Here is a 230,686-nt window from a genome sequence, read left to right as displayed (position 1 = left end):
CGCCAGTGAGATCCGTGACGGTGTAGCCAGCTTCTCTGGCAATCACAATGCCGGCGGCGATATCCCAAAAGTCGAGCTTAGCGCCTTGAGACCAAAAAGCATCAAACCGGCCCAGGCTGGTGTAGGCGATCTCCAGCGCCGCCGATCCTGGGCTGCGGATACCGGCCACCTGGGGCATTAGAGCAGCGAGTTGATTTAGGGCCGTCGTACAGTCACCTTTAGCGTGGTAGGGCAGGCAGGTGCTTATAAGCATCTCGTTCAGTGGGCGAGGTTCAGGCGTAGTGAGCGGCGTGTCGTTGAGGAAGACGCCGGTGCCAAGGCTGGCCCAAAGCATTTCATCAAGCAGCGGTTGATAGACAACGCCGATGATCAGCTCATCGCCCTTAGTAACCGCGATGGAGACTGAGAAGTGAGGTACCCCATGCAAAAAGTTGCTGGTGCCATCGAGAGGGTCAATGATGACGGTATAGTCACTATCGGTGGGTGTAAGCCCGCTCTCTTCACCTAGGAAAGCGATATCGGGAAAGGCGCTATTGATACAGTCGATAATGATGTTCTCGGCGGCCGTATCGTAGTAGCTGACAAAGTCTGACGCCCCCTTTTGCTCAAAGGCGATTCTGCCCTTTAGCGAATATCCCTCGCGTAACAGCGCACCCGCCTCGTACGCCGCCTGCTTCACCGTTTCGAGTAGGTCGTTACTGCTATCGAGCATTGTATTTCCCCTGGGCATTCATCGTGCCTTAGTGAATGGCAAAAACTGTATGCATTCAATGTAACTAGCCATTCATGACGCGGAGATGACAGTGGCGGATAGATTGGTAGCTAAGCCAAGGTCTCCACCTCAAACGCCACAATTTGGCGCTCAACGCTGGAAAACTCCACGCCGATCAGGTGGATGGGCTTGCCCGAAGCGCGGTGCTTATCGGCATAGCCTTTATGTTTGATCTGCTCCAGCGCTTTACCTTCCGGCAGTTGTTCCACCACTTTGAACTCAAACAGGTAGATATGCCCACCAAAGTCCACGCTCATATCCACCTTGCCATGGTGGCTGGCGTCCTCCACGGTTACATCCAGCCCCAAGGCCGCAAAGTGGCTGTAAAAGACGCTGGCATAATGCCCTTCGTATTTGGCGATGGGATTGTTGCGGTACCAGTCATGGGGGAGTCCGGCGTAGAGCGCCTTTAAGTGAGCTTCCAACGCAGCAAGGTCATGGCGCTGAAAAGTGTCGAATAACGCCAGTTGGTAGGTTTGCGCATCGCTTGTGTTAATACCCAATACTGGCAGCAATAAATCGTTAAGGCTGCTTTCTACCTCCCTGTTCGGAAAGCCCAGCGTATAGAGGCGATAACCCAGCATGGGTTCCTGCACGTCTTTAATGGTGATGTAGCCGGTTTGGAACAGCAGCCCTTCGGTGGTGATATCGTCGACATCAAAGCGGCCGAGCAACTGTGCTTTTGCTTGCAAGGTCTCCAATCGAGGGGTAAACACCCCGCGTTGTTTGAGAATATCGACCAAAAACGTTGGCGTCGCGGACTCAAACCAGTACGGGCCGAATTCTTGCTCTTGGAACAGCAATAGTACATCGAAGGGATTGTAGACAGAGGTAACCTCACGACCACCCCAGCGATAGCCGTTATACCACTGTTTGATTTCCTGACGGTCTAACCCAGAAAGTTCAGGTTCAAATACGGTATCGATATCGTCATCGGTATAACCACACAAGGTTGCATAGTCGGGCGAAAGGGTAATATCGCGGAGATTGTTCAAGCCCGAAAACAGGCTGACCTTGCTGAATTTGGAAACGCCGGTAAGCAGCACGAAGTGTAGGTGCGGGTCGGCGTCTTTCAGCACGCTGTAAAGGTTCTTCAAACCCTCGCGCAGTTCCCGGGCACGCTCCGGCGCCAGGATGTTATCCAGAATCGGTTTGTCGTACTCGTCAATCAGGATGACCACCCGCTGACCACTCTGCTGGTGGGCGGCACGAATGAGGGCGGAAAATTCACCCGGTATATCGGTTTTATGGTGGTGGGTAATGCCGAGTCGCTCTCGTTGAACGCGTAGCTGCTCACGAATACGCTCATCCAGCCCTTCACGGCCCTGCATCACGCCATCGGCAAAGCTAATACGAATCACCGGGTAGCGCTGCTGCCAGTCCCACCTGTCGTGGAGATACAGCCCTTCGAACAGCGCCTGGCGACCTTCAAACAGGCAGCGCAGGGTGTCCAGCAAGAGACTTTTGCCGAAGCGGCGTGGCCGCGAGAGGAAGTAGTATTTGTTCTGGTTAACCAAACGCTCAATGTGCGGTGTCTTATCGACGTAGTAATAGTTCCCTTCGCGGATATCCGAGAACGTCTGAATCCCGATGGGTAGCTTACGGCGGTGGGCATCCGGCATAGTGGGTCTCCAGAGCAAAGCAGCGATACGAGCAGCAGTTTAGCATGCTCACAGATGGGTGTTACGACCTACTCAAGAGTCTCCACCTCAAACGCCACAATCTGGCGCTCAACGCTGGAAAACTCCACGCCGATCAGGTGGATGGGCTTGCCCGAAGCGCGGTGCTTATCGGCATAGCCTTTATGTTTGATCTGCTCCAGCGCTTTACCTTCCGGCAGTTGTTCCACCACTTTGAACTCAAACAGGTAGATATGCCCACCAAAGTCCACGCTCATATCCACCTTGCCATGGTGGCTGGCGTCCTCCACGGTTACATCCAGCCCCAAGGCCGCAAAGTGGCTGTAAAAGACGCTGGCATAATGCCCTTCGTATTTGGCGATGGGATTGTTGCGGTACCAGTCGTGGGGCAGACCTGCGTAGAGCGCTTTGAGGTGCGTTTCCAATCCGGCCAGGTCGTGCTGGCTTAAATGACGAAACAGTGTTCTGCGCTCGCGTGGGGCGTTCTCGACCCCCAGTGACGGCAGCAGCGCATGGTTGAGGCTGGTTTCGACTTCGCGGTTAGGGAAGCCAAGGGTGTACTGGCGGTAGCCCCGCAGAGGCTCTTCTACTTGTTGAATGGTGAGGTAGCCGGTTTGAAACAGCAGACCTTCAGTGCTGATCTGGTCAACATCAAACTGGCTGAGCAATTCATACTCGGTTTCCCAATGATCCAATGACGGGGTAAATACTCCGCGCTGCTTGAGGATATCCACCAAAAACGTCGGTGTGGCAGACTCAAACCAGTACGGGCCGAACTCGCGTTTCTGAAACAGTAACAGCACGTCGAAGGGATTGTAGACGGACGTTACCTCACGGCCACCCCAGCGGTAGCCGTTATACCACTGGCGGATCGCCTCGCGATCAAGGCCGGGCAACTCAGCGGTGAACACCGTGTCAATGTCCTCGTCGGTATAGCCGCAAATCGTGCTGAAGGGGGCATCCAGAGTGATATCGTTGAGGTTATTCAATCCTGAGAAAAGGCTGACCTTACTGAATTTGGACACGCCGGTAAGCAGCACGAAGTGCAGGTGCGGATCGGCGTCTTTAATAACGCTGTAAAGGTTCTTCAAGCCCTCGCGCAGTTCCCGGGCACGCTCCGGCGCCAGGATGTTATCCAGAATCGGTTTGTCGTACTCGTCAATCAGGATGACCACCCGCTGACCACTCTGCTGGTGGGCGGCACGAATGAGGGCGGAAAATTCACCCGGTATATCGGTTTTATGGTGGTGGGTAATGCCGAGTCGCTCTCGTTGAACGCGTAGCTGCTCACGAATACGCTCATCCAGCCCTTCACGGCCCTGCATCACGCCATCGGCAAAGCTAATACGAATCACCGGGTAGCGCTGCTGCCAGTCCCACCTGTCGTGGAGATACAGCCCTTCGAACAGCGCCTGGCGACCTTCAAACAGGCAGCGCAGGGTGTCCAGCAAGAGACTTTTGCCGAAGCGGCGTGGCCGCGAGAGGAAGTAGTATTTGTTCTGGTTAACCAAACGCTCAATGTGCGGTGTCTTATCGACGTAGTAATAGTTCCCTTCGCGGATATCCGAGAACGTCTGAATCCCGATGGGTAACTTACGGCGGTGGGCATCCGTCACGGTGGGTCTCCAGAGCAAGAAACAGCGATACGAGCAGCAGTAGTTTAGCATGCTCAGGGGCTGAAATGCCTAGCCACGAGTTGTCAGCGCGCCGAGTGTTGTTCGCAGCTAAGGTAAAGGCGTTGGTGGCAACGAAGTAACAAGGGCTGGAGAGGAGACGAGAAACATCTCATGAAGTAGTGCTGCCAACAAGCATATCGTTATAAAAAGTGAGTTAGCTCTCACCAGTTGACTTGTCAGGCTCTAACGCAAATAATAATTATTGCCATTTATTCCGTGGTGTTAATCAAGGCAGGAGGCCGAGCTGTGGATACCCAGACCTGGAGCGCTGAGTTAGAAGATATCTTCGTTAATCAGCGGCCCCGGCTCTGCTGTGTCGCCGCAAGAGTATTGGGCAATGCTGATCAAGCCGATGATGTCGTGCAGGACGCCTATCTAAAAATTTCGGAAGCAACCACGCTTTTTGAGGTGAAGCAGCCCATATCTTACGTGTCACGTGTGGTGCGCAACCTCGCCATTGACCGTTGCCGCCGTTCGGCGTTTGAGTCAACTTTGTTTGCAAAAGAAGAGGAGGGGGATACCACCTCTTACGCGTCACACTCTCCAGAGGTGATCGCGATTGACCGCCAGGCCTTGGCACAGGTGGTGGACGCGTTGGACGAGCTGCCCGAGCGTACGCGGCGCGCTTTTGAGCTCTATCGTTCGGGAAGTCATACGCAGCGGGAAGTGGCCCACTTGTTAGGTATTTCCACCACGTTAGTTAATTTTATGATTCGCGATGCACTGACACATTGCCGCCAGTCGCTACAAGGTCAGATGTTGCCAGATCGGTAAGCCCACGTTCCGTCCCTTCTTTGTTGTCGCTTTGTTACACTGTCAGCAAATAGCGTTGATAATATTACACGCTTCCCGAGACAGGTGTTCAGCAGGCAGCAGTAGCGAGGTTTGACAGTAACGATGGATAACGACAGCGGCGATGATGCCGTTTGGCAAACGGCGCTAGACTGGCTGATGCGCGAGCATGAAGAGACGTTGAGCGACGCTGATCGCGAGGCGCTTCATGCGTGGTTAGCGGCTTCTTCTCAGCACCGCCGTGTATTTCGTGAAGCCGAACAGCTATGGCTGCTAACGGGGATGATTCCAAGTGGTGATGAGCGCAGTTGATCAGTCCCTGTTTTTTATTCCCCTCCTTCGATTGTTCTAAATGATCGCGAGCTAAAGCTGCCTCCTACTGGTGCAATTCTTAGCCTGGCATAAGTAATTCTATACCGACGCCCTAGCGGCCCCGCCCCTCCCCTTATTTTTCCTCTTTTCCTCCCCCAGCATTAAATTTTCTGACGCTTCACTCGTCATTGAGTAATGAGAAGTAATTGCGTTTTATTTCTCATTCCTTTGGCAACGATGAGGTTAGTCCCATGACAAGCTGTTTTGATCGTGAAGATGGTGTCTTCCGCGTATTAGTCAACCACGAAGAGCAGTACTCCCTCTGGCCAGAATGGAAAGCGATTCCCGCTGGCTGGACCGATACCGGCGTACTCGGCGATAAGCCAACCTGCCTCGACTACGTCGAAAAGACCTGGACTGATATGCGGCCACTGTCGCTGCGCCAGTGGATGGATGAGCAGGCTAACGCTGAGGCGGAGCAGGTGGATGCAGGTTAAGCGTTTAAGGCTGCTCTGCCTGCCCTGTGCCGGGGCTAGCGCCACCATGTATCTGCGCTGGAAGCGTCAGTTGCCCGCCTGGATCGAGGTATATCCCGTCGAGCTGCCTGGGCGTGGTGAGCGCCTGGGTGAGTCGCTCATCGATGACTTCGAGACCCAGGTCGTGCGGCTGTGCGAAGAGCAGGCAACGCGGATGCGCGGCGACTTTGCCCTGTTCGGTCACAGCATGGGGGCGTTGTTGGCCTACGGCATGGCAGCTCGCTTGCGCGATGTAGGGCGACCTCAGCCGCGGATGCTGTTCGCCTCAGGCAGCGCGGGGCCCTCAATGCGCGATTCAGACCGCTTGGCGGGCCTTGATAACGACAAAGCCCTGATTGCGGATCTACGCCAGCAGGGCGGCACCCCAGAGGAGGTATTCGCAAGCCCGGAACTGCTGCGCCTCACTCTCGATGTGTTGGAGGCGGACTATAGCCTCTGCCGCAGTTTCCGCTATCGCGGCGGGTCGCCGCTTGGTTATCCCTTACAGGTGTTCGCTGGGCGCGATGACGATATCGAAAGAGAGCGTCTAGAGGCGTGGCAGCGAGAAGCGGGCGGGGCGTTCTCGTTGAACTGGTTCGAAGGAGGGCACTTCTTTATTCGCCAGCAGCAAGCACAAGTGCTGGAGACTATCGAACGGGCGCTGACTCGACGGCTTGAGGAGGTGCCCCATGCAGCGCCTGCAGTTAGCTGAAGGGGCTCCTGAGGGGCTTGAAGTCTGGCGCTTATCGCTCGGTCTGAACGCCCCGGTGGCTGACGAAGATGATCGGTTGCTGAGTCGAGCCGAGTGGCAGCGCGCCCAGCGGCTTCGCCGTCACGCCGATGTCGTACGCGCCGTGGCGACTCGAGCGGCCCTGCGGCGACTGCTATCAGCGCACACCGGTATAGCGCCAGAAAAGTTGGTGTTCACTCAGAACGCTTACGGCAAACCAGCGTTGGAAAACGCTGATGGGCCTGCTTTCAATGTCTCCCACTCTGGCCATGTCGCCCTGATCGCGATTGCTCCCGGCGGAGCGGTGGGGGTCGATATTGAGCGTTGCCGACCCGAGGCCGAACTGGCGCCGCTGCAAGGGCTGGTGCTATCGCCGAGTGAGCAGCTCGACCACGCACGCGACGGCATCGCACTGCCCTTCATGGAGCGCTGGGTGGTTAAAGAGGCGGTGCTCAAAGCCCTGGGCCTGGGCATCGCTGATCATTTGCAGGCGCTCTCGATCACTTCCTCTTTAGGGTCGCCAGGCACCTATCACCTTGAGCACTCGCTTCCCGTGTCATCACCTTTGCAAGCATGGCCGCTGCCAGCGCCGAGTGGCTATGCCGCTGCCCTGGGTTATATCGATTCAGGCTATGTCGATTCAGGCTATTCCCACACAAACGCCCAGGGCAAACGCTACTCAACGAATTTTCAGGAGATCAATAATGGACAGCCAAAGCGCAACACCAACGCAACAAACCAACACCATATCCAAACGTCAGGGGCCTGCTGATTCGGAGCTGCCCATTATGATTTCTCCCTCCTACCCAGGGCAGCCACTGCTGGAAGCCTTTGGCGAGTTGCGCGCGGATATTGAGACGCTGGTGGCCAGAGTCGGCGGGGTGTTGCTAAGAGGCTTCGATGTTCCCTCCGTGGACGATTTTCAGCAGTTTGCTGCCGCCTTTGGTCATCCTCTGCTGAGCTATGAGTTCGCTTCTACGCCACGCTCAGCGGTTTCGTCAGGCATTTATACCTCCACCGAATACCCCGCCCATCAACATATTCCCCTCCACAATGAGCAGGCCTACACCCGCGAGTGGCCGATGAAAATCTGGTTCCACTGTGTCACCGCTTCTCCCGAGGGCGGTGAAACCCCCATTGCCGATAGCCGCGCTATTTACCGCCGTATGCCCGCAGAGATCCGCGAGCGCTTTGCCCCCGGCATTCTCTACGTACGCAACTACGGCGATTTCGATATGCCTTGGCAAAAGGTGTTTAACACCGAAGACCGCGCCGAAGTGGAGGCATTCTGCCAGCGCGCGGGTATTCGCTGTGAGTGGAAGCCTGATGGCGACCTGCGTACCACCCAGTTATGCCAAAGCATAGAGACTCACCCTGTCACCGGTGAGCAGGTGTGGTTCAACCAAGGCCATCTTTTCCATGTCTCCAACCTGCAGCCAGAGGTACGAGAGTCGCTGGAAGAGCTGCTAGACCCCGAAGACATGCCGCGCAACGTCTTCTTTGCCGATGGTAGCCCCATCGACGATGCCATCTTCGATGAGATCCGCGGCGTACTGGCCGACGAAACGGTGATGTTCCCCTGGCAGGCAGGCGATGTGCTAATGCTCGACAACATGCTGGTCGCCCATGCACGCACGCCGTTCAAAGGGCCGCGCAAAGTCGTCGTCGCCATGGCGGAAGGTCACGGCAACCTCTCCAAAGACTGAATACAACGGCTCAATCCCACGCCACGGCCAGGAGTTCCAGCAGGTACGCATATGAATATAAGGCACGCCCAGACGATGAACAGCCACCCGTCCCATAACGTTGTTAACCACAGCTTCGTTGAGCATTTAAGTCGCCTGGCCCGGGAAAGGCCCAGCGACAGGGCGCTGATTGTAGTGAACGCACAAGGTGAGACCACCCTTGACTACGCCACCCTGGAGCGGCGTTCCCGCGCCCTGGCCAGCGAGCTCCAGCAGCGGTTCCCGGCTGGTGAGCGTGCCTTGATCCTGCTGGATAACGATGAACACTATGTGGTGGCGTTCTTCGCCTGCCTATATGCCGGGGTGATTGCCGTGCCGGTCTTCCCTCCAGAGTCGGCCAAGCAGCAACATCTGGCACGTCTGCTCGCCATTGCCGCCGACTCCCAGGCCGCCTGTGTGCTCACCTCTACAACGATTATCGATGTGGTCGCATCTGCAAGCGAAGGCTTCGGCAGCGCCGAACTGATCCCCGTGGATGCCGTAGATGAGAGCCGCGCTGAACACTGGATTGAGCATCGCCCAAAGCGTGGTGATCTCGCCTTTTTACAGTACACCTCAGGTTCCACGGCCACTCCCAAAGGGGTGATGGTTAGCCATGGGAACCTGATGGCGAACGAGCGTGCTATTGAGACGGGCTTCTCGATTGGTGCCGACGATGTTTTCGTCAGTTGGCTGCCGCTTTACCACGACATGGGGCTGATCGGTGGCCTGCTGCAGCCCATCTATCGCGGTATCCCTGCGGTATTGATGAGCCCCACTTTCTTTTTACAGCGGCCGGTACGCTGGCTGGAAGCGATCTCCCGCCACCGGGGCACCATTAGTGGTGGCCCCGATTTCGCCTATCGACTGTGTCTTGAGCGTATCCGTGACGAGCAGCTTGAGGCGCTCGACTTATCTAGCTGGCGGGTCGCGTTCTCAGGCGCCGAGCCGGTACGCCACGATACCCTCACGGGCTTTATCGAACGCTTCCGCCCAGCGGGCTTTGCCGCTGACACCGCAGCACCCTGTTATGGCTTGGCCGAAGCGACGCTATTGGTTAGCTGTAATTCGCGCGGTACGGGCGTGGTGGGCACGGCTTTTTCTCAACAGTCGCTGGCCGAGGGAAAGGCTGTCTCAGCGGTTGAAGGCAACACCCTGGTGGGCTGCGGTACACCGGAACCCGGTCACGCTATCGATATTGTCGATCCCGAGGGGCTTCACTCGCTGCCCGAAGGTGACGTTGGCGAGATCTGGATCAATGGGCCCAGCGTGGCACATGGGTATTGGCACAACCCAGAAGCAACAGCTCAAGCCTTTGTTACCCGCGATGGGGTTAGTTGGCAGCGCACCGATGATACTGATGCACAGAACCACGACGCCCGCGATGATCGCTGGCTGCGCACCGGCGATCTAGGCTTTCTGCACCAAGGGCAGTTGTATATTGCTGGGCGTATCAAAGACCTGATCATTCTGCGCGGCCATAACGTCTACCCCCAGGATATCGAGTGTGCTATCGAAGCCGAGGTGGAAGCAGTGCGCAAAGGGCGCGTGGCGGCCTTTGCAGTGACCACCCCCGAAGGCGCCGAGGGGATTGGCGTTGCGGCAGAGGTCTCCCGCGGCATGCAGAAACTAGTGCCCGCCGAGAAGTTGGTCGAAGCGCTAAGCGAGACAGTGGGGAGCACTTGCCATGAGCCGCTTTCGGTAGTGCTACTGCTTAACCCTAGGGGGCTTCCCAAGACCTCCAGCGGCAAGCTACAGCGCAGCACCTGCCGCCAAGGCTGGGAGGCAGGCAGCTTAGATGCCTACGCCATTTACGCCTTTGGGCATTTTGTCAGTGGTGGTGACGCTGAGGGCGGAGGAAAGTCATCGCAATCTACGGCGGAAGCTGGAAGCGAAACGGAGCAGACGTTGGCGAAGCTCTGGCACCAGGTGCTGGGGGACGGCAAGGAAAAGCCGTTGGGAAAAGATGCCCACTTCTTTGCTAGCGGGGGTAATTCTCTGGCGGCGGTGCAGTTAGCTTCACGCATTAGCGATCATTGGGCGATTGATTTTTCAGCTAAGTCAGTGTTCGAACACTCCTCACTGGGCGCTATGGCAAATGAAGTCGAGCGTATCAGCAGTGATCATGTCAATTCTGGGCGCTCGCCGATCCCAATATTGTCACCTACACACCGTGCCGAGCCACTACCTCTCTCTCATGACCAGCAACGCCTATGGTTTTTATGGCAACTGGAACCTGAGAGTACGGCTTACCACATCGGTGGCGTTCTGCATTTATCAGGCCAACTGGACACTGCAGCAATGCGTGATGCCTTTGACGGTTTGGTAGCGCGGCATGAGTCGTTGCGTACTCTGTTTTACGTTGACAAGGGAGGGAGTCCCAAACAGTTAATTAGACCTGACACTTCCTTTGACTTGGAGGTCGTCGATTTTCGTGGCATGCCTGCTGAGGAGGCTCAGCAGCGTGAGAATGACACGATACGACGGATTAATGATGAGCCGTTCGATCTCTCAACAGGCCCTTTGTTGCGGGCCGCGTTGCTGCGTGTGAGCGACGATGCATATGCCTTGGTCGTTGTCATGCATCACATTATCTCCGATGGCGTATCGATGCAGATCATGCTTGATGAGTTGGTGGCCTTCTATCGTGCCCATATGCGTCGTGAGCCTGCTCAGTTACCTGAGTTGCGTGTCCAATACGCTGACTACGCAAGTTGGCAGCGTGACTGGCTGGCAGCTGGTGAGGGAGAGCGACAGCTTGCTTACTGGCAACAACAGCTTGGCAGTGAGCACCCTGTGTTGGACTTGCCAACCGACCATCCCCGCCAGACGTCGACGGCCAAGCGTGCCGGTCAGTATGAGTTTTCTCTTTCCAACGAGCTCCAAGTGGGCCTGCGCCGACTCGCCGAGAGCCAGAATACAAGCCTTTTCACTGTGCTCTTGGCCGGCTTTCAAGGACTGTTGCAACGGTATAGCGGGCAGCAAGAGATTCGCGTGGGAGTGCCGGTAGCTAATCGGCAGCGTCAGGAAATAGAGGGGGTAATAGGTTTTTTTGTTAATACCTTGGTATTGCGCAATGACATCAATAGTCGCCACTCATTTGAAACGATACTGACACAGTGTCAAGACGCTGTTGTCGGTGCCTTGGCGCACTCAAACTTACCTTTTGAGCAGCTAGTTGAAGCGCTACAGCCCACACGTAATTCGACTCATAACCCTCTTTTCCAGGTCATGTTCAACTATCGGCAAGAGGATCTCACGGCGTTTCAGACATTGCCCGACCTGACACTGACTGAGTCAGGGTTTCTACAGCAGGATGCTCAGTTCGATTTAACGCTAGAGGTGCGGGATTTCCCTGATGGACAGCTGAAATTTAGCATGGTTTATGCGTCAGAGCTTTTCGAGCCTGAGACCATTCAACGCCTTGCAGGATACTTTGAGACACTACTGCAAAGGTTGCTTACGTCACCAGGGCAGGCACTGGGCGATATCGAGTTGCTTGAAAATTCTGAGCAGCAGCAACTTATTCAATGGGGAGTAAACTCTCAAGGATACTCCGATGCTGCGCCAGTTCATCATTTGATTGAGCAACAAACTGCGGCAACCCCTGAAACCACGGCGCTTGTATTTGCTGATCAGTCACTCAGCTACGCTGAGCTTAATACCCACGCCAATCATCTAGCGCACTATCTAATCGGCCTGGGAGTGCGCCCCGAAACCCGAGTGGGCATCGCCATGGAGCGCTCCATCGAGATGGTGGTGGGGTTGCTGGCGATTCTCAAGGCGGGCGGTGCCTATGTGCCGCTGGATCCAGAGTATCCCTCGGAGCGGCTGGCGTTCATCGCCGAAGATAGTGGCATCGAGCTGCTGCTGACTCAGCACCACTTGCGTGGCTCATTGCCGGTAGCGGATGGACTCAGCGTTGTTGAGTTAGATCGACTGGATATAGCACATCACGTCTCTTCCAATCCTGCAGTGGTGCTGCACGGCGAGCACCTCGCCTACGTGATTTACACTTCAGGCTCCACCGGTCGGCCCAAGGGCACCGCCATCCGACATGATGCCTTGACCAATTGCATGATCTGGATGCAGGAGACCTACCAGCTCACCGATACCGATGCCGTACTTCACAAGGCACCGTTCGGGTTCGACGTCTCTGTATGGGAGATTTTCTGGCCGCTAAGTGTCGGGGCACGTTTGGTGATCGCACAGCCGGGTGATCATCGCGATCCTGAGCGTATCATTGAGTTGATACAGAAGCATGGAATTACCACACTGAATTTTGTGCCTTCGATGCTGAAGGCCTTCCTGGCCTTTCCCGATGTTAAAACCAAGACGCGTCTCAAACATATTATGTGCGGTGGCGAGGCTGTTCCAGCGACGTTACAGCAAGATGTGGCTGAGCGACTTGATGGTGCCAATCTGCATGACCTGTATGGCCCAACCGAAACCACGATACATGTCACTCATTGGTGGTGTCGTGATCAAACTCACCGCCAAATTCCCATTGGGCGGCCCATCAGCGGCACCCGCACCTATGTATTAGATGGTGAACTCAACCTAGCACCTCAGGGCATCTCTGGAGAGCTGTATTTGGGTGGGGTAAGTCTGGCCCGGGGGTATCTAAACCGTAGTGATTTAACGGCGGAACGTTTTGTTGCTGATCCGTTTGCGCAGGGCGAACGCCTCTATCGCACGGGGGATCTGGTGCGCTGGCGGGAGGATGGACAGCTCGAGTACCTGGGGCGCCTTGATCACCAGGTGAAGATCCACGGCCTACGCATCGAACTGGGCGAGATAGAAGCTGAACTGCTGGCTCAGCCAGAGGTTAGCGAGGCAGTGGTGATCGCCCAAGAAGATCCTAATGGCTCGAAGCTGGTGGCGTACGTGGTTCCCCAAGTAGGCATCGAACTCGACACTAGCCCACTACGCGAGCGACTGAGCCAACAGTTGCCGGATTATATGGTGCCGAGAGCGATGGTAGCACTAGATGCGCTGCCGCTGAATGCCAACGGCAAGGTGGATCGCAAAGCGCTGCCCGAGCCGGACTTAATCAGCGGCACGCAGTACGAGCCACCTCAAGGTGAGGTGGAAGATGTACTAGCGGCGATCTGGAGCGAGGTGTTGGGGACAGAACGGATAGGCCGCCATGACAACTTCTTCGAGGTAGGAGGTCACTCGCTTGCAGCGATTCAGATATCAGCACGTTTCACGCAGCGCTTTGGAGAGGTGTTGCCAGTAAGACTTATTTTTGAACACCCGACGCTGGCGAAAATGGCAACACGAGTCGCGTTACAACAGGTTAATGCCGATGGTGGTCGCGCGAAGCGGCTCTCCACTATGGATCAACTGCTCAACGAATTGGAGGAGTAAGGCATGGAATTGGACGAAAGAAAGATTGCTCAACGTTTTGCAGAATTACAGGTTGATGCGCAGCGAAGTTTTCTGAATAAGCTGAGAAGTAGTGGCATTGATTTTCGTGAGCTTCCTATCGTGCCCGTTAACCGAGCTGAGCAACTTCCGTTGTCATATTCGCAGCGTAGCTTATGGTTGACATGGCAGCTTGATCCGGCAAGCCCGGCTTACAACATGCCAGGTGTGTTTTATTTGCAAGGCCCACTGGATGTTGCTGCATTCGAGTCGAGTGTGAATGACCTTGTGACGCGCCATGAAGTACTCCGCACGATATACCCTCAGAGCAGTGAGGGAGAACCTCTCCAGGAGGTTCTCAATGACTGGCGTGTTCCCGTATTACACGATGATTTACAGCAATATACCGAGTTAGAGCAGGAAAAAGAGCTACAGCGCCTCATTGGCGAGTTCTCTCAGCGCCCGTTTGCGATTGATGTTGAGCCGTCATTCCGCATGGCAATCTACCAGTTAGATACTAACCATCATGCAGTTGCCATTGTATTGCACCATATCGCTTGTGACGGTTGGTCGATTCAGTTGCTCATCAATGAGTTGTTCGAGTTTTACGAAGCCCGAATCCAACAGCGCAATGCTGCATTACCTTCGTTACCCATTCAGTTTGGTGATTATGCTGTTTGGCAACGAAATTGGTTCGAGGCTGGCGAAATGGAGCGGCAGCTAAACCATTGGCGCCAGCGCCTGGGGGGCTCGCACACGCCTATCGAGCTTCCTTTGGATCGTCCAAGAGGCTCACAGGCGACATCGAAAGTCGGTCAGTGTCATGTTCAATTATCTCAAGAGGTGAGCCATGGTATTCATCAGCTAGCCCGTGAGCATGGCGCTTCACTGTATATGGTGATGCTGTCACTTTTAAAGCTGACGCTACATCGTTTCAGTGGACAAAGCGACATACGTATAGGCTCTCCCAGTGCTAATCGGAACAAAGCTGAAACACATGGTTTGATTGGTTACCTGCTCAATATTCAAGTGCTGAGAACCTTATTAGAGCCTACCAAGGGGTTTACCAGCTTATTAGGCGCCGTTAAAGAAACCGTGCTTGATGCACAGGACTACCAGGATATTCCTTTCGATACTCTGGTAGAAGCGTTACAGCCTGAGCGCCAACCTGGAGTACATCCGCTATTTCAGGTCAAGTGCACCCAACAGAAAGAGCTGGAGAGGGAAAAGGCAGTAGGTGACTTAAAGGTATATCTTGAAGGACTAAGCGGCGGTGATGCGCACTTCGATCTGAGCTTTGACTTTACCGATACCACTGATGGTATTCGCTGTGTATTCGCCTATGCGGCGGCACTGTTCGACGAAACAACAGTCAAGAGATTCGCCGAAGCACTACAAAGCCTGGCTGAGCAAGTGCTGAAAACGCCGAGTACGCCATTGGCATTGCTCGAAATCCCCGCCCCCACTTCGGTGCTTGAAGGAAATACAACTACATTCACTTCTGGGAGCGTTATAGAGCTTTGGGATCGAGCCGTCGAAGAGCACTCCCAACAACTTGCGATGCAAGATGAACCGGATAATGCAGCCACCTATGCCAGCTTGGATGCTCAGGCCCAACGGTTAGCGGCAGAGTTAATGGCACAGGGAGTCGGCCCTGAAGTACGCGTTGCCATTCACGCTGAGCGTTCGTGCGAGTACGTGCTCGGCATTCTCGCCGTACTCAAAGCGGGCGGGGCGTTTGTACCGCTGGATCCGCAACTACCTACGGAACGTTTGGCCTATCAACTGACTGACAGTGGCGCTCGCTTAATGCTGAGCAGCATGGCTTGCGACTGGAGCGGTGACGTTCCAGTAATGGAACTGGCGTTTGCCGATGATATTCCGTCTGCAGTAGAACACAAACTGCCCGACATCCATCCCCAGCAGACCGCCTATGTGATCTATACCTCTGGCTCCACGGGCAAGCCCAAGGGGGTGGCGGTGAGTCACGGTGCTCTGGCCAATTATGTGCAGGGCGTTCTGGAGGCGCTGGCGCTACCAGAGGATGCCCGCAACCTGGCGATGGTCTCGACGGTGGCGGCGGATCTGGGGCATACGGTGTTGTTTGGTGCCTTGTGCACCGGCCGTACCTTGCACCTCATTTCCCCCGAGTGCGCTTTCGACCCGGATGCCTTTGCGGCTTATATGCGGGAACAGCAGGTGGATGTGCTCAAGATTGTGCCCAGCCACCTGCGGGCACTGCTGAGTGCTGCAACTCCGGCTGACGTGCTTCCTCACGAGCACCTGATTCTGGGCGGCGAAGCGACCGACTGGGCGCTGCTGGAACGTATCGCCAAACTCAAGCCAGCCTGCCGGGTGCTTAATCACTACGGCCCCACTGAAACCACGGTAGGGGTTCTCACCCAACAAGCCGAAATGGCCGATCGAGGTGCCAGCACACTGCCGATCGGCACACCGCTGGCCAATGCTCAGGCCTGGGTACTTGACCCCTGGCTTAATCCGGTGCCGAAGGGAGTAGCTGGGGAGCTCTACTTGGGCGGGCCGGGACTGGCTCAAGGCTATCTACAGCGCCTGGGGCAAACGGCGGAGCGTTTCGTCGCCAGCCCTTTCCATACAGGGGAACGGCTCTATCGCAGCGGTGACCGTGCGCGCCAACTGGCCGACGGTAGCCTGGAGTTTCTTGGCCGTGTGGATGATCAGGTCAAAATTCGCGGCTATCGGGTGGAGCCGAGCGAGATCGCTGCCCTGTTGCGCGACCAGCCAGGGGTCTCAGAGGCCGAAGTGGTAGCGCGGGAAAATGAGGAAGGACGCGCGCAACTGTACGCCTATGTGGTTATGGCAGCCGGGAGCGACGTTGATGATGCTGTGTTACTCGCGCAGCTTGGCGAGCGCATGCCGGACTATATGCTGCCCAGCGCCATGGTACGGCTGGATGCCTTACCGCTAACCGCCAATGGCAAGTTGGATCGCAAGGCGCTGCCCGAGCCGGTGCAAGCCGGTAGTGATAAAGCCTTCGAGGCGCCCCAGGGAGAAGTAGAAGAGACGTTGGCAGAGGTCTGGGCTGACGTAATCGGCTGCGAGCAGGTGGGGCGTAACGACAACTTCTTTGAGTTGGGTGGTGACTCCATCCTCAGCTTGCAGATCGTCGCGCGCTCGCGTAAGCGTGGCTACAAGGTAACGCCCAAGCAGTTGATGGAAGGGCAGACCATTGCCGCAGTGGCGGCGATGGCCACGCCCTTGGCTGCTACCGCTCCTAAACAAGCGGCTGCGCCCAATAAGGCTGCTTCCTTTGCTCTGCTGCCGGTACAGCGCTGGTTCTTCGAGCAGAACTTTGCCGAGCCACACCACTGGAATCAGTCGTTGATGCTGGAAGCGGACAGTGGTGTAGATACCGCGCTGCTACGGCGTGCCATTGAGGCAGTGGTAGATCACCATAGCGCCTTACGGCTGCGCTTTGAGCGCGTTGGCGATAGCTGGCAACAAGCCTATGGCAAGCTAGCCGACGATCTCCTCGAGCACGTGGACGTAAGCGATCATGCGGATCCGGCGCAGGCCATTCCCCAGGCTGCCGATGCTGCGCAACGCAGTCTGAGTTTGGCGCGGCCGTTCCGTGCTATCTGGATGGCACTGGGAGGCGAGCGCGGCGGACGATTGCTGCTAGTGGCTCACCACCTGGTGGTGGACGGCGTCTCGTGGCGCGTGATCCTCGACGACCTGCAAACGGCCTACGCGCAGTTAAATGCAGGAAAGACAGTCGACCTACCACCGGCAACCACCTCGCTAGATGAGTGGGCGCGTGCCCTGGCCGACTATGTCAAATCGGAGGCTTTGGCTGAGCAATGCTCCTATTGGGAAAGTCTCGTCACAGCGCCAGAGCCCAGCCTACCGGCACGGAATCCCCATGGCAGCAACACCGTCGCCGATACCGCATCGCTCGTTGGCAGCTTGCCTACCGAGGCCACCACGCAACTGCTGGGGCCGGTGCATAAAGCCTATCGTACCCAGGTAGATGACCTGCTCCTCACTGCACTATCGAGCGCCCTGTGCCAATGGGTAGAGAGAGATAGCGTACTGATTGAACTGGAAGGCCATGGTCGCGAAGACCTGTTCGAGGGTGTCGATCTCAGTCGCAGCGTAGGTTGGTTCACCTCGCTCTACCCGGTTCGCCTGACCCCAGGTAATGCGGAGCCCGGTACAAGCCTAAAAGCCATCAAGGAACAACTTCGCCAAGTGCCTGAAAAGGGGCTCGGCTACGGCGTGCTGCGCTATTTGAAAGAAGAGCCCGCGCTGGTTAGTGGTGCCTACCCCCAGGTCACCTTCAATTATCTAGGCCAGTTGGATCGCTCCCTACAGGGCGATGGGGCCTGGCGGCTCGCTAAAGAGAATGCAGGGCAGGCTCGCGCGCCCCAAAGCAAGCGCCGTACCTGGATTGAGGTGGTGGCCTGGGTTCAAGATGGCCAACTGCGCTTCGACTGGAATTACAGTCGTGAGATTCACAGCGAGGCAGCGATACATGCCTTGCAAGTAAGCTTCCAAGCGCAACTAGAGGTATTGATTGAGCACTGTGCTAGTGGCGTTCGTGGCGCAACACCTTCGGACTTCCCGCTGGCGGGGCTGAGTCAAGGGCAACTGGACGGCTTGCGATTGGATGTCGCCAATGTTGAGGATATCTACCCGTTGGCGCCGATGCAGCAAGGGCTGCTATTGCATACCCTGCTCAATCCAGGCGCTGGTATGTACATGATGCAGGATCGCTACCGGTTTGCTTCGCCTATCGACGTCAATGCTTTCGAGAAAGCCTGGCAGCGAGTCGGCGAACGGTATGAGGTTCTACGTACAGGGTTCGTATGGCAAACCGAAGAGATACAGTTGCAGGTGGTGTATCGGCAAATTCCTTCACCCGTGGAATATATCGATTGGCGCGGTATTGACGAGGATGAGGCCGATCGGCGCTTGGCGGTGTTATTGCGTCAGGAGCTTGATGATGGCTTCGACCTGGAACGGCCACCATTGCTAAAGGTACGTATTATTCAACTGGCGGAGAACCTGTTCTACGTCGTACAGAGTTTCCACCATATTCTGATGGATGCCTGGTGCCGCTCCCTGTTGCTCAGCGATTTTTTCCACTATTACGATGCCTATCGTCTCGGGACGAGTCACGAGTTGACGCAACCAAGGCCGTATCGTGATTTTATCGCTTGGTTGCAGCGGCAGGATGCCAATGTGCTACGCAACTATTGGCAACATGAGCTTGAAGGTTTCGATGAGATAACGCCGATTCCTTATCTTAAGCCGCATGGTTCGCACGACAGTGTTGCCACGGTGGCTGATGTATTCTCCTCGCTCTCCCACGATGAGAGTGCAGAGCTACAGAACGTTGCCCGACAGCATCAATTGACTGTCAATACGATCGTACAAGGGGCATGGGCACTGCTGTTAGGGCGGCTTTCCCAGGTGGATGACATCCTATTCGGCGTGACAGTGGCTGGGCGCCCGCTAGAACTGGAGGGCATACAGGAGACGATGGGGCTGTTTATCAACACAATCCCTCTGCGTGTGTCAGCCCCTTCGCCGCAAACATCTGTCCTTGATTGGCTGCATGGGCTATTGGCGAAAAACCTGGAGATGCGTCAATACGAGCATCTACCGTTAGTCGAAATTCAATCGTTGGGAAAGCAGTCACAAGGACGCAGTCTATTCGATAGCCTCTTTGTATTCGAAAATGCGCCGATAGATGCCAGCATAACGGAGAAAATCCATGATCTTCATGTATCTATCAAGGGCAACCGCACCCACACCAATTACCCCTTGACCGTAGTGGTGGTGCCTGGCGAGCAATTGATGCTGCAGCTCTCCTACGACGCCCGTAAGTTTGACGATTCCGAGGTCGAGAGGCTGCTCTCGGGCTTCCGTCAAATTCTCTTGCACATTATTGACAGGCCTGATGCTCCCTATCATGAATTGGACGTATTGCCTGTTAATGAGATGGAGACACAGCGGGCGCAATGTAGAGGGCAGTCGGTTGCTTATCCCTTTGAGCGAGGTTATATCGACCTGTTCCGTGAGCAGGTACGACAGCATCCACGCCAAGTTGCCGTTCGCCATCAGGGAGAGACACTCACTTATGATCAGCTAGAGGACACCTCCAATCGCATTGCCCAAGCACTGCGGCAAGCAGGGGTGAAGAAGGATAATGTCGTAGCCCTGCATGCCGAGCGCGGCCTAGCGTTGCCAAGCATGATTCTGGGTACGTTTAAGGCTGGCGGTGCGTATCTAGCGCTGGATACCCGACTTCCTGATCAGCGTATCGCCGATATGCTGGCGTCCAGCCATGCATCGGTTCTAGTCGCCACTGCTGAGCAAACACCGCGTCTCGAAACTGTGCTTGAATCCATGCCCAACCCACCGCGGATGATAGTGTTCGAGGATCTCGTCACGGCGGAAAGACTAGAGGGGGATGCCGCTGTAACGGCTCACCCTGATCAGGCCGCCTATATCATCTATACCTCCGGTTCGACCGGTGAACCCAAGGGTGTCGTCGTTAGCCATCGTGGCATGCTCAACAACCAATTGAGCAAGGTTCCCTACCTGGATCTGTCGGCCAGCGATGTCATTGCCCAGACCGCAGCGCTGAGTTTCGATATCTCCGTCTGGCAAACGTTGGCGGGGCTGTTGTGTGGCGCCAGCATCGAGATCGTGCCTGATGAGATTGCACGCGACCCCAGTGCGTTGCTTCCTTATGCGCACGACAACGGCGTCACGATACTGCAAAGCGTACCCGCACTGATCCAGGGAATGTTGAACACTGCCCCAGTCGACCTGCTAGCACTGCGCTGGCTGCTGCCCACGGGCGAAGCCTCCACGTCTGAGCTAGTCCGCCAATGGTTCGCACGCTACCCGGCGATCCCATTGGTCAATGCGTACGGCCCTGCAGAATGCGCCGATGACGTATCCCTGCACTTGCTGCGAAGCGGCGATGACGAGCACTTAGCCGTGGTGCCGATCGGCAAACCGGCTGATAACACCCAGCTACTCGTTCTCGACAGTCAATTAAACCTATTACCTATGGGGGTGAGCGGCGAACTATATGTCGCCGGTGTCGGTGTTGGGCGGGGGTACCTGAATCAGCCGAAGCTGACGGCGGATCGCTTCGTGCCCAACCCGTATGCTGAAGTGCCCGGAGAACGGCTCTATCGGACGGGTGATCTGGCCCGCTATCGCACTGATGGTGTGCTGGAGTACATCGGCCGCACCGATCAGCAGGTCAAGATACGGGGCCAGCGCATTGAGCTGGGAGAGATAGAGTCCCGGCTGGTGGAATTCGATGTTATACGAGAAGCGGTAGTGGTGGCCCAGGAAGGGCCAGGAGGCGCCAGGTTAGTGGCTTATGCCGTCGCCCAGCCACATGAGTCGATCGATACGGCAGAGCTACGCGAGCGTCTAGGGCAGGTATTGCCCGACTATATGGTGCCAAGTTTAGTGGTAATGCTCGATTCCTTGCCACTAACGCCCAACGGCAAGGTGGATCGCAAGGCATTGCCCGAGCCGGACTTCGCCAGTAGCGCGCAATATGAGCCACCCCAAGGTGAGACGGAAGAGACGCTAGCGGCGATTTGGAGCGAGGTGCTGAGTGTCGAGCGGGTAGGGCGTCACGACAATTTCTTCGAGTTAGGGGGGCATTCGCTGTTGGCACTGAGTGTGCTCGAGCGTATGCGGGTTCGAGGCCTTGAGTCTCAAGTACGAACGCTGTTCCAGTCGCCCGAATTGGCGACCTTCGCCAAGGCACTGTCCCTAGAGCCTAATAGGAAACAACTGGTTGTACCGCCCAATAGGATTCCAGAGCATTGTCAGTCGATCCAGCCGGATATGCTGACACTGATCAATTTGGATACTGATGAAATCAGTCGCATAGAAGATGCAGTGCCAGGCGGAGCGACCAATATCCAGGATATCTACCCTCTGGCGCCATTGCAGGAGGGCATCCTGTTCCATCATCGGTTGCAGGAGGAGGGTGACACTTATGTACTCCCTTGCTTACTTGGTTTTGATAGTCAGGAACGGCTTGAGCAGTTTGTTGCTGGTTTCAATCAACTGATTACCCGTCACGATATTTTGCGCACAGCAGTGCTCTGGGAAGGGCTTCATGAACCAGTACAAGTGGTGCACCGGCACGCCTCACTAGAGGTGGAGTGGCTGGAACTGGAAGAAACCGGTGTTTCGTGCAGCGTTTCCGAACGACTAAACGCCTATGTGGATCCTGAACACTATCGCATTGATGTACGCCAGGCGCCGATGGCGCGAGCTATTGCGGCACAAGATGCTGAGCAAGGGCGATGGCTGCTGCAACTGCCCAGCCACCACCTGGTACTGGATCACACCACACTTGATCTGCTAGTGGACGAGATTGCCCTAATCCAGCAAGGACGAGAAGGCGAGTTACCCAAACCGCTGCCATTCCGAAACTTCGTAGCACAGGCAAGGTTGGGGGTGAGTCCGGTAGAGCATGAGGCTTTCTTTAGAGAGAAGCTGGGTGATGTGGACGAGCCTACTGCTCCATTCGGATTACTGGATGTACGCGGCGATGGCAGTGGTATTGAGGAGATTCGCCTACCACTGACAGAAGAACTGGCCCAACAAGTTCGACAGCAGGCACAGCGACATGGTGTCAGTACCGCTACCCTATTTCACCTAGCCTGGTCGCACGTGCTGAGTAAAACGACGGGGCGGGACGATGTGGTGTTCGGCACTCTACTATTTGGCCGTATGCAAGGTATTGAGGGCGCCGAAAGAGCACTTGGGATGTTCATTAACACTTTACCTATTCGTATTAGACTAGGTACTAACAGTGTGGCCGACTGTTTACGCCAGACCCATAGTGAGTTGGCCGAATTGTTGAACCACGAGCATGCTAGTCTCGGACTAGCACAGCGATGCAGCGGAGTAGGTGGAGGATCACCACTGTTCTCAACCTTGCTGAACTATCGTTACAGTGCTCCAGAGAAGGAAGATGCAACTAGCCGGGCGTGGGACGGTATGGAGGCATTAGGCAATAGGGGTCGTACCAACTACCCAATTGTGATGTCAGTCGATGATCTTGGCGAAGGCTTCCAACTGGTTGGGCAGACCAGCCGCTTGATCAGTGCTCAGCGGCTGTGCGACTACTTGTGCACATCCATTGCAGGTATCATAGAGAGCCTAAAAACGGCACCGCAACAAGCTGTGAGCAACATCACGTTGCTAGGGGAGGACGAGAAGTATCTGTTAAACGAATGGGGAGAAAGCTCAGACCAGATACCCGATACTCCACCTATTCACCACTTGATTGAGCGCCAAGCTGCGGTAATCCCAGAGGCCACGGCGCTAGTATTCGAAAACACATCTCTTAGCTTCGCCGAACTCAATACCCGTGCCAACCGTTTATCCAATTACTTGATCGGTATGGGCGTGCGTTCCGAAACCCGCGTGGGCATCGCTATGGAACGCTCCATCGAAATGGTGGTGGGGCTGTTGGGTATTCTCAAAGCGGGTGGTGCTTATGTGCCGCTGGATCCTGATTATCCCTCCGAACGTTTGGCCTACATAGCCGAAGATAGCGGTATAGAATTGCTGATCACCCAGCAACACTTGCGCGAGTTGTTGCCGGTGACCGATGGGCTGAATGTTATTGAACTGGACCGGCTGGATGTGGCGCATCATGCGTCAACTAACCCGGAGGTGGAGCTGCACGGCGAGCATCTAGCCTATGTGATTTACACCTCGGGCTCTACTGGGAAGCCTAAAGGTGCGGCCATCCGCCATGATTCCTTAACTAATTGCATGGTCTGGATGCAGCAAACCTATCAGCTCAACGATACGGATGCCGTACTACACAAGGCACCTTTCGGTTTTGACGTTTCAGTATGGGAGATTTTCTGGCCATTGAGTGTCGGGGTTCGCCTAGTGGTAGCTCAGCCAGGTGATCATCGAGATCCAGAGCGCATCATTGAGCTGATCCAGCGGCACGGCGTTACCACGCTCAATTTTGTGCCCTCAATGTTAAAGGCCTTCCTGACCTATCCCGATGTTAAGACCAGGACGCGGCTCAAGCATATTATGTGCGGTGGCGAGGCCGTTCCAGCCACGTTACAGCAGGACGTAGCTGAGTGTCTTGAGGGTGCCAACCTGCACGATCTTTATGGCCCCACAGAAACCACCATTCATGTCACTCACTGGTGGTGTCGTGGTGACACTCAACGTCAAATACCCATTGGACGTCCCATCAGTGGCACGCGCACCTATGTATTAGATGATGAGCTCACCCTCGTCCCACAGGGTGTAGCGGGTGAGTTATACCTGGGCGGGGTAAGTCTGGCCCGTGGATATCTCAATCGAAGTGATTTAACGGCGGAGCGTTTTGTTGCCGACCCATTTGCTGCAGGCGAACGCCTTTACCGTACCGGCGATCTAGTTCGCTGGCGGGAGGATGGCCAGCTCGAGTACCTGGGCCGCCTTGATCATCAAGTGAAGATCCGCGGCTTGCGTATTGAGCTAGGAGAAATTGAAGCCGAACTATTATCTCAGCCAGAGGTTCGTGAGACGGTTGTGGTCGCCCAAGAGGGCCTAAATGGTTCGAGGCTAGTGGCATACGTAGTTCCCCAAGTCGGCATTGAACTCGACACCACCATACTACGCGAGCGTTTGGGTCAACGATTGCCTGACTATATGGTGCCAGGAGTCGTGGTCATGCTCGATTCACTGCCGCTAAATGCCAACGGCAAAGTGGAGCGCAAGGCACTACCTGAACCTAATGTTGAGGAAGGCCGCAAGTATGTCGCTCCCTCGACCCGGGCAGCCCGAAAGCTCGCCGAGATATGGCAAGAAGTGCTTGGCATTAAACGGATCGGCGAGACCGACAACTTCTTCGAGCTGGGTGGAGACTCTCTGTTGAGCCTACAAGTGATGAGCCGAGTACAAGTTTTAGAGGAACCACAGCTTAACTTTAAGCTGTTTGACCTAATGCAGAAACCGACCATTGCTGATCTGCTGGGAGTGAGGAAAAACACTGAGGTGCTGCCCAAAGGGGCTATCATGCTAAATGGCGAGTGTGCTAATCAGCCACCGCTGTTCTGCATCCATGCCGTAATGGGAACAGTTTTTGATTATCAGCCGTTAGCCCGGCGCTTGCACGGAGTATGCACTGTTTACGGTCTGCCAAGCCGAATGTTGACCGATCCACAGCATCGAGATTCCTCACTTGAAGCAATGGCTGATGATTATGTGGAGACAATACGTCGCATACAGCCTGTGGGCCCCTATCGGCTATTAGGATGGTCTCTTGGCGGGGCATTGGCTGCGATGATTGCGGCTCGACTTGAAGGGCTCGGGCAAGGTGTGAGTCAACTGGCTTTGATAGATCCCTATATACCGGGCGGTGGTCCACATAGTGAGGATAGCTGGCAGCGAGATCTTGTTAGTTTCTCATCGGTCATACTGCCAGGTGCTTCGCTTGAAGCATTCGAAAGTAATGAAGAGGACACGAAAGAGCCGAGCGAGGAAGAAATTGCCATTAAGTTGGAGAGATCAATAGCATCATCCGATATACATGGTCGCGAGGGTTATGCTGCACTGGGTAGTGAAGCACTTGCTCGGATATTTTGTGTGGCGCGTTATCTGAAATTGCTTTCACAGCAGCTTGATACCTTGCCAGCGTTAAACTGTGAAGTGGACTGTTGGTGGGAAGCGGGAAGAGCTTGGGAAGAACAGCAGGCGCTGGCGAATCAGTTGAATAGCGTCCCGAAAACCTCAATTGAGACTCTCAATGATCATTTCTCAATCATTACTGATAGTGCCTTGCTCTCTCAACTGGAGAAGCGGTTAAGAGTTAGTGCTGGGCAACACTCGTACGAAGTGGAGAAAAACCTATTTTGAATAATATAATTTTTTGAGTTTATAACTCTTAAGGTGGTTTCAGTAGCGCGCTAGGTACGCTTAGCGCGCTTTGATTAAGTTTGGGTATCTGCTTGTAGTGCTTCTTTGAGAGATTCAGCAAAGCGGAGCATGGAAGGGAAGCCTCCCCATGGCCAATAGTTTCTTTCCATACTTACCGACGTATCATCTAGCCAATGCTGCCATAGCCCTGACTTTGGTAATGTTGAACCAGATATGTCTTGAGAATAAGCTGGCTGGAGAACAACGATTTGGCCTGTTAGTGCAAATGCTTCACGAACTGAAAGAGTACTGAACCCCCAGTTATTAGTAGGCCCCTGCCAAGCATTTTCAAATCCAAGCCGTGTCAAAGCTGCATCTTCCAGGCTCCCTGGCCCATAGACACGCACATGCTGGTTGTCTCGGATTTCGATAATCAGTAGAGTTTCTGCAGGCCTCCCAATCTGTGCCGCAATCGCTGACATTCTGGCTTCTACAGAGTCAATGAATGCTTCGGCCTGCTGTTGCCCGCCATTCAGCTCCCCCACATCCCTGGTCAATTGTTCAAGGCTTAGCCAAACATCCAGACCTTGCATAAATGGCCGGATTTTTACTACATGAGCAATACGGGAAAGTTTGTCTTCTAAGTTCAGATGGGCTGGTGGTGCTATCACTATGTCATCAGGTTTCAGTGATGCAAGATACTCAAGATTGGGTTGAAACCTAAGTCCGAGTTCAAAGGTATCAGGAAGTAGATATTCTTTGTATAATTGTCTGTATTGTGCTAGGCCAGCTAAAGCAATGGGTGGTTGGTGTAAGGCACTAAGCGTATCTGCCACCGCATAATCAAAAGTAACATCACGCTGCTGATCATCAGCGTTAGCCGCAGATAATAAAATTAATATAAGCAATATTGGTAACATAAGATTTTTATAGGCTGATGATGTCATGTCGTCTTTGTATACCTTGACTAATAGATAAAAAATTAAACTTTGGTTTTTGATCTGTCATTATAATAGGGGAGTTTAAATAAAAAAACGAGATGCCTATGAGTATAAAGGCACCTCGATTTTTCATTGTAGCCTGAATGTTTTTTCTTAATTCCTCAATAGGACAAGCACCTACCAACGATAGCTGACGGTTGCTGTCACATTGCGCTCTTCGCCAAAATGACAAATCCTGAAGCTAGAGCAAGAGGACGTATACTCTTTATCAAGTAGGTTGTTGGCATTGATCTGCAAGTCCATGCCTTCAAGGTCGCTTGATAACGCGCCCAGATCATATTCCAACATGGCATCGACCAGAGTATAGCCACTTACTTGGAATGTATTGGCCTCATCACCCCATGTAGAGTCGTTGTAGCGGACTCCCGCGCCAATCCCCAGGCCGTTTAACGCTCCCTTCGTGAATTCATATTTGCTCCACGCAGAGGCCATATGACGGGGCACGGCATAAGGAGTATTTCCTTGGGTTTCATCGTTGGTCTCGACGTACTCCATGTCCGTGTATGTGTAGTTGGCGAGTAACGAAAGCTGCTCAGTGGGACGTAAGATGGCAGAGAGTTCTAAGCCGCGCGAACGTACTTTCCCGATAGACTCATAGAATGATGTGTTAGGAATGGCTTCGGAAACATTCTTCTGCTCTAAATGATATAAAGCGGCCGTGTATTGGTCATTGCTGCCAGGGGGTTGATACTTGATACCTGTCTCGTACTGAGAGGCCTCGCTGGGATCTAATGTGTTTCCTGAGGCATCAGTTCTTGTGGCGGATGCTGCCTGAAATGATTCCGAGTAACTGACGTAAGGGGAAATACCGTTATCAAAGGCATACAATAAGCTGGCACGACTAGTGAACTTCTCATTGTCACTTTCAGAAGACATGCCTAAGTTGGTATAGGCGGTACTGGTGTCTGCCCAATCCTGACGCCCTGACAGGTTGAAACGCCAGCGATTGAAACTGATCTGATCCTGCAAGTAAAATCCAGTCTGCTCTACCTTATTTATGAAATTGGTGGGTGTTCCATATGTAATTTGAGTGTTTCCATACTGCGGGTTGAAAGCATCCAGGGGAGACGCCGATCCGAACTGCCAGTCTCCAGAGTTGCGTTGGTACTGGTAGTCCACACCGGCTAGCAGTGTATGTTCAAGAGATCCGGTCGTAAAATCCCCCTGTAGCTGATTATCCACATGGTAGGCGTGCATGGATTCATCGGCTCTCGCTGCGCGTCGATTTAGCAGATTACTATCCCCTACGTAACTACTGGAATAAATTGAATCATAATCGATAGTCGAAGAGGTAAAGCGGAAGTTCTGCCGGGCTTGCCACTGATCGTTGAACTGATGTTCTAGTTGGTAACCTATTAGCCGTTGATAACGCTCGAACCCATTGACGCCTGGCTCGCCATCAAAAAAGTTATTATCGATCCGTCTACCATTATAATCTCGCACCGTACCGTCGGCTGGTGTCCAACCATAGTAACCACGATTTGGCTCGTGCTGCAGGTAGGCCATGACGGTTAATGATGTCGCATCGGTTGGCAAGAACGTCAAAGAGGGGGCAATGGTATAGCGCTCGTTCTCTACATGGTCGAACTGACTGTCCGAACCGCTGGCTAGCCCTACTAGGCGATAGGCGACCTGCTGGTTTTCCCCTATGGGGCCACTGACGTCAAATCGTGCTGTACGTTTATTATGGCTGCCCGTTTCTAGTTGGATCTCATGGCTAGATGAAAATAGAGGGCGTTTACTGGTCAGCCCAACCAAGCCACCAGGGTAGCTTTGCCCGTACAAAACGGATGTCGGCCCCTTGAAAACATCGATCCGCTCAAGAAAATAGGGATCAATTTGTAATGAATTATAGCCCGAAACATCGCTAGCCATTTTAAGGCCGTCAAAATAGATGTTGTCGATACTGCCGACGCCCCCAAAGCCGCGCATATTGATAAAATCAACACGACCTCCAATGCCATTGCGGGTGCCTGTGAAGACACCAGGGCTATAGCGTAGGGCTTGCTGTATCGTTTGCGCGCTTTGATCTTCGATCTGCTCGCGTGTGACCACGGATACCGACTGGGCTGTCTCCATCAGAGGAGTGTCAGTCTTGGTGGCACTGAGACTAGTATCGGCGGTATATCCCTCAGTCGGCAGTAGGGCACCTGAAACTCTGTCCCCTGTTACTCGCACTGTAGGCAATGTGTTCGGCGCATTACTATCTAATTGCGTGTTCTGCTCAGCATTTTGAGCAAGCACAGCTGCCGACGTGCTGCAGGCAGCCAAAGCAACTGCGGCCGTTAGCCACCGCTTGCGGAAAAAGGGTTGGTTCACGAATGTTCTCCTTGCATGAGGTTCATTTTGATTTTATGTAAATGCTAATTGTTATTGTTTGTATTATGAGTATCTGTATCTTGATGTCAACTTCATGTGAGCACCCAGGGGGACAAAACCTGAATTCAAATCAAAAAACGGGGATTGGCTTAAGATTATGGTGCGAAGGCTTCGTGCTCACAGGTAGGGGAACACGAAGTGTTGTTGCTTGGGTTAGCGCTGCGGCTATTCAATTAATTCAGCATGTTGAGAAGCTGTGATGTTGTTTTTTAGAGCTTCCAGCCCCTCGTGAAGCGTGGGAAAGAGGCTTTTATTGAAGTTTCTCCACCGTAATTCAATGATGGAGTCATCGGGTTCGATATGAGTTTCTAATAGATCGTAGATGACTTCGCCAGAATCAATTCCGCTGTCGACAAAGTGGAGTGAGGCGCCGGTCTTGTTGATAGCAGGAGTGCTTTCGGTCTCCATTGTCTGCCAGTTGATAACTTTTTTTCCTTGAGCCCCGTACAGTGCATCAAGTGTTGCCGAGGCACCTCGTCTTTGATAGGGAGAGTCTTGGCGCGTAATACCGGGATGGATATTGACGATCTTGCGATAAAAAGGACTCTGGGGGCGGATGAGCTCGTCTAGAATAACTAATAGTCCGTCAAGGACGACGACGTCTGCTTCGATTGCCACTAACTTCTCTAGCAAGCTTTTTTCAAACGTCGACTTCGCAGGGAGTCTATCGGGTGAGTCGCTTGGTAAGCGTCGGTAAGTGGATGGTATAGAGCAAAAGAGGTCGTCAATGTGGCGCCCCGACACTAAGAGCTCTTGTGGCAATATCCATGGCCTTCCAGGATGACGACAGAAACCATAGTCTTTGAGCTTCTCTTGGTCTTTTATTGAGCCTTCATCGTCATCATAAATCACTGTTTCCAGAGAGTAGGCATCGCCTAGCGGAGTCTCGTTGAGAGATGTCACCAGATATTCAAGGGGTGACATCATGTACTGTTTCTCCCCCTTATACTCAATGTGTTGCCCAGCTTTATCGGCTGCAGCATTTCTCAGTGACATAATATAAGCTAGTTTGAGTTTAGACATGTTTTATCCATGTTTTTTAATAGTAGATAGTAGTGGTCTTAAGGTGCATCAGCCATGCTGATTCAACGCCTGAGCTCTAACCGAAACGGTATTCAAGAACAGCATCTAGTTGTGACGCCCAGTGGTCAAGATGTGGCCTGACCACTGGTATGATTTATGAAAGTGAGTTGGTGAAAACTAGGATATAGTAACCTCCTGCTTACAGGGAGAAGGGGCATATAAGGCAGTTGTCTGATCTAGTGCATCACAAATCTCACTTGTCCGTGCTGCCAAAATCGATAGCAGGGTGTCGCTTAAGCCATGGGTGGGTTCACAACTGCCTTGCAGGAAAATAGCCGGTTTAAACTCAGGCTTGGTATAGAGCTGATAGTAGCGGTTGACGGCAAAATCAGGCAGGTAGTCTGCAACAGGGGCCAGTAGCTGTTTATGGGTGTCGCGTACATAGCCGGTGGCTAACACCACTGCGTCGTAGCGGGTGGACTCCGTATGGCCGCTCTCCAAATCGCGCACAAGTAGCTCAACGCCTTCAGGGCCTGCTTCACTGCCGATAACCTCATGGCGGCGGCGGAAGCGGTGGCGTGCTTGGCCGGTTACTTTTTGCTGGTAGAACACATCGTAAATCTCCTGAATCAGCGCCAAGTCAGGGGCTGAGTAGTTGGTGCTTTTGTACTCCTGCAGCAGTGCTTCCCGCTGGCCGGTGGGGTTGTTGAACACGTAGTCGGTGTATTCGGGATTGAAAATCTCGTTGACGAAGGGGCTATCGTCGGAGGGTTTAAAGGCCCACGCCCTGCTGATAAGATCCACCTGAACGCCTTCGCGGCCGTGCAGGTCCAGGAATATTTCAGCGGCGCTCTGGCCGGCGCCGATCACCGCGATGCGTTTAGGAGCGTCTTGCTTTGCCAACTCTCTGAGGTAGTGGCTGGAGTGGAAGACCCTCGGGTCGCCTTTTAGCCCAGCGAAGCATTCAGGCACATTAGGCGCACCCCCCACGCTGATTACCAATGAACGGGTGAGCCTTTCCTGCACCGCGCCACTCTCATCCCGTGAACGCACGCGGAGATAGGCGACCTCGTCGTTATCAGTTTCGGGCAGCACTTCAAACACATCCTCTCCATAGGTGCACTGGTGTTCAAAGTGGCTGGCAGTCCAGCTTAGGTAGTCATTGAACTCGTGGCGGCTGGGAAAGAAAGTTTGTAGATTGATAAAGTCCTGCAGACGGCCTTTGCTGTGGAGGTAATTGAGAAAGCTGAAACGGCTTCCTGGGTTGCGCGGCGTGACGAGGTCTTTGAGAAAAGAGATCTGCATATGGGCATTTTCCAGCAGCATATGCGGGTGCCAGGCAAAGCAGGGCTGGCGTTCAATAAAGAGGGCATCCTTCGCTTGCCCTGCCTGACGCTGTTCGTCGAGCGCAATGGCCAGGGCAATATTGGAGGGGCCGAAGCCGATGCCGATCAAATCGTGAATATGCATAAGAGTCCTCGTGGCTGATGTGTCTATGGGGTGAAGCGTGGATCGGGTCGTGGGGCTGACCCAGGGTGCGAGGGCTGCGGAACCCAGCAGCGCTCGTTGAAAAAGTGTTCGCGTAGCTGCATGCCGAGCATGGCCCGCTTATGGGGGAAATCGAACGCCTTTACATGGGCATAACCGCACTGGGCAAGGTTGCGCAGCATCTTGGTGTTATCCACGCGGGGTTCAATCACCAGGCGCTGGGTGCGACAGTCGTCCAGAAACAGGTAGTGAGAGATAGAGGGCAGCCAAGCGGCGACATAAGGCCGCCCGCAAAAAGCGGCTTCGCCTATGAGTACGTGCCAGCCACGGTCAAAGTCACTGGTATCGTAATAAGCGCCGATGCGATCCTCCTTGGCCCAGTAGGTCTCGAAATAACCGAAGGGTTCACCGTCGATACAGCCGATCAATGGCACAACGCTGGGGTTCTGGAGCGTGCTTTCTAGCCGCTCGCGATGCTGTTCCAAATCACCCCGCTCTTCCCAGAAATGGGCGACGACCGGGTCGTTCATCCAGCGGTTGAAGCGCTCCAGATCAAGTTCCAGGTCAAGCACTCGAAAGCTTAAGGTGGCATCCAGCCAGGCAATATGACGCTGATAGACCGTGCCACTGGGGCGCGGCGGGCGGCGTGGGTGTCGTTTTCCATTCTCCAATATGGGCTGCTGCGGGTAAGGGCACGTGGGTGGCGAGTTAAGCCAAAGTGTGGGTAACTGCCAAATTAACTCGGCATAGACCCAGAGCTCCCCATGGCTTTCTTGAACCGCGATGCCGGCGGCACACAGGTTGGCGTGCAAAACACTAGGTAGCTGAAGGCGTAGCGCAACACTGGCCGGGTAAAAGGCAAAAGCCCCTTCGATAGCGGCAAGCAATGCCGGGAAAGGTGGTGCTGAACGCTGTGACCACTGCAGCATCAAGGTGCTGTTATCGTCTACTAGCAACCACTCAAGACGCTCTTGATGTCCTTCCACATAAAGTGTCTGCGTGGTTACCTCATAGGAAACTTGATAGGTGCACCCCTCTGGGCGTGAGAGCAGCGGGGCCACCGCGTAGCTTTCAGAGGGTACGTGTACCTGTGGTTGTGCCTGGACAGAACTGGACACCGCTAAGCTCCTATCGAAAAAACGAATCAAAAAACAGCAATAAAAAATCACCCCCATCGAAGGGCGGCGTACTGACTTCTCTATCTAAAGACGAATGAGAATGAGGCATGTTTACAAGAAAGGTGTTTAACTTTTTGCAGCGGTGATTCGTCTGTATGGGTAGGTACTGCTTTCCAATCGCTTTTTCTAATAGCTTTCCAATGAGGTGAATGTGCTTCTCTATCTGTTTCGTCGAACCCGCGGGTTGATGACCGCTGCTGCGCTGGCCAGCATTCTCTCGGGGCTTTTCAGCGTGCTGCTGATTGCCCAAATTAATGCGGCGTTAACCAGCGACTCCGCCAGCCGCGCCAATGCTGCCTGGGCCTTCGCGGGTATCGCCGTGGCCCTAATGGTCTGTCGGATGGTGTCGACGGCGCTGTTTGAGCGGTTGGGGCAGCGTGCTCTGGCCGAGTTACGCAGTTTTGTCGCCCAGTGCGTGGCCGAGACCCCCTTTGCTCAGTTCGAGCGTGTGGGCAGTGCGCGGATCCAGTCGGCGCTCACCGAGCACAGCAACAACGTGGCGGTACTGTTCGTTAGCTTGCCGGTGATTTTGACCAATACGGTCATCGTGGTGGGGTGCTTGGGCTACCTGGCAATGCTCTCATGGCAAGTGTTCTTGTTTGCACTTGGGGTGATTGGGCTGGGTGCTGTCGGCTACCATCTGGTGCACTTACGCGCTATTCATTACCTACAGTCCGCTTCATCCGAGCAGGATCGTCTGTTTGGACATTTCCGCGCGCTGACCGATGGTGCAAAAGAGTTGCGGCTACACCAACGCAAGAGCCGGGTCTTTATGGATCAGATACTGGGGGAGTCGGTTGAAGGCGTGCGGCGGCTGCGTACCTATGGCATGTCGCTGTTCGTGATCTCGACCAGTTGGGGGCAGTTCCTGATGTACGCCTTTATCGGTCTGGTGCTGTTTGTGTTGGCGGGCGATGGGCCTAATCAAACCCAGGTAATGACCGGTTTTGCCCTGGTGTTTGTATTTATGGTGACCCCCCTTGAAGGCTTGCTGATCAATATTCCGCGAATCAATATGGCGCGGGTAGCCGCTAGCCGAATTGATGACATCACACGAGAGATGCCCCAGGGGCAGGAGAGACAAGCGACTACCCAGACTACCCAGATGCCTGCTTTGCAGCATCTTGAGTTGCGCGAAGTCACCCATCAGTACTACCACGAGCAGAGCGATGACTTCTTTGAGCTGGGGCCGATTAATCTGAGCTTTACGCCGGGGGAAGTGGTGTTTCTGGTGGGGGGCAACGGTAGCGGTAAGACCACGCTGGCCAAAGTAGTGGTGGGGCTTTACCCGCCGGAAGGTGGCGAGGTATTGCTCAATGGCGAGCGGGTCGAAGCGGATGGCTGGGATGCCTACCGGCAGCTTTTCTCGGTGGTGTTCTCAGACTTCCATCTCTTTGAGCGCCTGTTAGAGGCACCGCGTGATGGCCTGGACGAGGAGGGTAATCGCCTGCTGGCCAAGTTGCACCTGCAGCACAAGGTGCGGGTTGAAAACGGTGCGTTCACCACCCAAGCACTCTCCCAGGGCCAGCGTAAGCGTCTGGCGCTGGTGGTGTCCTACCTTGAGGATCGGCCCTTCTTGGTGTTTGACGAGTGGGCGGCGGATCAGGATCCGTTATTCAAAGAGGTGTTTTACTGCGAGGTGTTGCCCGAGCTAAAACGCATGGGCAAAGCGGTGCTGGTCATCACCCACGATGACCGCTATTTCCACCTCGCAGATCGATTGGTGCGGCTAGAGAGTGGCAAGCTGTTGACTGCTGAGTCTGAGACTGCCGAAGAGCCGCTAGCGGAACCCTCATCGGCCACTTGACCCCACCATACGCGCCAGTACTCGGTCTTTAAGCCAGAAGCGGTGAGTCAGCGCCATCATGATGTGGCCGATGACTAATCCACATAGCAGCCACGAGAGCGGGCCGTGAAGGAGCTCGGCGGGGGCGACCATCCAGGTGATATCGCGTTCCGCTTCGGGCAGCAGCTCCATGCCATAAAAGAGTAGCGCCCCGCCGCGGCCGTACTGGCGCAAAATAGCGAAAGCGGGCAACCACATTAGTAGCCCATAAAAGGTGATATGGACAAAGCGCGTCAAGCGCCCACCTAGCCCTGGCGTGTGGGGCGGGCGTTGTTTGCGATTTATCCATGCCCAGCCAAGGCGAGCCAGCGTCACGATCAGAATCATAAATCCTAATGAGCCGTGAGGCCCGATGCTCGCCAAGAACAGCGTGATAGCGTTTTCGCCCATTCCTCTCCAGGCCAACAACACGGAAAATTGCAGCGTGACCAGCGCGGCGGTCAACCAGTGCAGTACACGGCTGACCCGCCCATAGCAGTTGGGGCTGTCTCGCCAGCCAATAGGCGTTTGAGCTGGCTTGCTTGTGATATCACTGTTTAACGCCGTGTTGTTTGCCGTTCCTTTAACCATTGGCCTTGCCCTGGCGCCAGTAGCCCATGCTGGTGACGTACTGCTTGGGTAGCCCGCACTCGTTGACCAAATAGCGACGCAGCTTCATGGCGACCTTGGTTTCAGCGGCAATCCAGGCGTAGAAGGGCGCACTGTCATCCAGGGTGGCGGGTTCCCAGAGAGGGCCGTCCTCATCGTCGCTTTCGCTGTTGGTCGTGGCGCTGGTAGTGACGCTGGTAGTGGTGTTAGTAGGCGTGCCGCCTAGCGCTTGAATTTCCCTATGTAAATCGATATCACGTAGCGCTCTCATTAGCAGCTCACCGTGTTGGCAGGCGGGCTCAGCGTCGCGGGCCAGCCAGCGCAGCTTGGTGGCCTGGGGCAGCGGCTGGACATCGTCGCGGCGAGGCACTTCGAATAGCGCTTCGACCTTCGGCTTGAGAGGCAAATCATCGAGGGTTTCCAGAATACCGGCGGCGGCGGGGAGGGCGGTTTCATCGGCGATGATCAGAATACGGCGTACGCCTTGGGGCGGCTTCCACTCGTAGCCCAACTTTGGGCCTTCCGCGTTAGCGTCGGGGGCTGTCATGGCTAGCCGGTCACCCGGGCGGGCGTGCATTGCCCAGCGCGATGCGGGGCCATTGTCGCCGTGGAGTACAAATTCAACGTCCACCTCAGCCTGCTCCGGGCGGAGGGCGCGAATAGTGTAGGTGCGCGCTGAGGGCCTTTGGGCATCCGGCAGTGCGCGGTAGGCGCCGTACCAGTCGTGTTCTTCCAGCTTGGCAATTTCAAACAGCGGATCGAGACTGCCACCGCCTTCGGGAAAGAATAGCTTGACGCGCTGATCCGGTGCGTAGGTCGCCATTTGGCTGACTTCCGGGCCAGTAAAGGTGAACCTGACTAATGAGGCGCTGACTTGGGTACGCCGGGCTAGGGTGATATCGAAAAGCTGGTAGCTCGGTTTGGCTGCCATAGTGATGCCTCCTTTATATATAAGGAGTCAATTGTAGTGCTAATTATTATCATTTAGAATCGTTGTTAGTTATTCAATCGCTAATTTCCATAAACTCGTTTGCATAAATAGTAAGGCTAAGAAAATGACGCTGCTGCCTATCACGTCTCTTTTGGCGAACTGTCCGGTTATCACAAAAGGGTGCTCGCTATGCTAGGCGCTGCGCAATTTACCCAAAGAATGGGGGGAATGTCGCCTGCTAAAGCCTGCCTATTACTTAGCCTGCCCATGGTGGTGCTGTTTTGGGTGGGCCTAGAGGGCCAAGGCGGTTTCGCGCTGGGCCTGCAGGCATTAGTGGCCCCTTCTTTTGAGAACGTTGACGAGCTACTGCTTTACTACGCTTGGTGGCCGCGCCTCTCTATCGCTCTGCTCGCTGGTGGCGGCCTGGGGTTGGCAGGCGTGCTCATGCAGCAGGTGCTGCGCAATCCCTTGGCCTCACCCACCACCTTAGGGGTGGCATCGGGCGCTAACCTGGCGTTGATGACCGCCACCTTGCTGGCGCCGGGGCTGCTTGTCGCCGGGCGCGAATGGGTCGCCTTATTGGGTGGCGCGCTAGCGGTTGGATTAGTGTTTCTGCTCTCCTGGCGGCGCGGGCTGGCGCCGATCGTGGTGGTGCTGGCGGGCCTGGTGGTCAATCTGTACCTGGGGGCACTCTCCACCGCGCTACTGCTGTTCAACCACGAGGCGCTCTCCGGGCTACTGATTTGGGGCGCGGGCTCGCTGGCGCAAAATGGTTGGGACGGCTTTGCAATCCTCTGGCCTCGGCTGGCGATTAGCTGCGTGGCCGCGTGGTTTTTGCTACGGCCCTTGGCGGTGCTGGAGCTGGACGACGCCAGCGCCAAGAGCCTGGGAGTCTCGCTGACCTATCTACGCTTTGCGGGGATGGGGTTGGCAGTATTTATTACCGGCAGCATTGTCAGCGTGGTGGGCATCATCGGTTTTATCGGCTTGGCAGCGCCCAATATTGTGCGTATGGCCGGTGCGCGCCGCTTAGGGCCGCGGCTAATCTGGTCGACGCTATTAGGGGCCGTGCTGCTGGCTACCACGGATCTGCTGCTGCAGCAGTTCGGTGGCATGGTGGCAGCTTTTATTCCTACCGGGGCGATTACCGGTGCCCTGGGGGCACCGCTGTTAATGTGGCTGATTCCGCGCCTGAAACTGCAGGGCGACCAGCCGCCGAAAGGGGCGGGGGTTTTCGCCCGTCGTCACCCAGCGCCTTCACGTTTAGCCACCGGATTACTGCTCGCGTTACTGGGGGCAACGGTTCTCGGTTTGCTGTTTGGCCAGGGCGTAGATGGCTGGTATTGGCTGGCGCCCAATAACTGGAATGTCATGCAGTGGCGCATGCCCCGGGTGATGGCGGCAGCCGCCAGCGGGTTGATGCTGGCGATTGCTGGGACGATTCTTCAGCGCCTTTCCGCCAACCCCATGGCTAGCCCCGAAGTACTGGGTATCAGCGGTGGCTGTGCCATTGCGCTGATTTTGGGGATTTTCCTGCTGCCTGCGCCCACCAATATGATGCTGATTGGCGTGGGTACCCTGGGTGCTTTCGCGACGCTGCTGGTGTTGGTGGGTATCAACCGCAAGAGCGGTTATCTCCCCGAGCGTTTACTGCTCACCGGGGTGGCGGTCAGCGCGATGTTTGATGCAGTGCGCAGCGTGATGCTGGCGGGCGGCGACCCTCGTGGCCAGCAGGTGATTGCCTGGCTGGCGGGCTCCACCTACTACGTGGATATCACCAATGCGGTGGTGGTTGGGGGCATTGCCGCTGTATTGGCGCTGATCACGCTGCCCTTCACCCGCTGGTTGGATATCTTGCCCTTAGGCGCGCCGACGGCCAAGGCGCTTGGGGTAACCCTCAATCGAGCCCGTTTGGCGTTGCTGCTACTGGTGGCGCTATTAACCGCTTGCGCCACCCTGGTGGTGGGGCCGCTTTCGTTTATTGGCCTGCTGGCGCCGCATATGGCGCGCTTGGTCGGCTTCTCCCGGGCGGGTCAGCATCTGCTGGGGGCGGCGTTGATCGGCATGCTATTGATGGTGCTGGCGGACTGGGTGGGGCGCCAGATTATTTTCCCCTATGAGATACCCGCGGGCTTGGTCGCTTCACTGATTGGCGGCGCCTACTTTATGTGGGGGCTGCGGCGTTTGTAATTACCAGCGCTTTTAGCGGTTAAAGAAAACAGAATGCCGGGGAGTTGTGTTCATGGAGCTGTTGAGGATTGTATGGCGTGATTATCGTTGGCCGTTTGTGGCCGTGGTACTGCTTAGCCTGACAAGCGCTGGCTTGGGCATCGGTGTCATCGCCTTTATCAATCAACGGCTGCTGGGTACCTTCACTGACCCCTGGCGCATCCTACCCGAATTCTTGGGACTGATCGCGCTGCTGCTGGTCATTACCCTGGCATCACAGTTGGCGCTGACCACGCTGGGTCACCATTTCGTTTACCGGCTGCGGGGGCAGTTGATCAAGCGAATTCTGGATACCGATATCGAACGCACCGAGCAGATTGGCAGTGCGCGTTTGCTGGCGAGCTTGTCCAGCGACGTGAGTTCAGTGACCGTTGCTTTTATACGCTTGCCGGAGCTGGTGCAGGGTGGGGTGCTGACGATAGGTGCCACGCTTTACTTGGCGTGGCTTTCGCCTGCCATGCTGGGTGTCACCGCGCTTTGGGTGATCGTGACGGTGTTGATTGGCATACGTTTGGTGGCCCGGGTCTATGGGCATATGGCCAAACTGCGCGACATACAGGATCGTCTCTACGCGGATTACCAGTCGGTGATCGAGGGGCGCAAGGAGCTGGCGCTCAACCGTGACCGTGCCGAATGGCTGTATCGTGATGTCTATACGCCTAACGCACAGGATTGTCGGCGTCATTTTATTCTTGGTGATACCTACCATCTCAGCGCGGTGAACTGGTTCAACATCATGATGCTGGGCGCCATCGGCGTCGCGTTCTTTTTGGCCAACGGTCTGGGTTGGGCATCGGTGCAGGTAGCCACTACTTTTTCACTCACGCTGCTGTTTTTGCGTGCGCCGTTGATGCAGGCCATTGGCGCTTTTCCGACGCTGATTAACGCCCGAGTGGCGTTCGAAAAAATCAGCAGCTTAGACCTGGCCGAGCATCGCGAGGCATTCGGCCACTCTGCGCTGCGCCACGACTGGCAAGAGCTAACCCTGGAGCAGGTTAGCTATCGCTACCCGGATGAGGAGTCTCGGGCGGGTTTTGCCATCGGCCCTATCGACCTGACCTTGATGCGTGGCGAGGTAGTGTTTCTGATCGGCGGTAACGGCAGCGGAAAATCGACCTTGGCGAGGCTGCTGACTGGGCTCTACCAGCCCCAAAGTGGCTGTGTACGGGTCGATGGCAGGCCGCTGCGGGAAGAAGACTGGACACGCTATCGCCAGCACTTCTCGGCCATTTACACCGATCTGCACCTGTTTGATCGTTTGATGGGCCCAGCGGGCGAGTCACCCGACCCGGCGCTGGTGGAGGAGTGGCTTGCCGCGCTGGGCATGCATAGCAAGCTCGACTTCGACGGCGATCGCATCACCAACGTCAACCTCTCCCAGGGCCAGCGCAAGCGCTTGGCGATGCTATTAGCGGTCGCTGAACAGCGCGACCTATTGCTGCTAGACGAGTGGGCCGCCGACCAAGACCCCCAGTTCCGCCGGGTCTTTTACCGTGAGCTCTTGCCGCAGTTGCGAGCGCTGGGCAAGACGCTGGTGGTGATCAGCCACGATGACCACTACTTCGACCAGGCCGACCGGCTGCTGGAAATGCGACAGGGGCAGTTGGTAGAGCTCACCGGCGAACAGCGAGAAGCCGCCAGCCGCGATGCGGTGGCCCGGGTGGGTAGTCATTGATGTGAGTCGCTTAGAATAATTAGTTATAGTGAGTGATATCGCTTAGCTAAGCTGCGCCCTGGTTATGGCGAAGCTGAAATAGGTCATAATTGGTTTGCATGGATAGCCAGAATTCGGCACTTCCGGCATGCATTTTTTCTAGAGCCAATGCCATTTCAGGTGTGACGGAGGCGCTGCCATTAATTACCCGGTTCAGGGTATTGCGGTGGCAACCGAGCTGTTCGGCGACCGATGCCACGCTGCCAATCTTTTGGCCGTCTTCGTCCTCAATCAGACGTTGCCGGATAATGCGACCCGGATGTGAGGGGTTACACATGGCCATTGTTTCTTCTCCCATCAGTGATAATCGTCATAGTTCAGCAGGTAAACATTACCGTCTCGGAACTCAAAGAACAGTCGCCAGTTACCCGATACCTTGATGGCATACTGGCCGTCCAGTTTTCCAGTTAGAGGGTGAAGATCCCAGTTGCCAGCCGCTATATCGTCGAGACTTGTGGCTGCGTCCAGTACGGTCAGACGATCACGGAGACGGTCGACATGATCGGCACGGACGCCCTTGGTGCTTCCTTTATCGAAAAACAGCTTTAGTCCCTTATGTTTGATGCTTTTAATCATCCATCGTACCGGCTTATGCCTAACTGGCTTTTATCTATTGTAGTGTGTCGCGCGACAGTGTGCAATTATGCCGAGACTCGCTCGGACAGCTGCATCAGTACTCGCAATACTTGTTATCAACTTTTGCGCTGCTTAATGGCTTTAGGGGCATAACCGAAGAAACGCGTGAAGGCAGCGCTGAAGTTACTTGGGTGCCGATAGCCCGTGGCGTAGGCGGCCTGAGCGACCTGTTGACCGCTCTCCAGCAGCGTATGGGCGTGGCGCATGCGCTGTTGATGAAGAAAGTGCTGAGGCGTCGTGCCAAACATGCGGCGAAACCCCAGCTTAAGCTTCTGCTCTCCTAATCCCACCCGTGCTCCCAGATAGGCTAGGGTCAAGGGGCGATCCAGTTCGTTGAGAAGGATCTCACGGGCCTGAACGATGCGCTCGGCGTCTGCGCTGGCGATAGTCTGTGTAGGGCAGGGTTCCGGCAGCAGCATCTCAAGTTGTTCCCCCAATAAGCTCAAGGCGTGAATGTGTTGCTGGAGCCGAGCGCTGCCTGTTTGGAGGCATACCTGGAGCGCCTGCAGATGTGCATGGCTGGCTGGTGTCGTAGGCCGAAAAGCCAGCGGTCGAATACCCCCAGAGGCGGGGAGTGCTGCTTGATATCGCTCGCCCAGGTAGCGCGCTAGCCAGCCAGTGCTGGCGACAAGGCGTAACTGAAGCACTGTTTCCCCTTCCGGTATATGGCGTTCCCCCTGGCTGTGGTCAAAGGTGGTTACCGTGGTGTGACCGTGACCGAAATCGATGCGCGGCCCCCAGCGCTCTCGGTAATCAGAGTGGCCTTGTAGACCAAAGGTCACAATCACGCCTGCGCCCGTATGGGGTGTGCGGCTCTCTTCGACGAGCGCTTGTTTAGCAAGGTAGCGGGTTAACACTACCGAGAGGCCATCATCCAGCACGCAGCATTGAGAACCTTGCAGAGAGTCGCCAATGGGGCGTGATGCATCGCTACGCATAAGAAGTGAATTGGTTTGCATATGAATGAGTATGATAATTGCTATCGTTTATAGCTAGCCTACTCCCTTGAATGTTCCCGCGCTAGTCGGGAGCCAGAAACAGCGCTAAGGGGGTGGGCGATGCAGAGCAAGGGGTTGAAAAGAAATGCAGTGGTGGTGCTTCTGCTGGGGGGATGCAGCGTGGGCAGCATCGCTAAAGGGGAAGTACTACCCGTGGTGAAGGTAACGGCTAACAAGGTAGCGCAGACTGAGCAAGAGGTGCCGGCGAGCCTGGTGGTCATCTCTGGCGAGACGCTGGCGGATGCCGGTGCTGCCAATATTGGCGACTTGGCGCGCTACGCGCCTGGGTTGAGTTTTCAGCCCTTTGGCCAGTCGGGTACCGCGCTGCCGGTAATGCGTGGGCTGACCTCAGGTGCCACCGCTTTCTCCTCATCAGTACTCATGCTGGTGGATGGGGTGCCCGTCGTGGCTGGCCAAGGGTTTGATCACAACCTGCAGGGCGTGGAACGGGTTGAGGTGCTGCGCGGGCCCCAGTCGACGCTGTATGGCCGCAATGCCGAGGCCGGCGTGGTCAGCCTGCATACCCGACAGCCGGATGAAGGCCCCTATGCCGAACTGGAGGCTACGCTGGGCAGCCGTGATCTGAACGCGCTACGCCTCGATGCCGCTCAGGCACTCGTACCCGAGCAGCTCTATTTGGGGGTCAGCGGGGAGTGGCGCCAGCAGGATGGCTTCGTGGATAACCTGGCGCGTGCGGGTGAGGCAGATGACCGCGAGCGCAAGAGCGGGCGGCTACGTCTACTCTGGATGCCGACAGCGGATACGGACGTTACCTTGCGCTATGGGCAGTTACACTACCAAGACGGTGCGACTCCTTGGGGGCCTGCCGGGTCAAACGTTCACGATACGCGTCGCATTGACTCCCCCAGTCCCGGCAGTAACCGCTCCAGCGGGCGGGATATTTCCCTGGATGCGCGTCATGCCTTAGCGCCTGATTTGACCCTGAGATCCATCACGGCGCGGCGCGAGATCCGTGATCGCGTCACCCAGGATACCGATTTAACGCCAGCTCAGCGCTTTGCCGTCGGGCGCGACCAGCGTTTGACCACCTTATCCCAGGAACTTCGCTTGGAGCGTCAGGGCGATGAGGGGCAGAGCAGTTGGGTGCTGGGCCTGTACGGTGACCGTGATGATCATCAACTGCAGTTCGAGCAACGCAACCCGATGGGCACCCAGCGCAGTGAGGCGACGCTGGAGGCTGAGAACCTCGCGCTGTTCGGGCAGTGGACGTTGCCGCTGGGCGAGCGTTGGCGCCTGACACCAGGCCTGCGCTTAGAGCAGAGCCGGGTGGCGTTGACGCCCCGGGGTGCCGGGCAGCGCAGCAAGCGCTGGGATGATGTTACCTCGCAGTTGGCCCTGCAGTACCGCTTGGGTGACGACGACTGGCTGTATGCCCGCTATGCCGAAGGGTTTCGTGCCGGTGGTTTCAACGCCTTCTCTGCTCAGAGTGACTATCCCGGCTACGAACCTGAGCAGGTGGCTTCCTACGAGCTGGGTATCAAGGGGACAGCGATTTCGCAACGGCTACGCTATGGGCTAGCCAGCTACTGGATGACCATTGACGACATGCAAGTCCAGCAAGTTATTCAGCCCGGTAGTGTGCAGATCACCAATGCTGCCGCGGCGAGTTCCCAGGGCGTAGAGCTGGATATTGACTACCTGCTGGGCGGACATTGGACGCTCCAGGCGGGCCTGGCCCTCAATCGTACCCGATTTCGCGAGTTCAACGACCTGAGCGGTGACCACGCCGGCCACCACAACCCCTTTGCGCCCGATATCAGCGGTCGGTTGGGGCTGCGCTACGACTCACCCCAGGGCTGGTATGCCCAGGCCAACCTGAGTGGCATGAGTAAGACCTACCTGGATGCGGCCAACCGCTTTAGCCGCCCCGGTCATGCCCTGCTCGATCTGGCCGGTGGCTATCAACAGGGGCCATGGCAACTGGGGGTCTATGTGAACAACACCGCTGACCGACAATACGATGCGGTGGGCCTGCTCAACGGCACGATACGGGAGTACAGCCCGCCCCGTGAGATTGGCTTGCGTGTGGGGGTGTCGTTATGAGTCGGCCCGCGGATGCGCTTCCCCATGCACTGCAGCCCTATTGGGATCTATCGCTGGCCGCTGTACAGGCCGAGGCCCTACAGCTTGCCTTAGCAGAGGATCTATTTGAGACGCTGGCGTCGCCCTGCACCCCCGAGGCACTGGCACAAATGCATGCATGGCAGCCTGAAGCCACGCGTCACTGGTTGACGCTGTTATGGAGCATGCAACTGCTCGACCGAAGCCGCGATGCGGCGGGTGAGTGGCACTACACCAGCAGCGAGGTGGCGCGGCGCTATCTGGCGTCTTCCTCAGCGTTAGACTGTGGTGATGCCTGGCGCTTTCGACTTGCTTCCCTGCGCGATTTCGGTGCCGGGCTAGCCAATGGCTTGCGCGGACAAAGCCGGCCAGCACCGCTGGCCAACGGTGAGCGCTGGGCCGTGGCAGCGCGCGGCCATCTAGCACGCGAGCAGGCGGCGGTAACGGCACCTGCTGCCTGTGAATTGGTGGCGCAGCGGAGGATGCCTAAAGCAGCTTGGCGGCTGCTGGATCTAGGCGGTGGCCCGGGGCTGGTCGCTGTCGCCCTGGCGAAGGCGTTTCCACATATGCACGGCGTGGTCTTTGAGCTGCCCGAAGCCGCCGATGTGGCCGCGCAACACATCGCCGAAGCCGGCCTGGCCTCGCGTCTTGAAGCGCGGGGCGGCGATCTGGCGAGGGATGACATCGGTACCGGGTACGACCTGATCTGGTGCTCTGCGGTACTGCATTTCGTGCCCGAGCTTTCGGCCTGTCTGGCCAAATTGCATGCCGCACTAAAGCCCGGCGGCGAGTTGATCTGCGTGCACGCTGAAATTCCCGCAGAACCCGAGGCGGCCCGCCGGATGCTGTCCTATTACCTGCCGCTGCTGTGGCAGGGGCGCCGGGTGACTCAGGCCGGTGATCTGCGTCAGGCACTGCTGGCGCAGGGTTTCGAGGTGTGTGAGGCGCAGCCGATTGCGCTTCCCATGGCGCCTGCCACGGCTCTGGTGGCGCGTAGGAGGGCGAAATGATGCGATCTCTGACCGCCCGGCAACTGGCATTTGGCTGGCTCCACTTTGCTCTGGCGCTGCCCAGTATCTATCTGCTGTTGGGAATGCCGCTGGTACTGCGCGAGCAGGGCTGGAGCGGTACCCAGATTGGCCTACTGCAACTGGCGGGCCTGCCAGCGGTGCTCAAACTGGTGATGGCGGTTCCCGTTGAGCGCTGCCGCCTGGGTGGCGGAGGCTATCGCGCCTGGGCTGGTCTGCTCGGATTGCTGTTGGGCTTGGCGTTCTAGGGTTAGCGTACGACTTCCCACTAGTGCAGCCGCCGCGTTTCTATGCCTGGGTGCTGCTGATCAGTTGGTTGGCGACTTGGGCTGATGTGCCCGTGAACGCGCTGGCGATTCGCTGCCTGCCCGCCGAAGAGCGACTACGCGCCGGGGGAATTCGTTCGGCGGCGCTGTTTCTGGCTGCGGTGGTGGGCGGTGGCCTATTGCTGGTCGTGCACGAGCGTGCAGGGGGAGCAGTGCCCTTCGTACTGATGGCGTTGCTATTGGCCGTGGGAGGACTCTTATTACGCTGGATATCGTTACCGCCAGAGACCGGCAGGCAACGGTATGTCTCGGTAACGGAAGCAGTTCAACCTGTGAGCCATAAGGGGGCAATGGGCTTTGTCCGTCAGCCAGCCGCAGGTCTTTGGGTAGCCCTGCTGATGCTACTCTTTCCCTTCGTTGGCGCCGGTTGGGTCTATCTAAAACCGCTGTTGCTCGACCTGGGGATGCCAGCGGAGCAAGTCGCCTGGTGGGTGGGGGTTGGTGGTGGCATAGCGGGCGCCCTGGCTAGCCTGGCGGGGCAACGCCTGGCACGGAGTGTTGGGCTTGGCCGTGCCTTACCGCTGTTAGCCGCTTTGGCAACGCTGGCCCTGGCGACTCTGGGGGGAGTGGGTTACATGGCTGCGGGGTATGGCCTGTGGCTGGTGGGCGCAGGACTGTTGGCCTGTGCCATGGGAGCGCTATCGGGCGTAATGTTCGGCCTGATGATGCACTTCGCCCGGTCTGGGTATCAGGCGCTGGATTACGGTCTACAGGCCAGTCTGTTCACCCTGTCGCGTTTGGCTGTGCCTGTGCTCGCCGGTATTTTGCTAGACCGGCTGGGCTACCCGGCTATGTTTACGGCGTTGGCGCTAGGCATGGCGGCGGTGACAGTGATGGCGCTGCTGGGGGGTAGGATTTTGCAGGGTGTCATATCAAAAAATGGAGAGATTCGTTGAGCACCGTGCATTGACACTGTCTGTGAATTGAAAAAGAATAAGAATCATTTTCGTAGAAGTGAGGCACTTTTTATATGGCGGCGGCACCCCGATCAGCCGAGCCTGCGGCTTACCATACCGGCTGTCGAGACTCCCTCGGAGAACTATATCACCACCATCAGCCTTGGTTGCAGCAATTACTCAGCCATCGGTTGGGGTGCAGTGAGTCGGCGGCGGATCTGGCACAGGATGCGTTTGTGCGGTTACTGAAAACGCCCCGCCACCTGGATAGTTTCGAGGGTGCCAGAGCCTATCTTAGCCGCATGGCCAAAGGGTTGTGCGTGGATCATTGGCGCCGCCAGGATATCGAGCGCGCTTGGCAGCAAGCCCTGGCGGCCAGTGCTGAGGCGCATTTGCCCTCTGCCGAACACCAGCAAATTGTCATCGAAACACTGTGCGAAATCGACCGCATGCTGGCGCGGCTACCCGAGAAAGTCGCTAGCGCCTTTTTGGCTTCGCAGCTACACGGTAAACCCTATCGGCAGATTGCTGAGGAGCTGGGGGTTTCCGAACGCATGGTCAAAAAATATATGGCTCAGGCCATGCTGCAGTGCGCGTTGATCGAAGCAGGCTTCGAGGCGAGCCTCTAAATGGACTCTGCCGCCAGCTCCGATGAAGCCGCCAGGCGTCGTGCGTTGGCGGAGGCCGCCGAATGGTTTGCCGAGTGGCAAGCGGGGGAGTTGTCGGCAACAGAGCGTCAACGCTGGCAGGCATGGCGGGATGCCAACGACACCCATCGCTGGGCTTGGCATCAAGTGGAAGGCGTCAGCCGCCGCTTCACTGACAATCTAGGCAAGGATGAGCGGCAAACCGCTGACAGCGTGATTAGCCTGGCGCGCCAGCAGCGGCGGGGGCGTCGTCACCTGTTGGGTGGGCTGGCAAGCCTCGCGCTGGTCTCTCTACTCACCGCAGCGCTCTGGCAAAGCACACCACTGCCACGACTAGTACAGCAGTGGGGCGCTGATTATCATACCGCCACCGGCGAAATCACTCACATCGTGTTGGAGGATGGTACCCAGGTCTGGCTGAGCAGCGCCTCGGCGCTGAACGTCGATTACGACCAAGAGCAGCGCCGTTTGGCGCTGGTGACCGGCGAGATACTGATAGAGACCGGCAAAGACACCGAAAGACCGTTTTACCTGGATACCCGCAGTGCGCGACTCACGCCCTTGGGCACGCGTTTTAGTGTGGGGGAGCAGCCATCAGGTGAGCTGATGGCGGTGTTTGACGGTGCCGTGGCCATCCAGACCCTGGGCGATGCTCAGCATGCGAGCCAGCGGCAGGTGGTCACTGCCGGGCAGCAGGCCCGCTACGCCGCTGACCGCATCGGTGAGCTCACCCCCGCCGAAGGCCGTCGGGAAGCCTGGGCCAATGGGATTCTGCTGGCCGAGAACATGTCGCTTAGAACCTTCGCCGCGGCGCTTAGCCGCCATCATCGTGGCCGCCTTGAGGTCGACCCGGCGGTGGCGGATCTCACCCTGCTCGGCGCTTTCCCGCTCGATGATCTAGAGCGCACCCTGAACATGGTCGAGACCACGCTGCCGGTAAAGGTGCGCCAAGTAATGCCCTGGTGGATCAAAATAGAGGCAGGTGAAGCAAGCTCCAGCGAGGAATAAAAAGAGAAAAACTGGTTTTCTGGTTCCCCTTTTTCGCGCTGGTTCGATTCCCCTTTATAAGCACTTAAAACGTATCTGCAAGGGGAATCGATATGCTCAAGCAGCGCACTGCACTGCAACCGCTTACTGCCCAGCACCAACCGACGCTTAACCGCCGCGCCTTGGCGCTGGCGGTGCATTTTGCCGCCGCCGGATTATTGGCCGTGCCGCAGCTATCGCAGCCAGCCATGGCCCAGTCCACCCAGCAGCAAACGCGCCACTATGACATTGCCAGCGGCCCGGTAAGCAGCGTCATCAACCGCTTCGCCGCCGAAGCGGGAGTTTTTATCAGCGGCGCTGGCGAGCTGGGGGAAGGGCGTCAAAGCCCCGGCCTGCAAGGCCAGTATCGAGTCGATGAAGGGCTGGAACGGCTATTGGCTGGAACGGGGTTAACGGCAGCCCGGCAGGGTGATGGTAGTTATCGGTTGGGAGAGCAGGCAACGGATGTGGAACTATCATTAATGGAAGTCACAGGCTCTCGATTTTCAAGCCAAGCCTTACCCGTTACTTATTTTGGTGGGCAAGTGGCAACTGGCGGGCGCCTTGGTTTGCTGGGCAACATGGATATCATGGATACGCCCTTTAACATCACCAGTTACACCTCCGAGCTCATTGAAAGCCAGCAAGCCAGAAGCATAGCCGATCTTACTGATAATGATCCCTCAATTCAGATTAGCACGCGCGGAAGAGGCACCAACACGGGAGGTGATACCTTTCAAATTCGTGGCTTCACTCTCTTCAACAGTGATATTTCTCTTAATGGTCTCTATGGTGTGATGCCACTAAACACTATATCTATGGAAACTGTAGAGCGTGTGGAAATCATTAAAGGGCCCAATACCTTATTGGGCGGAGTATCACCTGGTGGCAGGGTTGGTGGAGCAATAAATATTGTCCCAAAGCGAGCAAGCGATACTCCTCTAACAAAAATCTCAGCCGTTTATCAAAGCGACTCACAGCTAGGCACTCACATAGACACTGGCCGCCGATTTGGAGAGTCCAGTCAACTTGGCGTACGTTTTAATGGGGTCTTCAGAGAAGGGGATACGGCAGTCGATGGCCAATCCTCGACGTTAGGCGTTGCCAGCCTTGGCCTTGATTACCAAGAGGATAACTATCGTTTATCGGCTGACCTAGGCTATCAAAAAGATAGAACAGATGCTGGGAGCGGCTTTGGCTCAGGGCTTCAGCTTCGACAAGGAGTAGAAGTCCCTTCTGCCCCCGATGCAAGCAAGCAAACAGCTCAATCATGGGAAGAAATAGAGAACGAGGATACTTATGCTGCTATCCAAGGTGAATATGACCTATCTTCTAATTGGACTTTTTATGGTGGATTAGGGGGACGTAACAATACGCGTTACAATCTTAGAACTAACCATGCATTGATAGATGCGCCAAGCCCTTTGGCCTCATATCCCGTCTATTATCCGGATTATGTGGATACAATGAGTGCCACATCAGGGATTCGTGGTCTTGTAACAACAGGTGATATAACACATAACTTCAATATAAACGTCTCCAAACTAAGGGAGGAAGGTGGGTATCTATACGAGAGCAGCGATGTAAGTCTTTCCAGCCTTCACCGTGTGGGTGTGATTGCTCTTCCTGATCAATTCGAGCTTTCCAGAGATATCCCAAAATCATTTGAAAGAGAGTTAACATCTATAGCAGCAGCAAATGTAGTGGGATTGTTTGATGAGCAGTTACTTATTACATTAGGTGCGCGTCATCAGAATGTAAAGATTGAGAATTTTGACACTGAAAGCGGAAGTAGAACTTCTCTTTATGATGAGAGTGCTATAGCACCCGCAGTAGGAATAACGGTAAAACCCACTGACAACATTTCCATCTATGGTAATTATATTGAAGGACTTGATCTCGGTTATACTGCCCCAGCGACAGCAGAAAATGTTGGCGAGACATTTCCTCCATCCAAAACTCAACAACTAGAAGCGGGTGTAAAACTAGATCTTGGCAATTTTGGGGGATCCGTGAGCGCCTTCGAGATTCGGCAGCCGAGTACAATCACTCTTCCAGGCTCTACTGATGGAGCATTTATATCGACTCAAGATGGTGAGCAGCGTAACCGTGGCGTCGAAATAAATGTCTTTGGCCAACCCACATCAACCTTAAAGCTTTTAGGTGGTATAGCTTATCTACAGCCAACTCTAACTGAAACACAAGATGGAGTTAATGACGGCAATCAAGCACCGGGAATTTCACGATGGCTAGGTAATATTAGCGTTGAGTGGGATGCCTCTATTTCAGGATTGTCTCTAAATTCAAGTGTAGTTAGCAGCAGTTCGCAATATATTGATGCCAGTAACGCTCAAGAGATTCCAGGGTGGACACGTTGGGATATTGGAGCAGGTTACCAATTTGATGATCAACCTATAATAGTGAGAGCTAATGTAAATAATCTCTTAGGTAAGAATTACTGGGAATCTGCTGGTGGGAGCGGCGGAAGGCTTCGCCTCAGCGAGCCAAGAAGTGTGGTGCTGTCTGCAACTATGGAATTTTAGTTTTAAGTCGCTACCCCGCTGATGGCGGCGGGGTGGCGAGTTATTAATAATTTTTAGATGTTGCTGCTATAACAATAAGTGGTGCCTATCCTTGATGGGCTTAGAGAGGCCGCTTTCAGCAGCATAAAGACTACAGTTGCTTTACTAAGATCAAGCAAGGACTGTCATGCTCCGTATCTGTATCGTACGTATGCTTCTATATCGCTGCATGGTAATAATGATCCCAACTGCGTGCCTTGCACTTTCTATTCCTGACTTGGCAATTGCTTCCCGTGACATACCCTCCATTGGTTCTCTTGATTATCGCTGTACTGAAACATTATTGTCGATGGGAATAGTACCTAGCGCCGTCATAGATCCGGACACTCCATACACCACGCTAGAGGGAGCGGCGCAAGCCATCAATCTCGGAACCATTATCCAGCCCAACCTTGAACTTCTTGATCAAGTCTCACCCGAGCTGGTTCTGACATCGCCGGAATTCACGCACATGGCCCCTCGACTGTCAGGTATTGCCAAGGTAAAAAGCCTAGCTCCTTATAGCTCAGAAAGCGGAGCAAGTAGCTGGCAACGAATGATCTCTTTCACAAGAGGGGTGGGAGAGGCCATCGGATCTACGGATCTTGCGGAGGACATGATTAAGGAAACCGAGTCGCATTTCCAAACATTGAGAAGCAGGATAGCTGGTGTTCAAATGCCAGCCTTATTGATTGTTCGCTTGATGGATCATAAACATGCCAGGGTGTTTGGTAGCAACAGTCTGTTCCAAGGTTCCCTTGAACAGCTGGGGCTGTCAAATGCTTGGCAAGGCCCCGAGAGTCACTTTGGAATCACAATGGTTAGTATCGACTCCTTAGTGGATATCAATGCTCGCTTAGTAATATTAGAAAGTCCTTACTCTACTAATCCCAATCGTGAGCAATTCGCCGCAAATGGTATGTGGCAACATTTGCCTATCATAAAACGCGGTGATGTCATTTTCCTACCGGCGACCTTTAACCATTTCGGTGCTCTTCCTTCTGCTCTAGGCTTCGCCGAATCCTTGGTTAATGCCTTAGTCGCTGATGAGGTCGGTGAACAGATCAGTAGTCCATGCGTGGCTAACGTTTCTCTGGCAAGCCAGCAGGAGTGTCGATGATGGAAATGGAGGAAGACTCCATTCGGCTTGGTGATCCGATTGAGGCCCTTTTGGCGCTCTATCACCAACCGCCCATGGATAAAATGAAGGCACCTGGTTTTGGCCGACCGGATGCTGCGACGCTTCCGGTCGCGGCGCTCTTTAAACGTAAAACTATGGATAGGTTGCTGCGACAGCATACTGCAAGTTATGGCGAAAGTGCCGATTGCAAGGCTGCAGCATCAATATGGTCAAAGCATTTTTTTAATTTGGTGTCGACGCCTACATTGGTAGCTAACCTCCTATTGGGGCAAGGGTTTCCGTTACAGCCAGATCAGCTGCGAGTGGAACTGGGTGAGCGAAGCCAAGTGAAACGGCTGTGGATACGTGATGGAGGGCAACCTCTGGCATCTCAGGCTCTTCATGAACGCTTTGCGCCGCTTTTCGAGGGGCTGTGCGCTCCGTTAGTCGATGTGCTAGCTGAGCTATCGGGGCTTTCACCCAAAGTGTACTGGAGTAATCTCGGCCACTACGTGGAAATTTTGGGCCAGTCTTGTTCGCGACATTCAGCTTTTCTCAATGCCGGTGAACCGCTACTTCGCTTTCTTGATACACCCATGTTACCGGATGGGCGGCGTAATCCACTCTATCAACCAGTGCGTTATCTTGAATTGGGTGGCGATACTCCCAATCGCGTACGATGCTTGTGCTGTATCAAGTATCGCCTTCCAAATGAGCCGTTGTGCGGCGCCTGCCCTTTGAAACCTGAGAATTGTCAAGCAAAGCGACACCGCTAACTCTCATGCTCCCAGGGAGTGTTGGGGAGGCGTCTAGAATTTTCATGCTTTTTTACTAAATCCAATCAATGGCCTCTTTATAAGAAAAACTAATACCCCATTAGCAGGATGATTTTTAGCAATCAGCATTCCCGGTTACTTTATTGCCAGATTAATTAACGCGACGCTAATTCCGGCAATGGGGGCAGGGCAATGTGGGAAAGTTATATCACCGGACTGGTGGTGTGCGGCGGGATTATCATGGCGATTGGGGCGCAAAACGCCTACATCCTAGGGCTGGCGATTCGTCGTGAGTACCACTGGTGGTCGGCAGGTCTGTGCATCAGTGCGGATATTATATTGCTCACGGCAGGCATGTTTGGGGTGAGTGCTTTTCTGCTGACGATGCCCAACGCATTGGAGGCAATGCGCTGGGTGGGCGTAGTGTTTTTAAGCTGGCTGGCGGCTCAGGCGATGTTTAGAGCCTTTAGCGGGCGGCAAGGGTTAAGTGCCGAAGCGGGCAAAGCGCGCAGCTTAACCAAAGTGATTTTCGCCACCCTTGCCGTCACCGTGCTTAACCCTCAGGTGTATCTGGATACGCTGCTGCTGATACCCGCCATTGGCGCCCAGCAGGAGAGCGCCGGTGTTTTTGTGGCGGGAGCCTCTACTGCCTCCATCCTCTGGTTCAGCCTGCTGGCCTGGGGCGGCGCTGCGCTTTCGCCTTGGCTTTCAAAACCCATCGCATGGCGCATTATCGATGGCCTGATTGGCTTGATGATGGCAGGCATCGCTGTACATCTTGCTTTAGGGGCGTCATCTCTTAGCTAAGCTATTTACTGGTTAATGACGACTCGTTTTTAATGGCGACTAAAATAGGCCTCCATCACCGCGATGACCTTGTCGATATCTGCGTCATCAAGATCACGATGGGTAACGAAACGCGTGGCGTAAAGCAGCTCAATCAAAATGCCGTGCTCTTTTAGCCAGGCGGAGAGTGGCTTTACATGCGCATCGGGAAAATGCGCGAATACCATATTGGTTGCCTGAGCGCTGATCTTGACTCCTGGCAGCTTTGCTAAGCCCGCTGCAAGGCGCTCTGCACGGCGGTGATCGTCGGCTAAGTCTGCCACGTGATGATCTAACGCATACTGGCAGGCGGCGGCGATAATACCTGATTGGCGCATGCCACCACCCACCACTTTACGCCAGCGCCGAGCGCGGTCGATCAATGCTTGTGAGCCCACCAGTGCCGATCCTATTGGCGTACCCAGGCCTTTTGAGAAGCACAGCGAGACGCTATCAAACGGCAGGCACAGCTGCTTGAGCGAGGTGTCGGTTGCGACAGCGGCATTGAATAGACGCGCCCCGTCTAAATGCGTTGCCAGACCACGCTCGCGAGCAAGCTCAGTGGCTTTTAATACGTAGTCTACGGGCAGCACTTTTCCGCCAATGGTGTTTTCTAATGCCAGCAGCTTAGTACGCGCAAAGTGAAAATCGTCTGCTTTAATCGCGGCACTGATTTTTTCCAGTGGCAGCGTGCCATCGGCGTCGTTCTCAATGGGCTGTGGCTGGATACTGCCTAACACCGCTGCGCCACCGCCTTCATAACGATAAGTGTGGGCTGACTGCCCAACAATGTACTCATCGCCGCGCTCGCAATGGGCCATGAGCGCCACTAGGTTGCTTTGTGTACCGCTTGGAAACAGCAGCGCCGCGTCTTTGCCTGCCTGTTCGGCCAGATTTGCTTGAAACGCGTTGACCGTTGGGTCATCGCCCCACACATCATCGCCAACTGGGGCGGCCATCATGGCGTCTTTCATGGCAGAGGTCGGACGGGTCACCGTATCACTGCGTAAATCAATCATGCGCATCTCCTTTATTGTGTGGGGCAATTACTCGGAAGCGTTTTCTCAAGCAAGTTCTGGGGAACCATCTATGGTTAACAGCATACTGCAAGTCTCTCAAGCAAAGGCAAACAGATGGATCTGAAAAGTGGTTATCCCTTTTGGGCAGTCAAAAATGGCCTGTTGAAAACCTTTCCTCAATTGACTCGCGATCACCAATGCGAGGTTGTTGTGATTGGTGGCGGTATTACGGGGGCGTTGATTGCTGATGAGCTAAGCCGCAGTGGCCACCATGTGGTGGTGCTTGAACGCCGGGATGTTGGGTGGGGCAGTTCCGCCGCCAGTACTGCTTTGCTGCAGTACGAAATTGACACCCATATGACAGAGCTAGCCGAGCGCTATGGAGAAGCCGATGCAGTGCGTGCTTACCGCGCCTGTGCAGAGGCCATTGGCGAGCTTGAGTCCCTGGCGGCAGGGCTGGGCGATGTGGACTTTGAGCGTCAGCAAAGCCTTTACTATGCCAGTAGCGAAGAGGATGTCGCATCGCTTCAGGAGGAATTGGCGCTGCGCCAAAAACACGGTTTTGAAGCCGAATGGCTTGAACGCGAGGCTATTTTGGCGGAGTACGGCTTTGAGGCACCCGGCGCTATTCTTACTCAGCTAGCCGCCACTATTGATCCTTATCGCATGGCATATCAGCTATTTTCCAGAGTGGTCGAGCGTGGGGGAGAAGTATATGACCGCACACAAATGGAGACGATGACGCCGGACGGTCAGGGTGTCACGCTCACCCTGGCTAATGGTGCCAAGCTGCGTTGCCAGTACGTGGTGATGGCCGCAGGGTATGAGTCGCAAGCCTGGCTGCCAGAAAAGGTGGCCGTCAATCGCAGCAGCTACGCGCTGATCACCGACCCACTACCGCCAGAGGCATTGGGCAAGTTACGCCACACCATGGTGTGGGAATCATCGCGCCCCTACCTGTATATGCGCACTACCTGCGATGGACGACTTCTCGTAGGGGGAGACGACGACGACGAAGATATTCCCAAGCGCCGCGATGCGCGGGTAGAAGAGAAGGCTGAAGGGCTGGCAGCTAAAATAGAAACGCTATGGCCTAAACTCGATATCAACCCTACGTTCTCTTGGGGTGGCACCTTTGCTGAAACCGACGACGGCCTGCCTTTTTTCGGCCCACATGACGCCCTAGGCCCACGCGTTCATTTTGCTATGGCCTACGGCGGCAACGGCATCAGCTATAGCATGATAGGCGCCAAACTGCTGCGCGCGCTTATAGAGGGTAGAGAGCACCCCTTGGCGGAGCTGTTTTCATTTAGACGCCTGGCCAAGATGTCCTAACCTAAAGGCAAGAACCGAGTGGCGGGAAAGTTTAAAACGAGTATTCTTAACGGATATTCATAAGGAAAGCGGGCAATGGGCCATACACTTTATTTGCGTGCACTGGAGCGCAACGACCTGCGCTTTGTGCATGAGCTAAATAATAACCAGAGCATTATGTCGTACTGGTTTGAAGAGCCTTACGAGTCATTTGATGAGCTGGAGGAGCTGTATAACAAGCATATCCATGACAACGCCGAACGGCGCTTTGTCGCTGAAGATAGCCATGGAAATGCCATCGGTCTGGTAGAACTGATCGAGATCGACTACATCCATCGCAGCGGCGAGTTTCAAATCATTATTACCCCGGAGCATCAGGGCAAAGGGTTTGCGCGCACGTTAATTCGCCAAGCGCTGCATTACTCGTTCACCATTCTAAACCTGCACAAGGTATATCTCATTGTGGCGGTGGATAATGTCAAAGCGATTCATCTTTACGAGGAGAGTGGCTTTATAGAAGAGGGCCACTTGGTGCAGGAGTTCTTTATCAATGGCAAATACCGCGATGTAAAGCGGATGTATATCTTGCAGGGCACTTACCTGACGCAACTGTCCGAACAGCAAGAAGAGGGTGGCGAGTGGGCTTAGTGGGGGTAAGAAAAATCGGTAAACCTAAGCAACCAATACTCCTGCCATTCATTATCAAGACTAACTTGGCAGGAGTACCAGTGCCTGAGCTTTACTGGAACGAAGCTTCTAGGCGCTCTGCACGATCACCCGCTGCTGGGTGGCTGGAGAAGACGCTGCTGTTGTTGCCGTATTTGGCTTCCATTTTGCGTAGAGCTGCAACTGAAGCCTCTGCATTCATGTCGTGGCGCTGCATTAGCTCAATGGCATAGTCATCAGCTGCACTCTCTTGGCTTTGAGAGAACTGAGCATTGATCAGTTTTTCGCCCAGGTCACCAAGCTCAGAGCTTGATAGTGCGGCGGCGGTAGTGCTGCCGCTGGCCGCAGCTGCTTCACGTGCAGCGGAAGCAGCATAGGCAACCTGGAAAGCACGCTTGGAGTGTCCTAACGAGACGTGGCCGATCTCGTGGGCGATAACGTAACGCACTTCATCGTCGGTCATCTCATCCATCAGCCCGCTATGCAGTCGAATGGATCCGTTGGGTACCGCAAAAGCATTCATTTCTTCTATTCGATAAACGTTATAGTCAAGCGTATGGCCGTCGACTGTTTCCCAGCCTTGGGTTAACTCGGCCAAGCGTTTTGCATACTGGCTATCGTCTGCAACAAGGTGGTTCTGGGAGTCAAGCTGGGCGATGGTTTGATCGCCTAGTTGTTGCATTTGCTGATCTGACATCGTGGCAGCGCCGGCTAAGCTGGAGCCCGCAGACATTAAGCCTCCGAGATCAGCGCCTGATTGACAGCCGCTAAGGGCGAGTGTCGCCACTAAACCTAAAGCATAAGATGTTTTGCGAACCAAAAAAGGTGTTTGCATCGTCCGTTCCTTCGTCAATGTGCGTGCATAACAAGAAGAGTCTGCACGTTGAGTATTGCGCCTTTATCAGCCGAATTAATATTAGACTATTTCTTTATATAACTCCATACCCAGCCGTGAAGTAAATGATTTGGGGGGACTATGTATACTGAAGCGTCGAGGTGGTTATCATTAATCCACTAGGTATTGCAATACTATTTGTTTTTTTAAAGAGGTGACAAATATAATTAAGCCTAATGGTAGCGAGCATTAAAGCGGTTCATCTGGTAAGGGGCGCGGGTAAGCAGAAGAGCGTTATCTTATACAGGCGTCTTGTGTCAAGAGACTATGTTGCAGGGTAATGCATGGCTGCGTAAAGCATAGTTATAGCCTGGAGGTCGTATATTTAGACCTGATAGTGATGCTTGTCCATTTAACTAGGTAAAAAAACGCCTCGCTGAAACGAGGCGTTGAGCGGCGTTGAACCAATATGACGTTTGGGGACTTAGCGCAGGTAAGCTTTAATAGCGTCAAGTGCCGCACGTTGTTGGCGGGCACGCTGTGCCCATACTTCCATAACATCTACTTCCAACGCTTGCGTTGGGGTGTCTAAGTGTTGCATGGGGTTCACTCCTTTTTCAGGGGGCAGGGAATGCGATGAGCCTTTGTTGTAAAACTTATGTTGTACACAGCCTGTGTTGTGCATAGCAGCAAATTAGCTGTGGTGAGATATTATGAGCTTTTTTTACGCAGGGCTAGTCCTAACGATGTAGGTGATTTGCCATTTTTCGTAAGCCATGGCTTACAAATGCTGAAATGACGATATTAGGTCTTTGAATGGAAAAGGTTTTCATAAGCATAAAAAAGCCGGAAAATATTCCGGCTTCGGTGATTATCTTTGGTCTAAAGGGTGCAAAAGCACCTGAATTAGCCTAAATAGGCTCTCAGCGCTTCAACTGCGGCACGATGCCACTGAGCATTCAAGCTCCAGAACTCTAGAACTTCATTATCGCGTGCAGGGGGTGTTATTAAAAAAGTCATTGTGCGGTCCTCCTATTGGGACGACATCGTTATTATAGCCTACTTTTGCTGCAATGCAGCATATCTTGACGTGACACCGATGCCCTGCGACAACGTGTCCTAGGCCGGGTAAGATCGTTTAAATAGGTATTTGTTACGAGGAGCTCTATGCGTCTGCGTATTTTGTCTGACCTGCACCTGGAGTTTTTTGACGGGAACCGCGAGCTGCCTGAGGTGGAGGCAGATGTAGTGGTTCTGGCGGGGGATATTCACCGTAAGTGCGAAGGCCTTGCCTGGGCGCGCCACCAGTTTCCAGACACGCCGATTATCTATGTACCAGGTAACCATGAGTTCTACGGTACCTGCATGCCGCTGCTGCGTGATGAGCTGGCGCTCGAAGCCGAGCGGCTCGACATTGAGCTTCTGGATAATCGTGCCGTCACCTTCAATGGCGTACGCTTTTACGGTACAACGCTATGGACTGACTTTGCGTTGTACGCCGGTGACCCAACGCAAAACCCCGCCGATACTGAGTCTAAGGCGTTGCGCTACATGCCCGACTTTAAAATCGTTCAAACCTCGCCAGGGGAGACATTCACACCTCAGGCAAGCCAGCAGGTGCATGCTGAAGCGCTTGCTTGGCTCGAAAAAGAGCTGTCCCAGCCGTTTGATGGCCCTAAGGTGGTGGTTAGCCATCATGCCCCGCTACACGACTGTATCCCAGGCCAATATCTGGGCGACGCGTTATCCCCCGCGTTTGCCTCCAATTTGCCTCATTTAATGGGCAATATGGATGTATGGGTGCACGGACATGTTCACGAACCCGTGGATATTCTGCGTAACGGCACGCGTATCATTGCCAACCCTGGTGGATACCCTGATGAATTTACTCCAGCGGTGTTTAAGCCAGGCTGGGTGGTTGAAGTATAAAAATAAATAAAATCAGTTATTTAATGTCTTTTTTAGGTTGTTAATCACTTGCTGGCAGTCATGCCAGCAAGTGCTACTTTGGTTTAATTTTCACTACTGCTGCTTGCGTCTGAAAGTCATGCTACTTATCTTCTTGTTTGTATGATGTATGACATATTGATCCGGATAATTAGATCGCCTATGCCAAGCAGCGAAGAGTGGGTTTGAGTTTAAAAGTCTTTGATTGACCAACAAGGGCTGCGTTTGTCCGCCTTCGTTATTTTAATGCGGCAATGAGCGGGATGCTGATCTGCGCGCTAACACCGCCTATATGGAGAATTGTTTTATGTCGAGTCACGACACTCCCACGATAACCGATATGCAGGTCATTCCCGTGGCAGGGCGCGATAGCATGTTACTCAATATCGGTGGAGCGCACTCGCCGTATTTTACCCGCAACCTGGTTATCCTCAAGGATAGTCACGGTAATGTAGGGGTGGGCGAAGCCCCCGGTGGCGAGACGATTCAAACGTCTCTTGAGCAGTCGCGAGAGATGGTGGTCGGTCAGTCGATCGGAAAAATGCGCTCCATGATTGCGTCGTTGCACAATGCCGGACGGAGTGCCGATTTTGAAGATTTCGGTAAAGGATCCTGGACATTTGAGCTACGCATCAATGCAGTTGCCGCGCTTGAAGCGGCGTTACTTGATTTGATGGGGAAGTTTCTGGGAGTGCCGGTGGCAGAGCTCCTAGGCAACGGCAAGCAGCGTGACAGCGTTGACGTGCTGGGATACTTGTTCTTTATCGGTGATGGGCACGCTACGCCGTTGGACTTCCGCCGTGGCACCGGGGGCTTGGATCACGACTGGTACCGTTTGCGCGACGAGGCGGCCATGACCCCTCAGCACATTGTTGAGCTAGCTCAGGCGGCGCATGATCGATACGGCTTTAAAGACTTTAAGTTAAAAGGCGGGGCTCTGGCTGGCGAGCAAGAAATAGCGGCCGTCACGGCGCTGCACAATGCGTTTCCGGATGCGCGCACGACCATTGACCCTAACGGTGCTTGGTCGCTCGAAGAGGCGATCCGGCTGTGCAAGGATCTCCACGGTGTGATTGCCTACGCAGAGGATCCATGCGGGGCGGAACAAGGCTTCTCCGGTCGCGAGATTTTAGCTGAGTTTCGCCATGCCACCGGATTGCCTGTCGCCACCAACATGGTAGCCACCAACTGGCGGGAAATGGCCCACGCGCTGATGCTGCGCTCAGTCGATATTCCATTAGCCGACCCGCACTTCTGGACACTTTCCGGTGCTGTACGTGTCTCCCAGCTCTGCCAGGATCATGGTATGACCTGGGGCTCGCACTCCAACAACCATTTCGATATTTCGCTTGCCATGTTCGCCCAGGTGGGGGCCGCCGCCGTGGGGCGCACAACCGCGCTTGATACCCACTGGATATGGCAGGAGGGCGATGCTCGCCTGACTCGCAATCCGCCGGAGATTGTGGGTGGCAAAGTGGCCGTAACCGATGCGCCGGGGCTTGGGGTCGACATCGATATGAAGGCCATAGAGGAGGCTAATAAGCTCTATCGTTCACTGCCTGCTGGTGCTCGGGATGATGCGATGGCAATGCAATATTTGATAGATGATTGGAAGTTTGATCCGAAAAAGCCAGCGTTAGTGCGCTGAGTGAATACTCTAAACATGACAAAGAAGGACATTACAATGAAAAAGTTAGCGCTAAGCTTATCTGTGGCAACAGCAATGATGGCCAGTGCTGGTGCATTTGCTGAATATCCTGAGCAAAACATCGATATGATCGTGCCCTTCTCAGCCGGTGGCGGCAACGACACCTTCGTCCGCGCACTACAGCCGCTTCTGGAAGAAAAACTCGATACCAACTTGGTCATTCGCAATATCTCGGGCGGCGGCGGAGCCGTGGGGCTGACGCGTGCTCAGGCATCAGATGCAGATGGCTATACCTTAGCTGCCGCCAGTAATGCATTGCTGACCTTAGAGGCGCTGGGTAATGCTGACTTTACCTACGAAGATTTTGATTTTGTCGCCAAGATCCTTGAAGAGCCCTACGTCATCGCTGTCGGTGAAGACAGCGAATACGCGGACCTGGACGCTATGGTCGAGGCTGCGAAGGAAGGCACCTCGGTGCAAGTGGGGGTTTCGGGGGTAGGGTCATCAGCTCACATCGCGGCGGTGGCCTTTGCTGATACCGCTGAAGTCGATTTTAACTTCATTCCCTACCCCGGTGGTTCTGAGACTATCTCCGCTGCTATGGGAGGGCACGTGGATGCCGTGGTGCTAGGTGGGGCGGAACTTCGCTCGGCGCTAGAGTCCGGTCGTCTGAAAGCCTTGGGTATGTCCTACGCAGAGCGTAGCGAGTCGCTGCCCGATGTCCCTACTTTCCAAGAGGAAGGCTACAACCTGTCTCTGACAGTATGGCGCGGCATCGCGGGCCCTGATGGCCTACCGGAAGAGGCTAAGGAAGCGTGGGTCAACGCCATTAAAGAAATTGTAGACGAAGGATCCTTCGAAGAGACTGCCTCGAATCTGGGCTTGGATATTGTACCGCTGTATGGAGATGAGTTAGAGGCGTTTATCGCTGAATCTGCTGAAGTGATGAAAGACAGTGCTGGCGACTTAGCTGCTAAATAAAATAAGGAGTTAGTGACTGATGGCAAAGGATATAGGTAAACCGATCTTTGATCTGTTTCTTGTGGTGGCATCGGCAATTGGGTTTTATATGGCCACTACGCTGCCAGCAGTCAGCATGGCGGGGGGGCTTTCCCCCGCTACTTTTCCAAAGTTGATTTCTGGCTTGATTTTTGTGTGTGCTGTGCCCTGCTTAATACGTGATTCTTACGAATGGCTTGCTGCAAGGCGAGTGCTGGAAGACGCAAAAGTCCTTAATGCCACTGCTCCGAAGAAAGGTATTTTGCAATGGCTAACCATCGTGGCTTTGATTATTGTTTATATCAACTCTTTCGAGCGGCTGGGGTATATCGCAAGCACAGCGATATTTTGCTTTTTAAATGTCGTTTGTCTTGTCATCACTAGCGGTGAATTTCAAAAATTAAGCAATGGTCGAAAACTTCGAAACCTAGCAGCGTATACAGTTTTTGCGTTCGCTTTATCATTGGTTATCTATTATGTATTTACCGAACTATTCAATATCCCACTGCCGGATTGAAGAAGGAGAAGTGAGATGCTAACGGGTTATATTGATGGTTTGGGGCTGGTCTTCCAGTTGGGTACATTATTGGCGATTGCCGGTGGGACTTTCCTAGGCATTATCATGGGGGTATTGCCTGGCTTAACATCGGCCATGGCGATAGCCCTATTATTGCCGGTAACCTTTGGAATGCCGCCTGTGATGGGTATTGGTATGCTGCTGGGTACGCTGTGTGGTGCTGGTGCCAGTGGCTCTATACCCGCCATATTGTTGAATATTCCAGGAACGCCATCCTCGGTCGCGACTACGTTCGATGGCTTCCCAATGGCTCAAAAGGGGGAAGCGGGGAGAGCCCTGGGGCTGGCAATTGTTGCCTCTTTCTTTGGCGGTGTAGCAAGTATGGTGGTGTTAAGTCTTCTCGCACCACCCATCGCTGAGTTTGCATTGCGATTTGGTGCTGCGGAGTATTTTTCGCTGAGCATTTTCGGGCTAGTCATTATTGCTTCTGTTGCGGGCAAGTCCCTCCTTAAAGGTTTGATTGCAGGCCTAATAGGTTTCTTTTGCTCTACCATCGGTACAGATCCTATTGCGGGGGTCGACCGTTTTACGTTTGGACAGCTGTCTTTATTGACCGGGATTAACCTTTTACCGGCGCTGATTGGATTATTCGCTGTATCACAAGTGCTGAAAGATGCCTTCGAATATGACCCCTCCAATAAACTTCAGAATAGCCCCCATAAGGTCGATATTGCACGCCCGCGGTTTATTGAAACGCTGCGCAATTGGCGCGCCCTTCTTGTCGGGATTGTGTCTGGTTCTGTCGTGGGCCCAGTGCCTGGCGCTGGGGGCAGTATCGCCTCACTGGTAGCCTATGACCAAGCACGTCGTTTTTCTAAAACACCTGAAAAGTTTGGCACAGGACATAGTGCTGGCATTGTCTCAGTTGAAAGTGCGAACAATGCTTTGTTAGGTGGGGCGTTAATTCCTACGCTTGCGCTGGGCATCCCTGGCGAGGCCGCGACGGCTGTTCTATTGGGTGGTTTAATGATTCAAGGCGTTACGCCGGGGCCGATGCTATTTGAAAGCCAGAGCGGCATTATTTACGGGATATTTTTAGCATACTTAGTCGCTAACTTCTTCATGCTTATCATCATGTGTTTAGGTATCAAGCTGTTTGTTCGTGTACTGCTAGTGCCAAGAAAACAGTTGATATCGGCTATCATTGTTTTCTGTTTTATCGGTGTTTATGGAGTTGATGGGGATGTGTTTAACCTCTACATAATGCTGGCTTTTGGATTGCTCGGCTATTTTCTCAACCGATATGGCTTTGGAACCGCTCCAGTAATACTGGGTTTAATTCTGGGGCCTATAGCGGAATCTAACCTGAGGCGGGGGCTGCAGACCTTCGGTGGTGATTGGACACCGTTTTTCACCCGGCCCATCAGCGTTACCTTTTTAGTCATCGCCTTTGGGTTGCTGGCGCTGACACTGTGGCAGAACTACCGTACTCGTCAACAAAACGCGGCGTCTGACGCTGCTTGAAGTCCATGGCCGCCATTCGAGGCGGCTGGGGTGTTGAAGCCCACTCGCGGAGTGGGCTTTTTTAATGGTGGGGGTAAGTGATGGCTAATATCGATTTTGAGACGTTGCGCAGTACGATTGAGAAATCACTATTGAAGGCGGGGCTAAAGCCCTCTGATGCTGAGACCTGCGCGCAAATCCATGCTGAAAGTACCCGCGACGGCGTACATTCGCATGGTATCGGGCGGGTTCCACGCTTCATTGAGTACGTCGGGAAAGGCTGGGTCGATATCGACGCTAAGCCAAGCCTTGTCCAGCGATTGGGCGCGATTGAGGTGCTCGATGGAGGGTTTGGAATAGGTGTGGTCAATGCACTTCATGCCACAGAGCGTGCCATGGCGTTGGCGCGTGAACATGGTATGGGGCTGGTGGCGTTGCGCGATACAACCCACTGGATGCGGGGCGGAAGCTATGGCTGGCATGCGGTTGGGCAGGGGTTCGCTACGATTATGTGGACCAATACCGAGTCGTGCATGCCTGCCTGGGGTGGTGCTTCCCAATCGATTGGCAATAACCCGTTGGTGATGGCCGTACCGCATAACACCGGGCCTCTGGTGCTCGATATGGCGATGTCTCAGTTCTCCTATGGGAAGCTGCAGACGACTCAGCTGAAGGGCGAGCATTTGCCCGTTGATGGCGGTTTTGATGAGCGTGGAGAGTTGAGCCGTGATCCTGCGGCGATCGCTGCGACGCGGCGCTTGCTGCCGACCGGGTACTGGAAAGGCTCTGGGTTGTCGATTCTACTGGATGCGTTAGCAGCACTGCTCGCTCAAGGGCGTCCTAGCCATGCCATTGACAAGGTTCAGCGCGGCAGTGGTGGTGGTTGCAGCCAAGTGTATATGGTCTTTGACCCTGAGCAACTCGGCGGCCGCGAGGCTTGCGATAGCATTGTCGAAGGCATTCAGTCTCATCTGGCCGCCGCCACGCCTGCCGAGCCGGGGCGCCCAGTGCGCTGGCCGGGCGAGTCGACCGCTAATCAGCGATATGGAGAGAGGCCGATTGTTGTCGATGACATGCTATGGCGCTCTGTTTGCGAGCTGGCGGGTGATTAGCTAAAGGCGTTTTAATCCTCAACAGGTTTACAGAGTATGGCTGCTACTTTGGTTTAAATTTCGATAGTTCTGCTTGCACCCTGCTAGCAGGATACTTATCTTCTAAGTTGTATGATGTATGACATAAGGTTGTTGGCTAGCAAATGATGTCTGCTCATTCAGTGGTCAACACATTTTAAAGAGGGCGCAAAGTGACGTTTTCAAGACAAGAAGTAACAAAAGCCATCGGCGATGGTCTGCTATCGTTCCCGATTACCGATTTCGATAGTCAAGGTCGTTTCGATGAAGCGAGCTACCGCAAGCGGCTTGAGTGGTTCATCAGCCACGAGATCTCGGCGGTCTTCGTCGCGGGTGGCACGGGGGAGTTTTTTAACCTGTCACTTGATGAGTATCGCGAGATTGTTCGCGTCGCCGTCGAAGTAATCGATGGTCGCTTGCCTGTCATTGCCAGCGCGGGCTTAAGCGTTGAAACCGGCAAGGCCTTTGCAAAAGCGGCCGAAGAAGTGGGCGCTGACGGCATTCTACTGATGCCGCCATACCTTACCGAGTGCCCGCAGGATGGCTTGGTGGAGTATGCCCGCCAGATTTGTGATGCCACGTCAGTCAACGTGATTTATTACAACCGCGGTAATGGCATTTTGAATGCTCATTCTGTTCAGCAGCTCGCCGACCAGTGTCCTAACTTGGTGGGGCTAAAAGATGGCAAAGGCGATATTCAGGCGCTTAACAAAATCGTCAAAACCGTGGGTGACCGCTTGGTGTATATCGGTGGTGTACCCACAGCTGAAATTTTTGCCGAGGCCTATGTCTCCATTGGCGTAAATACCTACTCATCGGCTGTTTTCAACTTCGTGCCGGAGATGGCGGTGAAGTTCTACAAGGAGTTGCGTAAAGGTAATAAAGACGTTGTGAAACAGATCACTAACGACTTTTTTATTCCTTTCGTAGACCTCCGGGATCGAAAAGCGGGCTATGCCGTTAGCCTGATCAAAGCAGGCGCAGACATTGTTGGCCGTCCCGCCGGCAGTGTTCGCGCGCCGCTGACAATGCCAACCCAGGCGGAGTGTCAGGAGCTTAAAAAGTTGATCGATCGCGTTAAATAGTAATAAAGCGCCAAATCACTAAGCCATTAAACCACTGAGCTATAACAATTTAATAACGAGCGAAAGAGGTGAAATTATGCGCATTTCCAATAGATTAATGACAAGTGTCGGTTCCGCAGCGCTGATGGCAGCATTGAGCGTCAGCGCTGGCGTAGCCATGGCCCAAGATGGCCCATTGCGGGGCAATATTCGTGTTGTCATCGGCTCAACGTCCACAGGCGGGGATACGTATCAAAACTCTACTATTGTGGTGGATGAGCTAGCTGAAAGGCTGGATCTCAACATGAAGGTGGATGCCGTTGGCGCAAGCTCTGCTTTTCGCACACTTGACCGGGACTCTCGCGGCAATACGCTGATGATCTTCCATGATCAGTCCTATCTTGGCCATCTGTATGGCGTAGAAGGATACGACGATATTTTTGAGCAATATACCGTCGGGCCGACGCTTGCAATCAACCCAGGCAATGCCTATCTGGTGCCCAAAGATTCACCTTACCAAACCCTTGATGACATCATTGCTGCAGTAGGCAATGGTGAGACTGTGCGGGTCGCTATCCAGCCGGGTGGCGTATCGGAGATTGGTTTCAGTGCCCTGAAAAATGCCATCGCTATTGAGCATCCTGGTCAGGAAGACAACCTAGTTGCTGTCAATACCGGTTCTCAATCCGACAAAAACCAGCAACTTTTTGACGGCCAAGCCGATGTGATTAATGGCACCGTGCAGGCTAACGAGCAGTACACGCGGTTACCTGAAGACGACCAGAAAGCGATGCGTTTTGTCTGGTTGACGGCCCGTCAAGATACCATTGAACAGGCTCCGGAAGAGGGGCTTGGCCAAACGTCTCGTGAGCAACTGTTGGAGTATGTAGAGCCAAACGTGCACGTCACAATGGGTGATGATGAGAGCTTTACATTCGATAAGGAGTTCTTCTTCCTCTACAACAAAGACATGGATCCAGCGATTGTTGAGCAAATCGATGAAGCGCTAGCGGATATCTATGCGGAAGGTGAAATCCAGGAGACTCAGAAGAACGCTTTCTTTATCCCCAACTTCAAGCCTTCTGATGAAGCCTCTGAGTATCTTGCCGAGAAAATGGCTCGCTACGAAGAAATCATCAGCAACATCAAGTAAAGGATATGGCACTCGCTGCGTGGGCGGCGGGTGTCTCTCCTATGCGTGAGCCGCTATAGAACCGCTATAGAAAGAACAATGGTAAGCAGGATACCCTGCTGCTTATGCCCGGAGCTGTTATGGAATCAGGTCTTTCAAGTCTGCTTAGTGTCTCCATCGATTTCGAGGCCTCCCACCTGTTTTTCCCGAGGATTATTCACTGGATCATGGCGGGACTCTTTGTCTTGATTTTAATGACAAAGGTCGCTCCCTTCATGGCATCAGTGAAACGAGGAGAGCGCACACTGCCCATTGTGGGTGAGGCTCGAGATAATTTCCGTTTTATTGGCACTCTCGTCTTGATCGCGGCGTATTTTTACTTCATGGCCGTAGTGGGCGATATGTTCCCCTACACAGGCTATGGCTTCCTGCTGGTATCGATGGTTTTCGTTCTCCTGATGTCACTGCTCTATCTGCATGACTGGACGAAAAAGGCGCTTACCATCGTCGTGGTCAATGCCATCGTCGCCCCTAGTCTGGCCTGGTTCGTTCTCGCCAAGCTGTTCACTATCACCTTACCGTGACCGGAGCGAGTGCCACCATGGAATTCCTCTCACTTCTCGATATAACCTTCTTTTTACTCGCCGGGTTCGGTGCTCTGGTCGGCATCATCTTCGGCGCGATCCCCGGCATGACCGCCACCATGGCAGTCGCTGTTTGCTTACCGCTCACCTATGCCCTTGGGCTACACCACGGTCTGGCGCTGCTACTGGGGCTGTACGTGGGGGGGATCTCGGGCGGTATGGTGCCCGCCGTTCTGCTCAATATTCCCGGCACTCCTTCTTCCATTACCACCACCTTTGATGGCTACCCGATGGCTCAAAAGGGTGAGGGTGAGAAAGCGCTGAAGATCTGTGTCATCGCTTCAGTCGTCGGCGGGCTTATTAGCGCCGCGATACTGTTCTTGTTTGCGCCTCTGCTGGCCGATTTCTCGATCAAGTTCTCTTATGTAGAGAAGTTTTTGATCATTTTATTAGCGCTGAGTGTCATTGCTTCGCTGTCCAGCAGCATGCTGATTGGCATCTTTAGTGGCGTTATCGGCATCTGGTTGAGCTTGATTGGCGACTACAGCATCTCTGACGGCGGCAATGGCAAAACCCGGCTGATGTTCGACTTCATGGAACCCTACTTATTTGAAGGGTTTTCCCTGCTGCCGGTGCTGATCGGGGTGTTTGGTATCTCCACGATTCTGCTTGAGGCGGAAAAGGGGGCGAAGAGTGATTTAGCTAACCAGCGCATCAAACTCAGCAAGGGAGCAGGCTTTTCACTTTCGATCTTTAACGGTCGCCTGACTAACCTGGTGCGTTCGTCCTTTATTGGCACCTTCGTTGGCATGTTGCCTGGGGTCGGTGGCAGTGCCGCCTCCGTGCTGGCGTATACCCAAGAGAAAAACTTAACCCGTGATTCATCGCAAATGGGTAAAGGGGCGCCTCAGGGGCTTATTGCCTCGGAGTCCGCCAATAATGCGTTGACCGGTGGGGCTTTGATTCCACTGCTATCGCTAGGTATTCCTGGCGACTCGACGACGGCTGTGTTGATCGGTGCGTTCACCCTGCAGGGCATCCAGGTAGGGCCGCTATTTATTCCTGAGAATACCGAGACCTGGTACGTCATGATGACGGCTTTGGTGTTCGCCAATATCGTGATGTTCTTCTTAATGTTCTATGCCATTAAGTACATCGCCAAAGTGGTGATGGTGCCAAAGCATATTCTCTTCCCCATCATTGTGATGATGTGTGTAGTGGGGGCCTATGCCATCAACTACGGAATTATGTTTGACGTCTGGACGCTGCTTATTTTCGGCATTTTAGGCTACCTGGTGCAGAAAATTGGTTTGGAAGTGGCCCCGCTCATTATTGGCTTTATCTTGGGCAGCCAAGCCGAGGTCTACTTCGTCAAGAGCCTGGAGTCGTTCGGCACTTTCTCGATCTTTTTCACCAAGAGTCCCATCGCCATGGTGCTGTGGGGGTTGATTGTCGCCTCGGTAATGTTCGCCATCGTCATGGGCTTCAAATCCCGCGCCAGGCAAAAAATGGAGCTGACCCAGGTAACTGGCAGTACACGCACAGCCTCAGGAAAGGGTCATGAAACAGACAACGACTAATACGCGCGTGATTCGCATACACCCCAACGATAATGTCGCCATCGTGGTTGAGCCGGGCGGTCTCGCTGAGGGTGCCGTCATTGAGGGAGGAGTTACCACCACAATGGCTGTCCCCCAGGGGCATAAGGTGGCCCTTGTCGATCTGGCGGAGGGGGGGCGCATCATTCGCTACGGTGAAGTGATCGGTACGGCGGCCACGACTATTCCCCGAGGTGGCCACGTCAGCGAGACCAACTTGCACATGCCAACACCACCGCCGCTTGCGGATCTACCGCTGGCGACCCGGCCAGCACCGAAAACCGAGCCGCTTGAAGGGTATACCTTCGAGGGCTTTCGTAACCCTGACGGCAGTGTGGGCACCAAAAATGTACTGGGTATCACCGCCAGCGTGCAGTGTGTCGCCGGTACCGTCGACTTCGTCGTGCAGCGGATCAAACGCGAGCTGCTGCCGCGATTTCCCAACGTGGATGATGTGGTGGGGCTTAATCACTCATATGGTTGTGGGGTCGCCATTAATGCGCCTGCGGCTATTGTGCCCATTCGAACGCTTAAAAATATCGCCCTGAATCCCAACTTCGGCAACGAGATAATGATCATCGGTTTGGGGTGCGAGAAGCTGCAACCCTCGACACTGCTGTCCGATCGACCGGTGAAAATTTATGAAAACACCGAGGCGGCCGACCCGGAAGCCAACGTGTTGAGCCTTCAGGATGACTCTTTTCAGGGCTTCGGCGAGATGGTCGAGGGTATTTTGGCCATGGCCGAACGACACCTTGAGCGACTCAATCGACGCCAGCGTGAAACCTGCCCGGCGTCCGAGCTCGTCGTCGGCATGCAGTGTGGCGGCAGCGATGCCTTTTCGGGGGTGACAGCTAACCCTGCGGTGGGCTTTGCAACCGACTTGATTGTGCGAGCGGGTGGCAGTGTGATGTTCTCAGAGGTTACCGAGGTGCGCGATGCCATACATCTGTTAACCCCGCGGGCTATTGACGAAGACGTGGGTAGGGCACTGATTGAGCAGATGGCGTGGTACGACAACTATTTGGCTCAAGGCCAGGCTGATCGTAGCGCCAACACCTCACCGGGCAACAAGAAGGGGGGGCTTTCCAATATCGTTGAGAAGGCGCTGGGCTCGGTGATCAAGTCGGGCAACTCGCCGATTGTCGATGTCATCGGCCCTGGTGAAAGGCTACGCCGTAAGGGGCTGACCTTCGCCGCGACCCCGGCCAGCGATTTCATCTGTGGCACGCTTCAGTTAGCCGCAGGCATGAATCTGCAGGTATTCACCACAGGTCGGGGTACACCATATGGTCTAGCCATGGTGCCGGTGTTGAAAGTTTCCACCAACTCAGCTCTGGGAAAACGGTGGCACGACATTATCGATCTCGATGCGGGGCGCATTGCCACCGGTGATGCCAGTATCGAAGAGGTGGGCTGGGAGCTTTTCCACCTCATCCTGGACGTGGCCAGCGGCCGCCAACAGGCCGCTGCCGACCGACTGGGAATTCATAACGATTTGGTGTTGTTTAATCCTGCGCCAGTGACTTGATCACCTGAATAAAGTTTCAACTTGGGTCAATAATAAGTAGAGGTTTACGAGATATGTTTCCAAAAATTAAATCAATGAAAGTGGTACCTGTCGCTGGTTACGATGGTTTCTTATTAAATCTCAGTGGTGGTCATGCCCCCTGGTTTATCCGCTGTGTGGTCATCCTTGAGGATAATGCAGGTAATCAAGGCGTGGGTGAGATCCCTTCCAGTGGCGGCATTCTTAAGGGGCTGGAGCAGTGCCGTGAGCTGGTGGAAGGCTCGCCGATCAATAACATCAAGCAGACCCTCAATCAGGTTCGCCTGCGATTAGCCCAGAACGGACGCGAGGAGCGAGGCCGACAGACGTTTGATTTGCGCGTAGCGGTACACGTGATCACCGGAATTGAGTCGGCGCTGTTAGACCTCTATGGGCAAGCACTACAGCTACCCGTCGCCGACCTGCTGGGGCAGTACGGCCGTCAGCGTGATGAAGTCGAGGCATTGGGCTACCTGTTTTTACTGGGTGACCCGGGCAAGACAGACCTGCCATACCCTAACGCGTATAACCCACAAGATAGCTGGGATGAAATACGCTACCAAGAAGCGCTAACACCCGAGGCCGTGGCTCAGTTGGCCAAAGCCGCTTATGAGCGCTATGGGTTTAAAGACTTCAAGCTAAAGGGCGGTGTATTACGTGGGGAAGAGGAGGCTGATTGCATACGGGCGCTCCATGAAGCATTTCCCGATGCTCGATTGACGCTTGATCCCAACGGTGCCTGGAAACTGGATGAAGCGGTGCGCGTGTTGGAGCCTATCAAGCATCTGCTCAGCTATGCTGAAGACCCCTGTGGCCAGGAAGAGAGCTATTCAGGGCGCGAGACTATGGCAGAGTTTAAGAAGCGAACCGGCCTACCCACCGCTACCAATATGATTGCGACCGATTTTAAACAGCTGCAGTACGCCGTTCAGCTCAATTCGGTGGATATACCTTTGGCAGACTGTCATTTCTGGACCATGCAAGGTGCGGTAAAAGTGGGTGAGCTTTGCAACGAGTGGGGCATGACCTGGGGCTCTCACAGTAATAACCACTTCGATATTTCGCTCGCCATGATGACCCACGTTGCAGCGGCTTGCCCGGGTGAGATTACCGCGATTGATACCCATTGGATCTGGCAAGATGGACAGCGAATCACTAAAGACCCATTGCTCATTCGCGATGGCAAACTCAAAGTGCCCACCACCCCAGGGCTGGGGGTTGAGCTTGATGAAGAGAAGCTTATGGAGGCGCATAGTCTTTATAAATCGTTGGATACCACACAGCGAAATGATGCTATGGCGATGCAGTTTTTGATTCCTGGGTGGGAGTTTGATCCTAAGCGTCCCGCACTCGTTCGTTAAAGTACTTTCTCGATGATGGATTTAGCCAGACGTATTACCGATAGAGAGATGTGGTCAGTTAGGTAAGCGCTCGACTTTGGTCTAGTTTTTACATCTCTCTATTGTAGCGCTAACAAGAACACACTAAGTTTCATGTTGTATGATGTATGACTTGATCATAAGAAATAGTTTGCTGATAGGTTTTAAACCAAGGAGTACACAATGTACAAAAACAACAAAGCCCTGCTAACACTGTCCGCTGCCGTCGCTTTATCCTCACTAACTGGCGTGGCGCTTGCTGACTACCCCGAGCGCGATATTCGCGTGATTGTGCCTTGGGGGGCCGGAGGGGGTACCGATGGAATCGTTCGAAAACTGACCACCATCGCTGAAGAAAATCTTGATGTTTCCATGTATGCAGAAAACATCGAGGGTGGCGTGAGTGCCACTGGTATTGGCCAGCTTATGAGCGCCCGGCCCGACGGCTATACCATTGGCGCGTTAACCTACGACAGCCTGGTGACCGTGCCTTGGCAAGCCATGCTGCCCAGTTACGATATTGATAAGTTGAAGCTGATTGCACGAGTAACAAGCGAGCCCGACGCTATCGTTGTTGACGCCGATTCCGACTATCAAACGATTCATGACCTTATTGAAGCGGCTAAGGCAAATCCTGGTGAGATTCGCGTAGCCATTCAGAATCTTGGCGGGCGTATCCATCTAGCGATTCTACAGCTTCAAGAGCTGACCGGTACGGAGTTCCGAATCGTCTCTTATCCTGGAGGAGCTGCTCCTCAGAAAGAGGCCATTCTGTCCGATGAGGTCGATGTTGCACTTACCAGCCTGGGCGATTTTTCCAATCTCCTGGAAGATGGCACCGTACGCGGTCTCGTTGAGTTCTCCGATACGCAAAACCCGACGTATCCCGATGTGCCTACCACCGCTGACGAGGGGATCGACCTCCAGATTGGCAGCTTTATTGTGTTCGCCGCACCAGCAGACACCCCGGAAGAAGCCATTAACGTACTGGAAAGCGCTTACAAAACGGCTTACGACAGTGATGAGTTTCAAGAGTGGGTTGCCAACGTTGGTGTTACGCCGAACTGGCTGGGTACCGATGAGGTGACTGTCTGGGCTGATGAAACGGCCGAGTCACTGTTCAGCGAAATGGATGCGCTGGTAGAAGCAGGCGTGATGTCCAAGTAACTCGCTACTCAAAGAGCGTGGCGCCGGTTACCGGTGCCACGGCTAACTCAAGCAGAGGATTTTGAGTCAATGAACAACGTCGAACGCTTTAGAAGGTCGGCACTACTGTTTCCAGTCTTCTTGCTGATATTGACTACGATCTACCTAGCGGAAGCCTTGAGCATACGCTCTCAGTTTGGTGGTGACACCATCGTGGGGCCACGCTTTATGCCTATCCTGATGGCGTTCATCATGTATGCAGCGCTGATAGTCGTAATCGTAGGAGAGTGGCGCAAAGAAGCAGAGGCGGCTGCTGGTGGCTCTCTGCTAAGGCCATTGCTGATTGTGGTGGCGACAGGCATCTACATCGCCTTGTTTCGTCCCTTGGGTTACGTGCCCGCTACGCTGGGTTTCGTGGTAGCCCTCTTTCTTATCTTTGACTTCGAAAAACATCGGCCCGCCTTCTTTATATTTTATGTGATCGCCGTTACAGCGCTCTTTTACGGACTATTTGCCGGTATTTTCGGGGTACGGCTGCCTCCCCTGTTAGGAGGATTCTAATGGAGACCTTTGTTAGTTTCCTGGGCGGTTTTGAAGCATTGCTGAGTTGGGAAGTGCTTGGCTTCATGATTGCCGGTTTCTTGATTGGTACCTTTTTCGGTGCCATGCCAGGCCTCACATCAGTGCTAGCCATTGCGCTGTTGTTACCTATTACCTATACGATCGACGTAGTACCTGCGCTGGTCATGTGTGCCTCAATCTTTATGGCGGGGATGTACTCCGGCAGTATCACGGCTACAACCATCAATATTCCCGGTGCGCCGTCCTCGATGATGACCGCCGTGGAAGGCAACGCCTTGATGTTAAAAGGGCAGGGCGCCAATGCGCTGGGGCACGCGGCGCTGGGCTCGATGATCGGTGGGTCAATCGGCGCGTTACTGCTCATGGCGTTCATGCCCATTGCCGGTGAGCTGGCGCTGCTGATCCGCACCCCAGGGAAGTTCTCACTGGTGCTTTTTGCGTTGGTGGTGATCATCATTGTCGATAAGGGCGCTATCGCCAAGGGCATTGTCGCTACGACGCTGGGCATCATGCTGGCTACCGTGGGAATAGATGTGCTCCAGCCAATTCCGCGCTTTGAGTTCGGCACTGAACTGCTGGTGGAAGGTATCGGTTTGATGCCGGTGGTCATCGGTGCGTTTGCGGTCAGTGAACTACTGGTACAAGCGCAGAACTGGAACCTCTCTCTGGAAGGCTCCCTGAATAGGGCGAAGGGCTTAAAAATACGTCGGCGCGATTTTATTCCCCCCTGGTCTGAAATCCGCGAAGTGGGCTTCTTTACCTATATTAAGAGCGCCTTTATTGGTTATGCGATTGGCATTTTACCCGGCGCGGGTGGCTCTATGGCCGCTTTTGTGGCTTATGCTGATGCCAAACGCGGTTCGAAGAAGCCTGAGGAGTATGGCAACGGCAGTCGAGAAGGTATTGCCGCGGCTGAATCGGCGAACAACTCCATGTGTGGCGGTGCTTTTGTGCCAATGTTAATGTTCGGGATTCCGGGCGACCCTACCACAGCTATTGTACTTGGCGTTTTGGTTATCAATGGTTTACAGCCAGGGCCACGTCTCATTGAACAGCAGGCTGATCTAATAGCGCCCATGTTTGCCTCTTTGTTTGTGAGCGCCTTGATCCTCATCCCGCTGACGCTGTTCCTGTTCGGGCCGTACTTTATTCGTATCGTCTCAATCTCCCGTGGTCTGCTCTACAGCGCCATCGCCGTGGTAGCGCTCGTCGGAAGTTATGTGGCGACCTACTCAATTTTTCAGATGTTTTTAGCCCTATTGTTTGGTGTGTTGGCTTTCTTCCTGCGCAAACATAACTACTCGGTTGTGGCCATGTTGCTAGGCTTCATCTTGGGGCCGGATCTGGAGCAGTATTTGCGACGCTCCTTATCGTTCAATGACGGTAACCCGATAGTCTTTCTGACGAGTTTAGACAGCCTTGCTTTCCTGGCATTAACCGTCGTTTTCGCCTATCTGATTCTGCGCAAGAAGCCGAAGCTTGATGCCATTCCGTGATCTTAATAAACATTTGTACACAACAAGATTGGTTTCTGTTACTCGCTATGCGCCTCCTGTATTGATCATCACGAACGGCTGGGGGCGCTCTTCTCTGCCATTAGGATGCCAACATGACAACAAAAACTCGCCCACTACCGCGTACCGGGGGAAAAGTACTGGTTGACCAACTCCTGATCCACGGGGCTGATAGTGGCTACTGTGTGCCCGGAGAGAGCTACCTGGAAGTGCTTGATGCGCTTTATGATCAGCGTGAACACTTCACCCTCTACAATGCGCGGCACGAGGCCGGAGCGGCGAATATGGCCGAGGCTTATGGCAAGCTGACGGGGCGCCCTGGAATTTGCCTGGTGACACGCGGGCCTGGCGCTTGCCATGCCGCTATTGGCGTTCATATTGCCCAGCAGGATTCGACGCCAATGATCCTGCTGATCGGCCAGGTCGACCGTGGCTCGATGGATCGGGAAGCGTTTCAGGAAATTGACTATCGGGTGATGTTCGGCGGTATGGCTAAGTGGGTGGCACAGATTGAGGATGCTCGCCGAATTCCCGAATACATGGCGCGCGCCTTCCGGGTGGCGACATCAGGCCGGCCTGGCCCGGTGGTGCTGGCGCTACCTGAGGACATGCTGACCGATATCGTCGAAGTGGAAGATGCGCCACCCTATTTGCCATCACGGCCGGGCGTTGCTGTAGATGAAATCGAGAAAATTGCTGCCCTGGTGTCCCATGCCGAACGTCCGTTAATGTTGGTAGGCGGGTCGGGGTGGACGGATGAGTCCTGTGAGCAGATACGCACTTTCGCTGAAACTAACGGCATTCCAGTGGCCTGCTCGTTTCGACGTCAGGACATCTTGGACAATGCCTCGAACTGCTATGTGGGCGATTTCGGTACCGCTGTGGTGCCTTCATTGATTAAACGTCTTGCCGAGGCTGACCTAGTGTTGGTCGTCGGTGCCCGACTCGGCGAGATGACTACCAGAACCTATACTACGCTAGCTTCTCCTACCCCTAGCCAGACACTGATACACGTACACATCGACCCGGATGAGATAGGCCGGGTGTTTAGTCCGGCGCTGGGCGTTGTTTCGGCCCCTGATAAGCTGGCCGCAGCGTTGGCCACTCACGACTGGGGGCAACGCAGCCGCTGGAGTGAGTGGTGCAAAACGCTTCGTGATGAGTATCTAGCCGATACGCTGCCCCCACCGCACGACTACCCACTCGATATGGGTGCGGCAATGCATGCGTTGCGCGACAGCCTGCCGAAGGAGTGTATCGTCACTCTAGACGCCGGAAACCACACCGGATGGGCGCAGCGCTTTCTGGCTTACCAGCGTCCTGGTCGGATTATTGGCTCCACCTGCGGTGCGATGGGGTACTCGGTTCCTGCCGCCGTGGCGGCCTCTTTACGTGAACCCGAAAAGTGTGTGCTGGCGTTTGTCGGCGATGGTGGTTTTATGATGAGCGGTATTGAGATTGCCACCGCCGTACAGCATGGCGGGCGGCCCATCGTACTGCTGTTCAATAACGGTACTTACGGTACGATTCGTATGCACCAGGAGCGTGAACATCCCAACCGCGTCTCGGGAACCGACCTGGTGAATCCCGATTTCGGCCAATTGGCAGCAGGGCTTGGCGCGCATTTCGAACGTGTTATCGATACGGCCGCTTTCAAGCCCGCTCTGGAGCGGGCCATGGCCTCGGGTCGCCCTGCCGTGATCGAGCTTGTGACTGACCCGGAACGTATTTCAACACGCACTACCGTCACAGCACTGCGTTCAGCTAAAGCTCGTTCATAAAGGAACCACTTCATGAAGAGACCCGCTAATCAAGAAATCAGTCTTTAAAGAAGGGGGCGGGGACAACAATCTTGTTTTCCTGGCTAATTAGATAACCCGCCTCGGCACTTATCTTGAGATAGGCGGCCCACTCTGGGTCACTCTGCATGGCAGCGCGCCGCTGGCTACGGTCAGCGGCATCTTTAAACACCCAGATATGCACATAGGAATTCACATTGCCTGTTTCTACCGGTCCATATAGCAGAGGTTCGCCAAGGTGACGTTTTTGGATAGCCCAGCCATGCTTTTCGTAGAGCGCCATCTGTTTCTTCAACGTGCCAGGTGTGCAGGTATAGGTACGGTGGTCATACAGCATGGTGATACTCCTTGATGATTACTCTATTAAGGGCTGCGGGTTATCCACCCAAGGTGGCGCTATGCAAGTAAAGAACCTTGTGTGATCTCGCCGGTATGAGGGTTGCGTTAAGTCTTATCGCCTTTGGATCCCTCTATGAATCACATGTTGTATTACATCATACAAGACTGCAACAAAAAGCATGCACCGATTGCGCCATAAGCAAGGGGGGATAAGGTATGTGAGACCGTAATGTTGATGAGCTTGATTTTTATCAAAGTGCTACTTTAACTTTGGTTTAGATTTCGTTAGTTATGCTTGCTTGGCACAATAACCAGACCTACCTTTTTTCTTGTATGATGTGTTATATCTGGTATGAAAAAATATTTGTTATTACTCGTGATGGCATTAAAAATAGAAAACAGGTTGTCTGGGGTCATTCAGAAGCCGTTTATTGGCACTTTCAAGACCTAGGTTGTACGATATAATACAACTTGGATATTAATGAAGGATAGCTTCCATGGTCAAAACCAGCGCAGCGGCATCTGCCCTAAAACCGCTTCAAATAAGTAAAGTGACACAGCAGGGAAGCTTGTCCGTGCACGTGGCCGACCAGTTGGAAGCGTTGATCACCCAGGGGAAAGTAGGCGTGGGAGAAAAACTGCCCACTGAGAACAGTCTTTGTGACTCCTTTGGCGTTAGCCGCACAGTCATACGTGAGGCCATCACACACCTTAAATCCCTGGGGCTTGTTGAGACCCGGCGTGGTGTAGGCACCTCGGTGCTGCGCTCTTCTACGGTAGAGGCGCGGCCTGCAGAGCGGATAAACCCGACTACCGTGGAAGATATCTTGCACCTGCTGGAACTGCGGCTAACCTTAGAGCCAGCGGCAGCTGAACTGGCTGCCTTACGCCATGATGATGAAGATCGTCAACGGCTCGAAGCGCAGCACCTTGCTTTTAGCAATGCGTATGCTGCAAAAACCCAAGCTCGAGAAGAGGATTATTTGTTTCACTTTGCGATTGCCACGGCGACCAAAAATCCTTTCTTTCAATCTTTCTACAAGCAGTGGAGTCAGAGCGTGATTCCCCGCGCCAAGCTGCTGAGTATTGATATTAATCCGATATCCTCAGAGCGCTATTTAGAGCGAGTTCAGGAAGAGCACGCCTACATTCTCGAAGCTATTCTTTCTCGTGATGCTCAAGCAGCCCGCGAAACCATGTACCAGCACCTTAATCGGGCGCGCAATACATACGCCCAGTATCGCGACCAGTGATACCACTGACCCATATAAGGAGCAACATATGACGATTCGAGGCGAAATGCTGATCGGTCAACAATCAGTGACCGGCACTCAAGCCAATATTCAAGCTGTTAACCCAGCCACCGGTGAAAAACTAGAGCCTATCTATACTGGCGGCAGTCGAGCCCATGTTGAACAAGCCTGCGAGCTAGCTGAAACGGCCTATGCCATCTACCGCGAAACGTCTCTAGAAGAACGCGCTACGTTTTTAGAAACCATCGCCAGTGAAATAGAAGCGATCGGTAGTGAGCTGATTGAGCGCGCCATGGCTGAAACGGGCCTGCCCCAGGCACGCATTGAAGGCGAGCGAGGCAGAACCTGCGGGCAACTGCGACTGTTCGCTTCAGTAGTGCGTGCCGGTGAATGGCTTGATGTACGCATCGACCCGGCCATGCCGGATCGCCAACCGCTGCCGCGTGCCGATCTCCGTCAGCGTCATATCGCCCTGGGGCCTGTCGCTGTCTTCGGTGCCAGCAATTTTCCGCTAGCATTTTCGGTTGCGGGGGGTGATACCGCTTCGGCCCTAGCGGCTGGTTGTCCTGTCGTGGTTAAAGGCCACTCAGCGCATCCAGGTACTTCTGAGCTGGTAGGGCAAGCGATTCAAAAAGCCGTAAAAGCCTGCAATTTACCGGAAGGTGTTTTCTCACTGCTGTTTGGTGCCGGTAACGAAATTGGCCAGGCGCTGGTAGATGATCCGCGTATTCAAGCGGTTGGTTTCACCGGCTCGCGCAGTGGCGGTATGGCGTTGATGAAAACGGCGCAAGCACGCCCTCAGCCGATCCCGGTCTACGCTGAGATGAGCAGCATTAACCCTGTTTTCTTGCTACCGGCGGCACTTAAAGCGCGCGGTAAAGCGCTGGGCGAAGCCTTTGTTGGCTCACTCAATATGGGCGCGGGCCAGTTCTGCACCAATCCTGGCTTGGTCATTGCGGAAAAAGGTCCTGAGTTGGATGCCTTTATTGAGGCAGCGCGAGGCGCCGTGGAAGCCAGCGGCGCGCAGACAATGCTGACGCCGGGTATCCACCGCGCCTATCAAGAGGGCGTGACCAGTCTGAGCGGCGCAGCCAAAGTGCGCGAAATCGCCCGTGGCCAAACCGGCAGCGACTACCAGTGCCAGACAGGCCTGTTTGCTGCCTCAGCGAGCGATTTCCTCGCATCTGAAGCGCTGCAAGCGGAAGTGTTCGGTGCCAGCTCGTTGATTGTTGAGTGCGAAGACGCGTCGGAAGTAAAACGTGTTGCTGAACAGCTGGAAGGCCAGCTCACCGCCACACTGCATATGGACGACGCCGATTTGGATGCCGCTAAAGCGCTGCTGCCTATGCTTGAGCGCAAGGCAGGGCGTATTCTCGCCAATGGTTGGCCCACGGGTGTCGAGGTGTGCCATGCCATGGTGCACGGTGGCCCGTTCCCGGCCACCTCTGATTCGCGCTCGACCTCCGTCGGTTCGGCGGCCATTCACCGCTTCTTACGTCCGGTTTGTTACCAGTCCCTGCCAGAAGGCTTACTGCCCGATGCGCTGAAAGAGGGCAACCCGCTGAAGGTGTCGCGGTTAGTTGACGGCAAACGCGAGCTGTAATTAACGGGGGGGTTACCAGCCCCCTTCAGCGATATCAGAAGGGCCGCTTTAATCCTAACTTGCCGCCTCAATAAACCCTTTGGCTCTGGGATCTTGTATATAGGCTACATTAAGCCGGAGCCAGGGCGTTGGCTGGTGATCGGCGAAAAACAGATGCCCCGGCGATAGCGTGATTTCCCACCGGTTAGCCAGTTCACTCAGGGTTTCAGGGGCGATGGCTACCGGTGGTTTTGCCCACACAAACATCCCGCCAGCCGGTTGGGTATACACCTCCCAGCCGGCATTTTTCAGCATCGTTAGTGCCATTGCCATTTGATTGGCGAGCTTGATGCGCAGCCGTTCGGTAAGCTTCCGGTAGCTGCCGTTTTGCAGCAGGGTCGTGACCACTTGCTCGGCAAACCGCGAGGCGGAGATGCTGGTCAACATCTTGATATCCACAAGGCGCTGCACCCAAGCCACGGGGGCGGCGACAAAGCCTACTCGCAGTGAAGAGGAGAGGCTTTTCGAAAAGCTGCCCAGGTAGAACACCCGGCTCAAACCGTCTAGCGCTGCCAAGCGGGTGGTGGGGGTGTGCTGAAAATCCGCGTAGATATCGTCTTCAATAATCTGAAAATCGTGTTGCTCGGCGAGCTGTAACACTCGGTGCGCCACCGCCGGGGTTAGCGTGCTGCCCGTGGGGTTGTGAAAAACGCTGTTAATGTAGAACAGCTTTGGGCGGTGCTTGGCCAACAACACCTCCAAGCGCTCGATATCAGGCCCATCGGCTAATCGCGGCACGCCAATTACGCGGATTCGCTGTAAGTGCAGCAGGCCGAACAGATTGTAATAGCCCGGTGATTCCACGAAGACCACATCGCCAGGCTCAAGCAGCATCCGCACCAGTAGATCCAGCGAATGGCTACCGCCACCGGTCATCACGATCTGTTGGGCGTCCGCAGTAATCGCCAGTGGGCGCAGGCGTTCCTGGATTAAGCCGCGTAAATCCTGCGGCCCTTGAGGGGTACTGTACTCGAAAATTCCCGAACGGCTTTTACGTGCCACTTGGCGAATGGCGTGAGTGAGGTCATCGCCTTCGCGCCAATTGCTGGGCAGCCAGCCGCAACCTAGTTTGAGCGTGTGCTCGTTTGCACTGAAAAGCCCCCATAGCCCGTTGGTGACCTCTTCCAATCCGCTCGTAGCTGCGGGTTGTGATACCAGTGCTGCCGCGCTATCCGCCACATAAAAACCTGAACCGGGTCGTGAGCGCACTAAGCCAGAAGCGACAAGCCGTTCGTAGGCTTCAATCACCGCATTACGGCTGATGTGGTGGGTGGCGGCTAAGCGACGAATAGAGGGTAAACGACGGCCACCACCTGCACCGTGCGCTGCAATCCAAGCGCGAATACCCACTTCGAGCTGCTGGGCGATGGGCGTCGTGGCGTGCCGATTAACCTCTAGTTTCATAACGTTCCCTATGGCTTTCAACTGTTCGCTAAAAGGGCGGAACAGTGTCTGGAAAGTGGAGGTTAAGTGTACCTTACCGCCGCGAGGTAAGCGTGGGAGGGTAGCGGTTCAATGACGTACTTATTTAGGACTTAGCTATGAGCCGCACTGTCAATCGCGCGATCAATAGAAGGAGCGCAGCCTGCCTGGCGTTTGCGCTATGTATGATTACCACGGCGGTTAATTTACAGGCTCCACTTTACGATGCGCTGGCGGCGCGGGATGGTTTGGGCGTTGGCGCCACCAGCATCGCCTTTGCCTGCTATGTGGTGGGTATTATACCGGTGCTGCTGGGGTTAAATGGCTTGGCCGATCGGGTAGGGCGCAAGCCACTAATTATGACTGCGCTGTTGTTATGTCTCTTGGCGACCGGGATCACCCTGATAGCGCCCGGTTTGCTGGCGCTGGGTGTTGCACGCTTTCTGCTGGGTATCAGTACGGGGCTAACGTCTGCGGTAGCTCCCGCTTATATGCAGATGCTGTTGGGTGGTGAGGACAACCGTGTGGCGACTAACTATGTAACGGCCAGTACCGCTCTTGGGTTTGGGCTAGGGGCCGCGGTGACTAGCCTGTTTGTTTTCCACACCCCAAGCGTATCGCCACCCAGCCTGTGGATTTATTTGGCTACCGCTTCGTTGGCGCTGGTGGTGGTCACCACGCTTAAGGATCGTGCACCGAGCACCACTAAAAGTCCTATGCTGCGTTTGCCCAGCTATCCCCAAGGGGCTATCTCCTATGGGTTGGCGATTTTGTTGGCCTGGGCGTTGGTGGGGCTAGTGATTGCGATTCTGCCTTCGGCATTAAGCCAACACGGTTTATCCGCCTGGAGTGGCTTCGCCACCTTCGGTATCTGCAGCTGCGGGGTGCTGTTTCAGCCCTGGGCGAGAAGACTTGCGCCGCGCAGCGCTACTCGACTGGGTCTGGTGATTTTGCCGATTGCCTACGGGTTGATCGCCTGGGGAGCGGTTCAAGGTTATCTTGCGGCGGTACTGCTGGGCACGGTAGCAGCCAGTAGCGCTTGCTATGGGTTTATCTACCTGGGGGGATTAAGCGGCGTGTTGGCGATTGCGGACGGCTCGGCTAGCCAACAAGCCACCCAAGCCAGCGCGGGCTATTTCCTGATGGCCTATCTGGGCTTTAGCATCCCGGTGATCACTACTGGGGTACTCATTGATGCTGTAGGGCATACCTTGGCGTTAACGCTATTTGGCCTTGCGCTACTGGTGGGCGTGATCGCCACGCTAGTTCTATTGCGCAAGGCGCGGTAACTTGGACAACTGATCTATGGTTGCTTCTCTACCAATAGACCACAGGAGGGCGCTGCCCAGCGGGTGTTGGCAGTAAACACCACGTCACACACCACGGGAGAGTAGTAGCGGCGCACCTCGTCATCGACTCGTGCCCTGAGTAAATCCTGGGTGGAGACCGAAACATCGGATGCGTCGGGTAGTACCACATGCACTATCACATATAGCAGGCGCCCAGGGCGAACCATGCGCACCCGCACCTCTTGGGTGTCGGTATCCGCCAGGGCACTCGCCACGGCTTGGCGAACGGGCACCGCGATAGCCTCTTCCGGGGTTCTGTTGAGCAGCTCCTTCAAGGCTTGGGAGGCCATCCGCACCGGCACGCCTAAACACAGCACCACCACCGCAATGACCAACACCGAATCCACGTAAGGCAGAATAGTCTGCCAGCCTAGGCGCTCAAACAGCATCACCAGGCAGAAGGCGACGAGTACAGCGGCAGAGATAACGCTGTTGACTAGCCAGTTGAGTTTGTCTGCCGCCACCAGTGGGCTGCTTACGTGGCGCTGGCTGCGGTGCATCACCCAAGCGGTGAGTGAACAAGCCGCGGTGGCGAATAGTGCGTACAGCACCGCCAAGCCTGCCGCGATCTCACGGCCGCCGGTGAGTAGGGCGGCAATGGCATCGACCAAGGCAAAAATAGACACGCCTAAAATAAGCAGCCCTTTGCACAGGTTTACTAGCGACTCAAAGTAGCTATAGCCGAACGGGTAGGATTCGCTATCGGGGCGGCTGGCTAACTTGCTCACCTTGATCGTCACCAGGGCAACACTGAAATAGATCAGATTAAACAGCCCATCCAGTAGGATCGCCTGGGAGTTGGAGGCGAGTGTGGCCACGATGCCTGCACAACCAATTAACAGCGCCATAAAAGCGGAGAACGCTAGAGTGCTTGATTCTGTCTTCACGAAGGTTTCTTCCAGTGTATATAGTCAAAATAGCCAATAAGCATAGCAACTTTGTTGGTCACAACGTCAGTGGCTTATTGAATGCTGGCTGCCTGTTTGATGAGTCTTCGGCCCTATTTTGTAAGAGATCTCTTACAAGCGTGTAAGACATTGACGCTTCGTGCCCTCAAGGGGTTGCCCTCTGCCCCTGGCTCGCTATCCTGACTGCCTCTCATTAGCAGTTGATGATCCAAGGAGTGGAGCGATGGCGGACAAAACGGGCCTACAGTTTACCCTGACCCTACCCGGGGCCGATGACACCGCCGTGGTGCGCTTTACCCATCGCGAGGCGCTGTCGGAGCCGTTTGCGCTCTCGGTTGAGTTTGCCAGCCGCACCCACGACCTGTCGCCCAGCGACTGTTTGGATCAAAACGCCACCCTGACCATTTGGCAGGACGGCGAGCCGCTGCGCCGCGTGCATGGGATGATTTCAGAGCTGCACCGCGGCGATAGGGGACACCGCCGCAGCTTCTACCGTGTCGAGATTCGTCCGGCGCTGTGGCGGTTATCGCTACGCCATAATTCGCGTATCTTTCAGGACACCTCGCCGTTTGATGCCATCACCACCCACGCTAATGAGCGTAGCCTCACCGATATCGGCTTTGCCACCACCCGCACGCCCCTTGATCGGGAGTTTCTGGTTCAGTACCGGGAGACCGACCTGGCCTTTATCGAGCGTTTAGCCGCCGAAGAGGGCTGCTTCTATTTTCATGAGTTTGAGAACACCGAGGGCGGTAAACACCAGTTGGTATTTGCCGATGCCACCGTGGTGCTGCCCAGCGTGGGCGAACGCACCTACCACAGTCGCGCCGGGGGCACACCGCCCCGACGCCACCTGCGTAAATTGCGTCAGGTTAGCCGGGTGCGACCCGCCTCGGCGATGCTCAAGGACTACACCTTTAAGAACCCGCCCTACGCCCAGGTCCACGAACATCAGTCGCCGGGGCTGGGCGAACACGCCCAACGGGAGGATTACGAGCACTTCGACTACCCCGGCCGCTATAAGAAGGACGCTTCCGGCAAGCCCTTTACCCGCCACCGCTTAGAGTCCCTGCGCGCCGACGCCACCACCGCCGAGGCCGAGAGCGACCTACCGGAACTTGCCCCCGGCATCTGCTTTACCCTCACCGATCACGATATCGATAGCTTTAACCGTTCCTGGCAGGTGGTCTCGGTGGCGCACCACGGCGAACAGCCCCAGGCCCTGGAAGAGGACGGCATGGCCCGGGGCGGCTATGACAGTAACAATGGGGTAGCCAGCGCCGCGCAAGCAGGCGAGCAGATGACCCGCTACTATAACGAGCTGGTGATCATGCCCAAGGATCAGACCTTCCGCCCGGTGCCCAACCCCAAGCCGCGGGTCGATGGCCCCCAGGTGGCCTTTGTGGTCGGCCCGGAAGGCGAAGAGATCTACTGCGACGAACACGGTCGGGTCAAGGTGCAGTTCCCCTGGGATCGTTATGCCGAACCCAACGAGACTGCCAGTTGCTGGGTGCGGGTGGCACAGGGCTGGGCAGGCGGTGGCTACGGCAGCATGGCGATCCCGCGGATCGGCCATGAGGTCATTGTCTCGTTTTTAGAGGGCGACCCCGATCAACCGCTGGTCACCGGTCGCACCTACCACGCGGTGAACACCCCGCCCTACCCGCTGCCGGCCAACAAGACCCGCACGGTGATCCGCACCCAGAGCCATAAGTCGGAAGGCTTTAACGAACTGCGCTTTGAGGACGCCACCGGCGAAGAGCAGATCTGGTTTCACGCCCAAAAAGATCTGGAGCTGCTCACCCTTAACGACCGCACCGAGGAGATCAAACGAGATAGCCATCTCAAAGTGCACAACGACCGCATCAGTGAGATCGACAACGACGAGCACCACACGGTGCACCGCCACCGCTTTGAGCACACCGAAGGCGCCCAACATTTAAATGTTGAAGGCACTATGCATATGCGTGCCGGGCAGGCCTGGTTAAGCGAAAGTGGCCGGGAACTGCATATCAAGTCGGGCCAAAAAGCGGTACTCGAAGCCGGTAGCGAAATCACCCTCAAGGTAGGCGGCAGCTTTATCAAGCTCGACGCCAGCGGCATCACCATCGTCGGCTCCCAGGTCAAGATCAATGCCGGCGGCAGCCCCGGTAACGGCACCGGGCAAGCCGCCGAACCGCCCAAACTGCCACCGGTGCTAGAAGGTAAAGATCATGACCGGGCAGAAGCGATAGGGCACTCGCCGTTGCTAAGTAGTGATATTGAGCCATCGCGTCAGTTATCGGCGCTAAAACAAGGAAGTGCTCTGACTAATATATGCGAGCCACCCGATGATAACGCTTCATTAGGGAGGGCATGAGGATGAGTAATTTCACCAGCGAAGGCTTGCGACAATATTCGCCGGGCTCGCCGCCTAAAAGCAGCGACGTAGTGAATCAACCTGGCTACTACGTATTGTTGGATGCATTAACGCGGCCATCCATGGAACGCTGGCTATATGAAACATTGGAAGCGCCCGATTACGAGGTGCTGTATCTGAAAACGCCTCTGAAAGAGTGTCGTGAAGCTTCACCCTGCCTGGTGGCTCTTCAAGGGGCACATGAGCTATGGGAGGCATTCTTAAAACAGGGGGCTAATCAGGAGTGGGGATGGCTGCTTTACAGCCGCACCTCCCGCCAAGAGCTTTTAGCCCGCCTACGCTGGCTGCTGATGGTGCATCACCCTACCCATGGGCAGCAGGTGTTGCGCCTTGCCTCTCCCACTGTCATGCACAGCCTGCTGAATATCCAGGGGGGAGAGAGCTACACACATCTGTTGGGTAATGTTATTGAGCGTGCCTGGTTACCGATTAACAACACCACATCCGTTACCTGGTGGCAGCTTAGCCAAAGCAACTCCTTGCAAGAGGCTCTCGCGCCTAATGTAACGCCTTCGCTTATCTTGCAAGAGGCGCATCTAACCGCCCTGGCGCAAGTGAACTGGCAGCGTTTTCAAGCCACGCTAGCGAAGCATTTGCAGCGCTACTTCCCATCAGGCCCGTTAATCAGTCACCACGGCTCTACGATGAAAGCGGCCGAGCAGGTCATCGCAACGACAACTCGCCTGGGATTTGTGGGACAACGAGCGCACTTTTACATTGCCAATATACTGGGTGCCCACGGTGACGCTGCCTTAGAGGTTGATCAACACCCTACACTTGCTAGGTTGCTTCTCCAGCCTAATCACCAAGCGCCAATGGAGCGGTTAAAAGCGGCAGTCAATCTTGCCCAGCAAGCGTTAGAAAAGGATGACATGGTATGAGCATGGATATAGCAGCCGCGAATCGCGTTGCCGATAATCAACCCGATAATGACCCCAGCGATGAAAGCGGCCAATGTACGCTAACGCAAAAAGATATGCAGTTAGTGCCGGTACGTTATGCCATGGTCGAAGAGCCTGAGGCCGAGCGTGCAGAAGCGGTGAATGGCTTTGCCCCAGTGCACGGCGGTCGTTTTCGTCGTTCAGGCATTCGGCCGATACGCTCGGGTTGGTTATATATTGTGCATAGCTTAACGCCCGATGAACTCCTGATATTCAAAGTAGAGCCCGATGGCAGTGGCGATGAGATTATTCTTGAACGCAAGGGGAGCATCGAAGTACTGCACAGCATGGTGGAGCTAACTGAGCTCCATCTGTCCATGCTATTGATTCCCACCTTTCGCCGCCAGGTAATGACCCGCGTAGGCATAGGCGGCTTCTGCCATGGCACCGCCCATTTACTTGACCCCAATGACTTGCCTGCCGCACTGGCAGACGACCACGGTGAATATCGTGCAACCCCAGAAGCGCCTGACCAAGAGGCAGGCGCTGATGCTGAAATCGACCCGGGAAGTTATGCCTGGTGTGACCTCGAAGCGACGCCTACTGGTTGGCAAGCGGCCAGTGCTGGTGAGATTGTGGGAAGCATCAAAGGCAGCTACCAAAACGATAGCGCCATTCTCGTGGTAGAAGATATTCCCGCACGAGTGACAGACTGGGCACAGCTGTGGAAAAAATTGTCTGAACAGCAAGGTCATTGGCAGGATAAGTATCAGACCGAGAACTTCGCAGCACGCACGATTGATGGTCTGATGACCCTTAACTTTGCGCCGCATGCCGCTAATGCTGGCCAAGGCAATATTCCCGAATGGCTAGGCGATGCTGGCAGCGATGATCAAGCTGATCTACGCGAACTGGCAGACCTTTACGAGCAGCGCCGCGAAAGGCGTGAGGCTATCCATACTGCTCACACTGGAGTAGTCGGTAGCGCCTTGGCACCCATTAACCGGGATATCGACGAACTCAGCCAGCATATAGCTGAAAACCTAGGTACGGATGCTGAATCAGTAAAAGCGTTTGTCGAGGAAACCGAGCAGGCTCACTTTAATGAAGTGATTGGCGGCAACTACGCGCTGGCACCCAATGGCATTGTAGATGTCATTCGTCAGCAGGATATGGAAAATTTCCTAGCCTACGCCAACGGCCTTGAAGAGGAGTGGCAATCGGCTTACCTAGCCATAGGACAGGATATGGCGCGGCTAGCACCTGTATGGCACGACTATGCACTGGTGCTGGATCGGGAAGAAGCGCTACACATAAAACTGACGAGTAAAATCGAGAAGTACGTTTTCGAAACGCTGGCATTGTGTGGGCAAAGCGATTTTCTTGCCCAGTATTATATGGGCGATACCCCCAACACCGCTCACTTGCTTCACTTTATTCCTACCGAAACCTTTATTGACACCTTCCTATCCGAGATGGATGGCGTACAAAAGGCCTTAACGCAGGCGGCGGCATTGATGACCGCCTCTGGCGCACTAAGTAATTACCAAACGTGGCAGAGTACTATTGATGAGCAAATAGGCCTGCGCTTTCGCAGCATTGAGGGCCTCGCCGATGATGTGGTGGCGGATATCGCCGGGGAGGTCAGTTACAAAGAGAAAATGTTGGGTGAAGCGGTGATCAAAACGCTGCTAGACGATGCACAACAGTTGGAGATGCCCCAGCGCTTTGCCAATCTGGCAGGCATGCTGCCGGAAGGGCAACGGCTAATGTTTCTTGAGCGCCTGGGGCTGCCTGAGATGGGCTGGGATATTCCCGACCAAACCGTGCTAGGGAAATTGCGGGAGGCCACCACCAAGGCACAACGCACCTCATCGCTGCTCCAGCGATTGGAACAGGATATGGAGCGCTATTACCAAGAGCGGGATGCAGAAATAAAACGTGCTTCTCGTCGGGGCACAAGTCAGGCCCATCGACGCGCCGCTGACCAGTTCAACGCTAGAAAAATCCGAGCTAAAGAGTTAGAGATCAGACAACAGCAGCAGTTGCTCGGCGAGGCATTGGAAGAGCTGTCAGATCACAGCTTCCCCGCTAATGAAAACGGCAGCCACGCCCTGAAAATAGTCGGCTTAAGCCAAGCCGCTACCCGCGCAGCGCTGGCTGAGCGCAACGCCATCAAAGCGCTGGCCAATCAGCCCCGTGAGACGATGCGTAGCAGCTTGGATACCCTGATTCGAAACGAGCAGAATGAAGTGTCTGTATCCCGGGCGGTGGGGGTGTTGGTGAACGGTAGCTTGTCGGCGATGGGGACCATCACGGCCTGTGTAGCTATGAAAGATCTGTTTGAAAGTTTTGGTACTGAGAGATTTTCTGAAAGTCTAGGTAACGCAGGTTCTCAGACAGCGGCAACAGCGGCATCACTTATGGCGATTAGAGAAATGATCGTCGATGCCCGCCATCGCAAGCTCTATGAAGGGCGAGCCTTTCAACAAGTCGCCCATGTTGAATTGAAAGCAGCAGCGGGTAGCCCTGTTCAGTTGGAGCTTTGGGCCAGGGCAGCCAATAAAGCCATGGTTTTTGTTGCTGGTCTGGGTGGTGTGGCTGGTGTTTTTGAGATGATTAGGCAAGGGCAGAAGCTGGGGCGGGCCGAGACCCAGGCGGAGCGTTTAGCCACTCAGGTGGCACTTGTGGGGGCTACTGGTACAGCAGGAGGGGGCTTTGCCTTAGCTGGCAGGTGGCTTGTGGGTAGAATATTAGGCACGCCTGCTGCGCAGTTGCGGCTTTTGATGTTGCAGTTCGCTGGGCCGGTGGGCTGGTTCGTTGCGGCAAGTACACTGTTACTGGTGATGGGCGACTTGCTGGCCAGCCGTTTTTCGCTAAGCCCGGTACAGCAATGGTGCCAGCGCAGCTACTGGGGACAGCGCAGCAAACAGTGGAATCTTGAAAAGCACGAGCAGGAACTGGGCAAACTAAGTGGCAGCGAGGTTAGCGTGGAGCGCCAAGGCGTGGCAGCACCCCATGCAGGCCCTGGGCCTGGCCCTGCCGCTAGCGATCTAGCCTTCCGGCTGACCATGCCCGGTGGTCAGCCACCCGATGAAGATACGCTCTCCTTCGGTGTATGGGGTGTTCCAATGCGTGGGGGCCATCAAGAGCTGACCCGTGATGTGCTGGCGTATGCCCATAATAGAACAGAAAGCTCTCGAGTAGATGTCACCTATCACTTTGCACCAGAGGCGCTAAGTCAGTTCTACTTTGTACGACTGGTGGTGCGCTCGTGCCTCAACGGTGAATCCACAACGCAAGTCTATGAACTACACCGTCGTGGCCGTTCACTGCCAGGAGAGTGGCGTGAAGTGAGTGCCCTGACGGATAGTTTTTTCAGTAGCGTCAAAATAGGCACTTGGCCTGGTATGCCACTCACGCCCTGGGCACCCTAAACAAGGACGAATAATGTTTAACACCAACCCCAAAGATGCTTTACCCCCCATGCGCGCGGGCGAACGGGAAAGCCGTGCCGGGGGTGAGCAATATTGTTTGAGTCCGCTACCCCTACCCACAGATAGCGAGTACGCGGTAGATGTGGCGAATATCGATGTGCTTCACGATGACGTCACTATGGATATTCGCCAGGGCGCGAGCCCCGACACCATGATGACAGCAGGGCATGTGCTAAGTGGGTTAGCGTTATTTATGAACGGCTTTTTTTTAGTGGTGTTTTGTATGGCAATCATAAAAAACACCGCGTATAGCCAAGTATTAGCATTCTGGGGGGGGGGGCTGTACTTTGTTTTTTTGTATATCTTTATTCTAGGCATTATCTGGATCAATACGCTGCTTAAGCGCATACCCCCTATTCGCCTAAACCGTCAGCGCCGTGAAGTTGCTTTTGTGGTAGAACCCCCAGGTCGCTTCTGGCTTCCCGCGCCTCAAAACCTGTGGTTAATGTCTACAGCGGGCTTAGCCGCAGCGGCTGGGGGGTTTATGGGTGTGATCGAAGTGGGTGAATGGCTGCGCGGTGCCCGGCCGAGTTTCCCTGTGGGTTTGACGCTGCTGCATATCGGTGCCCTGGCTTTTTTCTACGTTTACCCGCCGGTTTATGACGCCATCTGTCGGCTATTGAAGCGCGAACGACGCACAGTGTTGGTACCCTGGGAAGATGTGGTCGCGATGTGTGCCTTTAACCCTGGCCTCGGGCCGGGGGCTATCACAGGCTTTGGGTGGAACTTTGCGCTGGTGCCGCCTGACCCGCAGCGGCCAGGCTACACGCTGCCGGGTGCGGGCATCATAGTCAGCGTGGGTGGCCTGCCGGGGGCACTGGCCCAGTGGGAGTATATTCGCCGCTTTATGGAAGAGGGGGCTGATGCGATTACCCCCTCCGCCAAAGAGTGGGGCGTCGAGTGGTACAACGCCTATGTGGCCCGCGAAAAAGCTGAATGCGAGCGTACAAACGACCCTGCCCGCTGGCGGCGCTTTCGGCGCAAGCGGATATGGGAGCATGCCCGCTTCGCTCACTGGTACACCGAATACCGCATGAAGCACATTCTGCCCAAAGCCGTGCCCAGAGACTGGCTCGCGGAGTGGTCGAAGCCCCTCCCCAAGGAGCAGTGGGCCAAGCCCTCACAAGCAGTCACTGAACTCAGCGAACACCTGCGTGCCGCTTACCAACGTGGCGAGAAGTTTATCGAGATGGGCGATATCGAAAAGCGCTTCGGGGTGGCCGTGCCTGCCGCTAGTCAACAGGCTTATCCCTCGTTTCCCTTTAGGCGCGGTAGTTCACGGTAATTGTTTAACACCAACCCCAAAGTCTCTTTACCCTCATGCGCGCGGGATCGTGAAAGTCGAGGGCTAGCAGTAATAGCTGCGCTCTTATCGAGCGTATCAAGAGCTACTAACAGCCCACTTTGGTATGTCCTAAAGGGTTGTACTAGCCTGATGTGGCACATAAATACTTCACGTTAAGCCAAACAGGAGGGTGAGACGATGCCAATGCTGAGCGTAGGAACGGAACAGGGCGCGCCGGTTGAGCTTTATTACGAAGTGCGCGGGGCGGGCAAGCCCGTGGTGCTGATTCACGGCTGGCCGCTGAGTGGCCGCTCGTGGGAAAAGCAGGTGCCTGCGCTGGTAGAGGCTGGCTACAAAGTGGTCACCTACGACCGCCGGGGCTTTGGTTGGTCAACCCAGGCCGATGGCGGCTACGACTACGATACCCTAGCGTCAGACCTCAAGAAACTGATTGAGGCGCTGGATTTGCACGATGCCACCCTGGTGGGCTTTTCCATGGGCGGCGGTGAAGTGGCGCGCTACCTCTCCAGCTACGGCACCAGTCGTGTTCACAAAGCCGTTTTTGCCGCAGCGGTGCCGCCTTACCTGTATAAAGCCGATGACAACCCCGAAGGTGGTCTTGATGATGCCACCATCAATCAGTTTCTTGAGGGCGTAAAAGACGACCGACTTGCCTTCCTGGAAGAGTTTACCAAGAGCTTCTTTACGGCAGGTGAACGCAGCGACTTAGTTAGCGAGCCGAACCGCCAGTATCATCGCGATATTGCCGCCTTTGCGTCACCCCAAGCGACCTACGACTGCATCAAGGCGTTTAGCTATACCGATTTCCGCAAAGACCTGCCGAGTATCGATATCCCCACGCTAATCATCCATGGCGATTCTGATGGCATTGTGCCCTTTGAAGTTAGTGGCAAGCGGGCCCAGGAGCTACTGCCCAATGCGCAAACGCAAGTGATCAAGGGCGGGCCCCATGGTCTCAATGCTACCCATCCCGATGAGTTTAATCAGGCGCTGATTAGCTTTTTAGATGAATAACGTTTGAGAGTGACTGCCTGCTAACAACCACGCCGCCTTAATGGCGGCGTTGTCGATTTAACCAGGCTAATAAATGTGGTTACCCCTCAACCCACACTTCATCACCTTTAAATTCAACCTTCCAGGTACGTAGCTTAACGTCCTCATCCTCTAAACACTGGCCGTCTTCAAGGCGGAAGTGCTGCTTGTAGATAGGCGATGCGACTACCGCCGCACCTTTAAGGTCGCCAACGATGCCACGAGCGATCACGTTGGCGTTTGAGAAGGGGTCATGGTGGTCGAGAGCATAGAGTTCATCGCCCTTTCCTCGTAGCCCGGGCAAGTAGAAAATAGCTACCTGGGCGGGGCCTTCGGCGGTTTCCAGCCAGGCGGCGATGCCAGAGAACGCTACCAGATCATCTTTGGTACAAACTTTTTGCCACGCCGTGTTGTTTTCAGAAGCGTGGTTTTCAAAAGCCTCGCTATTGTGCACATCCGCCATATCCATCTCTTTTTTCAGTGCCGTTGCGGTCATGGGTTGCCTCGTTTTTATTCAGAATCAGTGTCGTTGTCAGTGTCAGGGCCCAGCGTCGCTTAAGCGGGGCGCAGCTGGCCGCGCTCGGAGGTCATAATGATTGACGGATCCGGGCGGTCGTCGTTGACGAAGCTGCGGAAGCGCTTGAGCTTCTCCGGGTCGCTGATAGCGTCGGCCCATTCACACTGGTAGGTATCCACCACGGTTTGCATCTGGCGCTCTAGCTCGTCGTTGATGCCTAAGCTGTCTTCCAGAATCACCTCTTTGAGGTACTCCAGGCCGCCGTCGAGGTTTTCGCGCCACACCGAAGTGCGTTGCAAACGGTCGGCAGTGCGCACGTAAAACATCAAGAAGCGGTCAATGGTGCGGTAGAGCTGCTCGTCGTCCAGGTCGGTGGCAAACAGTTCAGCGTGGCGGGGGCGCATGCCGCCGTTACCGCAAACGTAGAGGTTCCAGCCGTTTTCGGTAGCGATAATACCGATGTCTTTGCTCTGGGCTTCGGCGCACTCGCGGGTGCAGCCGGAAACGCCAAACTTGATCTTGTGGGGTGAGCGCAGGCCCTTGTAGCGGTTCTCTAACTGAATCGCCATGCCGACGCTATCCTGCACGCCGTAGCGGCACCAGGTGCTGCCTACGCAGGATTTCACCGTGCGCAGCGATTTACCGTAGGCGTGTCCGGTCTCGAAGCCTGCGGCAATCAGCTCGCCCCAGATATCCGGCAGGTCTTCCAGGCGGGCGCCGAACAGATCGATACGCTGGCCGCCGGTGACCTTGGAGTAGAGGCTGTATTTTTTGGCCACTTCACCCAGCACGATGAGTTTGTCCGGGGTAATCTCGCCACCGGCAACACGCGGCACTACTGAGTAGGTGCCGTTTTTCTGCATGTTGGCCATAAAGGTGTCGTTGGTGTCCTGCAGGGGAATATGCGCCGCGTCGGTGATCGGCTCGTTAAAGCAGGAGGCCAGAATTGATGCCACGGCGGGTTTGCAGATATCGCAGCCCAGGCGGTGGGTGTCGGCGTTGCCGTGTTTTTCAATCAAGTCAGTGAAGGTTTTAATACCTTCAACGCGCACAATATCGTAAAGCTCCTGGCGGGTATGGGCGAAGTGTTCGCAAATCGATTTATCGACTTCGACGCCGCGAGCTTCCAACTCGTGATCAACCACGCTTTTGAGCAGCGCTGTGCAGCCGCCACAGCCGGTACTGGCTTTGGTGGCCGCTTTGACACCGCCTAGATCTACTGCGCCAGCGTCAATAGTGGCGCAAATATCACCTTTAGTGACGTTGTGACAAGAGCAGATGGAGGCGGTTTCCGGCAGCGCACCGGGGCCGAGAGTGGGCGTGGCGCCGCTGCTTTGGGGCAGAATCAATGAGGCGGGCTCGTCGGGCAACTCAATGCCGTTGGAGTAGTACTGCAGCAGCGTGTCGTAAACGCTGTTATTGCCCACCAGCATGGCGCCGAGCAGCTTTTTACCGTCGCTGGAGACCACCAGTTTGCGGTACTCCTGCTTGATGGGGTCTAGGTAGCGGAACATGCGAGCGCTGGGGTTTTGGTTGCCGTGGGCATCACCAATCGAGCCCACATCCACGCCCAGCAGTTTGAGCTTGGTGCTCATATCCGCACCGCCAAACTGGGTGTCGCCTTCAGTTAGCGTCGAAAACGCCGCCTTGGCCATTTGATAACCGGGGGCGACCAAGCCAAAAATGCTCTGATTCCACAGCGCCACTTCACCAATTGCGAGAATGGCCGGGTCGCTGGTGAGGCACTGGTTATCCACCACCACGCCGCCGCGTTCACCAATCTCCAGGCCGCAGTCACGGGCCAACTGGTCGCGGGGGCGGATGCCTGCTGAGAACACAATCAGGTCGGTTTCCAGCACTTTGTCGTCTTGGAAGACCATGCGGTGGCGGCTTGCCTCGCCATCTTCAATACGCTGTGTGGCCCGTTCAAGAAGCACCTGTACGCCCAGCGCTTCGATTTTTTCCCGCAGTAGCTCGCCGCCTTCGTTATCCACCTGCATCGGCATTAGGCGTGAGGCGAACTCCACCACGGCGGTATCCAGGTTTAATCCGCGCAGGGCATTTGCTGCTTCCAAACCAAGCAGACCGCCACCCACGACCACGCCGGTGGTGGCGTTTTCGGCGGCCGCCTGGATGGCGTCTAAATCGTCCAGGGTGCGGTAAACCAAGCAACCATCGCGGTCATTACCGGGAATCGGCGGCACAAAGGGGAAGGAGCCGGTAGCCAGCACCAGGCGGTCGTAAGGGTAACGGCCTTGTTCGGTGACCACCTCTTGTGAGTTGCGGTCGATCTCAATGACGGCTTCGCTTGTGCGCAGCTCCACGCCGCTGGTGGCGTAGTAATCCGCTTCGCAAAGCGCTAGCGAATCGGCATCGCGGCCGCTGAAGTATTCAGATAGATGTACTCGGTCATAGGCGCGGTGGCGCTCTTCGCCAAACACGGTGACCTGATAGCGCTCAAGGGCGCCGTTATCGACTAACTGCTCGACCAGGTGGTGGCCGACCATGCCGTTACCAATAATAATAAGCTGCTGTTGGGTAGACATTTAAGCCGCCTCCGACGTTGTATGAGAAGAGTGTTTTGAAGAGAGCTCAGAAGAATCAGGGCTGTGCTGAGATGCTTCGCGGAGCACCTCGACATCAGCACCACCAAACAACAAGGCTTGGCGGTAAGCGTTGAGATCGGTACCCGCGAGCGCCTGCTCGAAGTACCAGGGGCCTTGGCTGGTGTCGCCGTAAAGCACCGCGCCTTCAATCTGGCCGTCGCGCAAGAGCAGGCGGCGGTAATCGCCGCGCTCAATGTCGTGGTAATTCAGCACCTCATGCTCGGCGCTGGCCTCGGTGGGGCCAAAGGCGTAGAGCGCTACACCGCTAATTTTGAGTTTGGTAGCGCTGGGAGCATCCGCGTAGCCTTGGGTATGCGTGCCGCACAGCGTCGCGGCGAGCACTTCTACCTGACGCCAGATCGGCTCCACCAGGCCGTAGGTGGTGCCATCGAACTGGCAGCACTCGCCCAGCGCTGAGATCGCCGGGTCGCTGGTGGTGAGCCATTCGTCCACCACAATAGCTCGATCAGTACGCAGATCTGCCTGGCGGCCAAGTTCCGCATTAGGGGTAATGCCCGCGGCAACGATCACACTGGAGGCGTTCAACTGGCGGCCATCGGCAAGATGCAACTTGGCGACCCGACCCTGGGCGTCGCTCTCTAGCCGCGCTAGATGGGCGCCAGTGATGATCTGTAAACCGCGTTGAGTGAGGGTGTCTTTAAGCAGGTGGGCGGCGGTGGTATCCAACTGACGGTTCATCAACCGCTCGCTGCGCTGGAGCACGCTTACGTTGATGTCGCTGCCGCGTTTACGTAAACCCTCAGCCGCTTCAAGACCCAGCAGGCCGCCGCCAATCACGACAGCGTCACCGCCACGCTGGGCAATGGCTTCTAGTGATTCGGCATCTTGCAGGTTGCGAAAGCCATGTACGCCCTCAAGCTCTATCCCAGGAACATCGGGCAGCGCTGGGCGCGAGCCGGTGGCGATGACCAAATGATCGTAATCAAGCGATCGGCCGCTATCGGTGGTCAATGTTTGGCGTGCGCGATCAAGCATCTCGACCTTTTCACCCAGTATCAGCGTAACGCCCTGTTCGGCGTACCACTGGGTATCGCGCAGGGTAAGCGCCTCCTGCTGCATCTCACCGGCCAGCAGTGGCGAAAGCAGAATACGGTTGTAGGCAGGGCTTGGCTCTGCGCCAATCACCGTGATGCGCTGGGGGCGTGTGGGCTGTTTTACCAACGCCTCAATTAGGCGGTGGCTTGCCATACCATTGCCAATGACCACCAGATGGTCGTTGGATGAGCACCGGGAAGTAGTTTCCATGGGTGGCTCCTCTGTGTCTTTGCGGCTGCTTGAGCACCAAACAAAAAAACGCCCCTGTCGCGCACCTCTTTGCAAATAATCGCAAAAGCGTGCGTAACAGGGGCGTCGTTGCCCGATAGCGTCGTTTTAAATACGCGACAACCGCCATTGGCTGTCAGCTGATTAAAAACCTTACCCTGTAACAAGCAAGGAGCTAGCCAACTGGCCGTATAGCATATTTTTTTAAATAACTTCAGCTGCTTATGTTTAGGTGGTGGGTGAGCGGTGGCCAGGCTCTTCGGATAGACTGCACGGTGATGGTGCGAAAAGAGAGGTGGCCTGCACTCTCAAGCACCATTTAGCATGTGCACAGGGCGAAAAAGAGGGTTGCGTGATGATTTTTTATTTTTTAACTACATGTTTTTAAATGATTAAATTTTATATATCCGATTGTCGGCTTGGCTCTTGCAGTTCCCTAGGCAATAAGTAAGTTAACAAGGGATAAGCGCTCATTGTTTGGCGATGGCAACGAACAATTCCAAAGCCGTTAGAAAAATAAGTAGCCGTTAGAAAATGTGTAGCTGTTAGTAAATCTTCATTTGTTTGAAGAGACTATTGTAAAGAGTAATGCACCGATGAAGGTGCGCTGTGGCAACGACGTCCAGCCCTCTTCTCTTAATGCGTTTATATAGCGCATTAGAGAATGGGACTGGGCGTTTTTTTATGCCCGGCATTTATATACGTATATACGGCGTTCAGGTTCGACCCGAGGAGGTATTATGCGAGGGGCAAAAGCAGGGCAGCAGTCCACAACGACGCAGCAAGCCAAAACCACCTGCCCCTATTGCGGCGTTGGCTGTGGCGTGACGGCAACCGTTGAAGCGGGCACGCTGAGCGCTGTAGAGGGCGACCGCGAGCATCCGGCGAACTTCGGGCGGCTGTGTGTCAAAGGTTCTGCGCTACATGAAACTTTGGGACAACAGGGGCGGCTGACTCACCCTCGCGTTGATGGTGTTGAGGTCTCCTGGGACACCGCCCTAAGCACTACTACCGAACGCTTAAACACCCTACGGGCCGAGCATGGCAACCACAGTGTGGCCGCGTACCTATCCGGTCAGCTGCTTACCGAAGACTACTACGTAGCCAATAAGCTGTTTAAAGGCTTTTTAGGCACGCCCCATTTAGATACTAATTCGCGGCTGTGCATGGCCTCAGCGGTGGTTGGCTACAAGCGCGCCTTCGGTGCCGATGCTGTGCCGTGTAACTACGAGGATTTGGAAGAGGCGGAACTGATCGTGTTGGTGGGTTCCAACTTGGCTTGGAACCACCCGGTACTTTACCAGCGCATTAAAGTGGCCAAAGAGCGCAATCCATTGATGCGTTTGGTGGTGATCGACCCCCGCGTCACCGACAGCTGCGAAATCGCCGACCTTTACTTGGGGATTAAGCCAGGCAGCGATGCTTACCTGTTTAACGGCCTGCTAGCGTGGATGGCGAAGCGCCGCAAGCTCGATACCCTCTACCTTGAGCGCCACACTGAAGGGTTTGACGATACCCTGGCGGTGGCCCAGCAAACCGCGAACTCGGTGGCAGAGGTAGCGGTGGCCTGTGATGTCGACCCCGAGCGCCTGGAAACCTTCTACTACTGGTTCGCTAGTCAACTGCATGTGGTTACCCTCTACTCTCAGGGCGTTAATCAATCCGCCAGTGGTACCGATAAGTGCAACGCGATTATTAACTGTCACTTGGCTGGCGGCAAAATCGGTTTGCCAGGGGCAGGGCCGTTCTCGATTACCGGCCAGCCCAACGCCATGGGTGGGCGCGAAGTAGGCGGGCTGGCCAACCAGCTAGCCGCGCATATGGATTACCACACCCCAGGCGCCCTCGATCTAGTCAGCCGCTTCTGGGCCACCGATAGCCTGACGCCGACCCTGCCGGAAGGGCCCGGTTATAAAGCAGTGGAGCTGTTTGAGGCCATTGAGCGTGGCGAAATAAAAGTGCTGTGGGTGATGGCCACCAATCCCGCGATTAGCCTTCCCGATGCTGCGCGGGTGCGTGCTGCGCTGGAAAAATGTCCGCTGGTGATTGTTTCCGAGTGTGCTGCCCATACCGATCTGCTGCCTTATGCCGACATTGTGCTGCCAGCCTCGGGGTGGTCGGAAAAAGATGGCACCGTGACTAACTCCGAGCGGCGTATTTCTCGCCAGCGGGGCATGCTGCCGCCCCCAGGTGAGGCCCGCCACGACTGGTGGATAATGTGTGAGGTGGCGAAACGGTTGGGGTTTGCTGAGGCGTTTAACTACGCGCACCCTTGGGAGATTTTCGACGAGCACGCTCGTCTCTCAGGGTTTGAAAACGGAGTGGATAACAGCACGGTGCCCGGCAGCCCGCAGCGGTTGTTTGATATATCGGGTTTGGTGGGCCTGGGCCGGGATGGCTACGACGCCTTAGCCCCCATCCAATGGCCGGTCACAAAGGCCGCACCCCATGGCACTGCTCGGCTGTTTGAGGATGGCGAGTTTGCCACCGCCAATGGTCGCGCCAAGCTGCTGGCGATCCATCCCAAAGGGCCTGAACAGGCGCTGAGCGCCGCTTATCCGCTGCGTCTGAACACCGGCCGGATTCGTGATCAGTGGCACACCATGACCCGCACCGCTCGCTCACCGCGGTTAATGAATCACCGCGCCGAACCCTTTATGGATGTTCACCCAGAGGATGCCCACACTGCCGGTGTAACCGATCAAGGGCTGGCGGTGTTAACCGCCGAGAAAGGCGAATTTCGCGCTCGGGTGCGGGTCTCCAATGCCCAACGCCGCGGTGAGGTCTTCGTACCCATCCACTGGACTGACTGCTTCACCCAGCAGGCCAGAAGCAGCGCGCTGATCGACAGCATTACCGATCCGCTCTCTGGGCAGCCAGAATCGAAGCACGGCGCCGTGGCGCTGGCGCCGCTTGCTACTGATTGGCAGGCTACTCTACTGATCGCCGAAGGGGCAACGGAATCAACACCTTGGTGCACCAGTGCCTACTGGACACGTATTCCCATGCGCGGCTGCCAACGCTGGCAGCTTGCCAATACGCAGTCGGTTAATGACTGGTTGGCGCAGCTGAAAACGTGGCTGCCCGGCGATGTATCGGTTATCAGCCAAGACCCCACTAACGGACGTCTGCGCGCCGCCTGTGTGGAAAATGGTCAATTGCGCTGGTGGCTGATGGTTGGCCCGCCCAAAGAGTTGCCAGGGTTGGCGTGGCTGGAAGCGCGTTTTAACGAGGCGGCGCTGAGCGATACCCACCGCCGCCGCCTATTGGCCGGCTGCGACGACGGCGCTGCGGATACCGGCCCGGTGGTATGTAGTTGCCACCAAGTAGGCCAAACCACCATCGTCAATGCGATCCGCGAGGGCGACACCAGCGTAGAAGCGTTGGGCGCCAGGCTCGCCTGCGGCACCCAGTGCGGTAGCTGTATTCCCGAATTGAAATCACTTATTGAAGAGGAGCGGCCCAATGCCCGCACTAAGCAACCCCTTGCTACAGAAGTGGTTTAACGCCTTTATGCGGTTATCGCACCGCGCGCTAACGCCGTTGGTTCAGCATGCTGCAGACATACGTTTGCCACTGCGTGGCGAGTGCCGCGCCGGGCAGGTTTACCTGGTTGGCGCAGGCAGCGGCGATGCGGAGCTGTTAACCCTCAAGGCCGCACGCTTACTTATGCAGGCGGACGCTGTGGTATATGACCGCTTAGTGGGCGATGACGTGCTGGCGCTGATTCCTAGCGGCAGCGAGCGCTACTACGTAGGCAAAGCCCGCGGCCACCACAGCGTACCCCAAGCGGAAATCGGCGAACTGATGGTAAAACTCGCCCGGGAAGGTAAATCGGTGGTGCGCTTGAAAGGCGGCGACCCGGCGGTATTCGCGCGGATGGGCGAAGAGCTAGATGCCCTGGCCGCTGCCGAGATCCCCGCTGCCATTGTGCCAGGGATTACCGCGGCCTCTGCCGCCGCTGCCTGCATGGGCATTCCGCTCACCGATCGCGGCCATGCGCAGCAACTGCGCTTTGTGACTGCCCAGCTATGCCGCGAAGACGGTACGCCGGATTGGGCATCGCTGGCGCGCAAGGATGAAACCCTGGTGTTTTATATGGGGCTTTCAAAAGTGAGTGCAATTTGCCACGGCCTACGCCAAGCAGGCCTGCCGGATGAGTGGCCGATCATGCTGGTGGCTAACGCCAGCCAGAGTGAACAGCAGTCGCTGGTGGGCTCGCTGGCGGATATGCCCGAAAAACTCGCCGCAACTCCCTTACCGTCACCCTGTTTGATTGTGGTGGGCAGTGTGGTGCAAAGAGTCGCCACGACGCCCGCTAACCTAGCCACCAATTTTTGCTCTGCACAGAAAATCACGCCTTAGCGGCAGGGTTTGCGGTGCGCGTTTTATTCTTCTGACCCTTACAACCAGCTACCAAGGAAAAGCTCTCTATGTCCTACTTATTGCCTGCTGAATTTGCTACCAAGATGGTCGATGCTGGCGAAGCCAAGCTTCACATGTCTACCCGTGATGCGCTGATTCGCGCTTTTATGGCGGGGGCTATTTTGGCCATCGCGGCGGTGTTTGCGGTGACCGTAGCGGTGCAAACCGGCTACCCGATTATCGGCGCCATCCTGTTTCCGGTGGGTTTCTCGATACTCTATCTAATGGGCTTTGATCTGTTGACCGGGGTGTTTGTGTTAACGCCGCTGGCGTGGCTGGATAAACGACCTGGGGTGACGATTAATCGTATTCTCAAGCACTGGGGTATTGTGTTTATCGGTAATTTTGGTGGGGCATTAACGGTCGCCTTTCTCATGGCGATTGTGTTCACCTACGGCTTTAGCACCGAACCCAGCGAAGTGGGGCGGGTCATTGGTGAAGTGGGCGAAGGGCGCACGGTTGGTTATAAAGAGTATGGCGCTGGCGGCATGGCGACGATTTTTATTCGCGGCATACTGTGCAACTGGATGGTGTCGCTGGGGGTAGTGGGGGCAATGATCTCAACCACGGTGAGCGGTAAGGTCATTGCCATGTGGATGCCGATTATGCTGTTCTTCGGTATGGGCTTTGAGCACTCGGTGGTCAACATGTTCCTGTTCCCATCTGGGCTGATGATGGGCGGTAACTTCTCGATTATGGATTACCTGATCTGGAACGAAATTCCGGTAGTGCTGGGTAACTTGATCGGTGGCCTAGCGCTAACTGGCCTGACTCTCTACACCACCCACGTGCGTACCGCGCCGCAAAAAGCCCTATGATCTGATAGGCAGCAGTTTGTCATTAACCAAGCCTTCGCTCCGGCGGAGGCTTTTTTAGGGGAAGCATAATGGCAGCGCTGACCATTTCGCTCGGCCAGCACTCTGATAAAGGGCGCAAGCCAAGTAATCAGGATTTTTACGGCGCTTATTTACCCAGCGACTCCCAGCGCGCCACCAAAGGGATTGCGATCGCGTTAGCGGATGGGATCAGCAGCAGCGAAGTGAGCCGGGAAGCGAGCGAAGCAGCAGTGGGCGGTTTCTTAACAGACTACTACGCCACCCCCGCCACCTGGGCGGTTAAAACCTCCGCCCAGCGGGTGCTGCAGGCCACCAATGCATGGCTTTATGCCCAAACCCGGCAGAGCCAGTATCGCTATAACCTGGATCGTGGCTATGTGTGTACCCTCAGCGCGATGGTGATTAAATCCACCACTGCGCACCTGTTTCACGTTGGCGATAGCCGTATCTATCAGCTCGCCGGCAATACGCTGGAGCCACTGACCGAGGATCATCGCTTCTGGGCATCCCGGGAAGTCAGTCATTTAAGCCGCGCCATGGGGGCCAGCCAGCACCTGGAGCTGGATTATTGCTCGGTATCGCTGAGTGAGGGCGATGTGTTTGTACTCACTACCGACGGTGTTTATGAGTGGCTAACCGGCGCTGAAATGGCCGCGCTGATTCATGCCCATTGGGGCGATCTCGATGCGGCGGCTGAGGCGCTAATCGCGGCTGCCATCGATCATGGCAGCGATGACAACCTCACCGTGCAAATTGTGCGCATTGATTCGCTGCCTGAGCGCCACGCTAATGAACTCTACGCGGCGCTGGGCACACTGCCGTCACCGTCTGAATTGCGCGCAGGAAGTGAGCTGGATGGCTACCGCATTGTGCGTCAACTGCATGCCAGCAGCCGCAGCCATGTCTACCTGGCGGAAGAGGTAGCGAGTGGCGAGAAGGTGGCACTTAAAACCCTCTCAACCGAGCTAAGCCAAGACTCGGCGAGTATCGAGCGGTTTGTGCGCGAAGAGTGGATTGCCCGACGCATCGATAATCAGCACGTGCTTAAAGCCCCCGCCCAAGAGCGCCCTCGCCGCTACCTTTACACCGTGCTGGCGTATATCGAAGGGCAAACCCTGACCCAGTGGATGCGTGACCACCCCAACGCCGAATTAGCCAGCGTTCGTCCCATCGTCGAGCAGATTGCCAAGGGGCTACGCGCCTTTCATCGCCTGGAAATGCTGCATCAGGATTTACGCCCCGATAACGTCATGATCGATAGCCACGGAACGGTGAAGCTGATCGATTTTGGCGCTGCCAAGGTGGCGGGCCTTGCCGAAGAGGTCGGGGCGGCTAGCGACGATATTCTAGGCACTGTCCAGTACACCGCGCCGGAGTATTTTCTGGGTGAAGGAGGCACGCCCCGTTCGGATCAGTACTCACTGGCAGTGATTACCTATCAGATGCTAACCGGCACGCTGCCCTATGGCACCGAGGTGGCCAAAACTCGCACTCGGGCAGCGCAGCATAAGCTTGCCTACCAATCGGCGCTTAGCGAGAACCGTGAACTGCCCGCCTGGGTGGATGAGGTGCTCAAAAAGGCATTACATCCCACTCCCCACAAACGCTTTCCGGCGCTTTCGGAGTTTATCTTCGAGCTACGCTCGCCAAGCCCAGACATGCTGAAGCGCGCCCAGTTACCGCTGCTGGAACGTGATCCGGTGCTGTTCTGGAAGGGGGTGTCGCTAGTGTTGGCGGTAGTGGTTATCGCTCTTTTATTGCGTTGATGGCACTACTGTTGATCAGGGAACAATAAACAACGGGGTTGAAGTGGGGCGGTCTCCACCCCATATTAGTTAACACGCTATCAATAGAAAAGGATGTTAATGATGCAGACTGTGATACCCAACCCCGGTTTCGGTACTTTTCGCCTGGAAGGCGATACGCTCAAGCAGAGTATCCACACAGCGCTTGAGGTCGGGTATCGACACATCGACACGGCACAGTTTTATGGCAATGAAAAAGGGGTAGGGGAGGCGATTCGCGACAGCAGCGTGCCACGCAGCGATATTTTCCTAACCACCAAGGTGTGGTTCGATAATCTTGAGCCCACAACGCTTAAAGCCAGCGTGGACGAAAGCCTGCAGAAATTAGGCACCGATTATGTTGACCTGCTGCTGATCCACTGGCCGTCCCCAGAGGATGAAGTGCCGATGGTCGATTACCTGACGGCGCTTAAAGAGGTCAAAGCCGAGGGTAAGGCGCGCAATATCGGCATTTCCAACTTTACCATCGCACAGGTGGACGAAGCGGTTAGCATTCTGGGTAAAGGTGAAATTCTCACCAATCAGATCGAGGTTCATCCTTTCTTACAGAACCGTAAACTGGTCGATCACTGCGAGCAGCATGGCATTCAAATTACTGCCTTTATGCCCCTGGCCGTGGGTAAAGTCATGGATGACCCAACCCTTAAGCAGATCGCCGACGCGCATAACGCCACGCCCGCGCAAATTGCCCTTGCTTGGGTAAAACAGCGCAATATGATTACGATTCCTTCATCGACCAAGGCGCGAAATATTCAAAGCAACATTGCCGCCTTTGACTTAGTCTTGAGCGACAGCGAGATGACGGAAATCGCCAAGTTGGATCGTAAAGAGCGTATCGCCAACCCTGAAATAGCGCCGCTCTGGGATGAGTAAGAGGAATGAGTAACCAGGACTTGAAACGCTAAACGATGAACTTCAATTAATAGTATGTGTCGTAGTGGGTGCCTGCCCAGGCAGGCATCTTTAAAAGAATGGAGAAAACGATGAAACAGCGCAAGATAAAAGACAACGCTTTAAAAGCGCAGCTGCGAACGCCGATGTTTAAAATGCAGCAGCAAACCCCGAAAAAAGGTAAAGGGAGCTACTCCCGGAAAGGACGCAATTCTCTGGGAGGGCATCGCCAAGCCGCCTAACCCGGCGTTTTGGCGATGCCTTCCCCAGGCATCTCTGCACAGTATTCCCCATGCTGTGCAATATCCCATCAGCTTGGCCGATCCAATGGATCGGCTTTTTTATTGCGCGCCAGGCGTGGCACGCCACTGAAAACGCCCCGGCCACTTCCTGCGACCGGGGCGTTGGCTATGCCAACCTACTCCCACAGTGTGGACATTTTTCGTAGGCATCGCGGGTTTCAGCCTGATGGCGTTGGTTGCGCTGACTTGGTTCCTCTACACCATGAATGGATACCAGCTGGCCCTGCTCCCAGCGTAAACCGATATCTTTTAACAGGTGCGGGTCATGAAAGCGCGGGTCTTCGTAAAAGCGCCGCTGGGTACGATAGTGGGTGAAAGCGCTGAGTAGTTTGCGGGTAATGGTTGCGATTGCCATGGGGTCGGTCTCCTGGGTTAGGAGGCCGGGCAACATCGCGATCAGGGAGTCTCAAAGGTAACGATAAAACAACATGGCCGCGACACTTGCCGCGGCCAATTTCCTCTTTACATCTCTGGCGCGCGACAATAATAAGCTGATACCGCATTATTAATAATGCGATGCAGCTTATTCATTCGTGTCGCGGGGATTTGCCAGCGCATGAGAAGGTCTCTGAAAAAGTTTCGTTAATAAAAAAGAACTGCCCCTTAAAGGGGAGCTCTTATGTTTTAACCGATGCTTATATGAGCGTCAATCTATTTAGCGACTTGTTCAAGGTGGGGGGGCTGGCAAGTTTCCATGCGATACCCCGATTGGTAAACGCTACGTAGACGCAGGCCATGCCGACCATCCAGTTCCAGCTTGCGGCGTAGGCGGCTTACGTGGGTGTCAACGGTACGCGTCGAAATATCCCCTTTAATGCCCCACACCAGCTCTAGTAAGTGCGCACGGGTAATTAGCTCACCCATTTTAGAGAAAAACAGCGTGGCTAACCGGTATTCACGTTCGGTTAAATCAATGGCGTCGCCCGCCACGCTGATGTAGTGCTCATCGGTATGCAGGGTAAATATCTCGGGACAGGCCGGTGCAGGGCGCGATGTGGCATAGCCAGAGCGTCTACCTAACGCACTCACTCTGGCAATCAGCTCACTGGGGCGAAGGGGCTTGGCGAGAAAATCATCGGCGCCTCGCTCCAGGGCTTTAACAACATCGTCTTCGCCCTGGCTGGCGGTAATAAACAGGATTGGCCCATGCCAGCTGTCGTGCTGGCGAAGATGAGCAACCACATCCATGCCGTCGCTGTCGGGCAGGCGCCAATCGATAATGAGCAGGTCAAAGGTGTGCTGCTGCGTCGCCCGGCGAAGCTCGCTAGAGCGACTAAACAGCGAGACTTGGTGTTCTGCCGTTAGTAGGCACTGCTCAATAAAGGCCTGTTGGTCGAGGTCATCTTCAAGTACGCCAATATGCATGCTAATTTCCCTTATTGTCGTCTTATAAATGTCACCCGTGTAGAGGCGGCAAGCTCACGCGTTAAGTTTAGTGGATGATGATGCGTTGACACAAAGGTTCACAGTTAGCCCGCCAACGGCCGATATACAATTTCTGCACTTTCAACGGTCAGCACCGAGGTGCAGCATGATACGTCGCCCTATGGTTGTTAAATTCGTGGTTTTCATCGTCGCGGTAGGACTTGCCTTGCTGTCGACCCACACTATCGCCCTGGAAGTACCTGAAGGCCCGGTGATATTGGTGGTGAGTGGAAAGGTGGGGCAGACGAATGTGGGTGACGAAGCCCATTTTGATAAAGCGATGCTAGAAGGCTTGGCGCAGCACGAAACGATTACCCGCACGCCCTGGCACGACGGCGTGATGCGCTTCTCTGGCCCATTGGGGCGAGCTATCCTGGAAGCCGTCGGTGCCGAGGGGGAGAATATTCGTGTGGTAGCGTTGAATGAGTACGCCGCGACGGTGCCTATCAGCGATTTTGAGAATTACGATGTCATTCTGGCTATGCAGGCAAACGGCAAAGCGCTGCGAATTCGTGATCAGGGGCCGCTATTTGTCATTTATCCCTTTGACCAGCACCCCGAACTGCTAGATGAAGAGATATTTTCGCGCTCTGTGTGGCAGGTGACACGAATCGACGTTGAGTAATATAACCGAGTAGCAATCATGCTGGCTTTTTTTAAGTTCTATTTTTCCCGCCGTACCAGGGTCGCTACATTCTCGGCGATCCTTTTTTTTCTTTCAGCGCTAACCACCGGTGGGGTTATTTATAACCGTCAGCATGCGCAGGAGGAGCGGTTGCTCGAAAATGTGTTATGGGCCGGGTATCAGTTTGATCGAGAGGTGCGCGAATTGCGCTTGTCGCTATTCGAAACGAGTGCTGGGAAGGCTACGGTTGATGATGTGTTGCTGCGTTTTGAGATTCTCTTCAGCCGACAATCACTTTTTTTTCAAGGTGAAATAGGAAAAGTCGTGGCGAAACTCGAGGATATTGAGGCGGTCATTCAACAAGCTCACATCCGCATTCTAGAGATGGAAACCCTACTCGAAACGGTATGGGACAACCCTACCCAGTTAAATAGCGAGTTAACGGCTATCCTCCTGCAGCAAGCGGCTGAGCTACAGCAACTCAGCGGTAACATTTTGATCGAAACCAACGCCCATGTTTCCCATATGCATAGTGAGGAACACCGCGCATTGACAAGTCTCAACGGATTGGTGCTGTTGCTTATTGTTCTGTTAATGCTTTCAGGTGGCATGTTGGTTCGCGCGCTGATTCTAGAAGGGCGCTCCAGTCATCGTAAGGCTCAGGCGTTAGAAACCAAGAGCCAAGAGCTAAATGAGGCAGCTAGGCAAGCAGAGAAAGCGAGTCTGGCAAAATCTGAGTTTATGGCGGTGATGAGTCATGAAATTCGAACCCCGTTAAATGGTGTCGTGGGTATGGCGGATTTGTTAAGCGAGGAGGTTAAAACAACAAGTGCTGAGACTTATTTAGCCGCTCTTAAGCGCAGTGCGGAGAGCCTACGCGCGGTGATCAACGATATTCTCGACTACACCAAAATTGAGTCGGGGCGCCTCGATCTGGATATCCAGCCGTTTGATCTTCACCAATGCATCGACCAGCTTTGTGAAAGCTATACCCTCCGCGAACCAAAGGCGAAGGTCTCCTTTAGTTACGCTATCGACCCGGCGCTGCCCCGTTATGTGCTGGGAGACATCGCGCGGCTGCGCCAAGTCATGATGAACTTAATCAATAATGCCTTGAAGTTCACGGAAGAGGGGTTCGTCAAATGCCAGATAAAACCTCTTGGAGACGATAATATTCTTATGGAGGTACACGATACTGGCTGTGGTATCGCGGAAGCGGATCAAGCACAGCTGTTCTCGGCGTTCTCGCAAGTGGATACCTCAATGGCGCGTCGTCACGAAGGCACGGGGCTTGGGCTCGCAATCTGTAAGCGGTTGGTCGATGCCATGCAGGGCGAGATAGGTGTTAACAGCCAGCAGGGGCTCGGCAGTCGATTCTGGTTCACCGTCAGCCTGCCGGAAACCGAACCTTTGGCCATTTACCAAAGCGGTGAACACCCGCCAGCAATGCCCTCCCATCACCATATCTTGGTGGTAGAGGATAACCCGCTAAATCAAACGGTGGCACGCGTCATGCTTGAGCGCCTTGGCCAGCAGGTATCGGTTGCAGAGAACGGCCAGGAAGCGCTCGATCAGTTGAAAGCAGACCATGGTCGATTTGATTTGGTGTTGATGGATATGCAGATGCCTAAGCTGGATGGCACGGAAACCACCCAACGCTGGCGCGATTATGAAGCTGTGCATCAACTGCCTAAGTTGCCCATAGTGGCGATGACCGCCAATGTGATGCCTGAGCACCGAGAGCGCTGCATTCAAAGCGGCATGGACGATATGATTCACAAGCCTTTTACGCGCGATGAGTTGCATCAGGTGATTGGCCGCTATCTGTTAAATGATGAAAGCGTTGAATCTGTCAGTATTCACGCTACCGTTCCTATTAAAAGCCCCGAATCGCTGGGTGATAGCGCTGGGGCAGTTCAAGTACTCGATAAGCGTCTTTGCGAAGAGCTGCAAAGTACCTTTGAACCCAAGGCACTGGATGCGCTGCTGACCACGTTTTTAACACGGCTTGGTGAGCGTATCGCTCGCTTGAATGCCTACTGGCAGTCAGAGGATCGACAAGCCTTGTGCCTAGAAGCCCATTCACTAAAGGGTGCCGCTTCCTCTCTAGGCTGTGCTGCGATTGCTGAGCAAGCAAGCCAATTGGAGCAAGCAGCGCTAGAAGCCCCATTAAGCGAATTGATGATCTATCTGGAGCGTTTAGTTGCTCTTGAGGCCACTACTAAGCTGGCTTTGGAGCAAGAAAGCATGTTCGTTTGATGCGTTATTAGGGGGCGGACGGTGAGTACTCGCGTAACCAGGTGTTGAAAGCGTCGGCGGTTAACGGGTGTGCAATACCGTAGCCTTGTCCAACAGTGCACCCGGCTTCAACAAGCCGAGTGAACTGTGCCGACGTTTCGATACCTTCGGCGACAACAGTCAGTCCCAGGCGTTTGCCTAAGTCGACAATCGACTCTGTTATCACCAGTGCTTCTTTGTCCTGATCGATCAGTGAGACAAAGCTACGGTCAATTTTGAGCTCGCTGAAAGGCAACCGATAGAGCTGTGTCAGCGAAGAGTGGCCGGTACCAAAGTCATCTAACGCCAGTTTGCAGCCCCGTTGTCGCAACGCTTTGAGCACGTAGCTAGCGTAGCCCAAGCACTCAACCCCCGCTGTTTCGGTGAGTTCCAGGGTGATCTTGCTAAGCACAGCATGATGCGCTTGGGTGAGTTGATCAAACGCGTCTAGTACGCCTTCTGCTTGAATAAAGGCCGCCGGTATATTTATCGAGACGTCTAAGTCCCACCCTTGTGACAACCATTGGGCTTGCTGCTTCATGGCAAGCTCAATAACGTACCAAGTGAGTGGAAGCATCAGGTCGTTTTGCTCTGCTAGAGGTATAAAACTGTCGGGGTATAGCACGCCGCGTTGAGGGTCTTGCCAGCGTACCAGCGCTTCAACGCCAATAACCTGCCCTTGTTGAGTGCCTTGTTGCAGGCTTATTTGGGGTTGAAAAGCTAGAAAAAGCTGTTGTTCACGAATGGCCTTCGCCAATTCAACGCTTGTAGGCGCTTTGGGCGCTTTTTTTAATGGCCCCAAAAATGTCGTTAGACCGGTGAGTAGCTTGGATTTAGGTAGGAAACCTAGCATTTTCAAGCCTTTTGCTTCACCTGCAGCAAGCGCATGCGCGGCAGTTTCTTCCGTATAATTGCTAATTAATAAAATTGAAGCGTTTAAGCGTAAATCATAAAGATATTCCAGAATATCAAGGCTCGTAAATTCACCTAGCCCGAGATCAAGCAAGATCAGCTCGACATTGAGTAGGTCGGGTTGGCGCACCAGCTCGCCAAAACTGCTTGCCGTCACCACCTGATAACCGTGCTGGCGTAGTAGCATTCTGCCCAATAGTTGGACACTACAATCATCATCAATAATTAAAGCACCAGACAGCATACATATACCTTTGATGACTACGATGAGCGGCTGCGGCTAGACGAAGAGCTTGCTGAAATGGATGAGCATATAAGCCGGTAACGAAACTTCCTTGGACTCAGTATAAGTCCAAGGATACTTAGAAAACTAAGGGGGATTGCTTAAAACGACTCCCATTCAGGCTGCTGTGAGCTCGCCAAACGACGCGGGACATTAGGCGTAGGTGAGGGCTTATTAGCTGTAGGGGCAAGCGCTGCTTTGCCAAGAGCTGGTTGCGCGTTAGCATTGCTGAGCTTGAAGCCTCCCACTAGCACGCCCAGTCGGTCGGCTTGTTCTCTTAGTTCTGCCGCCGCAGCGCTGGACTCTTCTACCATGGAGGCATTGTGTTGGGTCATGCTATCCAGCTCGTTAACTGCGTCATTTACTTGACCGATACCTACACTCTGTTCTTTAGCACCAGCACTGATCTCAGCAATCACGTCCGCCACACGCTCGATGCTTTTTACCATCTCCTGCATGGTGGCGCCGGTTTGTTTCACTTGGTCAACGCCCGATTTTGTGCGGCTTAACGAGGTATTGATCAGAGTGGCAATGTTTTTGGAGGCATCACTTGAGCGGCTGGCCAATATACGTACCTCTTGGGCAACTACCGCAAAGCCTCGGCCATGTTCGCCTGCGCGGGCGGCCTCTACAGACGCATTCAGCGCCAGGATATTGGTTTGAAAAGCGATGCTATCAATAAGGTTGACGATGCTGCTGATTTCAGAGGAAGAGTCGTTAATCGTATCCATTGTCTGCTCAACACTGTGCATGGAGTGCAAACCCTGTTGAGCGAGATCCCGGGTTGAAAGCGCCAACTGGTCAGCCTGCTGGGCAGAATCAGAGGCGTTGTTGACCACTGCTGCGATTTGCTCCATTGAAGCAGAGGTTTGCTGTAAATTCGCAGCAGCTTGCTCAGTACGTGCCGCAAGCTCCTGACTGCCTTTGGCAATTTCAGTAGATGCATGCTGCAGGCTAACGGTACTGCTGCTAACTGACTGAAGCGTATCGTCAATGCGTTTAATAAAGGCATTGAACTGTTGTGCCAATTCACCAATTTCATCACGGCGTTGACTCTCAATCCGCGCGGTTAGATCGCCATCGCCTTCGGTAATCTCTTTAATACGTCCACTAATTTGACGGATAGCCCGAGACATCATTAGCGGCCCCAGTAGCGCAATAAGCGTTGCAGCAATAAAGATGATTAAAGCAACAATAATAGTGGATGTTTGCTGCACTTGGATTCTATCAACCACCGCTGCTTCTGCTTGATAAGTGGCTGTCTCAATATTTATTCCCGATACATCATATATATCACGCAGTGCATTAAAGTCGTCTAATGATGAACCGGATAGCATCGTTAATGCTGCTGCGGTATTACCGCTTTGGTGCAGCTCAAAAACACGTGTTGCCTCTTGTTTCCAATCGCTATACAGCGTTTCAAAGTTAGCTAGTTGCTTGGTTAGCTCTGGGTAGTTCTGCATTAGTTCGGCGTAGAGCCCCATGCGGTCATAAGCCTGCTGAGCATTCTCTTCAAACTCGGCGATTAACGCTGTTGCTCGCTCGGAGCTGGGGTCAGATAACAGATACTCAATCTCAGCAACGCGTGCTTGATAAAGGTCTCGGTCGCCGTTGAGTGTGGCTGAAGTCGCCGGAATATAGTTGGTGATAAACGTATCTAAACGGCTTTTTACCATATTAACCAGCAGTGCATCGGCTACCACAATAACCAGTAGTGCTAACGCAACGCTGATAAAGGCAAGAGCATACTTAACTCTTATCTGATGAAGACGGTTCATATGTGCCACTCCTGTAGTGTCAAACCATGAGAGCACATTACCTTTAAAGCGTTAGAACGGTCGACAGATTTGTAACGCTTGTGACGTTTGTTCACGTTCGAGGTTTTAATTAGCGTGGTAAGAGTTTAAACATAATTATAATAAGAATTATTAATATTTTAGTGGCTATTTATAACCCGCTGCCTGGAGTTGAAATAGTTTCGCATAGCGGCCTGCAGTGGCCAGGAGTTCTTCATGGGTGCCGCGTTCAACGATATGCCCTTGATCAATAACCAGAATGAGATCAGCGCTGCGTACTGTGGAAAAACGGTGAGAGATCAATATCGCCATTTTATCGCGGCTGTGCTCGCGAAAGCGGGCAAATATTTCGGCTTCTGCCGCAGCATCCATGGCAGCGGTAGGTTCATCCAGTACCAAAATGTCCGCGTTTTCGCGCATATACGCTCGGGAGAGGGCAATTTTCTGCCACTGGCCACCAGAGAGCTCTTGGCCATTTTTAAACCAGCGGCCAAGCTGGGTTTTGTAGCCGTTGGCCATGCGAGTAATAAACTCATCCGCCATACCGTGACGAGCGGCGTTCTGCCACCTTTCTTGGTCGTTAAAGGCATGAGTATCGCCGACACCAAGGTTTTCGCCCACCTGCAACTGATAGCGCACGAAGTCCTGAAAAATCACCCCGGTGCGTTCACGTAGTGCTTGGGTACTCCAATCCCGCAGGTCGCTACCATCTAACAGAATTCGGCCTTGGGTTGGGTGGTAGAGCCGCGTGAGCAGCTTGATAAGGGTCGTCTTACCCGAGCCGTTTTCGCCTACCAAAGCCAGGCTCTGCCCAGGGCAGAGGTGCAGTGAGATATCGTGAAGAACCGGATCTTGGAGAACAGAGTCGCCGCCAGGGTAGGAGAAGCTAACGTGCTCAAAGCGCAGCCCGTCACCGGGCAGTGCCCCCTGAGTGAGTGTACCGCTCTCTCCCTCCACTGGCTGCTCAAGATACTCATAAAGATTGGAGAGGTAGAGGTTATCCTCGTACATGCCGCTGATCGCGGTGAGGCTTGCGGAGAGCGCGGCCTGACCCTGCTTGAAGACCATCAGGTACATGGTCATCTGACCCAGGGTCAGCGCCCCGGCAATCGTTTCAATCACCACCCAGGCGTAGGCGGCGTAAAAGGTTAAGGTGCCAAGCAGGCCGAGCAGAAACCCCCAGCTTTCACGACGCAAAGTTAGGCGGCGATCCTCTGCAAACAATTTGGTAAAAATGTCGCGATAGCGCTTGAGAAACAGCCCTTCAAGGCCAAACAGTTTGACCTCTTTAATGCTGTCTTCCCTTGCCAGCACCGTCTCTAAATAGATCTGCATACGGGTTTGCGGCGAGCGCCAGCGAAACAGCCTGAAAGCATCGCCCGAGAATTTGGCCTCTGAGATAAATACCGGCAAGGCGCCTGCTACCAAAATCAGCAGCGCCCAAGGGGAGAACTGCACCAGTAGCACGCCGAAGCTACCCAGCGAGATAGCGTTTTGCAGCAGCCCAAAGGTTTTATTCACCAGTGCAAGCGGGCGCGTAGATGCTTCACGGCGCGCTCGCGTGAGCTGGTCGTAAAGCTCTGAATCTTCAAACTGGCTAAGTGACAGTTGTCCCGCTTTCTCCAGAATCATCACATTGACCTTCTGCCCCAGCAGCGCACGCAGCAGTGACTGTTGGGCTGAGAGGCCGCGCTGGGCCAGGGCAATGAGCGCAATAATCACGGCTTCGATCCCCACCAGCGTTAGCACCGGTGTAATGGACGCTAGTAGATTGGGATCAGTGGCTGCTTGATGGGCCTCCATGGCACTTACCACCCCATCCACAATCAATTGACCCACCCAGGCCGCCACGGCAGGCAGAACCCCTGCGACCAGCGTGCACAGCGCCAGCCCAAGCATCATCCAGCGAGAGGTTTCCCAGACTAAGCCAAGTGCACGTCGGCTATAGCGAAATACGCCAAAAAAGCCGCTTAGTGGTGAGGAAGTCGATTCAGAAGGTGGTGGAGACATAGTTAGGCTGGCAAAAAGTACCGACGAAAAAAAGAGTGCCATGATGCGGTGGTTGAGCGTGGATAGCCAGCTCAGCCGCCGGTTGCCTTCAACGGCAACACGGCGGAGACCCAGTTTAGAGGTGAGATATTACCAGGGGAGCACAGCCCCATCGGTGCGTGGCTCTGTGCCTCCTTGGAGTACGCCGGTGTCAGGATCGCGCAGAATGATTTGGCCACGGCCAAAGCTGATTGAATCGGCGACTTTAACGATGTCGTGGCCGCGGCGTGCCAGGGCAAGCGCTAAGTGATTGGGGAAGTCGGCTTCAACTTCGATGGTTTTGCCTTTGGTCCATTTCCAACGCGGCATATCGAGCGCCGCCTGAGGATTCAGTTGATCCTCAAGCATCGCCGTTACCACCTGCACATGGCCCTGGGGCTGCATATAGCCACCCATCACACCGAACGGCCCAACGGCTTGGTTATCTTTGGTGATAAAGCCTGGGATGATGGTGTGGTAGGTGCGTTTGCTGGGTGCTAGAGCATTGGGATGCTGCGGGTCGAGGGAAAACGACCAGCCACGGTTTTGCAGGCTAATGCCGGTGCCCGGTACTACGATGCCAGAGCCAAAGCCTTCAAAGTTGCTTTGAATGAATGACACCATATTACCTTCATCATCAGCGGTTGCCAGGTAAACGGTGCCCCCCCTTAATGGATTGCCATGAATGGGGTCAATGGCGTCTTGGCCAATAAGCTCTGCGCGTTGCGAAAGGTACTCATTCGATAGCATCTGCTCAACGCTCGGCTGCATAGATGAGCGCTCAGTAATGTAGTTTAAGCCGTCTACGTAACCAAGTTTTGTAGCCTCTATCCGGCGGTGGATAGTGTCTATCTGATCATTTGACTGTTCGCCTAAAGATTCAAGAATACCCAAGGCTTGAAGCACAATTAATCCGCTGCCGTTGGGAGGAATTTCCCAAATATCATGGCCGCGATATCGGACACTTATGGGTTTGACCCATTCTGGTTTGAAAGCTTGTAAATCTTCTTTGCGTAAGAAGCCGCCATGCTGACGTGAAAAGGCATCCATCGCATCCGCTAGGCTGCCTTGATAAAACGCATCCGCATGGCTATTGGCAATTTCACGCAGCGTTTTTGCCATATCAGGAGAGCGCCAAATGTCACCTGCTTTGGGAGCCTGCCCATTGGGAGTGAAGTGCGTAAACCAGGAGGCAAATTCATCTGTCCCGTATTTTCCATAACGCTCTTCTGCACTTTTCCAGAGTTGGCTGGCTACTGCTGATACAGCAAAACCTTCGTCAGCTAATTCTATTGCTGGCGCTAACAGCTGCTCAAAAGGCAGTTTACCAAAACGCTCTGAAAGCGCAGCCCAGGCGCCTGGCGCACCGGGTACTGTGATTGGCACTAATCCATGGGCGGGCATTTCCTCATGACCCAGGGCCTTGACGGCATCACATGAAATACTCTTTGGCGCAGGGCCGCTAGCATTGAGGCCATGTAGTTCACCTTTTACCCACACAAGAGCAAAAGCATCGCTACCAATACCATTAGAGGTTGGTTCAACGACGGTTAAAGCAGCAGCTGTAGCAATGGCAGCATCAATGGCATTGCCACCTTTTCGTAACATATCTATGCCGACTTGTGCAGCAAGCGACTGAGACGTAGCGACCATTCCACGTTTTCCAAACGTGACCATACGGCGTGAGGCGGAAGGGTAATAGTGTGGGTCAGTATGCATTGTGATTCCTATTTAGATGTGGCATCTAGACGGCGAGCCATTAGGCGGCGCTGTTTCATATAGCTATAAATACTGTAAATCACAGAAACAACCGCCAGTGTAAGCAGCAGCGCTGATATTGGCCGAGTGAAGAAGAGCGTCCAGTCAGTGCTTGTCTGGAAGGCCCGTCTTAAGTTGGTTTCTGCTATAGGGCCCAATACAACGCCAAGTACAAGAGGTGCTAGCGGATAATCCAGTTTTTTAAGCAGATATCCCACTGCACCAATGCAGGCAAGTAGATAAAGGTCGGATAAGCGGTTGTTCAGGGTGTAAGTACCAATTGCACAGCAAGCTAATACAACGGGAACAACAATATACTTAGGTACATTTAGTAGGCGTAAAAAAGCCCTCATTAAAATAACGCCTATTAACAGCATGAAGACAGAAGCTATCGCCATGGCAATAAACATGCTGTAAACCAAGTCGGGATGATCAAGTATTAAGCGCGGGCCAATGCTGATGCCGTGTACCATGATGGCTGCCATGAGAACTGCATCGGCGGGAGACCCTGGTATGCCTAACGCTATCAATGGTATTAAGCTGCCGCCTACCGTTGATGAGTTGCCTGACTCAGAAGCAACAACGCCCTGTGGTTCACCCTTACCAAAAGTTTCTGGGTGCTTAGACGCTCGTTTAGCTTGGTCGTAAGCTAATAGATTAGAAATTGAGCTACCTGCACCGGGTACTGCACCAATAAACACACCGAGCAATGATGAGCGTATAACATTGGCGGGCTTCAATAAGATGTCTTTTATGGTTTGCCAAAGGTGAGGGCGCATATCTCCACTGATTAATGCGCCAGAAGAGGGCTGTTTGTCTCCGGCGGCAGGCTCTAATTCGGAGAGTAGCTGGCTCATGGCGTACATGCCTATTAATACAACCAGGAACGGTATGCCCGCGGTCAGGATTTCATAGCCAAAGGTAAAACGCTCGCGCCCCATGAGTGGGTCAGGCCCAATAGTGGCGATGCCGATACCGATTAGACCCGCGATTAGCCCCCTGATAAGAGAGTCACCCACTAGGCTTGCTATGACAGTCAAAGCAAAAATAATAAGCGCAAAATATTCCCAGGGCCCTAACTTAACCGCTAGAAGTGCGAGTGGAGGCGCGGCCACGATCAGCACAGCAATAGAAATAATAGAGCCCACGAATGAAGCAAATAATCCCAAGGATAGTGCTTTCCCAGGATGACCTTGTCGAGCCATAGGGAAGGCATCAAAGGTGGTTGCAACTGATGAGGGCGTGCCTGGGATGCCCAGCAGAGCGGCACTAAATAAGCCACCGCTTAGTCCACCTACGTAGACAGATAGCATGACCGCAATGCCCTGCATGGGGGGCATGGCAAATGTAAGAGGCAACGTAAGGACTATGGCCATGGTAATCGTAAAGCCGGGTATTGCGGCGGCAACAATACCTGCAAAAGTCGCTACTGCCATGAGTAATAGCGTATAGGGCTCGGTCACGCCCCCTAGCGCTACGAGGAAAGCATCAGTCATAGGTTACGTTACCATTGAGCACGAGGAAGATAGATGTTGAAGGCCTCAGAAAATAAATAGTAAGGCCCAGCAGAAAAGAGAATGGCGACGAAGATGGCAATCGCTACGGTAGTAGCCTTCCTGGGGGCTAGGTAAAGCTGTGTAGTAAGCAGATATACAAAAGTGCTGATAATAAATCCCGCAATAGGCATTGCTATCATATACACAGTAAATAGCACCAGGTTGATGATGACGGCTTTAAGTGCGGTTAGTCTTCTCCAGGCAATGCAAAAGGTTGTACGCGGTAAGCCGTGTTTGGAGAGTTCAAAGATAACTGCCATGCCGCATAAAATTGCAATACTGAAAAAGATAATTTGTGGGAAAGTACCTGCACTCATGGGTTCCCAACGAGAGGCCGGCAATGAGCCGGCCTTGAAGGCCATGAATAAAGCACCGAGGGCGATGATAAGGTAAGACAGCACTTGTAACGCCGGGATTAGAGCTGTCTCTGCGCTTCTGCGCTCCATAAAAACCTCCTAAAGCACAACGTTACCTTAATTAAGGAGGTGGGCGTTGTTTTCAATGAACTCGTTATTACGCTCTAAATAAGCGGTATAGTCTTCTCTGTTAAGGTAACGCACTGTGCCGCCTACATTCTCAATGTCGGTTTTAAACCCTTCACTATTAGCGACATTTTTAAGCGCACTTTCCAGTGTTGAAACGACCGACTCGGGTGTTCCTTTGGGCACAACAACCCCACGAGTAACTAAAAACTCAAGATCATGCCCCAGTTCTTTAAGTGTGGGTGTATCAGGTAGTTCTTCAATGCGTTCAGAAGTAGCCGCTGCTAACACGTTCAAATCGCCATTTTCTACGAAGGCGCGTGCTGAGTAATAGTCCTCTATAGCCACTGTGATATGCCCACCCGCGAGCGCACGTAACCTTTCTCCAGTCCCTTCATACCCCACATAGCCAAACTGAGTGCCTGTGGATTCTTCAAATTGCACTGCCCATAAGTGTGGAATACCACCTAATGTAACGCCCATCCGATACTCACCTGGGTTTGAGATGACATCTTCGAGCATGTCATCGAGTGTTTCCCAACCAGTATCGGCATTTACTACGATGACCGAGTTATCGCTGGTCATCATGGAAACGACATCAAAATCGTCCCAGTTGAGGTCTGTCACCCCCGAATGGTGCGCGATCAGCAAACCTTCATGTATTTGCGAAATAGTGTATCCATCGCTATCTCGGCGTGAGGCTTCACGCAGTCCTACCGTTCCACTTGCTCCAGGCATATTAATCACAGGCACCGCTTGGCCTAACTCTGTTTCAAGATGTTTGCTTACCAAACGCATTAGCAAGTCGCTGCCGCCACCTGGCCCCCAGGGCACAATAAATTCGATTGGCTTTTCAGGATAATTATCAGCAGCTGTTGCAAAGGCGGGTATAGAAAGTGCTGCTGCTAAGGCGGTGGTAGTGAATAGCGATTTAAGTGTCATTGTTTACCCCATTGATCCATGAATTGTTGTGAGTTTTGGCGTGTTGAGTGGTGTTACTTATAAGTTTTTGTAAAGTTTGAGTTATCTTTACGGAATAATAAGCCCTCCATAAACCAGGGCGCCCATAACCACAAAGGCGGGGTGCGTGTTAAAACGAATCAGTGCTATAGCGGCGACTATGCCAATGATCAGGGTATGAATCGCCCCGCTGGTATTAAGGCTTTCGAGCAGAAACCCCAAGGTCAGCCAGGCCATCATCATGGCGATGACTGGGCGCACCCATTGGCTCATGCGCTTAACCCGGGGGGAATCACGATGACGGTAGAGCAACCCTAACGCGCCTAACATGAGTAGCAGCGTAGGGATCACTGTGGCAGCTACGGCAATGAAGGCACCGCCAATACCCGCTACTTCATAGCCCACATAGCCGGCCATTTTGGTCGCGATAGGGCTAGGTAATGCGTTGCCGAGGGCTAATGTTTCCGCGAAGGTTTGTGCGGTCATCCAGCCATAACGGCCAACCACTTCGGCTTCGATCAGTGGAATAATGGCCGGGCCGCCGCCATAGCCGATAATGTTTGGGATAAAAAAGGCTAGGAAGAGATCCCAATAAATCATGCCGCTCCCTCCGCTTTTTTCTTACCGGCAGGGCGCAGGAGGGCGGCAAGTAGAATGGCGCCAATCACCCAGCCTGGGTGAATGCCAAGCCAGTAGATCAGCCCGGCGGCAATGATGGCCATGGCAATGCTGACCAGCCAGCCAAGAGCGGCCTGGGATTTATCAAAAAAGTCCCAGGTGAGCTGCGCCATCATCACCATGACCACCGGCACCACGGCTTGGCCCATGCCGCGAATCCAAGCCACATCGCGGTAGCGGCTGAAAATGCCTAACATGACAATCATCGCCACAATCATCGGGACGATAATAGCAATGACGGCCGCAATACAGCCGACGACTCCACCTACACGATAGCCAATATAGCCGGGCATCTTGGTGGCAATGGGGCCGGGTAAGGTATTGCCAATCGCCAGTACATCGGCAAACTCTTCATCGGTTAACCAATGGTGACGGGTGACGACCTCGGCGCGCACTAATGGGATCATGGCGGGGCCGCCACCGAAACCAAAGATGCCGATGCGGAAAAAGGCCCAGAAAAGTTGCCAGGAGGTGGCGGGTGGTGTCATTGATGCATATCCCGCGAAGCCAAAGAGGAGATCAGAAGCATACCTAGACCTTATTTATCGTTTGTAGGTTAAAAAATCGATTATCTTGTCTAAAATAGAATATAGGTAGTGCCTGACCCAACGTCAACAGTCAAAACAGAATGGACAGCGGGAACTGAGATAAACAAAGGACATCGTGATGAATAATTCTCTACCTACGTCAGCCAAGTCAGTAGGGCCAGTGGGGCCAGCGGGTACCGCATCAAGTCGCGTGTTTGATCATTTACGCAAGGATTTGGTGGGTGGGCGTTTTGTGGCCGGTGAAAAGCTCGCTATCAATGCCCTCAAAGAGCGCTATCAAGTCGGTTTGAGCCCGCTGCGAGAAGCGCTCAATAGATTGGCGGCTTATGGGTTGCTGGTGCAGGAGAATCAGCGCGGCTTTCGGGTGCCGAAGCTATCGCGGGATGAACTGGACGATATTGCCCAAATGCGCCTGGAAATGGAGGGGATGGCGCTAGAGCGAGCTATTGCTAACGGTGACTCGCTTTGGGAGGCCGATTTGCTTGCCGCCGCACATCGCCTGAAACGGGCCGATATAACCCTGGATAAAGGCGAAGAGTGGGAGCATCTGCATACACAGTTTCACCGCACCCTGGTGGCGCCGTGTGGTTCAGTCTGGTTATTGCGTTTTATTGAGCAGTTACACGACCAGTTCGATCGCTACCGACGTTTGGGGCCAAAAATGCCGACGATACGTCAAGAGCTGGACGAGCAGCATCATCAGCTGGTGGAGCTGGCGCTACAGCGGGATGCTAAAGCAGCGCGTGAATTAATGGACGACCATATCCATAAATCCTATGAAGTCGCCCTGAAGCGCTACCAAGAGCACGTGTAGTTGGTCATGAACAGTTGGTAAACTGCTGCGCATAAAGCGTCGGCCATCGCCGACCTAACCATGATCATGAGGGTGCTATGCACACAGATAACCAACACGCAGATGACCAAGTAGCCGCGCAAACGCTGAACTGGGTGCGCACCTTCATTGTCGCCCACGATATTTGCCCGTTCGCTCAGCGGGAGCTAGCGCGTGAAGCCATCCGCGTTGAGGTTGTGCGCTCTAAAAAAATTGAAGTGGCGCTTGAAGAGCTGATGGTCGAGGTAGCGTGGCTGGACGAACACCCTGAAACTGAAACGACGCTGCTGGTATTTCCTACGCTTTTTAAAAGCTTTGATCACTACCTGGATTTTGTTGAGCTGGCCGAAAGTATCTTGGTCGATCAGGGATATGAAGGGGTCTATCAGCTCGCTACTTTTCATCCCGATTACTGCTTCGACGGGGCTGAGCCCGATGACGCTGCCAACTATACCAACCGCTCTCCCTATGCCATGGTGCATTTGTTGCGCGAAGAGAGCGTCGAAAAGGCGATCGAGTTTTACGGCGATACCGACGCGATTCCTGAGCGCAATATCGCTAAGTTAACGGCGATGGGCAGCGACGCCGCTGAGCAGCAGTTGCAGCACTGTTTTGACGTGAGCGACTAAGGTTTGTGAATCGCTAGCTGATGCTTACCTTTGCTTTTAGCGGCATACAGGGCGCCATCCGCAAGTTGTATTCTGTCGATATTTGCATTTAATGAGCCGCTAATTTTTTATGCTCTGAAGCGGAAGACCAATGGAAAAGGGCCAGCCAAGCTGGCCCAAAAGCGTGAATTAAAACTCTTCCCAATCAGGTGTGGCGTTGGGCAGTTTTCTAGCTGAATAAGCGTTAGACGCTGCAAGTGCCTGCGGTGATGAAGAAACGGTAGGGGGTTCCGAGCCACTGTGTGCTAAGCGCTTAAGTTTGAAGGTCGTGACTAACTCGGCCAAACGAGTAGCTTCATCCTGGAGTGAGGCTGACGCGGTGCTGGTCTCTTCAACCAGCGATACATTTTCCTGGGTCGCCGAGTCCATCTGGGATACCGCTGTGCTGACTTGGCTAATGCCCGACTCCTGCTCCTTTGCGGCGAGAGCAAGCTCTTGCATCATTTCCGTCACTTTACGAATAGCTTCGTTGATCTCCGCCATATCATGGCCATTTTTCGCTGCTTGTTCCGCACCGACAACAATACGCTGTGAGATATCTTCAATCATGGTGCGTATTTCTTTCGATGAGGTGGAGGTCTTTGTTGCTAATGAACGAACTTCGCTGGCCACCACCGCAAAGCCTCTGCCGTGCTCGCCAGCCCGGGCAGCTTCTACCGATGCATTCAACGCCAGGATATTGGTTTGAAAGGCGATCGAGTCAATCACCTGAATAATGTCATGGACTTTGTGCGAGGTCTCTTCTAATTCCCGCATCAGTAGGCTGGTGCGTTCAGATGCCTGCTTACCACTATTCGCCTGTTGCGCGGCGTCCTGGGTCAATTGCTGTGCTTGACCGGCAGTATCTGCGTTTTGCCGCACAATCGATGAAATTTCATCCATACTCGCGGCGGTTTGCTGCAAAGCTGCGGCTTGTTGCTCTGTACGCGAAGCGAGGTCTTGGCTGCCGCTAGCGATTTGCGTAGAACTAGAGGCGACGGCTTCGCTACTTTGATTGAGCGTACCGATCATCTCTTCCAGGCGCTCCTGCATATCCTCCATGGCACTATAAAGGCGGCCGATCTCGTTACGCCCTAGGGCGTCGATATGGCTGGTCAAATCCCCCTTTGCAATGTTTTCGCAAATGCTGACTGCCCGCTATAGAGGGCTGATGACGAGCCGGTTAATCATTATTTGTACCACAATATAGAGTACAATCGCGGTTAAAATGAGAACACCTACGGTAATACCAAAAATGACGCTGTCGCGCTGTGCTTCCGAGAGAACTTGGCTGCCTCTGCTCAGTGCATAATCATTAAAATTACTGATCGCAGTGCTAAAGTCGGCGAACTTCTGATTAATGGGATCACGGTATTCGTCCAATGCCTCATAGCGCTCGTTGTCTAAATCACTTCTTAAGGCGTCAGTGACAATAAGGTGGTAACTATCGACAATTGCATCGACTAGTGGGCGACGCTCGGAATCAACCGGGAGTTCAAGGCGAGTGAGTTCCGCAATACGCTGGTCAGATTTCTCCAAACTCTCCAATGCTTCTCCCAGCGCCCGCTCAGCGTAATTTTCGTTGCCATTGCGGTAGTGCTGTGACATGCGCTCTAGCCTGACCCGCACTTCCATTAGATTTGTTTCTGCACGGTTAGCAGCACTCGCTTGTTGAGCGCTGATTTCATTAATTTCTGCCAGCAGCTGTGCACCTTCGCGTTCTGCCATGGCACCCATGCTACCCAAAATGATAAGCATGGCTAAAAGCACAATCAGTGCGCCAGCAATCACTCTCTTAACTGATATGTTTTGCATTGATACTTCTCCTAATACTCCCCGCACCTGAATTGGTGCATAGGGGAGTTTTAAAAGGTATCAATTTCTCGTTAATATAATGATTTGATTAAGTTATCTTTAGTTTGTTAGATTGTTAAATGCTAAATCATAATAAAGCCGTATAATTAAATGTTTTTTTTAACTTGTTTGAGAGTTGTTTGGGAAATATTGTTTGATAAAGAGTTGCTTAGTAAATAGTCGTCTGGTAAAGAACCCTTTGGTAAATGGATGATTGTTAAAGCGTCTTATGCATCACATGCGTATCGACAAAACCGAAGCGCGCATGGCGGTAGGCGTTAGGAACGGTACCCACAATACTAAACCCCAGCTTCTGCCATAACGCGACGGCCACCTCATTGGTGGCCACCACGGCGTTGTACTGCATGGCCAGAAACCCTAGTTCCCGGGCCTGTTGCTGGGAGTGCTCACACATGGCTCGCGCTACGCCTTTGCCCCGTGCGGTGGGGGTCACCATATAACCACAGTTACATATATGATCGCCGGGGCCAGCCGCGTTGGTTTTTAAGTAGTAAGCGCCCAGCACTTGTCCGTTTTCATCTTTGGCAACCACACTGGCGTTAGGCGTTTTACACCATAACTGACGGGCAGCTTCAAAACTGATATCGGGATCAAACGCATAGGTCTCTTGCGCTGCAACAATGGCTTGGAAGGTGGGCCAGAAAGCAGCAAAATCGTCATCCGTTATTGGAGAGAAAGCGAGTGTGGTCATAACTATCCTGTGCAGCTAAGCGCTTATCGGGCGACCTCAGCCACAATCTCGTAGTTGCGTAGACGGTCAGCGTGGTTGTAAAAATCGCTATTAATCATCAGTTCATCTGCGCCAGTGCGTGCTTGGAATTCCTCAAGCTCTGCTTTAACTGTCTCGGGCCCACCAATAATCGCCGCGCCTAAAAATTGGCTGACTTGGGCCTGTTCCATCGGCGACCAATCCAGCTGCTCAACCGGCGGTTGTGACTGAGTCGGCTTGCCGCGAATAAGGTTTAAAAACTTCTGCTGTGCTGTTGTGGCCAGGTAGTGAGCCATCGCGTCGCTCTCTGCGGCCATCACGGGAAGGCCGACCATGGCGTGAGGCTTATCCAGGTGTTCCGAGGGGCGGAAGTTATCACGGTACAAACGCAGCGCTTCAAATAAATAGCCTGGCGCGAACTGAGCAGCAAACGCGAAGGGTAAGCCCAGTTTGGCTGCCAGCTGCGCGCTGTAACCGCTGGAACCCAGCAACCAAATAGGCACATGGGTACCTTGGCCAGGCACCGCTTTCACACGCTGCTGGGGCTCTGCATCGGCTAAGTAGCTGCGCAGCTCATTCAGCAGTTGTGGAAAATCATCGACCCCCGCATGGGCGTTGCGGCGCATAGCCTGCATGGTGGCACCATCCGAGCCGGGCGCACGGCCTAATCCCAGATCAATACGGCCAGGATAGAGCGTTTCCAGTGTGCCGAACTGCTCGGCAATCACCAGCGGTGGATGGTTAGGCAGCATAATGCCGCCGCTACCCACGCGGATGGTGGACGTTTGCCCGGCTATATGACCAATCAACACGGCGGTTGCGGCACTGGCGATACCGGCAATATTGTGGTGCTCGGCAAGCCAGTAACGGGTATAGCCTAGCCGCTCGGTTAATTGCGCCAGGGCAACACTATCGCGAAAGGTCTCTGCGGCACTGCCGCCCTGGCGAATAGGTGCCAGATCAAGGACGGAAAGTGCCGTGGAAGCGAGTTGGCTCATGGATCACCTGCAAATTAATTCGTGGGCGCGTCGGGTGAAAAATTACTTAGCGCGCTTGGTAATTACACGTTATGCGGCCATTGCAGATGAATTGCAAGGTGCCGACTATCCAGGTGGCGGATATACAGGTTCGTTGGCTCCTCAATCCTCACTTAAAGGTGGAGTGGGGCGAATAAGAATTTCATTCACATCTACATGGGCAGGTTGCGCTAGTGCGTAAATTACCGCATTGGCGATATCGCGATCTTCTAAGGCATGAGTTGGCGGTTCATCAAAAAAGGGGGTGTCGACCATTCCAGGTTCAATTAGCGTCACACGCATGCCGGTGCCACGTAACTCTTCACGTAAGTTGTAGCCAATTCCGGTGACCGCCCACTTGGTCGCGCTATACATAGAGCCTGGGATGGTCGTGCGACCTGCCGCCGAGCCGGTTAACAGTACATGGCCTTTACTTCGTTTAAGAGCGGGCAAGCAGGCCTGTATGGTGAGGCCCACGCCATAAATATTGGTCAGGATCATCTCACGCCAGGCGTCGTGGTCTGCCTCGCTAAAGCCGCCGGGTGAGCCGCCGCGGCCAGCGTTGGCAAAGACCCCATCCAGGCGGCCAAAGGTTTCCAGCGCCTGCTCAGCCATGGCCTGCTGCTGTTCCATGTTAGTCACGTCCAGCTCACAGGTCAGTACGTTTTCCGGCCCCAGCTCTTGCGCCAGTGCGGTGAGCTTGTCGCTAGAACGTGCAGCGAGTACTAACTTATAGCCTTCACGTGCAGCTGCGCGAGCGGTGGCCGCACCGATGCCGCTAGATGCGCCGGTAATTAATAGCACGCGGTGTTGCATGGGCTGCGCTCCTTGCTTGGTCAGTCAAGTAAGCTTTTAGCATGGCTAAGGTGGCAGCATCCTGCAAATATAGGCTTAACCAGCTTGGTAATGTGCTGATAATTGACCGTTAACGGGGAGCCTATCTACTTTATGTTTTAGCACCTTTACGTTTTAGCATCTTTGCGTTTTAGCATCGCAGAGAGATCCAGTATCGCTTGTGCCATATCCGCCATGCTTTTGCTTTGATCCATCGAGGTTTTTCGCAGAAAGCGGTAGGCTTCCTCTTCGCTCATCTCCTGGTGGGCCATGATGAGACCTTTGGCGCGTTCAATCAGCTTGCGTTCTCGTAGCGCTTTGCGGGTATTTTCAAGCTCATCGCTGAGCCCTTGTAAGCGGCTGGCCTGGGCTTGGGTGAGCTCGATCAGCGAGCGGCCCAGGGGGGAGGTGAGAGCGTTGGCGGTCAGGTCGCCTAATGGCTGCGCTCCATTCAGCGCCAACACCTGCTCGCAGGGGGCGGATGTTGGGCGACAGGGATCCGCCTTGGTTTTTTCTAAAGCGTCCTCGGCCTGGGCGATTTTGCGGTGGCAAAGCACACTCAGTTGTTCAATCAGCGCATCTTCAACTGTTTTCATTGAGTCGATGCGCAGCGTGGTGAGTTCATACCAGGTTTCACCCAGCTTATCGGGTGTCTCTTTGGGTGGTGATTGTTTTGCCGACGAGCGTTGGCAGGCGATATCGCGTAGATGGCAAATACCCGACAGCGTGCGCGGCGAAAGCTCCTTCTGCCATGCCTGCTGAGCTTCGGGTGTGGCAAACTCTACAAAGGTGTCGAAGCAGCGCTGTTGATCCGCCATTAGCTGGTTGAGCAGGGCGCGATGAGGCTCGTCGAAGTGACCATGGGTAAAGCCAAAGGCGCCGCAGGCGCGCTCCTGGCCTGCCAGCTCTTTGCCTTGCATTAAGTGGAAAATCGCTACTAGCGTGCGGGTAATATCGGGATCGATAGAGGTATCCGCGGCCTCAAACACAATGGCCAGTAGGCCACTGGTCAACTGGTTAAACGCCTGTGTCGCTGCATCGGGCGTGATAGCAAAGGTATCAATGGCCTGGCGAAGCGCGCCAAGTTCGTCAAGCGCGTACCAGACGGCGGCAATCCGGCGCAGTAAGCGCGCGGCGGCCTGGGGGCGGGCCTCCTCACTGAGCGCTTCCAGCCGTTGGCGCATTAGTGTTTCGGCCTGCTGACTGTGTTGCCGGTAGGTGTCGCGACGGGTTTTGAAGCGCTGACCCTGGGAAACGAGGTAAATCGTCGAGGCGCCCCGTTCACGCTGGAGCATATGAATAAAGCGGCTGATGTCGCTGACAATATCGGCGGTGGTGGCAAGGTGGGTAAGGTTGTCGATATCGCAACGGATGGCGGTTAAGAGCAGTTGCTGCGCTGAAGACATAGAAATTTCCTTGGTGACTCGCCGCCTAAATGTGAACACTCCCATACCGTTATTCTCCCATACCATGCTGAAGCGTATGGGAGTGAACAGGAACGTTATGGAAGTATGAGTGTACTGGAAAGCGCTTAGCGTAACGACAGAGCGCCCGCGCCTACATCATCACCTACTGCGTCGCTATACGCTTTGGCCTCTTCTGCTTCGGTAGCATCGCTAAAGCGTACCACCAACACGCATGAAGCCAGGATCAGTACAGTGAGGCCTAAATAGAACAGACCTTGCTGATAGGTCAGGCTTTCGCTGCGGAACAGAAAGGCAGCGCCTACCGCCCCCACGTTACCGCCAGCGCCGACTATGCCCGCCACGGCACCCAGCGCCTTTTTGTTGATAAACGGAACCACGCCAAAAGTAGCGCCTTCCGCCATCTGCACAAACAGGCTGAACACCAGCATGATGCCTATCGCTAGGCTTAATACGTGCATCTGCGAAAACGCTACCAACGCAATACCTTCGCAAACCAAGGCAATAAACAGCCAGCGAACGCGTCCTTTCAAGCCCCCTTGCTTGGCGAAAAGATCCGAGAAGACGCCGCCTAAAGTACGCGCAAAAATATTCATTAAACCAAACAGACCGGCAATCAGACCCGCGGTAGCCAAGGTAAGGTCAAACTTATCAAAGAAGTAGATGGCAGCAATATTGTTGATCGTCAGTTCCACGCCAAAGCAGAGGCCATAGACAACGAACAGCGCCCAAACACGAATATCCTTGGCGGCGGCTAGAAAGCTTTGCGCGGCACCATTTTCACCTGAAGCTTCAGGCAATTCGCCGCGTGCGCGCAGGTCGCTGAAGTTGCCGTTGGGGGCATCCTGTGTGAAGAACCAGTAGCCAATGCCGGTAAAGAACATCACTACACCAGGCACCATCATCGCTAAACGCCAGCCAAAGGCTTCGTTAACGCCCAGCATCAGCATGCCCGAGAAGATTAGTGGCATCAGTATCTGCGTGGTGCCACCACCCAGGTTTCCCCAGCCTGCGCTAGTAGCGTTGGCAGTGCCGACCACATTGGGGGCGAACATCATCGAGGTGTGGTACTGGGTAATCACGAAGGAGGCACCAATGGCCCCAATGGCTAAGCGCGCCAATAAAAAGGTTTCAAAACTATCGGCCAAGCCAATGCCCATCACCGGAATAGCGCCTAATATCAGTAGCCCGGTATAGGTTTTACGCGGGCCGATGCGGTCACACAGTACGCCAATTGCAAGGCGCACAATGACCGTGATCGCTACCGAAGCGATAATCGTATTGCCGATTTGTGTTTGAGTCAGTGAAAGGTCTTCTCGAACAATCGCCATAAGAGGGGCGATGCCGAACCAGCCGAAGAAACAGATATGAAACGCGAACCATGAAAAGTGGAAAGCGCGCATCTGAGGAGTCGAGAAGTTAAGCAGCCGAATACGGTTGGCTTTGTTGCGTATGTCCATGGGATGGCCTCACGGGGCATAAAACGAGTTGGTCGCTACGCAACGCAAACAAGTTAGCGCGTTACGCAAACAATTGACGAGAACATGCCTTCACCGTTGAAGGTCAGGTTCGACGCACTCGTACCCGACTGGGCCTGGTCCACGCCTACCACCACTGGTAGGAGTTATGCAGGTAGTTTGCCAGTTGAATATTTATTGCTAAAAATCAATATCTTAATTTATTTTTGTTGTGCGTGTTAGCGATAAGTGATCAAGTCTATGCTGCATGATTGGGCATGCAACGCCGATTTTGCGGCATCTTGGTGCTAGAAGGGTGCAATTGGCGGACTGAACGTGCAGCCATTATTCATGTAAATAGACGGCATCAATATCCAGTGTGGAGTGGCTACCAATCGCTTCAAAGTGTTCGCTTAACCAACGTTCACCGGCAGCTTGTCCCTGCTCGAAAAGATGGCATAGAAAAGGCCACTCAGAATTGGATTTGCTGGAGACAGAGAGGCCCTCAAGTGCCTGCTCGCCGCTAATGCGGTGGAACAACGCCTGCTGGTAGCAGTTTTCAATGCCTTGCTCATCGAGGGCATGCTTAAGCAGTGCAATCATACGGATCTCTTTAATCAGTGCTGAGTTAAAGGTGATCTCGTTGAGGCGGTTCATAATGGCCGATGCCGAGGTGGGGACTTCGTTACGGCTGATTGGGTTGATTTGTATCAGCAGAATATCCCGTGCGCTGCACTCCTCCATGAGAGGAAACAGGGCGGGGTTACCCATGTAGCCACCATCCCAATACGCTTCGCCGTCGATCTCCACTGCTTGGAATATAAAGGGCAAGCAAGCGGAGGCCATCACCGCGTCAACGCTCATCTCTTCACGGCGGAACACCCGCTGTTTGCCCGTGCGTACGTTAGTGGCCGCGACAAACAGCTTAAGCTGTTGGCATTGCCTAACCCGCTCGAAATCAATATGTTCGGCCACGATATCGCGCAGCGGATTTATATTGAGCGGGTTGAGTTGATAGGGGGAGGCCACACGGCTTAATAGATCCATCGCAATAAAACCGGGCGAGTGATCCAGGCTCCAGTTGCCGGTCAATATATCCAAGGGAGAGCGACGGATGGGGCTGGCCATACCCGCGCGACTCACCGCTTGCCAAAAGTCGTGCAGTGCTTGCCGAGCGGTCTCTTTATCGCCTCTTGTGAGCGCATCGGCCATTACCACGCCATTCATTGCCCCGGCGCTGGTGCCGCTGATGCCCTCAATCTCAATTCGGTCATCTGCCAGTAGGCGATCAATGACACCCCAGGTATAAGCCCCGTGGGCGCCACCGCCTTGTAACGCGAGATCTAGCTTTTTGACCTGTGCCATATGCTTTTTCCCATTGCTGCTGGTGAGGAAAGTGGTTTTATTGCAACCAGCATGGCATAGGCGGCTAGATAAGACGAAAGGCTATTTAGCGTACAACGGCTATTTAAGGTGCGCCCGCAAGCGGTGAGTGATGATTGGCTGAATAGGGCGCCTCATACATGGCGTGCTCCATGAGGTTGTCCAACTGCAGGGCGAGCTGCTGGCTGGCTTCTTCCATGACTCCCAAGGCGGCCAGTTGACCATTGCGGTCGCCCAGGCGGGCAAACTTAAGTGCTTCCGCGCCACTGTCATGCATACGGCGATGGGGGGCCGCCAGCGCTCGATAGGCCTCAGTGCGGGCGTAACGTTGGTGACCTTCTCCATGTTGATGCCAGCGCCCTAAACGGCATTGGTGATGGTCTTCTAGGGGAGTGTCTGTGTTGGCAGAGAGGAGCTGCTTATAAAGCCGACACTTCCACACCGCATGATCAAGCTTCGCGGAGTGTAAAAACGCAGCGGTGGCATTGTGATGAATCACCTTGTGCATATGCTGAGCTTGGTCAGCAAGCTGATGCACTGCCTGATTGGCTGCTTGCGCGGAATGGGTAATCTCCTCGTCGGCCAGACGTTTTTTCACTACGGCCTGCGAGTGTTCTCTTACCTGGCTATTAATTTGCTCCATCAGTAGGCTGAGCTGATGGCTCAAGCTGTGCATAGTCAACGCTAAGCGGTGGACATCGTCTGCAATGGCTGCCAATCCTGGAGATTGCTGGCTAGCGGCATCGGTGCTGCCAAGCAGACCTTGGCTATGGGCCGTTTCGAGGGCCGTACTTACTGCTAACGCCTGGGCGTGGCCTGCACTACGGGCGAGAGCGACCTGTAGCTGGCTTAAGGCGTGCAGAGTTTTAGCTAACACTAATGGGGGTAACGCTTCGGTACGTTCAGTGTCGTGGCATCGTTGGTCAAGGCTACTGACCGCCTGTTCAGCGGTGGCAATTAAATTAACCGTTTCCGTTAGGGTGGCCCGCTCGCCGGCAAGCTGATCCGCGTACTCCTGTATGCCACTATTGAGAGAAGCCAGCATATCCGCGCCTCTTGCCTGCAGCATGCCGATGGATTGTGCCGGTTTCATCAGGCTCAATAATCGACAACTGGGGGAGGGGGTAGCAGCGTCAAGCTGAGTGCGTAACTCGGCAACTTCCTGTTCCAGGCGGCGAATTTTTTGGTACGGGTGCATAAAGGTGAACATGGCAGAGACACCTACGGCAGATAGCAATATTTTGTGTTAATTTGTCACAAAGTATTGCAGAGGGTTCCCCTGTGCGCCTGATTTAGCGGCCGAAAATGATAAAATTCAGCTACTGATTGCCTGTAAGACTGAGGTTGTTAACGTTCCCCTCATTAAGAGTCTGGGTAACATTAGCGCCGGGCTAGCTGTGCGGCGGTGGCCGTGCAGCCTAAAAACGCGGAGGTGGCCAGCCACTCGGCATCGGGATAATAAGCGAACACATACTGATCCTCTTTTAGACTGTCGATCAGCGGGTAAGTGACGTCTTCGCGTACCGCCGGGCAGCCATGGCTGCGCCCGAGCCGCCCCGTTTGGTTGATAAAGGCGTCGCTTACATAGTCCGCGCCGTGGATCACAATAGCGCGCTCAAACGCCAAGTCATTGACGTTGGGTTCCAGACCCTCCAGACGCAGTGAATAGCCGTTGCGCCCATAGTAGCTGTTCATAGTGCGAAATAGGCCAATGCTGGATTGATGGCTATCGGGGGTATTGGAAAACGTCTCTGCTTGGGCGTCGCCAGACCCCTGGCCGTGGGAGACCAGCTCTTCGAAGAGTAGCTTATGCTGGCGCAAATCAAATACCCACAAGCGCGGCTCGGTAGATGGCAGCGAGTAATCGATCACTGCCAAGCGCTCGGCATTAGGCTCGGCGCAGTTAAGCGCTTGGGCGGCTAAACGCAGCGCATCGGGCGAGGCCTGGGGGGCGAGCTGCAGCAACTGATGGTGTAAAGGCAGTATGCCGCGAGGTGGCGTTGAATCAACTTGGGCGAAGAAACTGGCAGCGTGGAGCGGTAATGTAAATAATGTAAAAGGGAGAGAAAATAATAACGTGGCAACATTTAAACGAAGAGCCATAAAAGTCGATCCTACGAGCAATATAAGTCATTATAAAGATTAGCCGACTAATATAAAAAACAGGGTCGGCGATGTGGAAGACTATAGTAACGCAAGGAGAGGGCGATGAACGAGATACAGCCACTAAGACAATGGGCGATAGGGGTCGCTCTTTGTCTCACGCTTACCCACAGCCCTTTAGGCATTAGCTATGCGAATGCGGATTCAGCGCCGTTACAACAGGCGTTAGCCCAGCAATTAAGCGCGGTTGAGGCGCAGCGGCTACCCGTTACTGAGTTTTATCAACTGCGCGATGGGCAGCCCGCCTGGCAGGCAGCCGTGGCGGTTGAGTCTCTGGTTGCTGCGTTGAATAGCTTGGAAACCGATGGTCTAACACCCGAGGATTACCACGCTGATACACTGATTGATGAGTTCCAGCGCAGTCAGGCAAGCAGTCAAGCCGCTCAGGCGTCGTTTGATATTAAAGCAACTCGAGCGTTGCTGCTGGCGCTGGATCATTTAGAACGCGGTAAGGTGAACCCGCGCGATGTCGAACCCCAGTGGGATGCGCCGCGCCCTGAACGTCGCTACTCACTGCTGCGTGTGGTGCATGCCGTCGATGACCGCTCGCTTGATAACGCGATCGCGCTGGCTCGGCCCTCGTCTGCTGAATATCAGCAACTGCGCGATGCCTTGAAGCAGCATTATCAGTTGGCTAACCTGGGCAGCGTGCCCTACTTGGCTGCGCGAGAAGAGTCGTTGCGGCCAGGCGATGAAGCCGACGATGTGAGCGTGCTGCGCCAGCGCCTGGCACTATGGGGAGAGGCTGAGTTACAGGTGGCGGATAGCAGCGCCTATCCATTAATCGGTGTACAAGCCGGGTCGAATCGGCGTGCCTTTGATGCACCGCTGGAAGCCGCTGTGAGGCGTTTCCAGCGCCGTCATTTGCTGCAGGAAGATGGTGTAGTGGGCGAACAAACTCGCTTGGCGTTGAACACCTCAGTGGCGTCGCGAATCGACCAGCTGCGGGTCAATTTAGAGCGCGCGCGGTGGATCCGTCCGATGCAATCTGCTGAGCCACGAGTATGGGTTGATATTGCAGGCTACCGGATGCACTACGTGCGCCCTAACGGCCAGCACTGGGACGCCCGTGTGGTGGTAGGAACCCCGCGGCGCGAGACGCCGATTATCCACTCTACGATCAGCCATTTAACCATTAATCCTTCCTGGACAATCCCGCCGACGATCATGCGCGAGGATGTGTTGCCCCAGGTGCGTGCCGATATCGACTACTTGGCGCGTAAAAACATCCAGGTGATTAGCCCCATGGGCGAACCGCTTGCTGCGGAGGAGATCGACTGGCAGCGTCCTGGCGGCGTTATGTTGCGTCAGGTAGCGGGTACAGGTAACCCGCTAGGTCGCGTCGTGGTACGGTTTCCCAACTATGACATGATCTATTTGCACGATACCCCCGCGCGTGGATTGTTCCGGCGTGATCAGCGTGCACTTAGTTCAGGCTGTATTCGGGTTGAAGGTGTGACTGAGCTGGCGCAAATGCTGCTGCAAGACACCGGCAGTCGTTATCAAATGAGTACGCTGTTAAAAGGAGGGAGTGATCGCAATGTGAGCTTATCTCAGCGTATTCCCATTGCGCTGCATTATTTGACCGCGTGGCCAAATGCCGAAGGCGAGGTGGAGTTTAGACCTGATATCTACCGCCGGGATGCAACGCTACTGGCCGCGCTGCAGCGGTCAGTCTAGACAGTTGAAAATACGTAAGCCAACGCAAAACACCGCCCAGTGGCGGTGTTTTGCGTTTGAGTACACGGTAGCTATATAGCGGTCGCTAGTCGTCGCTCTCCTGCCGATAATTAGCCACGCTAACCGGGCCTGTTTCGCCGCTTTCCAGCGCCGCCAATATGGGTGCTGCCTGATTCTGGAACGCAATAAGCGTATCGCCGCTCAAGCTGGTGTTTTCGGGTAGGGGAACCGTCATCGCATTGACCGGTGAGTTGTTGACGATGACTTCGTAGTGCAGGTGAGGGCCGGTGCTGCGGCCTGTATTGCCTGATAGCGCGATACGCTCGCCCATTGTTACACGTTCACCTTGCTTCACCAGCGGCCGGGAGAGGTGCAGGTAGCGCGTCCGGTAGCCATTGTCATGACGGATGACGACATAGCGTCCTGCGGCGCGATGGTTGCTCACTCGTTCCACAACACCGTTAGCGGGAGCCGTTACCGGCGTGCCAATCGGCATGGCAAAATCGGTACCGTTATGCGGGCTAGTGCGGCCGGTTACTGGATGCTTACGGCGCGGATTGAAGCTGGAGCTTAAACGGTAGTTGCCTTCAAACGGGTGGCGCGCAAAGGCAGGATCCAGGCTACCACCCTCAGGTGTATAGAAGTTATCGTCGCTGGCATTACGCACAACGGTTAAGTCCATGCGTTCGCCGTTGTAATGAACAGCCAATACACGGGAATCTAAAGTTTCACCATCGATCATGTCTGACTCGACCAGTACCTGGAAACGATCGCCGCGGCGGCTGTCACGCCGAAAATCGAGTTTCTTTTCGAGTAGTTTCGTCAGTTCTGTTACCGAGCCGCTGTTCAAACCTGTCGCCTGGGCGGAGCGCGCAAAGCTACCGCTGACGCTACCGGCATAGAGGCGCTGAACAGGTTCTCCTTGGCGTTCAATCGTGGTGATGGCGAAGTGGTCTGCGTCCTTCTCCAGCAGTATGCCGTCACGGGTGTTTTTCATCATGCGTAGCGACAATAAACGCCCATCTTCATCCAGCTGATAATCAAAGCTGTGCCCGGCGCGCCAATTGGTTAGCATGCGCGGGTCAGGTAAATCCTCCAGCAGAGCCATCACTTCGCTATAGCCTAGGCCTAATTCGTTTTGTGCCAGTACGGCAAAAGTTTCGCCGGATTCAACAATGTGGGTTTCCCACTCAGGTACAAAGGGCTCTTCAGCTGCCAGCTCTAAATCCAGAAAGGAGATATCATCGAATAGCTCAACGCCATAATCCTCATAAGAGGTAGCGTCGGCAATTTCGACGGAAGAGCTGTTGTCTACATTATTATCCAGCATGCCGCTAGCCAATGTGCCTAGCACAATTGCCATATGCAGCGCACCGTCATCGAGACCACCGCTTTCCAGTGCTGCGGTATTCGGTACCGTGACGTCGCCGCCCAAAGCCGGCTGGTTCGCCATGTCGGCCTCTGCGCTGGCAATGACGTCAAGATCAACGATCTCGGTTGCGGTGAGTTCACTGAGGGGGATATTTTCGCGGGTCGCGTCGAGGGCGCGCGAGGCGCGATCGATCGCATCTGCTACCGGGGTGCGTTCTTGATGCAGGGAAGGGACGCCCGGAGTAGAGTCGCTTGGGAGCGGTACTAGCACGCTTTCAAGCGGTGTGTTTAGTTGAGTTAAATCTTGGTATGTCGTCAATAACTTTTGTGTGCCCAGCACGGTGACCATTGTGGCCACGGGTAACAGTAATAATTTGTGCGTACGGGGCAGCGAATGGAGGATTCGCAACATGGGTAAATGGACCGCCGAGTTCGTGATTAAAAGTAACTATTAAGCGAATAAACCCGGAAACCATACCCCATGGAGGCAGGGGTGCATAGACTGTATATCTATACATAAAGCGTAATTAAATACAAAAATAGCACTAACAGACAGAGATTACTATTTATAAACAGCGTTTGCTAACAAATGTAACCAGTGAGGCGTGCTAACTAAATAATCTGTGTTAACTATAGACGAAAACTACGCTTTTAAAAGCTAAAGTATAATCTGTGTCAAAATTTTCCCGCTGGATAGAAATGACGTGCTCTTTTACCTGCGACCAGCAGTTAATCTCAAGCATTTTGTAAGCATGGGCGGAAGTGTTAGCTGTTTCCTGGCATTCTAGCCATGTTTTTTCGAACATTAAGCGCATTGTTTCGCTGTATTGCGTTGAGGAAATCGAAATGTCCCGGGTAACACTTTCACAATGGCAAATGTTGGCCGCCGTGGTTGACCACGGTGGATTTGCGCGTGCGGCAGAGGCGGTACATAAAAGCCCCTCCACGCTGAACCATGCCGTTCATAAATTAGAAGAGCAGCTAGGCGTGCAGGTGCTGGAGCCTATTGGCCGACAAGTACGGTTAACCGAAGCGGGCGAGCTGCTGCTTCGGCGCGCGCGTCAATTAATAGAGAGCGCAGCGTCACTTGAAGATGTCGCCACCCGGCTAGCCGCTGGTTTAGAAGCGGAAGTGGTAGTGGCAATCGATCAGGTGTTTCCCGCTGCTGCTCAAGCTAAAGCGCTAGAGCGATTCTCTGAAACGTACCCGCAGGTGCGCGTGCAGTTGCACGAGAGTGTTCTCAATGGCGGCATTGAGATGCTCTATGATGGCCGCGCAGACTTGGTAGTCTCCGGCATTGAGGCGCAGGGCTTCTTGGGCGAGCCGTTGGTCACGGTGCGCTTTGTTGCCGTGGCGCATCCCCAGCATGCGCTACATCAATTGGGCCGCTCGTTGGATTTGCGCGATCTAGCCCAGTATCGGCAGTTGGTGGTGCGTGATTCAGCGCTGCGCCAATCAACCAATGCTGGCTGGTTGAAAGCCGAGCAGCGTTGGACCGTCAGCCACCTCAATACCTCACTGGATATGCTAAGGCGTGGCTTGGGGTTTGCCTGGATGCCGGAAACACGAATTGCGGAGGAGTTAAACAGCGGGCAATTAAAGCCGCTGCCACTACCCGCGGGCGGTATTCGTGAAGTGCCGATTCAGATGATTTTTCGCGACCGAGACCGGGCAGGGCCAGCGGCTCATGCGATGGCCGCCGCACTGAAACAGGCCGTGGTGAGCGAATGCGCGCTGAATGATTCGACTGACTCGAATGAAAGGCCGTAAAACATCCGCTTGAGCGTTCCTGAAGCGGGCGTATGCTGAAGAAAAGAACGTAATTGTTAGCACCTCTAATGACTTTCAGGAGACGCCCAATGGGATTACTGGTAAATGGCAAGTGGCAAGACCAGTGGTATGACACTAAAAAACACGGCGGCGAATTTGTTCGTGAGTCCGCTCAGCTTCGCGACTGGGTGGGCAGCCATCCGGAGACTGACGGTGACTGCTACCCAGCGGAAAAAGAGCGTTATCATTTATATGTCTCGCTAGCCTGCCCCTGGGCGCATCGCACGCTGATTATGCGTAAGTTGAAAGGGCTAGAGCCGTTGATCGGCACGTCCCATGTTAGCCCCTTGATGCTCGACCAAGGCTGGACGTACCGTCAGGACGAAGGTGCCAGTGGCGACCCCGTTAACGGCGTCGACTACCATCACCAGCTGTATACCATGACCGACCCCCACTATACCGGGCGTGTCACCGTGCCCGTGCTATGGGACAAACAGCGCAGCGCCATCGTTAATAATGAGTCTGCAGACTTGCTACGTATTTTTAACCGTGCGTTCGATGAATTGACCGGCAACGACCTGGATTTTTACCCAGAAGATCTGCGCGGTGTCATTGATGACGTAAACGCCGATGTTTACGACCACATTAATAACGGCGTTTATAAATCAGGCTTTGCCACCGAACAGGCGGTTTATGAGAAGCACGTGAAGGCGTTGTTTGACGGTCTAGAGCGTATGGAAGCACGCTTGGCCGAGCATCGTTACTTGGCGGGGGAGTGGTTAACCGAGGCGGATATTCGTCTCTTTACCACGCTGATCCGGTTTGACGCGGTTTACTATGGCCACTTCAAATGCAATTTTAAGCGCATTGAAGATTATCCCAATCTTTCCAATTACGTGAGGGAAATCTATCAGTGGCCGGGAGTGGCGGAGACCGTCAATATGGATCACATCAAACGCCACTACTATTATAGTCACGACACGATTAACCCAACGCGAATCGTACCTGCTGGGCCCCTACTCGACCTTGAACGGTCTCACGACCGGGAGCGTTTACCGGGGCAGGGCGTGCGGCGTAAATAGATGCGTATCGCTAGCTAGCAAAAAGGGCCGCCCAGTTGGGCAGCCCTTTTTCTAATGCTGAGATTCTACTGCTAGCGTTTCGTTGCTCTTAAAAACGTTGCTATTAAAAACAATGGGGAACCGTTAGCCATTATCATCGATATCTAACGCTTCACGGGTACGCTGCCAAGCGCTTTCAGCTCCCTCTTGGGTAGTTTGCCAGGCATCGCGAGCGTTGGCTTTAGTCTGTTCCCACCACTCGTTATTGTAAGCCGGGAAGGCTTCGACTTCTTCCTGGCTGGCTTCGACCATAATGCGATGTTCTGTATCACCATCGGCGTCCGTTTCGGTTTCGAGGGTGAAGTAGTCGGTATCAACAACGATCTCGCGGCCGCCGAGGCCCAGTACTGAACCGCTTTCGATCACAATCGCGGTAATGCGCATCTCTTCATCAAACAGGATGTCATCGACGTCACCAATCTCTTCACCGGAACCACCGGCAAAATAGACCTCTGCATCAAGAATGTCGTCGGCAGAATACATGCCCTGGGGCTCATCCTGTGCGTGAGCATTCATGGCAACGCTGCCCATAAGGGCGGTACCGATAACGGTTGTGAGGATTGTCTTACGCATAGCATCTCTCCATGTGGCTACGATAGATAATAGATCTGTGTGGCTGCAGGTACTGGAGGGGATAACATAACCAGAACCACCAGCACATTGTGTTGCTAAAAAACCGACCTACCAAAACGGAAATGGTGTAATTAAAGGGGGCTTATAAGGCTATTACTGCTTATCAGCCCAGTCATCGGCTTGACGCTCTGCTTCTTCGCGCTCTAGGCCGTACTTCTGCTGAAGCTTGCCTATCAATTGATCCTTTTTACCACCGATCTGATCCAACTCATCGTCGGTGAGCTCGCCCCAGCTTGAGCGTGCCTTACCCTTCATCTCTTTCCATTTGCCTTCAATTTGATCCCAGTTCATTGCATCGCTCCTTGAGAATAGTGAACTTGATTAGGCACTTTTTCAGGTTAGACCATATGTGCATGAGCGCAAGTCCTTGTTTCACTGTGGTGTAAGTTAAAAGTACTGGTCAGACGCCAAATGCAATGGTAGGATGCGCGCTCCTCGCATGTGTTGACCCCTCCATCACGACGGTAAGCGTTTAACTGCATAGTTATTAATGAGTAGATGTTAATAGTTATTTGTAGTGTCGCTTGCGGGAACATCTCGCCAATTGCTAGATGTTCATTGCTGTGTAGATGGCGCGCCTCCAGTATTTCACCAAACGGGTGAAATCGGCGCAGAAGGTCGCCACAACGGTTGGCCCGCTAATGCGTTGTTTGCCAACCGGATGCTAGGTGCGACCGGCGTCTCCGACTCCACTGATGGCTTTGACCGCTACGGCGGTGCCTGTTATCGATAATGACCATTCTTCATGTCGTTGTGCGATGACTGAGTCAGAGACGCTTATGATGTTTTTTGCCGGTACTTGCCGGCCTACCAAGGTGTGATTAATGACCTCGACTTCTGTCGCCTCGCCGAGCTTCGGCGATCTGGCTCTTTTGCCTGCCGTTCTGTCTGCTGTTGAATCACAGGGCTACCTCGTTCCCTCGCCGATTCAGGCACAAACTATTCCTGCGTTGCTTGAAGGCCGCGATATGCTGGGCCAGGCCCAGACGGGTACCGGCAAAACCGCAGCGTTTGCATTACCGTTACTGTCACGTTTAGAGCTGACTCGCCGTGAGCCCCAAGTGTTGGTTATGGCGCCAACCCGCGAATTGGCTCAGCAAGTAGCTGCCTCGTTTAGTAAATATGGCCAAAACCTGAAAGGTCTCGAAGTTGCGACCCTATGTGGTGGCCAAGAGTACCGTGAACAGCTGGGCGCCCTTAAGCGTGGCGCGCAAGTGGTTGTCGGTACCCCCGGCCGGATTATCGACCACCTGGACCGCGGTAGCCTGAAGCTTGATGGCCTCTCCGCCCTAGTGCTGGACGAAGCTGATGAAATGTTGCGCATGGGCTTTATCGACGACGTAAAACGCGTGGTTGCCGATACCCCGAAAGATGCTCAGCGTGTGTTCTTCTCAGCGACACTGCCCACTGAAATCGAGCGCATCGTTAACCGTTACTTGGTTAACCCAGTGAAAGTCGCGATTGAGTCGGGCACCACGACCGGCGAAAACATCGAACAGCGCATTGTGCGTGTTGATGGTGGCGCTAAGCTTGAAGCTCTTTCGCGTATTCTTGAAGTCGAGCCGGTCGATGGGGCCATCGTCTTTGTACGTACCCGTGCCGCTTGTACCACGCTCGTTGAGCAGTTGACTGCTCGTGGCGTTAACGCTGCTGGCCTGTCCGGTGATCTCGATCAGAGCCTGCGTGAGCGTACTATTACGCGCTTGAAGCGTGGCAAAGTCGACGTACTGATCGCTACCGATGTAGCTGCCCGTGGTCTTGACGTGTCGCGTATCACTCACGTTATCAACTACGATCTGCCTCAAGATGCAGAGGCTTATACGCACCGTATTGGCCGTACCGGTCGTGCGGGCCGTAGCGGTATCGCGATTACCTTTGCTGGCTTCCGTGAAGGCCGCAAAGTGGGCTGGATGGAGCAGGCAACCGGTCAGAAAATGACCGAAATGCCGCTACCTGATGAAGCCGCTATTCGTGCCCATCGCGATGACGTCTTCTATCAGCGTGTTATCGCCTCCTTAACGAAGGGCGCCGAAGAGCAGCGTGCGCTGATTGAGCGTCTGATCGAAGAAGGCCATGACCCGATCGAGCTGACTTGTGCGTTTGCCGCTATGGCGCGTGCTGACGAAGCGCCGATCGGTCGCCTTCAGGCGCCGCGCAAAGAGAAGCCCTCGCGTGATGGAGCGTCTGGCGGTAAGCCGGGAGCGCGCCGCGAACGCACTGGTGCACCAACTGAAGGTATGACGCGCTACCGCGTATCGGTTGGTCATAAAGATGGCGTCAAGCCTGGCCAACTAGTTGGTGCCCTCGCCAACGAAGGCGGCATTGAAGGCGCGCGTATCGGTCGTATCGATATTCGCAACGCTTTCTCTGTGGTCGAACTGCCGAGCGGCTTGCCCTCGACGATTCTGACCAAGATGGCCCGTGCCCGTGTGGCCGGTCGTCCGTTGGAAATCAGCGAAGACAGCGCACCGGCAGAGCGTGCACCGCGCCGCCGTCGCGACGAAGGCGATGCGCCGGTTCGTCGTCGCGAACGCGCCTAAGTCTTCACCACTGTAAGGATTAATCAGCTGCCGCCAAGCGGCAACTGAGAAGATCTCGACGCCCTCGTACCGTTACTGGTGCGAGGGCGTTTTTTTGCTACCTTATTCACCATTAACCGTTTCAAGGAGGAAACCATGTCCGCACCACTACACGAATGGAATCTGGCACCCAAGGAAGCGATGGCGCTGCAGTTGCAGTTGGCGAGGCGATTGGAACTTACTGATCGCCTAGCGCCGATAACGCATATCGCCGGGGTGGATATTGGCTTCGAAGAGGGCGGCGAAATCACTCGGGCAGCGGTGGTGGTATTGAAATGGGATCCTGCCACCGCACCCGATTTAAGCGTGGTGGAACAGGTCGTTCATCGCGAGCCCACCCGAATGCCGTATATCCCCGGCTTGCTTTCGTTTCGAGAAATCCCCGCCGCGCTAGGCGCGTTTGAAAAACTCAGCGTGATGCCTGAACTGGTGATGGTCGACGGCCAGGGGATTGCACACCCACGCCGGTTAGGCGTGGCGGCTCACCTAGGGCTATGGCTCGATCTACCTACCATCGGTATTGCCAAGTCACGCCTATATGGCCAACACGCCGAGGTGGGCGAGCAGCGCGGCGACTGGGTGCCACTCTCCACGGGGCAGGAAACCATTGGTGCCGTTTTGCGTTCCCGCACCAAGGTCAAGCCCGTGTACGTATCACCTGGCCACCGGATCACTTTAGAAACCTCGCTGGCCTGGGTGTTGCGCTGCTTGGGGCGTACCAAGCTACCTGAGCCAACGCGGCTGGCAGATCGGCTGGCCTCACGGCGTGATCTGCGTAAGTAGCTTTCGATTGCCGATGGCTAAGGGCTATACAAACGCCAAAAAACGTCGCAGTAGGCTGGAGGCCTCTTGGCAGTCAGTAATGTTCGCCAGCAGGGTGTCGGGCTCTTCGCCTTGGTCGCGTAGGGCGGCGCGTTGGCGTTCAAGGTAGGCACGCATCACCGGCGCCGTAAATTCCGGGTGAAACTGCACGCTCCACTGGCGCGGGCCGTAGCGCAGCGCCTGATGGGCGTCGTGGCTGTTATGGGCCAGCACCGTGCAACCTTGGGGCGTCTGCATCACCGACTGGGCATGGGTCAGGTGGGCGGCAAAGCTTTCCGGTAGTTGGCTAAACAGCGGGTCTTGCTGGCCCGCTTGGGTGAGTCGCACGGTGCGCGTGCCCGATTCGCGGCCAGCCGGGTGGTAGTCACTCATGCCACCAAAAGCGGCGGCCATTAACTGGTGGCCATAGCAAACGCCTAGCATGGGAATGTCGTTTGCCAGCACCTCCTTCAGCCACGGCTTCAGTGCTTCGCTCCAGGGTTCCGCCTCACTGACCATACTGTGCGAACCGGTAATCACAATACCCGCGAGTGTATTAAGTTCAGGAGCGCTGGGTTGGCGGGTTGCATCCCACACCTGTAGTTCTAAATGCGCGGGCAGCGCGGTGCTAAGCTGCTTTATAAATAGCGTTTCAAAATCACCGTGCTGGTCGACGACTTCCGGAAAAGCGTCGCCGGTTTTAACGATCAATACACAGGCCATATCACTCCCTCAGTATGATGAAACGCAAACATTGAACAAAGGCCTTTCAGGAAGAGCGCAAAGGCGTGAAGATAGCCTACCATGGCTGCTTAAATGGTAAGAACGCATTAATTATGAACATCATAAGGAGACAATAATGCAACAGGTTACCCGCGCAGGCGAACCGCTGGATGTGGCTGGCACATTGCCAGCAAAAGGGCAGGCGGCACCGGCGATGACGCTGACCAACACCGATCTGCAAGACGTTACGCTCGATACGTACGCAGGAAAGCGTAAAGTGCTCAATATCATCCCCAGTGTGGATACGCCCACTTGTGCCATGTCCACGCGTCACTTTAACGAGCTGGCGTCTAACCTTGCCGACACCGTGGTATTGGTCGTCTCCGCGGACTTACCCTTTGCGGCCAAACGCTTTTGTGGCGCGGAAGGGTTGGATAACGTTGAAACACTGTCTACTTTTCGCCACCCCGAGTTTCGCGAAGCCTGGGGCGTAGCGCTGTGCAACAACTCCATGGAAGGTCTTTGCGCCCGTGCAGTCGTCGTACTGGATACCGATAACCGAGTGCTGCACAGCGAGCTGGTGAGCGAGTTGAAGAACGAGCCTGATTATGATGCTGCCTTGGCGGTGCTGAGCTAGCTCGTATGCCGTGTAGCATGCCGCTCTGACGCCCTCACCAGCGCGCGAATCAAGCGCTGCTGGGGGCGATTGAAAATCAGCCACTCCGGGTGCCACTGCACGCCAATCAAGAAGTCGTGCTCCGGTGACTCAATGCCCTGCACTAGGCCATCCCGGTCGCGTGCAACGATTTCAATCCCTCTGCCTGCCTGATAAACGGCTTGATGATGCAGGCTGTTAACCCGACACCAGGTAACTCCTAGCAGGCGATGCAACTTACTTGCCCCCACGATATCAACGGTTTTGCGCGGCAGAACGGTGCGTCGCCGTTTTAACCCTTCGTGGGTGGTGTAGATATCAGGATCCAGTGTGCCACCAAGATGCACGTTGATTAATTGTGCCCCTCGGCAAATACCCAGCACCGGTGTATGCAGCGGAATAAAACGTTCAAGCAGGGCTAGCTCCAGCTCATCCCTTGCAGGGTCTAAACGAACATCTAATTGTACTTCGCCACCATAGAGGTGGGCCTGAATATCGTCGCCGCCGCCAATGATCAAGCCGTCCAGGCTTTCCGGCTGCGGGCGCGAAGGCGATAACCGCAACGGTTTGCCGCCATGCCGCCAGACGGCGAACCAATCAAACCACCACGCTAAGTGGCTTTTTTGGTCAGAGGTAGTAATTCCGATAAGCGGCCGAGTCATGTGGATAGTTACTCACTGTGACAGGAAATGAAGAATGCTAAACGGGTTTTATATAGCTGGGCTCTACAACACAATCAGTGTTCGCGGCGAAGCAAACGAACTAGTTTTTCTTTTACGCGGGTCAGCATCGGTCGGTTATGGTCGGCGATATATTCAGCGCAGCGAGCGAGTAACACCTCAGAATTAGCGGCAAGTTTCTCGACTTCCACCCAGCGATTCCACTCGGTCACTGAGCCCCACCCCGGCTGGGAAAGCTGAGCGTTGGGTAAGCGGTAGTGAAAGGTGGGGCGCGGCTTGGTAAGCTGCGTATGCAGCAATTCATGAGAGTGGTCGGGGCGTAGATAGGCAAATAGCGGCAGCATATCCAGCTCGCGATTGCGCGTGGGATTATGGTGCAAGTAGTCGTCAATTAACGTGTCGAGATCAGGCGAATAGTGGCTATCCAGTATTTTTAACGCATAGGCTTTGTGAAATGGATTCGCGTGGGGCAGCATCTCACGGGTAATATCGACTTTAATTTCGTCGCGCAGCCAGCCAGCCAGCAGCAGGTACGCACGCAGCATGGCTAGCAAATAGTCAACGTCGAAACGCTCCGCTTCAGGGTTTAGGTGTAAGCCGAACCCATACAGCAGGCTGGCATCGGTGCCCTTAGCGCCATGCTCTCGTAGTGTCTCGAACAGCGCGTCTAAATCTTCCAGCTCATTCCAAGGTATCGGTGGGCAAACGATTTCGGTAGGCACCAGGCCTGTGACCATGTCGCCAATCAGCTCGCGGGTTTTGTGATGGAACTCGACCCGGCGTTGATGCTGATGGCGCGCCCACTCGCTATCTTCTGGGTGAGGGTCGTCGGCCAGCGATTTGTCGGGATGCGCGTATTGGGTGTCGAGCTCGATACCAAATTCGCCCCAGCGGGTATCCTCAACGAGTAGCCGATGGGGGCTTACCACGTTAAGCTCCCCGCCAAACAGTTCACGTACGATCATCGCCGTGTCTCGGGGCGGCAGGCCAGCGAACTCGATTTCAATGCCAACGTGCCGGATTTTCCCCTGGCTGTTTAAGCGGTTAGGTGGAGCTTGTAGCGTCATCTCGGCGTCCTTGAGGTGAACGTTTAAGTCTTCAGCCTATCATAGTCACGCGTTGAGACTGAGCGTATTAATAGCGGCGGCAAATGATAAGCAGGACGCCATCTAAGCTAATTTTCAGGAGTAAGGCGTGCGACAGCACTGGTTAATCAATTCGTTAATAGGTTTTGTCTTGTTTGTATTGGCAAGCCTAGCAATGACGAGCATGGCAATCACTCAAGTCCAGGCGCAAACGGTGTCGCTGCCCGGCCTGAGCAGCGGTTCCGAAGAGGAAAGCGCTGACGTTAGCGGTGAAGAGTTTCAGAAGTCGCTCACTGACGTCATCACCATGCTTGAAAACGAAGAGCGGCGCACAGAGTTGCTTAAATCGCTACGCGAATTGCAAGTAACCGCAGACGCTGCCAGCGCAGATGAGGGCGTAGTACGCCAGGGATTACTGGGTGCTCTCGCCGATACCTTAAGTGACCTGGGTGATCAGGCCCAGGCGGGGGATTCGCCGGTTGATCAGTGGTCACGCCAGCTGGTTCAGGGCGTAGATGATTTGCGCGCGCTTAACGATGATGCCGACCAGGGGGAGGCGATTCGAGCGGTTGCCGAAGGGGCGGTGCTGGCCTTGGTTTGGGGCGTACTGTTGGTGCTGATGATTGCCTTTGGGCGCATGATCGCTACCCGGCGTGAGTGGCCGTTGGATCTGCCTCGGGATCCCAAGGGCTGGCTGATGGCAGTGCACTTTTTGCGCCGCATGCTGCCCTGGGCACTGTCGTTTGCCATTACCTTGGGGATTGGCCAGGTGCTGCCCGATAGCCCTGGGCGTACGCTGGTATTGGTAGTGGCCTATATCTGCCTGTGTGGCAGGGCGCTATCGGTGGTGTTTGAAACAGTCATCGCGTTCTTTAGCCGTGGCCATCGTTTTACTGCGGTTCAACTGCTTCAACAGCGTGCGCTGCGCGGGCTGTTTGTGATTGGTGCTTTGATTGCGCTTGGCGACGCGGTCAACTCCACTCGTCTCGTTGAAATGCTGGGTAGCGAGCTGTCGAGCCTAGCCTCTGTGCTTTCCAATATGCTCGCAGCGTTGCTTGCAGCGCGGTTTATTCTCAAGTTTAAGCGCCCCGTGCGCCACCTGATTTGCAACCGGCCCTTCAAGCAGCGGCGTGACGCCAGCACCGCGGTCGAAATGATTCGCTCCCTGGGGGGGCTATGGCACATACCCGCGCTGCTGTTGGTGAGCGGTTCGCTGCTGGCGATTTTTATCACCGTGGGCGATGTGGGCACTGCTCTGGCGCGCTCGATTATTTCCGCCAGCCTGCTGGTACTGACACTGGTAGTCACCGGGTTGCTGCGCCGCCAAGCGGAACGGATGGGCAAGCGTCGCCACCGCCGCCGTTATAGCCAATATCGCAAACGTTTAGAGCGCTTCGGCTTCGTGTTGGCGCACATCTGCTCGTGGATGGTGTTTGCCGAACTCTCAATGCAGGTGTGGGGCAGTTCGTTCTTCGGTTTGGGCCAACAAGCCGTGGCCAGCGCGCGGATTGGCCAAGCGCTGGTTAGCTTGGGGGCCACGGTATTGCTTGCATGGCTGGTATGGATATTTGCCGATACCGCCATTCAGCGAGCGCTAACATCGTCAGCCCGTTCACGTGGGCGGCGGGTCAATCAGGCCCGGGCGCAAACCATCACGCCGATGATCCGCAACGTCATCTTTGTAACAATTCTGATTATTGCCGTTATCGCCGGGTTGGCTAATTTGGGTGTCAACGTCACACCGCTGCTGGCGGGTGCTGGTGTGATCGGTCTGGCGATCGGTTTTGGTGCGCAAACGTTAGTGCAGGATTTGATTACCGGTATTTTTATCTTGATCGAAGATTCGTTAGCGGTCGATGACTTCGTGCAGATCAATAACCATATGGGCACGGTCGAGGGGCTGACGCTGCGCACTGTGCGGCTACGCGATTTGGATGGCATTGTGCACATCATCACCTTTAGCCGCATTGAGTCGATTCATAACATGTCCCGCCAGTTCGGCATCGCGCTGATGCGAATACGCATTCCGTTTGATATGAAAATCGACGATGCGATTACGCTGATGCAGGAGACTGCCCAGGAGCTGCGCCGTGATCCGATGATGCGCCACTACATCTGGTCGCCGCTGGAGATGCAGGGCGTTCAGGGTTTTGAAGATGGCTGCCCCATTTTACGCATGCGCTTTCGCACCGCGCCGGAGATGCAGTGGGATGTCTCGCGGGCGTTTAACCTGTTGCTGAAGCAGCGTATGGAAGCTCAAGAGATTGACCTGGGCGTGCCGCGTCTTAGTGTCAGTATGGAAGCACGCGCTGAAGACCGCATGGAGGCGACCGCGGGTACTTCATTCTCTTTAGAAGAGGGCTCGCAAGAACAAGCTGGGCAAGAAAACACTTCGCCTGAGAGTGAACAAGGCAAGCATAGCGCGACGCAAGCAAGTGACTTCAACCCACAGGAGCATAAGAAACCAACACCTCCGAAGCCCGCGCCGCGTCCGACAAAAGCTGAGATTCGCCAGGATGAACAGGCACGCAGGCACGATAATACGAATAATCGTACTGCGTCACATCGGCAAAAGCCCCAGGCACAGGGCAAGCCCCAGAGCGATTCCTATGCCAGCCCCGGTGGCGAACACGGCGATGAGTAGCCACGGGCCCCGCCAGCGGCGCCAACGGTTGTACAACGAGACCGCGTGGCTAACGCGGTCGACCAGTTCGTCGTGACGGGAAATGGCGTGATCCGGCGGCAGCGAAAAGTCGTTGGCGACATCGCCCTGCCAGTGGGCGCCGTGGCTGAGCCCCAGGCGCGCTCGTAGCTTACCGATATCGCTGACGGTGTCGTGCAGCGTATCGTAGGTTTCGCGGCGTTCGGCAACCGCGAACACCGCCTCGGCATCCTGGCGTAGCGCGCTATGCTGGCAGCTAGCCACGGCTTGGCTGATTTCTTGTTCGTTGGCCTCGGGGGAAACCGCGAGGCGCTGGTACAAATCGCGCATAGGGTCAATTTATTCTCATGGGCCAGTGCATCCTGCGAAACGTCTAGCGTTACATGGTCTTAGTAAGTTTGCATCAAATAATCATAGGCGTTTTTAATACGCTGAAACCGCGCTGAGGCCAAGGCGACCTGTTGTTCACTTTCCGAATAGAAGCGGTCTGGATGGTGGAGCTGCGCCATCCGCCGATAGGCGTGGCGAACCTCTACCCGGGTGGCACCTGGGGTAAGTCCTAGCACCGAAAGCGCCCGCGTGGTGCGATCGGGCGGCGGTGAGGCGCGCTGCTGGCGATGCTCTTGTTGGCGATGCTGGTGACGAGAATCTTGCTGGCGAGAGCGGCGCCGTTCGCGCTCGGCCTGTTCGCGCTGCTGTTGTTGCCGTTGCCGTTCCTGCTCCTGTTGGCGCGTCTGTTCACGCTGGCGCTGCTGTTCCTGTTCGCGGGCTTGGCGAGCCTGCTCCTGGCGTTGCTGTTTCTCCTGCTGTTTTTGTTGCTTCTGCTGGTGGCGTCGCTCTTTCTGTTGTTGCTGCTGTTTGGCCCGAGCATTGGCCTGTTGGTGGTACTGCTCAGCGGCCTCGGCTTCGCGTGCTTTTCGGGCATGATAATCTGGGTCGTGTGCCTGCCAGTAAGCATCACGGCTGGGGTCTTCGGGTGTGGCAAGGGGTGTGCCGGTGAGCTCTTTAAACAGAGTATTCAAGGTCATTGGTGCGATACTTAGCAGGTCGGCCAAAAAACGCAAAATATAGTGGTTGGCCAGGGACAGCTCGCCGTCGTCAGTGGCGACGGTAATCGCTTGATGAATAACGCTCAGGCTGCGTTCTGTGCCGCATTCTTTGCGAACCACCTCGGCAGCTAGTTGGATCGCTTGCAAGTCTTGGCTACGGGCAATACTCATTACTGGCCCCAGCTCATGCCCGTGGCGAAACTGTGCGGTCACCTGAGCCAGGCGGCGGCGCCGCTGCCCCTCTGAAACATGTTGACGGTGCACCAGCACCCAGGCCAACAGCAGCAGGGTTGCCGTATCCACTTGGCTGCGGCTCTTTAATAGCAGCAGCTCAAAGGGTGAAAAACGGGCAATGGACATTTCCTAGCTCCATAGGTGAAGAGGTGAGCAGAGGGGTGGCTTTAGGCAGCACCATGATCAAGTTAGCCATGGTATATCATCGCGTTAGGCAAAGGAGTAGGAGATTGATGAGTTGATCAACGTTGAGCGTAAAAACAGCTTTCAGCTGCGTCTTACCCGGCGGCTCAAGGAAGAGACATCGCATAACCTCGACGTCTATCTTTTTGTGCCTGGTGATTTGGGATTAAGCACCCAGCTTATCTCAGAAGAAGCCTTTTATCATGCCGCTATCAATGTCTCGCGCACTTACTACAGTGACGAGTACCTCCTGCCGCTGGTGCATAGTCGACTGGCCAGCCGTAATCGGCTCGGTAGCGACTCGTACCGGTTGAGCTTGAGTCTCTACGCCTATCAATACGTGGAAGCGATGGAGCGCACTACTCGATCAATGTTGGTGAGTGCCAATAAGCTGCGCCATGCTCGCCAAGAGGAGCGCGAAGAGAACAGTGAGGTGCAAGAGAGTGCCGTTGCCCTACGTGACCAACTGCATGAGATGATCGACTTGAGCGACGGTATTCTCAAGCGGCTGCGTCGCCACCAGCCCGATGACGAAAGTCTATATAAGTACTTTGCCAATATTGATAACTACCTCTCCTGGTTTACTGAGCAACAGCTGCTGGCGCTGGTGGCACACATGCCCCGCGGCGGAGAGTTTACCGATATTCGCCGACGTTTCATTAGCGTGTGCCACCGGGAGGGCGAGTATCGCCGCGAACAGCAGTACAACGCCGAGCGGGTGATGGCCGACCCCACGCGGATGTCGAATAAAATGCGCCTGTTGCGGCGCCTGATTGAGCACCCGATTACCCTGAAACAAGAGGCATTGGAGCTGGGTGGCGGCGAGCAAAAAGCGGTCAAAGCGCTTGCCACCGCCGTGGTAATGGCCTTTGTATCGTTAGGCGTGCTGCAGTTGCGTAATGCTTTGGGAGATATCACCGCGCTGTTCGTATTAGCCATGGCGCTGCTCTACGCCATGCGCGAAGTGTTTAAGGATGATTTGCGCAATACCCTGTGGCGCTGGCTGCGTAAAGGCCGTCCCAAGTGGCGGCGCCAGTATTTAGACCCCACGCGCAACGCCGTGGTGGGCCGCCAGTTGGAGTGGTTTGACTACAAGCGCTACGCATCGCTGGGCGATGATATCAAGCAGATGCGCCGCCGTACGGTAGCCCAGCGTGAAGAAGTGGTGCTGCACTATCGTTCAAGCTCACGTATGTCGCCTACGCGCTTTTTGAGCGGCTACGAGCATACCCGCGAAACGCTCAATCTGGATATCTCCATGCTTACCCGACTAATGAGTAAGGGCAAGCATCACATCTACCGTTTAAAAGATGGCCAAGCGGTTCGCGAGGGCGTCGAGCGCCGCCATCTGTTTAACTTAGTGGTTCGGGAGACGGGCAGTGAGGATAGCCCTTACTTGGCCCGCTGGAAGGTTGTCGTTAGCCGCTCGGGCATTGTCGATGTCGAGAAAGTCGAAGAGAGCAGCGTGGTGAAGGAAAGCGAATAACAAAAGTGCCAATAAACTGCGCCAGGTCAACGCAGCCTCAATGCGTTCTTTGAGATTGCTAGCCAGCATAGGCAAATATCCAGCAGCGAACTAGGCTCAAAGAACAGGCAGGGGAACCTGCATCTGCGGTTCGGTCTTTAAAGGTTGAGCGCAAGGAGGAGTACAATGCAAGCTATCGATATTATGACGCCCAAAGTGGTGAGTGTGGGGCCTGACGCTGAAGTACGTGAAGTTGCGCAACTGCTGCTCAATCACCGTATTAGTGCGGTGCCTGTCGTAGATGGTGAGCACCGGGTGATCGGCATTGTCAGCGAAGGTGATTTAATGCGCCGGGTAAAAAGTGACAGTGACCACGGGCACTCCTGGTGGTTATCGCTGTTTACCGGCGGCAAGGATGCTGGCGACTATGTTAAGTCCCATGGTCGTAAAGCCCACGAGGTCATGACCCCGAATCCAATGACCGTCGAAGAGAACACGCCGCTGCATACCATTGCGCGAATGCTGGAAAAACATCATATCAAGCGGGTGCCTGTGCTACGTGATGGCAAGTTAGTGGGTATTGTTAGCCGTGCTAACTTGCTCCAGGGTATCGCCAATGCCGCAGTGGCGCCAACCCAGTCGCCCACGGATGATCGCCAAATTCGTGAGGCTATTCTCAAAGAAGTTGAGAATAATACCGGCGTACAAGTTGAAGGCATTAGCGTGATTGTGGATGGCGGCGCTGTGGAGGTATGGGGGCTGGTCGAATCCCTTGAACAGAAGCAGGCGGTAACCGTTGCTGCGGAAAACGTGCTAGGGGTTACCCAAGTCGAAAATCATCTGGGCATGATGCCGCGGGGCGTGGGCTATATGTGACCTAAAGCCCGCTATTAAAATAGCGGGCTCTGCCTTCTTTACCTTAAACCACTGCTTTAATCGCCTGCTCTAAGCTGTTCACGCTGCGCTCTGTGTGGTGCAGCTTATCGAGGCCAAATAGACCGATGCGGAAGGTTTGGAAGTTATCGCCTTCATCGCACATTAGCGGTACGCCGCCCGCCACTTGCACGCCCGCCTGGGCAAGTTTGCCCACTAAGCCACTGTCGTCGCTATAGCACACCACTACGCCTGGGGCTTCAAAACCTTCCGCAGCAACGCTCACAAAACCGTGGCGGTTAAGCATGGAGCGGACTTCCCGGCCAATCGCCTGCTGCTCCTCTTTTACCTTGGCAAAGCCGTAAGCGCGGGTCTCCTGCATAATGTCCCGTAATTGCCGCAGTGCATCGGTAGGCATGGTGGCGTGGTAGGCGTGCCCGCCATTTTCATAGGCCTGCATAATGCTGTGCCACTTGCCCAAATCGCAGGCAAAGCTGTTGCTCTGGGTCTCACTTAAGCGCTGCGTGGCACGTTCCGAGAGCATTACCATGGCGCAGCAGGGCGAACCGCTCCAGCCTTTTTGCGGCGCGCTTACCACCACATCAATGCCGAGTGCCTGCATATCCACCCACAGCGTGCCCGCGGCAATGGCATCCAGCACAAACAGGCCACCTACCTCGTGAGTGGCTTCGGCGAGCGCTTGAATATAGTCATCCGGAAGTAGCAAGCCCGCAGAGGTTTCGACTTGTGGGGCGAACACGACGGCAGGCTTTTCGCTACGAATCTGCGCGACGGCCTCCTCAGTGGGCACTGGCTGAAAAGGCGAGCGCGGGTCACCGGCATTCAGACGTCGTGCTTTAAGCACCGTGTGCTGATCGGTTAAGCGACCCATCTCAATAATTTGCGTCCAGCGGTAGCTGAACCAGCCGTTGCGAATAACTAAGGTTTTCTGGTCAACGGCAAACTGGCGCGCCACCGCTTCCATACCAAAGGTGCCGCTACCGGGCACGATAACGGCCGCTTGGGCGTTGTACACCTCTTTCAGCGTGGCTGAAATATCCCGCATCACACCTTGAAACTGCTGTGACATGTGATTCAGCGAACGGTCTGTGTAGACCACCGAGTATTCAAGCAAGCCGTCGGGGTCGACGTTGGGTAGTAAACCAGCCATGGCGTTCTCCTGTTTTTAGAAACAGCCTGTTGTTAGAAGCAAATAATTAAACACGCGTCGTGAGTCACGCTAAAGCGCGAGGTTGCGTTTCAGAATACGGATAACTTCGTCGCGATGCCAATGGTGATGGTCTAGACACTATAAACGGGTTAGCGACTAAAGTTGCACGTGAGTAAACGTTTACGTCGACGGGGTAAGCGTTTACTTTGTGGGTTATGCAGCACTTTTAAGCTGCTTTTGTGCTGTTAACCGGCTACGGCTAAGGAGAATAGATGACCATCAACGTTACCGTTTGGGGTGAAAACGTCCACGAACAAACCAATGAAGTCGTGGCGCGAATTTATCCAGCAGGTATGCATCACTGCATCGCGGAAGGTTTAAACGAAGCGGAGGGTATCCACGCCAACGCGGTTACCTTGCAAGATCCCGAACAGGGTTTAAGTGAAGAGGCTCTCGAGAATACCGATGTGCTGCTGTGGTGGGGCCACGCTGCCCATGGCGATGTGTTGGAGGAAACTGTCGACCGCGTGCAGGCGCGCGTGTTGCAGGGGATGGGGCTAATTGTGCTGCATTCTGGGCACTACGCAAAAATCTTCAAACGCCTGATGGGCACGACCTGCTCACTTAAGTGGCGGGAAGCGGGAGAGCGCGAGCGGCTGTGGGTCGTTAACCCTGGTCACCCTATCGTTCAGGGCCTGGGCGACTATATCGAACTGCCGCATACTGAAATGTACGGCGAGCCATTTGCGGTGCCAAACCCCGATGAAGTGATTTTTATCAGCGCCTTTGAGGGCGGTGAGGTATTCCGTTCAGGGCTGACCTACAAGCGCGGCAACGGCAAGATTTTCTACTTCCGCCCAGGTCACGAAACCTATCCGATCTATTACAACGAACAAGTAAAAACCGTGCTGAAGAACGCTGTGAAATGGGCGCGCCCGGAAGGCTCCCGCTGGATCGATAGCTGCCCCAATATTCCTGCCGACCAGGCCCCCAACCCGGTGGAAATCAAAGGCGAAGGGCTGCATAAACCTGGCGAGGAGGGCTTCAAATGATCCGTTTAGCGATAATTGGCGCTGGCAGTATGGCGGGGGAACACGCCAAGCGCTTTAGCCGGATCGAGGGGGTGGAAGTAGTGGCGGTGTGCGATATGGAGCTGGCCAAGGCCCGCGACTTTGCTGGCCGTTTTGGTATCGCCGATGCGTATGACGACCTGGAAGCTATGCTGGCGCGGGAGGATATCCAAGCCGTTAGCAACGTCACGCCAGATGGTGTTCATAAGCGCACGTCACTGGCCGCGATCACCACAGGTAAGCATATCCTGTGCGAAAAGCCGCTAGCGACGAATGCGGATGATGCGCATGAAATGGCCCAAGCGGCGCAGGCCGCCAAGGTCGTCAATATGGTCAATTTTAGCTATCGCGATGCCCCGGCCATTCAGCACGCTCGCGCGCTGATTACCGCTGGGGCGATTGGTCAGGTTCGCCACGTAGATGCTAGCTACCGGCAAAGTTGGTTGGTCAGCAATGAGTGGGGGCGCTGGGATCAGGAGAGCCAGTGGCTATGGCGGCTCTCGGAAGCCCATGGCAGCAAAGGTGTACTGGGCGATGTGGGTGTTCACATTGTCGATTTTGCCAGCTTTCCGGTCGGTGATATTACTCGCGTTAACTGCGAACTGACCTGTTTTGAAAAAGCTCCAGACAACCGGATTGGTGACTATTTGTTGGATGCCAACGACACCGCGCTAATGCGAGTGACGTTTGCCAATGGGGCCAAGGGCACCATTCAAGCCACTCGTTGGGCGACCGGGCATCATAACTCGTTAACCTTGAGCGTACATGGCGATAAAGGTGCTATTCGCGTCGATTTAGACGCCTCAAAAGACGACGTGCAGGTGTGTTTGGACGGTGACGTTCACCCGGCGCGCTGGAGCACAGTGAAGGCACCACCAACACCCAGTATCTATCAGCGTTTTGTGGAAAGCATCCGCAGTGGTCAAAACGACCAGCCGGACTTTGCCCGCGGCGCGGCGATTCAAACCGTTCTTGATGCCTGTGTTATCTCCAGTCAGGAAGATCGCAGCCTGGACATTGCCGTGTAATCAGCGTCGCAACGCCGGGCGTTTTTCGGCACACTGGACGCATTACAAGTGAGAGACAGGGCGGGAAATAGCCGGTGAGAGATTCGGTGATAAAGAGTCAACAAGGCGCCCAAACGGCCACCATCCGAGAAATTGCCCGGCGGGCCGAAGTATCGATTGCCTCGGTGAGCCGGGCCCTGAACGGCAAGCCAGGGCTCAGTGACGCCCTGCGTGAGAAGATTTTGGCGATTAGCCATGAAGTGGCCTACCAACCCAGCGCCGCGGCTCGTCAGCTAATAAGCGGTAAAACGGCGGTGGTAGGCATCTCTCTCGGCCGTCAGGATATCGAGCTGCGCCCTTACTATATCTTGCTCTACCAGCACCTTACCGTGGCCCTTCATCAGCAGGGTATGGTGCCGGTGTTCTTTAATCACCAACAAACCGCTGAATTACCCGAACGCGCGGGGGCAGCTATTTTGCTTGGTGAAGCCCCAGACGATGAGCGCCCAGCGCTGCTTAAGGCCGCTGCGATTCCTTTTGTGCGCATAGGTGATGCCGGGGAAGGCTTTTCCGTCGCCCCGGACGATCGGCAGGGGCTGTATGAGATGACCCACCACCTCATTACCCAGGGTCGCAGGCGGCTGGCGTTTATGGGCGGCGAGCTAGAGGTGCCGCGTCCCCATAGCCGTTTGGAGGGCTACCGGCGGGCGTTGGCAGAGGCTGGGTTTGCCGAATGCTTGATTAGCCTACCGCACCGCTTCGCGTCAGACTCTCTTAACAGCTATCGCTATTTAAATCGCTATTTAGATCAAGAGGGTGCCCAACCACTGCCTTTTGATGCGCTGGTGTGCGCCACCGACGAACTAGCGTTGGGTTGTGTGGCCGCGCTGGAAGACCGTGGGATTGAAGTGCCTTTTCAGGTCGCGGTGACAGGCTTTGATGACCTGCCAACCCTCGCCACTGGGCTCACCACAGTACGGCAGGATATTGCCGAGATAGCCGAGACGAGCATGGCACTACTGGCAGAAGCGAAGGCGGGAGAAGCGCCCCGGCACGTATCGCTGCCGGTGGCGCTGGTGTTACGGGAAACGAGTTAATGCGGCGGCAACTGCTCCGGCCCGAAGGCATCGGGCAGCAGCGTTTCCATGGTGTAGGTTTTCATCAATTCGCCGCTGCCGGATAGCACCTTGATCTGTGTCTCTGGCGTGGCGAACTCGCGAATTCGCTGACGACAATCGCCGCAGGGCGTACAGAGGTGATCAGCGGGGCCCATGACGTAGACGGTCGCCAGCTGGCGTTGGCCTGCGGTCACCATGGCGGAAATGGCCGAGGCTTCAGCACACAAGCCTTTGTAGTGCGCCACCTCCACGTTGGTGCCGGCAAACTGCTGACCATCGGGAGTCACCATCACCGACGCCACCGGATGCGCGGAGTAGGGCACATAAGCGTTAGCCCGCGCGTTTAACAACTTTTGAACGATCTCTTCCAATACTTGATCCATCACTTTTCCTTTTGGCCGCTTCAACGCCCTAAGTGCGGGCAGCGTCGTCGCGAAGTACTGTGTCCAGTGCAATCAGCATCATATCGTCGAAAGTGGTTTGACGGTCGGCGCTGGAGAGCGAGTCGCCTTTCAGGATGTGATCCGACACGGTGCAAATAGTCATGGCGCGGGCGCCAAACTCAGCGGCGACGCCGTAAAGACCTGCGGCTTCCATCTCGACGCCGACAATGCCGTAGCGCTTGAGCATTTCAGCCATTTCGGTTTGCGGGTTGTAGAATAAGTCTGCAGAGAAGATGTTGCCCACTTTGACCGGCACGTTTTTGGCCTTGGCGGCAGCCACCGCGTGCTGAGTCAGTTCGAAGTCGGCAATAGCAGCAAAGTCGTGGTCGTTAAAGCGCATGCGGTTGACCTTGGAGTCGGTGCTGGCGCCCATGCCGATGACCACATCGCGGACGTTGACATCGTCGCGCACCGCGCCGCAGGAGCCCACACGAATCAGCGATTTAACGCCGTAGTCGGTGATCAGCTCTTTGGCGTAGATGGAGACCGACGGAATGCCCATGCCGTGGCCCATCACGGACATCTCGCGGCCTTTGTAGGTGCCGGTGTAGCCGAACATGTTGCGCACGTCGTTGACCTGGCGAACGTTCTCCAGGTAGGTGTCAGCGATGTATTTGGCGCGCAGCGGGTCGCCGGGCATCAGTACGGTATCGGCAAAATCACCGGGAGCAGCGTTAATATGTGGGGTTGCCATCAAAGGTCTCCTTTAAGCGGCGCTAGTCATTAAGCGGCGTCGGGTAGAAAGCTTTTGCCATCGGCCATGGCCGGTAGCAGGAAAAAGTCGGCCAGGGTTTGGCCAATATCGGCAAAGGTGCCGCGCTCGCCCAGCGGGCCGGGGGTAAAGCCGGGGCCATGTACCAGAATGGGGATGTACTCGCGGGTGTGCTCGGTGCCGTGCCAACTGGGGTCGCAGCCGTGATCGGCGGTGAGAATCAGCAGATCATCTTCGCTTAGCGCAGCCAGGAGCTTAGGTAGCTTGGCGTCGAAATCTTCCAGCGCGGCGGCGTAGCCCGGCACGTCCCGGCGGTGGCCATAGACCGAGTCAAAATCGACAAAGTTGGTCATGATCATGGCGTGCTCGCCCTGATTTTTCTTGTCAAAGCCGCGTTGGTTGGTGCGCTCGATCTCTCTGAGGGTGGCGTCCATGAGTGCGTCATGGCCGCTGGCTTTTACCTTGTGGGTAATGCCGCAGTGGGCGTAGATATCGGCGATTTTACCAATCGAGACCACTTCGCCACCGGCATCGGCGAGCTTTTGCAGTACGGTGGGCGAGGGCGGCTCAACGCTGTAGTCGCGGCGGTTGCCGGTGCGGGCGAAAGTGGTGCTGTCTTCGCCAATAAACGGACGCGCAATGACGCGGCCAATGTTATAAGGCTCCAGCAGCTCGCGGACGGTTTCGCACAGCTTATAAAGCCGCTCAAGGCCGAAATGCTCTTCGTGAGCGGCGATCTGAAAGACCGAATCCGCCGAGGTGTAAACAATTGGCTTGCCGGTGGCGACGTGCTCTTCACCCAGGCGGGCGATGATCTCGGTGCCAGAGGCGTGGCAGTTGCCAATCACGCCGGTGAGATTAGCTTCTTGCACGATGGCGTCGAGCAACTCAAGGGGGAAACTGTCGGTTTTATCCAGAAAGTAGCCCCACTCAAAGCGCACCGGGACACCGGCAATTTCCCAATGGCCGGAAGGGGTATCTTTGCCGCTGGAAATTTCTTTGGCGTGGGCGTAAGCGCCTTCCAGGCTTTCTGGTAGCGTCACGCCTTCGGCAACGCTGCCGGTGGCGTCGCGGTGGGCGTGGAATAGCCCCAACTTGGCCATATTGGGCAGCTTGAGTGGCCCAGAACGATTGGCGTTATCCGCCTCGCCACGGGCGCATGCGGCGGCGATATGGCCCAGGGTATCGGAGCCTTCATCGCCGAAGGTCGCGGCATCCGGGGCGGCGCCAATACCAAACGAATCGAGTACTAATACAATCGCGCGGCTCATAAGGCTTCTCCACGGAAAGTGTCTTGTAGAAGGGAATCGGCGCTGGCCGCACCTTCGCCAATCGTAAACGCCGCGCGCAGCTGTTCGGCGGCACGTTCAGCGGCGGCTTCACTGCGGGCGTGAACCGTCGCAATGGGGCGCTGGCTATCCACGCTTTCGCCGATTTCGACGATATCCGTAAAGCCGACACTGTGATCGACGCTGGCGTCGTTGCGCAGGCGACCACCGCCCAGCTCCACCACGCTCATACCTACAGCGCGGGTATCAATACGTTGGACCACACCGGCTTGCTCGGCATACACGGGTTTAATAACGTCGGCCTTGGCCAGGTAGTGCTCTGAGCGCTCCATAAAGTCGTTGGGGCCGCCGAGTTCGTGCACCATGCGGGCGAATACTTCAGCAGCTGCGCCAGAGGTTAGCGCCTTCTCAAGCTGAGTAAGCGCTTCTTCACGTGAGCCTGCGAGCCTGCCGGCGATCAACATTTCCACGGCCAGTTCACGGGTGACTTGCATCACGCGGCTGTTGGGGCGGTCGCCACGCAGCAGGGCCAGAGTCTCAACGATTTCAACGGCGTTACCGGCGCAGGGAGCCAGCGGCTGGCTCATATCGGTGAGCAGGGCGGTGGTGGGCGTGCCTGCCTGGGTGGCCACATTGGCGATGCTTTTGGCCAGTTCGCGGGATTTTTCCGGCGTGGGCATAAAAGCGCCGCTGCCGACTTTAACGTCCATCACCAGCGCATCCAGTCCGGAGGCCAGCTTCTTGCCTAGAATAGAGGCGGTAATCAGCGGAATCGATTCCACGGTGGCAGTCACATCGCGCACGCCGTAGATGCGCTTATCGGCGGGGGCGAGATCACCCGTTTGGCCAATAATCGCTACGCCGGTGGTTTTCACCACCTCGCGGAAGCGCTCAGGGGCAGGGTAGGGGTCGTAGCCGGGGATCGATTCGAGCTTATCCAGGGTGCCGCCGGTGTGGCCCAGGCCACGACCTGAGATCATCGGTACGAAGGCGCCGCAGGCCGCCACCCAGGGGCCGAGTACCAGCGAGACTAAATCACCTACGCCGCCGGTGGAGTGCTTATCGACAATCGGGCCGGGCAGGTTGAGGTCGCTCCACTGCATCACGTGGCCAGAGTCGCGGGTAGCGGTGGTCAGCACAACGACTTCTTCACGGCTCATGCCGTTGAGAAATACTGCCATGGTGAAGGCGCCTATCTGGGCGTCGCTGATGCGATCATCAGCAATGCCCTGCACAAAGGCTTTAATCTCTTCCGCGGGCAGCGGCTGATTGTCACGCTTTAGGCGAATCAGCTCCTGGGGGAGCAGGGTGTGTTGAGTGGCGTTGGCAGACATTAGTAACCTCCGTCAGTGGTGGCCGCGTTGGTGTTGCCGGTCAACGTAGCCAGCAGATTGCCCAGCAGGCTAGAGGCACCAAAGCGGAAGTGAGCGGGCGTCGCCCAGCCTGAGCCCATAATATCGTTAGCAAGAGCCAAATATTCTGCTGCGTCTTCGGCGGTTTTGACGCCACCTGCTGCTTTAAAACCAACGTCTTGGCCACTGGCCTTGATGGCTTTGAGCATAATTTCTGCGGCTTCCAGTGTAGCGTTAACGGCTACTTTGCCGGTCGAGGTTTTAATGAAATCCGCACCGCCTTCAATGGCCAGTTCGCTAGCGCGTTTGATCAGCGCAGGTTCTTTGAGCTCGCCGGACTCAATGATCACTTTGAGCAGTGCTTGACCAGCGCAGGCGGCTTTGCACATTTCTACCAGCTCAAGGCCGGTCTCTTCGTCGCCTGCCATCAACGCGCGGTAGGGAAATACCACATCAACTTCATGGGCGCCGGAGGCAACCGCATCGCGGGTTTCACGGGCGGCGGCCATAATGTCGTCGTCGCCATTAGGGAAATTGGTGACCGTGGCGATCTTCACCTGCTCGTTTAGCTTGTGAGCCGTAAGGGCACGCTGGGCGGTGACAATAAACTGTGGGTATACGCAGACCGCGGCAGGGGTGCCAAAGGGCGTTTTCACCTGCTGGCAGAGCGCTTCAATGGTGCTGTCCGTGTCGTTGTCGTTCAGGCTCGTCAGATCCATGAGGGTGAGTGCTTGGCGGGCGGCTTGGACGATATGGGGGGAGGCGGTCGCAGTCATGGAATTCTCACAAATCAGTAAAAGATAAAAACGGGCACTGCGGATAAAGCCGCAGTGCCCGCCACCTTCAGTAAAACCCGCTGCGTTAAGCAGTGACGTTACTTAGGGCGATAAAGAAGCCAGCAATCGAGGCCGACATCAAGTTGGACAGTGTACCGGCCAATACGGCTTTGACGCCAAAACGAGCAATCTCTTTGCGGCGGGTAGGGGCAATGCTACCCAGGCCACCCAGCAGAATCGCAATGGAGGAGAGGTTCGCAAAGCCACACAGCGCAAAAGAGAGGATCGCCATGGTGTGCGGTGTCATCATCTGACCCGTCGCAGCTACCACCTGTTCCCCATCAATGTAAGGCGCTAGGTTGATGTAGGCGACAAACTCGTTGACCACTAATTTTTGGCCAATGAATGAGCCAGCCAGCGTCGCTTCTTCCCAGGGTACACCCAACAGGAAGGCAAGCGGGGCAAACAGCCAGCCCAGGATCAGCTCCAGGCTCAGCGATTCAAAGCCCACCCAGCCGCCAATGCCGCCTAAAATGCCGTTGATCAGGGCAATCAGGGCGATAAAGGCGAGTAGCATGGCGCCCACGTTGGCCGCGAGCATTAAACCCGAGGTAGCGCCCGATGCAGCAGCATCCAGGACGTTGGCAGGTTTATCTTCCAGGGCTTCAATCTCTTCTTCCACCTTGGTAACGCTGTCGCTGTCGGTAACGTCTTGGGTTTCCGGCATGATCAGCTTGGCGAACAGCAACCCGCCCGGCGCCGCCATAAAGGAGGCCGCTACCAAGTACTCCATGGGAATACCCAGCGCGGCGTAGCCCGCCAATACTGAACCGGCGACCGATGCCAGACCACCACACATAACGGCAAACAGCTGCGAAGGCGTCATGCGGGCGATAAACGGACGCACCACCAAAGGTGCTTCGGTCTGGCCGACGAAAATATTTGCCGTTGCAGAAAGCGACTCCGTGCGAGAGGTGCCCAGGGCTTTTTGCAGGGCACCACCTAAGATGCGAATCACCCACTGCATAATGCCGATGTAGTAGAGCACGGCGATTAGCGAGGAGAAGAAGATAATGACGGGGAGTACTTTGATGGCGAATACAAAGCCGACATTATCCACATCGGCTAAGCCACCGAACAGAAAGCCGATACCGTCGTTGGCATACACCAATATTTGGCTAACACCGGACGAAATGGCCTGCAGCACCGCTTGGCCAAACGGCACGTAAAGTACAAAGGCACCGATACCTGCCTGGATAGCAAAGGCGCCCAGCACGGTACGCAGCCGGATCGATTTACGGTCGTAGGAGAAGATCAGGGCAATGGCCACCAGAGTGACCATACCCACCAAGCTCATAAGGAGTGTCATATGGGGATCCTTCGCGTCAGCGCGTAAGTAACGTTTTTATAGACAGTAACGCGTTTAAAGTAAGTTGAGCTTGACGGAGTAGATCATCGCATTCTGATAATTGTTGGGGGTGCCCAACTTATTGTCAGAGTAGCGATACTGAATGCCTGTGGTGATCAAATCACTCGGATGCCACCATAGGCTCAGTGCACCGTTGGTGCCTACACTGCCCGCTGTATCGCCCACGTAGTTCTGCTCCAGATACTCATCGTCGCGACCAAAGGTCTGTTCGTGCCAGTTGGTGACGCTGAAGTCCTGGTTGAGTGCAGTGAAATCATAACCCGCGACCCAGCCTGCCATATAGCCGTTCATGCCGGTATAGCTGTTACTTTGTACCCGCGCAGCACCGATAAAGGGCTTGAACCACAGGCCATTGTCGAAGGTAGTGCGGTAACCCAAACCAAGAATCTGATCCTGCTCGCGGCTGTCATAACCGTAATCACGGAAGTCATACAGGTGGGCGTAAATCGACAGCGGGCTGTCACCCAGGTAAATGTGTGAGGTCACTTTACCCGCGGTGCGGAAGTTGTCTTTACCACCGCTGGACTCATCGAACTGGTCGTTGGTGGGGTTCTCGAAATCAAAGAAGCCGTAGAACTCGCCCCAGCTAAAGCCAGCGCCGCCTTCGATTTCGAGAAACATAAAGTCGCTTTTCGCCGCGTTGGAAGCGGTGCGCGCCTCGGTGCCGTTTGACCAGTCCAGGTAGTTAACCGAAACGTTGGCGAATGACCACAGTCGATCTAGAGGATGCGACTGAGCAGCCTCGTCTGCCATTAGCGGCGTAGTGAGTATGGCCCCTAATACGCCAGCGCCAAGCGCGATCTTAGACGAAGGGGGGCGAGAGTGTGTACGAGCAGTCATGAGAGCCTCAACATTGGTTGTCGCGGAGCCACTTGGGTGTGGCTATCCGAGGTTGTAGTCGTGCGGGCTGGCGTTAATGTTAAAATTATAACATTTAGTGTTATTTTTCTAACGTTGATTTGCAAGAGTTGTCACATCAACGCTATTTAAATGTCATATGGCTCTCATTGTGGCACTAATAGCACCAATAGCCGTCGTAGCAGTGGAAATTACGCCGCCGCTCGCTCAGCATAGAAATGAAAATGGACGCAACACCGATGCTCTCGTTGCGAAAATCACAACAAGAGGGGTTTGCCAGGAGATGCCCACCATGAATGGCCGTAGTGCGCTGCGCCTTGCCAAGCTTCAGGAAGCGCTTGCCAGTGGCGGTACTCTTCATCTGCGCGATGCCGCAGAGCTATGCGATGTTTCCGAAATGACCATCCGTCGCGATCTGACGACTCAGGATACTGCCATTAGCCTGCTGGGTGGACGCCTAGTGATGGCAAACTACCCTGGCGTAACGCCTATTTATGACTTGACCGAACAGCAGGCTAGCCACTACCAGGCCAAGTATCGGCTTTGTCAGCGGGCGTTAGCTTACATAGAAGAGGGCGATACGCTGTTTATCGACTGCGGCTCAACGCTAATGCCGCTGCTGAGCCAGTTAAGTCATTTCCGAGAGCTGACGGTAGTGACCTATGCGCTTAATGTTGCCAATGCCGTTGCCGCCCTGCCCAACGTGCGCTTGGTGCTACTAGGCGGGCTGTTTTATGCCACCTCGCAGTCATTCGGTAGCGACAATATGACTGCTGCTATCGAGCGGTTAGGCATTAATAAGGCGCTGATCTCCGCTGCAGGGGTGGATTTAGAGCGTGGTGTTAGCTGCTTTCACTTTCACGAAGTGGCGCCTAAACAGGCTGCCATTGCCACCGCTATGCAGCGCCTGTTGGTGGTAGATGCCAGTAAGTTCAGCGTAGTTCGCCCGGCCTATTTCGCTGCTCTGGACGATTTTGATGTGGTGGTTACCGACGAAGAGGGCGCCCCGCAGTTGCTTAAAAAAAATGGCCGCGTTGTACCTGAGATAGTGGTTCCCACCGTCACAGTGGCGTAAGCGATTTCCCCCTTGCTCATCCCAGTCAATACCTTGGGTGCGGCAATGCGCCACTTCTTTCATGATCTCGATCAATAGAAAATACTTTAGTCTTAACTGCTTAAGCCTTTAGTGCTTAGGCCAGCGAGGCTCGTCGCCAATTCCCATCCGGCGACGCATATTTTTCCCGGAGCAATGGCGCCCAGCGTCACGTGTGCACTGCCCTTGAGAGCGTTTTCCTAGCACGTTTTCAAGAGCGCCATGCAGAGCATGTTTTGGGAAGAGTATGGGGTGGTAGTTAGCCTGCTATGTAGAAGGGCGACATGGCTAGCTAGTGTTTTAAACAACCTCTGACGAGATCACACCATGCAACGACGCTCACTTTGGCGCAGGCGAGGCACGCTAGTGCTCCTTGCGCTGTGTCTGTTTCTAGCAGGCTGTAGTTCAGCGCTGCTAGACCCAAAAGGCCAGATTGGCGCTGAGCAGCGCACACTGATTCTGACCGCCTTTGGCCTAATGTTGATTGTAGTTATTCCTGTGATTGTCATGACGCTGCTGTTTGGCTGGCGTTACCGGCGTAGTAATAGCCTGGCTAAATACACGCCTGATTGGGCGCACTCCAACGTGATTGAAGCGGTGGTGTGGATCGTGCCCTGTGCGATTATCGCGGTGCTCGCCCTGTTGACCTGGAAGACCTCCCATAGCCTTGATCCCCACAAACCGCTGGAAAGCGATGTGGCGCCGATCGAAATACAGGCGGTGGCGCTTGATTGGAAGTGGCTGTTTATCTACCCCGAGCAGGGTATTGCCAGTGTTAACGAAGTGGCCTTTCCGGTAGATACACCGGTGCGCTTTCGGGTCAGCTCAGGCTCAGTGATGAACGCTTTCTTTATCCCCCATCTTGGCAGCCAGATTTATGCCATGGCGGGCATGGATAACGATGTCCATCTCATCGCCGATGAAATTGGTAGCTACCCTGGTCGTTCCACCAACTACAGTGGCGCGGGCTTCTCTGGCATGACCTTTGAAGCCAAGGTGACCAACCCCGAGGATTTTGACGCCTGGGTGGAAACGGTACGCGCTGCTCCACAAACGCTGACCTACCCAGAAGGTTATAAAGCGTTGGCGGAACCTAGCGAATCGAATCCGGTTGAGTACTTCTCAGCCATCTCACCATCGCTGTATGAAAGCATCTTACGAAGCTTCCATACCGGCGGCGAGCATCAGATGGGCGGCGATCATGCTGACTCCCACGATGGCGAAAATGAGAAGACTGCCGATCACGCGGCCGAATCAGGTCATGTCACTAACAACCATGCTAGTCAGGATAATGCCATGCGCAGCCACTCCTCTAGCGTAGAAGTGGGAGGTTAAGCCGTGTTTGGAAAACTCACGTTAGAGTCAATTCCCTACCACGAGCCGATCATCATGGTCGTCGCGGCCTTTATGGCCATTGGTGGGATCGCACTGTTTGGTTTAATCACCTATTACCGTAAGTGGGGCTGGCTGTGGAACGAGTGGTTTACCTCCGTTGACCACAAAAAGCTCGGCATTATGTATTTCATCGTCGCCCTGGTGATGCTGCTGCGCGGCTTCTCGGATGCGATAATGATGCGCACCCAACTGGCGATGGCCGCCGGGGATGCAGCGGGCTATTTACCCCCCGAGCACTACGACCAGATCTTTACCGCCCACGGCGTGATTATGATCTTCTTTGTCGCCATGCCCATGGTCATCGGCTTGATGAACCTGGTAGTGCCGCTGCAAATTGGTGCCCGCGACGTTGCTTTCCCTTTCCTGAATAACTTAAGCTTTTGGCTGTTTGCGGTCTCCGCGATACTGGTCAATATCTCGCTGGTGGTGGGCGAATTCGCCAAAACCGGCTGGCTCGCTTACGCGCCGTTATCGGGGATCGAGTTTAGTCCCGGGGTGGGGGTCGACTACTGGATATGGGCGTTGCAGATATCCGGTATAGGCACCACGCTGACCGGTATTAACTTTTTCGTGACCATCATTAAAATGCGCACCAAAGGCATGACGATGTTCCGCATGCCGATCTTCACCTGGACCTCGCTGTGCGCCAACGTGCTGATCATTGCTTCCTTCCCAATTTTGACCGCGACCATCGCGCTGCTAACGCTGGATCGCTATTTGGGTATGCACTTCTTTACCAATGATTTTGGCGGCAACATGATGATGTACGTCAATCTCATCTGGGCCTGGGGCCACCCGGAAGTTTATATCCTGATTCTGCCAGCCTTCGGCGTGTTCTCTGAAGTGATTGCGACCTTTGCCCGTAAGCGGCTGTTCGGCTACGCCACCATGGTGTGGGCGACCATTTCGATCACCTTGCTCTCGTTTGTGGTTTGGTTGCACCACTTTTTCACCATGGGGGCGGGCGCCAACGTCAACGCCTTCTTCGGCATTATGACAATGATCATCGCCATTCCTACCGGGGTGAAAGTGTTCAACTGGCTGTTCACCATGTTCCGCGGCAGCCTGGAACTCACTTCGCCGGTGCTATGGACGCTGGGCTTTATTATCACCTTTACCCTAGGCGGTATGACCGGCGTTATGCTGGCGGTGCCCGCAGCTAACTTTGTGTTGCATAACAGCCTGTTCGTTATTGCGCACTTCCACAACGTTATTATCGGCGGCGTGGTGTTCGGCATGATGGCGGGGCTTACCTATTGGTTCCCCAAAGCGTTCGGTTTCACTTTGAACGAAAAGTGGGGAAAGCGGTCGTTCTGGTGCTGGTTTATCGGCTTCTACGTCGCCTTTATGCCGCTTTACGTACTGGCCTTCTTTGGTGCCGTGCGCCGCATGCAGTCCTACGCCAACCCCGAATGGCAGCCGTGGATGATTCTGGCTTGGGTAGGCGCGGTAATCATTATGCTGGGCATTGTCTGCACCATCATCCAGTTCTGGGTGAGTATTCGTGACCGCAAACAGAACGCTGATGTCACCGGCGACCCCTGGAATGGCCGCACCTTGGAGTGGTCAACCTCTTCTCCAGCGCCGTTCTACAACTTTGCACGTCTGCCGGAAGTGGGCGATATCGACAGCTTCTGGTCGCAAAAGCAGCGTAGCGAAGAGCAGCTTGAAGAAGCCCCCTATACCGATATTCATATGCCTCGTAATACCGTGGCTGGGCCAGTTATCAGCTTCTTTGCGCTGGTCATCGGCTTTGCGCTGGTGTGGCATATCTGGTGGTTAGCCGGCGTCGGCGCCGTGGGTGTATTCATCAGCTTTATGGCACGGGTATTTAACGACGATATCGACTACTACGTTCCCGCTGCTGAAGTTGAGCGAATCGAACGTGAGCATCAACTCAAATGTGAACAAAAACTAGGCGTGGAGGCGCAAGCGTAATGTCGACAGATACGCTAAATCATAGCTCGCACCACCCGGTAGAGCACGAAGAAGAGCATCACGATGCCTCGGGCACGAAATTGTTTGGTTTCTGGGTCTACTTAATGAGCGATTTGGTGATCTTCGGGTCACTGTTCGCCACTTACGCCGTGCTGATGAAGGGCACGGCGGGTGGGCCAACTGGCGCTGATATCTTTGAATTACCTTTGATCCTTTTCGGAACCTTTGCACTGCTGATCAGTAGTTTCACTTTCGGTATGGGCGTTTTGGCAATGCATGCCAACCGTGTTGGCCAAGTGAAAGTGTGGCTGATTATTACCTTTCTACTGGGCTTGTGCTTCCTGGGGATGGAAGTCTATGAATTCCAGCATCTGATCCATGAAGGGTACGGTCCGGACCGTAGCGGCTTTTTATCGGCCTTCTTTACCCTAGTCGGTACCCACGGGTTGCACGTTACGTTTGGCATGATCTGGATTTTGGTGATGCTGGTACAGCTTTACACCAAAGGGTTGAACGATATGACTCGGCCGAGGATTTTGTGCCTAAGCCTGTTCTGGCACTTCCTCGATATTGTCTGGATCTGTGTCTTCTCATTCGTCTATCTGATGGGAGTGTTGTGAGATGAGTGCAAGTTCAACCAATGCCCATGGCAGCGTTAAGTCGTATGTGACAGGACTGGTATTGTCGCTGATACTGACCATTATCCCTTTTGCGGTGGTGATGAGTGGCGCTTTTAGCGTATTGGCTACCGTGATTGTGATAGCCGTGACCGCAGTGTTGCAGATACTGGTGCAACTGGTCATGTTTATGCACATGAGTACCAAAGCCGACGAAGGCTGGAATCTGATGTCCTTCGTCTTCACACTGACGATTCTCGTCCTAGTGGTAGGAGGCTCGCTGTGGATCATGCAGCATCTGCATCTCAACATGATGATCGGCTAATCTCAGCGCCCAGCCGCTGGCGGGATCTGCTCGAGCTGACCAAGCCTGGCATTATCGGCGGCAACCTGATTGCCACCCTGGGGGGCTATTTTCTCGCCGCCCAGGGGCAGTTCGAGTGGCTCAGCTTTGTCTCGGTCATGGTGGGGATTGCATTAATCATCGCGTCAGGCTGTGCGTGTAACAACGTTATTGACCGCGATATTGATGCATTGATGGCGCGTACGCGCCATCGCCCCCTGGTAAGAGGCAGCATCTCTATTACCCAGGCACTGGGCGTTTCGGCGCTGCTGGGTGTGTCGGGGGTGGTGTGTCTGGCGCTGGGCACCAACGGGTTAACCGTTGCCTTGGCGGTCATTGGCTGGGGCGTTTATGTGGGGCTTTATAGCCTCTATATGAAGCGCCGCTCGGAGTACGGCACCTTGGTAGGCAGCCTCTCCGGCGCCATGCCGCCGGTGGTAGGCTACTGCGCCGTGACCGGTCAGTTCGACAGCGGTGCCATTATGCTGCTGGTGATTTTCTGCCTGTGGCAGATGCCGCACTCCTATGCGATTGCGATCTTCCGCTACGCCGATTATCAACGGGCATCGATTCCGGTACTGCCGGTGGTGCGCGGGGTGAAAATGGCCAAACACCATATCCTTGGCTACATTGTGGCGTTTATTCCCGCCTCGCTGGCGCTAGGGCTGGCCAGCCAAGCGGGCGCTGGGTATCTGTGCGTGGCGCTGACCATGGGCGGCTACTGGCTCTACTTGGCACTGCGCGGCTACCGTTTAGATGACGATGTGCGCTGGGCCAAAAAGGTGTTTGGCGTCTCTATTCTTACCATCACCGCGATGAGTTTAGTCATGGTGTTGGAATCGATGGTGCCGATGTTGGTCTAGCCTTCACATACCGTTAAGTCGTTAATAAAACGCCCCAAGCAGTTATCTGCTTGGGGCGTTTTTATTGGCTAGGGAAAGTTTCTGTAACTCAGCTTTCCCGCTGACTGGCCTGAATGGCGGTTAGCGCAATGGTGTAAACGATATCGTCGACCAGTGCGCCCCGGGAAAGGTCATTCACTGGCTTGTTCAACCCTTGCAGCATGGGGCCAACGCTCACGACGCGGGCGCTACGCTGCACTGCTTTGTAGGTGGTATTGCCGGTGTTGAGGTCGGGGAACACAAACACGGTGGCTTTACCTGCCACTGGCGAGTCGGGGGCTTTCTGTTTGCCCACGCTCTCGATAGCGGCGGCGTCGTACTGTAGCGGGCCGTCGATGGCCAGGTGCGGCGCGCGTTCTTTAGCAATCCGGGTGGCTTCGCGGACTTTATCCACATCCGCGCCGGTGCCGGAGTCGCCGGTGGAGTAGCTGATCATGGCGACACGTGGCTCGATACCGAAGGCTTCAGCGGAGCGGGCACTTTGTAGGGCGATTTCGGCCAGGGTTTCAGCGTCTGGGTCGGGATTCACCGCGCAGTCGCCGTAGACCACCACCTGCTCGGGCAGCAGCATAAAGAAAATCGACGAGACTTGATTATACTCCGGCGCGGTTTTAATCAACTGGAAGGCGGGCCGCACGGTGTTGGCGGTGGTGTGTACGGCGCCGGAAACTAGTCCGTCGACTTCATCTAACTGCAGCATCATGGTGCCGAGCACCACGTTATCTTGCAACTGCGCTTCGGCGGTTAGCTCGTTGAGTTTGCCACGACGACGCTCGACCATCGGGCCAATATAGTTCGCACGGGTGCTTTCAGGGTCAACAATCGTCAGCGATTCTGGCAGTGTCAGACCGCGGTTGCGCGCTACATTTTCGATATCGTCGCGCTTACCCAGCAGTACGCAGTCGGCAATGCCGCGGCGCTGGCAGATTATTGCCGCTTCTACGGTGCGCGGTTCATCTCCTTCCGGCAGCACTACGCGCTTTTTAGCCAACTGGGCAAGTTTAACCAGTTGGTGGCGAAACGCTGAAGGTGAAAGGCGGCGGGTATAACCGCTGCTCAGGTGGGCTTTCAACCACTCAAGATCCATATGGGCTGCGACGTAACGGGCCACCTGTTCGGCGCGTTCGAAGTCGTCCATAGGGATTTCGCTGCTTAGCTGGCTGAGGTGCTGTGCTGTGGTCAGGCTGTCGGTTTCTACTGCCAAGACCGGTAGACCCGTTTTGAGCGCGGGGCGGCACATCTCGATCATGCTGTCGTTGGGCATAAAGCCGTTGGTCAACAGTACGCCCGCTAGCTGAATACCGTTCATGGTCGCCAGCGCTGAGGCCAGCACCACATCATCACGGTCACCGGAAGCCACTACCAGGCTACCAGGGGTGAAAATATGCAGTGCGTTGGCAGCACTGCGGGCGCAGAGGCTGGTGGAGAGTACCCGACGGCTGGCTGCCTCGCCTTCGTTCAACAACTTGGCATTAAGCGCTCGGGCCACATCCAGGGTGCGCGGGGCGCTAAGCGTTTTGCTGTAAGGCACCACACCAATCAGGTGGAATTTATCGGTCGCCAGGGCGGGGGAGTACTGGCGCAGCTCAGCGAGCACTGACTCTTCCAACTGCGGTTTGAAGGTGCCCGGTGCTGCAGAAAGATCATCTTCCTGCGCGTAGGGCAGATTTTTCATGCGCATCAAAATGCCGCCCAGCGTGCGGCTGGAGCTAACCCCGCCAAAGCTGCGGGCGTGCATATCAAGCTGCTCGGCCAGCGCCTGGGGCTCTTTTAAATCACCGGATCCGACAAGAATAATTCGCGCATTAAGCGCGTTGGCGAGCTGGGCGTTGGTTTGGGTGGCGTAGGTGGTGTGCTGAGTGGGCACTACGCCCTCTACCACGACTAGGTCTAGGGTGCTGCCATCGCGGTGGGCCTGTTGAACAACCTGTTCATAGAGCTCGACGGCATTTTCCATCAGCTCATCGATTTGGTCGTCGCGCAGCAAGCGCTCAAGGCGTGCCTGGGAAATCGGCGAAGGCGGGCGCTGATTGAGTGCCCGGGAAACCAATGCGGTGGATCGATCCAGGCCTGGGCCGTTCAGCTCGTTCTGCATAAACGGCTTTAAAAACCCGGCTTTCAGGCCGATTGTATCCAGCGCTTGAATTAACCCCAGACAGGCGGAGGTAAGCCCGACGCCCTGGCTGGTAGGCACTAACAGAATCGCTTGTGGCTGGTCGGGGTGAGTCATACACGTGTCTCTAGGCAGTGGCGGGTTTCCATGGCAATGCGGCCTTCTTCATCGGTAGGGATCACCCACACCTGGGGGCCTTCATGGCTGGCGCTATCCAGCTTGCCCTCTTTGCCGCGGATAGTCGCTTCGTTAGCGTCGTTATCCAGCGCAAAGCCGAAGTGGGGCAATAGGGCGAGCACACGGCGACGTACAATCGGCGAGTTTTCGCCGATACCGCCGGTGAAAATAACCCCATCAAGCTGGGGCAGGGCGCAGGAGAGCCCCGCCAGAGATTTAGCGATCCGGTAGCAGAATACCTCTACCGCCAGCTGTGCGGTGGCGTGCCCTTTTTCAGCAGCCTCCTCAATTTCGCGCATGTCGTTGGTTAAGCCTGAAAGGCCCAGTAGGCCGCTCTCTTTATTGAGCACGTCGTCGATTTTGTCTAGCGACCAGCCCAGTTGGCGGTGCAGGTGGGCGTGCAGGCCAGGGTCAACGTCGCCACTGCGGGTGCCCATCACCAAGCCTTCCAGTGGGGTAAGGCCCATGCTGGTATCCTGGCTTTGATTGTTCCACACCGCGCTGGTGGAGCAGCCATTGCCCAGGTGGGCAGTCAGCCAGCCGCCTGTGCCACGGCTACTCAGTTCGCCCGCCCGCTGGCTAACATAAGCATGGCTGGTGCCATGAAAGCCGTAGCGGCGAATGCCATGCTCAGCGTAGAGGCTTTCTGGTAGTGCGTACCGGTAAGCACGCGGCGGCATGGTTTGGTGGAAAGCGGTATCGAACACTGCCACTTGGGGCAGCTCAGGAAAGACGTTCTGGGTCGCCGCAATACCTGCTAAATTTGCTGGGTTATGAAGGGGGGCAAGTGCTGCGGTGGTTTGGATAGCCGCAATGACACTAGCGTCGATGAGTGCGGCCTGGGTGAAGTGCTCGCCGCCATGCACGATGCGATGGCCCACCGCCGCTGGTAATCGGCCCTCCATACGCTCAAGGATCGCGTTAAGTGCTTGGGTGTGGTCAGCGCCAGGAAGTGGTTGGCTGAAACGATCACCGGCGCTGTTTTTGCCCTTGAGGCGTGCATCCTCGCTACCTAAGCGTTCCGCTATGCCCTCAAGTCGCGGTGCCTGAGGGTCGGAATTAATCAACGCGTATTTAATAGAGGAGGAACCGCAGTTAATGACCAGCACCGGTGCGTTCATAAAAACCTTTTCGCTAGGAGGTTATTGAGCAAAGGGGTAGACTTTAGTTTAACATGTTGCAGCGCGCAAAAGCAGCGTCAGGCTTTCGTTAGCCTTCTAGGCAAAAGCTTGGCATGCTGGGATCTTTGCCTACCTGGCTACTCGCCATCTTACACCTTCACCTCTATAACGAGCCGTACCGTTCTTATGTCAGCGTCCTCTTTGCCGAAACTACTGCCGCGCCATTTGGCCATTCTGTTAATGATGACCGTGGCCACCATGTTCGCCGCCAATCACGTTTCAGCTCGGCTGGCGTTTGATAATGGCACCGGTCTGTTACTGGCGGTATTAACCCGCTCGGGGGTTGCCTGCCTGATTTTAGTGGCGCTAGTCATCGTGCAGAAAAAGCGCTTGTGGCTGCCCGCGGGATCTTGGCCGTGGCAACTGACCGTGGGGCTACTGATTGCGATCCAAAGCGTTAGCCTCTACTCGGCGGTGGCCAGGCTGCCTGTGGTGATCGCACTGCTATTGGTCAATACCTTTCCTATTCAGCTGGCGCTGCTCAGTTGGGCGTTGGGCGGCCCGCGTCCTACTCTGCGTAGCTGTCTGATCATGGGCACGATTTTAATCGGCTTACTGGTGGTGCTGGATATTCCCTCATGGATTGCCAGCGCCGATGGCATGGGGCCGGGGTGGATAGCAGGCATTGGTTTTGGATTAATGGCGGCCTTCGTATTTGCCTGCGCGCTGTGGGTTACCGAGCACCGCCTTGCAGGAGTGGGCAGTACCCTGCGCAGCCTGTTGACCATGCAGACCGTGTTTATTGTCATGATCATTGGCGGCATCGCCGGTGTAGTGCCAGGGGGTATGAGCCTGCCGGATAACAGTACCGGCTGGCTAGGGCTGACGTTGCTTGGTCTGCTGTATGGTTCGGCGTTTTCGACGCTGTTTATTTTTGTGCCGCGACTCGATATGGCACGCAACGCACCGGTGATGAATATCGAGCCGGTTGCCTCCCTGGTGCTGGGTTACTTTGTGTTGGGGCAAATGCTTAGCCCCGGCCAGTTGGTAGGTGGGGCAGTCGTCGTTGGCGGTATTGTCGTGCTGAGCTTATCCAAGGGGCGGTAAATGTTTGCGTTCTTCATAGTTATGAATCACAATACAAATGTGTAAGGAAACACTGTTTTTTAACTGAGGTGCAAGCTATGAAGATGTCCATGTTGTCACTTACATCGGCGGTACTCCTGGTGGGTGCAGGCGCATTTGCAACCACTGCTCAAGCACAACAGTCTACCGGTTATCCGCAAGCTTACCTGGGCGCTGATGCCATGTTCTGGAGTCTGGATCCAGACAGAGGCTCGTCCCGTGATGACGTAGGCTTACGCCTGCGCGGCGGTGCCCAGTTCAATGACTACTTTGGCATTGAAGGTCATTTAGGTACGGGCGGTTCCGACGGTGGTGCCGAATTAGACTATGTAGCGGGTGCTTATGCTAAAGGGATTATTCCCATAGCACCTGAAGTACGTCTTTATGGCCTGGCGGGTTTTACGGAAGTAGAGTTTGACCGCGGCGACAGCGAAAGCGACTTCTCCTACGGCGCAGGCGCTGAGATGGATGTGGCCAGAAACCTCTCCCTCAGCGCGGACTATATGCGCTACCTGGATAAATCAGCTTACTCCTTTGATGCTGCAAGCGTAGGTTTACGCTACCGGTTCTAAATCCTTAGCGTAACAGCGTAGCGAATGACTAAACCCCATGGCCTTTATGCCATGGGGTTTTTGTTTATAGGCTTGTAGAGAGCGTTTATGTAGCAGTAGATAGACATAGATATATTGTTAGCGCGCTAATTGATTGTTAGACTAAAGTCCCCTATGCGATTCCCTACACGATGCGCGCCCGTTGAGAGGCGCTGGCCAGGTGGTTTCCTGGTGGCTAACAAGTGAGCTCTGCATGACCCCCGATCAAATATTTGCCCGATGGGTGAGGGTAGCCCTTGCTACCTTTGTACTGCTTTTTATCTATTTTCTGGTGGCCGATAGCTTTATGCCCATGACGCCCGAGGCGAGAGTGATGCGGCCGGTCACGCGAATAGCGCCCGAACTCAGCGGCCCAGTGAGTGAGGTGCTGGTCAGTAATCACCAGCATGTAGCAAAAGGCGATGTGCTGTTTCAGATCGACCCTGCGCCGTTTCGATTAGCCGTTGAGCAGGCGCAGCTTAATCGCGAACAGGCCGAGCGGGAGAATGCCCGGTTGGAAGCAGAGCTTACCTCTGCCCAAGCGGAGCTGGCGTCCGCTGAGGCAACGGCTGCCGAGCGTCGGGGAGAACTTCAGCGTGCTGAAACCCTTGTGGCGCAGCAGAGCGTATCGCGCCAACAGTACGAACAGCAGGTGGCTGCTGAGCGTACCGCACAGGCCAGTGTGGCGGCAGCCAGGGCTAAAATCGTCAGCCTGGAAGTGCAACTGGGCGAGGCCGGAGAGACGAATCTGCGTTTGCGCCAAGCAGACAATGCGCTTTCCAAGGCGCAGTTGGATCTTGCTCATACCCAGGTGCGCGCTGCGCAAGCCGGAAGTGTTTCCAACCTGCAGCTAGATGTAGGCGACTACGTTCAGGCGGGGCAGCCAGCGGTAGCAGTAGTGGCGGATACGATAGATGTCATTGCCGATTTTCGCGAAAAGAGCCTGCGCCATGCGGCACCTGGTGACGCAGCGCAAGTAGTGTTTGATGCTTGGCCAGGCCAGGTATTTGATGCGCAAGTGCTCGCCATGGATGCCGGTGTTCGTGAAGGACAGTTGGCTGCCGATGGTCAACTGGCTGATATTCCCACCACCGATCGCTGGATACGCGATGCCCAGCGGATGCGTGTACACCTGGTGCTAACTCAGCCAATCGCGAATTTATTACCCAGCGGAGCCCGCGCCACGGTGCAGCTTCAGCCAGGAGATGCTGCTTTGGCCAAACCATTTGTGTGGTTACAGGCACATCTGATCAGCTGGTTGCACTATGTATATTAAAGGCCTGTTTATTAAAAGCGCGTTTATTAAGCGCCTGTTGTTGACCCCGTTTAAAGGTTGGTGGGGGAGGCGCGGCGGGGCTAATGCCCAGCGAACTGCTCGCCCGGTGTTAACCCAAAACGGCCTGCGTCAGTGCTTGCGGGTGGCCGGTGGTGGCACGCTGGGGTTTGTGGTCAGCCAGCTAATGGGCTGGAACTACGGGGTGTTTTTTACTGTTTTCCCGATGTTCTTGCTGGGCATGGTGCCGATTCTGAATGGCCATATTATTCGCCAGTTTTTAGCCAACGTATCGCTTAACGTGCTTGAAGTCAGCCTGGTGGTGGGGTTACTCAAACATATACCGGTGGTGATGACCCTGGTGGTGATGGGCATTTTTCTGTTTCGCTTTAACCTGATGGCGAAAGGGCCGCTGTTTCTGTTTGGCGCCAACGGTGTGCTGACGCTCAGCATTCTGCTTCACTTCGCCAGCTACCCCAATGTGGACTTGAGCGATTTACTGGCCTGTAATCTCGTCGCCAGTGGCTTGGCGGTGTTTATTGCCATGCTGATGCATACGCTGTTTCCCGACGTGGAAGCCCGCAAACCGCCGCCCAGGGTTACCAAAACACCCTCGCAAATTCGCCATGAAACTTTAATCGGTGGATTAACCGCCACGCTCTCATTTGTAGTGTTTCAGATGTTCGACTTGCAAGGGTCGCTCTCTGCGCAGATGGCGACCATCCTGGTGCTGTTTACGCTGGGGTACTCTGGAGCGAAAGTATCAGCCGGTAAGCGAGCCATAGGAACCCTACTAGGGTGCAACTTGGCTCTATTAATGCAGTTATTCTTATATACCCAGAGCCACCATTTCCTGCTGGTGGTGTTGCTCTACTGGCTGGGGTTAATGCTTTTCGCTCGGGAGCATATCCATGAAGGGGGCGGTTCAGGGATTGGCTTTGGTGGACTGACCACTCTGGGGATTCTGTTTGGCCAGTCGTTAGGCCCGCAGCAGGATCTGGTGTATAGCGCGCTCTATCGCTTCTCTTCCATGAGTGTGGCACTGGTTCTTACGCTTCTGGCTATGGCTTCCCTGCACTTCGTGTTGAACCGCTGGGCACCAACGCGGTTACCCGCCAACAACCCGGCCTAAATTAATTAGCGCAACTTTTTTAATAAAGGCTACTCTGATGAATGTGTCGACGTGTGATTTGATGTGTTTCCCTACTAACGGATTAGAGGTGTTCGTCATGGCAACTGGTAAAGAAGATAAAGCGAAAGGAACGGCCAACAAAGCAGCGGGAAAAGTGAAAGAAGCCGCGGGCAAGGCAACAGGAAGCGCTAAAACTGAAGCCAAAGGTAAGGCCCAGCAGGCTAAAGGCGAACTGCAAAAAGGCAAAGGCGACGCCAAGGAGAGCCAGAAAAAACAGCGCTAGTTATGTAACACTGATACCAACAGGGGGCTTCGGCCCCCTGTTGGCGTTTAAGTGGTTTTAAACAGTTGTCTTGCTCAAACGAAAAAACCGCTAACCCACTAGCAGGTTTTTCGCATTATTGAAGCGGCCTGATCTTAGTTTAATTCCAGCGATAAACTCATTTCCACGCCAGCGTCATCTACTCTGAACCAGTACTCCATGTTTTTGTAGATGTCACCATATTGCTTGAGCATATCAATATCGGACGCTGACAAATCATCTGATGGTATCTGTTCCACAAAGTCGGCCAGTGAGTGGTAGAACTCGCCTGTTATGTGTCCATGAACAAGCAGATTGCGCTCTGAGGCAGGGGCTTCCAGCTCTTTCTGCAGTGTCGCCGAATCACTGATACCAGCGCCCAGTACAATAGCCGTGTCAGACATGGCGGCGTAGAGTTCCGGTGCCTCAGGGGGCAGCATCATGCTCTCGACTTGCTTGGCTTCCCCACCGGGTTCAAGCCCTAGAGTCCCTAACTCCGGCGCGAAAGAGCTTGCGGCAGAAAGCAGGGAAAGAGGATTTTGTGAAGCAAGCGTCAGGAGCCCCGTCATGGTAGGTTCGCCGTCTGTCATTGTCAGACTGTTGATACGAGCTCTGAAGCCAGATAGTGACTGACCAATCATCATGGTGATCGGGTTATTAATCGCCATGTTGATCTCATTCCAGGAGCTGTTCAGATCTTGTAGTTCATCACAGCTGAAGGGGTTCTGGCGCACTTCCTGAGCATATTTCTGAACGGTCTGAACCAACAGCGGCATGTTCAGACCTAAGCCATAGCTGGCCATACCTTCTGTGCTACCTAGGCCCCGCACCTGAGTCGTCAGAGTGCGCAGGTCGCTGACAATATCCTCATCGGTTTCTAGAATCAGGTTCATTTCCATGCGGTCAAGATCGTTCTCGCGCGAGCCCATTACAAGGCCAGGGAAGCGGTTCGTGATACGGTCGATATCTGCCTGGCAGGCGGATAAATCCAATTGCTCGGCATCAACCGCTTCCATCAGTGCCTGAGTACCTGAGTGAGTGGGGGTGCTCAGCTCATTAAGTAGGCGTGAGGAGTCGATTTTCCCTGCGCCGTAAGGTGTAAAGCCATGGCGCTTTTCAAGCTCTGCCAGTGCATCGGTATCACCGATGCTGCTGTCGGGCAGAGTGTTACCCAGCACTTGTGCTAGCAGCTCGTCACTAGCATTCTGTGGTACCACAGACACCAGCAGTTGCTGGTCGTCAATGGCTAGAATCGCCTTGACGGGCCCCTCAGGCGTCAGCACCCAGTATTCGGTGTCGTTGGTGGTGGCCGTACTCAGGTTAATGTCTGCTTTGGTCAAAATGCGTTGCAGCGTTTCGCGGAAGGCATCTTCATCCTGCAGTTGCATACGTAAAACAGGCAAGATACCCAACCCATAGAGGGCGGCCTGAGGGTTCATTTTCAGGCCCAGCGCATGGACATCGTCCAGCGTTTCAACATCGACCAGCTCTTCACTCATGGCGATCAATACCGTCATCAACGAATGCATCACTTCATCGTCTATCTCGGGCAGTGTCTCGCGTAGCTCATCCAGACTAGACTCAATGCTAGCCTTGGGCTGCATGCGTTGATAACGATCAAAAGCATCTTGTTCAGGCATTGCTTCACGTGTTGCCATGAAGTAGGGAGAGTCAGCCGGAATATATTTCAGCATGAGAGCTGCATTATTTTTCGGCGCTTCCTCCTGTGTGCCTGCGGCTGTTGGTTCGTTATCATCGCTGCAGCCAGTTAACATGCCTGCACTAAGCAGAGCAACGGTTACCGCCAAGTAAAGTTTGGTTTTCATCTGGAATCGGTTCTTTGAATGGTGTTGGTTTTAAATAAAACGCTATGAACAGAGCGCTGCGCAAATGAGAATCATACACGAGCAATGTATAATTAATCTACTTGGACGGTAATTACTTTTAAATACTCTTAGAGCAAATTCAGTGGCTGGCCTGTGGCGATTAGATATTAATGTGACCCTTGAGTTTTGCTAAGACTCAAGGGCCACATATAGTCACAATGCTGTTCAGTAAGTCGCTATTTTAAACTTCCTGATACAGCTCACTGCCTTTGTTGCGAAACTTCTCTGCCTGCTCTTCCATGCCTTTCATCACCGCTTCCTGATCGCCGTTTAGACCATGTTCGTTGGCATAGTCACGTACTTCCTGGCTGATCTTCATGGAGCAGAACTTTGGTCCGCACATGGAGCAGAAATGTGCCACCTTGGCGGAGTCTTTGGGCAGGGTTTCGTCGTGGTACTCCCGAGCAGTATCCGGGTCTAGCCCCAGGTTGAACTGGTCTTCCCAGCGGAACTCGAAGCGTGCCTTAGAGAGTGCATTATCCCGCCGCTGCGCTGCCGGGTGGCCCTTGGCGAGATCCGCCGCGTGGGCAGCAATCTTGTAGGTAATGATGCCGGTTTTGACGTCGTCTTTATTGGGCAGGCCCAGGTGCTCTTTGGGGGTGACGTAGCAGAGCATGGCGCAGCCAAACCAGCCGATCATCGCCGCCCCAATGCCCGAGGTAATGTGGTCGTAGCCGGGGGCTATATCGGTTACCAGCGGGCCTAAGGTATAGAAGGGCGCTTCGTCGCAGTATTCCAACTGCTTATCCATGTTCTCTTTCACCAGGTGCATGGGCACGTGGCCGGGGCCTTCGATCATCACCTGCACATCGTGCTTCCAGGCAATATGGGTCAGCTCGCCCAAGGTTTTTAGCTCCGCCATCTGTGCTTCGTCATTGGCATCGGCCACTGAGCCAGGACGCAGGCCATCACCGAGGGAGAACGCCACATCGTACTGCTTGCAGATCTCGCAGATCTCCTCGAAGTGGGTGTACAAGAAGCTCTCCTGGTGATGGTACAAACACCATTTGGCCATGATCGAGCCGCCGCGGCTGACAATGCCGGTGACCCGCTTGGCGGTGAGCGGTACATAGCGCAGCAGTACGCCCGCGTGAATGGTGAAGTAGTCCACGCCCTGTTCGGCCTGCTCGATCAGCGTATCGCGGAAGACTTCCCAGGTGAGGTCTTCGGCCACGCCTTTGACCTTTTCCAGCGCCTGATAGATAGGCACTGTGCCAATCGGCACCGGAGAGTTGCGCAAAATCCACTCGCGGGTTTCGTGGATGTTCTGCCCAGTGGAGAGATCCATAATGGTGTCCGCACCCCAGCGGATGCCCCAGGTCATCTTATCCACCTCCTCTTCGATAGAAGAAGTCACCGCTGAGTTACCCAGATTACCGTTAATTTTGACCAGGAAATTACGGCCAATAATCATCGGCTCGCTTTCTGGGTGGTTGATGTTATTGGGAATAATCGCCCGCCCTCTGGCGACTTCATCACGCACAAACTCAGGGGTGATTTCTTCCGGCAGGCTGGCGCCAAAGCTCTGGCCTTTGTGCTGATGGCCCAGAATGCGCTCTACTTCAGCGGTACCTAGCGCTTGACGGCGCTGGTTTTCGCGCAAGGCGATAAACTCCATTTCCGGGGTGATAATGCCCTGGCGGGCGTAGTGCAGCTGGGTCACGTTCTTGCCCGGTTTTGCTCGGCGTGGTGTGCGGGTTAGATCAAAGCGCAGCTGGGCAAGCGTCGGGTCGTTGGCGCGGCGGTTGCCGTAATCAGACGTGGGGCCTGATAGAAATTCGGTATCGTCACGCTCTTCAATCCAGGCTCGGCGTAGTTCCGGCAGACCGCGGCGCAGGTCATTGTTAGCATCCGGATCGCTATAGGGGCCTGAAGTGTCGTACACCAGCAGTGGCGGGTTCTCTTCATCAATGCCGGTGGTTTTGGTCGGCGACAGTGAAATTTCCCGGAACGGCACACGGATATCCGGGCGCGAACCTTCGATATATACCTTACGTGAGCCGGGCAGCGGCGCAATGGCGGCGGCATCGACCTGGGCGGTTTCGGCTAAAAAGTGGCTGGTTTTGCTTGTTACGGTCTTAGTCATTACGGTTGTTTCCTTGTGTTGTTTTGCTGAATTAGTGGGTGAGGTCTTGGTCTATCAGCTCTAGGCCCATCTGCCAGAAGTCGATTTCCAGGCGGGTGGCGTCGCGGAAGATCTTGCTCAGTTCGGCAAAGCGGGCGGGGGTAATGTCGGCAAGGCGGATATTCAGCCATTCAAGCTCCGCCTGCATGGCGGCCTGAAACTCCTCGCCTTCGTACATGGCTATCCAGGCGTCGTAAGGGTTTTGCGCGCCGCGCAGGGTGGAAGGCTGGGCGTTTAGCCAGTTGGCGATTTCGCCGTAGCCCACCAGGCAGGGGGCCAACGCCACGTGCAAATCCAGCAGGTCGCCGCGGTTGCCGGTATCTAACACATAGCGGGTGTAGGCAAGCGTCGCTCTGGCTTCGGGAAGCTCCTCCAGTTCTTGCTCGGAAATCCCCCACTCCTGACAAAAGCCCACATGCAGGCCCAGCTCCACATCCACAATGGCTTTTAAGCCTTCATGGGCTTGGCGAAGATCGGCGAGGGTGGGGCTTTTGTAGGCAGCCAGCGCATAGGCGCGGGCGAAGTGAATCAAAAACAGGTAGTCCTGCTTTAAATAGTGGCGAAACGACGCTTCGGGCAGCGTGGCGGTGCCTAGCTGGCGCACAAAATCGTGCTCAATATAGGCGCGCCAATCTTTCTGGCAAGTGGTAGTGAGATCAGTAAAGCGGTAGCCCATGACTCCTCCGGTGGTAATGATCCGGAGGGCGGGCGAAAAAGATCGAGGGAGTGGCGCAGAAGGGCGGCGTGCGATCGTGAGAGAGCAGCCGTGGCCATCGCTTGATCCCTACGCCGGTACCCTCGCTGCGAACTTGTGTAAGTAGCAGCGCATTAGCCGGATCAGGTTCTGCGGGATCAGCGCTCGGCAGCATTAATTGCTACGCCCTGCGCCATCTCAGCCGGATTTCACCGGCACCCCGTCAAGCTGTTCGTTGGTGGAGTGTAGGAGGCGGGTGAGGGAGATGCAAGGGTGTATGACATGGAAAGTTATCGGGAAACAATTTATTAGCATCATTACAGCGATGAGAGTTTAGGTGCTGTAATGGCGTTTCATGGCATCGGTACGTGAATTATTATACAGTTGAGTAACAAGTGGCTGTTTTACAGCCACTGCTATTTCGAATGTGAACCGTAGGAAGTTGCATGACCAACACGAACTCGATTTTAGGCGTCTATCTCAGTGATTCGCTCGACCTTGATGCCATTTATGGTAACGCCTTGCGCGATGAAGCGAGTGATGTCGTCCTGCGCCATCCCCATGAGATCGATAACCCCGAAGATGTGCGTTTTGCGATCTGCTGGTTGCCCAATGACGAGGCTTTCGAGAGCTATCCTAATCTTGAGCTGGCGATGTCTATCGGTGCCGGTGTTGATGCCCTGCTGGCGCATCCTGGCCTGAGCGATGAAGTACATATCGCCCGGGTGCGGGATCCACATCAGGCCGACTTGATGGCGGGTTTTGCCGCGCATGAGGTGCTCCATCGTGAGCGTGAGTTCACCACCCTGGAGCAAAATGCTGCCAAGGCGCATTGGGCGCCATTGACGATGCGCGCGCCAGCATCAAGAAAGGTGGCGGTGCTGGGACACGGCACCATGGGGCGCGCCGTGGTGAAAGCGGTGGCCGCGCTTGGCTTTTCTATACACGTAGCCTGCCGCAGCGAGCCACAAGCCCCGGTTGAAGGCGTGACCTATCTGACAGGTGACGGGGCTGTCATGGCGGCAGCGGATGGCGCCGATTATCTGATCAATGTGCTGCCACTGACGGCTACCACTGAAAACGTGCTTAACAAGGCGCTGTTCGCGAAGCTCGCCAAAGACGCTTGGTTGGTGCAGATCGGTCGGGGTGAGCACTTGGTCGAGTACGATCTTCTCCTAGCGCTCGAACACGGCCATTTGGGTGGGGCGAGCCTGGATGTGTTCCGTGCAGAGCCGCTGCCTGCGGATCATCCCTTCTGGCAGCATGAGTGCCTACGCATCACGCCACACATTGCTAGTGATTCGTTGCCAGAGGTGGTCGCAGGGCAGGTTGTCGACACCGCCCGCGCCCTTCGCGATGGGCAGCCGCTTGCCATGGGCGTTGATCGGGCGCGCGGTTACTGACGTAAACGCTAAACACGTTGCATGACAATCACTTTGCTGCAAAGGAACACCTGATGAGTCTCGATAAGCCTCAACGCACCACGAAGAGCAACGCCGAACAAGAAACCCGCATCGCGCTGGCAGCCTGCTATCGTCTGGCCGCCCACTATCGCATGACGGATCTGATCTACACCCATATTACCGCGCGGGTGCCTGGTGAGAAGGGACGTTTCCTGATCAACCCTTACGGTTGGCGTTGGGAGGAGATTACGGCTTCTTCGCTGGTGAAGATTGACGTTGATGGCCATAAGATTGATAACAGCCCAGAACAAGTGAATCCGGCTGGTTTCACCATCCATTCCGCGATTCATACTGCTAGCCACCATGCGGCCTGGGTGATGCATACTCACACGCGCGCTGGCGTGGCGGTGTCGTCGCTGGAGTCGGGCCTTGAAACACGGCTTAACCAGATTGCGCTGCAGTTTCACGAACGGGTGTCTTACCACGATTATGAAGGCATTGCCCTGGACCTGGCTGAGCGTGAGCGAATAGTGGCAAGCCTTGGCGACAACCCGGCATTGGTGTTGCGTAACCATGGCCTGCTGACGACCGGTGCGTCGGCTGCAGAGATGTTCAACAATATGTTTTATCTTGAGCGTGCCTGTGAGCTACAGGTGGCGGCGCAGTCTACTGGCCAGCCCTTACGGCTGGTGCCAGAAGAGGTGGCGCGCCACGTGGCGCGCCAATACGACCAGACTATTCATGAAGACGGCGATCTTGAACTCGAATGGGCCGCGCACCTGCGCACGCTTGAGGCGCTGGATCCAAGCTATAAAGACTAAATCGGCGCGGTTGCCAGCACGGCAAGCAAGCCAGTATCAGAACTATACGAATATCTACACAAGCAAAAGGGGGCCACTGGACGGCCCCTTTTTGGTTGTGCCACGTCCTGAATTAGCGTTGACAAACGTGATGCTCGCACAGGCCCGTGACCATTAGTGTTGTGGTACGCGGTTTTCCAGCCAGCGCAGCCCAACGATCAAGACGCCGCTCAGGCAGAGGTAGACGGCGACCAGGAAGAGTAACGGTTCGTAAGTCAGGTAAGTGGTCTGGCGCACTTGGGTGATTACGGCATACAAGTCCATCACGGTGATGGTGGCAACAAGCGGTGTGGATTTCAGTTGCAGGATGATCTCGCCCGTCAGCGTTGGTAGAGCACGATGAACAGCACGCGGAAACCAGACACGGCTAAAAACCTTGCGACGCGACATGCCGAAAGCCTTGGCGGCTTCCAGCTCGCCATGCGGTACACCGGCAAAGGCACCGCGCATAACCTCACCCTGATAGGCGGCAAATGACACCGTGAGGGCAATAAAACCATAGGGCCAAGCCTGGCGCAGGTAGTCCCAGGCCCAGGAGTCGCGGATTTCCGGGAACTGGCCGAACAGCGCTCCCAGCCCGAAATAGAACAGCCATAGCTGCAGTAGCAGTGGCGTGCCACGGATGACGGTGCAGAAGCCGGTGGCTAGCCATCGCAGCGGCCACGCTCCTTTGACTTGCGCAAGCCCTAAAGGCAAAGCAATCAGAAAGCCCACCACCACGCTGGATACCAGCATGATCAAAGTCATCTGCAGGCCTTCCCAGAGCTTGGGCAAGTAGCGGGGTAGCCAGCTCCAGTCCATCAGTTGAATCGCGGCCACCAGACCGACGATGAATATCAAAAGCAGGATAATACGGTGAGGCTCAAATAGGCCCGGCAGTTTGGTTAACGTGGGCGTTCGCGACGGTCGGGTAAGCGACGCCAGAGTTTGAGGGTCAGACACAGGCATTCCTTGAGTTCAGCGTGTGGAGACAAGACCACGCCGTGCGTAGCGTTCGAAGCGGCGCAAGGCCACGTTTGATATCAGCGTTAGCGCCAGATACAGCACGCCCGCGGCCAGAAAGAACATAATGTAATGCTGCGTAGCGCCAGCGGCCTGCCGGGTGACCAGTGTGAGCTCGCTGAAGCCGATGACGGCAAGCAGGGCGGTGTCTTTAGTGGCAATCATCCACAGGTTGGCCATGCCGGGCAGGGCATGTGGTGTCATTGCTGGCAGCGTGACCCGACGGAGCACCTGGGCGGGCGACATGCCAAAGGCGTGGGCCGCCTCGGTCTGCCCGCGGGGGACGGCGAGAATGGCCCCGCGAAAGACTTCGGTCGCATAGCCGCCCTGTACCAAGCCTATTACCAGAATCCCGGCGGTCAGGCCGTCGATATCGACGCTGTCAAACCCCATGGCGGTTGAAGCACGGCTTAAAAGATCGCTGCCGACATAGTAGAACAGCAGCATCAGCACCAATTCGGGCACGGCACGAATGACCACAGTGTAGATTTCAAACAGGTCGCGAACGACCTTATTGCCGTACAGTTTGCCAGCGGCACCTGCGATGCCGATCAGGATACCCAGCAAATAGCCACCCGCCGCCAGCTGGATCGAGCGCATGAACCCGACGAGCAGCACCTTGCCCCAGCCGGGAGGCTCATAGGCCAACAAGCTTAAATCGAAGACAGTCGTCATAGTGGCTTGTCCTTGTGAAATTGGAAAGCAAAGGCCGCCTGGGTGGGCGGCCTTTGCTGATGGGGATTAGCTGCCGTAGATATCAAAGTCGAAGTAAGGGGCGCTAATTTCTTCATAGGTGCTATCGGCGCGCATCGCGTCGATAGCTGAATTGACCCGTTCGCGAAGTTCGGTATCACTCTGGCGCAGGCCTACTCCCATGCCTTCGCTCATGAGTTCAGGGTCGCTGGCCACCTCGCCGCGGTATTCGCAGCAGGATTGGCCAGTCTCAGAGTTGATAAAGGTCTGTACCGCCAGGGTGTCGGCGACGATGGCATCAATACGGCCAGCGACCAGATCCTGTAGCTCTTCGTTGAGGGTTTGATAGACATTCAGGTTGGCGCTATCTGCGAAATGCTTGCGTGCATACTGCTCTTGGTTGGTGCCCGACTGAATGCCCAGGTAGGCGCCTTCCAGGCCTTCGGGAGTAGGCTCTATGTCAGTGGACTTGCGCGCCAGGATGCCGGTGGGGCTGGAGTAATACTTATTCGAGAAGGCGATTTGTTCGGCACGTTCAGGGGTGATCGACATTGAACCGATGATCATGTCAATCTTGCCGGTTTTCAGGGCCGGAATGATGCCTTCCCAGGCCACTGGCTTGATCTCGCACTTGGCATCCAGGCGGTCACACAGCTCCTCGATGAAATCGATTTCCCAGCCTGACCAGTTGCCACTGGCATCTGGTGAATAAAAGGGAGGATAAGGCTCTGCGGATAGCCCGATCTTGTAGCTATCTGCCAACACAGGGGCAGCGAAAATGCTCAGGCCGATAAGGCCGGCGGTAGCAGTGAATGTCTTGAACATGGGGATTACCTCTGTTGTTTTCGGGGTTGTCTTCCAGATTATCTGCAGGAGTGGTGGGATATCGGTGGCGGTCAGGCCACCGAACTGATGAATTGCTTCAAATGTGGTGAGCGAGGGTCACCAAAAATCTGATCAGGAGGGCCCTGTTCTTCGATTATGCCCTCTCGCAGGAACACCACATGTGTGGCCACATCACGCGCAAACGCCATCTCGTGAGTCACCAGCAGCATGGTGCGATGCTCGGCTGCTAGGTCACGAATCACGGATAGCACTTCGCCGACCAGCTCCGGGTCGAGTGCTGATGTGGGCTCATCGAACAGCATGGCCAGCGGGTCGACGGCCAACACGCGAGCAATCGCTGCGCGCTGCTGTTGCCCGCCGGACATGACGGCCGGATATATGTCTTTCTTGCTGCCAAGTCCCACTCGGTTGAGTAGTTCCTCAGCGCGATGAATGGCCTCGTCGCGCTTCATGCCCAACACATGAATAGGCACCTCGATCACGTTTTCCAGAACCGTACGGTGTGGCCACAGGTTGAAGTTCTGGAAAACCATGCCGAGGTGAGCGCGAATACGCTGAACCTGGCGACGGTCTGCGATTTCAAGACCGCCATGGCGGGCGTCCTTCATGCGATAGGGTTCACCCTGGATAGCTATCTCGCCCGAGGTAGGGTGCTCCAGCAGATTAATGCAGCGAAGTAGTGTGGACTTTCCCGAGCCTGATCCACCAATGATGGCGACGATATCGCCTTGGCGTGCGGTCAGGGAGATGCCCTTGAGGACCTTGAGAGAGCCAAATTGTTTGTGAAGATCACGGATCTCTATTGCAGGTACGTTTGCCATTGATTGTCTCGTCTCTGGGGGCGCCCATCTGCCTCCCGGAGGGGAAACATCTTCATCATTTAGCAGGCGCTTGCAATTAGTTCCTTGTTATACGACAGTATAACTGTAAGCCAAGTACGGTCAGATTCAAAGCATCAATGTTCAACGAAAGGTGAGTCGGTTGCTGTTGGTGATCGACTGTTGAGGCAGGTTTTGTATCGATCTCACAAGGTTATTCAGTTGCTTAACTTATGTGCTGGAAACAATGCGAAGTAGATCCTGTGAAGTAATTTACGTGGCATTAAATGCCTAGGCGGATGTTTCTTAGCGGAAACGAAGGGAATTATGAGTAGGAAATCATTTCAGCGCTGGTCTATGGATGCACGGCGGCGCAGCTTACTCGAAGCCACGCTGCACTGTATTGCTGAGCACGGAATGAATGGTGCCAGCGCGCGTCGTGTGGCCGAACGTGCAGGGGTAACGGCTGGGCTGATTAGGCATTACTTCGGCTCTAAAGATGCCATGGTGAGTGCTGCTTATGCCTACCTGATTGGCCAACTGACGGGTGAAGCCGAGGAATCTTCTGAGCAAGCGGGCGAAGTGCCAGAGCGGCGCTTGGCACGCTTTATCGTCGCTAACGTAACCTCGCCGAACCTGTCGTCTCGAAAGGTCGCACTGTGGGCAACCTTCATTGGTCGCGTGCGAACCGAGCCGGAATATTCCGATATCCACCGCGAAAGCTATCGAGAATTCCTGGCTTTGCTGGAAACATTGATCCATCCGGTACTTTTAGCGCTGGAGCGTCCGGCAGACCCCGTTACCTGTAAACACTACGCTATTGCGCTGAATGCGCTGATTGATGGCCTGTGGCTTGAAGGGGGGCTGGGTCACGGCCTATATGACACAGCGTTGCTACCTAAGATCGCGTTGAGCGCCGCCGAAGGCATTCTAGCGCTGCCCAATAACACACTGATGCAGTATGTCGCTGTCGACAAATCGTCTTCTCAACCCGCAACACAATAGGGATTTATTCATGCGCTACGCAGCGATTACCGACCGTCTTTATGAACTTGGCGGTGACAAATGGGCGGTGCACAATGCCGCCAGAGCGCATCAAGCCAAAGGCAAAGAGGTCATTGAGCTGAGCATCGGTGAGCCGGATATCACCACAGATCCGGCTCTTGTCGAATACTGCATCAATGCTTTGCGGGCGGGGCGAACGCGCTATTCTAACGGGCGTGGTGAACCGGGATTGGTCGATGCGCTTATCGACACCTATGCACCACGCCTTCCTTCTATCAGCGAAGAGAACGTGCTGTGTTTTCCCGGCACCCAAACTGCATTGTTCGCTGTCATTCTGGCACTGGTCGGTGAAGGCGATGGTGTGTTGAGTGGCGACCCGTATTATGCAACCTATGAAGGGGTTATTCGCGCGGCAGGTGCGCATTTACAACCAGTACCGCTGCGTATGGCGAATAGTTTTATCATGCAGCCCGATGATCTGGCCGACGCTATTACTCCGGAAAGTCGGGTGCTAATGCTCAATACTCCGCACAATCCTACCGGCGCGGTGTTGGATCGTAAGACCTTGGTGCAGCTGGGCGAGCTGTGTATCAAGCACGATTTGTGGATTCTCTGTGATGAGGTTTATGAAGCGTTGATTTTCGACGGTGATTTTGTCTCACCGCTGGAAATCGACAGCCTACGAGAGCGAACCGTGGTGGTGTCATCGATCTCCAAGAGCCATGCGGCAACTGGTTTCCGTAGTGGTTGGTCAATTGGGCCGGTGGAGTTCTCGCGCCGCTTGCTGCCCATCTCTGAAACCATGTTGTTTGGCAACCAGCCATTTATCGCTGACATGACCGAGGTAGCCCTGCGCCAGCATTTCGATACCGCCGAGCGTCTGCGCGAAGCGCTGGGACGTCGCGCCAAACTATTGCACAAAGCTATCAGCCAAATCCCCATGCTGTCTTCAAGCCTGCCCCAGGGCGGCATGTTCTTGATGATCGATATCTCCAAAACAGGTATGGACGGCGAGGCCTTCGCTTGGCGCCTTCTCGAAGAGCAGGGTGTGGCGGTGATGCCGGGCGCTTCCTTTGGCGAGAGTGCTACATCTCTAATTCGGCTGGCGCTGACAGTGCCGGATGAAGTGTTGATGCAGGCGGTCGACAGGTTGGCAGCGCTTTGTCGAAGCCTGGAAGGGCATCACCTTGAGGCGTAACAGACAAGATATAAGAATGCGTTGACTGTGATATTTAACCCCCTACTCCGGTGCTTGCACAGGCAGTGCATTAGCCGGATCAGGTTTAGCGGGATCAGCGCTTGGCAGCAAAATGCTCACCTTGCGCGATCCCAGCCTGATATCACTGGCACCCCGTCAAGCTTTTTGTTGGTGGAGTGCAGGAGGCGGGTGGGGGAAATGCAAGGGTAAGGTTGATACTGCCGAATTAGGCTTTGCTTGGTTGTGAAAGAGTGGAGTAGAGTCAAGATATAGTTGATAGAACTTCAATGGAAGAGCCGTCAGGTTGAATAAGGTTGCTCAGGGTGCCTCATTTAAACCTATATATATCTTTGATTTTATTAGGAGATCTATATGCCAATCGTAACCGTTCAGCAGTCTCCAGGCAGGACTAAAGAGCAACGTGAGCTCTTAGTTAAGCGTATAACCGAAGCATTTTCAGAAGCATATGGAACCAGCCCTGAGGCAGTAACAATCTTCCTTCAAAATTTTGATGATGAGCATTGGGCCAAAGGTGGGAAGCTACATTCTGATCGTTCCTGAGCAGCTTTCCCGAATGGACAATGGTGATCAGTGGGGCAGGTCGAGATATTGAATCCGTATAGCGTTTGACTCTGAGGGTAGCCTTCACCCGCTCCATCAGTTTCATAGGGGCCGCTCCCTACAAAATGTGTGCTTATATACAGCGTTGTCGAGTTAACCAAAACGCGCAAGCACCCGAATCTTGGGTGTACTGCCGAAATTTTCTTTGCTACCTGAAGAATCAATGGGGTAGAGTTAATTTTGGTGGCTACATAAGCTCAATGAACGCGCCGAAACGTTTATTGAGCTTATGCAGCGGGGTGTATAATCACAGTTAAACCTAATGCCGAGTTTCGGGGGTGTAAATACCGTTGCGAATAGACGAAGTTCCACCTTCAGAGGTTCCGATAGATCTACTTCTTTTGGCAGATCCATCTGAAAAGGCCATCAAAGAGTACCTGGATCAGGCAAGGTGTTTTGTTGCATATACCAACGACGAGGTGATCGGATCTTGTGTTCTCAAGCCAATCGGAGCAGGAATATTGGAATTGATGAATATTGCTGTTTCTCCATCGCATCAACAGCGTGGCATCGGAACGCGACTTTTGGAAACAGTTATCGATAAAATGCAGGAGTCAGGTGCAAAGGGCCTAGAGGTCGGAACCGGTACTTTCGGTTACCAACTGGCCTTCTACCAAAGGCAGGGTTTTAGAGTGGACTGTATTGATAAGGGTTTCTTTTTGAAGAACTATCCTGAGCCAATCTTTGAAAATGGAGTTCAGCATAAAGATATGCTGAGACTCACTCTCGAATTTTCTGGCGATACGTCATGCCAACGAACGGTTTAACAATGCAATGCACGCGACAAGCGCGTGATTGTGGTGTTATGTATCAAAAGTAGGTAAGTGCACATGGCAATGATTACTGATTTGGTAGTGTTATTGGTAGCTTTGCTCCACGGATATTTCTTGATATTGGAGATGTTTCTTTGGGATAAGCCGATGGGCCTTAAAGTCTTTGGTCATTCCAAAGAGCAAGCCGCAACGACAAAGGTTTTGGCATCGAATCAAGGTCTTTATAACGGTTTTATTGCAGTCGGTCTTTTGGTTGGTATCTTTCAAGGTGCGGCAGGATACGATTTCAAGTTATATTTCTTGGCGTGCGTTGTTGTGGCTGGAATCTACGGTGCAGCAACAGCAAACCGGAAAATTCTATTTGTGCAGGCATTGCCAGGAGCAATTGGCTTGCTTTTAGTTCTTTTCGCTAATCATTAAGTGCAGGTTCGCCATAACAATTCGCATCAGTACGCGGCCTGCGGCCGCCGGATACTCTTTCCAGGGCTCCTTCGTCACCATTTCAAGGTCGCCGCTGTGCACGGAGTTAGGAGAAGTACGTGACCAAAAAAGTCACTCAGATATCGGAATTTTTACTTCAGTTTGATGCGTTAAAATCGGTAAACCGCAAAACCTACATCAACGGTGGAGAGCGAGTTGAGAACTCAGCAGAACATTCGTGGCACCTGGCGATGGCTTGCTGGGCTTTTGCAGAGCAGTCACAGGAAGACTTTGACCTCTTAAAATTACTCAAACTGGCCCTGGTGCATGATCTTGGTGAGATTGGTGCAGGAGATACATTTCTCTATAGCGCAAACCGCAATGATGCCCACATTGAAGAGCGTAAATATATCGAGAAACTGGCTTCTCATCCCGGTAACCCAATCGGAGCTCTTCCAGAGCTCTGGGAAGAGCAAGAGACTGGGGAAACTAAGGAAGCAAGGCTTCTCAAAGTCATCGACCGTCTATTACCCTTTCTGCACAATGTAACGAGCGAGGGTCGTGCCTGGAGAGACCATGGCATACGGAAGAGCCAAGTGCTGAAAATGCATGGGTTCATAGAGCAGGAAAACCCAGAAATATACGACTGGTTTATTTCAAAGGTTGAGTACGCCGTGGATCAAGGCTGGCTAAAGAACTCCTAACCAGGTCAGTCACGGCGACGCCTTCATTTCGTAGCCGCGCGTGCTGAACGGCGTTAGATCTACAACCAAGCACTAAAATGGAGCTCCTAATGAAAGTTGCATACAGGATGGCAACACCTGACGATGCGGCCGAATGCATTGCCTTGAGAGGAAAGACGAGAGAAAACGCTTTCTCTGTCGAACAATTGGAAGAACTCGGTATTACTTTAGAGAGCTGGAAAGCAGGAATTAGCGATGGCTCCTTACCTGGTTACGTTGGTGTTAGTGAAGGAAAGGTTATTGGCTATTGCTTCGGTGATAGCGAAACCGGAGAAATTGTTGTTTTGGCACTATTGCCAGAATATGAAAGTAAAGGTGTTGGCAAAGCACTATTGAATAAAATGATTGAGTCTTTCAACTCTTTCGGGTTTGAACGACTTTTCCTCGGGTGTTCATCCGATGCGAAAGCTCGTTCATATGGCTTTTATCGACACCTAGGCTGGCGTTCAACTGGTCTATTTGATGATGCGGAAGATGAGATACTTGAATACTTCCCTAATAAATAGTGAGGTCATATTGGCACCATCCAACAAGTGGTTCAAACCGTTCGCTGTGCTCGCTGGGACGGGCTAAAGCCCACCCCTTAACAAAACGTTATGGCACACGATTAAATTAACTGACTCAAAGCTCAGCGTCATAACAAAGCGTTTAAGAGTGAATCGCAATGCTTGGCATTCTCAGTTCAAGGTTGGGTTTCGTGTTTACGGCGCAATAGTTTAAGTTAGGTGACAGCGTTACTCACACCTTAATGCGGCGTTAAATCAGTAGTGATACCGGAGTTGGGCAATTAGCAAAGCGTCATTCGTGACTTTGTAAACCATTCGGTGTTCTTCGTTGATTCGCCGAGACCAATAACCGGCGAGACTGTGTTTGAGAGGCTCTGGTTTGCCGACCCCTTCAAATGGCTCTCGTTTGGTCTCTTTGATTAACTTGTTAATTCGGTTAAGAATCTTCTTGTCGGTTTTCTGCCAGTACAGATAGTCTTCCCAGGCGCTCTCGGAGAAGATTAGTTTCATTCAAGAAGTTCCTTCTCCTGACCACCACCTTGTTCCAATTCGGCAACGGATTCCAGCAAACGGCGGGCGTTCTTAGGTGCGCGCAGAAGATAGGCTGTCTCTTGCAGCGCCTCATAGTCTTCGAGAGAGATCATTACCACGGATTGCGCCTTGCTTCGGGTGATGATCATAGGTGAATGGTCTTCACAGACCTGCTCCATGGTTTTTGCTAGATTGGTTCTAGCGGCTGTGTAGCTGATAGCATCCATAAGGTTGCTCCTGTACAGGATGTTGTTTATGTACAGGATATAGTACGTAGTGAGGTTTGACAATCAACTGCACAGCGCTCGGTTTTCCGCCGCTTTGCGGATTCGAATCCATTGGAAAGTTACGCGTGTTGGCAGCTTGTTTGCTAATGCGTTGTCTCAACGCAGACGCCATAGCTTTTCGATACGTCGTACCATCGCCTGGATTACCTGTCGTCGAGCTTCTTGCTGATCCAGCCGCACACGCTCAAGATCGACGCCTCCCCGCCCATCGCGGTATCTGGAAGGGATGCTTCCCTTGAGCAAATTGCCGGCACTTCCTTCTGGCACGGCATCGTTATAGCAGGGGGCTAACGAGCCGTGGTGGTGAAAGTTCTGCACTTTTGTTGAGTTCATCATGCGCCTGACCTCCATCATATCGTCCCTGTTCCCGGGGCGATTGGGTTATCTCATGTGTTCAGGTGCATGCTAAGCTTGTTCTAAGCTGCAAGGTATTCCATGAAAGTGATTATTAACTTTGCAAAAACGAACAGGTAAGAATCTCAGGCAACCTTCTGCCATGACACAGAAAACAAGAAGTCACCTGGCGTGGAACGACTTTGAGGTCGTCCTGGCAATCGCAACTGCAGGTTCGCTATCGGGTGCCTCACGCGCCTTGGGCGTCAGTCACGCTACGGTTTTCCGACGGCTGGGTGATATCGAACAGCGCCTTGGTGTTTCTCTTTTTGAAAGAAGCCGAACCGGTTACCGGCCAACGCTTGCTGGAGAAGAGCTCGCTGAAACCGCCAGAATCATGGATGAAGCAGCCTTGGCTGCCGAACGTAAAGTCGCTGGGCGCGACTTGGAGCCGAGAGGGGAAATCTGGCTCACCACAACGGACTCTTTGTTGATGGGGCTGCTCTCTCCTCTGTTCACGCAGTTTCAGCATAAATATCCAGGCATCGTGCTGGACGTCGCCGTATCCAACCAGCTATTCAATCTGACACGCAGAGAAGCTGACGTCGCCATCCGCCCGTCCAATGCTCCTCCTGAAAATCTGATTGGGCGACCGCTGACGGCCATAGGGCAGGCGGTCTACGGACATCGAAGCCTCAATCTGTCACCAGGAGCTTCCATCGAGGTTCTTGCTAGCCAGCCCTGGATTGGTGCGGGTCCGCGATTGCAGGACTCAGCATTGGATCCGTGGATGGACAACAACGCGCTGAAAGCGGCCTGTGTCTACCGTGTCGATACTCTGGTCAATATACTCAGCGCTGTTAGCTCCGGTATGGGGCTGGGTGTTCTGCCCTGTTATTTGGCGGACGAAGATCCAGACATTATCCAGCTCACTGATCCCATCCCCGAGCTGGAATACGGCTTGTGGTTTCTGATGCATCCGGATCTACGAGGCGTAGTGAGGATTCATGCCTTGATGGATTTTCTGACAGAAGTGGTTCGCGCTCAGAAACAACGCTTGGCCGGTTACTGTTTAACGACAAGCACGACCTTACCTTGAACGCCGCCTTGCATAGCTCTCTGATGCGCAGCCGATGCTTCTGCCAACGAATAGGTACTGTCGATCACGATCCGAATGGTACGGTCGTCGAGCAAGCGACTGGCCTGTGCCAGCAGCATTCCGTTTGAGTGCACCTGTAGTGAGGAAACCGTAATCCCTAGCTTGTCGGCTTCATTCCTGGCAGAAAAGCCCAAGGGGTTGACCAGAAAGAGCGAGCCGCTTGGTTTAATAATGCTGAGGAAGCGTTCCATGTTCGGGCCACCCACAGCGTCAAGCACCAGATCCATATCATGAGCGACCGTTTCGGCGGCTGCCTTGGTGTAATCAATGAAGTCGTCAGCACCCAGCTCGCGAAGAAGCTCTTCATGCTTACCTGAAGCAACCGCGATTACACGCGCCCCTTTCCATTTGGCGACTTGAACCGCTAGATGCCCCACGCCACCGCCAGCTCCATTGATCAAGACGGTCTTGCCTTCGAGCGGTACAGGCACATGCCGAAATGCCTGGAATGGATTGGGTAGGTCATTACCAGGATCAACCAGAAACTGCCAGACAGTAAGCAGTGACATTGGGGCACCTGTTGCCTCGACATGAGAAATGCCCTTTGGCTTCAACGCTAGGTGGCTTTCAGGAACGCTGACATATTCGGCATAGGTGCTGCTGCCCGTCATCAGGTCTTCGGGAAAACGCACCATTGCAAAGACGTGGTCACCTACGCTGACTTTGGAAACCTCGTCGCCAATGGCAGCAACGACCCCTGACACATCAGTGCCCAATATCAACGGGAAATGTGGGCTAGGCTGCCATTCTGGAGGTAGCGCCCGATAGCCGTCGCGCAGGTAAAGGTCTGGTGGGTTAAGGCTTGCCGCATTAACCTGAATAAGCACTTCACCGGTTTGTACTTCGGGTCGGGGCGTATCTTCGTAAAGCAAGACCTCTGGGCCACCGAAACTATGCAGCTGCACTGCTTTCATCATGTCGTTCATCACAACCTCACTCAAGAATAGTCACATGGCAAATAGTAAGGAAGTTCCTTGTCATTGATAATGGTGCGTAGATTCGTTTTAATAATTCCATGAAGGAACAAATCGGATTGGAACGCCTCACAGGGCTTATCGCATTTGCACGCGCCGGCTCCTTAGGCAGCTACACCGCTGCGGCGCGCTCGCTGTCTGTTTCGCCCTCTGCGATAAGCAAAAGCATCCAGCGGTTGGAGCGTCACTTCGGCGTCTCTCTTTTCACTCGTACGACACGCTCGCTGTCTTTCACGGCCGAGGGCCGCGACTTGCATGGGCGTGTGCTAGAGCTGCTGCGCCAAGCAGAAGAGATAGAGCAGGTAGTGAAGTCCGCTCGTTCCGAGCCCGCAGGCACATTACGAATTGCGACATCACTTCCACTGGGTCTGCATCTGATTGCTCCTGCTATTACGGATTTTCGAAGACACTACCCGAAGGTAACGATCGACCTGCGGCTGAGCGACCACATCGTCGGTATGGTTGAAGAGAGCATTGATCTTGCAGTGCGGATCGGTGACCTTGCGGATTCGTCACTGTTGTCCAGGCGACTCTCGCCTTACAGGCTCTCTTGCTACGCTTCGCCAGACTATCTGGCTAGGTATGGTGCTCCCGAGCATCCAGATGAACTGGTGGGGCACGAAACGATCAATTTGCGCTACCAAAGTACGGGGCAAATGTTTCGCTGGCCGTTCCGGATCGGCGAGAAGGAGATCGAAATAGTGCCATCTTCCCCTGTTATCGTTGATTCAAGCGAAGCCGTCATAGCTGCTATGGCCACGGGTGCAGGTATCGGGATGGTTGCAAGTTTCATGGCTGCCCAGCGGGTTAGGCGAGAGGAACTGGTACCAATCCTGCCCGACTTCGATGTAGAGCGGCATAATATCATTGCGCTATGGCCACAGAGTCGTAGCACCAACCCCGCTGTACGCGCCTTTATCGATATGTTGATCGAACGACTTTGAACAGCTTTGTGTCGTTTCGGTGAGCGCCATTTTGACGGCGGCTGCTGGCCGAAAGCTCACCAGGATTGTCGTTCTCCGTTCCTTTGCGTCAGCGATCCGAGCCACGCACAGCTACCCTGGGAATTTGCCGCTACAGTGCCAATAGCCCTGTGGTCTGGCGCAAAACCAAATGCCAGTTCGAGCGGATGGTTACCTGCCAGTCTCCATCCATAGGAGGGAAAAACTTTCTGACCAAGGGTGATTTATAAATACTCTGAAACAGTGGGGCCTGACCCATGCCAAGCTGTCGTTGCAATGCTTTGGCTACAGCGCAAGAAGTGGCAGCATCACTAAATATCTCGAATAAGCGCACAAACTTAGGTGCTTAAAATAACTAGGCAAAATAGAGCAAATAAACGAGACATTTTTTGAATGCCTAGGACTTGATACATACAGATCTCTGGAGTTAGCGAACAGCAGTTTTGCATCGCTTTCGGCAGCGTTTCAGCGCTTCGCAACAGGCCAACATCGTGCTCAATATAGGCGTGCCAATCCTTCTGGAAAGCAGTAGAGATCAGTAAAGCGGTAGTCCATGTTGCCTCTAATGGTAATGACCCGAAGGGCAGGCGGAAAAGATCGAGGAAATGGCGCGGAAGGGTGGTGTGAAGATGCGCCGGGGCCATCGCTTGATCCCTACGCCGGTACCCGCGCCGCAACTCAAGTAAGCAGCAGCGCATTAGCCGGATCAGGTACAGCGGGATCAGCGCTCGGCAGCATTAGTTGCTACGCCCTGAGCCAGCTCAGTCGGATTTCACCGGCACCCCGTCAAGCTGTTCGTTGGTGGACTCTAGGAGGAGGGAGAGATGCAAGGGCGATTTATAGAATATGGTGAGTAGATTATACGTATGAATTTCGCCTTTGCTTATGGGTAGGGCAATAGGTTAAGTTAAAGCTGGTTTGAATCTCAGTTGGAATTGGGGATGGTAATCGAAATGGAATTTCAATGATTGCTAATTTAAAAATAAAAATAGGGAACATTGAGATACAAGGGTGATGCTATGTCTATACTTCTTGATCCAGATAACTATGAGTCAGTAAAGCCAAAAATAAATTCAATGGCTATCGTTGGCCATACCTCTTGCGCAGAAGTGAAATTGTGGGCGCGAGCTTATAAAGCTGGAAAGTGGTGGATGCTTGTCAGTGAGGAGAAGTTAAAAGAAGATGTATACAGCTTGTCAGGTAAATCTCCTGAGGCTATAGATAAAGAACACTCGTATGTGGTGGGGCTAAAGAATAAAGTTTTTCGTGAAGATGAGGGCCTGCTCGCATGTTTTAATTTTGATGATTTGTTGCCGGATAAGAAATATTACTATTATTTGATAGGGGATGAGACTTGTGAAAGAAGGGTTGAACTTGGAGGCGATCATAAATACTGCTTTCGTACTCTTCCTGAACAGATGAGTAGTTTGAGGTTTGGATTTTATTCATGCCATGATCCCTATAGCTTTAAGCCCTCAAGCGAAGGGGCTTGGGAAAGTTTTTATGATGTATTAATTGACCGTAAGGCTCATTTTGTTGTTGGAGGTGGAGACCAAGTTTATTGTGATACTAATAAGGAGACTCACATTCAAGATGTTTGGGGATGGTTGAAAGATAATAAAAAAGCATTAATTGATAAATACTCGGATGCGAGTGATAAGCTTGATGAAAAAGGGTTAGTAGAATATTTCGTAAAGTTATATCGAACATATTATAGAGTATATTGGAATTTTGAAAATTTAAGAGCGGTCTATCGACGTTTTCCTCAATACATGATTTGGGATGATCATGAGATTATGGATGGTTGGGGCTCACTGACTCAGAACGAACGTGAAGAGAAACTGGCTCGAATGTTACGGGATGACGAGCCGGAGAAAGACTATCAGCTAGTTATGCTGATGTTTCGAGCTGCCTCCCAGGTGTACTGGGAATACCAGCATTCCCATAACCCCTCAACCAAGCTGAACCTGGAAAACCTGGATGAAACACAGTGGGACTATGGCTTCGAGCATGGAGATTTCGCTTTCTACGCGCTAGATCTGCGAGGACACCATGACTGCGAACGGGATACCTATAAGTTGCTTGGAAAGGCACAGTTTGAGCGTTTTAAAGCATGGATGACATCACGAAAAATCGCGAGCAAGAAAGCGGTATTCATCATCTCTCCCGTACCTGTTGTGCACTGGAATGAGAAGGTAGCAAATATCTTTGATGTAGGTAGCGTGAAAGACGACTTCATGGACGAGTGGGGACACGAAACGAACCATGATGAGCGAAAGAAATTTCTAGACCTGCTACTGAAAATCTCTGATAAGCATCAAATACCCATCATCATACTGAGTGGCGATGTCCACTGTGCGAGTGCATATCGAATTACGCACTCTAGTAAGTACTCAAAAGCCAATTTATTTAATGTAACCTCCAGTGCTATATCACGTTCCCCCGCGCCCTCGCTAGCTACTATAGCTATGCAGCGCTCAGCTAAGATCAGCGGTTATGATGGAGAGTTCGAACAACTCTATACTGTGGCAGGGAAAAATAATTTCGCACTTATCAATGCAGATACCTGGGATGGAGAATTAACTATCGGCGCTCACCTGTACCGCTGTGGTTCCGAAGGAGATGATCTACATCAAAAATATATTAATTTAGTATAGGGTGTGAAAGCGTAGGTTATTCTTCGCTGCGCTCCGGCGCCGATTACCATTACCATTAGATTTTTTGGAATATGTATGACAGGAATCGACTGGGTGCCTACACTTACTACCTTATTTGCAGGTTGTTCAGCCCTAGCGGCAGCAGCAGCCATTTTCTTTTCTTGGCGAACCCATAGGGAGCCAACAGTTTTTAGAGCAGGCGACTCTCACGCTATCACGTGCATACGAAGCACTGTCCTGTAACGGTCAGGAGATTCAGCCGCCGAAATCGAATCGACTTAACTGGTTAACGTCGGCTCGGCATATTGAACAGTACAGGCGGCTAAAACAGTTAATTGTGTGCGAGGAGCATAAGCTCGCTTGTGAAGATCAAGAGGAATATTGGCGGCATCGGTTCTATGAATGTTTAAAAACGCCGACCCCGCTATTGCCAAATTATTACCGAGACGAGCCGAAACCCAATAGGCAACTGGGGATTGAACCTGCTTCTGCAATCATTATTCATGATTTCGCAAATTGGCCTGACGGAAAGCAAGATCCTATTGATCTCGCAGACGTAGACTCTATTCTAAAACGGAATCAGGTTCTCAAGGGCAATATCGGACTTCGGGGCTATCTTGAAAGTTTACCGAGTTACAAGGACAGAATCTAACCATGCCAGTCACAGCTACGGTTACTGCATTGCGGCTTCGCCTCCATTCCGTAGTCGCGCATGCTGGGCGGCGTTAGCTGGGACTGCGACTTCTGAGAAGTGATACTATAGTGGCATTATTAGAGCCTGACTCAGGGTGAACCCATGAAAGTTGAGCTTGTTACAAATCTCAAGCGCCAAGCCACAAAGATTCTGGCTGACCTGCATCTGTCCAAATAGCCGATACTGATCACGGAGCATGGTAAGCCATCGGCATATCTTGTCGATGTGCAGGATTCTGAGTTTATGCAGCGTCGGCTTGAATTGCTTAAAGGGCTCTCACACGGAGAGCGTGCTGTGCTTGAGGGAAGAGCGTACAGCCAGAGTGAGGCCAGGGAAAAAAGAGTAAATGGCTGAAGTAATCTGAACGGAGCCCGCCCTTCAGGAACTGGATGCGCTTGCTGAGTACATTGCCCTGGATAATTCTGCTGCCGCAAGTTATCTGATCCAAGAAGTTTTTGATAAGACCGAGTGTTTGGAAGATTTTCCCCAATCCAGGCGGATTCCTCTAGAGCTTCTTGATTCGGTATACAGGGAGTTAGTGGTTCCACCGTGTCGTGTTTTTATCGTGAGGATGACAGCGGGCTATCATCCTCTATGTCATGCGAGAGGAGCGGCAGTTTCGTGCTCACATGCTTGAGAACAGTTAACCAGTCGCGTCACTCGGGTTCCTTTGCTTCGATACGTCAAAGTCACCTCTGCGCTTTAGCATTAGAAATAATATGAACCATCGATTCGTACTCACCGGCGGCCCCGGTGGTGGCAAAACCACGCTCCTTGATGCCATAGAGAAACGGGGCTATCGCGTCATACCGGAGTCTGCCCGAAGCATCATCAAGGAACGGTTGGCGGCGGAGCTATCACCTCGGCCAGACCCGGTCTCTTTCGCTCAGGATATTCTGAAATCCGATATTGAAAAGTACCGGCGTGTCGCTGTTGGCGAGCAGGCCACGTTCTTTGATCGTGGGGTGCTGGATGCGCTGTACATGCTTGATGCGGAGAGCGCGTTGTCACGGGCGGGCATCGCCAACTATGTTCAACTGTTCCCCTATAATCCCGTTGTTTTTCTTCTGCCGCCATGGGAAGACATTTACGGTACAGATTCAGAGCGTGATCAAACGTTCGAGGAGTCCCTCAAGGTATTCGAGGGGATGAAAAGCTGGTATTCGCAATGGGGTTACAAAACGCTGGAAGTGCCGCGTGACACTATTGATGAGCGCGTGAAGTTCGTTTTACAGCATGTAAATAGCCTGTAAATTGTCATTGTTGTTGACGGTTTTCTTCCCCACGCTTTACCAAGACTGCTGAACTACAGCATCATCACTATCGATATGCGCCGAGCCAAGAGAATCCTCTCGCTGGATGCCACCTCCATCCACCAAGCGAGCGTTGCCTAAAAACGCACAGCCTAAGGCTGGAGGAATCAGGTCAAGGAAGTGAATATGCCCACGACTGCTGAGTAAGGTCATGAAATATCCAGAGATCGGCCTGCACATACGTACCTATGATGATGAAGTGAAAAGTCACTCCCATGACCATCATCAACTGGTATTGCCACTGGTCGGCACGCTGTTCCTGTCAGTAGACTCCATGGCGGGGGAGGTGGCACAGCACCGTGCGGCCATCATCCCTTCAGGAAGCGGCCATGGGTTTGCTGCAACAGAAGATAATCGGTTTTTGGTGGCTGATTTGCCTGAGGGGCTGGCTCCTGCGCTAGATAAGCTGCCTTGTTTCGTGGAGCTTGATTCGGCATTGCGCCATTACGTCCAGTTCCTACATGCTCAGGCCATGAGCGGGGCTGGATCGAACGTTACCCAGCATCACATGCTGCTGTTACTGATACAGCTGCTGCAGGAGCGCCATGGAGGTCAATTGAAACTGGATCGCAGGGTTCACGCAGCGCAACAGTTTCTGGATGATCACTTCCACCAACCGATTTCCATGGCAGAGGTTGCTAACGTGGCCCATCTGAGTATTCGGCAGTTGAACGATCTTTTTCGCCATCAGGTTGGCGTGACGCCTCATCAATACCTCACAGAAGTGCGAATGAAAGAGGCGTGGCGGCTTCTGGAACAGCCAGGCCTCAGCGTTCAGCGGGTGGCTGATTCGGTAGGCTACTCGTCGTTATCGGCCTTCAGCGACCGCTTCAGACGTCACTTTGGCAAACCGCCTAGTCACTTCCGCCGTCTCTCGACATAATTCCGCCAGGATTCAAAAGATCCTCATTGATGCCATGGATACGCTCTCCCGCAACCGCTAACGCATGAGAATCTTGGGGGAGAGTGACATGGCAACCGTGAATGCCGCTACCTGGATCGGATCCATTTCCGTTCTGCTTTGGGGTACTTTGGCTTTGCTGACCAAGCTATCCGGCGGAGATATTCCAGAGTTCCAGCTGATGGCCATGACTTTCGGCATTGCGTTTCTGTTGATGGGTGGACGTTGGGTCTTGGCTGGCCATACGGGCGTTCGGTATATACGCCAGTCGCCGTTTGCCTGGTGTATCGGTATCGTCGGGTTATTCGGTTATCACTTTGCATACTTCAAGGCGATGACGCTAGCACCGGCGGTGGAGGTCAGCCTGTTGGCTTACCTCTGGCCGCTACTGATCGTTCTGCTGTCTGCCCTATTACCGGACGAGAGGATGCGAGCTCAGTCTATCGTTGGCGCCTTGGTGGCGCTGGTGGGTTGTTGGTTGTTGATCAGCCGAAATGCAGGCGGATTTGCTTGGGAGAACCTGCCCGGTTATCTGGTAGCGCTGGCGTGTGCATTGATTTGGTCTTCTTACTCCGTGCTCAGCAGGTTGGTGCGTTCAGTGCCAACCGATGCCGTCGGTTGGTTCTGCGGCGTGACGGCGCTGCTGGCTTTAGGGTGCCATATGCTGTGGGAAGAGACGGTGTGGCCGGATGGCTTGATGCAATGGGTAGGCGTGGTTGGGCTGGGCCTCGGGCCGGTTGGAATCGCATTTTTTACCTGGGACTATGGCGTCAAACACGGGAACATCCAGCTACTTGGCACCCTAGCCTACAGCGCGCCACTCATTTCGGTGGTGCTACTGATCCTGGCGGGATACGGCGAGGCCACGGTGGCCGTATTGAGTGCCAGCGTGCTCATCGTCATTGGTTCTTTGATCGCAGGTCGCGCGAAGCATCGGGGCGCGGGTAGGCAGTAAGGTACATAAGCTAGAGTTTTTTGGATTCGAAAAAGTCATGATGTAAGCCCCTGAAAGGGTGGGTATTAGCCGATAGCAACGGGCTCTCAAAGAAAAAAGGACTTTAGAATGAGCGTAAGAGCAGCAGAACAAAACGATATTGCCGCCATCGCCGAGGTGTACCAGGCGTGTTTCCCCCGTGAGAAAAATCACGCGCTGTGGATTGAGTCGTCGTTTAACACCTATCCACGGGGCGTTTACTACGTGGTGGAGGTGGACGGTCTGGTGCGTGGCTATATCCTTTGGTGCGTTAAGAACGGCTTTCGGGAAAAAAGCATCATCGAGCTGGAGCAAATCGGCATTCACCCGGAAGCAGCAGGTAGGGGGCTGGGTAAGCAGCTCATTGTGGAGTCGCTAGCGCCGTTCAAGGCCCACGTGCGTCGCCAGGGCTGCGATGTGGGGGCGGTGATGGTGACCACTTCGGAAGGCAACTTCGCAGAGAAGCTGTATCAATCAACGCTGGGAGTCTCCCGCGCGGCCGTGATTAGCGGCTATGGGGCTGGAGATGAGGTGATCTTATATAACGCCAGCGTAGAGTAGCGCGAGAGCGGTTGCGTGCGAATTGGTGACGCAGCAAGCGGAACACAAACATGATTACAAGATACGGAGGTAGGTAATGTCAGAAGTGGAAATCCGGCAAGCTACCATTGAAGACTCGGCTTTAATCCATAAATTTGTCATAGAACTTGCGACTTATGAAAAAGCAGAGCATGAAGTGTTAGCGACAGTCGCGGATATAGAAAACGCTTTGTTTGGCGATAATACGACGACTAAGGCCGTTATCTGTTATTTCAATAACGAACCTATTGGCTTTGCCGTTTATTTTTTCAATTTCTCAACATGGCTCGGTAAGTATGGGCTATATCTTGAAGATTTGTACGTTACTAAAAAATGTCGTGGCGTCGGGGCTGGAAAAGCACTTTTGAAGTATCTTGCTAACATTGCAATATCGAAAAAATGCGGCCGTTTCGAGTGGAACGTACTTGACTGGAATGAACCTGCGATCCAGTTCTATGAGTCAATAGGCGCAAAACCGCAAAATGAATGGATAGGCTACCGTTTGACAGGAAAAGCGCTTGAAGACTTTGCAGTTAGTTAACAAGATATAACAAGTCGCAGCAGTTCGCGTCTGGTGGCCGCCCTTTCCTTGGCTTCTTCGTCGCCACTCTATAGGGCGAAACCCTGGAACATGATAAGGGCTAGGCCCAGCGTGGTAACTGCTGTGGGGGCGGCATGAATGCCGAACACTTCCGCCAGGTGCCAGGTGCCAGGTGCCAGGTGCCAGGTGCCGCCGCTTAGCGGCGCCATCAGCGGCATTATGATCAGGCCGAAGAGGCTGATGGCTATGCCTATAGCAACTGGTGAGTTTGTTGCGCGTGGCGTGTTATCCATTCCCCATCCCGTTAACGCCATCAATACCAGCAGCATGGCCTGGGCAATGAAAGCGTCTCCAATATAGCCCCCGGCCCAGTTGAGCGCTGCATAGCGCTGAAAGAAAAACGCGACGGCGACAAAGTTCTAAAGCGGGGCGGGTAGCAGGCAGTCTTCGTAAGAATCCTAGCTACGTTGTTGCGTCCGATACTCAGTAGGACTGACACCTGTCTCTGCGCGAAAGCGGTTGCTGAAATGACTGCTGGAGCCAAAACCGCAGCGTAGTGCGATCTCAGTCATATTTAGCGATGTTTCCGCCAACAAGTATTGCGCCCGGATAAGACGACGGTGCAGCACATAGCGATGTGGTGGGTAACCAGTGGCTTGTTTGAACATGCGGGCGAAGTGGTAGTCACTTAAGCCAGTGATACCCGCCATGCATGCCAGCGTAAGGGGTTGGTTCAGGTGATGCTCAATGAACTCCACCACTCGTTTTAATTGCCACGCAGGTAGTCCACCGGTTGGGCGCAGAGTTGGCAGTCGGCGCTGGCTATAGTGGCGTAGGGTGTGTATCAATGCCGTTTGGGTGGCGGAATCCAGCGCTAATTGATCCAGAGGGTCTTGCCAGTTGCTCTGGCCAAGGGTGGTGCAAAACAGCTGAGTGAGCAGGGCATCCTGGGCGAAGTCGATTTCGTCCAGTTGCACGCTTCGGCCATCTTTATCCCATACCTGTTCGATCAACTGACTCAGGTGAGTGTCGCTGAAATAGAAATGCAGTAGTGAGATAGGCCCATGCACGTCCCAACTTGTGATCAGATTGGCGGGCATTAAACACACGCTATTGCTGGTCTCGCTGGCAATGGTTTGTGATCCCTGCCTGCGTAGGGAGTTCTCCGCGCCGTTCAGATAAACGCTCAGAGTGTGGTGGTTTGAGTGAATTTTCTCAATACGGTCTTCTTGGTTACTCCAACGGGCCAGCGCCATGCCATTTTTTAGCTGGGTGCTACTTACTAGACGCGCCTGCGTCTGTTTCATCCTGGGATAGTGGCTCAAAGTGTCGGTGAACATGGGCGGCTCCTGGGAACTGCGTTAACAGTACTCAGGCTCAGCACGAAACTCAATTCAGCGAACCATTCAACCGCAAGAATAGACAAACTGGCGCAAACGCAGGCAAGCTAGCCAGCCGGGGTGAGCCGATACTATGGCTGACACTAACCACTCTGGGAATGGCAAGCCATGAATAGCCTTCTGTATATCTCAACAGTTCTTATCTGGGGCTCGACCTGGCTGGCTATCGCTTGGCAAGTGGGCGAGGTGGCGGTGCCGGTCTCGGTATTCTATCGTTTTCTCATCGCCGCGCTGGTGCTGTTGGCCGGGCTTACATTGCTGCGCCGACGCCAGGCTCTGCATACCAGGGACCATCTTTTCTGCCTGTTGCAGGGGGGCTGTGTCTTTGGTTTGAATTTCTACTGCTTCTATACCGCTGCGGGTTATCTGCCCAGCGGCCTAATTGCCATCCTGTTTTCTATGTCGATACTGTTTAATGCGGCCAATGGCTACCTATTCTTTCGCACACCGGTTCCGCGGGTATTTTACCTGGCTTTGGCCCTTGGTCTGCCGGGCATGGCGCTGATTTTCTGGCAGGATCTGGTCACAGTTGAGGCTACGTGGGAACTGCTGGGCGCCATTGGTTTGACGTTGCTGGGTACCTACGGGTTTTCGCTGGGTAACATGGTGTCGGTCAGGCACCAGCGATGCGGCTTGAAAATCAACACCACCAACGCCTTTGCTATGCTGTATGGGGGGATGTTGATGGGGCTGATTGCCTGGGCTCAGGGAGCCAGTTTCAGCCTGCCAGCGGAACCGAGATATCTAGGTGCCCTGGTTTATTTGGCGGTAATAGGATCGGTGGGAGGCTTTGGTGCCTACTTTATGCTGGTCGGCCGTATTGGTGCCGGTAAGGCGGCTTATGCGACGGTATTGTTTCCTTTGGTTGCGCTGGCGCTGTCAACGGTGTTCGAGGGTTACCAGTGGCATGCGGATGCACTTATAGGGTTAGCAATGATTGTGAGTGGCAACCTGCTGATGTTTAATGCCCATCGTTTGGTTTGGCGGTGGCGGCAGCCTGTTTAGTAACTAATAAAGAGGGCACTGCATTTCAGTTGCGGTGATTGGAGGCGCCGAGCCATACATGGGCGAAGAGTCGATCAGTCCGCCGTCATGCTCGAAGAATGCCTTAACTACTTCGGTACGCACATTGAGCAGCTTCGGATCACTGCCAACGTTGAATGTTCGCCAAGTGCCCATGCCGATAACGGCAGCGTTTTGTCCGTGCCCGCAAAGGTCTTCTGTTGCATCCCGCCCGTGTTGGCAAGAAGTGATACGGTTGGGAGCGTCATGGCGGTGAGCGTGGCGCCGATGAGCGTAAGGCTTTGTCTGCGCGTGATGCGATGCTTCATAGCGGTCGCTCCTTCAGGTTTTTTTGAATCGGCACCGTGGCAGCCAACACCAGCACAAAGCATGTCAGCACAAATACCTTATTCACAAACCAGTTGGTACGCCAGATCGACCACTCAGGGTCGGCGAGAAAACGGACGAACAGGGTACAGATGATGAGGATTTCAATGACGGACATGCCCACCGCCAATGCACGCGTATAGCTAGGCCGTTCGAGCAGCGCCCAACCTAGCCAAACGTGCGCCAGTGGCCATAGATCCCAATAGATATGCCTTGCCCAGGGCTCGCCGTATGCCAGCCCGTACCCAATGGGAAACAGGTATTTAATGAACAGCGTCCACGCCGCCAGAATAAACAGCAGGTGGGCGAGAAAGCGAATCCAGGCGTTTGGTTGTGGGGCGGGCAGTGACATGACATCACTCCAGTGCTGGGCCGTTAATGACTCTTCCTCACACCATCTGCAATGACTGCTTGCGCGCTGGCGGAGGAAAGGCGGCATCGATCTGTGCCAGATCATCGTCGTCGAGTCTGACTTTATCGGCATCAAAGTTCTGTTTGAGGTGTTCCAGATTTACGGCTTTAGGAATAGCGATCACGCCTGGGTGGCGCAGTGCCCAGGCGAGGGCGACTTGCGCGGTGGTGGCGCTGTGTTTGCCGGCGATGCGTTGCAGGGCGGCATCATGCAGTAGCGCGCCGCCTTGCCCGATGGGGCAGTAGGCCATGAGCGGCATATTTTGCTGTGCTTGCCAGGGCAGCAGGTCGTATTCAATGCCCCGTGCTTCGGGGTTGTAGAGCACCTGATTGGTGGCGCAAGCTGGCTCGCTGAGCTCTGCTAAGTCGTCAATGTCGAAGTTCGATACACCCCAGCGCAAGATCTTGCCCTGTTCGCGCAGCCGTTCGAAGGCTTCCACTGTTTCGCTCAGCGGGTACTGGCCGCGCCAGTGCAGCAGGTATAGATCGATAGTGTCGGTGCCCAATCGGCGCAGGCTGCGCTCGCAGGCAGCCTGAACGCCCTTGGTGCTGGCGTTGTGCGGGTAGACCTTGCTGACCAGATACACTTCATCGCGCCGGCCACGGATCGCTTGGCCAACGACTTCTTCAGCACCGCCCTCGGCATACATCTCTGCGGTATCGATCAGCATCATGCCCAGATCCAGACCTTCACGCAGCGCCCTGACCTCAGCCTGCCGTTGTCCGGCATTCTCGCCCATATGCCAGGTGCCCTGGCCTATACGGGGTACGCTTTCTCCGCCTAGTTTGATTGTCTGCATGTTCTCCTCCTGGTTGTTGGGTAAATGGATGAGAGGTGGGTTCTCGTCCTCTATATCATGCGAGAAGAGCGGAAGCATCGGGCGTACATGCTTAGGAGCAGCTAGCCAGGCGCGTCACTCGAATGCCTCCGCTTCGATACGTCAAAGTCATCGCTGCGCTTCAGGCCGGCCGTATAGCCGGGCCTAGGGGGAGCTTTGAATCTATTCCGGATCACTATGAGTTAATGCAGCTTGGACTCATTAAATTATTCAAGGAAAGAGTTCCAGAGTATGTACGATTAGCGACAGTCGAAAAATAACTAGGTTAGCCACAGTGACCACTACCCTGGCAGCTAACCTCAGGTGGTCATAATACGATCAGTTCGGGTAAAGGTTGAGCTACTACAGCCTCTCGACAGCCAACGCCAAGTTGAGTGCCAAGGGTAGCCGCGGTATCAGTGTGGCCTGGTAAGCGTGGTAGAGATCGGGCTTGATGTCACCTTCGGCAGTGTCGATCTGCAGCTTACCGTCGAGCTCCTGATACCAGCCGCCCCGCGCGCGATCAATAAAGGTGGTGTCGATGAAATCCCAAAGCCGCCGATACCAGCGCTCGTAGTGGGTCTGATCGGTGCGTTGTAGAAACGCGGCAGCGGCGGCCAGTGCTTCGGCGTGAGTCCAGTGGCGACGCCGCAGGGAGTTTGGGCGACCCTCCCAATCCACGGTATACACTAGCCCTGGGGTGCCGTCGGTGGCCCAGCCATCACGCAGGCTGGCGTCAAATAGCGCCGCAGCGTCAGCGAATAGCCAAGAAGGAGCTGCGCGGCCGCGAGATTCAAGCGCCGCCTCCAGTTGCAGCATCAGCCGCGACCACTCGAAACCGTGACCCGGCGTGGCGCCATAGGGATAGAACCCGTCGTCGGGGCAGTCGGCGTTGTGCTCCGGCCATTCTGACCAGTCGCCATGAAAATGCTCGAGGATGCGGTAATCCTGGGGAGCCGCGTGGTGGTGAATCAGCCGTTCAACGATGGCTAGCGCCCGGTCAAGCCATAGCGGTTCGTCGCGCACATCGGCTAGGGCCAAGCACAGCTCTACGCCGTGCATGTTGCTGTTACCGCCGCGGTAGTCGCTCAGTTCGCTCCAGTCCTGACTGAAACTCTCGACGAAAGCTTGCTCATCCATCGACCAGAAGCGGGTGTCGATCACCCCAATGGCCTCTTCGAGCAGAGCAGCCGCGCCGGGAATGTCGGCGTGGGTCGCAGTGGCGGCACCGAGGGCGACGAAGTGATGGGTATAGCACTGCTTAGTGCGGTCGTCGCTGGTGGCGGGATCGGCCCCGAACCAGCCTCCGTGATGCTCGTCGCGCAGCTTGCCAGACAAAGCGCGAATGGCGTGCTCGGCCAGTGCTGCAGCACCTGGTAGGCCTTGTAGTGCCGCCAGGGCACAGCTGTGCGCCATGCGTGCGGTGAGCATGGTGTCGGCGCTGGCGCCGTCGGGAATGCGCCCGTCACCATCGAGTACTGCGAAACCACCAGAGGCCAGACGCGCCTGACGATGGAATTCGAACAATGCGACCCCTTCGCGGGTCAGCCAGTGGTGATGGGTGGCACTATTGAGCCAGCGCCGGGGTTTTTGATCGGTGTCGTGGTTCATCGCAGCCATGCCTTATGTGATCGAGTGGGATCTTACCTCAGCCATTGACGATGGTGCCGCCGGTCTGACAGCTGGAAGGCTATAAGCGGTGCTTTGCTCAAGGGGCGTAGGTTATGTTTAATTGAGACACCGAGCCCTTTGTGGCTGCATACACAATCCATGCGCCAGATGCCAAAGCTACGTTATATGTTATAACCATGAATCCGACTTATAGAAAATGCAATCATAAAGACATACAACCTATCGCACCGTCAGGTGGCGCACTTCTCAGCCTGGTTCGCTTTTTTCATCGTCGCGCTTCGTTAGTTTTAGCGCAAAGTCTTTGCGCCAAAACAGTCGGTCAAGTATCGAATACCATAGCTTCTACATTTCCGCGTTTTTGCCACCCGTGAGAAGCGGCATTAAATACATATTGGAGTGCTATGTTTAGGCTCGAAGTCGCGGCATTAGTTACTGGTTTAGCAAGTATTGCCGTTGCTTTGCTCATCCCTTTTGCCTGGAGTTTGTTTCCCGAAATAATGCGCGCCTACTTTCTCGGTGGCGAGCCAGGGGCGATAGTCGTTGGAGTAGGTGTTTTAGTTGGGATAGTAGGAAGTATGCTGTTTGTTATAAACCTGTTTCGCAGGCAGTTCACTCTGTGGTGGGTGAGGCTATTAGCGGTGTTGGCTCTTTCCCTGGGCCTCGCCACGGTCGGTGCAACTGGAATTTAACAAACGTAAGCAGCAGACAGCTATCCGCAAATCACGAGCTTTTTTAGCGTGTGATTGGCTCTCCTTTACGCGCTCCACTAAGTTAGCCATAAAATGAACATCGTCTAATTTCTAATTGATTGATATTAAGCTTTATTAGAGTATGAGAGCGAATCGATTAGAATTGGACATATGATTAGCAACTTTACGATTGCCGGGTGGGGCAGCTATCGCCCTCGCACCCTGTTAACTTCGCGCGCCCTGGACGAGCGTCAAGGTCAATCGCCCGGCTGGACTGAACGTCAGTTTGGCATTGCCGCGCGCCATGTCGCGAGCGAGGAGGAGACCACCTCGATGATGGCGACTGAGGCAGCCCGTGAGGCGCTGAACCGCGCAGGCTGGGGCAGTACACCGCCCGACGTCATCATTGGCGGTTGTGGCGTTATGGAGCAACCGATTCCGTCTACAGCCGCTTTAGTCCAGAACCGTCTCGGCTTTGGCCAGTCCGGCGTGCCTAGCTTTGATGTTAACCAGACCTGTTTATCCTTTATGGTGGCACTGGATATCGCCGCCATGGGCATTGCCTGCGGGCGCTGGCGGCGCGCGCTTGTCTTTGCGAGCGATATCGCGTCGGCAGGGCTTAACCCTGAGGAGCCGAAAACGCGCTCCATCTTTGGCGATGGTGCGGCGGCACTGGCGATTGAGGCGACGTCAGACCCAACCTGTGGAATGCGTTCAAGCGTTTCGGTTACCCATGGTGCTCACCACGCGCTAGCGCAGCTTCGCGCGGGCGGCACAAAGTTGCGCATCGCTGAAGGTTACCAGGCGCTGGTCGCCGGTTCCTATTTCGAGATGGACGCCTTTGGCATCTTCAAGGCCGCTGCCAAAGCGTTGCCTGGCGTCATCGAGCGTGCGCTCACTCAGGCGGAAATAAGCAAGGATGATCTCGCCTGCGTGATTTGCCACCAGGCGAGTGCGCCAGGGGTCGAGCATATCAAGCGGCTTTTCGCGCCCAACAGTGACCGCGTGGTCAATATCTTCCCGAATACCGGTAACCAGATCGCCGCCTCAATCCCGACCGTGCTCGCCCACGCACTCACGACGGGGGTCGCCAAGCCGGGTGACTATATCCTGCTGTTGGGCACTGCCGCGGGGATCAGTGCCAGTGCAATGGTGCTCAAGCTATGAGTCAACGGCGTATCCTTATCACCGGGGCGACCGGCGGGCTGGGCATGGCGCTGGTGCGCGAGGCGCTAAAACGCGGGCATGCTGTGCGAGCCACAGGGCGTTCGCAGGCGGCGGGCGAGGCGCTTACGTCACTCGGCGCGCAGTTTGTTAGGGCGGATCTTACCCAGCCAGAAATTGATTTTCGCGGGCTCTTAAAGGATGTCGATAGCGTGATTCATGCCGCCGCCTTATCGGCCAGCTGGGGCCCCCGGCGAGCATTTGAGATTCACAACATTCAACTGACCGAACGCCTGCTTGAAGCGGCCAGCCGCTCGGGCGTTGAGCGTTTCGTGTTTGTGTCTTCGCCGTCAATTTTTGCTGCGTATCGTGACCGGATAGCCATCGGCGAATATGACGGCCCCGCGCTTCAGCCACTTAACCACTACGCACGTACCAAGCTAGCGGCGGAACGCAGCGTGCTTGCGTCGCGGGAAGACGCCATGGCCTGCTGCGCCATTCGCCCGCGGGCGCTGGTGGGGCCGGGCGATCAGGTGATCCTGCCCAAGTTGGCCGAACTGGCGGGGCGCGAGCGGATGCCGCTTCCGCGTGGCGGCAGGGCGCTAATTGAGTTGACCGATCTGCGCGACGCCGCATGGGCTATCTGCGCCGCTGAGGAGCAGGCAGTCGGGCTTGCCGGAAAGGCAATCAACATATCGGGAGGTAACCCTATTGCGGTACGAGAGGTGGCTGGTAAGCTCGCCGATGCGTTAGGCAAAACACCGCAACTGGTCTCGCTGCCGGTTGGCTTGGCGCGTGCTATTGCTGTTCTCAGTGAAAACTCTGCGTTGCTGATGCGCGCCGCCCGCGAGCCGATGCTGACCCGCTACAAGCTGGCGACGCTGGCCTACTCTCAGACCTTTGATCTCGAGCCTGCTCAGCGATTACTCGGCTACCGACCCCAGCATGATGCACTGGCAACCCTGCTGGCCGAAGCGAGGCAGCTCTCCACGAAGGAAGAGCAGCCATGATCCGCGTCGGACTCCGTTGGCTTGAACGCGGTTTATGCCGACATCCAGAGATCGCCACTCTCTCAGGTGGGAGCCTGTGTGCGGTTGATTTTCCCGCCATGGTGGGGGTGATTGATCACCCGACGCGGGGTATTTTGTTGTTCGATACCGGCTATGATCCTGCTTTTATCGATGCAACCGAGACGTTTCCCGAGCGGTTCTATCGCTGGACAACGCCGGTCAAAATCGATGCACAGCAGGCGTGGAGCGCCTGGCTCGCGACCCATGGGATTGAAGACAGTGCGATTGTCGGCACCATCATCTCGCATTTTCATGGCGACCACGTCGCGGGAATGAGCCACCTTGCCCAGCGGCCGGTCTATTGCGCCCGTGCGGGCCTGTCCGAGTTGCGCCGACCGGGTCGCTTTAGCCGCGTGCGCCAGGGCCTGCTGCCTGCGCTGGTTCCTCAGGCGGCCGATGCCAATGCTCGCTTTTTCGAAGATGCTCCAGCAGTGGCGCTACCCAGCGGATTTGCGCCCTTTAACGAAGGTCGCGACATCCTGGGCGATGGTAGCCTGATCGCCGTCGAACTGCCCGGCCACTGCGTCGGCCACTGGGGGCTGGTACTGCGCACCACCGATGATCGCCAGGTTTTGCTGGCTGCCGATGCGGTGTGGCTTGGCAAGTCAATCACGCAGCGCCGACCGCCGCCGCGGCTTACCACCGCACTTCTCGGCGATACCCGGCGTTATCGCGCTACGCTAAACCTGTTGAGCGAGGCGGCGTGCTGCAATGGCGACTTGGTCATCCTACCTTCGCATTGCGCTGCCAGTGCCAAGCGCTTTGGCGGCCATGATGCAAACTGACCGGGTCTTAGCCGCGTGGATACGAACGCGGCGTGCGCTGAGCCTGTCGTCGGGGCAACTGGCTGCGCGGCGAGCCAATATGTGGCGCAAGCTGCAGCCTGTCATCGCCCGTACTCCCGCACTGGCAAGATATGCCGGTCGTGATCTGGCGGAGTTTCCGGTCACTGACATCGAGGATCTTCGTGCTGATTACGGCGCTTGGAATAGCCTAGGCATGAGCGATGAGGAACTGCGCGGGTTGGCCGCCGCCGCGGAGCAAGGCACAGCCGTTGGCGAATTGTCGGCAGGCTGGTCGACCGGAACGGGAGGCGGTGCGCGAGGGCTATTTCTCGCCAGCCCCGCAGAGCGTGCCGACTACATCGGCCAGAGCCTGGCCCGACTGCTACCGGCGCGTGCTTGGCTCAAGCGCCAACGGCTCGCCCTGCATTTGCGCGCCAGTAATGCGCTCTACAGCGATGTTGGGCGAGGGCGGTTTATGTTTGCCCATTTCCCCCTCGAAGCGTCGATTGAACAGAGCATTGAGGAATTGGCGCAATTCGAGCCGACGATCCTGATCGCACCGCCCCATCGGCTGGCCGCTTTCGCTGAAGCAGGGGCGCATTTCCCCTCGCTGCAGCATCTGTTTTGCGGCAGCGAACCCGCCGGTGAAGCTGAGTGCCACTTCTTTACCGAGCGGCTGGGGGTAAGGCCACGTCAAATATACCAAGCGACCGAAGGGTTTCTGGCCGCTGAGTGTGCGAACGGCCGGCTGCATCTCAACGACCATGCGTTGGCTATCGAGCTTGAGCCGGTTCCCGGCACGCCCGGCTATCGACCGATCATTACCGATCTTCGCCGCACCAGCCAACCAATAGTCCGTATTCGCGGTGACGATTATCTTGAGCTCGACGCTTGTCCCTGCCCGTGCGGTTTTGCGGGTCGGGTCATCCATGCGCCACAAGGCCGGGTGAACGATATCTGGCGTTTTGAGGGTCGCACCGTTACGCCACCTCTAGTGGTAGCAGCGCTTGAGGCGGTGCTGGGGGGCGACAATATCTGGCAGGCCGAAGCAGGGCCTGAGCGTGTCGTGCTTCATCTGTCGCCGCCTTGCCCAGCCTCGATTTCCACCCCAAGCGCAACGACTGCTGCTCGGGCGCTGAGCCAGGCATGGGATTTGCCGGTGCCGGTTGAGGTCGTTCATGATCTAAGCGCGTGGAGCGGCCCTAAGCGCCGTAAGGTGGTGTGGCGCGATGGCTAGACGCGTGCTTATCACCGGCGCCCGGGCGGTTGCCGCGCTGGATATTGCCCGGGATTTCGCCGCGGCCGGATGGGAGCCGCATCTGGCTGACAGCGTACCGGTGCGTATGGCGCGCTGGTCGAAAGCCCCTGCGCGGGTTCACCGCTATCCTGCGCCCCGGCAGCAGGGCGCAGCCTTCCGCGCGCGTATTGTCGAGCTAGTCGATACCTTCGGTTTCGAGCGGGTGGTGCCGACCTGCGAGGAGGTTTTCCATCTTGCGGCGCCCGCCCTTCAACGCCGATTGGGTGAGCGCCTGTTTGTGCCTAACCTTGCCACGTTGCGCCAACTGCACGACAAGTTCGCCTTTGCGCGCCACTGCGGCGAATGGGGCCTGCCTGTGCCGGAAAGCCATCCGATAGACTGCGTAGAAGACTTGGCGGGCTTCGCTAGCAGAAGTCGCGAGTGGGTGTTCAAACCGCGCTTCAGCCGATTTGGTGATAGCGCTCTGGTCGCCCCTGACCGGCGTGCGTTGGCCGCTATTACACCCAGCCCCGACAACCCCTGGATGGCACAAGCGCGTATCCAGGGTGAAGAAGTCTGTTTTCACGGCGTGGCGCATCGGGGAGAGTTGGTTGCCTTTGCTGCCTACCGTTCCAGCTGGCGCCTGGGCGGAGGGGCTGGCTATGCTTTCGAACCTGTCACTGACCACCATCGCGAAACGCTGCGCAAAATAGCTTCTCGCCTGGCGCAGTGTGCCGCCATTCATGGGCAGTTCGCCTGCGATGCAATGTTCGATGAAGCTGGCGCTGCCTACTTGCTTGAATGCAATCCGCGCGCGACCAGCGGTGTGCAATTGCTCACTGGTGCCGGTCATCTTGCCCATGCAATCGGTGACGGGATCGCCGCACCCGAGGCCGCGCCACGCACTCTTTATCTTGGCCCGGCGATGGTCGTATTTGGCCTGCCGCAGGCGGTGCGAGGTGCGCGTATGCGCGATTGGTGGCGCTGCGTTGCTACCGGGCGCGACGTGGTGTCTCGGCCTGGCGATCGCTGGCCTTTGCTTGGTGCGCTTTGCGACGCCGCCTCCTTCTCCCTGACGGGTTTCAAACACAATATCTCGACGAATGCCGCCGCCACTTACGATCTCGAGTGGAATGGTGAGGAGCTGCCTTAATGACATTTCCCAAGTCAGTCTGTGATGCCTGGCACATGGTTGCCTTATCGAAAGACCTGAAACGCGGCAAAGCGCAAAAGGTCATGTGTTGCGATACACCGATTGCACTCTTTCGCAGCGAAGAGGGGATTGGCGCCTTGGTCGATCGCTGCCCGCACCGCAATTACCCACTTTCTGAAGGGCGTGTGCACAAGGGGGCACTCGAGTGCCCTTACCACGGCTGGCGCTTCGCAAGCGATGGAACCTGTATCGAAGTGCCCGGTTGTCTGATCGATACGGCCCATGATCAAAAGCTGAAGGCCGACGCACTGCGCGTAGTCGAACGGCACGGCGGGATCTTTGTGGCGCTTTCTGACGCGGCACCGCCCGAGCCCGTGTTACCGCCTGATTTTGGCAACCCTGAACTTGATCATTTCTGGTGGCAACAAGGTACCTGGGTGGGTCGCGCCTACGATGCGGTTGAAAATGTGATGGATCCGTTCCACACCAATCATCTGCATCATGGTTTTATTCGTCGCCGGGATCGACGCTTGCCAGTGGAGCTGATTGTTACCAGCCACGGCGACGGGATCGATATGGCCATCGAGCAAACCCAGCCTGACTATGGTCTGATGTCGCGCTTTTTGGAGCGCGACCGCTCGCGCAGTGTATCGCGCTATTATCCGCCCACTACGGTTCAAGCGCGGTGGGAAGGTGAGACCAAGCTAACCCTGTGTGTCACCGCCATTTTCACGCCAGCGACGGGAAACAGTTTCACGCCTTTCGCGCGCTTTTCGACACCCAAGGGGTTGGCGCCAAGCTGGCTCAAACAAGCAGCCATACGATTGTTCCTGGCCCCAGTGGTCTCGCAGGATCGTCGTGCACTAGAGCGCCAACACGAAGTGATGACTCACTTCGGACAACCTAAATTCATCTCTGGACCTGGCGATATTCTCAAAACCCGATTGCATCGGCTCTGGGTCGGTGAGCAGTTAGAGCCCGGCACTGATCCAGCCGTGGAGGTAAGGCTTTAGCCCCCGCGTAAACCGTAGTCAATGCGGGGAGCAGCCACCTTAATCAATCCGAACATCGCTTGCCTCTGCGCGGGCTTGTATTTGTTGCCTGACGCTTTCGAGGGTGGGCCGCAGGCTGTATAGGCAGTTGCCACTCTGGTAGGCATTTAACGACCCTGGTATGGGCTGTAAATCGGTTGACGGTTTGGTATTTCGACAGCCGTCAGCATTTTCATCCTGCGCTGCGCCTAACTCAGTCAGCGTGCCTAGATGCTGCCAGCCTGCATTGTGCTCGGTATAGACCTGTCCATGCGAGCTGTAGGACGCGTAGATAAGCCATTGTAATTCATGCTCATTGCTTACCTGAAACGCTTGGCAGGGTTCAACTTGGCTTAGGCAGGCTGAGCCCTGCTCAATTAACAAGGCGAGCAATGGCTCGGGTAGCGTGGCGTCTTCAGGGTTCACGCTAAACTGCTGGGCGACATCATCCAGGTTGTGGGTATCCACTAGTGGATCCTGGTTCCAGCGATTGGTTTGTTTTAGCGAGAGCTCAATACGCCGTATCAGCTCAGGTCGCGATTGGGCAAACTCGCTGTCAGCGAGTGCTTGTAATGCCAAACTGCCCGGCTGGCCGAGGTGAAAGCGTAGATAGCGGTAGTCAAAAGCATCCACAGTGGTGCGTCCGTCTATCAACCGCTTGACCTGATGCTGGGCCACCCAGTGGCGCATATCCGCCAGCGGCGTATTAACCACGATCAGCGCCCCGGCCACCAGCAGGGCTAGGCCAATATTGGCGCGCTGCATACTGGGGAGCGCCGCCTGTCTTCGCCAGAGCAGAAGCAGGCTGTAGCTGAAGGTAAACGCTGCCGTCAGTGCCTGCAGCAGTGCCGCCCAGAGCCTATCCAAGCTGAGACCATATTGGTCGATTCGTAGCCAGAGCGCCCAGGCGGCCAGCAGGCTACCTATCGGCAGCAATACGACGGCGAGCATAACGGCGCTGCGTAACCATATAGGATAGGGCAGCTTGTTATCGGTTTGATAGAAAACGGCGTTGAAGAACAGCAGCAGGGTCAACATCAGCGCCATAAGTATTTGCGCGGCTCTGCCGGTATCCCATATCGGCTGCAGGCCGGTCCAGGGCAGCACGGCAAAGAACATCAATAATATTAAAGCAACCAGCGGCAGTAGCGCCTTGATAAGCGCTTCGCACATCAGTCTTACGCTCGCGATAAAACGAAAGCGATTGCGGACCATCACCAGCCCCATGCCAATCACCAGCCAGGTGACTGGATAGAAAAAAGCGGGTGTTTGGAACAATGTTTTGAAAAAGTCTAAGCCAATGGCTGAAAAGAGCGCTGCCCACAAAGATAGCAAGCTCCAAAAAACGCCAATGAATAGGCCTAGTTGGGCGATTGTCAGGGCATGCTCCCATGAGTAATTCAGCATGGGCTGATAGGTTTTTGGCCAAGTGCCACTGGCGGCGCTGCTACGAAAGAACAGCGCAAGAATAAACAAGGCAGTTCCTACGGCCATGCAAAAGGCAAAGGTAAACGGGTGGCCTCCCCACTGCTGCGGCTCGGGCACCTGCTCAACCCAGCCAAGGTGCCAGCCCAGCCAAAACAGTAGGGGAGCCAGCAGCAGCGGTAGGAAGTTGATGCGATCACGCAGTCGCACGATGCTGATCAGATAAAACGCTGGCAAGGCGACTGCGACGGTGTAGAGCGCCTTAAGCCAGCGCTGGTCGGCGACCAGCCAGTACTCATGGTCGATAGCCAAATGCAGCACATAGAGCGCACAACCCTGTACGAAGGCGAGAAAAATCAAGCCCAAGCTGGTGGCCCGGTCCAGGGTATTTAGGCGATTATCGTCCATGACAGCTCTTCTACGGTTGAGTGGCGGCGTGGGGGCCGTAATTCTTCTAAGCAGCTAACGAGCCCTAAGTAACTAGCTGGCCCTAAGCAACTATAATAACGTGAGAAAGTGACAAAGGTTGCAAAATGCAAAGATAGACGGCACGAAATACTTCTAATTAATTATGCTGTGCTTTAGGCACGTCGTAAAGCCGGGCCAGGGAGGAGCTTTGAATCTTCTGTTTATATGCAGCGCAAATAGACTCCGCAGTCCGACGGCTGAACGTATCTTTTCAGCTTACCCCGGTGTTCAAGCAATCGGAGCTGGAACAAGTTCGAGTGCTAAAACGCCGGTTTCTTGGCGCTTAATTGAGTGGGCTGACATCGTTCTAGTGATGGAAAAGAGCCATCGGGATGAAGTCGCTAAGAAGTACGGGGAGTTACTCAAGGGGAAGAGATTAGTCTGCCTGGATATTCCCGACCACTATGAGTTAATGCAGCCTGAACTCATCACCTTGCTCAAGGAAAGGGTTCCTGAGTATGTGCGGTTGTCGGCAGTCGAAACATAGCGAGGAGCTGGTGCGCCGTAGGATTGATAATAGCGCTGACGAGTCGCTCTCCGTTCATTTCAGGTTTATATGAAATTATACTTATAAAAAACCTGGTTTTTTAAAGTTCTGGTCAGGTAAAGTTTACTTGGACTGCCATAGACCATAACCAGGAGGGAAGCATGTATCGAGTAGTGATTGTTCTATGTATTTTTTTAGCGGGCTGCACCACAAAACTTTGGGAGCCCAAGCCAGAAAGAGTGATGGCCGTCAACGGCTTCTACGTTAATAAAGAAACGAACGACTTAGTGGTCACTACGCGGCGTGAAGCTTTTTTGTTTCCCTCTCAGCAGCAACTTGGCCAGGCGCTGGTGCTTAGCCGAGAAGTTGAGTTTCTTCCCGAATTTAGCGGCTTCTCGCTCTCTAGCTCCAATGTGGTGACCGGCAGCATTAAGCTCACACTGCATGAACAGAACCCTTCAGCCGAACTTGTCAGTCAATTAACCGCATTGGGCTTTACGAAAAATCCCGTCACCGATAGCTTCCACTTGATACGGGAGATTAGAGGCGAGCGATATACCATTGAAGGAAGTTTGCCGCTTGAAAAGCTCGAAAAGGAGTATCAAGTCAGTATGAGCATGCCCAGGGGCCCCATCGATACAGCCGGGCGTGTTATCGCAACGCCTGTTGCCATTACATTTGATGCGGCCGCAACGGTCGTGGCGATTCCTCTCTTCGCACTCTTTGCGGTGTCACAGGGTTTGCTTGGGCCATGAGTAAACAGAGCGTCTTAACGAGCGCACAGGGGACGTTTAAAATCTGTTGCCTATAGAGTCAGACTAATGCCTAGGCTTTTTCTGAAAAGTCGGCGTGCGCAGGCCAGGTAAGGCCACAGCCTATTAAAAAGAATCGGATTCGCGTGCGAATTTACGGGTTGTAAATGAGTACTTTGATTGGACTCGTGCACGAGCCGATCCTTAATAGAGTATGGCCAAGCGTAATAGTTAACCAGAGGCTTCCTGGTATTTATTAATGAACGGAGGTTAAGGGTGGGACTACTCGATAACTTCAAGAAGAAGCGTGCTATTAAAGGCTACATAGAGAAACTGCCTAATGTTTTGGCCAACGATTATGGCCGCCAGGAATATTACACACAGCTGCAGGTAAGGCGGAGTATTGAGCGTGCGGGGCTAAATAGCCAGCATCAGCACTACGCGCTGGCGATGTATACCAATCATCCAGAATTTGTCGTTTATCAGAGCGAGCTACATGAAAATTTCAGCTATGAAAAGCTGCGTGAAGAGGTCGGCGGTGCCTACTTTTCGGGTAGTACTGAGTTCAACTGTTCAAGCGTAATAGCAGCGTCAGCGAGTTTTGGAGGTGACGCTGCTAGCATCGATTGCTCTGGCGGCGGAGGAGATGGCGGCGGTCAGTGAGCCAGTAATAGCCCATGGCGAGGCTACTTGCATCTGTTTTAGCCAATATGTTAAAGCTGCCAATGCATTGTTCCAGCAAGCCGATAGCCATCTTAAAAGCTAAAGCTGTTTGAAAAGTCGTGTGTGCTGCCGCATCAAGCAGCCAGTGCTGGTCACCACAAAGCCGCCTATAAGCTCAGTCCCGTGGCCGATGAACTTGTCCAGCTTGTTTTTCATTAGGCCACTGTCCTGATGAATTATCTGCTCGTGATGCGTGAGAACATTCCTACTTTGGCTATGTAGATTGTGAAGGTTTCGCCGAGATTGTTCACGACTATCAGCGTCGTGGAGTTAATATCTTTTAGAGAATCACTGATAAACCGTGACCGTGGGGCCTGCATGAGTTTGGGGTAGTAACACCCGAGGTCATAAGCTTATGTTTGATGAAGATATTGGGCCACCTAAAAACTCAAAAATACTCTCTATCTGGTTCGATTTTTACCATCGCCGCATTTCGTCAGTGTAGGAAACTACATTCCAGCAAAAGTGGTGTGACCCGTGATTCCATATGAAGCACAACAAGCGCAATCCATCGCGGAAGACGTGCTTGGCGAGTCGATCGTGGGTATTTATCTTTTTGGTTCTGCCGTTGCCGTTGCCGTTGCCGATGGCTTACAGCGTAACAGCGATGTTGATGTTCTGGTGGCAGTGAGCGACTCACCAACCTGTAAGCAGAGGGAGGCTCTGGTTGCGCAGCTGATGGAGGTCTCTGGCACGATTGGCAATGCACAAGCTACCAGGCCAGTAGAGCTGACGGTCATCACGATCTCTGATGTTGTGCCCTGGCGGTTCCCGCCGCGGGCGGAACTTATATACGGTGAGTGGTTGCGGGATGAGTTCGAGGCAGGGCACATCCCGAAACCAGCCTGTGATCCTGATCTGGCGATTGTGCTGAAAAAGGTGATCGATAACAGCCTGCCGCTATATGGGATCAACGCCGCTGAGGTGTTTGAGCCAGTGCCAATGGCTGATGTCCAAAGAGCGATTCGTGATTCCTTGCCTACGTTGCTGGCAGAGACAGCAGGTGATGAACGCAATGTGCTCTTAACCTTGTCTCGCATGTGGCTGACCGTAGCAACGGGTGATATTGCTTCAAAAGATGTGGCAGCAGAGTGGGCAAAGGAACAGCTGGCAAAGGAAGATGCGGCTTTATTGGACTACGCTAAGCAAGGCTACCTCGGAAAGGTCGTCGACCAATGGCAGGGGAAGCAGGGGGAGTTCCAGGCGCTAATTTGTTCCATGCGGCAATCCATCGAAACGTGCCTTGCCACCCCGCATTGATAGAAGCGCTGACCCTTACCGAAAGGGAGGTGACTATGGTGCTACTCAAGCACTGAGTCGGCTATTGGTATCAACCCATGAATTAGATCTTTCTGCGGAGCGAGAACAAACGGGCTTTAAAGAAGAAGGGCCAAATATGCCAACAACTAAACACCCTTTACCGCAAGTTGTCTCCCCTGAAGAGTGGGAGGCGGCACTCAACCGATTGCTCATTAAAGAAAAAGAACACACTCGGGCACGCGATGCCTTGAGCGCTGAGCGGCGCAAGCTACCCATGGTGAAAATGGAAAAGCCTTATGTCTTCCAGGGTGATGAGGGCAGCGTGTCATTCCGCGACTTGTTCGCTGGGCAACGTCAACTGATTGTTTACCATTTCATGTTTGCCCCCGATTGGAAGGCGGGGTGTGATGGGTGCTCGTGGGTGGCCGATGCCATGACGCACCCGGCCCACCTCCATGCACGTGACACTTCGCTGGTCATGGTGTCACGCGCTCCGCTAGAGAAAATCAATCAATATAAGACGCGCATGGGCTGGACGATTCCCTGGTACTCCTCTTACGGAAGCGACTTCAACGAAGATGTCGGCGCAACGACAGAAGAGGGCGAAAGGCATGGCGCGAGTGTCTTCCTTCGCGATGGAAACGACATTTATCGTACCTACTTTACCGGTGCCCGTGGCGTCGAATATTTAGGTAGCCACTGGACATACCTGGATTTGACGCCGTTTGGTCGCCAGGAAACCTGGGAGGACTCACCGGAAGGTTGGCCACAGACGAAGCCGTATGTGTGGAACCGCCGCCACGACGAGTATGACGGCTGAAACTCATATGTGAGCTAAACAACCATTGAAGTGAGGCGTTTTTTTGCAGATTGTGCATGTGTTTCAAAGGCCGTTCTGTTCAAGCGTTAGTTTGCAATCAATGGCAATTTAAGAACACCTTCCCTCCAAATGAAATCGAGGAGTGAGGATTGCCCCGGGGCCGCTTTTATCTAGAGCTTTGTTATGCAGCGTAATACGCAACCCTCCTTTAACACCAATCATCTAACGCTCCGGCCACGGAGGCTAAGTGATCTCGAAGAGTGTTTGAGAATGGATCGTGATCCAGAGGTAACGCGGTTCGTCCAGGGGCCTTGGCATAAGCCTAGCGCTCATAGAAGCTTTGTGGTTGAGCGGATTGAGCAAGTGTATCCCTCTGGGCTGGGCTATTGGACGATCCGTGATCGTGAAACAGAAAAATTCTACGGTTGGGTTCTTTTAATTCCTTACCATGTGCTAAAGCCTGAAGTAGAGATCGGTTGGCGCTTAGTCAGGGATGCGTGGGGTAAAGGGGTCGCTACAGAGGCAGCGAAGATTATTCTTGAGCATGGGCTCAACACCGTTGGGCTTCCTCGCATAGTTGCGGATATAGACCCACAGAATATTGCGTCAGCTCGCGTAGCCGAAAAAATTGGTATGAAATATGTCGAGGACCGCATCTTAGGTGGCAGTAAATTTCTTTCGTTTCAAAGCAGATCTATAGTAGCTGTATAACCTGAAGTTCAGTCTGATCACCTCGGTTTGCAATCTTATAAGGAACCGAAAAAACTAAGCCTTAAAAAGCTCTTCAACCATAATATCAATAAATACCCGTAGCTTGGGGGCCAAGTGTTTGCTGGAGGGCCATAGCTTATAGTGATCACCACTCTCCTAACGCAACCCCTCTCATCACCCAAATGCGTTGGCACGGAGGTCACCATCTATGACCCCGATCTTGATTCCTTAGGAGTGTGCGCTGATCGAATTGTGGCGTGTCTCACTGAAGCCTTTTCGACAGTTAAAAATGTCTAAAGAGAGCTATGACAAAAAATGCTAACGCCCCCCGAGCCTCCATACCATGTGGTTATTTTTAGCAGCCATCGCACTGAGGGAGGAAACGGAGACGCGGAAATGGCTTCTTCGGATTATTGACACTTACTGATCTTCCCGCCGCAACGCCCAGACAGGATGTTCAGCGAGCCGCTCTCCCAGAAACGCCACAAACGCCCGCACCCGAGGTGGCACCAACTGGCGCTGGGGCATCACCGCGTAGATGCTGGTTTCCGTTAACCGGTAATCCGGCAATATCACGCTCAATTGACCGCTGTGCAGGTATTCGTGGATGTGCCACACCGAGTGCTGTGCGATGCCCAAGCCGCCGAGTACCCCTTCGGTGAGCATTTCTCCCTGATTGCTGCGTATGCGGCCGCCTACCTGTACCGCCTCGCTTTGCCCTTGTTTGTCGGTGAGATGCCAGATGTCCTGCCGACGCCGACTGCTGGAAAGTACCAGGCATTGGTGATCGACCAGGTCGCTGGGGCGTTGCGGGGTGCCGTGGCGTTTCAGGTAGTCGGGAGAGGCGCACAGTACCCGCTCGTCGTCGGCCAAGCGCCGGGCCACCAGGCTGGAGTCTTCCAGAATGCCGATGCGAATACCCAGGTCATAGCCCTCGCCGACCAGGTCGACCACTTGATCCGTCAGGCTGACATCCAGGTTCAAGCGGGGGTAGCGGTTAAGGAACTCGGGCAACAGCGGCGAAATGTACTGACGCCCGAAGGAGTGGGGTAGGGTGACGCGCAGGGTGCCGGTGACGTTGTCGGCGCCGCTGCGTAGATCCTGGGTGAGTGCTTCCAGCCCCTCCACTAGATCGCGGCCCTGTTCCGCCAGCGCCAACCCCTCGGGGGTGGGGTGAAGGCGTCGGGTTGTGCGGTGCAGTAGTCGTACATTGAGGCCCTTTTCCAACCGCTGCAGACGTTGACTGGCCACGGCCACCGAGAGGTCAAGGCTGCGGGCGGCGGCGCTGATCGTACCCAGATCCACCACGCGAAGAAAGAGAGCGATGTCGCTTAGACGATCCATGATGGTCTCATTATCAATAAAATATTGAAAGTCATTAAAGATCCTAAAGGTATCAAGGAGGGTGATGCAGGTCTAGCATTCGCCTCATCATTCCCTGATGGACGTTTTGATGATGACTTCAACCTCTTCGCGCCCGATCCCCTGGGCGCTCTACGCTTTGACCATTGGTGCCTTCGGCATCGGCACCACCGAGTTCGTGATCATGGGGGTGCTGGAGCAAGTGGCCGCCGATCTGGATGTGAGCATCCGCCAAGCGGGCCTGCTGATCTCCGGATATGCCCTGGGTGTGTTCGTGGGCGCGCCGTTGCTCACCATTGCCAGTGCCCGCTGGCCTCGCAAGAAGGTGCTGGTGGCGTTGATGGTTATTTTTACCCTCGGCAACCTGGCCTGCGCGCTGGCTCCGAACTACTCGATGCTGATGGTTGCCCGGGTGGTGACCTCCCTAGCACACGGCACTTTTTTCGGCGTCGGTTCGGTGGTCGCCACTGGCCTGGTGGCGCCGGACAAACGGGCCAGTGCCATCGCCACGATGTTCACCGGCTTGACCGTGGCGACGCTGCTGGGCGTGCCCGCTGGCGCTTGGCTGGGGCACGAATATGGCTGGCGCACCACCTTCTGGGCAATCACCGGTGTGGGCGTACTGGCGACCCTGGTGATCGCCCTCATGGTGCCTCGCGACAGCGGTGACGGAGAGGTATTGGGTTGGCAAAAGAGTCTGGCGTCGATCGGTCGACCCACGGTGTTGCTGGGGTTGCTGATGACAGCGCTTGGCATCGCCGGGGTGTTCACCGTGTTTACCTACATCCAGCCGATGCTGACCGGCATCGCCGGTTTCTCCCAGGATGCGGTGTCGCTGATTCTGCTGGTATTCGGCGTTGGCATGATCGTCGGTAACCTGCTCGGCGGGCGTCTCGCGGATCGGGGGCTGGCACCGGCCCTGATTATCACATTGGCAGTGCTGGCGGCGGTGCTGGGTCTGTTTCCTTTTGCGCTCGGCTATCAGGGGACAACGGTGGTCTTCGTCGGCCTGCTGGGCATGGCCGGTTTCGCTACGGTGGCGCCCTTGCAACTGTGGGTACTTAACCGGGCGGAAGGCGCGGCCAGCCTGGCGTCCAGCTTCAATATCGGTGCGTTCAATCTGGGCAATGCCATTGGTGCGGGCTTGGGCGGTGTGGTGATTGAGCGCAGCGGCAGCTTTACCGCCGTGCCTGGCGCCGCCGCACTGGTTGCTCTTACCGGACTGGCGGTGGCCGTTTGGGCCATCAAACGTGAGCATGGCGAGTCCCTTCGGCCCGCCCCGGCAATTTCCTGCGAACAGGAGTGAGTGTGATGGAATATCGTTATCTAGGGCGGTCTGGTTTCAAGGTGCCTGCATTGGGTTTCGGGGCCGGCACCTTCGGTGGCAAGGGGCCGCTGTTCAGTGCCTGGGGCAATACCGATGTTGAGCAAGCGAAGCGGCTGATCGATATATGTCTGGACGCTGGGGTCAATCTGTTCGACTCCGCAGATGTTTATTCCGATGGTGCATCGGAAGCGATCCTTGGTGCGGCGATCAAAGGCCGTCGTGACCGGGTGATCGTGTCCACGAAACTGTCACTACGCAGCGGGGATGACGCCAATGACGTGGGCAGCTCTCGACACCACTTGATCCGCGCCACCGAGCGCGCACTAAAAAGGCTGGGAACCGATTATATCGATGTGCTGCAACTGCATCACTTCGATGCCATGACCCCGGTGGAGGAGGTGATGTCCGCACTGGATGATCTGGTGCGGGCTGGCAAGGTTCGCTACCTGGGGGCGTCCAATTTCTCTGGCTGGCAGTTGATGAAGTCCCAAAGCGTTGCTGAGCGTTATGGCTATGCGCGCTTCGTGGCGAACCAGACGTATTACTCCCTGGTGGGCAGAGATTACGAGTGGGAGCTGATGCCATTGGGGCAGGATCAAGGCCTGGGTGCTCTGGTGTGGAGCCCGCTGGGCTGGGGCCGCCTGACCGGTAAGATTCGTCGCGGCCAACCACTGCCCGTCGGGAGCCGTCTTCACGAGACCGAAGGATTCGCGCCACCTGTGCCGAATGAAAGACTGTACCGGGTACTGGACGTGCTATTCGAGATCGCTGACGAAGTCGGCAAGAGCGTGCCCCAGGTAGCGATTAACTGGTTGCTGCGCCGTCCGACGGTGTCATCGGTTTTGATAGGTGCCCGGGACGAAACCCAGTTACGGCAGAATCTTGGTGCGGTTGGCTGGCGCCTTGATGAGTCTCAGGTTGCACGATTAGACGTGGCGAGCGCGGTAACTCCACCTTACCCCTATTATCCCTATTGGAACGGCCAGTTCGCTGAGCGTAATCCACCACTGGTATGACTGAAATAAACTGAAAAAGCCGGGCCCACGACAGGCACGGCGACTGAGGGGGGACCACCTCGGGTGAACGTTGCACTATTTATTACAACCAGTTACAACCGGTGGACGGTTAACGCTAGGTTGGGGGCTAAGGGCAACCGTGGCAGCAACGTGGGCTGGTAGGCATGGTAGAGATCGGGTTTGACGTCGCCTTCGGCGGGGTCGATCTGCAACTCACCGCTGAGCTCCTGGTACCAGCCGCCCCGTTTACGATCGATAAAGAGGGTGTCGATCGCATCCCAGAGTTACCGATACCAGTGCTCGTAGTGGGCCTCGCCGGTGCGCTGTAGGAACGCGGCCGCCGCGCCCGCCGCCTTGGCGTGGGTCCAGTGGCGTCGCCGCAGGGAGTGCGGGTTACCCTCCCAATCGACGGTATATACCAGCCCTGGGGCGCCGTCGGTATTCCAGCCGTCGCGCAGGCTGGCGTCAAATAGCGCCGCAGCGTCGGTGAACAGCCAGGCAGGAACCGTTCGGCCGCGGGATTGCAGCGATGCTTCCAGGTGCAGCATCAAACGCGACCACTCAAAGCCGTGCCCCGGCGTAGCGCCATAGGGGGAGAAGCCGTCGTCAGGACGGTCGGCGTTGTGTTCCGGCCACTCCGACCAGTCGCCGTGAAAATGCTCGAGGATGCGGTATTCCCGGGGAGCCGCGTGGCGGTGAATCAGTCGTTCGACGATGGCCAGCGCCCGATCAAGCCACAGCGGTTCGTCGCGCACATCGGCTAGCGCCAAGCACAGCTCTACGCCGTGCATGTTGCTGTTACCGCCGCGGTAGTCGCTCAGTTCGCTCCAGTCCTGACTGAAACTCTCGACGAAAGCTTGCTCATCCATCGACCAGAAGCGGGTGTCGATCACCCCAATGGCCTCTTCGAGCAGAGCAGCCGCGCCGGGAATATCGGCGTGGGTCGCAGTGGCGGCACCGAGGGCGACGAAGTGATGGATATAGCACTGCTTGGTGCGGTCGTCGCTGGTGGCGGGGTCGGCGCCAAACCAGCCGCCGTGTTGCTCGTCGTGCAGCTTACCTTCCAACGCGCGAATAGCATGCTTGGCCAGCGCGGCAGCGCCCGGCACGCCCTGTAGCGCTGCTAAGGCACAACTATGTGCCATGCGCGCGGTAAGCATGGTGTCGGCCACGGCGTCGTCGGGTATGCGCCCGTCACCATCGAGCGGTGCGAAGCCGCCGGAGTCCAGACGCGCCTGGCGGTGGAACTCAAACAGCGCGAGCCCTTCGCGGGTCAGCCAGTAGTGGTGGGTGGCGCTATCGAGCCAGCGCCGGGGCTTTTGATCGGTGTCATGGGGCTCAGTTTCATGGGGCTTAGTATCGTGTTTCATTGCATCCATTATCCTTAATACTCTCAATTAATTGAGTAGGCTCCGTGCCTCAGCCATTGACGATGGTGCCCCCGTTGGGGTGTATCGTCTGGCCGCTGATGAAGGAAGCATCCTGGCTGGCCAGGAACACGAAAACCGGGCCAAGTTCGCTGGGCTGACCAGCGCGACCCATCGGCGTATCTTCGCCGAAGCCTTCCAGCCACTGCGGGTCATGGGCACCCAGGGTGGCGGGTTGCAGTGGCGTCCAGACCGGGCCGGGGGCTACCGCGTTGACGCGAATACCGCGCCCCACTACCTGATTCGACAGGCTGCGGGTAAAGCTGACGATTGCGCCCTTGGTGGCCGAGTAGTCGACGAGGAAGTCGGGGCCGACATAGGCATTGATCGAGGCGGTGTTGATGATTGAGTCGCCTTCGCTTAGGTGCGGTAGCGCCGACTTGGCGAGATAGAACTGGCTGTGCATGTTGACCTCGAACATCCGGCGCCACTGCTCATCGGGCAACTCGGTGAGGTTTTCACTGACACATTGTGTCCCTGCGTTATTGACCAGCACATTGAGCCCGCCCAGCTTATCAACTGTCTCTTCGATGCAGCGGCGGCAGAAGTCGGCATCCGACAGGTCGCCTTCGATTAGATGACAGCGGCGTCCTTCCGCCTCGACCAAACGCTTGGCATCGGTGGCGTCCTCGGTTTCGCTGAGATAGACGATAGCCACGTCGGCCCCTTCGCGGGCGAAG

198 protein-coding genes, 1 pseudogene and 1 riboswitch (2 of these 200 cut by a window edge) are annotated in these 230,686 nt (G+C 54.7%); of the genes and pseudogenes, 116 read left to right on the top strand and 83 right to left on the bottom strand.

Features of this window, described 5'->3' with window-relative positions; translation table 11 throughout:
• The 3 genes from HZS52_RS23485 to HZS52_RS23475 all read right to left on the bottom strand — a co-directional run.
• Nucleotides 1-712: the 5' portion of an inositol monophosphatase family protein gene (locus HZS52_RS23485; protein WP_190373844.1), read on the bottom strand. 86 nt of this gene lie to the left of the window's left edge; 712 of the gene's 798 nt are visible here — the first part of the coding sequence; the start codon lies at nt 710-712; its stop codon lies off the left edge, out of view.
• Nucleotides 713-822: 110 nt separating this feature from the next.
• Nucleotides 823-2,394, bottom strand: coding sequence for an ATP-binding protein (locus HZS52_RS23480; RefSeq protein ID WP_027957189.1), 1,572 nt, complete (start codon nt 2,392-2,394; stop codon nt 823-825).
• A 68-nt stretch (nt 2,395-2,462) separates the two neighbouring features.
• Nucleotides 2,463-4,079, bottom strand: a complete 1,617-nt coding sequence (locus HZS52_RS23475) for an ATP-binding protein (protein ID WP_190373843.1) — start codon at nt 4,077-4,079, stop codon at nt 2,463-2,465.
• 255 nt (nt 4,080-4,334) lie between these two features.
• Here HZS52_RS23475 and HZS52_RS23470 point away from each other — a divergent pair, with 255 nt between their 5' ends.
• The 8 genes from HZS52_RS23470 (at nt 4,335) to HZS52_RS23435 (ending at nt 25,438) form a co-directional block, all read left to right on the top strand.
• A complete protein-coding gene (locus HZS52_RS23470) occupies nt 4,335-4,862 on the top strand; it encodes an RNA polymerase factor sigma-70 (RefSeq protein WP_035538912.1) in 528 nt (175 codons plus the stop codon).
• A gap of 111 nt (nt 4,863-4,973) precedes the next feature.
• Complete coding sequence (locus tag HZS52_RS23465) at nt 4,974-5,192, top strand: FecR/PupR family sigma factor regulator (RefSeq protein ID WP_223828009.1); 219 nt, start codon at nt 4,974-4,976, stop codon at nt 5,190-5,192.
• A 251-nt stretch (nt 5,193-5,443) separates the two neighbouring features.
• A complete protein-coding gene (locus tag HZS52_RS23460; protein ID WP_022522944.1) occupies nt 5,444-5,689 on the top strand; it encodes an MbtH family protein in 246 nt (81 codons plus the stop codon).
• The gene (locus HZS52_RS23455) at nt 5,679-6,419 is read left to right on the top strand and encodes a thioesterase II family protein (RefSeq protein WP_190373842.1); all 741 of its coding nucleotides are present in this window, start codon (nt 5,679-5,681) and stop codon (nt 6,417-6,419) included. Before HZS52_RS23460 ends, HZS52_RS23455 begins: the two co-directional genes overlap by 11 nt.
• The gene (locus HZS52_RS23450) at nt 6,397-7,209 is read left to right on the top strand and encodes a 4'-phosphopantetheinyl transferase family protein (RefSeq protein WP_022522942.1); all 813 of its coding nucleotides are present in this window, start codon (nt 6,397-6,399) and stop codon (nt 7,207-7,209) included. The genes HZS52_RS23455 and HZS52_RS23450 overlap by 23 nt, the downstream gene beginning before the upstream one ends.
• Entirely contained in the window at nt 7,142-8,143 is a 1,002-nt protein-coding gene (locus HZS52_RS23445) for a TauD/TfdA family dioxygenase (RefSeq protein WP_190373841.1), read from the top strand. The genes HZS52_RS23450 and HZS52_RS23445 overlap by 68 nt, the downstream gene beginning before the upstream one ends.
• A gap of 51 nt (nt 8,144-8,194) precedes the next feature.
• The gene (locus HZS52_RS23440) at nt 8,195-13,534 is read left to right on the top strand and encodes a non-ribosomal peptide synthetase (protein ID WP_190373840.1); all 5,340 of its coding nucleotides are present in this window, start codon (nt 8,195-8,197) and stop codon (nt 13,532-13,534) included.
• A 3-nt stretch (nt 13,535-13,537) separates the two neighbouring features.
• Nucleotides 13,538-25,438, top strand: coding sequence for an amino acid adenylation domain-containing protein (locus HZS52_RS23435; protein WP_190373839.1), 11,901 nt, complete (start codon nt 13,538-13,540; stop codon nt 25,436-25,438).
• A gap of 74 nt (nt 25,439-25,512) precedes the next feature.
• Here HZS52_RS23435 and HZS52_RS23430 read toward each other — a convergent pair whose 3' ends face one another.
• The 5 genes from HZS52_RS23430 to HZS52_RS23410 form a co-directional block, all read right to left on the bottom strand.
• Nucleotides 25,513-26,385 carry an ABC transporter substrate-binding protein gene (locus tag HZS52_RS23430; protein ID WP_190373838.1) on the bottom strand — a complete coding sequence of 291 codons (873 nt, stop codon included), beginning with the start codon at nt 26,383-26,385 and terminating at the stop codon, nt 25,513-25,515.
• A gap of 171 nt (nt 26,386-26,556) precedes the next feature.
• The gene (locus tag HZS52_RS23425; protein WP_088700810.1) at nt 26,557-28,758 is read right to left on the bottom strand and encodes a TonB-dependent siderophore receptor; all 2,202 of its coding nucleotides are present in this window, start codon (nt 28,756-28,758) and stop codon (nt 26,557-26,559) included.
• Nucleotides 28,759-28,983: 225 nt separating this feature from the next.
• The gene (locus HZS52_RS23420; RefSeq protein WP_190373837.1) at nt 28,984-29,841 is read right to left on the bottom strand and encodes a formyltransferase family protein; all 858 of its coding nucleotides are present in this window, start codon (nt 29,839-29,841) and stop codon (nt 28,984-28,986) included.
• Between the two features lie 177 nt (nt 29,842-30,018).
• Nucleotides 30,019-31,311, bottom strand: coding sequence for a lysine N(6)-hydroxylase/L-ornithine N(5)-oxygenase family protein (locus tag HZS52_RS23415; RefSeq protein WP_190373836.1), 1,293 nt, complete (start codon nt 31,309-31,311; stop codon nt 30,019-30,021).
• A gap of 23 nt (nt 31,312-31,334) precedes the next feature.
• On the bottom strand, nt 31,335-32,447 hold the full coding sequence (locus tag HZS52_RS23410) for a GNAT family N-acetyltransferase (protein WP_223828008.1): 1,113 nt from the start codon (nt 32,445-32,447) through the stop codon (nt 31,335-31,337).
• Between the two features lie 211 nt (nt 32,448-32,658).
• On the opposite strand from HZS52_RS23410, the gene HZS52_RS23405 reads away from it, so the two are divergent.
• A complete protein-coding gene (locus HZS52_RS23405; RefSeq protein WP_190373834.1) occupies nt 32,659-34,314 on the top strand; it encodes a cyclic peptide export ABC transporter in 1,656 nt (551 codons plus the stop codon).
• Here HZS52_RS23405 and HZS52_RS23400 read toward each other — a convergent pair.
• Both HZS52_RS23400 and HZS52_RS23395 read right to left on the bottom strand, forming a co-directional pair.
• Nucleotides 34,300-34,923, bottom strand: coding sequence for a cytochrome b (locus HZS52_RS23400; RefSeq protein ID WP_190373833.1), 624 nt, complete (start codon nt 34,921-34,923; stop codon nt 34,300-34,302). The genes HZS52_RS23405 and HZS52_RS23400 overlap by 15 nt on opposite strands.
• Complete coding sequence (locus HZS52_RS23395) at nt 34,916-35,872, bottom strand: siderophore-interacting protein (protein WP_190373832.1); 957 nt, start codon at nt 35,870-35,872, stop codon at nt 34,916-34,918. The genes HZS52_RS23400 and HZS52_RS23395 overlap by 8 nt, the downstream gene beginning before the upstream one ends.
• A gap of 189 nt (nt 35,873-36,061) precedes the next feature.
• Here HZS52_RS23395 and fhuB point away from each other — a divergent pair, with 189 nt between their 5' ends.
• Complete coding sequence (gene fhuB / locus HZS52_RS23390; protein ID WP_190373831.1) at nt 36,062-38,062, top strand: Fe(3+)-hydroxamate ABC transporter permease FhuB; 2,001 nt, start codon at nt 36,062-36,064, stop codon at nt 38,060-38,062.
• Between the two features lie 52 nt (nt 38,063-38,114).
• Nucleotides 38,115-39,776 carry a multidrug ABC transporter permease/ATP-binding protein gene (locus tag HZS52_RS23385; protein ID WP_190373830.1) on the top strand — a complete coding sequence of 554 codons (1,662 nt, stop codon included), beginning with the start codon at nt 38,115-38,117 and terminating at the stop codon, nt 39,774-39,776.
• A 46-nt stretch (nt 39,777-39,822) separates the two neighbouring features.
• On the opposite strand, the gene HZS52_RS23380 is transcribed toward HZS52_RS23385, so the two are convergent.
• The 3 genes from HZS52_RS23380 to HZS52_RS23370 form a co-directional block, all read right to left on the bottom strand.
• The gene (locus HZS52_RS23380) at nt 39,823-40,098 is read right to left on the bottom strand and encodes a HigA family addiction module antitoxin (protein WP_190373829.1); all 276 of its coding nucleotides are present in this window, start codon (nt 40,096-40,098) and stop codon (nt 39,823-39,825) included.
• Nucleotides 40,099-40,112: 14 nt separating this feature from the next.
• Nucleotides 40,113-40,391, bottom strand: a complete 279-nt coding sequence (locus HZS52_RS23375; protein WP_190373828.1) for a type II toxin-antitoxin system RelE/ParE family toxin — start codon at nt 40,389-40,391, stop codon at nt 40,113-40,115.
• Nucleotides 40,392-40,507: 116 nt separating this feature from the next.
• Nucleotides 40,508-41,410 carry a helix-turn-helix domain-containing protein gene (locus HZS52_RS23370; RefSeq protein ID WP_190373827.1) on the bottom strand — a complete coding sequence of 301 codons (903 nt, stop codon included), beginning with the start codon at nt 41,408-41,410 and terminating at the stop codon, nt 40,508-40,510.
• Nucleotides 41,411-41,509: 99 nt separating this feature from the next.
• On the opposite strand from HZS52_RS23370, the gene HZS52_RS23365 reads away from it, so the two are divergent.
• The 10 genes from HZS52_RS23365 to HZS52_RS23325 all read left to right on the top strand — a co-directional run bounded on the left by HZS52_RS23365 (nt 41,510) and on the right by HZS52_RS23325 (nt 52,718).
• Entirely contained in the window at nt 41,510-43,513 is a 2,004-nt protein-coding gene (locus HZS52_RS23365) for a TonB-dependent receptor (protein ID WP_190373826.1), read from the top strand.
• On the top strand, nt 43,510-44,541 hold the full coding sequence (locus HZS52_RS23360) for a methyltransferase (protein WP_190373825.1): 1,032 nt from the start codon (nt 43,510-43,512) through the stop codon (nt 44,539-44,541). Before HZS52_RS23365 ends, HZS52_RS23360 begins: the two co-directional genes overlap by 4 nt.
• Nucleotides 44,538-44,807: a hypothetical protein gene (locus HZS52_RS24575; protein ID WP_223828007.1), complete on the top strand. Its 270-nt coding sequence runs from the start codon at nt 44,538-44,540 to the stop codon at nt 44,805-44,807. Before HZS52_RS23360 ends, HZS52_RS24575 begins: the two co-directional genes overlap by 4 nt.
• A 23-nt stretch (nt 44,808-44,830) precedes the next feature.
• Nucleotides 44,831-45,781, top strand: coding sequence for an MFS transporter (locus HZS52_RS23355; protein ID WP_263365003.1), 951 nt, complete (start codon nt 44,831-44,833; stop codon nt 45,779-45,781).
• Between the two features lie 74 nt (nt 45,782-45,855).
• Nucleotides 45,856-46,410 (top strand): sigma-70 family RNA polymerase sigma factor, encoded by a 555-nt coding sequence (locus HZS52_RS23350; protein WP_190373824.1) that lies wholly within the window; start codon nt 45,856-45,858, stop codon nt 46,408-46,410.
• Nucleotides 46,411-47,436 carry a FecR domain-containing protein gene (locus tag HZS52_RS23345; RefSeq protein WP_190373823.1) on the top strand — a complete coding sequence of 342 codons (1,026 nt, stop codon included), beginning with the start codon at nt 46,411-46,413 and terminating at the stop codon, nt 47,434-47,436.
• A gap of 92 nt (nt 47,437-47,528) precedes the next feature.
• Entirely contained in the window at nt 47,529-49,997 is a 2,469-nt protein-coding gene (locus HZS52_RS23340) for a TonB-dependent receptor (RefSeq protein WP_190373822.1), read from the top strand.
• A gap of 217 nt (nt 49,998-50,214) precedes the next feature.
• Complete coding sequence (locus tag HZS52_RS23335) at nt 50,215-51,135, top strand: ABC transporter substrate-binding protein (RefSeq protein WP_223828006.1); 921 nt, start codon at nt 50,215-50,217, stop codon at nt 51,133-51,135.
• Nucleotides 51,132-51,911 (top strand): siderophore-iron reductase FhuF, encoded by a 780-nt coding sequence (gene fhuF, locus HZS52_RS23330; RefSeq protein ID WP_190373821.1) that lies wholly within the window; start codon nt 51,132-51,134, stop codon nt 51,909-51,911. Before HZS52_RS23335 ends, fhuF begins: the two co-directional genes overlap by 4 nt.
• A gap of 192 nt (nt 51,912-52,103) precedes the next feature.
• Nucleotides 52,104-52,718, top strand: a complete 615-nt coding sequence (locus tag HZS52_RS23325) for a LysE/ArgO family amino acid transporter (RefSeq protein WP_190373820.1) — start codon at nt 52,104-52,106, stop codon at nt 52,716-52,718.
• 29 nt (nt 52,719-52,747) lie between these two features.
• Here the strand turns inward: HZS52_RS23325 and ltaE are convergent, their stop codons facing one another.
• Nucleotides 52,748-53,755 carry a low-specificity L-threonine aldolase gene (gene ltaE, locus HZS52_RS23320; protein ID WP_190373819.1) on the bottom strand — a complete coding sequence of 336 codons (1,008 nt, stop codon included), beginning with the start codon at nt 53,753-53,755 and terminating at the stop codon, nt 52,748-52,750.
• A gap of 114 nt (nt 53,756-53,869) precedes the next feature.
• Between ltaE and HZS52_RS23315 the strand changes: the two genes are divergently transcribed.
• Both HZS52_RS23315 and speG read left to right on the top strand, forming a co-directional pair.
• Nucleotides 53,870-55,090 carry an NAD(P)/FAD-dependent oxidoreductase gene (locus HZS52_RS23315; RefSeq protein WP_190373818.1) on the top strand — a complete coding sequence of 407 codons (1,221 nt, stop codon included), beginning with the start codon at nt 53,870-53,872 and terminating at the stop codon, nt 55,088-55,090.
• A gap of 75 nt (nt 55,091-55,165) precedes the next feature.
• The gene (gene speG / locus HZS52_RS23310; RefSeq protein WP_009287135.1) at nt 55,166-55,717 is read left to right on the top strand and encodes a spermidine N1-acetyltransferase; all 552 of its coding nucleotides are present in this window, start codon (nt 55,166-55,168) and stop codon (nt 55,715-55,717) included.
• Nucleotides 55,718-55,808: 91 nt separating this feature from the next.
• On the opposite strand, the gene HZS52_RS23305 is transcribed toward speG, so the two are convergent.
• Nucleotides 55,809-56,570: a M48 family metalloprotease gene (locus HZS52_RS23305; protein WP_022521788.1), complete on the bottom strand. Its 762-nt coding sequence runs from the start codon at nt 56,568-56,570 to the stop codon at nt 55,809-55,811.
• A 1,167-nt stretch (nt 56,571-57,737) separates the two neighbouring features.
• On the opposite strand from HZS52_RS23305, the gene HZS52_RS23300 reads away from it, so the two are divergent.
• The 16 genes from HZS52_RS23300 to HZS52_RS23225 all read left to right on the top strand — a co-directional run bounded on the left by HZS52_RS23300 (nt 57,738) and on the right by HZS52_RS23225 (nt 76,643).
• Nucleotides 57,738-58,499 (top strand): metallophosphoesterase, encoded by a 762-nt coding sequence (locus HZS52_RS23300; protein ID WP_022521786.1) that lies wholly within the window; start codon nt 57,738-57,740, stop codon nt 58,497-58,499.
• 325 nt (nt 58,500-58,824) lie between these two features.
• Complete coding sequence (locus tag HZS52_RS23295) at nt 58,825-60,165, top strand: enolase C-terminal domain-like protein (protein ID WP_022521785.1); 1,341 nt, start codon at nt 58,825-58,827, stop codon at nt 60,163-60,165.
• 36 nt (nt 60,166-60,201) lie between these two features.
• Entirely contained in the window at nt 60,202-61,146 is a 945-nt protein-coding gene (locus HZS52_RS23290; protein ID WP_190373817.1) for a Bug family tripartite tricarboxylate transporter substrate binding protein, read from the top strand.
• Between the two features lie 19 nt (nt 61,147-61,165).
• Nucleotides 61,166-61,681, top strand: a complete 516-nt coding sequence (locus tag HZS52_RS23285; RefSeq protein ID WP_190373816.1) for a tripartite tricarboxylate transporter TctB family protein — start codon at nt 61,166-61,168, stop codon at nt 61,679-61,681.
• 15 nt (nt 61,682-61,696) lie between these two features.
• Nucleotides 61,697-63,205 carry a tripartite tricarboxylate transporter permease gene (locus tag HZS52_RS23280; protein WP_190373815.1) on the top strand — a complete coding sequence of 503 codons (1,509 nt, stop codon included), beginning with the start codon at nt 61,697-61,699 and terminating at the stop codon, nt 63,203-63,205.
• A gap of 80 nt (nt 63,206-63,285) precedes the next feature.
• Nucleotides 63,286-64,296, top strand: a complete 1,011-nt coding sequence (gene yiaK / locus HZS52_RS23275; protein WP_190373814.1) for a 3-dehydro-L-gulonate 2-dehydrogenase — start codon at nt 63,286-63,288, stop codon at nt 64,294-64,296.
• Between the two features lie 191 nt (nt 64,297-64,487).
• A complete protein-coding gene (kdgD, locus tag HZS52_RS23270; protein WP_190373813.1) occupies nt 64,488-65,399 on the top strand; it encodes a 5-dehydro-4-deoxyglucarate dehydratase in 912 nt (303 codons plus the stop codon).
• A 76-nt stretch (nt 65,400-65,475) separates the two neighbouring features.
• Nucleotides 65,476-66,531 carry an ABC transporter substrate-binding protein gene (locus tag HZS52_RS23265; protein WP_190373812.1) on the top strand — a complete coding sequence of 352 codons (1,056 nt, stop codon included), beginning with the start codon at nt 65,476-65,478 and terminating at the stop codon, nt 66,529-66,531.
• 119 nt (nt 66,532-66,650) lie between these two features.
• Entirely contained in the window at nt 66,651-67,094 is a 444-nt protein-coding gene (locus tag HZS52_RS23260) for a tripartite tricarboxylate transporter TctB family protein (protein ID WP_190373811.1), read from the top strand.
• Nucleotides 67,095-67,111: 17 nt separating this feature from the next.
• Entirely contained in the window at nt 67,112-68,674 is a 1,563-nt protein-coding gene (locus HZS52_RS23255) for a tripartite tricarboxylate transporter permease (RefSeq protein ID WP_190373810.1), read from the top strand.
• On the top strand, nt 68,655-70,223 hold the full coding sequence (gene garD, locus HZS52_RS23250; protein WP_190373809.1) for a galactarate dehydratase: 1,569 nt from the start codon (nt 68,655-68,657) through the stop codon (nt 70,221-70,223). Before HZS52_RS23255 ends, garD begins: the two co-directional genes overlap by 20 nt.
• Nucleotides 70,224-70,276: 53 nt before the next feature.
• Nucleotides 70,277-71,602 (top strand): enolase C-terminal domain-like protein, encoded by a 1,326-nt coding sequence (locus HZS52_RS23245; RefSeq protein WP_190373808.1) that lies wholly within the window; start codon nt 70,277-70,279, stop codon nt 71,600-71,602.
• Between the two features lie 201 nt (nt 71,603-71,803).
• Entirely contained in the window at nt 71,804-72,787 is a 984-nt protein-coding gene (locus tag HZS52_RS23240; RefSeq protein WP_009287148.1) for a Bug family tripartite tricarboxylate transporter substrate binding protein, read from the top strand.
• A gap of 69 nt (nt 72,788-72,856) precedes the next feature.
• Entirely contained in the window at nt 72,857-73,327 is a 471-nt protein-coding gene (locus HZS52_RS23235) for a tripartite tricarboxylate transporter TctB family protein (RefSeq protein WP_190373807.1), read from the top strand.
• Nucleotides 73,327-74,844 carry a tripartite tricarboxylate transporter permease gene (locus HZS52_RS23230; RefSeq protein ID WP_190373806.1) on the top strand — a complete coding sequence of 506 codons (1,518 nt, stop codon included), beginning with the start codon at nt 73,327-73,329 and terminating at the stop codon, nt 74,842-74,844. Before HZS52_RS23235 ends, HZS52_RS23230 begins: the two co-directional genes overlap by 1 nt.
• 113 nt (nt 74,845-74,957) lie before the next feature.
• Nucleotides 74,958-76,643 carry a thiamine pyrophosphate-binding protein gene (locus HZS52_RS23225; protein WP_190373805.1) on the top strand — a complete coding sequence of 562 codons (1,686 nt, stop codon included), beginning with the start codon at nt 74,958-74,960 and terminating at the stop codon, nt 76,641-76,643.
• A 37-nt stretch (nt 76,644-76,680) separates the two neighbouring features.
• On the opposite strand, the gene HZS52_RS23220 is transcribed toward HZS52_RS23225, so the two are convergent.
• On the bottom strand, nt 76,681-76,998 hold the full coding sequence (locus tag HZS52_RS23220; protein ID WP_161463292.1) for an NIPSNAP family protein: 318 nt from the start codon (nt 76,996-76,998) through the stop codon (nt 76,681-76,683).
• Nucleotides 76,999-77,497: 499 nt separating this feature from the next.
• Here HZS52_RS23220 and HZS52_RS23215 point away from each other — a divergent pair, with 499 nt between their 5' ends.
• Both HZS52_RS23215 and HZS52_RS23210 read left to right on the top strand, forming a co-directional pair.
• Nucleotides 77,498-78,253: a FadR/GntR family transcriptional regulator gene (locus HZS52_RS23215; protein ID WP_022521772.1), complete on the top strand. Its 756-nt coding sequence runs from the start codon at nt 77,498-77,500 to the stop codon at nt 78,251-78,253.
• A gap of 28 nt (nt 78,254-78,281) precedes the next feature.
• Nucleotides 78,282-79,856 (top strand): aldehyde dehydrogenase (NADP(+)), encoded by a 1,575-nt coding sequence (locus HZS52_RS23210; RefSeq protein WP_190373804.1) that lies wholly within the window; start codon nt 78,282-78,284, stop codon nt 79,854-79,856.
• Between the two features lie 54 nt (nt 79,857-79,910).
• Here the strand turns inward: HZS52_RS23210 and HZS52_RS23205 are convergent, their stop codons facing one another.
• Complete coding sequence (locus HZS52_RS23205; RefSeq protein WP_190373803.1) at nt 79,911-81,299, bottom strand: aminotransferase-like domain-containing protein; 1,389 nt, start codon at nt 81,297-81,299, stop codon at nt 79,911-79,913.
• A gap of 137 nt (nt 81,300-81,436) precedes the next feature.
• On the opposite strand from HZS52_RS23205, the gene HZS52_RS23200 reads away from it, so the two are divergent.
• Nucleotides 81,437-82,606: an MFS transporter gene (locus tag HZS52_RS23200; protein ID WP_190373802.1), complete on the top strand. Its 1,170-nt coding sequence runs from the start codon at nt 81,437-81,439 to the stop codon at nt 82,604-82,606.
• Nucleotides 82,607-82,620: 14 nt separating this feature from the next.
• On the opposite strand, the gene HZS52_RS23195 is transcribed toward HZS52_RS23200, so the two are convergent.
• Complete coding sequence (locus tag HZS52_RS23195; protein ID WP_176316287.1) at nt 82,621-83,553, bottom strand: cation diffusion facilitator family transporter; 933 nt, start codon at nt 83,551-83,553, stop codon at nt 82,621-82,623.
• Nucleotides 83,554-83,797: 244 nt separating this feature from the next.
• Between HZS52_RS23195 and HZS52_RS23190 the strand changes: the two genes are divergently transcribed.
• The 5 genes from HZS52_RS23190 to HZS52_RS23170 all read left to right on the top strand — a co-directional run bounded on the left by HZS52_RS23190 (nt 83,798) and on the right by HZS52_RS23170 (nt 92,691).
• A complete protein-coding gene (locus tag HZS52_RS23190; RefSeq protein WP_190373801.1) occupies nt 83,798-85,933 on the top strand; it encodes a type VI secretion system Vgr family protein in 2,136 nt (711 codons plus the stop codon).
• A gap of 2 nt (nt 85,934-85,935) precedes the next feature.
• On the top strand, nt 85,936-86,874 hold the full coding sequence (locus HZS52_RS23185) for a DUF4123 domain-containing protein (protein ID WP_190373800.1): 939 nt from the start codon (nt 85,936-85,938) through the stop codon (nt 86,872-86,874).
• The gene (locus HZS52_RS23180) at nt 86,871-90,311 is read left to right on the top strand and encodes a toxin VasX (protein ID WP_190373799.1); all 3,441 of its coding nucleotides are present in this window, start codon (nt 86,871-86,873) and stop codon (nt 90,309-90,311) included. The genes HZS52_RS23185 and HZS52_RS23180 overlap by 4 nt, the downstream gene beginning before the upstream one ends.
• A 13-nt stretch (nt 90,312-90,324) precedes the next feature.
• Nucleotides 90,325-91,656: a hypothetical protein gene (locus HZS52_RS23175; protein ID WP_190373798.1), complete on the top strand. Its 1,332-nt coding sequence runs from the start codon at nt 90,325-90,327 to the stop codon at nt 91,654-91,656.
• A 198-nt stretch (nt 91,657-91,854) separates the two neighbouring features.
• Nucleotides 91,855-92,691 (top strand): alpha/beta fold hydrolase, encoded by an 837-nt coding sequence (locus HZS52_RS23170; protein ID WP_190373797.1) that lies wholly within the window; start codon nt 91,855-91,857, stop codon nt 92,689-92,691.
• Nucleotides 92,692-92,770: 79 nt separating this feature from the next.
• Here the strand turns inward: HZS52_RS23170 and nirD are convergent, their stop codons facing one another.
• The 3 genes from nirD to HZS52_RS23155 are packed head-to-tail and all read right to left on the bottom strand — an operon-like array spanning nt 92,771 to nt 97,098.
• Entirely contained in the window at nt 92,771-93,205 is a 435-nt protein-coding gene (gene nirD / locus HZS52_RS23165) for a nitrite reductase small subunit NirD (RefSeq protein ID WP_027959929.1), read from the bottom strand.
• A gap of 59 nt (nt 93,206-93,264) precedes the next feature.
• The gene (gene nirB / locus HZS52_RS23160; RefSeq protein WP_190373796.1) at nt 93,265-95,772 is read right to left on the bottom strand and encodes a nitrite reductase large subunit NirB; all 2,508 of its coding nucleotides are present in this window, start codon (nt 95,770-95,772) and stop codon (nt 93,265-93,267) included.
• Nucleotides 95,773-97,098, bottom strand: coding sequence for an NAD(P)/FAD-dependent oxidoreductase (locus HZS52_RS23155; protein ID WP_190373795.1), 1,326 nt, complete (start codon nt 97,096-97,098; stop codon nt 95,773-95,775).
• 758 nt (nt 97,099-97,856) lie between these two features.
• Between HZS52_RS23155 and HZS52_RS23150 the strand changes: the two genes are divergently transcribed.
• The 6 genes from HZS52_RS23150 (at nt 97,857) to arfA (ending at nt 105,315) form a co-directional block, all read left to right on the top strand.
• Nucleotides 97,857-100,622, top strand: coding sequence for a nitrate reductase (locus HZS52_RS23150; protein ID WP_190373794.1), 2,766 nt, complete (start codon nt 97,857-97,859; stop codon nt 100,620-100,622).
• Nucleotides 100,582-101,481, top strand: coding sequence for a uroporphyrinogen-III C-methyltransferase (gene cobA, locus HZS52_RS23145; RefSeq protein ID WP_190373793.1), 900 nt, complete (start codon nt 100,582-100,584; stop codon nt 101,479-101,481). The genes HZS52_RS23150 and cobA overlap by 41 nt, the downstream gene beginning before the upstream one ends.
• Nucleotides 101,482-101,549: 68 nt before the next feature.
• Complete coding sequence (locus tag HZS52_RS23140; protein WP_008957727.1) at nt 101,550-102,359, top strand: formate/nitrite transporter family protein; 810 nt, start codon at nt 101,550-101,552, stop codon at nt 102,357-102,359.
• A gap of 68 nt (nt 102,360-102,427) precedes the next feature.
• A complete protein-coding gene (locus HZS52_RS23135) occupies nt 102,428-104,143 on the top strand; it encodes a bifunctional protein-serine/threonine kinase/phosphatase (RefSeq protein ID WP_190373792.1) in 1,716 nt (571 codons plus the stop codon).
• 93 nt (nt 104,144-104,236) lie between these two features.
• Nucleotides 104,237-105,055, top strand: coding sequence for a 2,5-didehydrogluconate reductase DkgB (gene dkgB, locus HZS52_RS23130; protein WP_009287163.1), 819 nt, complete (start codon nt 104,237-104,239; stop codon nt 105,053-105,055).
• A 110-nt stretch (nt 105,056-105,165) separates the two neighbouring features.
• Entirely contained in the window at nt 105,166-105,315 is a 150-nt protein-coding gene (arfA, locus tag HZS52_RS23125) for an alternative ribosome rescue factor ArfA (RefSeq protein WP_008957724.1), read from the top strand.
• A gap of 166 nt (nt 105,316-105,481) precedes the next feature.
• Here arfA and HZS52_RS23120 read toward each other — a convergent pair whose 3' ends face one another.
• Nucleotides 105,482-105,730, bottom strand: a complete 249-nt coding sequence (locus tag HZS52_RS23120) for a hypothetical protein (RefSeq protein ID WP_008957723.1) — start codon at nt 105,728-105,730, stop codon at nt 105,482-105,484.
• Nucleotides 105,731-106,026: 296 nt separating this feature from the next.
• Nucleotides 106,027-106,740 carry a response regulator transcription factor gene (locus HZS52_RS23115; protein WP_009287164.1) on the bottom strand — a complete coding sequence of 238 codons (714 nt, stop codon included), beginning with the start codon at nt 106,738-106,740 and terminating at the stop codon, nt 106,027-106,029.
• Between the two features lie 166 nt (nt 106,741-106,906).
• Here HZS52_RS23115 and HZS52_RS23110 point away from each other — a divergent pair, with 166 nt between their 5' ends.
• Complete coding sequence (locus HZS52_RS23110) at nt 106,907-107,425, top strand: putative pterin-binding protein (protein WP_223828005.1); 519 nt, start codon at nt 106,907-106,909, stop codon at nt 107,423-107,425.
• Between the two features lie 18 nt (nt 107,426-107,443).
• A complete protein-coding gene (locus HZS52_RS23105; protein WP_190373791.1) occupies nt 107,444-109,684 on the top strand; it encodes an ATP-binding protein in 2,241 nt (746 codons plus the stop codon).
• A 7-nt stretch (nt 109,685-109,691) separates the two neighbouring features.
• On the opposite strand, the gene HZS52_RS23100 is transcribed toward HZS52_RS23105, so the two are convergent.
• The 9 genes from HZS52_RS23100 to HZS52_RS23060 form a co-directional block, all read right to left on the bottom strand.
• Entirely contained in the window at nt 109,692-110,858 is a 1,167-nt protein-coding gene (locus tag HZS52_RS23100) for an EAL domain-containing response regulator (protein WP_041157780.1), read from the bottom strand.
• A 140-nt stretch (nt 110,859-110,998) separates the two neighbouring features.
• Nucleotides 110,999-112,675: a methyl-accepting chemotaxis protein gene (locus HZS52_RS23095; protein WP_190373790.1), complete on the bottom strand. Its 1,677-nt coding sequence runs from the start codon at nt 112,673-112,675 to the stop codon at nt 110,999-111,001.
• 165 nt (nt 112,676-112,840) lie between these two features.
• Nucleotides 112,841-114,703: an ABC transporter ATP-binding protein gene (locus HZS52_RS23090; protein WP_039859327.1), complete on the bottom strand. Its 1,863-nt coding sequence runs from the start codon at nt 114,701-114,703 to the stop codon at nt 112,841-112,843.
• A gap of 129 nt (nt 114,704-114,832) precedes the next feature.
• Nucleotides 114,833-116,440, bottom strand: coding sequence for a gamma-glutamyltransferase family protein (locus HZS52_RS23085; protein WP_190373789.1), 1,608 nt, complete (start codon nt 116,438-116,440; stop codon nt 114,833-114,835).
• Nucleotides 116,441-116,448: 8 nt separating this feature from the next.
• A complete protein-coding gene (locus HZS52_RS23080) occupies nt 116,449-117,915 on the bottom strand; it encodes a tripartite tricarboxylate transporter permease (RefSeq protein ID WP_223828004.1) in 1,467 nt (488 codons plus the stop codon).
• A 68-nt stretch (nt 117,916-117,983) separates the two neighbouring features.
• Complete coding sequence (locus tag HZS52_RS23075) at nt 117,984-118,481, bottom strand: tripartite tricarboxylate transporter TctB family protein (protein WP_027959914.1); 498 nt, start codon at nt 118,479-118,481, stop codon at nt 117,984-117,986.
• 27 nt (nt 118,482-118,508) lie between these two features.
• Nucleotides 118,509-119,459 (bottom strand): Bug family tripartite tricarboxylate transporter substrate binding protein, encoded by a 951-nt coding sequence (locus HZS52_RS23070; RefSeq protein ID WP_190373788.1) that lies wholly within the window; start codon nt 119,457-119,459, stop codon nt 118,509-118,511.
• A gap of 87 nt (nt 119,460-119,546) precedes the next feature.
• Nucleotides 119,547-120,077: a chromate transporter gene (locus tag HZS52_RS23065; protein WP_027959912.1), complete on the bottom strand. Its 531-nt coding sequence runs from the start codon at nt 120,075-120,077 to the stop codon at nt 119,547-119,549.
• Nucleotides 120,074-120,643: a chromate transporter gene (locus tag HZS52_RS23060; RefSeq protein WP_009287174.1), complete on the bottom strand. Its 570-nt coding sequence runs from the start codon at nt 120,641-120,643 to the stop codon at nt 120,074-120,076. Before HZS52_RS23060 ends, HZS52_RS23065 begins: the two co-directional genes overlap by 4 nt.
• Nucleotides 120,644-120,821: 178 nt before the next feature.
• Between HZS52_RS23060 and HZS52_RS23055 the strand changes: the two genes are divergently transcribed.
• Nucleotides 120,822-121,517, top strand: coding sequence for a GntR family transcriptional regulator (locus tag HZS52_RS23055; RefSeq protein ID WP_022520673.1), 696 nt, complete (start codon nt 120,822-120,824; stop codon nt 121,515-121,517).
• A gap of 77 nt (nt 121,518-121,594) precedes the next feature.
• On the top strand, nt 121,595-122,164 hold the full coding sequence (locus tag HZS52_RS23050) for a DUF1415 domain-containing protein (RefSeq protein ID WP_190373787.1): 570 nt from the start codon (nt 121,595-121,597) through the stop codon (nt 122,162-122,164).
• 168 nt (nt 122,165-122,332) lie between these two features.
• Here the strand turns inward: HZS52_RS23050 and HZS52_RS24570 are convergent, their stop codons facing one another.
• The 10 genes from HZS52_RS24570 to HZS52_RS23005 all read right to left on the bottom strand — a co-directional run bounded on the left by HZS52_RS24570 (nt 122,333) and on the right by HZS52_RS23005 (nt 132,983).
• On the bottom strand, nt 122,333-123,301 hold the full coding sequence (locus HZS52_RS24570; protein WP_423250061.1) for a methyl-accepting chemotaxis protein: 969 nt from the start codon (nt 123,299-123,301) through the stop codon (nt 122,333-122,335).
• A 39-nt stretch (nt 123,302-123,340) separates the two neighbouring features.
• The gene (locus HZS52_RS24565; protein ID WP_223828003.1) at nt 123,341-123,997 is read right to left on the bottom strand and encodes a Tar ligand binding domain-containing protein; all 657 of its coding nucleotides are present in this window, start codon (nt 123,995-123,997) and stop codon (nt 123,341-123,343) included.
• A 256-nt stretch (nt 123,998-124,253) separates the two neighbouring features.
• Entirely contained in the window at nt 124,254-124,748 is a 495-nt protein-coding gene (locus HZS52_RS23040; RefSeq protein ID WP_190373786.1) for a GNAT family N-acetyltransferase, read from the bottom strand.
• 23 nt (nt 124,749-124,771) lie between these two features.
• Nucleotides 124,772-125,764, bottom strand: a complete 993-nt coding sequence (locus HZS52_RS23035; protein WP_190373785.1) for an LLM class flavin-dependent oxidoreductase — start codon at nt 125,762-125,764, stop codon at nt 124,772-124,774.
• A 141-nt stretch (nt 125,765-125,905) separates the two neighbouring features.
• On the bottom strand, nt 125,906-126,598 hold the full coding sequence (locus tag HZS52_RS23030; RefSeq protein WP_190373784.1) for an SDR family oxidoreductase: 693 nt from the start codon (nt 126,596-126,598) through the stop codon (nt 125,906-125,908).
• A gap of 146 nt (nt 126,599-126,744) precedes the next feature.
• Nucleotides 126,745-128,022 (bottom strand): nitrate regulatory protein, encoded by a 1,278-nt coding sequence (locus HZS52_RS23025; RefSeq protein ID WP_190373783.1) that lies wholly within the window; start codon nt 128,020-128,022, stop codon nt 126,745-126,747.
• Between the two features lie 125 nt (nt 128,023-128,147).
• Nucleotides 128,148-129,500, bottom strand: a complete 1,353-nt coding sequence (locus HZS52_RS23020; protein ID WP_009287177.1) for a NarK family nitrate/nitrite MFS transporter — start codon at nt 129,498-129,500, stop codon at nt 128,148-128,150.
• Nucleotides 129,501-129,842: 342 nt separating this feature from the next.
• On the bottom strand, nt 129,843-130,862 hold the full coding sequence (locus tag HZS52_RS23015) for a patatin-like phospholipase family protein (protein ID WP_190373782.1): 1,020 nt from the start codon (nt 130,860-130,862) through the stop codon (nt 129,843-129,845).
• 103 nt (nt 130,863-130,965) lie between these two features.
• Nucleotides 130,966-132,090, bottom strand: coding sequence for a CZB domain-containing protein (locus HZS52_RS23010; protein ID WP_190373781.1), 1,125 nt, complete (start codon nt 132,088-132,090; stop codon nt 130,966-130,968).
• Nucleotides 132,091-132,260: 170 nt separating this feature from the next.
• Nucleotides 132,261-132,983 (bottom strand): murein L,D-transpeptidase catalytic domain family protein, encoded by a 723-nt coding sequence (locus HZS52_RS23005; protein ID WP_022520664.1) that lies wholly within the window; start codon nt 132,981-132,983, stop codon nt 132,261-132,263.
• A 105-nt stretch (nt 132,984-133,088) separates the two neighbouring features.
• On the opposite strand from HZS52_RS23005, the gene HZS52_RS23000 reads away from it, so the two are divergent.
• A complete protein-coding gene (locus tag HZS52_RS23000) occupies nt 133,089-134,723 on the top strand; it encodes a L,D-transpeptidase family protein (RefSeq protein WP_190373780.1) in 1,635 nt (544 codons plus the stop codon).
• A gap of 85 nt (nt 134,724-134,808) precedes the next feature.
• On the opposite strand, the gene HZS52_RS22995 is transcribed toward HZS52_RS23000, so the two are convergent.
• Nucleotides 134,809-136,506, bottom strand: a complete 1,698-nt coding sequence (locus HZS52_RS22995; protein ID WP_022520662.1) for a peptidoglycan DD-metalloendopeptidase family protein — start codon at nt 136,504-136,506, stop codon at nt 134,809-134,811.
• Nucleotides 136,507-136,940: 434 nt separating this feature from the next.
• On the opposite strand from HZS52_RS22995, the gene HZS52_RS22990 reads away from it, so the two are divergent.
• Both HZS52_RS22990 and HZS52_RS22985 read left to right on the top strand, forming a co-directional pair.
• The gene (locus tag HZS52_RS22990) at nt 136,941-137,864 is read left to right on the top strand and encodes a LysR family transcriptional regulator (RefSeq protein ID WP_027959901.1); all 924 of its coding nucleotides are present in this window, start codon (nt 136,941-136,943) and stop codon (nt 137,862-137,864) included.
• Between the two features lie 89 nt (nt 137,865-137,953).
• Complete coding sequence (locus HZS52_RS22985; protein WP_022520660.1) at nt 137,954-138,946, top strand: glutathione S-transferase family protein; 993 nt, start codon at nt 137,954-137,956, stop codon at nt 138,944-138,946.
• Between the two features lie 123 nt (nt 138,947-139,069).
• On the opposite strand, the gene HZS52_RS22980 is transcribed toward HZS52_RS22985, so the two are convergent.
• Both HZS52_RS22980 and HZS52_RS22975 read right to left on the bottom strand, forming a co-directional pair.
• Nucleotides 139,070-139,558 carry a PRC-barrel domain-containing protein gene (locus HZS52_RS22980; RefSeq protein ID WP_022520659.1) on the bottom strand — a complete coding sequence of 163 codons (489 nt, stop codon included), beginning with the start codon at nt 139,556-139,558 and terminating at the stop codon, nt 139,070-139,072.
• Between the two features lie 153 nt (nt 139,559-139,711).
• Entirely contained in the window at nt 139,712-139,909 is a 198-nt protein-coding gene (locus HZS52_RS22975) for a CsbD family protein (RefSeq protein WP_141439734.1), read from the bottom strand.
• A gap of 253 nt (nt 139,910-140,162) precedes the next feature.
• On the opposite strand from HZS52_RS22975, the gene HZS52_RS22970 reads away from it, so the two are divergent.
• The 3 genes from HZS52_RS22970 (at nt 140,163) to nfi (ending at nt 142,980) form a co-directional block, all read left to right on the top strand.
• The gene (locus HZS52_RS22970; protein WP_039859330.1) at nt 140,163-140,351 is read left to right on the top strand and encodes a hypothetical protein; all 189 of its coding nucleotides are present in this window, start codon (nt 140,163-140,165) and stop codon (nt 140,349-140,351) included.
• 91 nt (nt 140,352-140,442) lie between these two features.
• On the top strand, nt 140,443-142,158 hold the full coding sequence (locus tag HZS52_RS22965; RefSeq protein WP_009287184.1) for a DEAD/DEAH box helicase: 1,716 nt from the start codon (nt 140,443-140,445) through the stop codon (nt 142,156-142,158).
• A gap of 135 nt (nt 142,159-142,293) precedes the next feature.
• Nucleotides 142,294-142,980, top strand: a complete 687-nt coding sequence (gene nfi / locus HZS52_RS22960) for a deoxyribonuclease V (protein ID WP_190373779.1) — start codon at nt 142,294-142,296, stop codon at nt 142,978-142,980.
• 24 nt (nt 142,981-143,004) lie between these two features.
• On the opposite strand, the gene HZS52_RS22955 is transcribed toward nfi, so the two are convergent.
• The gene (locus tag HZS52_RS22955; RefSeq protein ID WP_190373778.1) at nt 143,005-143,721 is read right to left on the bottom strand and encodes a glutamine amidotransferase; all 717 of its coding nucleotides are present in this window, start codon (nt 143,719-143,721) and stop codon (nt 143,005-143,007) included.
• A 136-nt stretch (nt 143,722-143,857) separates the two neighbouring features.
• On the opposite strand from HZS52_RS22955, the gene tpx reads away from it, so the two are divergent.
• The gene (gene tpx, locus HZS52_RS22950) at nt 143,858-144,358 is read left to right on the top strand and encodes a thiol peroxidase (RefSeq protein WP_022520654.1); all 501 of its coding nucleotides are present in this window, start codon (nt 143,858-143,860) and stop codon (nt 144,356-144,358) included.
• On the opposite strand, the gene HZS52_RS22945 is transcribed toward tpx, so the two are convergent.
• Both HZS52_RS22945 and HZS52_RS22940 read right to left on the bottom strand, forming a co-directional pair.
• Nucleotides 144,355-145,038, bottom strand: a complete 684-nt coding sequence (locus HZS52_RS22945) for a gamma-glutamyl-gamma-aminobutyrate hydrolase family protein (RefSeq protein WP_035538585.1) — start codon at nt 145,036-145,038, stop codon at nt 144,355-144,357. The genes tpx and HZS52_RS22945 overlap by 4 nt on opposite strands.
• Before the next feature lie 74 nt (nt 145,039-145,112).
• On the bottom strand, nt 145,113-146,123 hold the full coding sequence (locus HZS52_RS22940; protein WP_009287187.1) for an amidoligase family protein: 1,011 nt from the start codon (nt 146,121-146,123) through the stop codon (nt 145,113-145,115).
• Nucleotides 146,124-146,250: 127 nt separating this feature from the next.
• On the opposite strand from HZS52_RS22940, the gene HZS52_RS22935 reads away from it, so the two are divergent.
• The gene (locus tag HZS52_RS22935) at nt 146,251-148,785 is read left to right on the top strand and encodes a mechanosensitive ion channel family protein (RefSeq protein ID WP_190373777.1); all 2,535 of its coding nucleotides are present in this window, start codon (nt 146,251-146,253) and stop codon (nt 148,783-148,785) included.
• Here HZS52_RS22935 and HZS52_RS22930 read toward each other — a convergent pair.
• Both HZS52_RS22930 and HZS52_RS22925 read right to left on the bottom strand, forming a co-directional pair.
• Complete coding sequence (locus HZS52_RS22930) at nt 148,702-149,133, bottom strand: hypothetical protein (protein WP_022520651.1); 432 nt, start codon at nt 149,131-149,133, stop codon at nt 148,702-148,704. The genes HZS52_RS22935 and HZS52_RS22930 overlap by 84 nt on opposite strands.
• A gap of 59 nt (nt 149,134-149,192) precedes the next feature.
• Nucleotides 149,193-150,212 (bottom strand): J domain-containing protein, encoded by a 1,020-nt coding sequence (locus HZS52_RS22925; RefSeq protein ID WP_022520650.1) that lies wholly within the window; start codon nt 150,210-150,212, stop codon nt 149,193-149,195.
• 112 nt (nt 150,213-150,324) lie between these two features.
• Here HZS52_RS22925 and HZS52_RS22920 point away from each other — a divergent pair, with 112 nt between their 5' ends.
• Together HZS52_RS22920 and HZS52_RS22915 are read left to right on the top strand one after the other, a co-directional pair.
• A complete protein-coding gene (locus HZS52_RS22920) occupies nt 150,325-151,755 on the top strand; it encodes a hypothetical protein (protein WP_190373776.1) in 1,431 nt (476 codons plus the stop codon).
• 165 nt (nt 151,756-151,920) lie between these two features.
• Nucleotides 151,921-152,610 (top strand): CBS domain-containing protein, encoded by a 690-nt coding sequence (locus tag HZS52_RS22915; protein ID WP_190373775.1) that lies wholly within the window; start codon nt 151,921-151,923, stop codon nt 152,608-152,610.
• Between the two features lie 43 nt (nt 152,611-152,653).
• Here the strand turns inward: HZS52_RS22915 and HZS52_RS22910 are convergent, their stop codons facing one another.
• The gene (locus tag HZS52_RS22910; RefSeq protein WP_190373774.1) at nt 152,654-153,778 is read right to left on the bottom strand and encodes an aminotransferase class V-fold PLP-dependent enzyme; all 1,125 of its coding nucleotides are present in this window, start codon (nt 153,776-153,778) and stop codon (nt 152,654-152,656) included.
• Nucleotides 153,779-154,050: 272 nt separating this feature from the next.
• Here HZS52_RS22910 and HZS52_RS22905 point away from each other — a divergent pair, with 272 nt between their 5' ends.
• From HZS52_RS22905 to HZS52_RS22895, 3 genes are all read left to right on the top strand, one after another.
• Entirely contained in the window at nt 154,051-154,830 is a 780-nt protein-coding gene (locus HZS52_RS22905; protein WP_190373773.1) for a ThuA domain-containing protein, read from the top strand.
• Entirely contained in the window at nt 154,827-155,876 is a 1,050-nt protein-coding gene (locus tag HZS52_RS22900) for a Gfo/Idh/MocA family protein (RefSeq protein ID WP_190373772.1), read from the top strand. The genes HZS52_RS22905 and HZS52_RS22900 overlap by 4 nt, the downstream gene beginning before the upstream one ends.
• A gap of 86 nt (nt 155,877-155,962) precedes the next feature.
• Entirely contained in the window at nt 155,963-156,952 is a 990-nt protein-coding gene (locus tag HZS52_RS22895) for a LacI family DNA-binding transcriptional regulator (RefSeq protein WP_223828002.1), read from the top strand.
• Here HZS52_RS22895 and cdd read toward each other — a convergent pair.
• From cdd to HZS52_RS22860, 7 genes are all read right to left on the bottom strand, one after another.
• Nucleotides 156,949-157,356: a cytidine deaminase gene (cdd, locus tag HZS52_RS22890; protein WP_190373770.1), complete on the bottom strand. Its 408-nt coding sequence runs from the start codon at nt 157,354-157,356 to the stop codon at nt 156,949-156,951. The genes HZS52_RS22895 and cdd overlap by 4 nt on opposite strands.
• 28 nt (nt 157,357-157,384) lie before the next feature.
• Nucleotides 157,385-158,110 (bottom strand): purine-nucleoside phosphorylase, encoded by a 726-nt coding sequence (gene deoD, locus HZS52_RS22885; RefSeq protein ID WP_190373769.1) that lies wholly within the window; start codon nt 158,108-158,110, stop codon nt 157,385-157,387.
• Nucleotides 158,111-158,139: 29 nt separating this feature from the next.
• Complete coding sequence (locus HZS52_RS22880; protein WP_190373768.1) at nt 158,140-159,399, bottom strand: phosphopentomutase; 1,260 nt, start codon at nt 159,397-159,399, stop codon at nt 158,140-158,142.
• Nucleotides 159,396-160,751, bottom strand: coding sequence for a thymidine phosphorylase (deoA, locus tag HZS52_RS22875; RefSeq protein WP_190373767.1), 1,356 nt, complete (start codon nt 160,749-160,751; stop codon nt 159,396-159,398). Before deoA ends, HZS52_RS22880 begins: the two co-directional genes overlap by 4 nt.
• On the bottom strand, nt 160,751-161,545 hold the full coding sequence (deoC, locus tag HZS52_RS22870; protein ID WP_009287197.1) for a deoxyribose-phosphate aldolase: 795 nt from the start codon (nt 161,543-161,545) through the stop codon (nt 160,751-160,753). Before deoC ends, deoA begins: the two co-directional genes overlap by 1 nt.
• Before the next feature lie 85 nt (nt 161,546-161,630).
• Nucleotides 161,631-162,914: a NupC/NupG family nucleoside CNT transporter gene (locus HZS52_RS22865; protein WP_159176300.1), complete on the bottom strand. Its 1,284-nt coding sequence runs from the start codon at nt 162,912-162,914 to the stop codon at nt 161,631-161,633.
• 54 nt (nt 162,915-162,968) lie between these two features.
• On the bottom strand, nt 162,969-163,814 hold the full coding sequence (locus HZS52_RS22860) for an outer membrane protein OmpK (protein WP_190373766.1): 846 nt from the start codon (nt 163,812-163,814) through the stop codon (nt 162,969-162,971).
• 310 nt (nt 163,815-164,124) lie between these two features.
• Between HZS52_RS22860 and HZS52_RS22855 the strand changes: the two genes are divergently transcribed.
• The 6 genes from HZS52_RS22855 to cyoE all read left to right on the top strand — a co-directional run bounded on the left by HZS52_RS22855 (nt 164,125) and on the right by cyoE (nt 170,081).
• On the top strand, nt 164,125-164,907 hold the full coding sequence (locus HZS52_RS22855; RefSeq protein ID WP_022520638.1) for a DeoR/GlpR family DNA-binding transcription regulator: 783 nt from the start codon (nt 164,125-164,127) through the stop codon (nt 164,905-164,907).
• A gap of 345 nt (nt 164,908-165,252) precedes the next feature.
• Complete coding sequence (gene cyoA / locus HZS52_RS22850) at nt 165,253-166,260, top strand: ubiquinol oxidase subunit II (protein ID WP_190373765.1); 1,008 nt, start codon at nt 165,253-165,255, stop codon at nt 166,258-166,260.
• Nucleotides 166,261-166,263: 3 nt separating this feature from the next.
• Entirely contained in the window at nt 166,264-168,258 is a 1,995-nt protein-coding gene (cyoB, locus tag HZS52_RS22845) for a cytochrome o ubiquinol oxidase subunit I (protein ID WP_022520637.1), read from the top strand.
• Nucleotides 168,258-168,878 (top strand): cytochrome o ubiquinol oxidase subunit III, encoded by a 621-nt coding sequence (cyoC, locus tag HZS52_RS22840; protein WP_009287203.1) that lies wholly within the window; start codon nt 168,258-168,260, stop codon nt 168,876-168,878. Before cyoB ends, cyoC begins: the two co-directional genes overlap by 1 nt.
• A gap of 1 nt (nt 168,879) precedes the next feature.
• A complete protein-coding gene (gene cyoD, locus HZS52_RS22835; RefSeq protein WP_022520636.1) occupies nt 168,880-169,200 on the top strand; it encodes a cytochrome o ubiquinol oxidase subunit IV in 321 nt (106 codons plus the stop codon).
• Nucleotides 169,158-170,081, top strand: coding sequence for a heme o synthase (gene cyoE, locus HZS52_RS22830; protein ID WP_022520635.1), 924 nt, complete (start codon nt 169,158-169,160; stop codon nt 170,079-170,081). The genes cyoD and cyoE overlap by 43 nt, the downstream gene beginning before the upstream one ends.
• An 88-nt stretch (nt 170,082-170,169) precedes the next feature.
• Here the strand turns inward: cyoE and pta are convergent, their stop codons facing one another.
• Complete coding sequence (pta, locus tag HZS52_RS22825; RefSeq protein ID WP_159176302.1) at nt 170,170-172,350, bottom strand: phosphate acetyltransferase; 2,181 nt, start codon at nt 172,348-172,350, stop codon at nt 170,170-170,172.
• On the bottom strand, nt 172,347-173,531 hold the full coding sequence (locus HZS52_RS22820; RefSeq protein WP_159176303.1) for an acetate/propionate family kinase: 1,185 nt from the start codon (nt 173,529-173,531) through the stop codon (nt 172,347-172,349). The genes pta and HZS52_RS22820 overlap by 4 nt, the downstream gene beginning before the upstream one ends.
• A gap of 186 nt (nt 173,532-173,717) precedes the next feature.
• Here HZS52_RS22820 and HZS52_RS22815 point away from each other — a divergent pair, with 186 nt between their 5' ends.
• From HZS52_RS22815 to HZS52_RS22795, 5 genes are all read left to right on the top strand, one after another.
• Nucleotides 173,718-174,638 (top strand): EamA family transporter, encoded by a 921-nt coding sequence (locus HZS52_RS22815; protein ID WP_027959875.1) that lies wholly within the window; start codon nt 173,718-173,720, stop codon nt 174,636-174,638.
• Nucleotides 174,639-174,715: 77 nt separating this feature from the next.
• The gene (locus HZS52_RS22810) at nt 174,716-175,228 is read left to right on the top strand and encodes a porin family protein (RefSeq protein ID WP_027959874.1); all 513 of its coding nucleotides are present in this window, start codon (nt 174,716-174,718) and stop codon (nt 175,226-175,228) included.
• A gap of 232 nt (nt 175,229-175,460) precedes the next feature.
• Nucleotides 175,461-176,522 carry an HlyD family secretion protein gene (locus tag HZS52_RS22805; RefSeq protein WP_190373764.1) on the top strand — a complete coding sequence of 354 codons (1,062 nt, stop codon included), beginning with the start codon at nt 175,461-175,463 and terminating at the stop codon, nt 176,520-176,522.
• Nucleotides 176,512-177,651: a DUF2955 domain-containing protein gene (locus HZS52_RS22800; protein WP_223828000.1), complete on the top strand. Its 1,140-nt coding sequence runs from the start codon at nt 176,512-176,514 to the stop codon at nt 177,649-177,651. Before HZS52_RS22805 ends, HZS52_RS22800 begins: the two co-directional genes overlap by 11 nt.
• Nucleotides 177,652-177,748: 97 nt before the next feature.
• Nucleotides 177,749-177,934 carry a CsbD family protein gene (locus HZS52_RS22795; RefSeq protein WP_039859265.1) on the top strand — a complete coding sequence of 62 codons (186 nt, stop codon included), beginning with the start codon at nt 177,749-177,751 and terminating at the stop codon, nt 177,932-177,934.
• Nucleotides 177,935-178,068: 134 nt separating this feature from the next.
• Here the strand turns inward: HZS52_RS22795 and HZS52_RS22790 are convergent, their stop codons facing one another.
• The 3 genes from HZS52_RS22790 to tenA all read right to left on the bottom strand — a co-directional run bounded on the left by HZS52_RS22790 (nt 178,069) and on the right by tenA (nt 182,639).
• Nucleotides 178,069-179,778 (bottom strand): hypothetical protein, encoded by a 1,710-nt coding sequence (locus tag HZS52_RS22790; RefSeq protein ID WP_190373763.1) that lies wholly within the window; start codon nt 179,776-179,778, stop codon nt 178,069-178,071.
• 241 nt (nt 179,779-180,019) lie between these two features.
• A complete protein-coding gene (thiC, locus tag HZS52_RS22785; protein WP_009287210.1) occupies nt 180,020-181,924 on the bottom strand; it encodes a phosphomethylpyrimidine synthase ThiC in 1,905 nt (634 codons plus the stop codon).
• A 31-nt stretch (nt 181,925-181,955) separates the two neighbouring features.
• Nucleotides 181,956-182,639: a thiaminase II gene (gene tenA, locus HZS52_RS22780; RefSeq protein ID WP_190373762.1), complete on the bottom strand. Its 684-nt coding sequence runs from the start codon at nt 182,637-182,639 to the stop codon at nt 181,956-181,958.
• Nucleotides 182,640-182,727: 88 nt separating this feature from the next.
• Nucleotides 182,728-182,890, bottom strand: a riboswitch (TPP riboswitch).
• Nucleotides 182,891-183,103: 213 nt separating this feature from the next.
• Here tenA and HZS52_RS22775 point away from each other — a divergent pair.
• Both HZS52_RS22775 and HZS52_RS22770 read left to right on the top strand, forming a co-directional pair.
• A complete protein-coding gene (locus HZS52_RS22775; RefSeq protein WP_159176308.1) occupies nt 183,104-184,060 on the top strand; it encodes an NAD(P)-dependent oxidoreductase in 957 nt (318 codons plus the stop codon).
• Between the two features lie 53 nt (nt 184,061-184,113).
• On the top strand, nt 184,114-184,881 hold the full coding sequence (locus HZS52_RS22770) for a class II aldolase/adducin family protein (protein ID WP_190373761.1): 768 nt from the start codon (nt 184,114-184,116) through the stop codon (nt 184,879-184,881).
• 153 nt (nt 184,882-185,034) lie between these two features.
• Here HZS52_RS22770 and HZS52_RS22765 read toward each other — a convergent pair whose 3' ends face one another.
• The 4 genes from HZS52_RS22765 to HZS52_RS22750 all read right to left on the bottom strand — a co-directional run bounded on the left by HZS52_RS22765 (nt 185,035) and on the right by HZS52_RS22750 (nt 188,282).
• The gene (locus HZS52_RS22765; protein ID WP_190373760.1) at nt 185,035-185,868 is read right to left on the bottom strand and encodes an ABC transporter permease; all 834 of its coding nucleotides are present in this window, start codon (nt 185,866-185,868) and stop codon (nt 185,035-185,037) included.
• Between the two features lie 9 nt (nt 185,869-185,877).
• A complete protein-coding gene (locus tag HZS52_RS22760) occupies nt 185,878-186,597 on the bottom strand; it encodes an ABC transporter permease (protein WP_159176311.1) in 720 nt (239 codons plus the stop codon).
• 66 nt (nt 186,598-186,663) lie between these two features.
• Entirely contained in the window at nt 186,664-187,440 is a 777-nt protein-coding gene (locus tag HZS52_RS22755) for a transporter substrate-binding domain-containing protein (RefSeq protein ID WP_190373759.1), read from the bottom strand.
• Nucleotides 187,441-187,511: 71 nt separating this feature from the next.
• Nucleotides 187,512-188,282, bottom strand: a complete 771-nt coding sequence (locus HZS52_RS22750) for an ABC transporter ATP-binding protein (RefSeq protein ID WP_022520622.1) — start codon at nt 188,280-188,282, stop codon at nt 187,512-187,514.
• 324 nt (nt 188,283-188,606) lie between these two features.
• Here HZS52_RS22750 and HZS52_RS22745 point away from each other — a divergent pair, with 324 nt between their 5' ends.
• The 7 genes from HZS52_RS22745 to HZS52_RS22715 all read left to right on the top strand — a co-directional run bounded on the left by HZS52_RS22745 (nt 188,607) and on the right by HZS52_RS22715 (nt 193,545).
• Nucleotides 188,607-189,284: a TetR family transcriptional regulator C-terminal domain-containing protein gene (locus HZS52_RS22745; protein ID WP_022520621.1), complete on the top strand. Its 678-nt coding sequence runs from the start codon at nt 188,607-188,609 to the stop codon at nt 189,282-189,284.
• Between the two features lie 10 nt (nt 189,285-189,294).
• Nucleotides 189,295-190,482, top strand: coding sequence for a pyridoxal phosphate-dependent aminotransferase (locus HZS52_RS22740; RefSeq protein WP_190373758.1), 1,188 nt, complete (start codon nt 189,295-189,297; stop codon nt 190,480-190,482).
• A 372-nt stretch (nt 190,483-190,854) separates the two neighbouring features.
• The gene (locus HZS52_RS22735) at nt 190,855-191,043 is read left to right on the top strand and encodes a 2-hydroxymuconate tautomerase (protein WP_022520619.1); all 189 of its coding nucleotides are present in this window, start codon (nt 190,855-190,857) and stop codon (nt 191,041-191,043) included.
• 401 nt (nt 191,044-191,444) lie between these two features.
• Nucleotides 191,445-191,870, top strand: coding sequence for a GNAT family N-acetyltransferase (locus HZS52_RS22730; protein WP_223827999.1), 426 nt, complete (start codon nt 191,445-191,447; stop codon nt 191,868-191,870).
• Between the two features lie 63 nt (nt 191,871-191,933).
• Nucleotides 191,934-192,296 carry a DUF1304 domain-containing protein gene (locus HZS52_RS22725; RefSeq protein ID WP_027959862.1) on the top strand — a complete coding sequence of 121 codons (363 nt, stop codon included), beginning with the start codon at nt 191,934-191,936 and terminating at the stop codon, nt 192,294-192,296.
• 119 nt (nt 192,297-192,415) lie between these two features.
• Nucleotides 192,416-193,000: an HD domain-containing protein gene (locus HZS52_RS22720; RefSeq protein ID WP_027959861.1), complete on the top strand. Its 585-nt coding sequence runs from the start codon at nt 192,416-192,418 to the stop codon at nt 192,998-193,000.
• Nucleotides 193,001-193,089: 89 nt separating this feature from the next.
• Complete coding sequence (locus HZS52_RS22715; protein WP_190373757.1) at nt 193,090-193,545, top strand: GNAT family N-acetyltransferase; 456 nt, start codon at nt 193,090-193,092, stop codon at nt 193,543-193,545.
• Between the two features lie 255 nt (nt 193,546-193,800).
• Here the strand turns inward: HZS52_RS22715 and HZS52_RS22710 are convergent, their stop codons facing one another.
• The 3 genes from HZS52_RS22710 to HZS52_RS22700 form a co-directional block, all read right to left on the bottom strand.
• Nucleotides 193,801-194,055, bottom strand: coding sequence for a Txe/YoeB family addiction module toxin (locus tag HZS52_RS22710; RefSeq protein ID WP_190373756.1), 255 nt, complete (start codon nt 194,053-194,055; stop codon nt 193,801-193,803).
• Nucleotides 194,052-194,303, bottom strand: a complete 252-nt coding sequence (locus HZS52_RS22705; protein ID WP_022520613.1) for a type II toxin-antitoxin system Phd/YefM family antitoxin — start codon at nt 194,301-194,303, stop codon at nt 194,052-194,054. Before HZS52_RS22705 ends, HZS52_RS22710 begins: the two co-directional genes overlap by 4 nt.
• Nucleotides 194,304-194,459: 156 nt before the next feature.
• Nucleotides 194,460-194,699, bottom strand: coding sequence for a hypothetical protein (locus tag HZS52_RS22700; RefSeq protein WP_053856851.1), 240 nt, complete (start codon nt 194,697-194,699; stop codon nt 194,460-194,462).
• Between the two features lie 160 nt (nt 194,700-194,859).
• On the opposite strand from HZS52_RS22700, the gene HZS52_RS22695 reads away from it, so the two are divergent.
• Nucleotides 194,860-195,795 (top strand): LysR family transcriptional regulator, encoded by a 936-nt coding sequence (locus HZS52_RS22695; protein WP_190373755.1) that lies wholly within the window; start codon nt 194,860-194,862, stop codon nt 195,793-195,795.
• Here the strand turns inward: HZS52_RS22695 and HZS52_RS22690 are convergent.
• Nucleotides 195,762-196,781: an NADP-dependent oxidoreductase gene (locus HZS52_RS22690; RefSeq protein ID WP_190373754.1), complete on the bottom strand. Its 1,020-nt coding sequence runs from the start codon at nt 196,779-196,781 to the stop codon at nt 195,762-195,764. The two genes, HZS52_RS22695 and HZS52_RS22690, sit on opposite strands and share 34 nt — an antisense overlap.
• 107 nt (nt 196,782-196,888) lie before the next feature.
• On the opposite strand from HZS52_RS22690, the gene HZS52_RS22685 reads away from it, so the two are divergent.
• The gene (locus HZS52_RS22685) at nt 196,889-197,773 is read left to right on the top strand and encodes a LysR family transcriptional regulator (RefSeq protein WP_223827998.1); all 885 of its coding nucleotides are present in this window, start codon (nt 196,889-196,891) and stop codon (nt 197,771-197,773) included.
• A gap of 356 nt (nt 197,774-198,129) precedes the next feature.
• On the opposite strand, the gene HZS52_RS22680 is transcribed toward HZS52_RS22685, so the two are convergent.
• Nucleotides 198,130-198,435, bottom strand: a complete 306-nt coding sequence (locus HZS52_RS22680; RefSeq protein WP_190373752.1) for a hypothetical protein — start codon at nt 198,433-198,435, stop codon at nt 198,130-198,132.
• A 375-nt stretch (nt 198,436-198,810) separates the two neighbouring features.
• Between HZS52_RS22680 and HZS52_RS22675 the strand changes: the two genes are divergently transcribed.
• From HZS52_RS22675 to HZS52_RS22660, 4 genes and pseudogenes are all read left to right on the top strand, one after another.
• Entirely contained in the window at nt 198,811-200,448 is a 1,638-nt protein-coding gene (locus HZS52_RS22675; RefSeq protein ID WP_190373751.1) for an alkaline phosphatase D family protein, read from the top strand.
• Between the two features lie 796 nt (nt 200,449-201,244).
• Nucleotides 201,245-201,501: pseudogene (locus tag HZS52_RS22670) on the top strand (type II toxin-antitoxin system Phd/YefM family antitoxin).
• A 26-nt stretch (nt 201,502-201,527) separates the two neighbouring features.
• Nucleotides 201,528-201,779, top strand: a complete 252-nt coding sequence (locus HZS52_RS22665) for a type II toxin-antitoxin system RelE/ParE family toxin (protein ID WP_223828151.1) — start codon at nt 201,528-201,530, stop codon at nt 201,777-201,779.
• Nucleotides 201,780-201,861: 82 nt separating this feature from the next.
• Nucleotides 201,862-202,395 carry an AAA family ATPase gene (locus HZS52_RS22660; protein ID WP_190373750.1) on the top strand — a complete coding sequence of 178 codons (534 nt, stop codon included), beginning with the start codon at nt 201,862-201,864 and terminating at the stop codon, nt 202,393-202,395.
• Between the two features lie 36 nt (nt 202,396-202,431).
• On the opposite strand, the gene HZS52_RS22655 is transcribed toward HZS52_RS22660, so the two are convergent.
• Nucleotides 202,432-202,608, bottom strand: coding sequence for a hypothetical protein (locus HZS52_RS22655; RefSeq protein WP_155705713.1), 177 nt, complete (start codon nt 202,606-202,608; stop codon nt 202,432-202,434).
• Between HZS52_RS22655 and HZS52_RS22650 the strand changes: the two genes are divergently transcribed.
• The 4 genes from HZS52_RS22650 (at nt 202,607) to HZS52_RS22635 (ending at nt 205,449) form a co-directional block, all read left to right on the top strand.
• Nucleotides 202,607-203,338 carry an AraC family transcriptional regulator gene (locus tag HZS52_RS22650; RefSeq protein ID WP_190373749.1) on the top strand — a complete coding sequence of 244 codons (732 nt, stop codon included), beginning with the start codon at nt 202,607-202,609 and terminating at the stop codon, nt 203,336-203,338. The genes HZS52_RS22655 and HZS52_RS22650 overlap by 2 nt on opposite strands.
• An 88-nt stretch (nt 203,339-203,426) precedes the next feature.
• The gene (gene yddG / locus HZS52_RS22645; RefSeq protein WP_223827997.1) at nt 203,427-204,311 is read left to right on the top strand and encodes an aromatic amino acid exporter YddG; all 885 of its coding nucleotides are present in this window, start codon (nt 203,427-203,429) and stop codon (nt 204,309-204,311) included.
• Nucleotides 204,312-204,419: 108 nt separating this feature from the next.
• Nucleotides 204,420-204,890, top strand: coding sequence for a GNAT family N-acetyltransferase (locus HZS52_RS22640; protein WP_190373747.1), 471 nt, complete (start codon nt 204,420-204,422; stop codon nt 204,888-204,890).
• 76 nt (nt 204,891-204,966) lie between these two features.
• Nucleotides 204,967-205,449 carry a GNAT family N-acetyltransferase gene (locus HZS52_RS22635; protein ID WP_190373746.1) on the top strand — a complete coding sequence of 161 codons (483 nt, stop codon included), beginning with the start codon at nt 204,967-204,969 and terminating at the stop codon, nt 205,447-205,449.
• A gap of 68 nt (nt 205,450-205,517) precedes the next feature.
• Here the strand turns inward: HZS52_RS22635 and HZS52_RS22630 are convergent, their stop codons facing one another.
• Both HZS52_RS22630 and HZS52_RS22625 read right to left on the bottom strand, forming a co-directional pair.
• Nucleotides 205,518-205,742 (bottom strand): hypothetical protein, encoded by a 225-nt coding sequence (locus tag HZS52_RS22630; RefSeq protein WP_190373745.1) that lies wholly within the window; start codon nt 205,740-205,742, stop codon nt 205,518-205,520.
• Between the two features lie 165 nt (nt 205,743-205,907).
• Nucleotides 205,908-206,789 carry a helix-turn-helix domain-containing protein gene (locus tag HZS52_RS22625; RefSeq protein ID WP_022520598.1) on the bottom strand — a complete coding sequence of 294 codons (882 nt, stop codon included), beginning with the start codon at nt 206,787-206,789 and terminating at the stop codon, nt 205,908-205,910.
• A 168-nt stretch (nt 206,790-206,957) separates the two neighbouring features.
• Here HZS52_RS22625 and HZS52_RS22620 point away from each other — a divergent pair, with 168 nt between their 5' ends.
• Nucleotides 206,958-207,854, top strand: coding sequence for a DMT family transporter (locus HZS52_RS22620; protein WP_009287227.1), 897 nt, complete (start codon nt 206,958-206,960; stop codon nt 207,852-207,854).
• Between the two features lie 107 nt (nt 207,855-207,961).
• Here the strand turns inward: HZS52_RS22620 and HZS52_RS22615 are convergent, their stop codons facing one another.
• The 4 genes from HZS52_RS22615 to HZS52_RS22600 all read right to left on the bottom strand — a co-directional run bounded on the left by HZS52_RS22615 (nt 207,962) and on the right by HZS52_RS22600 (nt 211,078).
• Complete coding sequence (locus HZS52_RS22615) at nt 207,962-208,180, bottom strand: hypothetical protein (RefSeq protein ID WP_190373744.1); 219 nt, start codon at nt 208,178-208,180, stop codon at nt 207,962-207,964.
• On the bottom strand, nt 208,177-208,590 hold the full coding sequence (locus tag HZS52_RS22610; RefSeq protein WP_190373743.1) for a hypothetical protein: 414 nt from the start codon (nt 208,588-208,590) through the stop codon (nt 208,177-208,179). Before HZS52_RS22610 ends, HZS52_RS22615 begins: the two co-directional genes overlap by 4 nt.
• Nucleotides 208,591-208,627: 37 nt before the next feature.
• Nucleotides 208,628-209,449 carry an aldo/keto reductase gene (locus HZS52_RS22605; protein WP_190373742.1) on the bottom strand — a complete coding sequence of 274 codons (822 nt, stop codon included), beginning with the start codon at nt 209,447-209,449 and terminating at the stop codon, nt 208,628-208,630.
• A gap of 381 nt (nt 209,450-209,830) precedes the next feature.
• Nucleotides 209,831-211,078 (bottom strand): AGE family epimerase/isomerase, encoded by a 1,248-nt coding sequence (locus HZS52_RS22600; protein WP_190373741.1) that lies wholly within the window; start codon nt 211,076-211,078, stop codon nt 209,831-209,833.
• Nucleotides 211,079-211,500: 422 nt separating this feature from the next.
• Here HZS52_RS22600 and HZS52_RS22595 point away from each other — a divergent pair, with 422 nt between their 5' ends.
• The 7 genes from HZS52_RS22595 (at nt 211,501) to HZS52_RS22565 (ending at nt 218,210) form a co-directional block, all read left to right on the top strand.
• Nucleotides 211,501-211,788 carry a hypothetical protein gene (locus tag HZS52_RS22595; RefSeq protein WP_027959842.1) on the top strand — a complete coding sequence of 96 codons (288 nt, stop codon included), beginning with the start codon at nt 211,501-211,503 and terminating at the stop codon, nt 211,786-211,788.
• 171 nt (nt 211,789-211,959) lie between these two features.
• On the top strand, nt 211,960-212,955 hold the full coding sequence (locus tag HZS52_RS22590) for a 3-oxoacyl-[acyl-carrier-protein] synthase III C-terminal domain-containing protein (RefSeq protein WP_190373740.1): 996 nt from the start codon (nt 211,960-211,962) through the stop codon (nt 212,953-212,955).
• Nucleotides 212,952-213,962 (top strand): NAD-dependent epimerase/dehydratase family protein, encoded by a 1,011-nt coding sequence (locus HZS52_RS22585; RefSeq protein WP_159176316.1) that lies wholly within the window; start codon nt 212,952-212,954, stop codon nt 213,960-213,962. Before HZS52_RS22590 ends, HZS52_RS22585 begins: the two co-directional genes overlap by 4 nt.
• Nucleotides 213,959-214,807 (top strand): MBL fold metallo-hydrolase, encoded by an 849-nt coding sequence (locus tag HZS52_RS22580; protein WP_190373739.1) that lies wholly within the window; start codon nt 213,959-213,961, stop codon nt 214,805-214,807. Before HZS52_RS22585 ends, HZS52_RS22580 begins: the two co-directional genes overlap by 4 nt.
• Nucleotides 214,734-216,044 (top strand): cell division protein FtsA, encoded by a 1,311-nt coding sequence (locus tag HZS52_RS22575; RefSeq protein WP_159176318.1) that lies wholly within the window; start codon nt 214,734-214,736, stop codon nt 216,042-216,044. The genes HZS52_RS22580 and HZS52_RS22575 overlap by 74 nt, the downstream gene beginning before the upstream one ends.
• Nucleotides 216,037-217,197, top strand: a complete 1,161-nt coding sequence (locus HZS52_RS22570) for an ATP-grasp domain-containing protein (RefSeq protein WP_159176319.1) — start codon at nt 216,037-216,039, stop codon at nt 217,195-217,197. Before HZS52_RS22575 ends, HZS52_RS22570 begins: the two co-directional genes overlap by 8 nt.
• Nucleotides 217,197-218,210, top strand: a complete 1,014-nt coding sequence (locus HZS52_RS22565) for an aromatic ring-hydroxylating oxygenase subunit alpha (RefSeq protein ID WP_190373738.1) — start codon at nt 217,197-217,199, stop codon at nt 218,208-218,210. Before HZS52_RS22570 ends, HZS52_RS22565 begins: the two co-directional genes overlap by 1 nt.
• A gap of 39 nt (nt 218,211-218,249) precedes the next feature.
• Here HZS52_RS22565 and HZS52_RS22560 read toward each other — a convergent pair whose 3' ends face one another.
• Nucleotides 218,250-220,061 carry a DUF4153 domain-containing protein gene (locus HZS52_RS22560; RefSeq protein ID WP_190373737.1) on the bottom strand — a complete coding sequence of 604 codons (1,812 nt, stop codon included), beginning with the start codon at nt 220,059-220,061 and terminating at the stop codon, nt 218,250-218,252.
• 208 nt (nt 220,062-220,269) lie between these two features.
• On the opposite strand from HZS52_RS22560, the gene HZS52_RS22555 reads away from it, so the two are divergent.
• From HZS52_RS22555 to HZS52_RS22530, 6 genes are all read left to right on the top strand, one after another.
• Nucleotides 220,270-220,608, top strand: coding sequence for a low molecular weight protein tyrosine phosphatase family protein (locus HZS52_RS22555; RefSeq protein ID WP_190373736.1), 339 nt, complete (start codon nt 220,270-220,272; stop codon nt 220,606-220,608).
• A 161-nt stretch (nt 220,609-220,769) separates the two neighbouring features.
• The gene (locus tag HZS52_RS22550) at nt 220,770-221,363 is read left to right on the top strand and encodes a hypothetical protein (RefSeq protein WP_190373735.1); all 594 of its coding nucleotides are present in this window, start codon (nt 220,770-220,772) and stop codon (nt 221,361-221,363) included.
• Nucleotides 221,364-221,636: 273 nt separating this feature from the next.
• A complete protein-coding gene (locus tag HZS52_RS22545) occupies nt 221,637-222,023 on the top strand; it encodes a DUF6559 family protein (protein ID WP_190373734.1) in 387 nt (128 codons plus the stop codon).
• Nucleotides 222,024-222,560: 537 nt separating this feature from the next.
• Entirely contained in the window at nt 222,561-223,343 is a 783-nt protein-coding gene (locus HZS52_RS22540; protein WP_190373733.1) for an aminoglycoside adenylyltransferase family protein, read from the top strand.
• 136 nt (nt 223,344-223,479) lie between these two features.
• Nucleotides 223,480-224,163, top strand: coding sequence for a DUF899 domain-containing protein (locus tag HZS52_RS22535; RefSeq protein WP_053856848.1), 684 nt, complete (start codon nt 223,480-223,482; stop codon nt 224,161-224,163).
• Nucleotides 224,164-224,346: 183 nt separating this feature from the next.
• Nucleotides 224,347-224,874: a GNAT family N-acetyltransferase gene (locus HZS52_RS22530; protein WP_009287232.1), complete on the top strand. Its 528-nt coding sequence runs from the start codon at nt 224,347-224,349 to the stop codon at nt 224,872-224,874.
• Between the two features lie 420 nt (nt 224,875-225,294).
• Here the strand turns inward: HZS52_RS22530 and HZS52_RS22525 are convergent, their stop codons facing one another.
• Nucleotides 225,295-226,218: a LysR family transcriptional regulator gene (locus HZS52_RS22525; protein ID WP_190373732.1), complete on the bottom strand. Its 924-nt coding sequence runs from the start codon at nt 226,216-226,218 to the stop codon at nt 225,295-225,297.
• Nucleotides 226,219-226,327: 109 nt separating this feature from the next.
• Here HZS52_RS22525 and HZS52_RS22520 point away from each other — a divergent pair, with 109 nt between their 5' ends.
• A complete protein-coding gene (locus HZS52_RS22520) occupies nt 226,328-227,542 on the top strand; it encodes an MFS transporter (protein WP_223827996.1) in 1,215 nt (404 codons plus the stop codon).
• Between the two features lie 5 nt (nt 227,543-227,547).
• The gene (locus tag HZS52_RS22515) at nt 227,548-228,579 is read left to right on the top strand and encodes an aldo/keto reductase (protein WP_161463328.1); all 1,032 of its coding nucleotides are present in this window, start codon (nt 227,548-227,550) and stop codon (nt 228,577-228,579) included.
• Between the two features lie 284 nt (nt 228,580-228,863).
• Here HZS52_RS22515 and HZS52_RS22510 read toward each other — a convergent pair whose 3' ends face one another.
• Complete coding sequence (locus HZS52_RS22510) at nt 228,864-229,949, bottom strand: AGE family epimerase/isomerase (protein WP_223827995.1); 1,086 nt, start codon at nt 229,947-229,949, stop codon at nt 228,864-228,866.
• 49 nt (nt 229,950-229,998) lie between these two features.
• Nucleotides 229,999-230,686 carry the 3' portion of an SDR family oxidoreductase gene (locus HZS52_RS22505; RefSeq protein ID WP_190373731.1) on the bottom strand. Its footprint extends 176 nt past the window's final position, so only the last 688 of its 864 coding nucleotides appear in the window; its start codon lies beyond the right edge, outside the window — the gene reads right to left on this strand; it ends in the stop codon at nt 229,999-230,001.

The sequence above is a fragment of the Vreelandella titanicae genome, from assembly GCF_014697095.1.
Lineage (GTDB): Bacteria > Pseudomonadota > Gammaproteobacteria > Pseudomonadales > Halomonadaceae > Vreelandella > Vreelandella titanicae.
The sequence above is the reverse complement of the archived record's forward strand: the minus strand, read 5'-3'. Positions and strand labels throughout refer to the sequence as shown.

Coding starts and splice junctions, on each gene's coding strand:
- nirD (WP_027959929.1), bottom strand. CDS start 93,205: ATGACCGCAACGGCACTGAAAAAAGAGATGGATATGGCGGATGTGCAC.
- deoD (WP_190373769.1), bottom strand. CDS start 158,110: ATGGCAACCCCACATATTAACGCTGCTCCCGGTGATTTTGCCGATACC.
- HZS52_RS23415 (WP_190373836.1), bottom strand. CDS start 31,311: ATGCATATTCACGATTTGATCGGCATCGGCTTCGGCCCCTCCAATATT.
- HZS52_RS23260 (WP_190373811.1), top strand. CDS start 66,651: ATGGAATCAGGTCTTTCAAGTCTGCTTAGTGTCTCCATCGATTTCGAG.
- HZS52_RS23430 (WP_190373838.1), bottom strand. CDS start 26,385: ATGACATCATCAGCCTATAAAAATCTTATGTTACCAATATTGCTTATA.
- tenA (WP_190373762.1), bottom strand. CDS start 182,639: ATGGGCTACCGCTTTACTGATCTCACTACCACTTGCCAGAAAGATTGG.
- HZS52_RS22510 (WP_223827995.1), bottom strand. CDS start 229,949: ATGAAACACGATACTAAGCCCCATGAAACTGAGCCCCATGACACCGAT.
- cyoD (WP_022520636.1), top strand. CDS start 168,880: ATGAGTGCAAGTTCAACCAATGCCCATGGCAGCGTTAAGTCGTATGTG.
- HZS52_RS22765 (WP_190373760.1), bottom strand. CDS start 185,868: ATGCCTGTGTCTGACCCTCAAACTCTGGCGTCGCTTACCCGACCGTCG.
- HZS52_RS23205 (WP_190373803.1), bottom strand. CDS start 81,299: ATGAAACTAGAGGTTAATCGGCACGCCACGACGCCCATCGCCCAGCAG.
- arfA (WP_008957724.1), top strand. CDS start 105,166: ATGAAACAGCGCAAGATAAAAGACAACGCTTTAAAAGCGCAGCTGCGA.
- HZS52_RS22955 (WP_190373778.1), bottom strand. CDS start 143,721: ATGGCCTGTGTATTGATCGTTAAAACCGGCGACGCTTTTCCGGAAGTC.
- HZS52_RS23025 (WP_190373783.1), bottom strand. CDS start 128,022: ATGTCTTCAGCGCAGCAACTGCTCTTAACCGCCATCCGTTGCGATATC.
- fhuF (WP_190373821.1), top strand. CDS start 51,132: ATGATGGAAATGGAGGAAGACTCCATTCGGCTTGGTGATCCGATTGAG.
- HZS52_RS22800 (WP_223828000.1), top strand. CDS start 176,512: ATGTATATTAAAGGCCTGTTTATTAAAAGCGCGTTTATTAAGCGCCTG.
- HZS52_RS22750 (WP_022520622.1), bottom strand. CDS start 188,282: ATGGCAAACGTACCTGCAATAGAGATCCGTGATCTTCACAAACAATTT.
- HZS52_RS22965 (WP_009287184.1), top strand. CDS start 140,443: ATGACCTCGACTTCTGTCGCCTCGCCGAGCTTCGGCGATCTGGCTCTT.
- HZS52_RS23065 (WP_027959912.1), bottom strand. CDS start 120,077: ATGATTTATTGGGATCTCTTCCTAGCCTTTTTTATCCCAAACATTATC.
- HZS52_RS23295 (WP_022521785.1), top strand. CDS start 58,825: ATGTCGAGTCACGACACTCCCACGATAACCGATATGCAGGTCATTCCC.
- HZS52_RS23380 (WP_190373829.1), bottom strand. CDS start 40,098: ATGGCCATGTGTAACCCCTCACATCCGGGTCGCATTATCCGGCAACGT.
- HZS52_RS23445 (WP_190373841.1), top strand. CDS start 7,142: ATGGACAGCCAAAGCGCAACACCAACGCAACAAACCAACACCATATCC.
- HZS52_RS22695 (WP_190373755.1), top strand. CDS start 194,860: ATGACACAGAAAACAAGAAGTCACCTGGCGTGGAACGACTTTGAGGTC.
- HZS52_RS23245 (WP_190373808.1), top strand. CDS start 70,277: ATGTTTCCAAAAATTAAATCAATGAAAGTGGTACCTGTCGCTGGTTAC.
- HZS52_RS23070 (WP_190373788.1), bottom strand. CDS start 119,459: ATGACACTTAAATCGCTATTCACTACCACCGCCTTAGCAGCAGCACTT.
- garD (WP_190373809.1), top strand. CDS start 68,655: ATGAAACAGACAACGACTAATACGCGCGTGATTCGCATACACCCCAAC.
- HZS52_RS22900 (WP_190373772.1), top strand. CDS start 154,827: ATGATCCGTTTAGCGATAATTGGCGCTGGCAGTATGGCGGGGGAACAC.
- thiC (WP_009287210.1), bottom strand. CDS start 181,924: ATGACTAAGACCGTAACAAGCAAAACCAGCCACTTTTTAGCCGAAACC.
- HZS52_RS23475 (WP_190373843.1), bottom strand. CDS start 4,079: ATGCTAAACTACTGCTGCTCGTATCGCTGTTTCTTGCTCTGGAGACCC.
- HZS52_RS23230 (WP_190373806.1), top strand. CDS start 73,327: ATGGAGACCTTTGTTAGTTTCCTGGGCGGTTTTGAAGCATTGCTGAGT.
- nfi (WP_190373779.1), top strand. CDS start 142,294: ATGTCCGCACCACTACACGAATGGAATCTGGCACCCAAGGAAGCGATG.
- HZS52_RS23340 (WP_190373822.1), top strand. CDS start 47,529: ATGCTCAAGCAGCGCACTGCACTGCAACCGCTTACTGCCCAGCACCAA.
- HZS52_RS23120 (WP_008957723.1), bottom strand. CDS start 105,730: ATGGCAATCGCAACCATTACCCGCAAACTACTCAGCGCTTTCACCCAC.
- HZS52_RS23450 (WP_022522942.1), top strand. CDS start 6,397: ATGCAGCGCCTGCAGTTAGCTGAAGGGGCTCCTGAGGGGCTTGAAGTC.
- HZS52_RS23240 (WP_009287148.1), top strand. CDS start 71,804: ATGTACAAAAACAACAAAGCCCTGCTAACACTGTCCGCTGCCGTCGCT.
- HZS52_RS23285 (WP_190373816.1), top strand. CDS start 61,166: ATGGCAAAGGATATAGGTAAACCGATCTTTGATCTGTTTCTTGTGGTG.
- HZS52_RS22560 (WP_190373737.1), bottom strand. CDS start 220,061: ATGGACGATAATCGCCTAAATACCCTGGACCGGGCCACCAGCTTGGGC.
- HZS52_RS22905 (WP_190373773.1), top strand. CDS start 154,051: ATGACCATCAACGTTACCGTTTGGGGTGAAAACGTCCACGAACAAACC.
- HZS52_RS23265 (WP_190373812.1), top strand. CDS start 65,476: ATGCGCATTTCCAATAGATTAATGACAAGTGTCGGTTCCGCAGCGCTG.
- nirB (WP_190373796.1), bottom strand. CDS start 95,772: ATGTCTACCCAACAGCAGCTTATTATTATTGGTAACGGCATGGTCGGC.
- HZS52_RS22590 (WP_190373740.1), top strand. CDS start 211,960: ATGATTAGCAACTTTACGATTGCCGGGTGGGGCAGCTATCGCCCTCGC.
- cobA (WP_190373793.1), top strand. CDS start 100,582: ATGCCCGCACTAAGCAACCCCTTGCTACAGAAGTGGTTTAACGCCTTT.
- HZS52_RS22915 (WP_190373775.1), top strand. CDS start 151,921: ATGCAAGCTATCGATATTATGACGCCCAAAGTGGTGAGTGTGGGGCCT.
- HZS52_RS23290 (WP_190373817.1), top strand. CDS start 60,202: ATGAAAAAGTTAGCGCTAAGCTTATCTGTGGCAACAGCAATGATGGCC.
- yiaK (WP_190373814.1), top strand. CDS start 63,286: ATGGCTAATATCGATTTTGAGACGTTGCGCAGTACGATTGAGAAATCA.
- HZS52_RS23440 (WP_190373840.1), top strand. CDS start 8,195: ATGAATATAAGGCACGCCCAGACGATGAACAGCCACCCGTCCCATAAC.
- HZS52_RS22520 (WP_223827996.1), top strand. CDS start 226,328: ATGATGACTTCAACCTCTTCGCGCCCGATCCCCTGGGCGCTCTACGCT.
- HZS52_RS23135 (WP_190373792.1), top strand. CDS start 102,428: ATGGCAGCGCTGACCATTTCGCTCGGCCAGCACTCTGATAAAGGGCGC.
- HZS52_RS23115 (WP_009287164.1), bottom strand. CDS start 106,740: ATGCATATTGGCGTACTTGAAGATGACCTCGACCAACAGGCCTTTATT.
- HZS52_RS23455 (WP_190373842.1), top strand. CDS start 5,679: ATGCAGGTTAAGCGTTTAAGGCTGCTCTGCCTGCCCTGTGCCGGGGCT.
- HZS52_RS22820 (WP_159176303.1), bottom strand. CDS start 173,531: ATGAACGCACCGGTGCTGGTCATTAACTGCGGTTCCTCCTCTATTAAA.
- HZS52_RS22880 (WP_190373768.1), bottom strand. CDS start 159,399: ATGAGCCGCGCGATTGTATTAGTACTCGATTCGTTTGGTATTGGCGCC.
- HZS52_RS23460 (WP_022522944.1), top strand. CDS start 5,444: ATGACAAGCTGTTTTGATCGTGAAGATGGTGTCTTCCGCGTATTAGTC.
- HZS52_RS22910 (WP_190373774.1), bottom strand. CDS start 153,778: ATGGCTGGTTTACTACCCAACGTCGACCCCGACGGCTTGCTTGAATAC.
- HZS52_RS22725 (WP_027959862.1), top strand. CDS start 191,934: ATGGCAATGATTACTGATTTGGTAGTGTTATTGGTAGCTTTGCTCCAC.
- deoC (WP_009287197.1), bottom strand. CDS start 161,545: ATGACTGCGACCGCCTCCCCCCATATCGTCCAAGCCGCCCGCCAAGCA.
- HZS52_RS23370 (WP_190373827.1), bottom strand. CDS start 41,410: ATGCAAACCAATTCACTTCTTATGCGTAGCGATGCATCACGCCCCATT.
- HZS52_RS22940 (WP_009287187.1), bottom strand. CDS start 146,123: ATGACGCTACAAGCTCCACCTAACCGCTTAAACAGCCAGGGGAAAATC.
- HZS52_RS23170 (WP_190373797.1), top strand. CDS start 91,855: ATGCCAATGCTGAGCGTAGGAACGGAACAGGGCGCGCCGGTTGAGCTT.
- HZS52_RS22760 (WP_159176311.1), bottom strand. CDS start 186,597: ATGACGACTGTCTTCGATTTAAGCTTGTTGGCCTATGAGCCTCCCGGC.
- HZS52_RS23075 (WP_027959914.1), bottom strand. CDS start 118,481: ATGGAGCGCAGAAGCGCAGAGACAGCTCTAATCCCGGCGTTACAAGTG.
- HZS52_RS22615 (WP_190373744.1), bottom strand. CDS start 208,180: ATGAAGCATCGCATCACGCGCAGACAAAGCCTTACGCTCATCGGCGCC.
- HZS52_RS22620 (WP_009287227.1), top strand. CDS start 206,958: ATGAATAGCCTTCTGTATATCTCAACAGTTCTTATCTGGGGCTCGACC.
- HZS52_RS22745 (WP_022520621.1), top strand. CDS start 188,607: ATGAGTAGGAAATCATTTCAGCGCTGGTCTATGGATGCACGGCGGCGC.
- HZS52_RS23345 (WP_190373823.1), top strand. CDS start 46,411: ATGGACTCTGCCGCCAGCTCCGATGAAGCCGCCAGGCGTCGTGCGTTG.
- HZS52_RS22740 (WP_190373758.1), top strand. CDS start 189,295: ATGCGCTACGCAGCGATTACCGACCGTCTTTATGAACTTGGCGGTGAC.
- HZS52_RS23385 (WP_190373830.1), top strand. CDS start 38,115: ATGGAGCTGTTGAGGATTGTATGGCGTGATTATCGTTGGCCGTTTGTG.
- HZS52_RS23180 (WP_190373799.1), top strand. CDS start 86,871: ATGAGCATGGATATAGCAGCCGCGAATCGCGTTGCCGATAATCAACCC.
- HZS52_RS22975 (WP_141439734.1), bottom strand. CDS start 139,909: ATGAACTGGGATCAAATTGAAGGCAAATGGAAAGAGATGAAGGGTAAG.
- HZS52_RS23220 (WP_161463292.1), bottom strand. CDS start 76,998: ATGCTGTATGACCACCGTACCTATACCTGCACACCTGGCACGTTGAAG.
- HZS52_RS22675 (WP_190373751.1), top strand. CDS start 198,811: ATGTCTATACTTCTTGATCCAGATAACTATGAGTCAGTAAAGCCAAAA.
- HZS52_RS23095 (WP_190373790.1), bottom strand. CDS start 112,675: ATGAACCGTCTTCATCAGATAAGAGTTAAGTATGCTCTTGCCTTTATC.
- HZS52_RS23005 (WP_022520664.1), bottom strand. CDS start 132,983: ATGGCTCTTCGTTTAAATGTTGCCACGTTATTATTTTCTCTCCCTTTT.
- HZS52_RS22770 (WP_190373761.1), top strand. CDS start 184,114: ATGAGTCTCGATAAGCCTCAACGCACCACGAAGAGCAACGCCGAACAA.
- HZS52_RS22985 (WP_022520660.1), top strand. CDS start 137,954: ATGGGATTACTGGTAAATGGCAAGTGGCAAGACCAGTGGTATGACACT.
- HZS52_RS22710 (WP_190373756.1), bottom strand. CDS start 194,055: ATGAAACTAATCTTCTCCGAGAGCGCCTGGGAAGACTATCTGTACTGG.
- HZS52_RS23085 (WP_190373789.1), bottom strand. CDS start 116,440: ATGCATACTGACCCACACTATTACCCTTCCGCCTCACGCCGTATGGTC.
- HZS52_RS23010 (WP_190373781.1), bottom strand. CDS start 132,090: ATGTTCACCTTTATGCACCCGTACCAAAAAATTCGCCGCCTGGAACAG.
- HZS52_RS23225 (WP_190373805.1), top strand. CDS start 74,958: ATGACAACAAAAACTCGCCCACTACCGCGTACCGGGGGAAAAGTACTG.
- HZS52_RS23350 (WP_190373824.1), top strand. CDS start 45,856: ATGGCGGCGGCACCCCGATCAGCCGAGCCTGCGGCTTACCATACCGGC.
- cyoC (WP_009287203.1), top strand. CDS start 168,258: ATGTCGACAGATACGCTAAATCATAGCTCGCACCACCCGGTAGAGCAC.
- HZS52_RS24565 (WP_223828003.1), bottom strand. CDS start 123,997: ATGCAAAACATATCAGTTAAGAGAGTGATTGCTGGCGCACTGATTGTG.
- HZS52_RS23155 (WP_190373795.1), bottom strand. CDS start 97,098: ATGGAAACTACTTCCCGGTGCTCATCCAACGACCATCTGGTGGTCATT.
- HZS52_RS22805 (WP_190373764.1), top strand. CDS start 175,461: ATGACCCCCGATCAAATATTTGCCCGATGGGTGAGGGTAGCCCTTGCT.
- HZS52_RS23360 (WP_190373825.1), top strand. CDS start 43,510: ATGAGTCGGCCCGCGGATGCGCTTCCCCATGCACTGCAGCCCTATTGG.
- HZS52_RS23395 (WP_190373832.1), bottom strand. CDS start 35,872: ATGGCAGCCAAACCGAGCTACCAGCTTTTCGATATCACCCTAGCCCGG.
- HZS52_RS22595 (WP_027959842.1), top strand. CDS start 211,501: ATGTTTAGGCTCGAAGTCGCGGCATTAGTTACTGGTTTAGCAAGTATT.
- HZS52_RS23305 (WP_022521788.1), bottom strand. CDS start 56,570: ATGCAAACACCTTTTTTGGTTCGCAAAACATCTTATGCTTTAGGTTTA.
- HZS52_RS23185 (WP_190373800.1), top strand. CDS start 85,936: ATGAGTAATTTCACCAGCGAAGGCTTGCGACAATATTCGCCGGGCTCG.
- HZS52_RS23000 (WP_190373780.1), top strand. CDS start 133,089: ATGAACGAGATACAGCCACTAAGACAATGGGCGATAGGGGTCGCTCTT.
- HZS52_RS23040 (WP_190373786.1), bottom strand. CDS start 124,748: ATGACCACACTCGCTTTCTCTCCAATAACGGATGACGATTTTGCTGCT.
- HZS52_RS23315 (WP_190373818.1), top strand. CDS start 53,870: ATGGATCTGAAAAGTGGTTATCCCTTTTGGGCAGTCAAAAATGGCCTG.
- ltaE (WP_190373819.1), bottom strand. CDS start 53,755: ATGATTGATTTACGCAGTGATACGGTGACCCGTCCGACCTCTGCCATG.
- HZS52_RS22700 (WP_053856851.1), bottom strand. CDS start 194,699: ATGATGAACTCAACAAAAGTGCAGAACTTTCACCACCACGGCTCGTTA.
- HZS52_RS22605 (WP_190373742.1), bottom strand. CDS start 209,449: ATGCAGACAATCAAACTAGGCGGAGAAAGCGTACCCCGTATAGGCCAG.
- HZS52_RS22690 (WP_190373754.1), bottom strand. CDS start 196,781: ATGAACGACATGATGAAAGCAGTGCAGCTGCATAGTTTCGGTGGCCCA.
- HZS52_RS23215 (WP_022521772.1), top strand. CDS start 77,498: ATGGTCAAAACCAGCGCAGCGGCATCTGCCCTAAAACCGCTTCAAATA.
- HZS52_RS23280 (WP_190373815.1), top strand. CDS start 61,697: ATGCTAACGGGTTATATTGATGGTTTGGGGCTGGTCTTCCAGTTGGGT.
- HZS52_RS22530 (WP_009287232.1), top strand. CDS start 224,347: ATGCAGCGTAATACGCAACCCTCCTTTAACACCAATCATCTAACGCTC.
- HZS52_RS22600 (WP_190373741.1), bottom strand. CDS start 211,078: ATGAACCACGACACCGATCAAAAACCCCGGCGCTGGCTCAATAGTGCC.
- HZS52_RS23200 (WP_190373802.1), top strand. CDS start 81,437: ATGAGCCGCACTGTCAATCGCGCGATCAATAGAAGGAGCGCAGCCTGC.
- HZS52_RS23325 (WP_190373820.1), top strand. CDS start 52,104: ATGTGGGAAAGTTATATCACCGGACTGGTGGTGTGCGGCGGGATTATC.
- cdd (WP_190373770.1), bottom strand. CDS start 157,356: ATGGATCAAGTATTGGAAGAGATCGTTCAAAAGTTGTTAAACGCGCGG.
- fhuB (WP_190373831.1), top strand. CDS start 36,062: ATGCTAGGCGCTGCGCAATTTACCCAAAGAATGGGGGGAATGTCGCCT.
- HZS52_RS23140 (WP_008957727.1), top strand. CDS start 101,550: ATGTCCTACTTATTGCCTGCTGAATTTGCTACCAAGATGGTCGATGCT.
- HZS52_RS22625 (WP_022520598.1), bottom strand. CDS start 206,789: ATGTTCACCGACACTTTGAGCCACTATCCCAGGATGAAACAGACGCAG.
- HZS52_RS22550 (WP_190373735.1), top strand. CDS start 220,770: ATGTATCGAGTAGTGATTGTTCTATGTATTTTTTTAGCGGGCTGCACC.
- HZS52_RS23335 (WP_223828006.1), top strand. CDS start 50,215: ATGATCCCAACTGCGTGCCTTGCACTTTCTATTCCTGACTTGGCAATT.
- tpx (WP_022520654.1), top strand. CDS start 143,858: ATGCAACAGGTTACCCGCGCAGGCGAACCGCTGGATGTGGCTGGCACA.
- HZS52_RS23420 (WP_190373837.1), bottom strand. CDS start 29,841: ATGTCTAAACTCAAACTAGCTTATATTATGTCACTGAGAAATGCTGCA.
- cyoA (WP_190373765.1), top strand. CDS start 165,253: ATGCAACGACGCTCACTTTGGCGCAGGCGAGGCACGCTAGTGCTCCTT.
- deoA (WP_190373767.1), bottom strand. CDS start 160,751: ATGTCTGCCAACGCCACTCAACACACCCTGCTCCCCCAGGAGCTGATT.
- HZS52_RS22755 (WP_190373759.1), bottom strand. CDS start 187,440: ATGTTCAAGACATTCACTGCTACCGCCGGCCTTATCGGCCTGAGCATT.
- HZS52_RS22930 (WP_022520651.1), bottom strand. CDS start 149,133: ATGCGCGATTTGTACCAGCGCCTCGCGGTTTCCCCCGAGGCCAACGAA.
- HZS52_RS23300 (WP_022521786.1), top strand. CDS start 57,738: ATGCGTCTGCGTATTTTGTCTGACCTGCACCTGGAGTTTTTTGACGGG.
- HZS52_RS22855 (WP_022520638.1), top strand. CDS start 164,125: ATGAATGGCCGTAGTGCGCTGCGCCTTGCCAAGCTTCAGGAAGCGCTT.
- HZS52_RS22570 (WP_159176319.1), top strand. CDS start 216,037: ATGGCTAGACGCGTGCTTATCACCGGCGCCCGGGCGGTTGCCGCGCTG.
- dkgB (WP_009287163.1), top strand. CDS start 104,237: ATGTTAATGATGCAGACTGTGATACCCAACCCCGGTTTCGGTACTTTT.
- HZS52_RS23480 (WP_027957189.1), bottom strand. CDS start 2,394: ATGCCGGATGCCCACCGCCGTAAGCTACCCATCGGGATTCAGACGTTC.
- HZS52_RS23235 (WP_190373807.1), top strand. CDS start 72,857: ATGAACAACGTCGAACGCTTTAGAAGGTCGGCACTACTGTTTCCAGTC.
- HZS52_RS22925 (WP_022520650.1), bottom strand. CDS start 150,212: ATGTCCATTGCCCGTTTTTCACCCTTTGAGCTGCTGCTATTAAAGAGC.
- HZS52_RS22810 (WP_027959874.1), top strand. CDS start 174,716: ATGAAGATGTCCATGTTGTCACTTACATCGGCGGTACTCCTGGTGGGT.
- HZS52_RS22655 (WP_155705713.1), bottom strand. CDS start 202,608: ATGACCTTACTCAGCAGTCGTGGGCATATTCACTTCCTTGACCTGATT.
- HZS52_RS22580 (WP_190373739.1), top strand. CDS start 213,959: ATGATCCGCGTCGGACTCCGTTGGCTTGAACGCGGTTTATGCCGACAT.
- HZS52_RS22790 (WP_190373763.1), bottom strand. CDS start 179,778: ATGAAAACCAAACTTTACTTGGCGGTAACCGTTGCTCTGCTTAGTGCA.
- pta (WP_159176302.1), bottom strand. CDS start 172,350: ATGACTCACCCCGACCAGCCACAAGCGATTCTGTTAGTGCCTACCAGC.
- HZS52_RS22575 (WP_159176318.1), top strand. CDS start 214,734: ATGGCGACTTGGTCATCCTACCTTCGCATTGCGCTGCCAGTGCCAAGC.
- HZS52_RS24575 (WP_223828007.1), top strand. CDS start 44,538: ATGATGCGATCTCTGACCGCCCGGCAACTGGCATTTGGCTGGCTCCAC.
- HZS52_RS23015 (WP_190373782.1), bottom strand. CDS start 130,862: ATGGCACAGGTCAAAAAGCTAGATCTCGCGTTACAAGGCGGTGGCGCC.
- HZS52_RS23035 (WP_190373785.1), bottom strand. CDS start 125,764: ATGAGCCAACTCGCTTCCACGGCACTTTCCGTCCTTGATCTGGCACCT.
- HZS52_RS22715 (WP_190373757.1), top strand. CDS start 193,090: ATGAAAGTTGCATACAGGATGGCAACACCTGACGATGCGGCCGAATGC.
- HZS52_RS22635 (WP_190373746.1), top strand. CDS start 204,967: ATGTCAGAAGTGGAAATCCGGCAAGCTACCATTGAAGACTCGGCTTTA.
- HZS52_RS22585 (WP_159176316.1), top strand. CDS start 212,952: ATGAGTCAACGGCGTATCCTTATCACCGGGGCGACCGGCGGGCTGGGC.
- HZS52_RS23175 (WP_190373798.1), top strand. CDS start 90,325: ATGTTTAACACCAACCCCAAAGATGCTTTACCCCCCATGCGCGCGGGC.
- HZS52_RS23400 (WP_190373833.1), bottom strand. CDS start 34,923: ATGGTTAAAGGAACGGCAAACAACACGGCGTTAAACAGTGATATCACA.
- HZS52_RS22795 (WP_039859265.1), top strand. CDS start 177,749: ATGGCAACTGGTAAAGAAGATAAAGCGAAAGGAACGGCCAACAAAGCA.
- HZS52_RS23080 (WP_223828004.1), bottom strand. CDS start 117,915: ATGGCAGTAGCGACTTTTGCAGGTATTGTTGCCGCCGCAATACCCGGC.
- HZS52_RS23050 (WP_190373787.1), top strand. CDS start 121,595: ATGCACACAGATAACCAACACGCAGATGACCAAGTAGCCGCGCAAACG.
- HZS52_RS22945 (WP_035538585.1), bottom strand. CDS start 145,038: ATGACTCGGCCGCTTATCGGAATTACTACCTCTGACCAAAAAAGCCAC.
- HZS52_RS22640 (WP_190373747.1), top strand. CDS start 204,420: ATGAGCGTAAGAGCAGCAGAACAAAACGATATTGCCGCCATCGCCGAG.
- HZS52_RS22995 (WP_022520662.1), bottom strand. CDS start 136,506: ATGTTGCGAATCCTCCATTCGCTGCCCCGTACGCACAAATTATTACTG.
- HZS52_RS22515 (WP_161463328.1), top strand. CDS start 227,548: ATGGAATATCGTTATCTAGGGCGGTCTGGTTTCAAGGTGCCTGCATTG.
- HZS52_RS22535 (WP_053856848.1), top strand. CDS start 223,480: ATGCCAACAACTAAACACCCTTTACCGCAAGTTGTCTCCCCTGAAGAG.
- yddG (WP_223827997.1), top strand. CDS start 203,427: ATGGCAACCGTGAATGCCGCTACCTGGATCGGATCCATTTCCGTTCTG.
- HZS52_RS23150 (WP_190373794.1), top strand. CDS start 97,857: ATGCGAGGGGCAAAAGCAGGGCAGCAGTCCACAACGACGCAGCAAGCC.
- HZS52_RS23020 (WP_009287177.1), bottom strand. CDS start 129,500: ATGGACATACGCAACAAAGCCAACCGTATTCGGCTGCTTAACTTCTCG.
- HZS52_RS23435 (WP_190373839.1), top strand. CDS start 13,538: ATGGAATTGGACGAAAGAAAGATTGCTCAACGTTTTGCAGAATTACAG.
- HZS52_RS23110 (WP_223828005.1), top strand. CDS start 106,907: ATGATACGTCGCCCTATGGTTGTTAAATTCGTGGTTTTCATCGTCGCG.
- HZS52_RS23055 (WP_022520673.1), top strand. CDS start 120,822: ATGAATAATTCTCTACCTACGTCAGCCAAGTCAGTAGGGCCAGTGGGG.
- HZS52_RS22610 (WP_190373743.1), bottom strand. CDS start 208,590: ATGTCACTGCCCGCCCCACAACCAAACGCCTGGATTCGCTTTCTCGCC.
- HZS52_RS22660 (WP_190373750.1), top strand. CDS start 201,862: ATGAACCATCGATTCGTACTCACCGGCGGCCCCGGTGGTGGCAAAACC.
- HZS52_RS23375 (WP_190373828.1), bottom strand. CDS start 40,391: ATGATTAAAAGCATCAAACATAAGGGACTAAAGCTGTTTTTCGATAAA.
- HZS52_RS22630 (WP_190373745.1), bottom strand. CDS start 205,742: ATGGATAACACGCCACGCGCAACAAACTCACCAGTTGCTATAGGCATA.
- HZS52_RS23190 (WP_190373801.1), top strand. CDS start 83,798: ATGGCGGACAAAACGGGCCTACAGTTTACCCTGACCCTACCCGGGGCC.
- HZS52_RS22815 (WP_027959875.1), top strand. CDS start 173,718: ATGTCAGCGTCCTCTTTGCCGAAACTACTGCCGCGCCATTTGGCCATT.
- HZS52_RS22680 (WP_190373752.1), bottom strand. CDS start 198,435: ATGGCCCCGGCGCATCTTCACACCACCCTTCCGCGCCATTTCCTCGAT.
- HZS52_RS23030 (WP_190373784.1), bottom strand. CDS start 126,598: ATGCAACACCGCGTGCTATTAATTACCGGCGCATCTAGCGGCATCGGT.
- HZS52_RS22990 (WP_027959901.1), top strand. CDS start 136,941: ATGTCCCGGGTAACACTTTCACAATGGCAAATGTTGGCCGCCGTGGTT.
- HZS52_RS23060 (WP_009287174.1), bottom strand. CDS start 120,643: ATGACACCACCCGCCACCTCCTGGCAACTTTTCTGGGCCTTTTTCCGC.
- HZS52_RS23210 (WP_190373804.1), top strand. CDS start 78,282: ATGACGATTCGAGGCGAAATGCTGATCGGTCAACAATCAGTGACCGGC.
- HZS52_RS22705 (WP_022520613.1), bottom strand. CDS start 194,303: ATGGATGCTATCAGCTACACAGCCGCTAGAACCAATCTAGCAAAAACC.
- HZS52_RS22650 (WP_190373749.1), top strand. CDS start 202,607: ATGAAATATCCAGAGATCGGCCTGCACATACGTACCTATGATGATGAA.
- HZS52_RS22525 (WP_190373732.1), bottom strand. CDS start 226,218: ATGGATCGTCTAAGCGACATCGCTCTCTTTCTTCGCGTGGTGGATCTG.
- speG (WP_009287135.1), top strand. CDS start 55,166: ATGGGCCATACACTTTATTTGCGTGCACTGGAGCGCAACGACCTGCGC.
- HZS52_RS22980 (WP_022520659.1), bottom strand. CDS start 139,558: ATGCGTAAGACAATCCTCACAACCGTTATCGGTACCGCCCTTATGGGC.
- HZS52_RS23090 (WP_039859327.1), bottom strand. CDS start 114,703: ATGTCTCCACCACCTTCTGAATCGACTTCCTCACCACTAAGCGGCTTT.
- HZS52_RS22860 (WP_190373766.1), bottom strand. CDS start 163,814: ATGACTGCTCGTACACACTCTCGCCCCCCTTCGTCTAAGATCGCGCTT.
- HZS52_RS23105 (WP_190373791.1), top strand. CDS start 107,444: ATGCTGGCTTTTTTTAAGTTCTATTTTTCCCGCCGTACCAGGGTCGCT.
- HZS52_RS22865 (WP_159176300.1), bottom strand. CDS start 162,914: ATGACACTCCTTATGAGCTTGGTGGGTATGGTCACTCTGGTGGCCATT.
- HZS52_RS22565 (WP_190373738.1), top strand. CDS start 217,197: ATGACATTTCCCAAGTCAGTCTGTGATGCCTGGCACATGGTTGCCTTA.
- HZS52_RS23365 (WP_190373826.1), top strand. CDS start 41,510: ATGCAGAGCAAGGGGTTGAAAAGAAATGCAGTGGTGGTGCTTCTGCTG.
- HZS52_RS22735 (WP_022520619.1), top strand. CDS start 190,855: ATGCCAATCGTAACCGTTCAGCAGTCTCCAGGCAGGACTAAAGAGCAA.
- HZS52_RS22775 (WP_159176308.1), top strand. CDS start 183,104: ATGACCAACACGAACTCGATTTTAGGCGTCTATCTCAGTGATTCGCTC.
- HZS52_RS23255 (WP_190373810.1), top strand. CDS start 67,112: ATGGAATTCCTCTCACTTCTCGATATAACCTTCTTTTTACTCGCCGGG.
- HZS52_RS23100 (WP_041157780.1), bottom strand. CDS start 110,858: ATGCTGTCTGGTGCTTTAATTATTGATGATGATTGTAGTGTCCAACTA.